Source organism: Delftia sp. (assembly GCF_059499305.1).
Genome location: NZ_JCABYI010000009.1, coordinates 282,996 through 453,615 on the forward strand (window position 1 = coordinate 282,996; position 170,620 = coordinate 453,615).

The 170,620-nt window shown below is 67.4% G+C and carries 147 protein-coding genes and 7 tRNA genes (1 of these 154 running past the window's edge); 72 read left to right on the top strand and 82 right to left on the bottom strand.

What is annotated here, in order from left to right:
• The 7 genes from AC5I49_RS07680 to adhP form a co-directional block, all read left to right on the top strand.
• A protein-coding gene (locus AC5I49_RS07680; RefSeq protein ID WP_016453019.1) for an NCS1 family nucleobase:cation symporter-1 crosses the window boundary here: on the top strand, positions 1–896 show its 3' portion. 598 nt of this gene lie to the left of the window's left edge; 896 of the gene's 1,494 nt are visible here — the last part of the coding sequence; its start codon lies off the left edge, out of view; the stop codon is at positions 894–896.
• Between the two features lie 30 nt (positions 897–926).
• Positions 927–2,387, top strand: a complete 1,461-nt coding sequence (gene hydA, locus AC5I49_RS07685; protein WP_016453018.1) for a dihydropyrimidinase — start codon at positions 927–929, stop codon at positions 2,385–2,387.
• Positions 2,388–2,411: 24 nt separating this feature from the next.
• Positions 2,412–3,680 carry a Zn-dependent hydrolase gene (locus tag AC5I49_RS07690; RefSeq protein ID WP_016445281.1) on the top strand — a complete coding sequence of 423 codons (1,269 nt, stop codon included), beginning with the start codon at positions 2,412–2,414 and terminating at the stop codon, positions 3,678–3,680.
• Between the two features lie 70 nt (positions 3,681–3,750).
• A tRNA-Val gene (locus AC5I49_RS07695) sits at positions 3,751–3,827 on the top strand.
• 245 nt (positions 3,828–4,072) lie between these two features.
• On the top strand, positions 4,073–4,612 hold the full coding sequence (gene phaR, locus AC5I49_RS07700; RefSeq protein WP_016445296.1) for a polyhydroxyalkanoate synthesis repressor PhaR: 540 nt from the start codon (positions 4,073–4,075) through the stop codon (positions 4,610–4,612).
• A gap of 92 nt (positions 4,613–4,704) precedes the next feature.
• Entirely contained in the window at positions 4,705–6,093 is a 1,389-nt protein-coding gene (gene rimO, locus AC5I49_RS07705; RefSeq protein WP_016453016.1) for a 30S ribosomal protein S12 methylthiotransferase RimO, read from the top strand.
• Positions 6,094–6,244: 151 nt separating this feature from the next.
• A complete protein-coding gene (gene adhP, locus AC5I49_RS07710; RefSeq protein WP_016445343.1) occupies positions 6,245–7,273 on the top strand; it encodes an alcohol dehydrogenase AdhP in 1,029 nt (342 codons plus the stop codon).
• A gap of 64 nt (positions 7,274–7,337) precedes the next feature.
• Here the strand turns inward: adhP and AC5I49_RS07715 are convergent, their stop codons facing one another.
• The 5 genes from AC5I49_RS07715 to AC5I49_RS07735 form a co-directional block, all read right to left on the bottom strand.
• Positions 7,338–8,759, bottom strand: a complete 1,422-nt coding sequence (locus AC5I49_RS07715) for an MATE family efflux transporter (RefSeq protein WP_046237908.1) — start codon at positions 8,757–8,759, stop codon at positions 7,338–7,340.
• 47 nt (positions 8,760–8,806) lie between these two features.
• Positions 8,807–9,406, bottom strand: a complete 600-nt coding sequence (locus AC5I49_RS07720; RefSeq protein WP_277849932.1) for a DUF2239 family protein — start codon at positions 9,404–9,406, stop codon at positions 8,807–8,809.
• Between the two features lie 153 nt (positions 9,407–9,559).
• Positions 9,560–10,114 (bottom strand): elongation factor P, encoded by a 555-nt coding sequence (gene efp, locus AC5I49_RS07725; protein WP_016445346.1) that lies wholly within the window; start codon positions 10,112–10,114, stop codon positions 9,560–9,562.
• 163 nt (positions 10,115–10,277) lie between these two features.
• Positions 10,278–11,411: an elongation factor P maturation arginine rhamnosyltransferase EarP gene (gene earP / locus AC5I49_RS07730; protein ID WP_277849766.1), complete on the bottom strand. Its 1,134-nt coding sequence runs from the start codon at positions 11,409–11,411 to the stop codon at positions 10,278–10,280.
• A 5-nt stretch (positions 11,412–11,416) separates the two neighbouring features.
• The gene (locus tag AC5I49_RS07735; protein ID WP_017406152.1) at positions 11,417–12,301 is read right to left on the bottom strand and encodes a LysR family transcriptional regulator; all 885 of its coding nucleotides are present in this window, start codon (positions 12,299–12,301) and stop codon (positions 11,417–11,419) included.
• A 168-nt stretch (positions 12,302–12,469) separates the two neighbouring features.
• On the opposite strand from AC5I49_RS07735, the gene AC5I49_RS07740 reads away from it, so the two are divergent.
• The 16 genes from AC5I49_RS07740 to AC5I49_RS07815 all read left to right on the top strand — a co-directional run bounded on the left by AC5I49_RS07740 (position 12,470) and on the right by AC5I49_RS07815 (position 29,576).
• Positions 12,470–13,687: a CaiB/BaiF CoA transferase family protein gene (locus tag AC5I49_RS07740; RefSeq protein ID WP_016453012.1), complete on the top strand. Its 1,218-nt coding sequence runs from the start codon at positions 12,470–12,472 to the stop codon at positions 13,685–13,687.
• Positions 13,684–14,673 (top strand): hydroxymethylglutaryl-CoA lyase, encoded by a 990-nt coding sequence (locus AC5I49_RS07745; RefSeq protein ID WP_017406150.1) that lies wholly within the window; start codon positions 13,684–13,686, stop codon positions 14,671–14,673. Before AC5I49_RS07740 ends, AC5I49_RS07745 begins: the two co-directional genes overlap by 4 nt.
• Before the next feature lie 51 nt (positions 14,674–14,724).
• Positions 14,725–15,711 carry a Bug family tripartite tricarboxylate transporter substrate binding protein gene (locus tag AC5I49_RS07750; RefSeq protein ID WP_016453010.1) on the top strand — a complete coding sequence of 329 codons (987 nt, stop codon included), beginning with the start codon at positions 14,725–14,727 and terminating at the stop codon, positions 15,709–15,711.
• A 58-nt stretch (positions 15,712–15,769) separates the two neighbouring features.
• Complete coding sequence (gene uvrC, locus AC5I49_RS07755) at positions 15,770–17,722, top strand: excinuclease ABC subunit UvrC (protein WP_016453009.1); 1,953 nt, start codon at positions 15,770–15,772, stop codon at positions 17,720–17,722.
• Between the two features lie 77 nt (positions 17,723–17,799).
• Complete coding sequence (gene pgsA, locus AC5I49_RS07760; protein ID WP_026062576.1) at positions 17,800–18,369, top strand: CDP-diacylglycerol--glycerol-3-phosphate 3-phosphatidyltransferase; 570 nt, start codon at positions 17,800–17,802, stop codon at positions 18,367–18,369.
• Between the two features lie 452 nt (positions 18,370–18,821).
• Entirely contained in the window at positions 18,822–19,094 is a 273-nt protein-coding gene (locus AC5I49_RS07765) for an HU family DNA-binding protein (protein ID WP_012204727.1), read from the top strand.
• 14 nt (positions 19,095–19,108) lie between these two features.
• A tRNA-Val gene (locus AC5I49_RS07770) sits at positions 19,109–19,184 on the top strand.
• 57 nt (positions 19,185–19,241) lie between these two features.
• The gene (locus AC5I49_RS07775) at positions 19,242–21,137 is read left to right on the top strand and encodes a SurA N-terminal domain-containing protein (RefSeq protein ID WP_016445403.1); all 1,896 of its coding nucleotides are present in this window, start codon (positions 19,242–19,244) and stop codon (positions 21,135–21,137) included.
• Positions 21,138–21,211: 74 nt separating this feature from the next.
• A tRNA-His gene (locus AC5I49_RS07780) sits at positions 21,212–21,287 on the top strand.
• 269 nt (positions 21,288–21,556) lie between these two features.
• Positions 21,557–21,632: transfer RNA gene (locus tag AC5I49_RS07785), tRNA-His, on the top strand.
• Positions 21,633–22,086: 454 nt separating this feature from the next.
• Positions 22,087–22,599: a GspH/FimT family pseudopilin gene (locus AC5I49_RS07790; RefSeq protein ID WP_310038712.1), complete on the top strand. Its 513-nt coding sequence runs from the start codon at positions 22,087–22,089 to the stop codon at positions 22,597–22,599.
• Positions 22,600–22,622: 23 nt separating this feature from the next.
• Positions 22,623–23,144, top strand: a complete 522-nt coding sequence (gene pilV, locus AC5I49_RS07795; RefSeq protein ID WP_495789129.1) for a type IV pilus modification protein PilV — start codon at positions 22,623–22,625, stop codon at positions 23,142–23,144.
• 28 nt (positions 23,145–23,172) lie between these two features.
• On the top strand, positions 23,173–23,967 hold the full coding sequence (locus AC5I49_RS07800; protein ID WP_209669929.1) for a prepilin-type N-terminal cleavage/methylation domain-containing protein: 795 nt from the start codon (positions 23,173–23,175) through the stop codon (positions 23,965–23,967).
• Positions 23,968–23,999: 32 nt separating this feature from the next.
• Entirely contained in the window at positions 24,000–24,557 is a 558-nt protein-coding gene (locus AC5I49_RS07805) for a pilus assembly PilX family protein (protein ID WP_495789130.1), read from the top strand.
• A gap of 46 nt (positions 24,558–24,603) precedes the next feature.
• Positions 24,604–29,082 (top strand): pilus assembly protein, encoded by a 4,479-nt coding sequence (locus AC5I49_RS07810; protein WP_495789131.1) that lies wholly within the window; start codon positions 24,604–24,606, stop codon positions 29,080–29,082.
• Positions 29,083–29,162: 80 nt separating this feature from the next.
• Positions 29,163–29,576 (top strand): type IV pilin protein, encoded by a 414-nt coding sequence (locus AC5I49_RS07815; RefSeq protein WP_495789132.1) that lies wholly within the window; start codon positions 29,163–29,165, stop codon positions 29,574–29,576.
• Positions 29,577–29,681: 105 nt separating this feature from the next.
• Here the strand turns inward: AC5I49_RS07815 and AC5I49_RS07820 are convergent, their stop codons facing one another.
• The 3 genes from AC5I49_RS07820 to AC5I49_RS07830 all read right to left on the bottom strand — a co-directional run bounded on the left by AC5I49_RS07820 (position 29,682) and on the right by AC5I49_RS07830 (position 32,011).
• Positions 29,682–30,371, bottom strand: a complete 690-nt coding sequence (locus AC5I49_RS07820; RefSeq protein ID WP_013803115.1) for a hydrolase — start codon at positions 30,369–30,371, stop codon at positions 29,682–29,684.
• A gap of 10 nt (positions 30,372–30,381) precedes the next feature.
• Positions 30,382–31,008 (bottom strand): isochorismate family cysteine hydrolase YcaC, encoded by a 627-nt coding sequence (gene ycaC, locus AC5I49_RS07825; RefSeq protein ID WP_016445411.1) that lies wholly within the window; start codon positions 31,006–31,008, stop codon positions 30,382–30,384.
• A gap of 139 nt (positions 31,009–31,147) precedes the next feature.
• The gene (locus tag AC5I49_RS07830; protein ID WP_495789133.1) at positions 31,148–32,011 is read right to left on the bottom strand and encodes a pirin family protein; all 864 of its coding nucleotides are present in this window, start codon (positions 32,009–32,011) and stop codon (positions 31,148–31,150) included.
• Positions 32,012–32,142: 131 nt separating this feature from the next.
• Here AC5I49_RS07830 and AC5I49_RS07835 point away from each other — a divergent pair, with 131 nt between their 5' ends.
• On the top strand, positions 32,143–33,045 hold the full coding sequence (locus tag AC5I49_RS07835) for a LysR family transcriptional regulator (protein WP_016445413.1): 903 nt from the start codon (positions 32,143–32,145) through the stop codon (positions 33,043–33,045).
• Between the two features lie 85 nt (positions 33,046–33,130).
• Here AC5I49_RS07835 and AC5I49_RS07840 read toward each other — a convergent pair whose 3' ends face one another.
• The 15 genes from AC5I49_RS07840 to AC5I49_RS07910 all read right to left on the bottom strand — a co-directional run bounded on the left by AC5I49_RS07840 (position 33,131) and on the right by AC5I49_RS07910 (position 53,356).
• Positions 33,131–33,631, bottom strand: coding sequence for a copper chaperone PCu(A)C (locus AC5I49_RS07840; RefSeq protein ID WP_074923518.1), 501 nt, complete (start codon positions 33,629–33,631; stop codon positions 33,131–33,133).
• On the bottom strand, positions 33,628–34,866 hold the full coding sequence (locus AC5I49_RS07845) for a hypothetical protein (RefSeq protein WP_495789134.1): 1,239 nt from the start codon (positions 34,864–34,866) through the stop codon (positions 33,628–33,630). The genes AC5I49_RS07840 and AC5I49_RS07845 overlap by 4 nt, the downstream gene beginning before the upstream one ends.
• 1 nt (position 34,867) lies before the next feature.
• Positions 34,868–36,067, bottom strand: coding sequence for a methanobactin export MATE transporter MbnM (locus tag AC5I49_RS07850; protein WP_252652497.1), 1,200 nt, complete (start codon positions 36,065–36,067; stop codon positions 34,868–34,870).
• The gene (locus AC5I49_RS07855; protein ID WP_203399609.1) at positions 36,067–37,023 is read right to left on the bottom strand and encodes an MbnP family copper-binding protein; all 957 of its coding nucleotides are present in this window, start codon (positions 37,021–37,023) and stop codon (positions 36,067–36,069) included. Before AC5I49_RS07855 ends, AC5I49_RS07850 begins: the two co-directional genes overlap by 1 nt.
• A 149-nt stretch (positions 37,024–37,172) precedes the next feature.
• Positions 37,173–37,658, bottom strand: a complete 486-nt coding sequence (locus AC5I49_RS07860) for a DUF2946 family protein (protein ID WP_495789135.1) — start codon at positions 37,656–37,658, stop codon at positions 37,173–37,175.
• Positions 37,659–37,668: 10 nt separating this feature from the next.
• Positions 37,669–38,136 carry a copper chaperone PCu(A)C gene (locus AC5I49_RS07865; RefSeq protein ID WP_013803107.1) on the bottom strand — a complete coding sequence of 156 codons (468 nt, stop codon included), beginning with the start codon at positions 38,134–38,136 and terminating at the stop codon, positions 37,669–37,671.
• 88 nt (positions 38,137–38,224) lie between these two features.
• Positions 38,225–40,285 (bottom strand): TonB-dependent receptor, encoded by a 2,061-nt coding sequence (locus AC5I49_RS07870; protein ID WP_495789136.1) that lies wholly within the window; start codon positions 40,283–40,285, stop codon positions 38,225–38,227.
• Between the two features lie 42 nt (positions 40,286–40,327).
• Entirely contained in the window at positions 40,328–40,819 is a 492-nt protein-coding gene (locus AC5I49_RS07875) for a copper uptake system-associated protein (RefSeq protein WP_126312321.1), read from the bottom strand.
• A gap of 34 nt (positions 40,820–40,853) precedes the next feature.
• Positions 40,854–42,692: a TonB-dependent receptor gene (locus AC5I49_RS07880; protein ID WP_047327275.1), complete on the bottom strand. Its 1,839-nt coding sequence runs from the start codon at positions 42,690–42,692 to the stop codon at positions 40,854–40,856.
• 312 nt (positions 42,693–43,004) lie between these two features.
• Positions 43,005–43,364 carry a hypothetical protein gene (locus AC5I49_RS07885; protein WP_047327173.1) on the bottom strand — a complete coding sequence of 120 codons (360 nt, stop codon included), beginning with the start codon at positions 43,362–43,364 and terminating at the stop codon, positions 43,005–43,007.
• A gap of 194 nt (positions 43,365–43,558) precedes the next feature.
• Positions 43,559–47,194, bottom strand: coding sequence for an urea carboxylase (uca, locus tag AC5I49_RS07890; protein ID WP_495789137.1), 3,636 nt, complete (start codon positions 47,192–47,194; stop codon positions 43,559–43,561).
• Between the two features lie 80 nt (positions 47,195–47,274).
• Positions 47,275–49,071 carry an allophanate hydrolase gene (gene atzF, locus AC5I49_RS07895; protein ID WP_160855831.1) on the bottom strand — a complete coding sequence of 599 codons (1,797 nt, stop codon included), beginning with the start codon at positions 49,069–49,071 and terminating at the stop codon, positions 47,275–47,277.
• A gap of 327 nt (positions 49,072–49,398) precedes the next feature.
• Positions 49,399–49,475: transfer RNA gene (locus AC5I49_RS07900), tRNA-Arg, on the bottom strand.
• Positions 49,476–49,560: 85 nt separating this feature from the next.
• A complete protein-coding gene (locus AC5I49_RS07905) occupies positions 49,561–51,318 on the bottom strand; it encodes a M14 family metallopeptidase (RefSeq protein WP_016449926.1) in 1,758 nt (585 codons plus the stop codon).
• Positions 51,319–51,559: 241 nt separating this feature from the next.
• Entirely contained in the window at positions 51,560–53,356 is a 1,797-nt protein-coding gene (locus AC5I49_RS07910) for a DEAD/DEAH box helicase (protein ID WP_016452439.1), read from the bottom strand.
• A 267-nt stretch (positions 53,357–53,623) separates the two neighbouring features.
• Here AC5I49_RS07910 and ettA point away from each other — a divergent pair, with 267 nt between their 5' ends.
• The 3 genes from ettA to AC5I49_RS07925 all read left to right on the top strand — a co-directional run bounded on the left by ettA (position 53,624) and on the right by AC5I49_RS07925 (position 59,259).
• Positions 53,624–55,285, top strand: a complete 1,662-nt coding sequence (ettA, locus tag AC5I49_RS07915; protein WP_016449924.1) for an energy-dependent translational throttle protein EttA — start codon at positions 53,624–53,626, stop codon at positions 55,283–55,285.
• A 60-nt stretch (positions 55,286–55,345) separates the two neighbouring features.
• Positions 55,346–57,943: a DUF1631 family protein gene (locus AC5I49_RS07920; protein ID WP_495789138.1), complete on the top strand. Its 2,598-nt coding sequence runs from the start codon at positions 55,346–55,348 to the stop codon at positions 57,941–57,943.
• Positions 57,944–58,113: 170 nt separating this feature from the next.
• Positions 58,114–59,259 (top strand): FAD-dependent monooxygenase, encoded by a 1,146-nt coding sequence (locus AC5I49_RS07925; protein WP_495789139.1) that lies wholly within the window; start codon positions 58,114–58,116, stop codon positions 59,257–59,259.
• Positions 59,260–59,265: 6 nt separating this feature from the next.
• On the opposite strand, the gene AC5I49_RS07930 is transcribed toward AC5I49_RS07925, so the two are convergent.
• The 10 genes from AC5I49_RS07930 to AC5I49_RS07975 form a co-directional block, all read right to left on the bottom strand.
• The gene (locus tag AC5I49_RS07930) at positions 59,266–60,276 is read right to left on the bottom strand and encodes a P1 family peptidase (RefSeq protein ID WP_016449921.1); all 1,011 of its coding nucleotides are present in this window, start codon (positions 60,274–60,276) and stop codon (positions 59,266–59,268) included.
• Between the two features lie 66 nt (positions 60,277–60,342).
• Positions 60,343–60,744, bottom strand: coding sequence for a copper-binding protein (locus AC5I49_RS07935; RefSeq protein WP_043791475.1), 402 nt, complete (start codon positions 60,742–60,744; stop codon positions 60,343–60,345).
• A gap of 15 nt (positions 60,745–60,759) precedes the next feature.
• On the bottom strand, positions 60,760–61,269 hold the full coding sequence (locus AC5I49_RS07940; protein WP_495789140.1) for a DUF411 domain-containing protein: 510 nt from the start codon (positions 61,267–61,269) through the stop codon (positions 60,760–60,762).
• Positions 61,270–61,303: 34 nt separating this feature from the next.
• Complete coding sequence (locus tag AC5I49_RS07945) at positions 61,304–61,795, bottom strand: cupredoxin domain-containing protein (protein WP_046242186.1); 492 nt, start codon at positions 61,793–61,795, stop codon at positions 61,304–61,306.
• A 20-nt stretch (positions 61,796–61,815) separates the two neighbouring features.
• Complete coding sequence (locus tag AC5I49_RS07950; RefSeq protein WP_495789141.1) at positions 61,816–63,198, bottom strand: multicopper oxidase family protein; 1,383 nt, start codon at positions 63,196–63,198, stop codon at positions 61,816–61,818.
• 1 nt (position 63,199) lies between these two features.
• Entirely contained in the window at positions 63,200–64,648 is a 1,449-nt protein-coding gene (locus AC5I49_RS07955; protein ID WP_495789142.1) for a TolC family protein, read from the bottom strand.
• Complete coding sequence (locus AC5I49_RS07960) at positions 64,645–65,013, bottom strand: hypothetical protein (protein ID WP_495789143.1); 369 nt, start codon at positions 65,011–65,013, stop codon at positions 64,645–64,647. The genes AC5I49_RS07955 and AC5I49_RS07960 overlap by 4 nt, the downstream gene beginning before the upstream one ends.
• Positions 65,014–65,134: 121 nt before the next feature.
• Positions 65,135–65,593 carry a hypothetical protein gene (locus AC5I49_RS07965; RefSeq protein ID WP_495789144.1) on the bottom strand — a complete coding sequence of 153 codons (459 nt, stop codon included), beginning with the start codon at positions 65,591–65,593 and terminating at the stop codon, positions 65,135–65,137.
• Between the two features lie 48 nt (positions 65,594–65,641).
• Positions 65,642–66,028: a DUF3703 domain-containing protein gene (locus AC5I49_RS07970; RefSeq protein WP_016449914.1), complete on the bottom strand. Its 387-nt coding sequence runs from the start codon at positions 66,026–66,028 to the stop codon at positions 65,642–65,644.
• Positions 66,025–68,229 carry a heavy metal translocating P-type ATPase gene (locus AC5I49_RS07975; RefSeq protein ID WP_495789145.1) on the bottom strand — a complete coding sequence of 735 codons (2,205 nt, stop codon included), beginning with the start codon at positions 68,227–68,229 and terminating at the stop codon, positions 66,025–66,027. The genes AC5I49_RS07970 and AC5I49_RS07975 overlap by 4 nt, the downstream gene beginning before the upstream one ends.
• 39 nt (positions 68,230–68,268) lie before the next feature.
• Between AC5I49_RS07975 and AC5I49_RS07980 the strand changes: the two genes are divergently transcribed.
• From AC5I49_RS07980 to AC5I49_RS07995, 4 genes are all read left to right on the top strand, one after another.
• Positions 68,269–68,733, top strand: coding sequence for a Cd(II)/Pb(II)-responsive transcriptional regulator (locus AC5I49_RS07980; protein ID WP_012204764.1), 465 nt, complete (start codon positions 68,269–68,271; stop codon positions 68,731–68,733).
• Positions 68,734–68,805: 72 nt separating this feature from the next.
• Entirely contained in the window at positions 68,806–69,609 is an 804-nt protein-coding gene (locus AC5I49_RS07985; protein WP_012204765.1) for an MlaE family ABC transporter permease, read from the top strand.
• 65 nt (positions 69,610–69,674) lie between these two features.
• Entirely contained in the window at positions 69,675–70,667 is a 993-nt protein-coding gene (locus tag AC5I49_RS07990; protein WP_013803088.1) for an MlaD family protein, read from the top strand.
• Positions 70,664–71,422, top strand: coding sequence for a hypothetical protein (locus AC5I49_RS07995; RefSeq protein ID WP_209802113.1), 759 nt, complete (start codon positions 70,664–70,666; stop codon positions 71,420–71,422). The genes AC5I49_RS07990 and AC5I49_RS07995 overlap by 4 nt, the downstream gene beginning before the upstream one ends.
• 59 nt (positions 71,423–71,481) lie before the next feature.
• Here the strand turns inward: AC5I49_RS07995 and AC5I49_RS08000 are convergent, their stop codons facing one another.
• On the bottom strand, positions 71,482–71,646 hold the full coding sequence (locus AC5I49_RS08000) for a hypothetical protein (RefSeq protein ID WP_016449910.1): 165 nt from the start codon (positions 71,644–71,646) through the stop codon (positions 71,482–71,484).
• 236 nt (positions 71,647–71,882) lie between these two features.
• Positions 71,883–72,911: a porin gene (locus tag AC5I49_RS08005; RefSeq protein WP_016449909.1), complete on the bottom strand. Its 1,029-nt coding sequence runs from the start codon at positions 72,909–72,911 to the stop codon at positions 71,883–71,885.
• 528 nt (positions 72,912–73,439) lie between these two features.
• Here AC5I49_RS08005 and AC5I49_RS08010 point away from each other — a divergent pair.
• Positions 73,440–74,078, top strand: a complete 639-nt coding sequence (locus AC5I49_RS08010) for a LuxR C-terminal-related transcriptional regulator (protein ID WP_016449908.1) — start codon at positions 73,440–73,442, stop codon at positions 74,076–74,078.
• Positions 74,079–74,104: 26 nt separating this feature from the next.
• Here AC5I49_RS08010 and AC5I49_RS08015 read toward each other — a convergent pair whose 3' ends face one another.
• On the bottom strand, positions 74,105–76,756 hold the full coding sequence (locus tag AC5I49_RS08015; RefSeq protein ID WP_495789146.1) for a hybrid sensor histidine kinase/response regulator: 2,652 nt from the start codon (positions 76,754–76,756) through the stop codon (positions 74,105–74,107).
• 223 nt (positions 76,757–76,979) lie between these two features.
• Here AC5I49_RS08015 and AC5I49_RS08020 point away from each other — a divergent pair, with 223 nt between their 5' ends.
• Positions 76,980–78,308 (top strand): dicarboxylate/amino acid:cation symporter, encoded by a 1,329-nt coding sequence (locus tag AC5I49_RS08020; protein WP_043791482.1) that lies wholly within the window; start codon positions 76,980–76,982, stop codon positions 78,306–78,308.
• 83 nt (positions 78,309–78,391) lie between these two features.
• On the opposite strand, the gene AC5I49_RS08025 is transcribed toward AC5I49_RS08020, so the two are convergent.
• The 9 genes from AC5I49_RS08025 to AC5I49_RS08065 form a co-directional block, all read right to left on the bottom strand.
• Positions 78,392–79,273: a MurR/RpiR family transcriptional regulator gene (locus AC5I49_RS08025; protein ID WP_495789147.1), complete on the bottom strand. Its 882-nt coding sequence runs from the start codon at positions 79,271–79,273 to the stop codon at positions 78,392–78,394.
• Positions 79,274–79,393: 120 nt separating this feature from the next.
• Positions 79,394–80,566, bottom strand: coding sequence for a Gfo/Idh/MocA family protein (locus AC5I49_RS08030; protein WP_288898058.1), 1,173 nt, complete (start codon positions 80,564–80,566; stop codon positions 79,394–79,396).
• A gap of 39 nt (positions 80,567–80,605) precedes the next feature.
• A complete protein-coding gene (locus tag AC5I49_RS08035) occupies positions 80,606–81,538 on the bottom strand; it encodes a TIM barrel protein (protein WP_017404562.1) in 933 nt (310 codons plus the stop codon).
• 24 nt (positions 81,539–81,562) lie between these two features.
• Entirely contained in the window at positions 81,563–82,576 is a 1,014-nt protein-coding gene (locus AC5I49_RS08040; protein WP_495789148.1) for a Gfo/Idh/MocA family oxidoreductase, read from the bottom strand.
• Positions 82,577–82,590: 14 nt separating this feature from the next.
• Entirely contained in the window at positions 82,591–83,412 is an 822-nt protein-coding gene (locus tag AC5I49_RS08045) for a TIM barrel protein (RefSeq protein WP_495789149.1), read from the bottom strand.
• Positions 83,409–84,356, bottom strand: coding sequence for a sugar phosphate isomerase/epimerase family protein (locus tag AC5I49_RS08050; protein ID WP_495789150.1), 948 nt, complete (start codon positions 84,354–84,356; stop codon positions 83,409–83,411). The genes AC5I49_RS08045 and AC5I49_RS08050 overlap by 4 nt, the downstream gene beginning before the upstream one ends.
• Positions 84,357–84,380: 24 nt before the next feature.
• On the bottom strand, positions 84,381–85,418 hold the full coding sequence (locus AC5I49_RS08055; protein ID WP_016449899.1) for an ABC transporter permease: 1,038 nt from the start codon (positions 85,416–85,418) through the stop codon (positions 84,381–84,383).
• 29 nt (positions 85,419–85,447) lie between these two features.
• Positions 85,448–86,998, bottom strand: coding sequence for a sugar ABC transporter ATP-binding protein (locus AC5I49_RS08060; RefSeq protein WP_034364969.1), 1,551 nt, complete (start codon positions 86,996–86,998; stop codon positions 85,448–85,450).
• Positions 86,999–87,071: 73 nt separating this feature from the next.
• Positions 87,072–88,052, bottom strand: a complete 981-nt coding sequence (locus AC5I49_RS08065) for a sugar ABC transporter substrate-binding protein (RefSeq protein WP_310038587.1) — start codon at positions 88,050–88,052, stop codon at positions 87,072–87,074.
• A gap of 219 nt (positions 88,053–88,271) precedes the next feature.
• Between AC5I49_RS08065 and iolD the strand changes: the two genes are divergently transcribed.
• The 4 genes from iolD to AC5I49_RS08085 all read left to right on the top strand — a co-directional run bounded on the left by iolD (position 88,272) and on the right by AC5I49_RS08085 (position 93,423).
• Positions 88,272–90,155, top strand: a complete 1,884-nt coding sequence (gene iolD, locus AC5I49_RS08070) for a 3D-(3,5/4)-trihydroxycyclohexane-1,2-dione acylhydrolase (decyclizing) (protein ID WP_495789151.1) — start codon at positions 88,272–88,274, stop codon at positions 90,153–90,155.
• An 89-nt stretch (positions 90,156–90,244) separates the two neighbouring features.
• Complete coding sequence (gene iolE / locus AC5I49_RS08075) at positions 90,245–91,171, top strand: myo-inosose-2 dehydratase (RefSeq protein ID WP_074923389.1); 927 nt, start codon at positions 90,245–90,247, stop codon at positions 91,169–91,171.
• A 44-nt stretch (positions 91,172–91,215) separates the two neighbouring features.
• A complete protein-coding gene (locus AC5I49_RS08080; protein ID WP_392406777.1) occupies positions 91,216–92,313 on the top strand; it encodes a porin in 1,098 nt (365 codons plus the stop codon).
• Between the two features lie 135 nt (positions 92,314–92,448).
• Positions 92,449–93,423 carry a DUF4434 domain-containing protein gene (locus tag AC5I49_RS08085; protein ID WP_016449893.1) on the top strand — a complete coding sequence of 325 codons (975 nt, stop codon included), beginning with the start codon at positions 92,449–92,451 and terminating at the stop codon, positions 93,421–93,423.
• A gap of 16 nt (positions 93,424–93,439) precedes the next feature.
• On the opposite strand, the gene AC5I49_RS08090 is transcribed toward AC5I49_RS08085, so the two are convergent.
• The 12 genes from AC5I49_RS08090 to AC5I49_RS08145 form a co-directional block, all read right to left on the bottom strand.
• On the bottom strand, positions 93,440–94,585 hold the full coding sequence (locus AC5I49_RS08090) for an acyl-CoA dehydrogenase family protein (RefSeq protein ID WP_047327189.1): 1,146 nt from the start codon (positions 94,583–94,585) through the stop codon (positions 93,440–93,442).
• A gap of 26 nt (positions 94,586–94,611) precedes the next feature.
• The gene (locus AC5I49_RS08095) at positions 94,612–95,313 is read right to left on the bottom strand and encodes an alginate O-acetyltransferase AlgF (protein ID WP_495789152.1); all 702 of its coding nucleotides are present in this window, start codon (positions 95,311–95,313) and stop codon (positions 94,612–94,614) included.
• A gap of 17 nt (positions 95,314–95,330) precedes the next feature.
• The gene (locus AC5I49_RS08100) at positions 95,331–96,794 is read right to left on the bottom strand and encodes an AMP-binding protein (protein WP_016452418.1); all 1,464 of its coding nucleotides are present in this window, start codon (positions 96,792–96,794) and stop codon (positions 95,331–95,333) included.
• A 69-nt stretch (positions 96,795–96,863) separates the two neighbouring features.
• Positions 96,864–97,103 (bottom strand): acyl carrier protein, encoded by a 240-nt coding sequence (locus tag AC5I49_RS08105; RefSeq protein ID WP_016449889.1) that lies wholly within the window; start codon positions 97,101–97,103, stop codon positions 96,864–96,866.
• 22 nt (positions 97,104–97,125) lie between these two features.
• Entirely contained in the window at positions 97,126–98,706 is a 1,581-nt protein-coding gene (locus tag AC5I49_RS08110; RefSeq protein WP_016452417.1) for an MBOAT family O-acyltransferase, read from the bottom strand.
• A 13-nt stretch (positions 98,707–98,719) separates the two neighbouring features.
• The gene (locus AC5I49_RS08115) at positions 98,720–99,853 is read right to left on the bottom strand and encodes an alginate O-acetyltransferase AlgX-related protein (protein WP_154834665.1); all 1,134 of its coding nucleotides are present in this window, start codon (positions 99,851–99,853) and stop codon (positions 98,720–98,722) included.
• 3 nt (positions 99,854–99,856) lie between these two features.
• On the bottom strand, positions 99,857–100,897 hold the full coding sequence (locus tag AC5I49_RS08120) for an alginate O-acetyltransferase AlgX-related protein (RefSeq protein ID WP_495789153.1): 1,041 nt from the start codon (positions 100,895–100,897) through the stop codon (positions 99,857–99,859).
• A 54-nt stretch (positions 100,898–100,951) separates the two neighbouring features.
• Entirely contained in the window at positions 100,952–103,819 is a 2,868-nt protein-coding gene (locus AC5I49_RS08125) for an NfrA family protein (protein ID WP_495789154.1), read from the bottom strand.
• Positions 103,816–105,537 (bottom strand): glycosyl transferase family protein, encoded by a 1,722-nt coding sequence (locus tag AC5I49_RS08130; RefSeq protein WP_016452413.1) that lies wholly within the window; start codon positions 105,535–105,537, stop codon positions 103,816–103,818. Before AC5I49_RS08130 ends, AC5I49_RS08125 begins: the two co-directional genes overlap by 4 nt.
• A 42-nt stretch (positions 105,538–105,579) precedes the next feature.
• Entirely contained in the window at positions 105,580–107,811 is a 2,232-nt protein-coding gene (locus AC5I49_RS08135; RefSeq protein WP_495789155.1) for a hypothetical protein, read from the bottom strand.
• Between the two features lie 99 nt (positions 107,812–107,910).
• Positions 107,911–109,095 carry a non-hydrolyzing UDP-N-acetylglucosamine 2-epimerase gene (wecB, locus tag AC5I49_RS08140; RefSeq protein WP_016452411.1) on the bottom strand — a complete coding sequence of 395 codons (1,185 nt, stop codon included), beginning with the start codon at positions 109,093–109,095 and terminating at the stop codon, positions 107,911–107,913.
• A 584-nt stretch (positions 109,096–109,679) separates the two neighbouring features.
• Positions 109,680–109,769: transfer RNA gene (locus AC5I49_RS08145), tRNA-Ser, on the bottom strand.
• A 592-nt stretch (positions 109,770–110,361) separates the two neighbouring features.
• Here AC5I49_RS08145 and AC5I49_RS08150 point away from each other — a divergent pair.
• From AC5I49_RS08150 to AC5I49_RS08160, 3 genes are all read left to right on the top strand, one after another.
• Complete coding sequence (locus tag AC5I49_RS08150) at positions 110,362–111,384, top strand: hypothetical protein (protein ID WP_279492763.1); 1,023 nt, start codon at positions 110,362–110,364, stop codon at positions 111,382–111,384.
• A gap of 45 nt (positions 111,385–111,429) precedes the next feature.
• The gene (locus AC5I49_RS08155) at positions 111,430–112,530 is read left to right on the top strand and encodes a peptidoglycan-binding protein (RefSeq protein ID WP_495789156.1); all 1,101 of its coding nucleotides are present in this window, start codon (positions 111,430–111,432) and stop codon (positions 112,528–112,530) included.
• Positions 112,531–112,600: 70 nt separating this feature from the next.
• Positions 112,601–114,394 carry an SAM-dependent methyltransferase gene (locus tag AC5I49_RS08160; protein WP_495789157.1) on the top strand — a complete coding sequence of 598 codons (1,794 nt, stop codon included), beginning with the start codon at positions 112,601–112,603 and terminating at the stop codon, positions 114,392–114,394.
• 47 nt (positions 114,395–114,441) lie between these two features.
• Here the strand turns inward: AC5I49_RS08160 and AC5I49_RS08165 are convergent, their stop codons facing one another.
• Positions 114,442–115,659: an MFS transporter gene (locus tag AC5I49_RS08165; RefSeq protein WP_495789158.1), complete on the bottom strand. Its 1,218-nt coding sequence runs from the start codon at positions 115,657–115,659 to the stop codon at positions 114,442–114,444.
• A 106-nt stretch (positions 115,660–115,765) separates the two neighbouring features.
• Here AC5I49_RS08165 and AC5I49_RS08170 point away from each other — a divergent pair, with 106 nt between their 5' ends.
• Positions 115,766–116,722 carry a LysR family transcriptional regulator gene (locus AC5I49_RS08170; RefSeq protein ID WP_016448914.1) on the top strand — a complete coding sequence of 319 codons (957 nt, stop codon included), beginning with the start codon at positions 115,766–115,768 and terminating at the stop codon, positions 116,720–116,722.
• A 185-nt stretch (positions 116,723–116,907) separates the two neighbouring features.
• Here the strand turns inward: AC5I49_RS08170 and AC5I49_RS08175 are convergent, their stop codons facing one another.
• On the bottom strand, positions 116,908–117,171 hold the full coding sequence (locus tag AC5I49_RS08175; RefSeq protein WP_016452405.1) for a hypothetical protein: 264 nt from the start codon (positions 117,169–117,171) through the stop codon (positions 116,908–116,910).
• A 201-nt stretch (positions 117,172–117,372) separates the two neighbouring features.
• On the opposite strand from AC5I49_RS08175, the gene AC5I49_RS08180 reads away from it, so the two are divergent.
• Both AC5I49_RS08180 and AC5I49_RS08185 read left to right on the top strand, forming a co-directional pair.
• Positions 117,373–117,666: a DUF2789 domain-containing protein gene (locus tag AC5I49_RS08180; protein ID WP_016452404.1), complete on the top strand. Its 294-nt coding sequence runs from the start codon at positions 117,373–117,375 to the stop codon at positions 117,664–117,666.
• Positions 117,667–117,752: 86 nt separating this feature from the next.
• Complete coding sequence (locus AC5I49_RS08185; RefSeq protein WP_495789159.1) at positions 117,753–119,690, top strand: hybrid sensor histidine kinase/response regulator; 1,938 nt, start codon at positions 117,753–117,755, stop codon at positions 119,688–119,690.
• A 33-nt stretch (positions 119,691–119,723) separates the two neighbouring features.
• Here AC5I49_RS08185 and AC5I49_RS08190 read toward each other — a convergent pair whose 3' ends face one another.
• The 3 genes from AC5I49_RS08190 to AC5I49_RS08200 form a co-directional block, all read right to left on the bottom strand.
• A complete protein-coding gene (locus tag AC5I49_RS08190) occupies positions 119,724–119,846 on the bottom strand; it encodes a hypothetical protein (RefSeq protein ID WP_016448910.1) in 123 nt (40 codons plus the stop codon).
• 188 nt (positions 119,847–120,034) lie between these two features.
• Positions 120,035–120,124: transfer RNA gene (locus AC5I49_RS08195), tRNA-Ser, on the bottom strand.
• Between the two features lie 13 nt (positions 120,125–120,137).
• Positions 120,138–121,097 (bottom strand): LysR substrate-binding domain-containing protein, encoded by a 960-nt coding sequence (locus AC5I49_RS08200; RefSeq protein WP_495789160.1) that lies wholly within the window; start codon positions 121,095–121,097, stop codon positions 120,138–120,140.
• A 162-nt stretch (positions 121,098–121,259) separates the two neighbouring features.
• Between AC5I49_RS08200 and AC5I49_RS08205 the strand changes: the two genes are divergently transcribed.
• Positions 121,260–121,667, top strand: a complete 408-nt coding sequence (locus AC5I49_RS08205; protein ID WP_016448908.1) for a tautomerase family protein — start codon at positions 121,260–121,262, stop codon at positions 121,665–121,667.
• A 68-nt stretch (positions 121,668–121,735) separates the two neighbouring features.
• On the opposite strand, the gene AC5I49_RS08210 is transcribed toward AC5I49_RS08205, so the two are convergent.
• Together AC5I49_RS08210 and AC5I49_RS08215 are read right to left on the bottom strand one after the other, a co-directional pair.
• Complete coding sequence (locus tag AC5I49_RS08210) at positions 121,736–122,653, bottom strand: SPFH domain-containing protein (protein ID WP_016448907.1); 918 nt, start codon at positions 122,651–122,653, stop codon at positions 121,736–121,738.
• Between the two features lie 127 nt (positions 122,654–122,780).
• Entirely contained in the window at positions 122,781–123,206 is a 426-nt protein-coding gene (locus AC5I49_RS08215; protein WP_016448906.1) for an NfeD family protein, read from the bottom strand.
• A 151-nt stretch (positions 123,207–123,357) separates the two neighbouring features.
• Between AC5I49_RS08215 and AC5I49_RS08220 the strand changes: the two genes are divergently transcribed.
• Positions 123,358–125,907, top strand: a complete 2,550-nt coding sequence (locus AC5I49_RS08220; RefSeq protein ID WP_133073576.1) for an arginine/lysine/ornithine decarboxylase — start codon at positions 123,358–123,360, stop codon at positions 125,905–125,907.
• Between the two features lie 87 nt (positions 125,908–125,994).
• Here AC5I49_RS08220 and AC5I49_RS08225 read toward each other — a convergent pair whose 3' ends face one another.
• The 3 genes from AC5I49_RS08225 to AC5I49_RS08235 form a co-directional block, all read right to left on the bottom strand.
• The gene (locus AC5I49_RS08225; RefSeq protein ID WP_495789161.1) at positions 125,995–127,050 is read right to left on the bottom strand and encodes a Bug family tripartite tricarboxylate transporter substrate binding protein; all 1,056 of its coding nucleotides are present in this window, start codon (positions 127,048–127,050) and stop codon (positions 125,995–125,997) included.
• A 145-nt stretch (positions 127,051–127,195) separates the two neighbouring features.
• Complete coding sequence (locus AC5I49_RS08230; RefSeq protein ID WP_495789162.1) at positions 127,196–128,443, bottom strand: CaiB/BaiF CoA transferase family protein; 1,248 nt, start codon at positions 128,441–128,443, stop codon at positions 127,196–127,198.
• A gap of 39 nt (positions 128,444–128,482) precedes the next feature.
• On the bottom strand, positions 128,483–129,436 hold the full coding sequence (locus AC5I49_RS08235; protein WP_061287772.1) for a hydroxymethylglutaryl-CoA lyase: 954 nt from the start codon (positions 129,434–129,436) through the stop codon (positions 128,483–128,485).
• Between the two features lie 158 nt (positions 129,437–129,594).
• Between AC5I49_RS08235 and AC5I49_RS08240 the strand changes: the two genes are divergently transcribed.
• Positions 129,595–130,326: an IclR family transcriptional regulator gene (locus tag AC5I49_RS08240; protein ID WP_495789163.1), complete on the top strand. Its 732-nt coding sequence runs from the start codon at positions 129,595–129,597 to the stop codon at positions 130,324–130,326.
• Between the two features lie 24 nt (positions 130,327–130,350).
• Here the strand turns inward: AC5I49_RS08240 and AC5I49_RS08245 are convergent, their stop codons facing one another.
• The 4 genes from AC5I49_RS08245 to fabI all read right to left on the bottom strand — a co-directional run bounded on the left by AC5I49_RS08245 (position 130,351) and on the right by fabI (position 133,163).
• Entirely contained in the window at positions 130,351–131,271 is a 921-nt protein-coding gene (locus AC5I49_RS08245) for a ZIP family metal transporter (RefSeq protein ID WP_310038527.1), read from the bottom strand.
• Positions 131,272–131,316: 45 nt separating this feature from the next.
• The gene (locus AC5I49_RS08250; protein WP_310038525.1) at positions 131,317–131,952 is read right to left on the bottom strand and encodes a superoxide dismutase; all 636 of its coding nucleotides are present in this window, start codon (positions 131,950–131,952) and stop codon (positions 131,317–131,319) included.
• Positions 131,953–132,021: 69 nt separating this feature from the next.
• A complete protein-coding gene (locus tag AC5I49_RS08255; RefSeq protein ID WP_016448898.1) occupies positions 132,022–132,147 on the bottom strand; it encodes a hypothetical protein in 126 nt (41 codons plus the stop codon).
• 215 nt (positions 132,148–132,362) lie between these two features.
• Positions 132,363–133,163, bottom strand: a complete 801-nt coding sequence (gene fabI, locus AC5I49_RS08260; protein WP_016448897.1) for an enoyl-ACP reductase FabI — start codon at positions 133,161–133,163, stop codon at positions 132,363–132,365.
• A 111-nt stretch (positions 133,164–133,274) separates the two neighbouring features.
• On the opposite strand from fabI, the gene AC5I49_RS08265 reads away from it, so the two are divergent.
• The 4 genes from AC5I49_RS08265 to AC5I49_RS08280 all read left to right on the top strand — a co-directional run bounded on the left by AC5I49_RS08265 (position 133,275) and on the right by AC5I49_RS08280 (position 139,161).
• Positions 133,275–135,104, top strand: coding sequence for an extracellular solute-binding protein (locus tag AC5I49_RS08265; RefSeq protein ID WP_034348785.1), 1,830 nt, complete (start codon positions 133,275–133,277; stop codon positions 135,102–135,104).
• A 96-nt stretch (positions 135,105–135,200) separates the two neighbouring features.
• Complete coding sequence (locus AC5I49_RS08270; RefSeq protein WP_016448895.1) at positions 135,201–136,229, top strand: microcin C ABC transporter permease YejB; 1,029 nt, start codon at positions 135,201–135,203, stop codon at positions 136,227–136,229.
• Between the two features lie 104 nt (positions 136,230–136,333).
• A complete protein-coding gene (locus AC5I49_RS08275) occupies positions 136,334–137,476 on the top strand; it encodes an ABC transporter permease (RefSeq protein ID WP_074924285.1) in 1,143 nt (380 codons plus the stop codon).
• Positions 137,473–139,161 (top strand): ABC transporter ATP-binding protein, encoded by a 1,689-nt coding sequence (locus AC5I49_RS08280; RefSeq protein WP_026062105.1) that lies wholly within the window; start codon positions 137,473–137,475, stop codon positions 139,159–139,161. Before AC5I49_RS08275 ends, AC5I49_RS08280 begins: the two co-directional genes overlap by 4 nt.
• A gap of 24 nt (positions 139,162–139,185) precedes the next feature.
• Here AC5I49_RS08280 and AC5I49_RS08285 read toward each other — a convergent pair whose 3' ends face one another.
• Complete coding sequence (locus AC5I49_RS08285) at positions 139,186–139,812, bottom strand: lipocalin family protein (protein ID WP_016448892.1); 627 nt, start codon at positions 139,810–139,812, stop codon at positions 139,186–139,188.
• A gap of 246 nt (positions 139,813–140,058) precedes the next feature.
• On the opposite strand from AC5I49_RS08285, the gene AC5I49_RS08290 reads away from it, so the two are divergent.
• The gene (locus AC5I49_RS08290; RefSeq protein WP_012204826.1) at positions 140,059–140,220 is read left to right on the top strand and encodes a hypothetical protein; all 162 of its coding nucleotides are present in this window, start codon (positions 140,059–140,061) and stop codon (positions 140,218–140,220) included.
• Between the two features lie 89 nt (positions 140,221–140,309).
• On the opposite strand, the gene AC5I49_RS08295 is transcribed toward AC5I49_RS08290, so the two are convergent.
• Together AC5I49_RS08295 and AC5I49_RS08300 are read right to left on the bottom strand one after the other, a co-directional pair.
• Positions 140,310–140,645 (bottom strand): hypothetical protein, encoded by a 336-nt coding sequence (locus AC5I49_RS08295; RefSeq protein ID WP_016448891.1) that lies wholly within the window; start codon positions 140,643–140,645, stop codon positions 140,310–140,312.
• Complete coding sequence (locus AC5I49_RS08300) at positions 140,642–141,631, bottom strand: DnaJ C-terminal domain-containing protein (RefSeq protein WP_046984397.1); 990 nt, start codon at positions 141,629–141,631, stop codon at positions 140,642–140,644. The genes AC5I49_RS08295 and AC5I49_RS08300 overlap by 4 nt, the downstream gene beginning before the upstream one ends.
• A 168-nt stretch (positions 141,632–141,799) precedes the next feature.
• Here AC5I49_RS08300 and AC5I49_RS08305 point away from each other — a divergent pair, with 168 nt between their 5' ends.
• From AC5I49_RS08305 to typA, 9 genes are all read left to right on the top strand, one after another.
• Positions 141,800–142,627 (top strand): c-type cytochrome, encoded by an 828-nt coding sequence (locus tag AC5I49_RS08305; protein ID WP_495789164.1) that lies wholly within the window; start codon positions 141,800–141,802, stop codon positions 142,625–142,627.
• Positions 142,624–143,967: a c-type cytochrome gene (locus AC5I49_RS08310; protein WP_495789165.1), complete on the top strand. Its 1,344-nt coding sequence runs from the start codon at positions 142,624–142,626 to the stop codon at positions 143,965–143,967. The genes AC5I49_RS08305 and AC5I49_RS08310 overlap by 4 nt, the downstream gene beginning before the upstream one ends.
• 10 nt (positions 143,968–143,977) lie before the next feature.
• Positions 143,978–144,379 (top strand): thioredoxin family protein, encoded by a 402-nt coding sequence (locus AC5I49_RS08315; RefSeq protein WP_495789166.1) that lies wholly within the window; start codon positions 143,978–143,980, stop codon positions 144,377–144,379.
• 278 nt (positions 144,380–144,657) lie between these two features.
• Positions 144,658–145,236, top strand: coding sequence for a ribosome maturation factor RimP (gene rimP, locus AC5I49_RS08320; protein WP_374005454.1), 579 nt, complete (start codon positions 144,658–144,660; stop codon positions 145,234–145,236).
• A gap of 86 nt (positions 145,237–145,322) precedes the next feature.
• A complete protein-coding gene (gene nusA / locus AC5I49_RS08325; protein WP_016448885.1) occupies positions 145,323–146,810 on the top strand; it encodes a transcription termination factor NusA in 1,488 nt (495 codons plus the stop codon).
• Between the two features lie 23 nt (positions 146,811–146,833).
• Positions 146,834–149,689, top strand: a complete 2,856-nt coding sequence (infB, locus tag AC5I49_RS08330) for a translation initiation factor IF-2 (protein WP_016448884.1) — start codon at positions 146,834–146,836, stop codon at positions 149,687–149,689.
• Between the two features lie 6 nt (positions 149,690–149,695).
• Positions 149,696–150,067, top strand: coding sequence for a 30S ribosome-binding factor RbfA (gene rbfA, locus AC5I49_RS08335; RefSeq protein ID WP_016448883.1), 372 nt, complete (start codon positions 149,696–149,698; stop codon positions 150,065–150,067).
• A gap of 4 nt (positions 150,068–150,071) precedes the next feature.
• Positions 150,072–151,037 carry a tRNA pseudouridine(55) synthase TruB gene (gene truB, locus AC5I49_RS08340; RefSeq protein ID WP_016448882.1) on the top strand — a complete coding sequence of 322 codons (966 nt, stop codon included), beginning with the start codon at positions 150,072–150,074 and terminating at the stop codon, positions 151,035–151,037.
• A 23-nt stretch (positions 151,038–151,060) separates the two neighbouring features.
• On the top strand, positions 151,061–152,890 hold the full coding sequence (gene typA / locus AC5I49_RS08345; protein ID WP_026062109.1) for a translational GTPase TypA: 1,830 nt from the start codon (positions 151,061–151,063) through the stop codon (positions 152,888–152,890).
• A 123-nt stretch (positions 152,891–153,013) separates the two neighbouring features.
• On the opposite strand, the gene AC5I49_RS08350 is transcribed toward typA, so the two are convergent.
• Positions 153,014–153,904 carry a LysR family transcriptional regulator gene (locus tag AC5I49_RS08350; protein WP_016452380.1) on the bottom strand — a complete coding sequence of 297 codons (891 nt, stop codon included), beginning with the start codon at positions 153,902–153,904 and terminating at the stop codon, positions 153,014–153,016.
• An 83-nt stretch (positions 153,905–153,987) separates the two neighbouring features.
• Here AC5I49_RS08350 and AC5I49_RS08355 point away from each other — a divergent pair, with 83 nt between their 5' ends.
• From AC5I49_RS08355 to AC5I49_RS08370, 4 genes are all read left to right on the top strand, one after another.
• Positions 153,988–155,184, top strand: a complete 1,197-nt coding sequence (locus tag AC5I49_RS08355) for a CaiB/BaiF CoA transferase family protein (protein WP_016448879.1) — start codon at positions 153,988–153,990, stop codon at positions 155,182–155,184.
• A gap of 1 nt (position 155,185) precedes the next feature.
• Positions 155,186–155,683 (top strand): MaoC family dehydratase, encoded by a 498-nt coding sequence (locus AC5I49_RS08360; protein ID WP_495789167.1) that lies wholly within the window; start codon positions 155,186–155,188, stop codon positions 155,681–155,683.
• 42 nt (positions 155,684–155,725) lie between these two features.
• Positions 155,726–156,739 carry a Bug family tripartite tricarboxylate transporter substrate binding protein gene (locus AC5I49_RS08365; RefSeq protein WP_313283269.1) on the top strand — a complete coding sequence of 338 codons (1,014 nt, stop codon included), beginning with the start codon at positions 155,726–155,728 and terminating at the stop codon, positions 156,737–156,739.
• A gap of 153 nt (positions 156,740–156,892) precedes the next feature.
• Positions 156,893–157,984: an enoyl-CoA hydratase/isomerase family protein gene (locus AC5I49_RS08370; RefSeq protein WP_016448876.1), complete on the top strand. Its 1,092-nt coding sequence runs from the start codon at positions 156,893–156,895 to the stop codon at positions 157,982–157,984.
• Between the two features lie 74 nt (positions 157,985–158,058).
• Here the strand turns inward: AC5I49_RS08370 and AC5I49_RS08375 are convergent, their stop codons facing one another.
• On the bottom strand, positions 158,059–158,724 hold the full coding sequence (locus AC5I49_RS08375) for a TetR/AcrR family transcriptional regulator (protein ID WP_154834648.1): 666 nt from the start codon (positions 158,722–158,724) through the stop codon (positions 158,059–158,061).
• A 156-nt stretch (positions 158,725–158,880) separates the two neighbouring features.
• Between AC5I49_RS08375 and AC5I49_RS08380 the strand changes: the two genes are divergently transcribed.
• A complete protein-coding gene (locus AC5I49_RS08380; RefSeq protein WP_016448874.1) occupies positions 158,881–159,576 on the top strand; it encodes a DAPG hydrolase family protein in 696 nt (231 codons plus the stop codon).
• Positions 159,577–159,591: 15 nt separating this feature from the next.
• Here the strand turns inward: AC5I49_RS08380 and AC5I49_RS08385 are convergent, their stop codons facing one another.
• From AC5I49_RS08385 to smpB, 4 genes are all read right to left on the bottom strand, one after another.
• A complete protein-coding gene (locus tag AC5I49_RS08385) occupies positions 159,592–160,428 on the bottom strand; it encodes an anti-sigma factor family protein (RefSeq protein ID WP_495789168.1) in 837 nt (278 codons plus the stop codon).
• Between the two features lie 10 nt (positions 160,429–160,438).
• Positions 160,439–160,960 carry a sigma-70 family RNA polymerase sigma factor gene (locus tag AC5I49_RS08390; protein ID WP_495789169.1) on the bottom strand — a complete coding sequence of 174 codons (522 nt, stop codon included), beginning with the start codon at positions 160,958–160,960 and terminating at the stop codon, positions 160,439–160,441.
• Between the two features lie 30 nt (positions 160,961–160,990).
• On the bottom strand, positions 160,991–161,407 hold the full coding sequence (locus tag AC5I49_RS08395; protein ID WP_016448871.1) for a COG4315 family predicted lipoprotein: 417 nt from the start codon (positions 161,405–161,407) through the stop codon (positions 160,991–160,993).
• Positions 161,408–161,516: 109 nt separating this feature from the next.
• Positions 161,517–161,990 (bottom strand): SsrA-binding protein SmpB, encoded by a 474-nt coding sequence (smpB, locus tag AC5I49_RS08400; RefSeq protein WP_016448870.1) that lies wholly within the window; start codon positions 161,988–161,990, stop codon positions 161,517–161,519.
• Positions 161,991–162,158: 168 nt separating this feature from the next.
• Here smpB and AC5I49_RS08405 point away from each other — a divergent pair, with 168 nt between their 5' ends.
• Both AC5I49_RS08405 and AC5I49_RS08410 read left to right on the top strand, forming a co-directional pair.
• Positions 162,159–162,611 carry a type II toxin-antitoxin system RatA family toxin gene (locus AC5I49_RS08405; RefSeq protein ID WP_016452375.1) on the top strand — a complete coding sequence of 151 codons (453 nt, stop codon included), beginning with the start codon at positions 162,159–162,161 and terminating at the stop codon, positions 162,609–162,611.
• Positions 162,604–162,948, top strand: a complete 345-nt coding sequence (locus AC5I49_RS08410) for an RnfH family protein (RefSeq protein WP_016448868.1) — start codon at positions 162,604–162,606, stop codon at positions 162,946–162,948. Before AC5I49_RS08405 ends, AC5I49_RS08410 begins: the two co-directional genes overlap by 8 nt.
• Positions 162,949–162,967: 19 nt before the next feature.
• Here the strand turns inward: AC5I49_RS08410 and AC5I49_RS08415 are convergent, their stop codons facing one another.
• Positions 162,968–163,522 (bottom strand): DUF4124 domain-containing protein, encoded by a 555-nt coding sequence (locus AC5I49_RS08415; protein ID WP_495789170.1) that lies wholly within the window; start codon positions 163,520–163,522, stop codon positions 162,968–162,970.
• Positions 163,523–163,606: 84 nt separating this feature from the next.
• Between AC5I49_RS08415 and guaB the strand changes: the two genes are divergently transcribed.
• Positions 163,607–165,082, top strand: coding sequence for an IMP dehydrogenase (guaB, locus tag AC5I49_RS08420; RefSeq protein WP_013803023.1), 1,476 nt, complete (start codon positions 163,607–163,609; stop codon positions 165,080–165,082).
• 99 nt (positions 165,083–165,181) lie between these two features.
• Here guaB and ilvD read toward each other — a convergent pair whose 3' ends face one another.
• The gene (gene ilvD / locus AC5I49_RS08425; protein WP_046238706.1) at positions 165,182–166,876 is read right to left on the bottom strand and encodes a dihydroxy-acid dehydratase; all 1,695 of its coding nucleotides are present in this window, start codon (positions 166,874–166,876) and stop codon (positions 165,182–165,184) included.
• Positions 166,877–166,969: 93 nt separating this feature from the next.
• Here ilvD and AC5I49_RS08430 point away from each other — a divergent pair, with 93 nt between their 5' ends.
• The 4 genes from AC5I49_RS08430 (at position 166,970) to guaA (ending at position 170,397) form a co-directional block, all read left to right on the top strand.
• A complete protein-coding gene (locus AC5I49_RS08430) occupies positions 166,970–167,899 on the top strand; it encodes a LysR family transcriptional regulator (RefSeq protein WP_154834646.1) in 930 nt (309 codons plus the stop codon).
• A gap of 140 nt (positions 167,900–168,039) precedes the next feature.
• The gene (locus AC5I49_RS08435; RefSeq protein WP_012204855.1) at positions 168,040–168,318 is read left to right on the top strand and encodes a type II toxin-antitoxin system Phd/YefM family antitoxin; all 279 of its coding nucleotides are present in this window, start codon (positions 168,040–168,042) and stop codon (positions 168,316–168,318) included.
• Positions 168,315–168,749 (top strand): type II toxin-antitoxin system VapC family toxin, encoded by a 435-nt coding sequence (locus tag AC5I49_RS08440; RefSeq protein WP_012204856.1) that lies wholly within the window; start codon positions 168,315–168,317, stop codon positions 168,747–168,749. The genes AC5I49_RS08435 and AC5I49_RS08440 overlap by 4 nt, the downstream gene beginning before the upstream one ends.
• A gap of 31 nt (positions 168,750–168,780) precedes the next feature.
• Positions 168,781–170,397, top strand: coding sequence for a glutamine-hydrolyzing GMP synthase (gene guaA, locus AC5I49_RS08445; RefSeq protein WP_016448864.1), 1,617 nt, complete (start codon positions 168,781–168,783; stop codon positions 170,395–170,397).
• Positions 170,398–170,620: the final 223 nt, after the last annotated feature.

Below are 170,620 nucleotides of genomic sequence, written 5' to 3' on the forward strand. Positions count from 1 at the left end.
GATGGGTCTACCAGAAGGCCGGCGGCTTCGGCCCCATCATGGAGCAGCCTTCGCAGTACGCGCCGGGCGGCCCCAAGGCGGGCCAGTTCATGTCGGTGTTCTGGCCGTCGCTGACAGCCATGGTGGGCTTCTGGGCCACGCTGGCCTTGAACATTCCGGACTTCACGCGCTTTGCCAAGTCGCAGAAGGACCAGGTAGTGGGCCAGGCCATCGGCCTGCCCGTGCCCATGGGGCTGCTGGCCATGCTGGCGGTGGTGGTGACATCGGGCACCGTGGTGATCTACGGCAAGGCCCTGTGGGACCCCGTGGATGTCGCCAGCCGCATGACGGGCGCGGCCGTGCTGATCGCGCTCATCGTGCTGCTGATCGACACCGTGAGCGTGAACCTGGCGGCCAACCTGGTCGGGCCGGCCTATGACTTCTCCGCCCTGGCGCCCAAGAAGATCAGCTACCGCGTGGGTGGCTACATGACGGTGGCCATTGCCATCGTGATGATGCCCTGGAAGATCCTGGAATCGACCGAGGGCTACATCTTCACCTGGCTGATCGGCTACTCGGCCCTGCTGGGGCCGATCGCGGGCATTTTGATGGTGGACTACTTCCTGGTGCGCAAAAAGCAGCTGGTGGTGGAAGACCTGTACAGGGAAGAGGGCGCCTACCGCTACTCCAACGGCTGGAACTGGGTGGCCGTGGCCGCCTTCGCCCTGGGCGTGGCGCCCAACCTGCCCGGCTTCCTGCACGCGGCGTTCCCCGCTGCATTCCCGAACGTGGGTGATTTCTTCAAGCATGCCTATGACTACGCATGGTTCATCGGCCTGTTCATTGCCGGCGTGGTCTACCGCATCGGCATGGCAGGCCAGGTGACCAAGGGCGCGCCCGCGCTGAGCAAGGCATAGGCCGGACCAACCAACAGGAGGCATGACGCTATGGGTCAATCACAGGGTTCGGTATGGGTGCGTGGCGGCACGGTGGTGAATGCAGACCGGCAGGAGAAGGCCGACGTGCTGTGCGTGGATGGGGCGATTGCGGCCGTGGGGCCGGATGTGGCGGCCCTGGTGCCGGCCGGGGCGCAGGTGATCGATGCCTCGGGGCAGTTCGTCATGCCCGGTGGCATCGATCCGCACACCCACATGCAACTGCCCTTCATGGGCACGGTCACGGCCGATGACTTCTACACCGGCACGGCGGCGGCGCTGGCCGGTGGCACCACCAGCATCATCGATTTCGTCATTCCCGATCCGCAGGAGCCGCTGCTGGACGCCTACCGCAAATGGCGCGGCTGGGCCGAGAAATCGGCGGCGGACTACTCCTTCCACGTGGCCGTCACTTGGTGGAGCGACAGCGTCCATGCCGACATGGGCACGCTGGTGCGAGAGGAGGGCATCAACAGCTTCAAGCACTTCATGGCCTACAAGAACGCCATCATGTGCGACGACGAAACGCTGGTGAACAGCTTCAAGCGCGCGCTGGAGCTGGGCGCCATGCCCACGGTGCATGCCGAAAACGGCGAGCTGGTCTACCTGCTGCAGCAGGAAGTGGCCAAGATGGGCATCACCGGGCCCGAGGGCCATCCGCTGGCCCGTCCGCCCATGGTGGAGGCCGAGGCGGCCAACCGCGCCATCGCCATCGCCGGCGTGCTGGGCGTGCCCATCTACGTGGTGCATGTCAGCTGCACCGAGGCGGCGCAGGCCATTGCCGCGGCCCGTGCACGCGGCCAGCGCGTGTATGGCGAAGTGCTGGCCGGCCATCTGGTGATCGACGAAAGCGTGTACCGCGACCCCGACTTTGCCAAGGCGGCAGCCCATGTGATGAGCCCGCCCTTCCGTGCCAAAGGCCATCAGGAGTCCTTGTGGCAGGGCCTGCAGTCGGGCCAGCTGCACACCACGGCCACCGACCATTGCACCTTCTGCGCCGCGCAGAAAGCCATGGGCCGGGACAACTTCGCCAAGATCCCCAACGGCACCGGCGGCGTGGAGGAGCGTCTGGCCGTGATCTGGGATGCGGGCGTGAACACCGGCCGGCTGACGCCCAGCGAATTCGTGGCCATCACCTCGGCCAACACGGCCAAGCTTTTCAACATCTATCCGCGCAAGGGCCTGGTCGGCGTGGGCGCCGATGCCGATCTGGTCGTCTGGGACCCTGCTGCCACCCACACCCTGTCGGTCAAGACCCAGCATTCCAAGGGCGACTACAACATCTTCGAGGGGCGCACCGTGCAAGGCATGCCCAGCCACACCATCAGCCAGGGCGTGGTGGCCTATGCGCAGGGCGATCTGCGTGCCGAAAAGGGCAAGGGGCGCTATATCAAGCGCCCGGCCTTCGGCCCCAACTTCGACGCGGTGCAGCGCCGCGCCGCCACGCTGCAGCCCACGGCCGTGGTGCGCTGAAGCCCGCATGACAAGGAGACCGCAATGGATACAGATACCCAAGTGAAGCAGGACATCGCGCAGCTGCGCGTCAACGGAAGCCGGCTGTGGGATTCACTCATGGAGCTGGCGCAGATCGGCGCCACGCCCAAGGGCGGCGTCTGCCGCCTGACGCTGACCGACCTGGACCGCCAGGGCCGTGATCTGGTGACCCGCTGGGCGCGCGAGGCGGGCATGACGGTGACCATCGACAAGATCGGCAACGGATTCATGCGCCGGCCCGGGCGCGACAACAGCCTGCCGCCCATCATGACGGGCAGCCACATCGACACCCAGCCCACGGGCGGCAAGTTCGACGGCAACTACGGCGTGCTGGCAGGGCTGGAGGTGGTGCGCACGCTCAACGACCACGGCATCGAGACCGAAGCGCCCATCGAGGTGGCCTTCTGGACGAACGAGGAAGGCTCGCGCTTCGTGCCGGTAATGATGGGCTCGGGCGTGTTCGCCAAGGCCTTCACGCTGGAGCATGCCTATGCGGCCACCGACTCCGAAGGCAAGACCGTCAAGGGCGAGCTAGAGCGCATCGGCTATGTGGGCAGCCAGGAACCGGGAGACCACCCGATCGGCGCCTACTTCGAGTCCCACATCGAACAGGGCCCGGTGCTGGAGGACAACGCCAAGACCATTGGCGTGGTCACCGGCGTGCTGGGCATCCGCTGGTACGACTGCGTGGTCACGGGCATGGAGGCCCATGCCGGCCCCACGCCCATGGCCCTACGCAAGGATGCGCTGCAAGTGGCCGCGCAGCTGATGCAGGAAGTGGTGGCCTGCGCCCACCGCCATCCGCCCCACGGGCGCGGCACCGTGGGCATGGTGCAGGTCCATCCCAACAGCCGCAACGTGATCCCGGGGCAGGTCAAATTCAGCATCGACCTGCGCAACGCCACCGATGCCGACTGCGAAGCCATGGACGCCGACATCCGCGCAGTGGCCGACCGCATCAGCCGGGAGACGGGCCTGCCCATAGCGATCAACCTGGTGTCCAGCTACCCCGCCCAACCCTTCCATGCCGACTGCGTGGATGCGGTGGCGCGCGCCGCCAAGGCCCTGGGCTACTCGCACATGCCCGTCGTCTCGGGCGCCGGGCATGACGCGGTCTACATGGCGCGGCTGGCGCCGGCCGGCATGGTCTTCATCCCCTGCAAGGACGGCATCAGCCACAACGAGATCGAGGACGCCACGCCGGCCGACATCACCGCAGGCTGCAATGTGCTGATGCACGCCATGCTGGAACGCGCCAGGGTGGCGGGTTGATCCAAAAAACTGCGCAACTTGCCCGGAAGCCCTGTTTTGCACTGCTATACTTGCGGCTTCAACAAACGACAGGCGCGTAGCTCAGCTGGTTAGAGCACCACCTTGACATGGTGGGGGTCGTTGGTTCGAGTCCAATCGCGCCTACCAAACAAAGCAGTCTCACCAGGGGCTGCAAAAAAGAAATCCCGCTTCAAGCGGGATTTTTTTTGCCCCAACGGTTGCATGGCGGCCATTTGCCGTGTCGCATGCGTTGATCCCCATCAGGGTTACTGCTGCGCCGGGTGCTGCAGGTGCTGCCTAGAATCTGTTGCAGTGCAATAGCCGATTGCCCGCACGAGCCGGTGCAAGCAGGCGCAAACAGGTACAGCAGGTACAAGAGGAGAAGCATTGCAATGCAAGAGACGACAACAGCCGCCGCCCCCAGCGCCCAGCGCGTGATCAAGAAATACCCCAACCGCCGTCTCTACGACACCAACACGTCCTCCTACATCACGCTGACGGAAGTCAAGCAGCTCGTGATGGGCAACGAGCCCGTGGTGGTCAAGGACGCCAAGACGGGCGAAGACCTCACGCGCAGCATCCTGCTGCAGATCATTCTGGAAGAAGAGGCGGGCGGCGCGCCCATGTTCTCCGAGACCGTGCTGGCCAACATCATCCGTTTCTACGGCCACGCCATGCAGGGCTACATGGGCTCCTACCTGGAAAAGAACGTGCAGATGTTCACCGACTTCCAGAACAAGCTCGCCGAGCAGGCCCAGGGCACCTCGCCCGAGGCCTGGAGCCAGTTCATGCGCATGCAGCCGCCCGCCATGCAGAACATGATGAGCAGCTACATGGAGCAGTCGCAGAACATGTTCGCCCAGATGCAGGAGCAGATGCAAAAGCAGACCGAGCAGATGCTGGGCGCGCTCGGGATCAAGCGCAATAGCTGAGCTTGCAGGGATAAGTTCGGGGGCGGTTTACCAAGTTCGCGCAGAACTGGGACAATATCGCCCCTATGACCCCCACGAGCGACGCAACAACCATGACAACCCCTGCCGGCGCGGCCGCTCCGCGCGTGGGATTCGTCTCCCTCGGGTGCCCCAAGGCACTCACGGACTCCGAACTCATCCTCACCCAGCTCAGCGCCGAGGGCTACCAGACCTCCAAGACCTTCGAGGGCGCTGACCTGGTGATCGTCAACACCTGCGGCTTCATCGATGACGCCGTGCGCGAGAGCCTGGACACCATTGGCGAGGCGCTGGCCGAGAACGGCAAGGTCATCGTCACCGGCTGCCTGGGCGCCAAGGCGGGCAAGGATGGCGGCAACCTGATCCAGGAAGTGCACCCCAGCGTGCTGGCCGTGACCGGTCCGCACGCCACGCAGGAGGTGATGAATGCCGTCCACACCCATCTGCCCAAGCCGCACGATCCCTTCATTGACCTGGTGCCGGGCGCCTTTGGCGAGGCGGGCATCAAGCTCACGCCCAGGCACTACGCCTACCTGAAGATTTCCGAGGGCTGTAACCACCGCTGCACCTTCTGCATCATCCCTTCAATGCGCGGCGATCTGGTTTCGCGTCCGGTGGGCGATGTGCTCAAGGAGGCGCGTGCACTGTTCGAGGGTGGCGTCAAGGAGCTGCTGGTGATCAGCCAGGACACCTCGGCCTATGGCGTGGACGTGAAGTACCGCACGGGCTTCTGGGACGGCAAGCCGGTGAAGACACGCATGCTCGAACTGGTGCAGACGCTGGCCGAGATCGCCGAGCCCTATGGCGCCTGGGTGCGCCTGCACTATGTCTACCCGTACCCCAGCGTGGACGAGATCATTCCGTTCATGGCCACGGGCCGCGTGCTTCCCTATCTGGACGTGCCCTTCCAGCACAGCCATCCCGATGTCTTGAAGCGCATGAAGCGCCCCGCCAACGGCGAGAGGAACCTGGAGCGCCTGCAGCGCTGGCGCGAAATCTGCCCGGACCTGGTGATCCGCTCCACCTTCATCGCGGGCTTCCCCGGCGAGACGGAGCAGGAGTTCGAGCACCTGCTGCAGTTCCTGCGCGAGGCGCAGATCGACCGTGCGGGCTGCTTTGCGTACAGCCCGGTCGAAGGCGCTGCCGCCAACGAGATTCCCGGCATGCTGCCCCTGGAAGTGCGTGAGGAGCGCCGCGCGCGCTTCATGGCCGTGGCCGAGGAGGTTTCCACTGCGCGCCTGCAAAAGCGCGTGGGCCAGACCATGCAGGTGCTGGTGGACAAGTCCGTGGGCCTGGGCAAGAAGGGTGGCGTGGGCCGCAGCTATGCCGATGCCCCCGAGATCGACGGCCTGGTGCACCTGCTGCCGCCCGAGAAGGCCAGCAAGACCTACAAGGTGGGCGACTTCGTCAAGGCGCGCATCGTGGGCACGCAAGGCCATGACCTGGTGGGCCAGCCCGTGTAAGCCTGCCGTTCTGCCATCTCCCGAAAACGGGCAAGGTTCTCCTTGCCCGTTTTTTTGTCTTTTCCGGACCAGTGCCTGATATCGATCAAGGCGGCCGGACCTCTTCGCTGAAATGCTGTACCTACTTTGACGCAAAGAAAGGATGGCGCGAATGAACAGGACCATGAAGGCCGCCGTGGTGCGGGAGTTTGGCAAGCCGCTCACCATCGAGGAAGTCCCGGTGCCCAGGCCCGATCCCGGCCATGTGCTGGTGAAGATCGAGGCCTGCGGCGTCTGCCATACCGATTTGCACGCGGCGCAGGGCGACTGGCCCGTCAAGCCCAATCCGCCCTTCATTCCCGGCCACGAAGGCGTGGGCTACGTGGCCGCCGTGGGCGCGGGCGTCACCCACGTGAAGGAGGGCGACCGCGTGGGCATTCCGTGGCTGTACACGGCCTGCGGCCATTGCGAGCATTGCCTGGGTGGCTGGGAGACGCTGTGCGAGCAGCAAAAGAACACCGGCTACTCCGTCAACGGCGGCTTTGCGCAGTACGCGCTGGCCGATGCCAATTTCGTGGGCCTGCTGCCCGGCAGCGTGGACCTGATCGAGATCGCTCCCGTGCTGTGCGCGGGCGTCACGGTCTACAAGGGCCTGAAGGTCACCGACACCAGGCCCGGCAACTGGGTGGTGATCTCGGGCATCGGCGGCCTGGGCCACATGGCCGTGCAATATGCCAAGGCCATGGGCCTGAACGTGGCGGCGGTGGACGTGGATGACGACAAGCTGGCGCTGGCCAGGCGCCTGGGCGCACAGGTCACGGTCAATGCCATGACCACGGACCCTGCGGCCTATCTGAAAAAGGAGATTGGCGGCGCGCACGGCGCACTGGTGACGGCGGTCTCGCCCAAGGCCTTCGAGCAGGCGCTGGGCATGGTGCGGCGCGGCGGCACGGTATCGCTCAACGGCCTACCGCCCGGCAGCTTCCCGCTGCCCATCTTCAACATGGTGCTCAGCGGCGTGACGGTGCGTGGCTCCATCGTGGGCACGCGGCTGGACCTGCAGGAGTCGCTGGATTTCGCGGCCATGGGCAAGGTCAAGGCCACCGTGTCCACCGACCGGCTGGAGAACATCAACGACATCTTCGCGCGCATGCATGAAGGCAAGATCGAAGGGCGCGTGGTGCTGGACCTGAACGCCTGACGCTTTGCCCACCCCAAAAAAAAACAGGCTTCCCTCGGGAAGCCTGTTTTGCATGGCGCACGCCTTACACCATGCGGCGGATCGGGCGCTTCTTCCAGACCAGCTTGTAGTAGGCGGTCTGCAGGCACAGCGTCAGGGTGTAGGACAGCGGAAAGGCCATCCAGATTCCCATCAGCCCGAAGCTGCGGCTCAGCCACCATGCCAGGGGCAGCTCCAGCACGGCGAGCACCGTGATGGTGATGGCCGTGGGAATGACCACATCGCCGCTGGCACGCATGATGGACGACAGGGCAATGAAGCAGCCCAGCAGCAGGCCGCTCCACAGCACGATGTACAGCAGCTCGATGGCCAGCACCAGCACCTGCTCGTCGGTGATGAACATGCCCAGCAGCGGCCGCGCGAACAGGCTGCCGATCAGGGCCAGGGCGGCGCCCAATGCCAGGTTCATGCGGATGGCCGTGGCCGTGATGGCGCCCAGGCGCTCGCTGCGTCCCGCGCCAATGGCCTGGGCTCCGAGGATGGAGGCCGTGATGGCCACCGAAATGACCGGGAACTGCGCAAACGAGTTGATCTGGTTGACCGCACCGTAGGCTGCCGTGGCGCTGGAGCCGAAGCCGTTGACCAGCGACACGACGACCAGCCCGGCCATGGACGAAGCGATCATCTGCACGCCCGTGGGAATGCCCACGCGCAGGATGCTCTTGAGCAGGGTCCGGTCAATGCGCATGGCTTTCCACAGCGCGGCATTGGGCGCCAGCGGGCTGGCTATGCGGCGCAGCCGCCAGCCCAGCCAGGCCAGGGCCAGGGTGAAGCCCAGGATCATGGATACGCCCGCGCTGGCCACGCCCAGGCGCGGCAGGCCGCCCCAGCCCGCAATCAGCGCCGGCGTGCAGACCAGGCCCGTGCCGGTGGAGATCAGCAGGGCCAGCATGGGCGAGACCGTGTCGCCCACGCCGCGCAGCAGCGAGGTGGCCAGCAGGAACACGAACAGCCCCGGCATGCCCAGCAGCACGATGCGCGAATACAGCGTGGCCTGCTCCATGATGTCGGGCGGCGTGCCCAGCAGACGCATCAGCGGCTCGGTGAACAGTCCGCCGAACAGGGCCACGACGGCGCCGAACAGCAGCCCTATGCACATGGCCGTGCCTGCGATGGCGCGCAGCTTGTCGTGCATGCGCGCACCGTAGGCCTGGCCTATCAGCACCGAGGAGCCTGCGCCCAGGCCGATCACGAAGGCGATGAAGAGAAACATCACCGGAAAAAAGGCCGCGACGGCCGCCAGGGCCTGCACGCCCAGCATCTGGCCGATGAAGACGCTGTTGATGGTGCCCGACAGCGACTGCAGGATATTGGCCAGGACCATGGGGCCCAGGAACACCAGGAAGGTGCGCCACAGTGGCTGGGTGCCGTGGGCGATGGGCGGCCCGGCGGGGCTGGATGCGGCAGGCGCAGCAGCCTGGGGCAGAGGTTCGTTAGGTTTCGTCATGTTGTGTCTGTTAATGCGACGAGAAAATGCAATGGAAGGCGGGGGCTTCAGTCCTGCCCTGGCGATGGCGGCGAGGACCAGGCAGCGCTGCTCAGTTGCTGCAGATAGCTTCGCACATCCTCGGGCCAGGTGGCGGTGTGCCTTGCAAAGGCGTCGGCCTGGTGTGCAAAGAGGGCGCGGCTGGCGTCCTCGAAATGGGGCAGGTCGCCCGCCATCTCGCTCATGAATCGGTAGGCGGCCTCGGTGGCGGCGCGCACGGCATCCTGTGCGGCATGCTTGCCACGCGCCTCGTCCACCAGTCTGCGCAGTGCGCCGGAGGCGCCGCCGGGCTGGCGGTTCAGCCATTCCCAGTGCCGTGGCAGCAAGGTGACTTCGCGTGCCACCACGCCCAGCTTGGGGCGGCCCACGCTGCGCGGTGCGGCGGCTTGTCCGGGTGTGGGCGATGCGGCCAGTTCGCTGCGCCAGTCCAGGTCCAGCCGCATGCCGCTGTGGTCGTCGAAAACCCACAGCGGCGGCGCCGATCCGCTGCCTTGCGGCTGCTGTTCATGGCTTTGCAGGAACTGCAGGACGGCAGGCCTGTCCCCCTGCAGCAGGCGGCCATGGCCCTGGAAGATGGTGTAGCTGGGTGCGGGCTCGGCGCCCGCCATGCAAGAGTCGGTAGTCATGTGCTGAATATTAGCCGGGTAAAATATTCAAGTCAATTAAACCCGGGTAAATATCTGCATGGATGCCGCGCACCCAAAGAAAAAGCCCCTGGCAGAGACTGCCAGGGGCTTCGCAGAGGGAACTGCAGGCGTCGGTCAGACGCGCTTACGGTACTCGCCGGTGCGGGTATCGATTTCGATCTTGTCGCCCTGGCTCACGAACAGGGGCACGGGCACTTCAAAGCCGGTAGCGATCTTGGCGGGCTTGAGCACCTTGCCCGATGTGTCGCCCTTGACGGCGGGTTCGGTCCAGGTGATTTCGCGTTCCACGGACGTGGGCAGTTCGCAGGAGATGGCCTTGCCGTCGTAGAACACGACTTCGGCCTGCATGCCGTCTTCCAGGTAGTTGATGGCGTCGCCCATGTTGGCGGCTTCCACTTCGTACTGGTTGTATTCGGCATCCATCCAGACGTACATCGGATCGGCGAAGTAGGAGTAGGTGCACTCCTTCTTGTCCAGGATCACGTTGTCGATCTTGTCGTCGGCCTTGAACACGACTTCGGTGCCCATGTTCGACAGCAGGGCCTTGAGCTTCATGCGCACGGTGGCGGCGCCGCGGCCACCGCGAGCGTATTCGGTCTTCAGGACGATCATCGGGTCCTTGCCGTGCATGATCACGTTGCCGGCGCGGATTTCTTGAGCGATTTTCATAGCTTGCTTGGCTGAGGTTGAAGCCGCTCAACAGGGCAGGCAAGCGAAGTCGCTGGGACGGTGCGCCTGCCGCAGTTCCGCGGCGGGTGCAACCCTGGTTGGTCGATGGCGGCCGGCTGGCGGTCGCCCGCAACGGCGCCTCCAGGGAGGCAAAACGTGCATTCTAGCTTTTTTCGGTCACGAAAGCTTGCAGCTGCTCAATCAATGGGGTCTGTTGCAGCAGCCGCAGGCGCGCCGCCTGCACGCATTCCTGCCATTGCCGCAGCAGCGCAGGCGTGATTGCGGGCAGGGTGCTTGCGGGTGTCATGCCGTTCCAGGCATGGTGGAAGACGCGCAGGCTGGCTGGTGCCTGCAGCCAGTCCAGGAAGGCGTCGAGCTTGTCGTGGTGGGCGTCGTCGTGCTGGGGATAGATGTGCCAGACCAGGGGCTGGCCGGCCCACAGCGCGCGTACCAGCGAATCCTCGCCACGCACCAGGTTCAGGTCGCAGGCCCAGAGCATTTCGTCGAACTGAGGTTGGGGGCAGGGCTGCAGCGCATGCCGGGTCACCGCGCCTTGTTCCGTGGCGGGCACGCTGGTCATGGCCTGCTGCACCGCGGCTGCCGCGCGCCCGGGCGTCACCAGCAGATGCGTGGCCTGTGGTGCGGGCGGCGCAGCATGCAGCTGGCACAGCCAGTGCGGCAGGGCAGGAGGCTCGTAGCAGAACAGCGAGATGGCGCAATCGCCGGTGCCCATGCCGTGGCGTGTGCGCCAGGCCTGCCGGCCCTCGGAAGCAAAAGTCGCCTGGCGCGCGGCCAGGTCCGGCTCGCGCAGCAGGCCGCCCGTGGCGGCCGTGAAGCCCGGGTAGAAGAACCAGCGCGTCAACCCCGCAGCCGGCCCCGACATCAGCGGCGATGGCAGGCGGTGGCAGCGCTCCACATAGTCCTCGGCCGACAGGTACTCCAGGTTGATCCACAGCGGCGCGCGGCGCGCGATGGCCGCCAGAAAGGGCGGCGGAATCTCGCAGCCGAAGGCCTCGATGACCACATCGCCCACGGCCTGCGGGACGTCCTGCGCCTGCGTAGGCCAGCCGTGCACGCTGAGCCCGGCCGGGTGGGGCCGGGGCGCCATCCAGGCCAGGGCGCTGGCGTCGTCCATCCACAGCCGCACGCGCTGGCCGCGTGAGGCCAGGTCGGCCGCCGCGCGCCAGCACACGCCGATGTCGCCGAAGTTGTCTATGACCTGGCAGAAGATGTCCCAGGTCCGTGCAGCGGCCTGTTCTGGCAGAGGGGCCGGGGGGATGGGGTTGAAGGCAAGCATCGGAATCAGGGTTCGCACAGGTGTTCGACCAGCAACTGGGCCACGGGCGGCAGGGCCTCCTGCGAGCGCACGCACAGCATCAGCTGGCGCTCGGCCCAGGGCTCGTCCAGCGCAATGCAGCGCAGCGGCAGGGCACCCAGGTACAGGCGGGCACTGCCTTCGGGCAGGATGCCGACGCCCAGGCCCGAGGCCACCATCAGGCACAGCGCGTCATAGCCCGTGACCTTCATGCGCAGCCGGGGCTGCAGGCCCAGGTCGGCCGCGGCGCGCGTGATCTGGTGGTTGAGCGCGCTGCCGGCGTGCATGCCCACCAGGTCATGGTCCAGCACCTGGGCCAGCCGCAGCGAGCGCCGGCGCGCCAGCGCATGGCCCTGGGGGACGATGACGATGAGGCGATCGCGCCGGTACGGGCGCAGGCGGATCTTCTCGCCGTAGCTGCCCTGGTTGAGGATGCCGATATCGGCCTCGTTGTCGGCCACGGCGCGCGCGATGTCGCTGCTCACCCGCTCCTGCAGGCGCACGTCCACATGCGGGTGCTGGTCCAGGAAGCGCTGCAGCTGGGAGGGCAGGAACTGGGTGATGGCCGAGATGTTGGCCATCACGCGCACATGGCCGCGCAGGCCGCTGCCGTACTCGCGCATCTGCTCGCCGATGCCGTCCAGGTCATTGAGCACGCCGCGCGCCATGTTCAGCAGTGCATAGGCGGCGGCCGTGGGTACGCTGCCGCGGTTGCTGCGGGTGAACAGCTCCACCTGCAGCTGGCTCTCCAGCTCGGCCAGCCGCCGGCTGGCGGCCGAGGGGGCGATGTGTTCGCGTGCGGCAGCGCGTGCGATGGCGCTTTCCTCCATCACGGCCACGAACAGGCGCAGCGAAATCGGGTCGAGTTTCATGGGGTGGCGATTATCGCCCGGCCCCGCCCGACCGGGTTCTGCCATGCCGGTTTGCGATGGCAGCGTCGCGCTTGAGCGTTTTGCGGCCGGCGCGGACGGCGGCAAGATCGGCGCCGCGGCAATGCCATCGGAGGCCGGCCGCAGGAGACAAAGAGGAAGCGCTAACCCATGACACAACAGACAAGGCAGGCCCCCACACCCGGCGCGCTCAGCGGCGTGCGCGTGGTCGAGATGGGGCAATTGATCGCCGGGCCGTTCTGCGGCAAGACGCTGGGCGAGTTCGGCGCCGACGTGGTCAAGATCGAGGCGCCGGGCGCGGGCGATCCGCTGCGCAACTGGCGCCTGATCAAGAACGGCACCTCGGTCTGGTGGCAGGTGCAGTCGCGCAACAAGCGTTCGGTGGCGCTGGACCTGCGCCAGCAGGAGGGCCAGGACATCGCGCGGCGCCTGATCGCCGAGGCCGATGTGCTGGTGGAGAACTTCCGTCCCGGCACGCTGGAGGGCTGGGGTATGTCGCCCGAGCAGCTGCATGCGCTCAACCCCGGGCTGGTCATCCTGCGCATCTCGGGCTACGGCCAGACCGGCCCCTACCGCGACCTGCCGGGCTTTGGCGTGATCGGCGAGGCCATGGGCGGCCTGCGCCACCTGACGGCCGAGCCAGGCCGCGTGCCGGTGCGCGTGGGCGTCTCGATTGGCGACACGCTGGCCGCGCTGCATGGCGTGATCGGCGTGATGATGGCCCTGTACCACCGCAAGGTGAACGGCGGTGCCGGCCAGGTCATCGACGTGGCGCTGCATGAGGCCGTGTTCAACGTCATGGAAAGCCTGCTGCCCGAATACAGCGCCTTCGGCGCCGTGCGCGAGGCCGCAGGCAGCGCGCTGCCGGGCATTGCGCCGTCCAACGCCTATCCCTGCCAGGACGGCTGGGTGCTGGTGGCCGGCAATGGCGACTCCATCTTCAAGCGCCTGATGGCCACCATCGGCCGCCAGGACCTGGCTGACGATCCGCAACTGGCCGACAACGCGGGCCGCGTGGCGCGCATTGCCGAGATCGATGCCGTCATCGGCGGCTGGACGCGCACGCAGAGCGTGCAGGCCGTGATGGACCAGCTGGCCGCCGCACGCGTGCCGGCCGGCAAGGTCTACACCGCCAAGGACATTGCCGAGGACCCGCACTACCGCGCCCGCGACATGATCCTCAGCCAGCACACGCGCGACGGCGACGACATCGAGGTGCCGGGCATCGTGCCCAAGCTCTCGCTCACGCCGGGCACGGTGCGCACCAGCGCCCCCCATGTGGGCGACGACACCGACGCGGTGCTGGCCGAGGCCGGCCTCACGGCCGAACAGATTGCGCTGCTGCGCAGCAAGGGAGTGATCCAATGAACGCCGTCCACACCACGGATGTCTGGCAGGGCGCGGGCCGCCGCGTTTTCTTCAACGAGGTCGGCACGCGCGACGGGCTGCAGATGGAGCAGGCCTTCGTCCCCACCGAGGACAAGATCGCCCTGGTCAATGCACTGTCGCAGGCCGGCCTGTCCAAGATCGAGGTCACGGCCTTTGTCTCGCCCACGGCCATTCCCGCACTGCGCGATGGCGAAATCGTCATGCGCGAGATCGAACGCCGCCCCGGCACCGTCTACACCGCCCTGGTGCCCAATGCGCGGGGCGCCGAGCGCGCCATCGAGGCGCGCACGGACGAACTCAACCTCGTCATGTCGGTCAGCGAGACCCACAACCTGTGCAACCTGCGCATGCAGCGCAGCCAGTCGTTCGCGGCGCTGGCCCAGGTCGTGGCCACGGCGCAGCAGGCGGGCGTGCCCGTCAACGTCTCGCTGTCATGCTGCTTTGGCTGCCCCATGGAGGGCGATGTGCCGCAGCAGGAAGTCTTCGGCTGGGTGCAGCGCTTTGCCGATCTGGGCGTGCAGGGCATCACGCTGTGCGACACCACGGGCATGGCCTTCCCGACCCAGGTGCGCGCCATGGTGGCCGCCTTCCGGCAGCGCTGGCCGCAGCTGGGCATGACCCTGCATTTCCACAACACGCGCGGCATGGCGCTGGCCAATGTGCTGGCCTCCATCGAGGCGGGCGGCGACCGCTTCGACGCCTCCATCGGCGGCCTGGGCGGCTGCCCCTATGCGCCGGGCGCCTCGGGCAATGCCTGCACGGAGGACATCGTCCACGCGCTGCAGCTCATGGGCTACGACACCGGCGTGGACCTGGCGCAGATCGTCGCGGCCGCGCGCAGCCTGCCCGCGCTGATCGGCCATGACACGGCCAGCCAGATCGCCAAGGCCGGCGCGCGGCTGGACCTGCACCAGCCACCAGCCGACTTTGCAGCCATCCGCGAACGGGCTTTGGCCAAGGGCTGAGGCCGGCGCGCATTCTCATTCACAAGAACCGAGCAAACCAAGGAGACAAAGATGAAGAAGATTCAACGCAGACAGATCGCAGCCGTGGCCATGGCCATCGCAGGACTGGGCCTGGGCGGCACGGCCGCGCTGGCCCAGGGCGGCTACCCCGCCAAGACCATCACCATGATCGTGCCGGCCGCAGCCGGCGGCACCACCGACCTGGCCGCGCGCATGGCGGCCCAGGCGCTGGCGCCGGTGATCGGCCAGTCGGTGGTGGTGGACAACAAGGGCGGTGGCAACGGCTCCATCGCGGCCAGCCTGGTCAAGCGTGCCGAGGCCGATGGCTACACCCTGCTCATGCAGTACTCGGGCTACCACGTGATCTCGCCCCACCTGACCAAGACCCGCACCTGGGAGCAGGGCGACTTCCAGCCCGTGGCCAATGTGCTGTCGGCGCCGCAGATCATCGTGGTGCGGTCCGAGCTGCCCGTGAAGACGCTGGCCGAACTCGTGGCCTATGCCAAGGCCAACCCGGGCAAGCTGAACTACGCCTCTTCCGGCAACGGATCGCTGCAGCACGTGACCGGCGCCATGCTGGAGCAGCAGGCCGGCATCAAGATGGTCCACGTCCCCTACAAGGGCACGGGCCCCGCGCTGCAGGACCTGCTGGGTGGCCAGGTGGACCTGACCTTCGGCACGGCGCCGCCCTTCATGCCCCATGTGCAAAGCGGCAAGCTGCGCGTGCTGGCCGTCACCGGCACGCAGCGCCTGCCCAGCCTGCCTGATGCGCCCACCACGGCCGAGGCCGGCTACGCAGGCGTCAACGCCACCTCCTGGTTTGCCGTGTTCGCGCCCGCCGCCACGCCCAGGCCCGTGATCGACAAGCTCACGGCAGACCTCAAGAAGGTCGTGGAGAACCCGGCCTTCAAGCAAAAGGCGCAGGAGCAGGGCGCCACGGCCGACTACATGAACCCGCAGCAGCTCGGCGCCATGGTCAAGACCGACTGGGCCAACTGGGCCCAGGTGGTCAAGTCCTCGAAGATCGAGGCCGAGTAAGAGCCCGAGGGCCCGCAGGCCCGCTGCGGCGGGCCCGGGCAGCGGCCACAATAGGCGCATGTCCGAACCCCATTCCGATGAACTGCTGGCCCAGGTGGCAGCGCTGCCGGGCCTGCCCGGCGTCTACCGCTATTTCGACGCGGCAGGCACGCTGCTGTACGTGGGCAAGGCCATCAACCTCAAGCGCCGCGTCTCCAGCTACTTCACCAAGAACCATGGCGGCACGCGCATAGGCCACATGGTGGGCAAGATCGCCCGCATGGAGACCACGGTGGTGCGCTCCGAGGCCGAGGCCCTGCTGCTCGAAAACAATCTGATCAAGACGCAGCAACCCAAGTACAACATCCTGTTCAGGGACGACAAGAGCTATCCCTATCTGAAGATCACCGGCGTGGCCGCGCGCGACGGCCGGGATGGCGAGCCGGCCCACCAGCTCTTTGCCCGCATGGCCTACTACCGCGGCGCCGTGGACAAGCGCCACCGCTACTTCGGCCCCTATCCCAATGCCTGGGCCGTCAAGGAAAGCATCCAGCTGCTGCAAAAGGTCTTCAGGCTGCGCACCTGCGAGGACACGGTCTTCGCCAACCGCTCGCGGCCCTGCCTGCTCTACCAGATCAAGCGCTGCTCCGGCCCCTGCGTGGACCTGATCTCGCCCGAAGCCTATGCGCTGGATGTGCGCAATGCCGAGGCCATGCTGCGCGGCGAGACCCAGGAACTGCTGCGCCAGCTGGAGGCCCGCATGATGGAGCACGCCGGGCGCATGGAATACGAGCAGGCCGCCGAGGTGCGCAACCAAATGACGGCACTGTCGCGCGTGCTGCACCAGCAGGTCATAGAAACCGCCGACGACCGCGACGTGGACATCCTCGCCGTGAAGGTGCAGGGCGGTCGCGCCTGCGTGAACCTGGCCATGGTGCGCGGCGGCCGCCACCTGGGCGACCGGCCGTACTTTCCCGCCAACCTGGGCGATGCCGCCTCGGTCTACGCCGGCGAGGAAGAGGCCAGTCTTGCCGAGTCCGCGCGCCCGGTCGAGGAGATCGTGCTGGAGGCCTTCATCGCCCAGCACTACACCGGCGTGGCCGTGCCGCCCGTGCTCATCGTCAGCCACCCGGTGGACAAGAAACTGCTGGCGCTGCTGAGCGAGCAAGGCGGCGTGCGCATCACCGCCGTGCAGCAGCCGCGCGAGCAGCGGCGCATCTGGCTGGAGATGGCGCAAAAAAACGCCGACATCCAGATGGCCCGCCTGCTGGCCGAAGAAGGCTCGCAGCAGGCGCGCACGCGCGCCCTGGTCGAGGCGCTGGACCTGGCCTGCGAGAACCTGGACGAACTCACCATCGAATGCTTCGACATCTCGCACACGGCAGGCGAGGCCACGCAGGCCTCCTGCGTGGTCTTCCATCACCACAAGATGCAAAGCAGCGAATACCGGCGCTTCAACATCGAAGGCATCACGGGCGGCGACGACTATGCCGCCATGCGCCAGGTGCTGACGCGCCGCTACAGCCGCGTGGCCGAGGCGCAAAGAGAGGCGGGCGGTGCCGAGCTCACCGGCAAGCAGCCGCAACTGCCGGACCTGGTGCTGGTCGACGGTGGCAAGGGCCAGGTCAGCATGGCGCGCGAAGTCTTCGAGCAGCTGGGGCTCGATGTCTCGCGCATCGTGGGCGTGGAAAAGGGCGAGGGGCGCAAGGTCGGCCTGGAGGAGCTGGTCTTTGCCGACGGGCGCGAGAAGATCTACCTGGGCTACGACTCGGCCGCGCTGATGCTGGTGGCCCAGATCCGCGACGAGGCCCACCGCTTCGCCATCACCGGCATGCGCGCGGCGCGCGCCAAGGTGCGCGTAGGCGGCGGCAAGCTCGAGGAGATTCCGGGCGTGGGCCCCAAGAAGCGCGCGCGCCTGCTGCAGCGCTTCGGCGGCGTGCGCGGCGTGTCGGAAGCCACGGTGGAAGACCTGTGCAGCGTGGACGGCATCTCGGCCGCGCTGGCTGAAGATATCTACCGTGCATTGCATTGAAACGACTGTCCCGCGGGCTGCACCGCAGGCCCGCAAACAGAACCTCAAACACCAAGGTACGTGACACAATGGCGGCCATGTTTCTCACAATCCCCACCTTGATGACCTGTACGCGGATCGTCGCGATTCCGCTGATCGTCGGGGTGTTCTATGCGCCTTTCGACGTGGCGACCCGCAACCTGGTCGCCACGGTCATGTTCATCGTCTTCGCGGCCACCGACTGGCTCGACGGCTACCTGGCGCGCAAGCTCAACCAGACATCGGCCTTCGGCGCCTTCCTCGATCCCGTGGCCGACAAGTTCCTGGTCTGCGCCTCGCTGCTGGTGCTGGTGCATCTGCAGCGCACCGATGTGTTCGTGGCCCTGATCATCATCGGCCGCGAGATCGCCATCTCGGCCCTGCGCGAATGGATGGCCCACCTGGGCGCGGGCAAGAGCGTGGCCGTGCACATGCTGGGCAAGCTCAAGACCACGGCGCAGATGGTGGCCATCCCCTTCCTGCTGTACGACGGCCGTGTGTTCGGCATGATCGACACCGGCGTCTGGGGCCAGGTGCTGATCTGGGTGGCGGCGGTGCTCACCGTCTGGTCGATGGTCTACTACCTGCAAAAAGCCCTGCCGGAGATCCGCGCGCGGGTCACGCACTGAGGGCCTTTCCGGCCGTTCCCGGGATCCTGCGCCAGACACGTCAAACTGTCTGGCGTTGCTATTTTTTTGGAAGCATTTGAATCAGGCAGGGCAGCCGCTGCGGCGTCGTGGATGCGAAGCGGTGAGGCACATTGCAGCACTGGCAAGGCCTGCGGCGGGCAAGTCCATTGTCAACCCTTGTCAATTCGTGAAGCCGCTAGCACCCGCTGCGCGCAAAAAACCGGCCGCAAAGCCAAAGCTGGCGCCAAAACCGCATAGAATCGTGCCCTGTCGTTGCGATGCACAGCGTGCATTGACACCTGGAAGGTCGATGGCTTTAATTCACCGATGCCTGCCCCGAGGCAAGCGTCGAACGGCAAGCCAGATTCCGTATCCGTCGCGCCGGGTTTCTGGTCGCGCCAAGTTGGTGGCCGCAGAGACATTCCATTCACTTATTTCTCCAGAGGCATCTTGTGAATAAAACCGAACTGATTGAGCACATCGCTAACAACGCCGACATCTCCAAGGCTGCGGCTGCTCGCGCACTGGATTCCACGATTGAGGCTGTGAAGAAAACCCTCAAAAAGGGTGGTACAGTGTCGCTCGTTGGTTTTGGTACATTCGCCGTTGGCAAGCGCGCCGCCCGCACGGGCCGCAACCCCCGCACCGGCGAGACCATCAAGATCAAGGCCGCCAAGGTTCCCAAGTTCCGTCCGGGCAAGGCATTGAAGGATGCCCTGAACTGACACCAGTCAAGGTGGGGTGCTTAGCTCAGTTGGTAGAGCGGCGCCCTTACAAGGCGTAGGTCGGCGGTTCGACCCCGTCAGCACCCACCAAGAACAAAAGGCGAACGAAAGTTCGCCTTTTCTATTTCTGCCACTGAAAGACAGACCATGTTCGAATCCATCCGCAAGCATTCCAAGTTCGTGATGATCTTGTTGTTCTTGCTGATCATTCCCTCGTTCATCTTCGTGGGGGTCAACCAGAACTACTTCACCGAATCCAGCGTGATCGTCGCGCGTGTGGATGGACATGAGATCAAACAGGCCGACTGGGAGAACGCGCACCGCATGGAAAGCGACCGCCTGCGCGCCGAGAACCCCAACGTCGACCCCAAGCTGCTGGATTCGCCGCAGGCGCGCTACGCCACGCTGGAGAAGATGGTGCGTGACCAGGTGCTGGCCGCTGCCGTGCAGAAGATGCACCTGGCCGCATCGGATGCACAGCTGGTGCGCACGCTGCAGGAGATTCCCGCGATTGCCGCGCTCAAGAAGCCGGATGGCTCGATGGATGCCGAAGCCTACCGCGCCCTGGTCGGATCGCAGGGCCTGACGCCTGAGGGCTTCGAGGCCAATCTGCGCCGCGAACTGTCCATGAACCAGGTGATGGGTGGCGTCACGGGCACGGCCTTTGCGACCGACGCCCAGGTCAAGCAGGCCATCGATGCGCTGTACCAGCGCCGCGAAGTGCAGGTGGCACGCTTCGAAGCCAGCGCCTACGCCAGCAAGGTCCAGCCCACCGAGGCCGACCTCAAGGCCTACTACGACGCCCACACCAGCCAGTTCCAGCAACTGGAGCAGGCCAAGGTGGAATACCTGCTGCTGGATGTGCCCAGCATCGAGGCCGGCATCACGCTGAGCGAAGACGATGTGCGTTCCTACTACAACCAGAACGCCGAGCGCCTGGCCGGTCCCGAGGAGCGCCGCGCCAGCCACATCCTGATCAACGCATCCAAGGATGCCCCCGCGGCAGAGCAGGAGAAAGCCAAGGCCAAGGCCGAGGAACTGCTGGCCGAGCTGCGCAAGGACCCCAAGCGCTTCGCCGAGCTGGCCAAGGCCAACTCGCAGGACGGCGGCTCCGCTGCATCGGGTGGCGACCTGGGCTACTTCGGCCGTGGTGCCATGGTCAAGCCGTTCGAGGATGCAGCCTTCGGCATGAAGGTCGGCGACATCAGCGACGTGGTGCACAGCGACTTCGGCTACCACATCATCTCGCTGGTGGACATCAAGAAGCCCAAGGCGCCGAGCTTCGAGCAGATGCGTCCCAAGCTGGAGGCCGAACTCAAGCAGCAGCAGGCCCAGCGCAAGTTCGCCGAACTGGCGGAAGGCTTCTCCAACGCGGTCTACGAGCAGTCGGACAGCCTGCAGCCCGTGGCCGAGAAGTTCAAGCTCACCGTGCAAAAGGCAGACCATGTGACGCGCCAGCCCGGCCCCAACGTCAAGGGCCCCCTGGCCAATCCCCGTTTCCTGGAGGCGCTGTTCTCCAGCGATTCGCTCAACAACAAGCGCAACACCGATGCGGTGGAGCTGGGTTCCAACCAGTTGGTGGCCGGCCGCGTGGTGGAGTACACGCCTGCCCGCACGCTGCCCATGGCCGAGGTCGGCGACAAGCTGCGCACCCTGTATGTGGCGCAAAAATCCGCCGAACTGGCCAAGGCCGATGGCGAAGCCAAGCTCGCCGCATGGAAGGCCAAGCCTGACGCGGCGCAATTGCCCGCAGCCAAGGTGATCAGCCGTGACCAGCCCGAAGGCCAGTCGCGCGAAGTGGTGGACGCTGCCCTGCGTGCGCCCACGGCCCAGCTGCCTGCGTGGACGGGTGTTGACCTGGGCGCGCAAGGCTATGCCGTGGTCAAGATCAACCGCATCGTCGAGCGTCCGGCCGATGATGCGCAGGCGGCTGCCGCGCAGAAGCAGGACTTCCTGCGAAGCTCGGCCGTGGCGGAAGCTATGGCATACTACGAGCTTCTCAAGAAACAGCTCAAGGTGCAGATCAAGGTCCCGCGCCCCTGATGAGGGAAATTTCTAGAAAAACAGAAATTTCAGAAATCAAGCAGTTTTTTGGAATAGAATAGCGTTCTTCTACGGTGGCTGTAGCTCAGTTGGTAGAGTCCAGGATTGTGATTCCTGTTGTCGTGGGTTCGAGCCCCATCAGCCACCCCAAATAAAAAAATCCCCAGAGCAGAAATGCTCTGGGGATTTTTGCTTTGGGCGGCAGGGGGACTGCTTGTGCCCGGCAGCTTGTCCCCGGCAGCTTCAGGTGCGCCGGACAAGGTCCCTGCCGGCTGCGGCTGCATGGAGGATGGCGCCATCCTGCCCTTTGCCCGCGTCCCCCGATGCGCCGTTGTTCCTGCTGCACCCGATCCGTCACGCAACGCCTGTTCCAAAGCATTTGTCTGCTGGTTTTTGGCATATAATCGAATGCTTCAACGGTGGCTGTAGCTCAGTTGGTAGAGTCCAGGATTGTGATTCCTGTTGTCGTGGGTTCGAGCCCCATCAGCCACCCCAAACAAGAAAATCCCCAGTGCAGAAATGCACTGGGGATTTTTGCTTTGGGCGCAAACTTTATCTTCCTCGGGCTGGAAGCTGACGGGATATTCGCATCGCCAATTGCGCTGCGGCTGGATTGCGGCCGCGCATGCTGCGGTGGATTTTCAGGCGCTTGGTGCGAGGCCTGCCTCCTGACTTCGGGACCTGCCGTATCGCCACCGTGGCCATGCCATGCCCGTTGCGCGGGCCGTCCCGCCGAGCTTGCGTGCACGGACGGCGGGCCGGGCTTGCTGGATGGGGTGTTGCGCTTTGCGCAGGTTTTTATAAGACAAGTCCTATATTTGTCCCATAACCTGTGTCAATAGGTGTTCTAAATTGCCTTTGCATTACGATTGCAAACATCAATAAAGAGCAATGGCGCAGGGCTTGCAGGCCTGTCGCATGGTTCCCCGGCAACGAGAAGCACGCTTGCATGAAAAACCCCGGTCACACGCGCAACGGCTGTCCAGGCGGCACATGGCAATGGCCCCGTGGCTTCACCCTCATCGAGATGATGGTGGTGGTGGCGCTGGTCGCGATTCTGGCCGCTCTGGCCGCTCCTTCCTTCATCGCCCAAATAGCCAACCAGCGCGTCAGCTCGGCTGCGCTCGAGTTGCAGTCGTTGCTGCAGCTGGCTCGCTCCGAAGCGGTCTACAAACGGGTGGAAAGCAGCTTCGTGGGCGCGGGGCAGACATGGTCCGCCAAGTCGGGAGGGCAACTGGTGCGCGAGGCCCGGGTGCCTGAGGCCGTGACAGTCTCGCCCTCCGGTGATTCTTCCCAGGGTGTCCTGTTCGAAACCACGGGGACCGCCAGGCAGTTCTCCGGCGCCAGCACGCTGTACACGCTGACCGTCACGGCTCGCCATGCCACGCGCATGCAATGCCTGAGAGTGACCCGCGCCGGGCTTGTGCGCCAGCAGCGGCTGCCTGCCGGCGGCAGTTGCTGATGCGCGTGCAACGGGTCTGCAACATGTCCATTCCTTTTCCTTCTCGCAGGCAACGCGGCGCAGGCCTTATCGAGGTACTCGTCGCCGTGCTGCTGGTGGCCGTGGGGCTGCTGGGCGCCGTGCGCATCCATGTGCGTGCCATTGAATACACCGTGGATACCGAGCGGCGCCAGATGGCATCCATGCTGGCTTCCGAACTGCTGGAGACCCTGCGGGGGGACACGGCCACGGTCCTGGACGCGAAGGGCGCGCCCGTGGCGGAACTGGGCGGCTACCAGAAGCTGGAGGGTGCCGCGATGCCCGCGGCACCCGTGGCCTGCCAGCCTTTGCCGCAGCCGCGGGCGCAGCGCCTGGCCTGCTGGGGCGAGCGGGCCCGCAAGCTGGTGCCCGATCTCACCGAGGACCGCATCGACACCTCCTTCGCCGTGAGCGCCGATGCCGACGGCCTGGTGTCCGTGACGGTGGCCTGGCCGGTCAAGAAAGGCCAATGTCTGGATGGAAGCGACAATGAATTTTGCACATTCACGCTGCGGTCGCGGCTTTGAGCGCGGGCCGGGCGCACGGGCGTGCCGCATGCGCATGCCGTCCCAGGCGGGCCTGTCCCTGGTGGAGATTCTGGTGGCGCTGGCCATCGGCCTGTTCCTCGTGCTGATTGCCACCACCATCTACATGCAGGGGCTGTCGAGCTTCGGTTTTCGCGTGGGGCAGAGCGAGAACCTCGGCAACAGCCGGCTGGCGCTGGCCGTGCTGGACTCCGAGTTCTCCAAGGCAGGCTACAGGAGAGACCCTTCGCAGGCGATGTTCGACGCATTTCCTGCCGATTCCTCGCCCCATCCCAACGGCTGCCAGTTCGCCCAGGGACAGGCGCTCTACGCGGCTGACGCGCAGACCGTCTGCCTTCGCTTCCAGCCCCGGGACGCTGCGGAAACCGACTGTGCGGGCACGCCGGCGAACCTGGGGGCCGCGGGCCCCTATGACGCTCCGGCGCCGGCGACCGGCATGTTCGCGGAGAAATACACCGTCGAAAGTGGTGTGCTGGTCTGCCGGGCCGCGCAGGAGGTTGTGCCGCTCGCCGATGGCGTGCGGGCGGTGCATTTCGAGTTCGGCATCGATCGGCAGACAGCGCCCGGCGCGATACGCAGGGTCGATGCCTTCACGGCCACGTTGCCCGGGAAGCAGGAAGCCATCCGTTCCCTGCGCCTTGCCCTCTTGCTGGAAAGCTCCGGCAAGGTGACGCAGGGCATGACCTCCACCGTCTGCGAGCGTTGGGCGCAACTGGGCGGCGCCCGGGCCCGATGCGATGCGAATGCCGGCTCCCTGCTGCAACTGGCCACCGGCACGCTCACCCTGAGGAATCTGATGCCATGACCGCGCTGATCGGAGCCCGGAGCCGCCGCTGCATGTCCTGTGTCCTGCACGGGCGCCAGCGCGGCAATGCCTTGCTGGTGTCCATGATCATGCTGCTGCTGGTGTTGCTGCTGGCGGTGGTCGGCATGCGCGTGGCCACGCTGGAGGCACGCATCGCCGCCAACATGGTGGATAGCCAGCGGCTGTATGAAACCGCGGATGGCACGCTGCGAGAAGGTGAGCGCAAGCTGCTGGAGCATGCCGTCGCACTCAAGCCTTGCAATGGCGCCGGCACTCCGGTGGCCGAGAGCAGCGGCATTCCCTGCTCGGTATCCGATGTGCGTACGGACTCCATCGGGCTCGGTACGGATTTTCGGACGACCAAGGCCAAGGCGGCCGGGTTTCAGCAGCCCGATGGGTACTGGTATCCCCGATACATCACGACCGCCTGTCCCAAGTCGGGTAGTGCGACGTCCGCGCTGGATGCACCCGCCACCGGCTGCACGGACTTCTATGAGGTCAATGCCCAGGCCACGGAAAAGACGCAGGCCCAGGCCTGCGGAGCGCATGCGCTGTGCCTGCGGTCCAGCGTCAACATGTTCATAAAGTAAGCAGGGGGAGGGAGCTTCAATGGCTCGCATTGCAAGTTGGAAAACCATGCATGGTCCGAGGGGGCGCCAGGGCCTGGCACGCGCGTGGCCGGCCCTGGCGCTGTGGACGTGCGCATTGGCACTGGCCAGTACGCCGGCGCATGCCCAGGGGCGCGCGGACACCGTGCTGTCCCAGATGCCGCTGTTCGTGAACCAGGCGCTGGCGCCCTTGAACATGCTGGTGATGGGGCGTGACCACAAGCTGTACTACGAGGCCTACAACGATGCCTCCGACCTCAACGGCGACGGTGTGATCGATGTCGGGTACAAGCCGGACCAGATCGACTACTACGGCTACTTCAACAACAACGTCTGCTACAGCTATTCCAAGGGTGTTTTCGTGCCCTCGCAGGCAGCGACCGGAAGCAACAGGAAAAAGTGCTCGAACCACTGGAGCGGCGACTTCCTGAACTATCTGGGCACATCGCGCATGGACGCCATACGCCGCGTGCTCTATGGCGGCATGCGTGCGGAGGACACGGCTTCGCGCACCGTTTTGCAGACCGCCTACATTCCCAGGGATGCGCACAGCTGGGGCAAGGCCTATGACCCTGCGCGGGATGCCAAGGTCTACAGCATTTCGGACTATGCGCCGCTGCGCCCGCCGGCGGTCGGCACGCGCCATCTGTTTGCCGTCACCACGCTGGGGGAGGCCGCTGGCGTCATCACCCAGTTGCGCGTGCTCAATGACTCCTCGTTCCAGATCTGGGACTGGGTGTCCCAGGAGGGCTTTGCAGGGCAGAGCAACTGTGCAGGCGGCAATTCGTGCGCGCGGGCCAGCAGCAGGATCACCGACTACAACCTGCTTGTGGAGGCCTGCTCCAGCAGCAATGTCCAGTTGCTCGAGGCCAGCTGCAAGGCCTATCCCAACGGTGGCAAGACCATCTACAAGCCCACGGGGCTGCTGCACGACTTCGGGGAGAACGGGAAGATGTACTTCGGCCTGCTCACAGGCTCGTACGAGAAAAACATCGCCGGCGGCGTGCTGCGTCGCAATATCGGCAATTTCGCAGAGGAAGTCGACCCTCAGACGGGCCAGTTCAAGACGGGTGTCAATGGCGTGGTCGCCAACATAGACCGCCAGCGGCTGATCGGCTACACCGGCGGCAAATACGTGGAATGCGGCTGGATCACGTCCGGCCCCATCAGTTCGCTGGACAAGCCTTCGAAGTGCGCCATGTGGGGCAACCCCATCAGCGAAATGATGTTCGAGACCATGCGCTATTTCGGCGGCGCGTCCCAGGCCCTCGGCATCTATGACTACGCCGGCGGCTCCTCCAAGGATGCGTCCCTGGGCCTGTCCAAGCCCGCCTGGGAAACGCCCTACAGGGCCAAGGCCGAAGGCGGGGGCGGCTACCAGTACTGCTCCCGTCCCGTCATGACGGTGCTCAGCGACATCAATCCCTCCTACGACGGCAAGCTGCCCGGCAGCCGCTACGCGAGCGTCGGTGCCAGCGCCCTCAATGGCTTCAATGTCTCAGACGAGGTGGCGGCCATCGGCTCGGCCGAGCGCATAGACGGGAAGAACTTCTTCATCGGCCAGTCAACATCGGCCAATGCCGACCAGGCTCCTTCGGTCAAGACCATTGCAGACCTGTCATGGGCGCGCGGCCTGTCTCCTGAGGAGCCCAGCAAGGAAGGCACCTACTATGCCGCAGGCGTGGCCCGTTTCGGCGCCAGGAATGCCATCTTCGGCAACAGCCAGGGCAAGAATGCGCTGAGGACCTACTCCGTGGCCATTGCGTCACCGCTGCCGGAAATACGCTTTCCGATCGGCGGCAAGCGCTTTGTGACCATTGCGCCGTTTGCCAAGACCGTCTCCGGCAGTGCCGGTGGCAGCACCGTGAACAATGCGGTCTTCACGCCGACCAACCAGATCGTCGACTACTACGTGGTCAACATTGCCAACACGGGCAAGGCGGACATCGATGCCTCGGTCAATGGCGGGCGGCCCTATGCGGAGTTCCGCATCAACTACGAGGACGTGGAGCAGGGCGCCGACCATGACATGGACGCCATCGCGCGCTACACGATCGCGCTGCAGGCCGATGGCACGGTGAAGATCGACATGGTGTCCGAATACGCCGCTGGCGGCCTGGGGCAGCACATGGGCTATGTGATCTCGGGCACCACCAAGGACGGCATGTACCTGGAGGTGCGTGACAAGGACACGGCCTCGGCCTACTACGCCTACAACACGCCCCCCAATCGCGATCCGGGCTACTGCCGGGGCAGCATCTCGGCCCAACAGCGCACGGAATGCTCGAACCTGGGGCTCACGGCCACCCGCAGCTTCACTCCCGGCAATGCGACCGATGCGGGCAGCTTCCTGAAGGGACCGCTGTGGTATGCCGCCAAGTACGGCGTGCCGGACCGCGACCCCTCCAAGATCACGGGAGATCCGGACAACTATTTTCTGGTGACCAATGCCGGCACGCTCAAGGAGCAATTGACCAAGGCGTTCAACGACATCCTGCAGAACATCAGTTCCGTGACGGCGGTCAGCGTGGACATGCCCACGGCGACACTGGGCGAAGGCGCCGACCTGTATCGGACCACGTTCGAGGTCCAGTACTGGAGCGGCGATGTCATCCGCGAGAAGCTCACCACCAGCGACAGAACGCTGGTGTGGAGCGCGGCGGAACTCCTGTCGGAGCGGTCCGCCGATGACCGCAAGATCTACTACCCCAGCAGGACCGGCAGTGCCGTGTCGCTGAGCCCTTTCACATACTCCAGCCTCAGCGGGCAGCGTTCCGATGCGTCCTGGCTGGCCGTGCTCAACACGGACCCGGCCACGAACTCCGCCGATGGCCAGGCCAAAAAGCGCATCGAGTTCCTGCGTGGCGAGGTGCGCGATGATTTGCGCGTGCGCAAGCCCCTGGCCAGCGGAAAGCCCAATGTGCTGGGCGACATCGTCAATTCCTCGCTGGTGCGGGTCAAGGGCGGCCTGTACCGCGCCTCCGCTGCGGACAAGCTGGAGGGCAGCACCACCTATGCCGCCTTTGCCGCGAAACAGGCTGCCAAGGAGATGCTGTATGTGGGCGCCAACGACGGCATGCTGCACGCCTTCGACGCGGCATCTGGCAAGGAGGAGTTCGCCTTCATTCCATCGGGGGTGAAGAATTCGCTCAATGTCCTGACGTCCCGGTATGGCGCGGGCGGCGCTCCCCACCGCTACTTCGTGGACGGGACGCCCGTGGTCTCCGATGTCTACTTCGGCAACGCCTGGCACAGGGTGCTGGTCGGCAGCCTGGGCGCGGGCGGGCGGCAGGTCTTCGCGCTGGACGTCACGGACCCCACCTCCCCCCGGTTGCTGTGGGAGTTCGGCGTTGAACAGGACGAACGCATGGGTTACTCGATGCCAACGCCCGTCGTTGCGCGGCTCAACGACGCCGGCCGGTCCAAGGGCAGGTGGGTGGTATTCCTGTCCAATGGCTACCAGGCGTCGAACAGCGCCTCCGGCGAGTCCAGCCTGTTTGTGCTGGATGTCTCCAGTGGCGAGGTCATCCGGCGCTTTGATTTCGCGGCAGGCATGACGGCCGCAGAGCTGAGCGCGCTGCCTGCGCCGAAGAACGGCCTGTCGCGCGCCGCCGTGGTGGACAACAACGGCGATGGCAAGGTGGACGTGGCCTATGCCGGTGATCTTGCGGGCAATGTATGGCGCGTGGACCTGGCCAGCGGTGCCAGCGGCTCATGGAATGCGCAACTGTTCTTTGTGGCACGCGAGTCCGAACGCAGCGGCGGCAAGCGGCTGTCCATCACCACCGCACCCTACGTGGTGCGGCACTCCAGCGGCAAGGGCGATGTGGTGGCCTTCGGCACGGGCCGCTTCATGACGGATGACGACAAGCTGGACATGCGCCGGCAATCGGTGTTCGGTGTCTGGGATCGCTACGGCACACCCGCCACGACTGCGCCGCAGCCGCTGCCTACCGCCGGCAAGGGGCGCGGGGATCTGCAGGCCCAGCAGTTCACCCAGGTGAGCGGCTTTCCGGGCAAGTTCGCCCTGTCGGCCAACCCGGTCACCTGGTACAAGGACGCCACCAGCACCGCCGACTCCAATGTGCACAGCTGGGGCTGGTACGTCGATCTGCCGCGCGACGGCGAAAGACTGGTCTACGACATGAGCCTGTACGGGCGGGGGCTGGTGTTCACCTCCATCCGGCCGCCGCTGGGCGACCCCTGCTCCGCAGGCCTGGCCAGCACGATCTACGCCATCGATCCCGACACCGGGGGCAAGACCGACTATGTCGCCTTCGATGTGAACGGCGACGGCATCTTCAACGCCTCCGACAACCTGGCAGGCCAGCAGGTCAACGGCCGCGAGGTGGGGCCGGGCAGGCCCACCATCAGCGGCGCGAAGATCTTCGACTCCAGCGGAAAGCCAAGCGGGGCGGGAGACCCAGTCAAGACCGGGGGCGACGATATCAACAGCGGAGTGGACCGGGGGCGACAGAGCTGGCGCCGCCAGCCAGCGAACCCGTGACCGCCATCCCATCCACTACACAAAGGGGCCTGCCGGCCCCGGCCGTCTGGCTGGCCCTGCGGGCCCCCGAGGAGAAATGCGTGCGCAGCAAGCTATATGGATTCACGCTGATCGAGCTGATGATCACGGTGGCGGTGGTCGCCATTCTTTCGGCGATCGCCTACCCCTCCTACCAGGAATACGTGCTGCGATCGCGGCGCGTGGAAGCGCAAAGCCTGCTGGGCGAGGCCGCCGCCCGGCAGGAGCGCTGGCGGGCGCAGAACGGCGGCTACACAAGCTCCGTCGCCAACCTCAGGCTGCCCTGGGGGGACAAGTCCGAGAACGGCCACTACACCCTGACGATGGCCACGTCCGCCAATGACGGCGGCTACACGCTCAAGGCCACGCGCACCGGCCGCCAGGCATCGGACAGGCGCTGCGGCGACTACACCCTGAACGCCCTGGGCGTGAAAGGCATATCGCCCCTGGGAACGGTGGAGGACTGCTGGCGCTGAGCGCCACCGGGGCCGGGGTCTCAGTCCTGCGCCTCATCCACAAATTCCACCATGGCCGCCGACACCTTGGGCAAGCGGCCTCGTACCCGTGCCGTGCTACCGCAGTCAGGTGCGTTGCGAATCCAACTGCTCACCGTTCCTGGCCACTTCCTGCGCCTTGGAGTAGCTTTCGATCAGCAACTGGTACGGCGGGAAGACTGCGCTGTAGGCCTGAGCCCACTGCAACGCGTCCTCGCGGTTCCAGGTCTTTTGCACCTCCGAGCACACCGCCGCCGTGTCCATCGGCACGACGCCAGCCTGCACGATGCGCGCCAGCGTGATTTCCTGCGCCATTTTCGAGTAGGTCCCCGAGGCGTCGATCACCGCGAAGACCTGGTAGCCCTCGTGCACCGCGGCGATGCTGGGAAAGGCCATGCAGACGCTGGTGATCGTCCCCGCGATGATGAGCTGCCTGCGCCCGGTGGCCTTGACGGCAGCGACGAACTCCGGGTTGTCCCAGGCGTTGATCTCGCCCTTGCGCGCAACGTACCGGGCATGCGGGGCGTACTGGTGGATCTCGGGGATCAAGGGGCCGTTCGGACCCTGCGGCACCGATGCGGTGGTGATGACCGGGATCTTCGCCAGTGTCGCTACCTTGGCGAGTGTGGTGGCATTGGCACGTACCTCGGTGAAGGGCATGTCCTTGATGGTCTGGAACAGGCCGCTTTGATGGTCGATCAGCAGCATTGCCACATTGTCGGGATCGATGACCGGGCGGGCGCCGTTGAAGTTGGCGATGGTTTGGGGTGTGCTCACGGTCTTCTCCTCAATTGCCCTGGGTGAACGTGGTGTGGCTCGTGATCAGGTTGCGGTAGTCGGGGATGTGGTTGGAAAACAGAGTGCCCAGCCCCTGCACATCGTTGCGCCAGTCGCGGTGCAGTTCGCAGGCAGCGCCGAACCAGCTCATCAGTTGCACGCCGGCCTGCGACATGCGATTCCACGCCGCATCGCGGGTGATGGAGTTGAAGGTGCCGGAGGCGTCAGTGATCACGAAGACGTCGAAGCCTTCCTCGATGGCCGACAGTGCGGGGAAGGCCACGCACACCTCGGTCACCACGCCGGCGATGATCAGTTGCTTCTTGCCCGTGGCCTTCACGGCCTTGACGAAGTCCTCGTTGTCCCAGGCGTTGATGTTGCCGGGCCGGGCGATGTAGGGCGCCTGGGGAAACTGGCTCTTGAGCTCCGGCACCAGCGGTCCGTTGGGGCCGTTCTCGAAGCTGGTCGTCAGGATGGTGGGCAGCTTGAAATAGCTGGCGATGTCGGCCAGCGCCAGCACGTTGTTCTTGAACTTGTCCGGGTCGATGTCGCGTACAAGGGAGAGCAGGCCGGTCTGGTGGTCTACCAGCAGCACGGCGGCGTTGTCCTTGTCCAGGCGGACGTAGGGCTTGGTCATGGTGAATCTCCTTGGGGTTGCAAAGTGCCCGGGATGGGCGGTTCAGGCGCAGCCTTGCACGACCGGGGCAGCAGGCCCCGGCTGAACAAAGCCGCGTCGGGGGAAACATGCAGGGCTCCCGGCGGGAGCCCTGCGGCGCTCAGTGCGCCATCTGGCCGAAGCGTCCGCTGTTGAAGTCGGTCATGGCCTGACGGATCTCGGCCTCGCTGTTCATCACGAACGGGCCATAGCCCACCACCGGCTCATCGATGGGCTCGCCGGACAGCCACAGCACGGTGGCGTCGCTGCTGCCCTCGATCTCCACGCCGCTGCCGGCGCGCTCCAGGTGCACCAGTTGTCCTTCCCGCGCGATGGCGCCGTTGACCAGCACCGAGCCGTGGAGCACCACCAGGGCCAGCGTGTGGCCGTCCTTCGCGTCGAACCGGCCCACGCCGCCATGGCGGATGCGGATGTCCCACACGTCCATCGCCGTGAAGGTCTGCGCCGGGCCGCGGTGGCCGCCGAACTCGCCGGCAATCACCCGCACACGGCCCGCGCCTTCCGCCAGGTCCACCCAGGGAATCTGCGCATCCAGCAGCGTCTGGTAGCCCGGCGCGGTCATTTTGTCCTTGGCGGGCAAGTTGACCCAGAGCTGCACCATCTCGATGGTTCCGCCGCGTTCGGTGAAGGCGCGCGAGTGGAATTCCTCGTGCAGGATGCCGCCGCCAGCGGTCATCCACTGCACGTCGCCGGGGCCGATCAGGCCGCCGGCGCCGGTGGAGTCGCGGTGCTCCAGCTCGCCCTGGTAGACGATGGTCACGGTCTCGAAACCACGGTGCGGGTGCTGGCCGACGCCGCGCGGCCGGTCGGTCGGCCCAAAGGGCGTCGGCGCCGCGTGGTCAAGCAGCAGGAACGGGCTCAGGTGCTTGCCCAGCCCGTCGTAGCCGAACAGCGAGCGCACCGGAAAACCGTCGCCTACCCAGTGCATGCGGGGGGCGCTGTAGACACCGAGGATTTTCTTCATGCTGATCTCCTTGTGTCGCCGAGACAAAGGTCTTGGCTGACGGATAGAGAATAGGATTTGAACGATGAACGCGGTAGTCGTTAATATTTGCCATCAGAGTCCTATCTGAGGAACGATGAAGGCGGTGTGCAATGAAAGACCTGAACGACCTCTACTACTACGTGCAGGTGGTGGACCACGGCGGCTTTGCGCCCGCGGGCCGCGCGCTGGGGATGCCCAAATCCAAGCTGAGCCGGCGCATCGCGCAGCTTGAGGAGCGTCTCGGCACGCGCCTGATCCAGCGCTCCACGCGGCGATTTGCCGTCACCGAGACCGGCCAGACCTACTACGGCCACTGCAAGGCGATGCTGGTGGAGGCCGACGCCGCCGACGAGGCCATCGCGCTGACCCACGCCGAGCCGCGCGGCATCGTGCGCATGACCTGCCCGGTGGCGCTGCTCGATGCGCGCATCGCCGACATGCTGGCGGCCTTCATGGCCGCGTATCCGCGCGTGGAGATCCACCTCGAGGAAACCAACCGCCGCGTCGACGTGGTGGGCGAGGGAATCGACGTTGCCATCCGCGTGCGCCCGCCGCCGCTGGAGGACAGCGACCTGGTGATGCGCATGCTCGCCGAGCGCGGTCAATGCCTGGTGGCCTGCCCGCAGCTGCTGACAGGCGGCATCCCCCAGGTGCCCGCCGACCTGGCAGGCCTGCCGAGCATGGACCTGGGCCTGCCGCAGCACGAGCATGTGTGGCACCTGATCGGCCCGGACGGCACGCAGGCGGCCATCCGCCACCGGCCGCGCCTGGTCACGCGCGGCATGCTGGCGCTGCGCGCGGCGGCCTTGGCGGGGGTGGGCGTGGTGCAACTGCCCTCGATGATGGTGCGCGAGCAGATCGCGCGCGGTGAACTGGTCCACGTCATCCCGGGCTGGGCGCCACGGCGCGAGATCATCCATGCGGTGTTCGCCTCTCGGCGCGGGCTGCTGCCGGCCGTGCGGGCGCTGCTGGATTTCCTGGCAGAGCGGTTTGAGGCGCTGGACGAAGACTGAGCTGCCGGGAAGTCCCATGGTGGCGATTGCAGCAGCTCATGGCTGCATCTCGCCTTGTGGGGCGCGGCTCCTGCCGCATGTCCGTTCAATGCGGGTGTTGGTGTCCGGATGGCATGCGCTTGGGTTGCTGCACCCAGACCTTGACCTTGTACTCGCCAGCCTTTTCGAACTGCAGCGTCAGATCGAAGCGATCACCCTCGCGCAAGGGCTGCTTGAGATCGATCAGCATGAGGTGGTGTGACTGGCCATGGCGCAGCTGCACCTCCTGGCCTGCGGGCAGTTCGATGAAGGGCACTTCGCGCATGCGCATGATGTCGCCCTCCATCTTCATCTCATGCAGCTCCACGCGTGCGGCCGCTGGCGTGCTGGCCCCGATGAGCCGGTCGGCGTTCTTTCCCTTGTTCCTGATCCCCCGCAAATACGCCGCCCCGTTGCTGGAGCCGGCGATGGAGGGCGTGGCGTAGGGGTGGTCTATGACCAGGTCTCCCGCCCGGAAGTCATGGGCCCGTGCCGTCAGCGGCAGTGTCAGGGCACAGCCCGTGCCCAGCAGCATTCCAAGCGCCTGGCGGCGAAGCATTGTGGTCATTTCCAGTTCCTTTCCAACAGGGCATCGGGGGTCCAGATCAGCCGCAGGCCTGCCACCGTATGGCCTTTGCCGGCAATGTGCTCGCGCCCGGCTTCAAGCGCGATCAGAACGCTTTTGACGGGGCGCCAGCCGGCCATGGCCGTGAAGCGGCGCGATGGGTTGTTGGGCAGCAGGTTGGCGTCCGTGGCCACCAGCAGGGCGCCCGGCCCGCTGACGCGATTGGTGCTTCTGAGCCATTCCTGGCGGGCGCCGAATTCCCAGCGCGCGCGCGGCTGCCAGAGCACTTCCAGCCAGCCGCCCAGCGTGCGGCCCTGGTAGCGGGTGTCGCCGTTCTGGGAATAGAGGTTTCCGCTTTCGCGCCGCCAGATGCCTGCTGCGGTGAGCTGGACGCCGGGCAACGGCGTGGTCCAGGTAGCGCTGGCCCCGGCCAGGTCCACGGTGCCGTCGAAGCAGGTGATGTCGCGCAGGCTGGCATTGCACTGTGGCGCCGTGTGGATGTGGCCGCTGTTGGAGCGCTGTACATAGGCGCCGCGCCCCTTGGGCTGCATCCGGCTGTAGAAGGCGTCAGCCTGCACCGATGTCCAGGCGGCGCTGGCATGCACGACGGGCGCCCAGGCGGCGTTGTCGCTGCCGGGAAAGCGCCGGGCGCGCCAAAGCCCCAGGTCAATGCCCTGCAGCCAGGACATGGCGCCTTGCAGGTGGGGACGCCAGGCGGCGTTGACGCCATCCTCGATCCAGTCGCCGTTGAAGGCCGCCCGCTTGGCCAGCGGCATCTGGCCGTAGCGGTCGAAGTGCCCGGCACGCGTGAGTACCTGTCCCATGGGCACGCGGTTGCGGCCTGCGCCCAGGGTCAGCTCGGCGTCTGAGCCGCTGCGCGCCTCCATCCAGGCGGCCTCCACGTGGGCTGGGTCGCTGTCGTGCCAGCCCATCGCGATGTTGGCCCCCAGTTGGGGAGATACGCGCAGGCCGGCGCCCAGGGTGCCATGCTCCAGCCGCCAGCCGCGCTGGTCGTCAGGCGTGTCGCCCAGGCCCAGCGTGCCGGCCAGCCTGGGCGCCGGCAAGGTGGAATCGCCATGGAGATAGGCGGCCACCGCCGCCATGTCGATGCGCAGGCCGTTGGTCTGCGGGATGCCGTCATCCAGGGTGTGCGCGGCGGCGCTGCCTGCCGCCAAGGCGATGACGACGGCGATGGCCGCTGCCAGCGGTGTGCGTTGCGCGAGGAAGCTGCGTTGCATGCTATTGGCCTGCCTGCTGTGCAAAGGGATCGGCCAGCCTGGGGTTGGTGAGCAGCTCATGGTCCGTGAGGGTTTTGAGAAAGGCCAGCAGGTCGGCGCGGTCGTCGGCCGTCAGGGCGATCTGGTTGATGAAGTCGTTCTTGTTGGGGTTGGCGCGCCCGTCGCCGGCATGCGGGCCGGAGGTGATGTTGCGGCCACCGGCCGCATAGAACTGCAGCACTTCCTCCAGCGTCGCGATGCTGCCGTCATGCATGTAGGGGCCGGTGACCTCCACATTGCGCAGGCTGGGCGCGCGGAACTTGCCCATGTCCTTGAAGAGCTGGGTCAGTTCGTAGACGCCCCGGTTGGGCTCGGGGAAGGCGCCGGTGCCGCCGATGTTGTAGAGGCCCGTGTTGTGGAACGGGGTCTCGACGATGCGGCTGCCCGCGTGCACGATCTGGTCGTTGAAGTTGAAGCTGCTGTGGCAGTGGAAGCATTCGGCCTTTTCGCCGAAGAACAGGTTCATGCCGCGCTGCTCGGCCGGGCTCAGTGCCGTGCTGCCCTTGAGGTACTGGTCATATTTGCTGTTGCCCGAAAGAATGGTGCGCTGGAACGCCGAGATGGCGTGGATCACATTGCCCCAGGTGATGGGCGCTGCCTGGCCCGGGTAGGCCTTGGCGAAGCGCGGGCCGTAGCCGGTGTCGGCAGCCAGCCGCGCGAGGATTTCCTCCTTGTTGTTGTCGTTGACGCCCATCTCCACCGGGTCCGTGCCGAACAGCGGCGTCTCCATCTGCTTTTCAAGCGTGACCAGCGAGGGGTTGGCCCAGGTCAGCGTGGCGTTGTAGACCACGTTGGCCAGGCTCTGGGCGTTGCGCGGATGTGCGTGCCCCGTGGAGCCCAGTGATGTCGTCAGGCCATCGGTGAAGGCCTTGGACTGTATGTGGCAGCTCGCGCAGGCCTGCGTGCCATTGCCCGACAGGCGCCTGTCATAGAACAGAAAGCGGCCGAGCGCGGCCTTCTCTGCCGTCATGGGATTGGTGTCGGGCACCTTGGGGGTGGGGAAAAAGGAGGGCAGCGCCCAGGACCAGCCCGTGCTGCTGCCGGAGTCATCGTGGACGGCGGTGTCGCCGCCCCCGCAGCCCGCCAGGGCGATGGCCCCGGCAAGGCCGCACAGGGCGGCGGTCCATGCCGCCACCCGCCGAAGCGAATGGGGCTTGTGCATTACTTGGCCTCGGTACGGAACACGGTCTGGCCGCTGCCTTCATTGATGGAGCGGCCCGTGGTCAGATCGATCTTGAGCGCGCTGAAGATGGGCACGCATTCCGGATCGGTGGCCCCGGACATGCAGCCGGCGGCGCCGCCCAGGTCTTCCTTGACGTTCGAGCCCTGCAGCAGCTGCGCAATGTCCAGCACCACCTTCTGGGTGCCGGCATTGAAATCGCCGAACCCGAAATCCATGCGGTCCGCACGCGCGCAGCTGACCGTCTCGCCGGTCACGGGGTTGCCCGTGCAGCCGGTGGAGCCCAGGTGGACGTAGAAGGTCTTGCCGGGGGCGGCCGGCGCGGGGCGGGCCACGCCGCCCACGGGGTTGACCTCGATCTGGGCGAACTTGCGGCCGGCCTGCCACGACCAGGCCAGGGCCTGCACATCGAGCGGCTTGGGCGCGACGGCATAGTCGGTGTGGTTGACCGAGGAGGGCACGCCCACGGTCATCCTGATGCCCTTGTACGTGCCTGCGGGCACCGTGCCCCTGACCTGCGTGTTCTGCGCCTGCGTGCCTGCGTCGGCGCATGCGCCGGTGCCGTCCTCCAGGTCGATCAGCGTCACTTCCTTGGTCTGCCAGTCGTTGACGTCCAGGGTGACGGCCACGGCCTCGCCCTTGTCATTGATCAGCGAGACGCCGCTGACGTAAAAGCGCAGGTCATGCAGGTCCACCGTGGCTTGGCTGGTTCCCATGCCGGCGATGGGCGTGCCGCATTTGGCGGGCAGGTTGCCGGCCTTGGCGGCGAACTCGATGGCCACGGGCTGGGGGCCTGTGGGCGTGGTGGGCGTGGTGGGCGTGGTGGGCTGGCCGTTGTCACCGCCTCCGCCGCCACCGCAGGCGGCCAGCAGCAGCGGCAGCGCGGTGGCGATCAGGGCGAGGGGAAAGCGGGAGTTGTCAAAGTAAGTGGTACGCATGGGGAAACGGTTTCTTGGTGCCTGCGCTGGGGCCATGGCGGCGCGCAGGCGTGGGTAACCCTGCAGGCTGCGACACGGGTCGCGGCTTGGCATGGGAGAGGAATTCGGGAATGGGCGACGGCATGCCGCCCGTGCGGCCCTTTCGGGCGTCAGGAAAGGGGAGGCGCCCTGGGGGGAGTGCTCAGCACCACGCGCAGCACGGTGTCCCGCGGGCGCAGGGCCTGGGGCGGCAGCGGGGTGGGAGGCGGCGGCGCGGCAAAGCGCAGGTCAGCGCGGGACACATCAGGAGGGGCATCGCCCACGACCCGGCACAGCGGGCAATGCGCCTGGCCGGCTGCCGTGGTCTGCTCCTTGGCTTCAGGCTCCCCCGCAGCAGATGCCGGTTGCGCCTGCTGCAGGCCCAGGGGCGTGCAGACTTCCATGGCCAGCCGCGCCAGCGGGTCGCCACTGCCCTGGCCCGATGCCAGCACCATCGCCAGGGCAGGGTGCACAAAGGCGAACAGCAGCGCCGCAGCCATCCAGGCGGCAAAGCGCCGGCCCTGGTCGCGCCGCTGTCGTGCGCCCGGCAACGCCCACGGCCAGGCGGGTGGCCCGAAGGCCACCAGGCGCTTGATGCGGAGGCTGCTGCAGCGCATGGGCCCTGTGTCAGTGCTTGTGATCGTGGCCCGAGGGCGCCGCCTTGGTGGCCAGCGGGCGCACGGGCGCCTGCACCTGAACGGATTCACGCTTGCCGTCCTTGCCTTCGATGATGAGGGTCAGGGGCACGGTCTGGCCTTCCTGTACCTGCTGCTTGAGGTCCAGCAGCATCACGTGGTAGCCGCCGGGCTTGAGCTCCACGGTCTTGCCTGCCGGCAGGGCGATGGACGGCACCTGGCGCATCTTCATCACGTTGTCCTGCATGGCCATCTCATGGACTTCGACGACCGGCGTCAGGGGCGAAGTCGCTGCGACGAGCTTGCTGTCCTGGGCGGCCTGCAGTTTCAGGAAGGCGCCGGTGGCTTTTTGCTGCGGCACGGTGGCGCGCACCCAGGCATCACTGACGCTGACCTGGGCATTGGCGAATCCGCTGATCATGGCGGCGGCGAGGGCAAGCAAACGGACGTGGCGTTTCATGGGTTTCTCCTTCGTTGGCAAAAATGTCGTGTGTGTCGGGTGCGTGCCTGGTGCGTGACTGGTGCGGTGGACGGCTGGAAGGTGTCCATCAGAAGCGCAGGTTCATGCTGGCATAGACGCCGCGCCCGTCGGCGGGCGAGTAGCCCGAGGAGCCGCTGTCATACCAGGCGTAGACGTACTTGCGGTTGGTGACGTTCTTGACCTGCAGGCCCAGGTCCATGGTGTCCGAGAGGCGGTAGCTGGCACCCAGGTTCAGCACGGCGAACTTGCCTGCGCGGCCCTGGGTATTGGTGCGCTCCAGGTAGTAGTCACCCTGGGCATTGCCCCAGGCCGACAGCTTCAGCCGGTCCGTGGCCTGCCAGTCCACGCCGGCCGAGACCAGGTAGTGCGGCACGTTCTCGATTTCCTTGCCCAGGGTGGCGGGAGCGCTGGGGTCGGGCGCGGTGATGCGCGCCACCTGATGGGAGTAGGCGATCCAGGCGGTGGTGCGGGCATGGGGCTTCATGTTGAGCTGTATGTCGTAGCCCTTGCGCAGCGTCTTGCCCACGTTGCCCAGGCCGCCGGGGTCGGGCAGGCCGTCCACGCCCAGCACCCGGGCCACCTCGCCCGAGGCGCGCTGCTCCCAGTAGGCCACGCGGCCGTTGAGCCAGGGCAGGGGAGAGAACTTGACGCCCGCTTCCCAGCCATCATTGATGGAGGGCCTGAGGTTGCGATCCTGCGTGCGGTAGGCGTCGATGCCCGAGCCGATCTGGAAGGTCCGGCCCCAGTTCGCGTAGACGCTGGCCTGCTGGCTCAGGGTGTAGGCGATGCTGATCTTGGGCTGCTTGATCAGGCCGTAGTCATGCACGGGCGCGCGCGTGCCGGCCAGGCGGTCGATGAAGTGGCCATCCACGTCGTCAATGCGCAGCGCCGGGATGATCCGCAGGGCTTCGATGGGGCGGATCACGGCCTGCACGTAGGCGCCCTGCGTATGGAGGTCGAAGTCCCAGTCGCGGAACGGCGAGGTCCGCACGCGCTCCGTGGTGCGGTAGCGCTGGCCCAGGTTGCTTTGCCGCTGGGCGTCCAGACCGCCTTCGAGCGTGAATTCATGCGCCCAGGCCACCTTGGGGCGCCAGGTCAGGGTGGTGATGGCGCCTTGCTGCTGCTCGTCGTTGTAGCGCTCCTGCTGCGATCCCGCTGCCGAGAAGCGCACCCAGCGCTGGTTCTCGTACTGGTTGGCGTAGACCTTGGCAGACAGCGACAGCTCGGGCGTCAGTTCGCCATCCAGGTGGGCGCTGAGCTGGCCGGTTTCCCGCTCGCCACGGTCGGCCGCCGCATATGCCGGGGAGCTGCGCGGCGCCTTGATGGCTTCTTCGTAGCTGAGGTAGCCCGACTCCAGCGCCTTGTTGCGGTAGTAGCGCGCGATCACGCCGGTGCGCCAGCGGCCATCGTCCGAGGTGTAGAACCATTTGCCGGACAGGGACAGCTTGCGGGCATCGGCATGGTCCCGGTAGCCGTCCGAATCGCGCCAGGCCAGGAAATAGTTCTGGCTCCAGTTGCCGCTCTCGATGCCCTTGGACACCTGCAACTCCTTGGTGCCGAAGCTGCCCACGGTCACGCTGGCACGGCCCTCGTTGCCGCCCGTGCGGGTGATCACGTTGGCATTGCCGGCGATGTTGTTGAGGCCGTAGCGCGCGTCATTGGTGCCGCGCACGATCTCGATGGCCTCGATGTCCAGCGGGAAGACAGCGTCCAGAAAGGGCATGCCCCCGGCGTTGTCATTGCTGGGGATGCCATCGATCAGCAGCTTGACCGCATTGATGCGGCCTTCGCCGTTGAAGCCCCGGAAGGAGAAGCGCCCGGCATCCGTGCCCTGCTTGAACTGCGTGACCTGCACGCCGGGCGCCTTGGACAGCAGCTCCCAGCTGTAGTCCACATGCTCGTTCTCGAGGATGTCCGCGCCCACGATGTCCACGGAGCTGAACACGCTGCGTGTGGACAGCGGGCCGGAGGCCTTGGAGGTGATGCTGATGGTGCCCAGCGTCAGGGCGGAGTCGTCCTGGCTCAACGGTTGGGGGGCGGCCAGGCCCTGGGCATGGGCCGCCGAGGCCAGTGCCAGGGTGATGGACAGGACCAGGGGGCTGCGCGAGAAGGAGAGGGAGACAGACATCACGTGAGGCAGACGGTGGATGGTGTGGAGGAGGCGATAGGCTCAATGGGCCGGATGTGCGGATGGGGGATGCTGGCCCTGCGCGTCCATATGGACCATGCCGTCGAACAGGGACAGCAGGGCGCGGCGCGGGGCGGGCATGGCGGACTCGGCCTGCACGACCTTGCTGGCCAGGCTGCGCGCGGCCGATGCAGACAGGCCAGCCATTGCCAGCATCTTGGGGTCCTTGAGTCCATCGCCGCCACAGACGGCCACCAGCCATTGGCCCTGCGCGTCGCGCCGCAGCAGGGCCCGGCCACCGCGATCGCCTTGTATCCATCCGGCGACCGCATGGCCGCCTTCGATGGAAATGGGCGCTACCTCCAGCCTGGCCTCGGGCTTGTCCCAGGTGGCCATCATGACGCTGCGGATGGTCGCCGCATCAGCCGATCCGGCCGTGGCGCGGGGCGTCGCGCCCGAGGCCGCCGCCATGGCGGGCAGGCCCAGGACCAGGGCCATCGACAGGGCGATGCTGCTCAAAGAAAGATGTCTCATGCGTGCTCCTTGTGCGGGCTGTGCGGGCGGGGGATCAGAAGCTGGCCGCCACGCCGATCTGTGCCGAGCGGCCGGGCATGGGGTAGCCGGGGCGATAGGCGTAGTTGCGGTCGAACAGGTTCTCCACGGCCAGGAAAACCTCTCCCTTGCTGCCCAGGGCAGGCACCGGATAGGCCACTCGCAGGTTGGCCACGGCAAAGCCGGCCACGCGCTCGGTGTTGGCGGCATCGGCGCCCCGCGCGCGGCTCAGCGCCCAGACTGCCGACTGGTACTGCGCATCGAAGGCGACCCGCACCGGGCCGGCCTTGCCATTGACGCCCAGCGTCAGCGCGCGGCGCGGGCTGTAGGGCAGGTTGTCCATGCTGGGGTCCAGCAGCGTCAGGCCGGCAAAGCCCGACCAGCCGCCGCCCAGCGCCTGGCGCAGCGACAGCTCCATGCCGCGCATGGTGTAGCCGCCCAGGTTGATGAACTGCGGCGGGGGCGGGACATTGGGCGGAAAGCCGAAGACATAGCGGTTCTTGACCTTGTCGTGGAAGATGCTGGCGTCAAGCTGTGTGGCCTGCGACAGCGTCCACTTGAAGCCCAGTTCGGCGTGGTCCATCTCCTCGGCGGACAGCTGCTGCCACGTGGAGCCCAGGGCCGGAATCAGCGATGCCAGCAGCGGTGTCTCCAGTCCGGGGTAGTTGATGCCGCGCGACAGGTTGGCGTAGACGGTGAACTGCTCCGAGGCCAGCGACAGGCCCGCATGGGGGGCCGCCTTGGAGCTGAACTGGCTGTGGTCGTACATGCGCAGGCCGGCAGAGGGCACCAGGCTCCATGTCGCCGACAGCGGGATCTCCTGGCTGAGTCCCGCATAGGGAGAGGTGATCCTGAAGGTGGGCGCCTGGAAAAATCCCTGGGGCGCTGGTGCGACGCGGTTGAAAGCGGCATCGCCCGAAATGCGGTCATGGTCCAGGCCGGCAGTGACGGTGGCCCCCTTCCAGGGCGAGAACTGTTCCTTCCAGCGCAGGCCGCTCATGCGGAATTTGTTGATGCTGTCGCCGTCCGGCGCGGGCTGGTCCAGCCAGTCGCCCCGGCCATGGTTGCTGTACAGCTTGAGCTCGCCCCGCCAGTCACCATGCACGTGGGACACGGAGCTGCTGAACATGCTCGCCTTGGTGTTGTACTGGGGGGCCAGCGCTGCAGCGGCAAGCCGTGCGTCGCCAGGGTCCCTGGCCTTGTTGTCCACCTGCAGGAAGCTGGCCGCCACCGACCAGTTCGCATCCAGCCTGTAGCCAATGCGCCCCATGAGGTTGCTGAGCCGGCCATCCGCATTGGCGCGGTGGCCGTCCGAGCGCGCAAAGCCCTGGGCCAGGCTCCAATCCAGGTTGCCGCTTCTGCCCAGCAGACTGGCCTGTTCGGTGAGGGTGCCGTAGGAGCCCGCCGAGATCCTGGCATCCCCGTGCACGCCGTCCTCGGTGGCGCGGCGCGTGAGCAAGTCGATGGAGGCGAAGTTGTTGCCATTGACCTGGGGCTGCGGGCTCTTGTAGACCGTGATGGACTGCATGCCGTTGACGGGCAGCAGGTCCAGCAGGGGATGGCTCCACAGTCCCATGTAGAACGGCACGCCGTCCACATAGGTCTTGATCTCGCTGCCGGGTCGGCTCACACCCATGCCGCGGATATAGACGGCGCCGCCCTGATCGCCGCCAAAGGCACCCACGGGGTTGTAGCGCGAGATCTGGACACCGGGCGTGCGGCGCAGGGCCGAGGCCAGGTCCACCGCGTTCTGGTCGCGCAATTGGTCCTGGGTGATCACGGCCGAGTTGGAGGAAAACGCATCCAGCTCCATCTCTTCCACCACGGGGCGGGCATTGACGGTGACGGGGGCCATCTGAGGCTCCTGGGCATGCGCGCCGGCAGCCAGTGTGAGAAGGGCCGAGGCGATGGAGGACCTGTGGAAAACGGCCGGAATGCAGGTGAAGCGTTGGGCAGGCATGGGTGTGCACGCAGTCCGTCTGAACTGCGCAAATCATTGTTGGACGATCCAGGGCAGGCCATTGCCCGTGCGCCGCACCGCCGGCCTGGTCACAGGCGGGCGCAATGGGGGCTTGGGGCAGGCCAGGAAATGACCTCGCAACTGGCGTGGCGCAAGGCCTTGCCATGGTGTCGCGGCCAAGGCAGCCGCGCTATCGATGCGAGGGAATCAGGCCTGTGCGGGAGGCCCGCGGGGCGGAAGCGGCGCGCCGACCAGGGCTGCGATATGGGCCGCTGCAAACGGATGCAGGGCTGCCGCCAGAGGATGGGGTTGTGCCACCGTCAGGCTGACGGGAGGCAGAGGCAATGCAGGGGCCAGGCACATCGAGCAATCGAGCGTGTGCTGACCTGGCGCCTGGGCCTGGCCCTCGTCGTCAAGAACCACCATGGTGATGGCTCCGCCGCTGGAGCAGATGAACTCCATGGTCTTGGGGTTGACGAAGGGCGAAGCCCCTGCAACACCCAGCGTCAGCAGGAACCACGCCAGGGCGAGGCGCTTCCAGAATGACGATGTGCGAAGGGTGTGCATAGCCCGCGATTATGGCGGCGATATCGGACTGACAGCAACCATCTTGCGCAATGCAGGAGCAGGACGGGTGGCAAGACAGTTTTGCAGGGAACTCACAACAGCTTGCCAGGCAGTTGCCTCGCTCAACAGGCGATGGCCCCGCAAACCTTGCGCAATTGCCTGATGCTGCCCTGCCTTGCATGCCGCGCAGTACTTCAGGAGCCGGCCGTTTGCGGCGCTTCCAGCACCATCAACGCATCTCCCGCAGCTACAGCCTTTCCAGCTTTGCAATGCACGGCAGTAATCTTGCCGGCTTGGCTGGCTACCACTTGGAACTCCATCTTCATCGCTTCCAACACCAAAAGTGGTTGCCCGGCTTCGACCTCTTGGCCTACTTCGACGAGAAACTTCCAAACATTGCCGGACATGTCGGCAGTGACTGTGTTGGCATCCATAGGGCCGGCGACAGACTCAGCCGCGCTTTCGCTCGCATCGGCTTTTACGTCGCTTTCCCAGAGTGCCACCTCGTTTGCGTAGGCCTTATGCTGCTTCTCCCTGAAGGTGTTGATCTCCTGCGCGTTCTGCGCAAGTTCTCTTTCGTACTCAGCCAAGTCAAACACTGCATCTTCTACGCGTGTCTGTGCCCGCCCCGCGCGGAAGTCCACACGGAACTTGTCCAGCTCAGCCTCGCTGACCGGGTAGAAGCGCACCCGGTCGAAGAAGCGCAGAAGCCAGGGGTCAGCGCCGAACTGGCCATTGCTGAGAAATCTGTTCCAGATCGGCACGGTCCGGCCGACGAGCTGGTAGCCGCCGGGCGAGTCCATGCCGTAGATGCACATGTACACGCCACCGATGCCCACCGTGCCCTCGGCCGTGTAGGTGCGCGCGGGGTTGTACTTGGAGGTCAGCAGCCGGTGACGCGGGTCCAGTGGCACCGCGCAGGGGGCGCCCAGGTACACATCCCCCAGTCCCATGACCATGTAGCTGGCGTCGAACACCGTCTTGCGCACATCCTCGCGACTGCCAAGTCCGTTGATGCGCTGAATGAAGTCCACGTTGTTGGGCAGCCAGGGTGCTTCGGATTTCACCGTTTCACGATAGCGTTGCACTGCGCCCAGGGTGGCCGAGTCCTCGAAGGCCATGGGCAGGTGCACGATGCGGCTGGGCACCTTGATGCCTTCCACGTCTGGAAGCTGTTTTTCCAGCGCGATCAGCTTGCCGATCAGTTCGGACTGCGCGATCACCCGGCTGTCGTAGTGGATCTGTACCGAACGCACGCCCGGCGAGAGTTCCTGCACGCCGTCGACCCTGGCGGCCTTGAGCGCCTCCATCAACAGGTGGATACGCAGCCGCAGACGCAAGTCCAGCACGTTCGGGCCGTATTCCAACAGGATGTACTTGTCGCCAGCCTGGCGATAGGCCACGGCGGGGCGGCTGCCCTCGGCGGGCAATTCGGCCAAGACGCATTGCGAAGCCGTGGCCAGTGCAGTGGACAGGCTCTGAGCGGGTCGCTCGGTCTGCGGGCGCAGCAGGCGAATGGCCTCGTCCTGCGCCTTCTCCAGCGCCAGTGCCTCCTCGAAGCCTATGCGCCGGAAGCGAATCGTGTCGCCCGGCTTCACCTGTCCCACTTTCCACAGTTCCGCTTTGACGATGGTCGCTGCGCAGACGAAGCCACCCAGGCTCGGACCGTCGCAGGTCAGGATCACCGGCGTGTCGCCCGTGAAGTTGATGCTGCCGATGGCGTACACGCAGTCATGCACGTTCGACGGGTGCAGTCCCGCCTCACCGCCGTCGCTGCGTGTCCATTCAGGTTTCGGCCCGATCAGGCGCACACCCAGCCGGTTGGAGTTGTAGTGAACCTGATAGTCGGTGGCGAAGAAGGCCGCCATGCTGTCTTCTGTGAAGAAGTCCGGCGCGCCATGCGGGCCGTAGAGCACAGCGATGTCCCAGTGCTTGCCATAGGCTGGCACCAGTTCATGGGGAGGCGTCGCCGGCACATAGGCGGGGGCTGGCGTGCTGCAGGCGGCCAGGTCGGGCCGGCTGACGGGCAGCACGTCGCCCACGCGCAGCGTTCGTCCTGCGTGGCCGCCGAACTGGCCGAGCACGAAGGTGGATTTGCTGCCCAGGTAGTCGGGCACGTCGATGCCGCGCCGGATGGCCACGTAGCTGCGGCACCCGCTGGTGGCCTTGCCGATGCGAAGCACTTGGTTTGCGCGGACGGCGATGGGCTTCCACCAGGGCAGCGGGTCGCCGTTGTCGAGCGTCGCGAGGGCTGGCGCACCGGTGAGTGCAATCACCGCGTTGCCGTGGAACTTGAGCGTCGGACCCTGGAGCGTGCATTCCAGTCCGGCCGCGCTTTCGTGGTTGCCGACGATGCGGTTGGCCAGGCGGAAGGCATAGTCGTCCATCGGCCCGGACGGCGGCACGCCGATGTCCCAGTAGCCGGTGCGTCCCGGGTAGTCCTGGACCGTGGTGTAGGTGCCAGATTCCAGCACCTCGACCACGGGCGAGACGTATTCGTAGCGGTCCAGCAATCGCGTGGACACAGTGCCGGTGACGAACTCCTGGCTCTGCAAAATGCTGCGCAGGTAGTCCAGGTTGGTGGCGCTGCCGTGCAGGCGCGTCAACTCAAGGGCCATCAGCAGCTTGTGGCGCGCTTCCTCTCGGTCAGCGCCGTAGGCGATGACCTTGGCGATCATCGGGTCGTAGTTCGCCGACACCTCGGTGCCGGTCTGCACCCAGGTGTCCACACGCACGCCTTCGGGAAACTGCACGTCGGTCAGCACACCGGGCGCGGGCTGAAAGCCACGCACGGGATTCTCGGCATAGACGCGCACTTCCATGGCGGCACCCTTGGGTTCAGGCAGGTCGTCGAAGGATGGCGGCTCACCAGCGGCGATGCGAACCATCCACTCCACCAGGTCCAGCCCCGTCACCTCCTCGGTGATCGGATGCTCGACCTGCAGCCGGGTGTTCACCTCCAGGAAGTAGAAGGCATCGCGCGCGCCGTCGTAGATGAATTCCACCGTGCCGGCCGAGACGTAGCCCACGGCCTCGCCCAGCTTCACGGCAGCGGCCAGCAGCGCCTTGCGCGTGGCTGGCGGCAGGTGCGGTGCCGGGGTTTCCTCGACCACCTTCTGGTTGCGCCGCTGTAGCGAGCAATCGCGCTCTCCCAACGCCACGACACGGCCTTGGCCGTTGCCGAAAATCTGTACTTCGACATGGCGCGCATCGGCGATGAAGCGCTCGATGAACACACCGCTGTCCTTGAAGAAGTTCTGGCCGAGGCGCTGCACCGAATCGTAGGCCGCGATCAGCTCGGCCTCGTTGTCGCAGCGCGAGAGGCCGATGCCGCCGCCGCCCGCCGTGCTCTTGAGCATCACCGGATAGCCGATGTGCTGTGCAGCTGACTTGGCGTCCTCCAGACTTTGCAGCAGGCCGGTGCCTGGTGTGAGCGGCACGCCCGCCGCCTCGGCGATCTCGCGCGAGGTGTGCTTCAGGCCGAAGCGCCGCACCTGGTCCGGTGTCGGGCCAACGAAGACGATGCCCGCTGCCGCACACTGCTCGGCGAACTCGGTGTTCTCGGACAGGAAGCCATAGCCGGGGATCACCGCCTCGGCCCCCGTTTCTCTGGCGATCTCCAGGATGCGGTCGCCGCGCAGGTAGGTTTCCGCCGGGCTGCTGCCGCCATCGCTGTTCAAGGGCACGGCCACGTCGGCCGCTGCCACGTGCAGGCTGTCGCGGTCGGCGTCCGAATAGATGGCCACCGAGCGCACGCCCATCTTCTTGAGGGTGCGGGCGATGCGTACCGCGATTTCTCCACGGTTGGCAATGAGTACGGTCTTGAACATGGGCGGACTCCAGGCAATGCAGCGGCCTGGCCTGTCGCGCAGGCCGCTCGAAAAGTAGATGGTCAAAGGGGAGGGCGGGGTTACTTGCGAGCCATGTAGGCGCGCCAGCCTCCGAGCGACGTAATGTCTTCGGCCCCTTGCGTGGCCCACGCTTCGCAGACGAAGCCCTGCACCGTGCGACCGTCGATCAGTTCCAGCGTGCCGATGCCCAATGGCGAAGGGATCAATGCCACGAAGGAGCCGTAGCGCTCCACCGGTATCGCCCACAGTTCCACGGCGATGGGTGCGCCATCACCCGTGCGAACCAGGCCGGGCTTGGGAGGCACGGTGCCGGGCAGCGCGTAGAAGCGGTACGCGGCCGAGGTGTGGGTGCTTTCCAGTAGCGTGGCGCCGCGCTCGATGAGCTGGCCGTTGAGCGGCATGCCTGACAAATGGGCACCCACCACAGCGACGACGACCTGTCCGTCCAGATTGGTTGATGCCGGTGCGTCGATGGGCGGCAGGTCCTGCTGCGAGGCGCCACGTTTCCATGGGGCGGCCGCCTGCCAGCGTCGGCCGAACTCGACCAACCGTGCCTCATGCCAGCCGGGCGAGATCAGAGTGATTCCGGCGGGCAGCCCGTCGGCACGCATGCCAGCGGGCAGCGCGATGGCGCTCCAGTCGAGCAGGTTGACGAAGTTCGTGTAGATGCCCATGCGCGAGTTCAGCGTGACTGGATCGGCCTGCAACTGCTCAATGGTGTAGATACTGGGTGCCGTGGGCACGAGCAGGCCGTCCAGCCCCTGCATCAGCGCCTCTGCCTTGCGTGCCAGCGCCATCCGGCGGTACTCGGCCTTGTAGGTGTCCACGGCGCTGAAGTTCTTCGCCTTGTCCACAATGCTGCGCACGACGGGGTGCACGACCTCGGGCCTGGTGTTCATGAGGTCCTCGATGGCCGCGTAGCGCTCACCGACCCATGGGCCTTCGTACAGCAGCGCGGCGACCTCGAAAAGCGGGGCGAAGTCGATGGGCCGCAGTTCCACGCCGATGGCTTCCAGCCGGCGCAGCGCATCGCTGTACACGCGCTCGGCATTCGCATCGCCGAACCAGTCGGGCGATGCCGGAATGCCCAGCACCGGCTTGGCAGGCCATGCAGCGGGACGAGCAGGGGCGCTGCGCGAGTACGCATCGGTGGCGTCGAAGCCGCCCATGGTGCGCAGCGCCGCATCGGCATCGCCGACGCTCAGTGCCATCACCGTGATGCAGTCCAGCGTGCGGCAGGCCGGCACGAGACCGGTGTTGCTCACCAGGCCACGTGTCGGTTTCAAGCCCACGAGGTTGTTGTGACCAGCAGGCACGCGGCCGGAGCCGGCCGTGTCGGTGCCCAATGCGAATGGCACCAGGCCGCGCGCCACTACCGAAGCAGAGCCCGAGCTGGAGCCCCCGCTGATGAATTCGGGCTTGAATGCGTTGGGCACGGGGCCATAAGGGGAGCGCGTGCCCACCAGGCCGGTAGCGAACTGGTCGAGGTTGGTTTTTCCGATGGCCACGGCACCTGCCGCCTCCAACCGGTCGACAACCGTTGCATTGTGGGCTGGCAGGAATGCGAACTCGGGGCAGGCGCAGGTCGTTGCCAGCCCTGCCACATCGATGTTGTCCTTGGCGGCAAACGGTATGCCGTAAAGCGGGAGTTTGGACAAGTCTCCACCAACCGCTTCCCGTTGCTGCCCAAGCTGAACCAGCCGTGTGTGCAGGCCGTCCATGGACAAACGGGAAATCCAGGCGGTATCACCGTCCTTCAGACTGGCTAGCAGAGGCACCAGAAGATCTGAGGGCGCGGCGCCACGTTGGTAGGCAGATTGCCAGTCGGAGATAGTCCAGAACGCTGTATTGGTCATGTTTGATCGGTAGGTAGAGCGATGTGGAGGCCACCAGCTTGATCACAAGCGGAGAGGATTTGCGACGCTTGTCCGCATGGGTGGCTTCCTGTTGCAGCCCAGTATTACGAAATCAAAAAACTTCATACATACGTCAAACAGCGTATGGGCCGGTGACGCTGCGCTGATACGGGATGCATGGCCGAAGGTGTCGCGCTGAGCCCAAACGCAAAAAAGCCCCCTCGGCTGCCATCACGGCGCCGAGGGGGCTTTGTCGTTCTGAAGGCTGATTCTTCCCAAGTTCTTCCCAGGGGACCTGAGAAAAGTCGCGCTTCAGAGGGAAAAGACTGGCCTGCCCGGAGGGACTCGAACCCCCGACCTATTGCTTAGAAGGCAATTGCTCTATCCGGTTGAGCTACGGGCAGGTATGGCCGCTGACGGGCCAGCGCGGATCATACCCGCAATGGGCGGGCGCTCAGGGCTTGGCGGCGTGCCCTGGCGCCCTTGCCGTCATTCGGCGTCTTCTTCTTCCTCGAACACCACCGAAGGGGGGGCCATCACGCGCGCCATGTCGCTCAGCGTGGGCACCAGGCCGCGTGCGAGGTAGCTGTAGGGCGTGTCGGGCTCCAGCGCCGCAGCGGCAATATTGGCCATGGGCTGGTTCATCGACAGGTAGTAGCTGCCCACGGGTGCTTCGACGGCGCCGCGCGTGAGCGCATAGGCGCCGCTGGCGGGCGTGGCCGAGCGGGCCTCGTTGTACGAGTCGGCCAGCAGCTGGCCGGGCTCGGCCACCTTGAGCACTTGCAGGCCCAGCAGGCGCAGCCTGTCCACGGCGGTCTGGGCGCTGGCGGACAGCCAGTAGCCGCAGGAGCGCGGGCGCGACAGCGTGGTGCGGGCCTGCAGGGAGGCGTTCCAGTCCACGCGCACCTGCTGGTCGGCACCCGTGTCGGGCTGGATCATGGTGAGCGTGCGCTGCTCGGGCGTCTGCTCGGCCTGGACGGCGAGTTGCTGGTGGCAGGCGAGAGAGGCGGTCTCACGCGCCACGAAGGCCTGCACCTGGGTGAGGTCCTTGGCGCGCTCGGCGCTCGAATGCAGCATGCGTGTGGCGGCGGTGACCAGGGTGTGCACGCGCCGCTGGATGTGGGCGCGGCCCAGGTCCGAGCCACGGCTGCTGACCAGATAGCCCACCGAGTTCTTGAGTCCGCTGATGTTGCGCAGCGAATCGGGCGCCAGGCTGCCCATGGAGATGGACTTGTCCTGCAGGTCCTGGCTGGTGGTGTAGTACCAGTCGCTGCTCAGGCCGGCTTGCGACAGCGCGGTGCGCAGCGGTGCCGTGTACCACTCGCGCGCAGCCTTGGTCACGAATTCATTCTGGTTGGCCGTGGCCGAATACTGCAGCAGGGCGTCGTAGCGCTGTATGGCCTGGTACTTCTGCAGGAAGATGCTGGCGGCCGGGAATTCCTGCAGGTCCACCACGGCGACGGGGCGGTAGTCGCGTGCCAGCGTGGCCAGGGCCTTGGCCTCCGGCGTGTTCAGGAGCAGGTGGTCATGGGCGATGTCGGTGCCATCGGCTGCATTGCGCGTGCCGGCTTCCACGGCATCGGGGTTGGCGCGCGGCACGAGGATCACGTTGATCTGCTGCAGCAGCGGCTCCAGCAGGCCGCCGGGAGCGAGTTCGCGGGCGATGATGAGCAATGCCTCGGTCCCTGCAGGCTCGTCGCCATGCTGGCCGGCCACGAGCATGACCGTGGGGCGGCGGCTGTCATAGAGCGCCGACGGCTGGATGCCGGGAGCGCGCGTGGCCACCAGGGCCTGGATGGGGCTGCCGCGCTGCGAGCTGCCGGGCTGCACGATTCCCAGGCGCGTGTCGCGGCCCAGGGATTTGCTGGCCTGGCTGTTCAGCCAGGAAGACAGTTCGCTGGCCGTGGTGAACTGGTTGCGCTGCGGCGCCAGGCCGGGCGTGTCATAGCGCGTGGCCGGGTCGGGGAAGCGCGCCGCCACGGCCGCGTTGTAGGGCAGGGGGACGAGGTTGTTGGCCGGTGCGATCGGCTGCGTGGTCGCCTGGGGCACCACGGGTATTTCCGGGGCCGGGCGGGTGGGCGTGGCCACCTGGGGCTTGGAGGACGTGGGCCAGGGCGGCAGCGGCGTGCTGGAGCAGGCGGCCAGCAGGGCGGTGCATGCCAGGGCCGACCACCGCAGCCGGCCCTGTGGCAGCTCCGGATCGGGGCGCTGGCTGGAGGGTATGGCGGGTGGAGTCAGCAGTGTCATGGCGTGGCCTTGAGGAACCAGTCGTGGGGAATCTTGGGGAATCCGGGAAAAAAGGGGTGCGGCCTTCAGTCGCCGCAGGCCGCAATGCTATCGGGATGATAGCCATGCAGGCTTGCGGCGCGCTGTCGGCTGAAGGCGCAATCTGTGCAATGCAAAAGGGCTGCAGCCCCGGGGAGATGCAGCCCTTTGGGCTGGTGCAATGCCCGGCATGCCGCCTGGCACGCCGGGTATTCAGTGCAGGTCAGCGACCGTAGCCGCCGCGCGAGGAGCCGCCACGGCCACCGCCGCCGAAGCCACCACCGCCGCCGCCGCCACCGCGGTTGAAACCACCGCCGCCGCGGCGGCCGCGTTCGGCCATGGTGTCCACGCTGGTGCGCATCGGGTCGGGTTGGCCGCCACCGGCGCCGCCGCGCGGTCCGCTGCTGCGTGCATGGCCGAGCTGCGTGCCCAGGTGGGCATCAGCGCGCGGGGGCTGGTCGTCGAAGCGACGGCCACCGCCGCCTTCGCCGTCAGGACGCGGGCCGCGACGGGGGGCGTTCTGGGGACCTGCCTTGGGGCGGTGAGCAGCGCCGGAGCCGTTGCCCGGACCGTCGAAGCGGTCGCGGCGCGGCTTGTTGTTGGCGCCTGCGCCGGCGTGGTTGCGGCCACGGCCCTGGCCGCCTGCGCTGCCTTCGGAGCGGCCTTCGTCCGAGCCTGCCTTGGGTGCTGCCTGGCCACGGCCGCCTGCACGACCGCCGCGGTCGGGCTGGGCAGCCTTGTTGGTGCGGATGCGGTCCATCATTTCCTGGCGCGCGGCCTTGGCGGCGGCCTGCATGACGTCACGGCTGGGCGGCTTGCCCGCGCCGCCCCAGATGGTCTGGCGGCCCATGGCGATGGGTTCGGCCACTTCGCCTTCTTCCGGGCCGAAGCCTTCGAGCACCTGCACGGGGATTTCCTGCTTGGTGAAGCGCTCGATGTCCATCATGAAGCCTTCTTCGTCCATGCACACGAGGCTGACGGCATGGCCTTCGCGCCCGGCACGGCCCGTGCGGCCGATGCGGTGCACGTAGTCTTCGGAGACGTTGGGGATTTCGTAGTTCACGACGTGCGGCAGCTCATCGATGTCGATGCCGCGTGCAGCGATGTCGGTGGCCACCAGTGCGCGCAGCTCGCCGGTCTTGAAGCCGGCCAGTGCCTGGGTGCGTGCGCTCTGGCTCTTGTTGCCGTGCAGCGCCATGGCGCTGATGTTGTTCTTGGTCAGGAATTCGGCAACGTTGTTGGCGCCGAACTTGGTGCGCGTGAACACCAGAACCTGGCTCCAGTTGTTCTCGTTGATGATGTGCAGCAGCACCTGCTTTTTCTTGCCGCGGCCCACGGGGTGGATCACCTGGGTGATGCGCTGCACGGTGGTGTTGCTGGGCGTGACCTGGATGGACTGCGGATTGCGCAGCAGGCCGTTGGCCAGGTCGCGGATCTCGTCGCTGAAGGTGGCCGAGAACAGCAGGCTTTGCTTTTCCTTGGGCACCAGGGCCAGCACCTTCTTGACGTCGTGGATGAAGCCCATGTCCAGCATGCGGTCGGCTTCGTCGAGCACCAGGACTTCGACGGTGGACAGGTCCATGAAGCCTTGCTGCTGCAGATCCAGCAGGCGGCCCGGCGTGGCGACCAGGATGTCCACGCCCTTCTTGATGCGGTCGATCTGGGGCTTCATGCCCACGCCGCCGAAGATGACGGTGGAGTTGATGTCCAGGTACTTCGCGTAGCTGCGCACCGATTCCTCGACCTGCGCTGCGAGTTCACGCGTGGGCGTCAGCACCAGGGCGCGGATGCCCTTGCCGCCGAACTTGTTGCGCGGCACCTGGCCTTGCGAGAGACGGTGCAGCATGGGCAGGGTGAAGGCCGCGGTCTTGCCGGTGCCGGTCTGGGCGCCTGCCAGCAGGTCGTGGCCGGCGAGCACCGCCGGAATGGCCTGTGCCTGGATGGGAGTCGGGTTCTCGTAACCCTCCTCAAGCACGGCCTTCAGAATGGCGGGAGCCAGATTCAGTTCTTCAAATGTCATGTGATCAAAGATGCGCCCGTCCGGGGCGCTGGGTATCAGCCTGCCGAGGCAACCAGGGCGGTTGCCGGACCAGTCGTAGGCGGATGAGGTTCAATGTCGGGAGCCTGGAAAACAGCGTCCATCGTCCCCAGCTGGAATGCTGATGTCACGGGCAACTGGAACCCGCAACGCAGGGTATTGTCGCATGCGCCGATAATCACGGCTGGCGTGCAACCGATTTGTTGCCCGGTTTTTGCAGAAATCAACGATTCAAGTACTCGGACCAGAATGGCTCAATACGTTTTTTCGATGAACCACCTCACCAAGACCGTGCCGCCCAAGCGGCAGATCTTGAAGGATATCTCTCTCAGCTTTTTCCCGGGCGCCAAGATCGGCGTGCTGGGTCTGAACGGCTCTGGCAAGTCCTCGCTGCTCAAGATCATGGCCGGGGTGGACAAGGAATTCGAAGGCGAGGCGCTGCCCATGCAGGGCCTGTCCATCGGCTATCTGCCGCAGGAGCCTCAGCTCAATCCAGAGCACACGGTGCGCCAGGCTGTGGAAGAGGCCATGGCCGAAGTCAACGCGGCCCGCGCGCGCCTCGATGAAATCTACGCCGCCTACGCCGAGCCCGACGCCGACTTCGACGCGCTGGCTGCCGAGCAAGGCGAGCTGGAAGCCAAGATCGCCGCTGCCGGCACCGACTCCGAGCACCAGCTGGAGATCGCCGCCGACGCCCTGCGCCTGCCGGCCTGGGACGCCGTGATCGGCAAGCTGTCCGGCGGCGAGAAGCGCCGCGTGGCGCTGTGCAAGCTGCTGCTGTCCAAGCCCGACATGCTGCTGCTGGACGAGCCCACCAACCACTTGGACGCCGAGTCCGTGGAATGGCTGGAGCAGTTCCTGCACCGCTTCACCGGCACCGTGGTGGCCATCACCCACGATCGCTACTTCCTGGACAACGCTGCCGAGTGGATCCTGGAACTGGACCGTGGCCACGGCATTCCCTACAAGGGCAACTACTCCGAGTGGCTGATCCAGAAGCAAAACCGCCTGGAGTCCGAGCAAAAGGGCGAGGAAGCCCGTGCCAAGGCCCTGAAGAAGGAACTGGAGTGGGTTCGCCAGAACGCCAAGGGCCGCCAGGCCAAGTCCAAGGCCCGTATCGCGCGCTTCGAGGAACTGAGCGATTTCGAATACCAAAAGCGCAATGAAACCCAGGAAATCTTCATTCCTGTGGCCGAGCGCCTGGGCACCCAGGTCATCGAGTTCAACAACGTCACCAAGAGCTTTGGCGACCGCGTGCTCATCGACAACCTGACCATGAACATCCCCGCTGGCGCCATCGTCGGCATCATCGGCCCCAACGGCGCCGGCAAGTCCACGCTGTTCAAGCTGATCGCGGGGCGCGAGCAGGCCGATTCCGGCGAAGTCATCGTGGGCCAGACGGTCAAGATGGCCTATGTGGAGCAGACGCGTGACGCGCTGGCCAACGACAAGACGGTGTGGGAAGACATCTCGGGCGGGCTGGACATCATCAACGTCGGCAAGTTCCAGATGGCCTCGCGCGCCTACGCAGGCCGCTTCAACTTCAACGGACAGGACCAGCAAAAGAAGGTCGGCAACCTCTCCGGCGGCGAGCGCGGCCGCCTGCACCTGGCCAAGACGCTGATCCAGGGCGGCAACGTGCTGCTGCTGGACGAACCCTCCAACGACCTGGACGTGGAAACCCTGCGCGCGCTGGAAGATGCGCTGCTGGAGTACGCGGGCACGGTGCTGGTGATCTCCCACGATCGCTGGTTCCTCGACCGCATCGCCACGCACATCCTGGCCGCCGAAGGCGATTCGCAGTGGGTGTATTTCGACGGCAACTACCAGGAGTACGAAGCCGATAAGAAAAAGCGTCTGGGCGAAGAAGGCGCCAAGCCCAAGCGCATGCGCTACAAGGCACTGAAGTAAGCATCAAAGGCAAGCCTCAAAGCGCCTCCGGCACGGGCTGGAGCCTGTATTCTTCGGGCCATGAATCCTCCACCCGTTTCTGTTGCCGCGTTGCAGGCCTGCCTGGTGCAGGCTGTCCGCGGCTCGGAGGCGCTGATCCTGCGGCTGCTGCAGCGCACGGCTCATGCCATGGAGCAGGCCGAGCTGCCTGGCTCCGGCCTGCCGCGCCGCGCTGAAATCCCCGAGGCGCTGGAATTGCTGGCCCGCCACCGGGCCGCCATGCTCAAGGGCTATGGGCTGGCGCTGCTGGAATGCTTTGGCCAATCCGGTGGCGCTGCCGCCTGGCCGCCGGTGCCGGGCATCTCCGGTGCGTCCGGTGTGCCCGGCACCACCGATTTCGCCTCCCTCTCTCTGCTGGATGACTCCGTGCTGCAGTCGCAGCTGGCCCACCAGCGCCTGCTGCAGCATGTGGCGCCGCAGGTGGAGATCGCACTGGCCGAGCTCGATGCCCTGGTCAGCGCCATCCAGGGCCTGGACCGTGTCCAGCCCGAACGCAACCCGCTCAGGCCCCACAACTATGTGCAGGCGCTGCAGCGCGTGATCGACGACACCGGGGTCGAGCCCGAATGCGCCGCCTGCTGGCTGGGCTTCATGCGCGAGCATCTGGGCGCATTGCTGGTATCCGAGTACGGCCATGTGGCCCAGTCCCTGCGCGACCAGGGCGTGCAGCCTGCCGCCTATGGCGTGGCACCGCCGCCCGAGCCGGGCCGGCGCCAGACCGACATGCCGGGGCCGAACCGCTGGCGTGCGCCTTCACACTATGGCGATGCCGTGGCACAGAGCCGCGCCTACGGTGCCTTCGGCCAGCAGGCGCAGGAAGATGAGCTGACGCGGCGCCTGGTGGCCGCCCTGCTGTCCGACCCCCGCTGGATGGATTCACACCGCGAGGCGCCCGCTGCGGCGCCTTCTTCCATGCTGGCGCTGGCCCAACCATCCGCCTATTCCGTGCCCGGGCAGTTTGCGCCGGCCATGGACGGCGCAAGCCGGCTGCAGACCACCGCCTGGCAGGGCAGCGAGACGGCACCCACCGTGCTGGCGGCGCTGCCCGAAGGCTGGACCTCGCTGAGCTGCATGGCGCTGGAGTCCGTGCAGCACCACTCGGCCCAGCTGGAGCAGCTGATGCAGGCCCTGCAGCCGCAGGAGCCGCAGGAGCCTCCCCCGGGCGCGCGCGCCGACGACGGCGCGGCGCTGCATACGCTGCAGCGCATGATGCGCTTCATGGCCGCCGACACGCGCCTGCTGCCTTCCGTGCAGCGCACGGTGGGCCGGCTGGAGCCGCTGCTGCAGCAGCTGGTGGTCCAGGACACGCGCTTTTTCGAGGACCGCAATCACCCTGCGCGCCAGTTGCTCGACGAGCTGACGGCGCGCAGCCTGTGGTTCGACAGTGAATCCGCACCGGGCTATGGCCAGTTCCTGCAGGTGGCCGATTCCGCTGCCATGCGGCTGGCGGCCCTGCAGCGCGCCGATGCATCGGCCTTTGCCACGGTGCTGCAGCAGCTGCGTGACGGTTGGGGCGGCAGCGGCATGCAGCCCGTGGGCCCGAGCGAAGCACCTGAAGATGGCACGGTGACCGGCCCCGTCTCGGCCGCGCTCCGGCGCGTGGAAGGGCGGCGTGCGGACCCGCGCTGGCCGGAAACCGCCATGCCCCGGGCCGAGCAGATCGCAGCCGCCATCCGGCGCCTGCCCAGTGCCCAGGGCGTACCCGATGACATCCTGGAATTCGCCACGGGGCCGTGGGCCCAGGTGATTGCCAGCGTCCAGGAGCCTGTGGACGGCAGCGAGGCCCGCGACCCCGGCGGCTACCTCGCCCTGGTGCCCAGCCTGCTGTGGAGCGTGTCCGCACACGCCGGCCGCGATACCGACCGGCTGGTGGCGCTGGCGCCGCGCCTGCAGGCCCGGCTGCGCGCCGGCCTGCGCAGCGTGGGGCGCACGGAGGAGGAGATCCAGGCCTTTGCCGCGCGCCTGGCCGGCCTGCACCAGGATGCGCTGGATGCCGGTGTGGTCCGCCAGCCCATAGAGAGCGTGGATATTTATCTGGACTCCGTGCCGCCCACCGTCTATGGGTCGGACTCGGTGCTGGCGTCCCTGCCTTCCCGGTTCGATGCTGCCAGGCCAGGCCAGGCCAGGCCCGTCCAGGCAAGGCCCGGCTCCTCGGCAGCGCGCCTGCCACAGTCGTTGTTCGGCGTGGCGGCCTCCATGCCGGTGCCGCTGGATGTGCCGCAGCCCATGGCGAGCGATATGGCGCACGAGATGGCCACCCTGACCGAGCAGGATCTGGAGCTGCCCGAGGCGCTGCAGGACGAGCTGCCTGCCCCCCCGGCCGTTGCGGCGTCGCCGACCAGGATGCCTGGCGAGCCTGCCGGGCCCCAGGTGACGCCGCATGCGACATCCGTGGCACCTGCACCTGAACCTGTGGCGCCCGTGGTCTCCGAGGACTGGGCGCTGGGCACCTGGGTGGAGCTGTCCAATGCCCGGCAGAGCATCCGCACCCAGCTGACCTGGGTCAGCCCGCAGCAGACGCTGTTCCTGTTCACGGCCACCGATGGCAGCACCCAGTCCATGACGCGCCGCATGCGCGACAAGCTGCTGGCGCAAGGGCAGCTGCGGCGCGTGGACTGAGGCGCCTGCCGGACATGCGCCGGCGCCGATGGGGACGAATCGTGCCCAATTCGGGCGTTGCGGAGGTTGAGGCTTGAGGCGCGTCAAAAAGACAATGTCCTGCATCGATGCGCCCCGGATCATGGGGCGCATCACCACCGAATAGACCCCACCAGCAGGAGACAGGAACCATGGCGCGTTTGAGGATAGGCATCGTCGGAGCAGGCATTGGCGGATTGGCGGCAGCCAATGCGCTGCACCAGGCAGGGCATGAAGTATTGGTGTTCGAGCAAAGCCGGCAGTTCCTGCGCGTGGGCGCGGACATCAACCTCACGCCCAATGCCGTGCGCGCCCTCGATGGCCTGGGCGCCGACATCGCCGCCGCCGTGCGCGCCAGCGCCGCACGGCCCACACACCGCATCAGCCGCAACTGGGACACGGGCGAGGAAACCTCGCGCCTGACCATGGGTGACGAGGCCGAGCGCAAATACGGCGCACCCCAGCTCACCATCCACCGCGCGGACCTGCTGGCGGCCCTGGCCGATGCCTTTCCGCTGGACCAGGTGCAGTTGGGCAAGCGCGCCAGCCAGATCACGCAGACGGGGCAAGGCGTGGACATCGCCTTCACCGATGGCAGCGAAATGGCCGGGCTGGACGCACTCATTGGCGCGGACGGCATCCACTCCGTGGTGCGCGCGGCCCTGTTCGGCGCCGAGAGCCCGCGCTTCACGGGCGTGGTGGCCTTCCGCGCGGTGGTGCCCACCGAGCGCGTGCGCCATGTGCCCGACATCCAGGCCTTCACCAAATGGTGGGGCGCCACGCCGCAAAGCCAGATCGTGACCTTTCCGCTGAACCAGGGGCGCGATACCTTCATCTTTGCCACCACGGCCCAGGAATCGTGGCATGAGGAATCCTGGACCACGCCGGGCAGCGTCGAGGAGTTGCGCGGCTTCTATGCCGATTTCCATCCCGACGCGCGGGCGCTGCTCGACGCCTGCGACACGGTGCTCAAGACCGCGCTGTACGAGCGCGATCCCCTGCCGGCCTGGTCGCAGGACCGCATCACGCTGCTGGGCGATGCCTGCCACCCGATGATGCCCTTCATGGCCCAGGGTGCGGGCATGGCCATCGAGGATGCCGTGGTGCTGGCGCGCAACCTGGACGCTGCCCAGGGATCGCAGCAGGTGCCCGCTGCCCTGGCGCGCTACCAGGCCATGCGCATGCACCGCACCAGCGAGATCCAGATCGGCTCGCGCGGCAACAACTGGCTGCGCGCCGGTGGCAATGCCGATGGCGTCTACGGCTACGACGCCTGGGCGGTGGCACTGCAGGCCTGAACCCGGTCAGGGCCGGCAGGCGGCCAGCTCCCTGGCACAGGGCAGCTCCAGCCCTTCGGCCGTGGTCAGCGACTGCGCGGCCAGCACGGCGCGCACCGTGGCCAGGGCCACGGCCTCGGCGGCCATGGCGGACAGGGTCAGCATGCCCAGCGAGTGCTCGGCCAGGCCCGTGCCCAGGGCGAACAGGGTGTCGCCATCGCTCATGGTGTGCACGGGTCGTATGGCACGTGCCAGGCCGTCATGGGCCACCACGGCCAGGCGCTGGGCCTGGGCCTTGGTGATGCGTGCATCGGTGGCAACCACGCCGATGGTGGTGTTGGTGCCTGCCAGCAGCGGCCGGGGCTCTTCGCCGCGCAGCAAGGCACGGCAGGTGTCGTGCAGCTGGCGGCCATCGGGGCTGCGCGCGCCGGCCAGCAGCACGCCGCTGTGGGGATCGACCACATCGCCCACGGCATTGCAGGCGATGAGCGCGCCCACGGTGACTCCGTGCACGGTGAGCGAGGCCGTGCCGATGCCACCCTTCATGGCGCGATCCATGCCGAAGACCTTGCCCACGCAGGCGCCCATGCCGGCGCCCACATTGCCCTCGGCAGGCCGCGCGGCGCTGGCGGCCTGGCAGGCCGCATGGCCGGCATCGGCCCCTGGGCGGATGCGGCTGTCGCCCACCGCCAGGTCGAACAGCACGGCGGCCGGCACGATGGGCACGCGGCCCACGCCCACATCCAGCCCTATGCCCTGCTCGTCCAGCCAGCGCATGGCGCCGCTGGCCGCGTCCAGCCCCCAGGCACTGCCACCGGAGAGCATGACGGCATGCACCTGCTGCACCAGGTTGGAGGGATGCAGCAGGTCGGTCTCGCGCGTGCCGGGGGCGGCGCCACGCACATCGCAGCCTCCCACGGCACCGCCGCGCGCCAGCACGACGGTGCAGCCCGTGGGGCGGCGGGCATCGGTGTGGTGGCCCACCTCGATGCCCTGTACGCGGGTGATGGAGCCGGGGTCTGAGTCGGTGCTTGGCATGCGCTGCTCTGCTCTGTGATGGACAGGCCTTCACCTTAGCCGAAACGGCAGCCCTGCACCCGGTCTTCAGCGCAGCACTTCCAGCTGCGTGACCACGAAGGCGCCCTGGTCCTGCTCGGCGCGAAAGCGCACCTTGTCGCCGGCCTTGAGGGCGGGCTCGGGTGCTGCCACGCGCAGCTGGAAGACCATGGTCATGGGCGGCATGCCCAGGTTCTTGAGTTCGCCGTGGCGCAGCGTGACCTTGCTGGTGCGTGCATCCCAGCGCGTGACCTCGCCTTCGCTGAGGTCCTGGCTGGCGGCGGCGGGTGCGGTTTCGGCAGATTGCGCGCCATGCGCCGCATGGTCGTGGGCCGTGGCCTGGGCACAGGCCCAGGCCGGGATCAGCGCGGCGGCAAGTGCCAGGCGCACGGCAAGGGCGGTACGGGACGTACGGGACGTACGGGAAACAAGGAGGACTGTGTTGTGCATGGTGTGCTCCGGGGGTCAGCGGTAGCTGGTGAAGGTGCGGGTGGAAACGTCGCTGTTCATGAGGTTCTTGGTGATGAGCAGCACCTCGTAGGGGTCCTTGCGGCCGCCGTACTCGGGGCCGTCCATGCCGGGGCTGCCCACGGGCATGCCGGGCACTGCAATGCCTACCGCCTTGGGCTTTTGCCTGAGCAGCTTGTGCACGTCGGCCGCAGGCACATGGCCTTCGAGCGCATAGCCTTCGACCAGGGCCGTGTGGCAGGAGCCCAGGCGCGCCGGAATGCCCAGCCTGGCGCGCACGGCGCTGTTGCCGGTGTCGTGCACGGTGACGGCAAAGCCGTTGTGCTCCATGTGCACCACCCAGTCCTGGCAGCAGCCGCAGTTGGGGTCCTTCCAGACCTCCACCGGGATGCGGGCCGTGGGTGCAGCCGCCCACAGCGAAGGGGCGGCGAATGCCGTGCAGGCCAGGGCCATGCGGCGCAGCGCACTGCGGCGCGGGTGGGCGGATGCCATGCGTTCATGTTCCATGGGGTGCTCCTGAAGGGGGGAAGAAGTGGCGCGCTCATTGCGTCACGGTGATGGTTCCGCGCATGCCGGCCTGGTAGTGGCCGGGGATGAGGCAGGCAAAGTCGAAGCTGCCTTCGCGGTTGAAATTCCAGACCAGGTCGCCGGATTGGCCGGGCGAGACATGGGCCATGTAGGGCTCGCCGTGCTCCATGGTGGGGAACTTGAGCATCATCTGCGCGTGCTCGTCCAGCGAGGCCGGCGTGCCCAGCACGATCTCGTGCATGACCTGGCCCTTGTTGGCCACGCGCAGGCGCACCGTCTCGCCGCGCCTGACGCTGATGCGCTCTGGTGTGAAGCGCATGTTGTCGCTCATGTCCAGGGTGATGGTGCGCCGGGCGGCCGAGGCATCGCCGGCAATGCCCCAGGGCTTTTGCTCCTTGACCGCGGCGGCCTTGGGAGCGTCATCGTGGGTTTCGCTGCCATGGGCGAAGACGGCGGCGGGGCCGGCAAGCAGTGCCGTGGCGAGGAGGAGGGCAAAGGTGTTCATGAGGTGCTCCTTGGATGGCATCAGTGGTGATCATGGCCCGCACCTGGCTTGCGCACGCTGGGTGCGCCGGGGGACTGGCCGGGCGTGGTCTGGCGCGGTGCGGAGGCCTCGGCCGCCGGCCCCTTCCATTCATAGGCCACGCGGCCCTTGGGGTGGTTGAACCAGCCCGGGTCGCCGTAGTCGTTGGCGCCCAGCTGCTCGCGCACCTTGAGGGTGGTGAACATGCCGCCCATCTCGAGGGGGCCGAAGGGGCCCGTGCCCGTCATCATCGGGAAGGTGTTGTCGGGCAGCGGCATCTCCATGGCGGCCATGTCGCCCATGCCGCGCTCGCCCATGACCATGTAGTCGGGCACGATCTTCTGGATCTTGCCGACCAGGCCCCGGTGGTCCACGCCGATCATGGTCGGCGTGTCGTGGCCCATGGCGCCCATGGTGTGGTGGCTCTTGTGGCAGTGCAGGGCCCAGTCGCCCAGCTCGTCGGCGATGAACTCCACCTGCCGCATCTGGCCCACGGCCACGTCCGTGGTCACCTCGGGCCAGCGTGCGGACCGGGGCACGGGGCCGCCGTCTGTGCCCGTGACCTCGAATTCGTGGCCATGCACGTGGATGGGGTGGTTGGTCATGGTCAGGTTGCCCACGCGCAGGCGCACGCGGTCGCCGCGCCGGGCGACGACGGGGCTGATGGCGGGGAACACCCGGCTGTTGAAGGTCCAGATGTTGAAGTCCGTCATCTCGGCCACGCGTGGGGTCATGGAGCCGGGCTCCACGTCGTAGGCCGACAGCAGGAAGGCGTAGTCGCGCTGGACCTCGGCGATCTGCGGGTGCGCCGCCTTCGGGTGCGTGATCCACAGGCCCATCATTCCCATGGCCATCTGCACCATCTCGTCGGCATGCGGGTGGTACATGAAGGTGCCGGGACGGCGCGCCGTGAACTCGTAGACAAAGGTCTTGCCGGGCGGGATGTGCGGCTGGGTCAGGCCGCCCACGCCGTCCATGCCGTTGGGCAGGCGCTGGCCGTGCCAGTGCACGGTGGTGTGCTCGGGCAGGCGGTTGGTCACGAAGATGCGGACCTGGTCGCCTTCCACCACCTCGATGGTCGGTCCCGGGCTCTGGCCGTTGTAGCCCCACATGTTGACGAAGAAGCCCGGCGCCACCTCGCGCACCACGGGCTCGGCCACCAGGTGGAATTCCTTGACGCCTGCGTTCATGCGCCAGGGGGTGGTCCAGCCGTTGAGCGTGACCACGGGGCGGTAGGGGCGGCCGTTGGGCGGGGCCAGTGGCGCGGCGGTTTCGGCCGAGGACTGGGTCGCTGCCTCGGGCAGGGCGGCCAGGGCCACGCGGCTGACGGCGGCACTGGAGACGGCGGCCACGGCGGCGCCGGTGAAGAAATTGCGGCGGTTCATGTCAGTGGCTCGCTTCGTTGGTGGGGGTGGGCGCGGCAGCGCTGGCGGCAGCCTGGATGGCTCCCGGCGACGTGCCGGTCAGTGCCAGCTGCAGGTCGGTCTCTGCCAGCCAGAAGTCGCGCTGCGCATCGGTGGCGGTGGCCACGGCCTGGGCGCTGCTGCGGGCCTCGGCCAGCAACTGCCAGACGCTGACGAACATGCCGTTGTAGCGAAGCATGGTTTCGTCCTGGATGAAGCGGCGCAGCGGCAGCACCTCGGCCTGCTGCTGGTGGGCCAGGTCCCAGGCCGTGCGGTAGCGCATCCAGCTGCTGCGCGCCTCGGCGCGCGCCTGGATGGCGCCTTGCTGCAGCTGGGCCGCGCTGCGCTGCAGCTCGGCGCGCGCGCGGCCGCTGGCAGCGCCGCCCCAGTCGAACAGCGGCAGGGGCAGGTCGATCTCCCAGCCGCGTGTCACATCACTGTGGCCAGTGGCCCGGTCCGTGGCGGTGTTGCGGCTGTAGCCCAGGCCGATGTCGCCGAAGATGGCGCCGGCGCGCGCCCAGCCCCGGCGCTCGCCCAGATGGTCCAGGTCGCGGCGCAGGGCGCGCAGGTCCAGGCGCTCGCGCAGCGCGGTGGCCTCGGCATCGTCCCCGGCGCGCAACTGCGTGGCGGCCTGCGGGATGGCGGGCAACTGGTCGGGCAGCTTGAAATCGATGCGCCGTCCCCACAGACCCATCAGGCGGGCCAGTTGCTCATGCTCGGCCGTGGCGGCCAGGCGCGCACGCGCCAGCTGGGCTGCGGTGTTCTGCTGGATACTGAGCTCGCGCGCCTGCTGCAGCCGGCTGAAGTTGCCCACGCGGGCCATGCGCCGCGCCAGCTCGGCACCGGCCTCGGCCGCCTCGTGCATGCGCTCGCTGGACGCCAGCTGCTGGCGTGCGGCCACGGCGCGCAGCCAGGCGCGGCGTGTGTCGGCGGCCAGCCGCAGCACGTCCTGCGCGGCGGTCAGGGTGGCCTGTTCCATCTGCATGCCCTGCCAGCGGCTGCGCCAGGGCAGGGTGATCAGGCTGACCAGGCCAAAGCTCAGCTGGCGCTCGATCTCGCGCTCGTCGCTGTTGACCATGCGGCCCAGGGTCAGCGTGGGGTTGGGCAGTGTCAGGGCCTGCACGCGGTCTGCATCCTGCACGCCCAGTTGTGCCAGGCGCGCCTGCAGGCCGGGGTTGTTGAGCAGTGCGATGCGCACGGACTGGTCCATGTCCAGCGGCTGGCGCAGCCACTCGTCGATGCGCTGCTGCGCCGCGTCGCGGGCCTGCAGATCGGTTGGCGGCAGTTCGGCGCCGTCCGGCAGGCGGCTGGCGGTATGGGACTGGACCGCGCCGCGCAGGCCGTCGGGCGAGATGCTGGCGCAGCCGGCCAGGGCCAGCACGGCAGCCATGGCGCCGACCAGCCGGGTGGGGGCGAAGACGGTGCGCTTCATGGCCGGCCTCCGTGCTGCAGGTGAGAGCCGTGCGGGGACGGCGCAGGCGTGGATCGGCCGGCCTGGGCCGCCTCCCAGCGCAGGATGTCCATATGGCCGTTGGGAAACTCGGCCACGGCAGCGTTGGCCTGGCGCCAGTCGGTCAGTTCGGTTTCCACGGCGCCACTGGCCGGCAGCGCGGCATGGCGCAGCGGCAGGCTGGCCGCAGCCGGATCGATGGCGCCGGTCAGGCCTGCGGAGGAAGAGGCCGGGGGGAGGCTGCCGTCATGGGCTTGGGCCCAGGCCGCGGGGCTGGAGACGGCAAGGGCCGCCAGCCCGAAATGGATGAGGGGGATGAGGGGGGCGAGAAAATGCGCTCGGCGCATGGTGATCTCCTGAATGCGTAACGGGTGACGCATCCGCAGCCAAGCGCCCTGCCATGCCCGAGAACGGGCTGCCCATGGACGGGCGGCAGGGATGGCGCGGACGCACTTCGGGCGTCAGGCTTCAGGAAATGGGTGGCTTGATGGCCTGCAGCTTGGCCGCGCTGGCAAAGCGCGTGCTGCCTTGGGGGCGCAGTGCGGCGGACGGCGCAGCGCCGTCCGAACCGATCTGGCCAGGGGTGAAAAGGGCCGAATGGCAGATGCCGCACAGGGTGCAGCTGGGGCCGTGTTCATGCTCGCCGCAGCCGCCGCCCGCAGGGCTGCCGGCCTGGGGGGAGCAGTCTGCACTGTGCTCGGCGTGCGACGTATGCGAGGGGTGAGAGGGCTGCTCCGTGGCGTGTACCGGATGCCGTTCATGGCTGTCCGGCGACTGCGCGATCTCCGGCGCATGGTGGTGGAGTGCGGAGTCCGACGCCAATGCGACGGCCGGAGCCGGGGCGCCCATCACCGGAGCCGCCCCCATGGCCATGGCATCGCCCAGCAGGCCACGCAGGACCAGCAGCAAGACCAGGACAATGGACAAGGGGCGACGCATAGGCATGGATGATACCGGACGGTGCCGCGAAGTTCCTCAGGTGCGGGCCCTCTGCCCGGGCGGGCGGCGCGTGGTGCGCAGTGCTTCGGCGATCAGCGCCGATATGGCGGGTGGCATGTCCATGGGCAGGGTGGCCGGCACCGTGGTGCGGCCGGTATTGCCGCGCGGCAGCCGGTCCAGCAGATGGCCTGCGGGCACCAGGGCCAGGCGCAGCAGCTGGCCGGCGACCTCCCTGCCGTCGCGCAGCTGCAGCGCGTGGCGCAGCATCCAGCAGTGGGATCGCCAGTGCAGGCCCAGCAGCTGCTGGCCCAGCACATGGCTGGCCTCCAGCAGCAGCCAGCGCTGTGCGGGCGCCTGGTCCTGGCTTGAACGGAAGCTGTGCAGCAGGTGGGTGAAGGCGGCGCGGCGCTGGGCGTCGGTCATGCCGTCTCCCGGTCGCTGCCCCAGCGGCGCAGCCGCAGGCCGTTGCCGACCACCAGCAGGCTCACGCCCATGTCGGCGAGCACAGCCAGCCACATGCTGGCGTTGCCGGCCAGGGCCAGCGCGAAGAACACCAGCTTGACGCCCAACGACAGGGCGATGTTCTGCCAGAGCACGGCGTGGGCGCTGCGCGACAGTTCCACCACCTCGGGCAGGCGGCGCAGGTCGTCGTTCATCAGCACCACGTCGGCGGTTTCCATGGCCATGCCCGTGCTGTGCATGCCGCCCATGGCAAAGCCGATGTCGGCCTGGGCCAGGGCCGGCGCGTCGTTGATGCCGTCGCCCGTCATGGCGGTGGGGCCTCGTGTGCGTTGCAGCTCGGCCAGTGCGTCGAGCTTGTCCTGCGGCAGCAGGCCGCCGCGCGCGTCCTGGATGCCGGCTTCGGCAGCGATGGAGCGCACGGTGGCCGTGTTGTCGCCGCTGAGCACCACGGGCTGCACGCCCAGGGCCTGCAGGCGCGCCACGGCCTCGCGGGCCTGGGGCCGCAACGGGTCGGCCACGGCGAACAGGGCCCGCACGCCGCTGCTGTCGGCCAGCAGGGTCACGGTGCGGCCCTGGGCTTCGTGCATCGCCAGGCTGGCACGCAGCGCGGCGCTGTCCCAGCCTTGCTCCTGCACCCAGCGCAGGTTGGCCAGGGTCCAGAGCTGGCCGTCGATCTCGGCCTGCACGCCACGGCCGGGCAGGGCCAGCAGCTTGCTGACCGAGGCCCGCGCGGCATCGGCGGCCACGGCGGCGTCGGCCTGGAGGCCGGAAGCAATGGCGCGCGAGACCGGGTGGTCCGAGCGGCCGGCCAGGGCCAGGGCGCGCGCGGCGGGCAGGGCGGGGCCAGGGGCGGCGTCCCGGGCTGCATCCTCTTCGCTCCAGGACTTCCATTCGACCAGCTTCGGGCTGCCCGTGGTCAGCGTGCCGGTCTTGTCCAGGGCAATGGCGCGCAGCTTGCGCGCCGATTCCAGCGCCTGGCCTCCCTTGATCAGCAGGCCGCGGCGTGCAGCCGCCGTGAGCGCGCTGACCACGGTGACGGGGGTGGACAGCACGAGGGCGCAGGGGCAGGAGATGACCAGCAGGGCCAGGGCCTGGTAGGCCGCGTCATGCCAGCTCCAGTCCATGACCAGCGGCGCCAGCACCGCCAGCGCAATGGCCAGCACCAGCACGATGGGCGTGTAGACGGCGGCAAAGCGATCGACAAAGCGCTGGGTGGGTGCCTTGGAGGCCTGGGCCTGCTCCACGGCATGGACGATGCGCGCAATCAGGCTGTCATTGGCCGCCGAGGTGACGCGCATCTGCAGCTCGCCATCCTGGTTGATGCTGCCGGCGTAGAGCTCGTCGCCCGGGGCCTTGTCGGCCAGGGCGCTTTCTCCGGTGATGGGCGCCTGGTTGACCGAGCTTTGGCCTCGCAGGACCACGCCGTCCAGCGGCACGCGCGCGCCGGGGGCCACGCGCACGGTGGCTTCCAGCGCCACGTCGGCGGCCGCCACGCGCTGAACGCTGCCGTCGGGCTGGAGCACGTCGGCCGTCTCGGGCGCCATCTGCAGCAGGCTGCGGATGGCATTGCGCGCGCGGTCCATGGCCTGGTCCTCGATGCGCTCTGCCGCGGCGTACAGGGCCATGACCATGGCGGCCTCGGGCCACTGGCCGATGGCGAAGGCACCCGTGACGGCAATGGCCATCAGCGCATGGATGCCCAGCTTCAGGCGCAGCACGTCGCGGATGCCGGCCTTGTAGACGCCCAGGCCCGACAGGGCAATCGCCAGTATGGCCACGGCCATGCCGCCGTATTGCAGGGCCGGCACGCCGCCCTGGGAGCCGCTGAACCAGTGGGCGGCTTCGGCCAGCACGGCTGCAATCAGCGCGGCCGTGATGCGCGGCCAGCCGGGCAGCACGCTGTGGTCATGGCCGGCATGGGGATCGCTCTCGTCGTGACCGTGGTCATGGTCGTGGTCATGGGCGTGATCGTGGCCCTCGCCGTGCGCATGCGAGTGGCCATGGGCCTTCTTGCGGGCCGGCGTGGGCTGGGTGATGGTGAAGGGCGCGCAGCAATCGGTGCCGCAGGCGGAAGACGGCGAAGTCGAGGCGGGCGTGGAATGGGTTGGGAAGGCTTTCAGGGCCTCGTTGCCCTGAGGGCTTGGCAGGCGATTGGAGTTCATGCGAGCATTGGAAACGGTGAAGTCACTTCAAGGTCAAGCATGTCACAGCATGAATCTGCGCGCTGGCGCATCGGCGAGGCGGCCAAGCGTTCCGGCGTGGCCGCCGCCAACATCCGCTACTACGAGAAGGAAAGGCTGCTGAGCGCGGGCGTGCGCGAGGACAACCAGTACCGGCTGTACAGCGACAGCGATGTGCACCGGCTGCGCTTCATCCGCCTGTGCCGCGCCATGGACATGTCGCTGGACGAGGTGCGCACCCTGCTGGCGCTGGACGGCGCCAGCAAGGCCGACTGCGTGGCTGCCAACGAAACCCTGGATGCCCACCTGGGCCATGTGCGCGAGCGCCTGGCCGAGCTGCGCGCGCTGGAGCATGAGCTGATGCAACTGCGCAGCCAGTGCGACGGGTCGGCCAGCTACTGCCATCTGATCGAGGCCTTGCACGCCCAGGCCGACGAGCCGCTGGCACCCGCCCTGGGCAGCTCCGGCGCCAAGCGCCATGTGTAGCGCCGTCCGCGGCTGCCTGTCTTGCGCCGGCGTCCGACGGACCGTCCCGGTACGGCTCGCTATCATCGACCGATGAGCCTCAGCCACGCAGCCCTGTCCCTTCCCGACCGCATCTGGGCGGCGCTGCGCGACCATGCGCTGGCCTGGTGGCGCAGCGTCTACCTGGGCGCCGTGCTGCTGGTGCTGGCCATGTCCCCTTCCAGCTACCGGCGCGGCGCGCGGCGTGCCATGGCGCACCAGATCTATGTGCAGACCGGGCCCATCCTGCTGGGCTTCACGGCGCTGGCGGCGCTGTTGTGCGCGGTGATCACGCGCATCGTCATCGTCACGGCGCTGAGCTATGGGCTGTCGCGCTATGCGCTGGAGATGGTGGTGCGCGTGCTGGTGATCGAGCTGATCCCGCTGACGGCCGCACTGTTCGTGGCCATGCGCTGCACCATTCCCAATGGCACGCTGATTGCGCAGCTGCGCGCGCGGGGCCAGCTCCAGGCCTGGCAGGAGCGCGGCTCCGACCCGCTGCGCATGGCCCTGGTGCCGCGCGCCGCCGGTGGCGTGTTCGCCTCGGTCACGCTGGCCGTGCTCAGCTGCGTGGTGGCCCTGGTCACCGTCTACCTGAGCGTCTATGGCTTCACGCTGGCGGGCCTGCCCGGCTACACGCGCATCTTCGGCCAGATCTTCACGCCGGCCGTGACCCTGGTCTTCGTGCTCAAGACCTGGTTCTTCAGCCTCACCGTGGCCATCATGCCCATGGCTTCCGGCCTGTATGCGCCGCTGCGGCGCCACCGGCTCGGCGGCGCGGCGCTGGGCGGCTTTGCGCGCATGTTTGCCGTGCTGCTGGTGATCGAGGTGATCTCGCTCATGGGCAACTACTACTGAGCACGCCCGCTGAACTCCACGAACCCCACATGCACGGCAAGGCCCGTGCCAGAACAAGGAATGCCATGACCGATACGCGGCGCACGCCGCCAGACCCCTGGGACGGCGAGGAAATCGAGGCCCTCAAGCCCGTGGCGCACCTGCGCGCCAAGGCCGCGGGCCTGCTGCTGTTCACGCTGGTGCTGATTCTTGGATCGGCCCTGTACCTGCTGTACTCGCGCGGCGTGTTCGACGCCACGCAGCGCCTGGTGCTCACGGCCGACGACTCCGAGGGCGTGAGCGTGGGCATGGACATGACTTTCTCGGGCTTTCCGATCGGGCGCGTGCGCCGCATCGAGCTGGCCGAAGACGGCAATGTGCGCATCCTCATCGACGTGCCGCGCAAGGACGCGCACTGGCTGCGCGAGTCCAGCGTCTTCACCCTGGTCAAGGGGCTGGTGGGTGGCACCACCATCAAGGCCTACAGCGGCATCCTCAGCGATCCGCCGCTGCCCGACGAGGCCGTGCGCCCCGTGCTGCGCGGCGATGCCACGGCCGAGCTGCCGCAGATCATGTCCACGGCCAAGGAAGTGCTGGGCAACATCGCCCAGCTCACCGCGCCGGATTCGGCCCTGGGCGGGTCGCTGACCGAGCTGCGGGGCCTGGCCGGCCGGGCCCAGGGGCCGGGCGGCGTGCTCGGCGTGGTCATGGGCAGCGAGCAGGAGGCGCGCAAGGTCACGGCCCTGCTGGACCGCGCCAATGCCACGCTGGCCCGCATGGAGCGCATGGTGGCGCGGGCCGACAGCCAGGTGTTCGACGCCGGCGGCGTCATGCCCGAGGTGCGTTCCACCGTGGTGCAGCTCAACGGCCTGCTGGCCGATACGCGCCGCACGCTGGGCAAGGTGGACGCCGTGCTGGCCGAGGCCCAGGCCGTGGGCTCCAATGCGCGCGAGGCCACGGCCGACCTGGGCGCCCTGCGCGCCGAGGTGGAGGGCAACCTGCGCCGCCTCGAAGGCGTGCTGGCCGACCTGCAGCGCAAGTGGCCGTTTGCCCATCAACCGGAGTTGAAGCTGCCATGAGTGCTGCCGCCAAGAAACTTTCTGCCGCAACCCTCCTGGCGCGCCATGCCGTCGCCGGCGCCGTGCTGACCCTGGTGCTGGCAGGCTGCAGCAGCCGCCCGCCCGCACCGGACTGGGCGCTGAATGCCGAATCTGCGTCCCAGCGCGCCTCCACCGCCTACCTGGAAGGCCGCCAGCGCGTGCAGGCCCTGGAATGGGACAAGGCCCGCGCCGAGGTGGCCGCCACGGGCCGCACCGACCTGGCCGCGCGCCTTGAACTGATGCGCTGCGCGGCCCAGGTGGCCAGTCTGGAATGGGACGACTGCCCCGGCTACCAGGCGCTGGCGCTTGACGCGGCGCCAGCCGAGGCCGCCTATGCGCGCTATTTGCAAGGCAGGCCCCGGCCCGAAGACATTGCGCTATTGCCGGAACTACAGCGCCCCGTGGCGCAGGCGCTGCTGGGTGCGCCTGCCTCGGCGCTGGCTGCCGTGGGCGCCATCAAGGAGCCGCTGCCCCGGCTGGTGGCGGCCGGCGCGGCCTTGCGGGCGGGGGCGGCACAGCCGCAGTTGCTGGAGCTGGGTGCCGAGACCGCCTCGGCCCAGGGCTGGCGCCGGGCGGTGATGGCCTGGCTGCTGCTGCAGGCCAGGGCCCATGATCAGGCGGGCGAGGTGGACAAGGCCCAGGCCGTCAGGCGCAGGCTGGCGCTGCTGGAGAAGACGGCCAGCGGTGGGGGCGCATCGGCAGGTACATCAACCGGCGCATCGGCCGGTAAATGAAAACAGCGCCAGTCCGCAAGGGATGGCGCTGAGCAGGCATTTGCAGGCGCTTGCAGGGCCTACATCGACGACAGCAGGGCGCCCGGGTCTTTTTGCAGCAAGGTGTCTGCGGCCGGGGCGGCGCTGTCCAGCCACAAGGTGGCAACGCTGGCGGCGACGGCAAGCAATACCGTTGCGGTGAAGGCAATGAAGGGATGACGTCCGAAGGGGCTGGGTCTGCGCATGGTGCACCTCCTGTCTGGCAGCGCAGGCAGAGCATGGGGCTGGGCCTGGACTCCATTGCACACCGGATTGCGCAGCGTGGCTGTCGGACAATCGCTTTCTCTCTTGACGTTCGTGAAAAAGCGGTGGGAGAAATTCCCTATCGATCTTCAGAAGGCCGAAAAAAAAAGCGAGGCAGGGCCTCGCTGAAAGTTCGGGACGTAAGTCCCCGGCCCGTGCTGGCAGGCCAGGCGTCGCCTTAGAAACGGTGGCGGATACCCGCGATCAGGCTGGTGCCCGACTTCAGGTCCGTGATGCGGTCGTGCATCAGCACGGTGTACACATCGGTGCGCTTGGACAGGTAGTGGTCGTAGCCCAGGCTGGCCGTGGTGCGCGTGGAGTCCACGGCGCCGATCTCGGCCTTGGTGCGGGCCAGGGCTGCCTTGATGGTGCCGGCGCTGCTCACGGGCACGTCCAGGCCCAGCGAGTAGGTGCTGTTCTTGCGGTCCAGGTCCTTGACCTTGGCCTGGCCGTAGGTCGCGTACAGCTTGGCCACTTCGAAGTTGTAGGTGCCGCCCAGCATCCAGTCGGTCTTGGTGGGCATGACGGCCAGGCTCACGGGGTTGCTGATCTGGGCGCGTTCGTAGAAGGCCACCAGGCTCAGCGGGCCGCCGAAGTACATGGCGTTCACGCCGATGTTCTTCTTGCCGGAGTCGCCGCCCTTTTCACCGAACTGGTAGTGGACGTTGGCCTGCAGGCCGCCGAACTTGGGCGTGCTGTAGACGATCTGGTTGCTCCAGCCGGTGTCCGACGGCGTGGTCAGGTTGGCCGAGCCCCAGGCTGCCGTGCCCACGTTGGCGTGCAGCACCAGCGGGGAGATGGTGAAGGAGTCGCCGAAGGGGTTGGTCAGGATGGTGGGCAGGAAGTTGGGCGCCATGCCGCGGCCCAGGCGCACCGTGCCGAAGCCGCCGGACAGGCCGACGTTGGCATCGCGCGAGAAGTACGGGTCGCCGTCGAAGCGGCCGGGGCTGCCGGTGTCCACGCGCATGAAGGCCGTCAGCTGGAAATCGACCTTCAGGCCGCCGCCCAGGTCTTCCTGGCCCTTCATGCCCCACCAGGAGGTGGTCATGCCGCCCGAACCCACGACGCCCTTGCCGCTGGCGTCGCCAGCCATGCGCATGGAGCCGGCATAGGCGTCCACCAGGCCCGTCAGCTGGACCGAGCTTTGGGCGTGTGCAGCGCCGGCGCAGGCCAGTGCAGCGGCCAGTGCGATGAAGGAACGTTTCATGTTGAGGAGTCTTTCATTGTTGGATAGTGGAAACGGTTGGCCAGTGCTGTGACCGGGGCAGACGATGAGGCAAACGCCCTGGGCGGGCTATGTGGCAAACCTGGGACAGTGGCGTTTTCGCATCAGGGTCCGGCCGGTGTCGGCGTGCCTTTGCGGTGCGCGCGCGAGGCAGTCCAGACTGGCTAAGCCGCGTATTACAACGCATCCCAGCCATTGCACCGGCCAGAAAGTGGTGTCTTTGACACAGTTATGACGAAACTTAATTTGTGTTTTGCACTCTCGCGGCTTGAACGCTGCCGTGCACTGGGTTGGGGCCGGGGCACCAGGCCTGTGCAGCAGGTCCTTGCAAGAGGGCTCAAAGGTCAATTCAGGGCTCCTTGTTCGTCGGTTGGAGGAAGATTTCCGCCTGTTGCCAGGCCTGTGGCTGCAACTGATTGCAAACGGCGTGCCAGCCTGCAACCCGGCCACCGGCCTCCACGGGGGTCCATGAGCCGGGCATGTGTTTGCAGACGTGTCAGACTCGCGCCCATGTCCGAATCCACCCTGCTCGTTGCCGATGACCACCCGCTGTTCCGCGCTGCGGTGATCCATGTGCTGCGCGAGGCCCTGCCGCAGTTCGCCGTGCTGGAGGCCGCAAGCGCTGCGACCCTGGGGGCGGCGCTGCAGCAGCACCCCGAGATCGAACTGGTGCTGCTGGACCTGGCCATGCCGGGCGCGCGCGGCTTCTCCGCGCTGCTGCATGTGCGCGGCGAGTACCCCGACATTCCGGTGGTGGTGATCTCATCCAACGACCATCCGCGCGTGATCCGCCGTGCCCAGCAGTTCGGTGCTGCAGGCTTCATTCCGAAGTCGGCGCCGGCCGAGGCCATAGGCACGGCCCTGCAGGAAGTGCTGGACGGCGGCAGCTGGTTCCCGCCCATGGCCGCCGAGCGCTCCGAGGCCGACGCCGCGCTGGCCGCGCGACTGGCCCAGCTCACGCCCCAGCAGTTCCGCGTGCTGCTGTGCCTGGCCGACGGCCTGCTCAACAAACAGATCGCCCATGAACTGGGGCTGGCCGAGAACACCGTCAAGGTGCATGTGACGGCCATTCTCAAGAAGCTGGAGTGCTACAGCCGCACGCAGGCTGCCGTGCTGGTCAAGAGCCTGGAGAACGACGGCACGGCCTGAACTCCATGCCGCGGCGTGCCGTGCCCCTACCGGTGGCGCAGCAGCATCTGGCTCATGAGCGCGCGCAGCGCGGGCGGGCGCACGGGCTTGGCCAGAAAGCCCCAGCCGCGCTCGGCCGCCTGGCGGCGCAGCATGCCGTCGCGCTCGGCCGTGACCAGGATCACGGGCGGCGACTGGCCCCAGCGCTGGCACAGCTGCGCGTAGACATCGGGGCCGTGCAACTGGCCCAGGCGCACATCGAGCAGCACCAGTTGCGGTGCCTCGCCGGGCGCGGCCAGCGCCAGCGCCTCGGTCGGGCCGCCGGCCAGCGGCACGCTGCAGCCCCAGCGCTGCAGCAGGGCGCGCATGGCGGTGCAGGACTGGGGATCGTCCTCCACATACCAGGCGTTCATGCCCTGCAGCGGTGCATCCTGGTCCGGGTCGCCGGTATGCGCGCTTGCGGCGATCTGCGGCACGGCGCCCGGGTCGCCCAGCGGCACGCAGACCCAGAACACGCTGCCCCGGCCCAGTTGCGAGCGCAGGCCGATCTCATGGCCCAGCAGCCGGCCCAGGCGCTCGACGATGGCCAGGCCCAGCCCGGCGCCACGGTCGTCGCCATGGCCCTCGTCCAGGCGGCGGAATTCCTCGAAGATCTCGTGCTGCAGGCTCTCGGGAATGCCCGGTCCCTGGTCGTGCACCTCGATGCGCAACTGCTGGCCCTGGCGCCGGCAGCCGATGACGATGCGGCCCTGGCGCGTGTAGCGTATGGCGTTGGACAGGAAGTTCTGCAGGATGCGGCGCAGCAGGGCCTCGTCGCTGCGCACCACGCAGCGCGTGTCCACCGCGCTCAGGCGCAGGCCCCGGCTTTCGGCCAGGATGCCGAAGTTGTGGCGCATGACCTGCAGCAGCGGGCCCAGCGCGAAGTCGCGCACGCGCACCTCCAGCTGGCCCGATTCCATGCGCGAGATGTCCAGCAGGCTGCCCAGGATGGCGTCCTGCGCGGCCAGGGCGCCGTCGATGCTGTCGGCCACGTGGCGGCCCGCCTCGTCATGCAGATGGCTGCGCAGCAGGGAGCTGAACATGCGCGCGGCGTTCAGAGGCTGCAGCAGGTCGTGCACCGCAGCGGCCACGAAACGGGTCTTGTAGCGGTTGGCCTGCTCGGCCTCGCGCTTGGCCTCGGCCAGGTCGCGCGTGCGCTCGGCAATGCGCTGCTCCAGCGCATCGGCCAGCGAGCGCAGCTCGCGCGCGGCGTTCTTGTAGCTGGTGATGTCGGCATAGCTGGTGACGAAGCCGCCGTCGGGCAGCGGGTTGCCGCGGATCTCCAGCACCGTGCCGTCGTCCTTGGTACTTTCGCGCAGGTGCGGGCTGCCGCTGCGCAGATGCTGCAGCCGCCGGTGGATGGCCTCTTCGATGGGGCCGGGCCCCAGCAGGCCGCGCCGGGCGTTGTACCGAAACAGGTTCTCTATGGGCTGACCCGTGCGCAGCAGTTCGGAGGGAAAGCGGAACAGCTCCACGTAGCGCGAGTTCCAGGCCACCAGGTTGAGGTCGGCATCGATCACCACCACGCCCTGGGGCAGGTGCTCCAGGCTGCGGCTCAGGCCCGTGTCGGCCTGGCGCGCGGCCTGGACGATGCCGTCCTGGGCCGTGCGCAGCTCCTGGGCATGCTGGCGCAGCACGGTCTCCAGCTCCAGGCGGCTGCGCAGGCGCAGCGCGGCCAGCCGCCTGCGCTGGCGCACGAACAGCACCAGCATGCCCAGGGCCAGCCAGCCGCCCGCCGCCGCCGCCGCCGCCCAGCGGCTGGCCACGGTGCTGGCCTGCGTGTCATGCAGCAGGTGCAACTGCCAGTCGCTGCCGGGCAGGGGCAGGGTCTGCCACAGCGTGGTGCCGGGCAGGGCGGGTTCCTGCATCTGCACCAGGCGGCTGCCTTGCTCCAGGCCCTGGCGCACCCGGTAGCGCATGGGGTGCAGTTCCTGGTCGATGTACTGGCGCGTGGCGGCCAGGTCCGCCTCGTCGGCGGGGCTCAGGGGTGACAGCAGGCGGTAGCGCCAGTCGGGCTGGCTGGCCAGGAAGACCACGCCGTGCTCGTCCGAGGCCATGACCACGTCAGGCGTCTGCAGCCATTCGCGCTCCAGCTCCAGCAGCGCGATCTTGATCACCACCAGGCCCGCGACGGCGTTCTGTTCGTCCAGGATGGCCTGCGAGAGGAAGTAGCCCGGCAGGCCCGTGGTCAGGCCAATGCCGTAGAACCGCCCGCTGCCGCGCGACAGCGCCTGCTGCACATAGGGCCTGAAGCTGTAGTCCACGCCCACGTTGCTGCGCGTCTCGCGCCAGTTGCTGGCGGCCAGGGCCGTGCCGTGGCGGTCGATCAGGGTCAGCGTGGACGACTGGCTGGCGCCGTTGGCCTGCTCCAGCTTGCGGTTCAGGGCATCGACCTCGGCGGCGGACAGCGGGTGGGTGAGGGCGGCGCGCAGCTGCGCATCCAGCGCCAGCACCTCGGGCAGGGTGCGGTAGCGGTCTATGCGCTGGCCCAGGGCCTGGGCGTAGAGGCTGAGCTGGCGCTGCACGCTTTCGGCCTCGCCGCGCAGGGCGCGGTGGTAGACCAGTTCCCCGGCCAGCAGCATGCAGGCGAGCATGCCGCCGAACAGCAGCAGCAGGGTCCAGAAGGAGCGGCGTGAAGGGCGTCGAACGGGTTGGGGCATGGTGGTCTGGGCCCGATTGGGCGCCAGCTTGGTGCCTTCCAGGGACGGGAAGGGGTTGGGGATTACCCTGATTCTGCGTCCATTCTCCCTGGGAGAGCGCCTGCGCCTAATACCAATAGGTTATCGGCGCCGGAGGATGCCAGCGGTACAACCTGCACCTTCCCGCAACTTGCCGCACCTCGGTGGTGCGTCAACCCCACAGAAATCCTGCCGGAGCCGCACCATGCATGCCGTCCCCACCCACGCCGCCAGCCCCGAGCGGCTGCCCTTCTACCGCCAGCTGTATTTCCAGGTGGTGGTCGCCATCGTGGCGGGCGTGCTGCTCGGCCACTTCGAGCCCCAGTACGCCGAGCAGTTCAAGCCGCTGGGCGACGCCTTCATCAAGCTGGTGAAGATGATCATCGCGCCGGTGATCTTCCTGACCATCGTTACCGGCATTGCGGGCATGACGCACCTGCGCACGGTGGGCCGCGTGTTCCTCAAGGCCATGGCCTACTTCCTGTTCTTCTCCACGCTGGCCCTGGTGGTCGGCATGGTGGTGGCGCACGTGGTGCAGCCTGGCGCGGGCATGAACATCAACCCGGCCGACCTGGACCAGGCCGCCGTGAAGGGCTATGTGGCCAAGTCGCATGAGCTGACGCTCACCGGCTTTGCCATGGACATCATCCCCAAGACGCTGGTCAGCCCCTTCGTGGGCGACAACATCCTGCAGGTGCTGTTCGTGGCCGTGCTGTTCGGCATCTCGCTGGCCATGGTCGGCGACGCCGGCAAGCCCGTGCTCAACTTCCTGGAGGCGCTGACGGCCCCCGTGTTCAAGCTGGTCGGCATCCTGATGAAGGCTGCGCCGCTGGGCGCCTTCGGCGCCATCGCCTTCACCATTGGCAAGTTCGGCCTGGGTTCGCTGGTCAACCTGGCCTGGCTGGTGGGCTCGTTCTACATCACCTCGCTGCTCTTCGTGGTCGTGGTGCTGGGCTTCGTGGCGCGGCTGTGCGGCTTCTCGGTGCTCAAGCTGGCACGCTACCTGAAGGCCGAGCTGCTGCTGGTGCTGGGCACCTCGTCCTCGGAATCGGCCCTGCCTTCGCTGATGCAGAAGATGGAGCGCGCCGGCTGCGGCAAGTCCGTCGTGGGCCTGGTCGTGCCCACGGGCTATTCGTTCAACCTGGACGGCACCAACATCTACATGACGCTGGCCGCGCTGTTCATCGCCCAGGCCACCAACACCCACCTGACCCTGGGCCACGAGATCGCGCTGCTGCTGGTGGCCATGCTCAGCTCCAAGGGAGCTGCCGGCGTGACCGGCGCGGGCTTCATCACGCTGGCCGCCACGCTGGCCGTGGTGCCCGAGGTGCCCGTGGCCGGCATGGCCCTGATCCTGGGCGTGGACCGCTTCATGAGCGAGTGCCGCTCGCTGACCAACTTCATGGGCAACGCCGTGGCCACCGTGGTGGTCTCGCGCTGGGAAAACGAGCTGGACTACAGCAAGCTCAACGCCGCCCTGGATGGAGAGCCCGTGCAGGCCCTGCCTTCCGAGGCCGCCGTGGCCAAGGCCTGAGAACGCCCTGGCCAGGGCAAGGGCCGGCAACGGCCCCTGCCTGCCCCACCGCTGCGCCACCCCAGGGTGGCGCTTTGCTTTGTCTACTCGCCTGCCAAGCTGCCGGGCGCGGCGGACGAGCGCAGCGACAGCTCCAGCCGGTAGGCCAGGGCCACGAAAAGGCTTTGCGCCAGCCCCATGGCCGCCGTCAGCGCGCGAAAGCCGAAGGTGGCGCTGTCCTGCACGATCAGGGCCGCCTCGGCCTCGCGCGCAATGGGGCTCATGCGGCTGTCGGTCATGGCGATCAGGTGGGCGCTGCGCTGCCTGGCCCACTGCGCCACCTGCACGGTTTCGTCCGCATAGGGCATGAAGGAAATGGCGATCATCACGTCGCCGCTGCGCACCGACCGGATCTGCCCCTGCTGCATGCTGCCCAGCGCGCTGAACAGGCCTATGCGCTTGTCGGTGTGTTGCAGCGCATATTCCAGATACACGGCCACGGGAAACGAGCGGCGCGAGCCGGCGATCCAGATCGCCTGCGTGCCGGCCAGCAGCTCCACCGCCCGGTCGAATGCCTGACCGTCCAGGTTCTGGCGCAGCTGCTGCATGCCGGCCATGCCGCCTTTGAGGAATTCGTCGGCAATCTGCACGGGCTCCAGGGCGGCGGGGCCGGCCTCGACCATGTCGCGCACGCGCAGCTCATAGGCGCGGCCCGGCGCGATCTGCTCGGCAAGGCCTTCGCGGAACAGGCGCTGCATCTCGGAAAAACCCGAGAGCCCGAAATGCTTGGCAAACCGTACGACGGCTGAGGGCTGCACACCACATTGCGCGGCAAGGGACTGTACGCCTTGCAGGCCGAGCTGGTCGCGGTGGACCTCAATGTGGCGGGCAATGGCCTTGAGCTGCCGGCTCAGGCCATCGTATTCCTGGGCAATCTGCTGCAGGAGTCGGTCCACGGATGCGGGGGGCGGCGGGGAAGGGCTCATCGCAGGCGGGCCGGTGGGCGATCCCGGGGCAAGGGATCGACTGATTTCTGGATGGGCCATGATGCCATGGCGATCCCCGGGTCCCGGGCCGCTGGCAGCCCAGGCGGGGCATGGCATTCCCTAGCAGTAGTCCACCCAGATCCCGCCGGCATCGGCCGAGCGCACGCAGTTCTCCACCCAGCGCACGCCCTCGATGCCAGCGTGGATGTCCGGATGGTGGATGGTTTGCAGCGCCTCGCGATCGCGCCTGTCCGTGGCCTCCATGGCCAGCGCGAAGCGGTGGTAGAGGTTGGACCATGCCTCGAACAGGCCTTCCGCATGGCCTGCGCTGATGCGGTCTTCCTGCAGCGCGGCGGGGTGCAGATAGCCCATGCCGCGATCGAGCACCTGCGCCGGCTGGCCCTGGACTTCGTGGCGCAGCTGGTTGGGGTGTTCGTCCCACCATTCGAGGCTGGCCCTGGCGCCGATGACGCGCAGCTTGTGCCCATGCATGGAGCCGCTGTTGACCGCGCAGGCCCACAGGTAGCCCATGGCGCCGCCCTGGTACTGCATGAGGGTGAAGGCGTTGTCCTCCAGCGGGGCGCGGCTGCTGACGAAGCTCTGCCGGCTGCACATCAGCCGCTCGATCTTCAGCCCCGGCAGCATCACCTGGGAAAGGTACAGCGGATGCGTGCCAATGTCGCCCAGCACATAGCTGGGGCCGGCAAAGGCCGGGTCCATGCGCCAGCGCGCGGCGGGGCTGGACTGCTCCACCGCCTCGCTGTGAAAGCCGTGCGAGAACTGCATCTGCACGATGCGGATGTCGCCCAGCTCGCCCCGCGCGATCATCTCGCGCGCCTGGGCGATGAGCGGGTGGCCGGCATAGCCGTAGGCCACGCCGACCATGCGGTTCCTGGCAAGGGACAGCTCCAGCAGCTCCTTGGCCTCGGCCGTGGTGAAGCACAGCGGTTTCTCGCAGACCACGTGCAGGCCTGAGAGCAGGGCGGCCTTGCAGATCTCGAAATGGGTGTTGTTGGGCGTGGCGATGGATACCGCGCGAATGCCGTCCGGGCGGCCGGCCTCGGCCTCGAACATCGCCCGGTAGTCGGCGTAGCAGCGCTGCACGTCCACGCCCAGTTGTTCGCCGAACCGGCGCCCGCGCGCGGCATCGATGTCGAACGCCCCGGCCACGAGCCGGAAATTGTGGTCGCGCAGCGCCGCCGACCGGTGCACATGGCCGATCTGGCTGTTGTGTCCGCCGCCGACCATGCCCCAGGCAATCGGGCGGCCGGGCAGAAGGGTTCCGTCGATCATGGTGTCCACCTTTGTGTTGCGTCTTCAGCAAAAGCGTCTTCAGCAAAAACCTGTGCGGGCCAGGAAGGCGCGGCTGGCGGCCACGTCGGGCAGGCTGGCACCCGCATTGCGCGGGTCGCGCTCCTGCTCCACCGTGATGCAGCCTGCATAGCCGATCTCCCGTAGCGTGGCGCCTATGGCCGGATAGTCGAGCACGCCTTGGCCGATGGGGCACATCACGCCCCGGGCGCAGGCGTCGAAGAACGCAATGCGCTCGCCCATCACCTGCCCGTACACCTGGGCGTCTATGTCCTTGAAATGCACGTATTCCAGCCGTGCCGCATGCCGGCGCAGCCAGCTTGCCGGGTCCATGCCGCTGTAGTGCAGGTGGCCGGTATCCAGGCACAGTCCGGCGGCCTGCGCTGGCACGTCGGCGGCGATGCGGTCGATCTCGTCGGCAAATTCGATGTAGCCGCCCGCATGCGGATGGATCACCGCGCGCACGCCGAAGCCGCTCCAGGCAAGGTGCGCTATCTGGCGGATGTGATCGACCATGGCGGCCCAGCGTGCATCGGACAGGCGCGGGGCGCGGTCCGGGTGGCCGGCCTCGAAGTCGCGCTCGGGGTGGCCCCAGTCCATCACCACGAGATAGGGCGCCGGGTAGCGTTGCCCGGCTGCAGCGGCCGGCCTGGGAAGCTGGCTGATGAGTCCGCAGATCTCGCGAGTCTGGCGCAGCAGCTGCGGCAGCCGGGCCGGCGAGACGAGATCGTCGAAGATCGTACCGGCGGTGATGCACAGGCGCCGCTGCGTGAATTCCGTGCGTACCAGGGCCGCCTCGAGCGGGATGTAGCCGCAGGGGCCGAGTTCCATGCCCCGAAAGCCCGCCTCGCAGGCCTCGTCCAGCACCTGGCGCCAGGGCGGCAGGTGCGGGTTGTCCACGTTGTCCACGCCCCAGCAGCAGGGCGCGCAGCCAATGGTCAGGGTCGCTGTCATGGTCGCAGTCATGGCGTCAGGGGCTCAGGGCTGGTAGAACGCCGGGCGCGCTGCGCTCGCCATGCGCTCTATCGGGCCGGAGGACTGCGCCAGCAGGCAGGCATCGGCGGCCACTGCGGCGGCGTAGCCGTCCCAGGCCGAGGGACCTGTCAGTTGCCGGTCGCGCACGCCGTCGATGAAGGCCTGCAGCTCCGCGTCGTAGGCGGCGATGAAGCGCTGCTTCCAGTCGGTCAGCAGGGGCGTGCAGCTGCTGGCCGCGCGCTTCATGGGCACGGCCGCAGGCTCCGGCAGGCGCGCGATGCCCGTCTCGCCCACCACTTCGCACTGGATGTCGTAGCCGTACCGGCAGTTGACGAATACCTCCACGTCGATGCGCACACCGCCCACGGTCTCCAGCAGGATGATCTGCGGATCGTTCAGATGCGGCAATGCGTGGCGCGTCTTCCTGGGGAACACCACCTGGGCGCTGGCGTAGTCGTCGTCCAGCAGCCAGCGCAGGACATCGAGCTCGTGGATCAGCGTGTCGGTGATGGCCATGCTGGTGGTGTAGCCCCCGGCCACCGTGGGATTGCGGTGCGCGCAGTGCACCATCAGGGGCGCGCCAATCTCGCCGGCGGCGATGACATGGCGCAGCGCACGGTAGCCCGCGTCGTAGGGGCGCATGAAGCCGACCTGCACCAGGCGCCGGCCCTGCGCCACCTCCGCTTGCACGATGCGCATGCAGCCTGCGGCGGTCACCGCCAGCGGCTTTTCACAGAACACGGGCTTGCCGTGGGCGATGGCCTCCAGCACCAGTTCCTCGTGCGAGGGACCCCAGGAGGTGACCAGCACCGCCTGCACCTGTGGCGCGGCGATCAGTGCCCGGCCGCTGTCCATGATCTCGATGGCCGGATCATGTCTGGCCACCACGTCCCGCGCCTGCTGCGCATCGATGTCTGTCACCGCCACTACCCGGGCGCCCGACATCACCCGGGAGATCCTGCGGATGTGGTCTTGTCCGATGGCTCCGCAGCCTATTGCTCCGATCTGCAGCGTCATATGGTTCCCTTCTTTCAAAGCAATGAATGGCGGATGAAGTCCATGCTCTGGCGCAGCAGGGCTTCGTTGCTGTCCGCGTCCGTGATCCGGGCCGCGAACGGCTCGAACGAGACCGGGCCGCCATAGCCGCGATCGAGCAGTTCTCGCAATTGGGCGATGTTGCCCAGGCGGTCTCCTTCGCCGACCAGCACGCGGTGGCCGTCGTGCATCTGGCCGTCTTCGAGCCGGTGGTCCTCGACGCCCGAGACATGCACCAGCCCGGTCAGGTCGGGAAAGAAGATGTCTTCGCCGGCCAGGTAGTGGTGGAAGCTGTCGTGCACCAGCCTGAAGTGACGTTCGCCGGCTGCGCCGTAGATCGCCTCGACGGCATCGGACTTGCGGCGCAGCGCGCACTCGGCAAAGCCCAGGGGCTCGACCAGTCCCTGCACGCCATGGCCATCGAGGAGGGGGCGCAGCTGCCTGAGGGCATGCACCAGGTCGCGCCGCCGCTGGCCGGGCGTGCGCGGGTCGGCCCTGTCGTTCAACGGGCACATGACCAGGGCCCGGGCGCCGCAGTCACGCGCGTACGCCGCCAGCGCGCGCGCCTTGCGCTCCACGCCGGCGTCGAAAACGTCGAAGGGATACAGCGCGTTGATGGACACGATGGTGATGCCGGCCTGCCGCGCCGCGGCCTGGATGGCGGCGGGCGCCGTGCCGTCGCAGGTCTCGGCATGGGGCAGGTCGTTGCGGATCTCGATGGCCGACACGCCCAGGCGCCGGCACATGGCCAGGTAGCCGGCAAACGGCATGCGAGAGGCGCTGATGCGGTTGATGGCGAAATGGATGGGATTCGTCATGGGCCGGGACTCGGGTGGGAAGCGGTGGTCAGGGGCGCAAAGCGGTCCAGGAAATGCCTTTCCAGCTGTTGCTGTATCTGCTGGCGCATGAAGCGGCTGGATTCGGCCGCACGCTCTTCCCAGGCGAACACGCAGGACGACAGAACGCCGTCGAAGCCGGCGCTGCCCAGCGTGCCGAAGAACAGGTCCCAGTCGATCTCGCCCTGTCCCATGTCCAGGTGCTGGTGCACGCGGATGTGGTGCGAGCCCGGCGGGTTGACGATGTAGCGCAGCTGGCTGCTCTTCCTGTGGTCGAAGGTGTCGGCCACGCGCACATGGGCCAGCAGCGGCGCGGCTTCGCGCAGCATGGCGGCCATGTCGCCGCCGTAGTGGAAGGTGTGCGGGGCGATATAGGACAGCCGCAGCGCCTTCGAGCCCATGTTCCTCACGATGTCCATGGCCGGCTGCAGCTGCTCTATCCAGTCCTCCGGATGCGGCTCCACGGACAGCGTGATGCCTTCGCGCTCCAGGATGGGCAGCAGCTCGTCCATGGAGCGGAACCAGGCGGCCTCGCACATCTCCTTCGGATTCGCGCCGGCAGGACCGTTCACCGAGCGCTCGGGCGAGGCTCCACGGCCGAACTCCGAGACCATCAGCGCGCACTCCATCTCGATGGCCACCTCGATGGCCTTCTTCCAGCAGCGCATCGCCCATTGCCGTTCGTCCTCGAACGGGCTGGCCCAGCGGTACATGGGCTGCAGCGATGCCAGTGCCACGCCGCTGGCGCGCATGGCCTGGCGGAATGCGGCCATGCGCTCCTTGGTGGCGCGCGGCATCACCCACCAGTCCAGGAAATCGCTGCGCGGCGACAGCTCGATGTGCGCATAGCCCAGTTCGGCCACGGCCTGCGGCAGCCGGTCCAGCGGCTCGTGCCGGATCATGTAGGGATCGAGGGCGATTTTCATGGTGTCTGCCTGCAGGGCGCGCCGTCAGCGCCGCGCCTTCTTGTTGCGGTACTGGTCGGCGACCACGGCCGCGACGATGATGGCGCCCTTGACCATCTCCTGGTAGTAGGCGTCGATGCGGATGAAGGTGAAGCCCGAGGTCATGACGCCCAGGATCAGCACGCCGATCACCGTGCCGGTGATGCGGCCCATGCCGCCGGCCAGCGAGGTGCCGCCGATCACCACGGCGGCAATCGCATCGAGCTCGTACATGACACCCATGCCCGACTGGCCCGAGATGGCCCGCGCCGCCGTCACCGTGCCGGCGATGCCGCCGAGCAGGCCGGCAATCATGTAGACCCAGACCAGATGCCGCTGCACGTTGATGCCCGAAACCACGGCTGCCTGGCGGTTGGAGCCGATGGCATAGGTGAATTTGCCGAAGCGCGTATGGCGCAGCACCACGTGGAAGACGGCGGCGAGCACCAGAAAGATGATCACCGGATGGGCGCCGGAGCCGATCGCTGCGAAGTCGTCGGTCAGCATGGAGACGGGCGTGCCGTTGGTGAACCACTTGGCAAAGCCGCGTGCGGCCACCATGGTGCCCAGCGTGGCGATGAAGGGCGGAATGCCCGTGAAGGCGATCAGCGAGCCGTTGAGCAGGCCGACCATCAGGCCCACGCACATGCCGGCCGCCACCGGCCAGACCACGGGCAGGTCGGTCAGCTGCGGGAACACGGCACGCGGAAAGTCGGACACCTGTGCCAGGCTGGCGGACACCACGGCGGTGGCGGCCACCACCGAGCCCGACGACAGGTCGATGCCGCCGGTGATGATGACGAGGTTGACGCCCACGGCGATGATGCCGATCACCGCCATCTGCAGCACGATGATCTGCAGCCGCTCGGCGTTGAGCAAAAAGCTCTGGCCCACGGTGAGCCAGCCGGCCGCCTCGAAGAACAGTGCAATGCCCAGCAGCACCAGAAAGATGCTCAGTTCCGGCGGCCGCCTGGCCCGGTGCAGCGGGCCGGTGCCCGGGCCGGGCGGGGAGGGGGCCTGCGAAATCGATGGGGTATTGCTCATCTTGCCTGTCTCCGCTTGGGGTCCCCGGCTCAGCGGGAAGCCAGTTCCATGATCCGTACCTGGTCGGCGTCCCTGCGCTCGACGATGCCCGTCATGCGTCCCTCATGCATGACCAGGATGCGGTCGCTCATGCCCAGCACTTCGGGCATCTCCGAGGAAATCATCAGCACGGCCGCGCCCTCGGCGGCCAGCGTGCCGACAAGGCGGTGGATCTCGGCCTTGGCGCCGACATCGATGCCGCGCGTGGGCTCGTCGAGGATGAGGATGCGGGGCCGCGTCAGCAGCCAGCGGCCGATCAGCAGCTTTTGCTGGTTGCCGCCCGACAGGTTCTGTATCTGTTCATGCAGGCCGGGCGACTTGATGCGCAGCGTGCGCGCCATGTGCTCGCAGTCGCGGCGCAGCGCAGCCCGCTCGACGAAGCCGCACTTCACATGGCGGCTGCTCAGCACCGCCATCTCCATGTTGGCCTGCAGGTCCAGGCCCGTGAAGCAGCCGGTGTCCTTGCGGTCCTCGGTGAGAAAGGCCATGCCGTGCCGCATGGCCTGCGCGGGCGAGTCGATCTTCACCGGCCGGCCGTCGATGCGGATCTCGCCGCTGGTGGCGGGCACCACGCCGAACAGTGCCTCGGCCAGATTGGAGCGCCCGGAGCCCACGAGGCCGGCCACGCCCAGGATTTCCCCGGCGCGCAGCTCGAAGCACAGACCGCTGAACACGCCCTGCACGCCCAGCCCGTCCACGGACAGCACCACGTCGCCCAGGGCCACGTCCTGCTTGGGGAACATCTGTGTGATCTCGCGCCCCACCATCATGCGGATGATGTCGTCGCGCGTGACGTCGGCGGCCGCATGCGTGCCTATGTAGCGGCCATCACGGAACACCGAGAACTCGTCGGCGATCTCGAACAGCTCGTTCATCTTGTGCGTGATGTAGACGATGCCTTTGCCCTGGCTGCGCAGGTGGCCGATGATCCGAAACAGGTGCTCCACCTCCCTGTCGGTGAGCGCGGAGGTGGGCTCGTCCATGATCAGCACCTCGGAGTCGAAGGACACGGCCTTGGCGATCTCCACCATCTGGCGGCTGGCCACGGTCAGCGTGCGCACCTCGGCCCCGGGATCGATGCCGATGGCCAGCCGGTCGAACAGCGCCTGCGTGCGCTGGCGCAGCTGGCGGTGGTCGACCAGGCCGAGGCGGTTGAGCGGCTCGCGGCCAATCCAGATGTTCTCGGCCACGCTCATGCCGGGCATGAGGTTCAGCTCCTGGTGGATCATGGCAATGCCCTGCTGCAGCGCATCCAGCGGGCCGTGCAGCGTGACGGGCCTGCCCCTGAGGCGGATCTCGCCCTGGTCGGGCGCATGCATGCCGGCAATGATCTTCATCAGCGTGGATTTGCCGGCGCCGTTCTCGCCCATCAGCGCATGCACGCTGGCGCTGCGCACGCGCAGCTGCACATCGGCCAGTGCCACGACGCCGGGAAACGACTTGCCCACGCCACGCACTTCCAGAAGCCAGTCGCCAGCAGGGGATGGGGAAGCTGCAGGCCAGGGGGCGGCCTGCGGCCTGCCCGGCGAGACGGTGGGCATGGGCACTCCTTGGAGGACAGGTTGTGAAGAGGTGGCGGGGGTGACGGGGCGACGCGGACCAGGCGAGGCCGGCTCAAGGCCTGGCGTACTGGTCCATGTTCTCGGGCGTGACCAGTTCGAAGGGCACGTTCACGAAGCGCTCCACGGCCTGCTTGCCGGCCAGGCGCAGGGCGGCATCGACGGCATTGGCGCCCTGGCCCGCCAGGTTCTGGAAGACGGAGACCTTGAGGTCGCCGTTCTTCATGGACGCCAGCCCGTCCGGCGTGGCGTCTATGCCGGCCACGATCATGTCGGGCGTCCATTTCCTGGCCGACTTCAGCGCGTTGATGGCGCCTATCGCCATCTCGTCGTTGTTGGCGAGGATGGCGTCGAACTTCATGCCCGAACTCAGCCAGTTCATGGTGATGTCCTGGCCCTGCGTGCGGCTCCATTTGCCTTCGCGCTTGTCCAGGATCTTCATGCCTGCGCACTCGCGGGTCGCCAGCACTTCCTCGATGTCGCGGGTGCGCACGCGCGCCGAGTCGTTGGACAGCTCGCCCATCAGCACCAGCAGGTCGCCCCGGCCGCCCAGCAGCTTGCAGACCTGGCGGGCCTGCAGCGTGCCCGACAGCTTTTCATCGGACGCGACCACGGCAGTGCCTGCGGGCAGCTTGTCGAAATCCACGGGCTGGCGGTTCACGTAGACCAGCGGAATCCGGGCGGCGCTCACCATGCGGGTGATCTTGGGCGTGGCGTCGGTATCGACCGGGTTGACGATGATGGCGTCGGCCCGCTGGGCAATCATGTTCTGGATCTGGCTCAGCTGCTTGCCCACGTCGTTGCTGGCGTCCTCGATCTGCACGCCGGCTCCGTGCTTTTTCGCTGCATCGACGATGCCGTTGCGCAGGATGGTCAGGCCCGTGTCGTCAAACAGCGCCATCGCCACGCCGATCCTGAGGGGCTGCACCGGGGCCTGGGCCTGCGCTGCCCGTGGCTGAGCCTGAGCCTGGCCATGCAACGGCAGGGCGACCAGAAGGGCTGCGGCAATGGCAGCCAGCAGGTGTCTTTTACTCATCCCTCGTCTCCTTGTTCCTGAGCGGCAGCGGGGCGCATGCAGGCCCCGCATGGACTCGCCACACACCGGATTGCACCGGACCGTGAGGAGAACTGTAGTTCCGTGCCGTGAAATTTTGGAAATTAATTTCTAAGTGATTACACCTAAGGAAAATAATTTCCAATAGTTTTAATCTTTCGACCATGTTCTGAACGGCGGACATCGGAGACAAGGCAAGCCATGACAAGCACTGTGAGATTGACCGTCAGCCAGGCGCTGGTCCGCTACCTGGCGGCCTTGCGGGCCGAGGTCGTGCAGCCGGACGGCAGCACCTCCATCCAGCCCTATTGCGGCGGCGTGTTCGCCATCTTTGGGCATGGCAACGTGGCCGGGCTGGGCGAGGCCCTGCATGCCGAAAGGCACAGGCTGCCCACCTTTCGCGCCCACAGCGAACAGGGCATGGCCCATGCGGCCGTGGCCTTTGCCAAGACCCATTTCCGCCAGCGCATGATGGCCGTGACCTCCAGCATCGGCCCCGGCGCCACCAACCTGGTGACCTCCGCCGCGCTGGCGCATGTGGCGCGCCTGCCGCTGCTGCTGCTGCCCGGGGACATCTTTGCCTCGCGCCTGCCCGATCCCGTTCTGCAGCAGGTGGAGAGCTTCGAGCAGGGCGATCTGAGCGCCAACGACTGTTTGCGCCCGGTCACGCGCTACTTCGACCGCATCATGCAGCCCGAGCAATTGCTGGTGGCCTTGCCGCGTGCCATCCAGGTCATGACCGACCCGGCCCAGTGCGGCCCCGCCTGCCTTGCGCTGCCGCAGGATGTGCAGACCCAGGCCTTCGACTGGCCCATGGATTTCTTCCACCCGCCGCTGATTCGCCTGCGCCGCCAGCCGGCCGACGCTGCCGGGCTGGCCGAGGCCGTGGCCTTGCTGGCCTCCGCCAAAAGGCCGCTGATCGTGGCGGGCGGCGGCGTGCTGTACAGCCAGGCCTGGGAGGCCTTGCGCGTGTTTGCCGAAACGCATGGCGTGCCGGTGGCCGAGTCGCAGGCCGGCAAGGGCAGCCTGGCCTGGGACCACCCGCTCAACCTGGGCGCCATGGGCGTCACGGGCTCGCCCGCCGCCAACCACGCGGCCCGGCAGTGCGATGTGCTGCTGGCCGTCGGCACGCGGCAGCAGGATTTCACCAGCGGCTCGCATGCGCTGTACGGCCATGCCAGGGTGCTGGGCCTGAACGTGCAGCCCCTGGATGCCGCCAGGAAACGCGGCCAGCCGCTGGTGGCCGATGCGCGTGTTGGCCTGGCCCAGCTTGGCGCGGGATTGGCCGGCTGGCGCGCCGATCCGCAGTGGACGGCCGACAGTTGCGCCCGGGCCGCAGCCTGGGCAGAGCGCGTGGCGGCGCTGACTTTGCACGTGCCCAAGGGCGAGCTGCCCTATGACGCCGAGGTGATAGGCGCCGTGCGCGAATCGGCCGCCGACGCCGGGCTGGACAGCGCCTGCAGCGACATCGTGGTCTGCGCGGCCGGCACGCTGCCGGCCGAGCTGCACAAGCTGTGGCGCAGCGGCCTGCCGGGCAACTACCACGTGGACTATGCCTATTCCTGCATGGGCTACGAGATCGCGGGCGGCCTGGGCGTGAAGCTGGCGCGGCCCGAGCGCGAGGTCATCGTGCTCGTGGGTGATGGCTCCTACATGATGCTCAACGCCGAGCTGGCCACCTCGGTGCTGCTGGGCCGCAAGATCATCGTCGTGGTACTGGACAACCGTGGCTACGGCTGCATAGAGCGGCTGCAGATCCGCTGCGGCGGCGCCAGCTTCAACAACATGCTCGATGACTGCGTGCCCGAGGGGGGCGAGCGCTCGTCCATCGATTTCGCCCGCCATGCCGCTGCGATGGGGGCCGAGGCCGTCCACGTGGGCGGTGTGCAGGAACTGCGCCGCGAAATGCTGCGTGCGCGGGCGTCCCGCCGCAGCCAGGTGCTGGTGATAGACACCACCCACCACCGCACCACGGCCGACGGCGGCGCCTGGTGGGAGGTTGCCGTGCCCGAGGTCTCGGGCCGCCCCGAGGTCCAGGGCGCGCGGCGCGAGTACCTGCACCACAAGGCAGGCCAGCGGCGCTGACGCCGCGCCACCGTCGCCCCGCCCGATTTCTGCCCATCTGCCCATCTGCCTAACTGTCTAAGCGCCTATCTGCCCCAAGGAGGACTCGCATGAACTGGAAGGTTCGCATCGGTATCAATCCCCTGTCCTGGATGAACGACGACCTCCCTTCGCTGGGGGGCGATACGCCGCTGGACACGGCACTGAAGGAGGGCGCCGAGATCGGCTACGCGGGTTTCGAGCTGGGCAACAAGTTTCCGAAAACCGGCCCCGCGCTCAAGGCCAGGCTCGACGCGTACGGGCTGGCCTGCGTCTCCGGCTGGTACTCGGGCTTTCTGGCGCAGGCCGATGCGGGCAGCGACGACCAGGCCCTTGCCGCCGAGGCCGAGCGCTGCAAGCCCCACATGGACAGGCTGCGCCACAACGGCGTCGACGTGGTGGTCTATGGCGAATGCGCGGGCACGGTCCAGGGGCAGATGGGCACGCCTGTGTCCCGGCGCCCGCGCTTTGCCGACGATGCGGCCTGGCAGCGCTATGCGTGGCGGCTGGATGCCTTTGGCGCGCACCTGCTGGAGTGTTACGGCATCCGGCTGGCCTATCACCACCACATGGGCGCCCAGGTGGAATCCCCGCAGGATGTGGACCGCCTGATGGCGCTGACCGATCCGCGCAAGGTCTTCCTGCTGTTCGATACCGGCCATGCCTACTACGGCGGCGCGGCCGATCCGGCGGCGCTGCTGAAAAAACATGTGGCGCGCGTGGCGCATGTGCATTGCAAGGATGTGCGTCCCCAGGTGATTGCCCAGGCGCGCCAGGGCGACTGGAGCTTTCTGCAGGGCGTGGTCAACGGCATCTTCACGGTGCCGGGTGACGGCGCGCTCGACTTCGAGGCGGTGCTGCGCACGCTCAGGGATGCCGGCTACCAGGGCTGGCTCGTGGTCGAGGCCGAGCAGGACCCCGCCATCGCGCCCGGCTACGCATACGCGAAAAAGGGCTACGAGACGCTGCGCGCGCTCGTGGAGCGGCTGGGCGCCTGAGGCCATCCGGCATCGAGGCATGAAAACCAAGGGAGGACAACGTCATGACATCTGCAATCCACCACGCCCTGCGGGGCCCTGCGGCCCGGGCCACCGTACCTTGCCTGTGCGCTGCGGCGCTGGCCGGCGCAGCCAGTCTGGCCGCGGCGCAAGGCAGCGTCACGCTGTATGGGCGCATCGTCAGCGGTGTCGACTATATGAACCGCATTGCCGAGGGGCCGGGCCGGTCTTCCGATCAACTCCGGCACGCCGGGCAATGGGGCGCGACCTGGTGGGGGCTGCGCGGGGCCGAGGACCTGGGTGGCGGCCTGAGCGCCGTCTTCCATCTCGAAAGCCAGTTCTCCGCCGACGACGGCACGGTGGGCGACAGCTTCTTCAGCCGCTATGCGGTGGTCGGCCTGCGAAGCCAGACATACGGCACGCTGCTGCTGGGCCGGGCCATGGGCATTCCGGACGGCGAGGTCTGGGCGCTGGACCCCATGGGCCTGCAGGCCATGGGCGCGGGCACGCTGCAGGGCAACCGGACCTGGGGGTCGCGCCCCAATGCCATCAGCTACCAGTCGCCGGCCTGGGGCGGGCTCTCGTTTCGCACCCAGCTGGGGCTGAACGGGGAGGCGGGCCGTTCCCGGGCCTGGCGCCAGGCCGCCGCCAGCGTGGGCTATGAGCAGGGGCCGCTGGTGCTCAAGGCCTTCTACGAAGAAATCCGCGACGGCAACGGCGCGTTCAGTTCGCTCTACACGGCATCGCGCCTGTACACGGTGGGCGCAACCTACCGCGTGGGCGGCCTGAAGCTGTTCACGGGCTACAGCCAGATCCGGTCAGGCCTCCTGACGGTGGCCGACGCCGACAACCCGGCAGGCGCCCGCAGGCAGCAGACCTACTGGATGGGCGCCAACTACCAGGCCACGCCGGCGCTGGTGCTGGTGGGCGGCGCCTACCGCGCCAACCGCAGTGGCGGCGGCGCCAGCCTGCTGAGCCTGGGGGCCAACTACCATCTTTCCCGGCGCACCATGCTGTATGGCACGGTCGGCACCCTCTCCAACGGGGGCACAGCCTCGTTCTCGGTGGAGGCCAACAGCGGCAAGCCGCTGCCCGGCTCCGGCCAGCAGGGGCTTTACGCGGGCGTCGTGCACTCGTTCTGAAGCCGCCTTCGCCGCGCATCAACCCTCAGCCCGGCCGGGTCAACCCCCGCTGGGCCGGCCCCCTTGGGGCGGGGCGGTGCCGCTTGGCTGTATTCTTGGCGCTTGCCTTCACGCAGCCTTGCGGCCGTCCCCAACATGCATTTGTCCAGACGCGAATTCCTCGGCGCCGGCGTGGCCGCCGCCTGTGCCTCGCTGGTCGGTTGCGCGGCCTCGGCGCCCGTGTCGGGCAGTTTCCTGCAGCCGTGGCGCAGCCATCTGGAGATGCCGCGCGACCAATGGCGCCAGCGCCTGGCCGCCACCCAGGCGCTGGGCTGCCGCGAGCTGTTCGTGCAATGGAGCGGCCTGCTGGGCGATACCGAGGCGGACAGCTGGATGCTGGCCGACGCGCAGATCGCCGACCTGCTGGACATCTGCACCGAACTGGGCATGGGCGTGCACCTGGGCCTGCCCTATGACGAGCGCTGGTGGAAGCAGATCAGCCTTGACAACGCCGCAGGCCCTGCGCCTTACCTTGCGCATATCGCCGAGCTGGGCGCCAGCCACATGTACGCCAGCACCTGGCCGCGCCATGCGGCCTTTCGCGGCTGGTACATCCCCTACGAGCTGGAGCAGTACCACTGGGCCGCGCCCGAGCGCATCGAGCTGCTGGTGAGCGCGCTGCAACCGCTGGCCCAGGCGGCAGCGGCCACATCCGGCCAGGTGCCCGGCATCTCCACCTATTTCAGCCAGCTGCAGACCCTGGGCAGCCTGCCCACGCTGTGGAGCATCCTGCTGGACCGCGTGTCCCTGCGCCCCATGGTGCAGGACGGCGTGGGCGTGGCGGGCCTGGGCAACTACGAGGCGCTGGCGCCGCTGCAGCAGATGCTGCTCGAGCGCAGGGCGCCGTTCGATCTCATCGTGGAGCTGTTCGAGCAACTGCCGCCCGCGCGGCCCGATGGCTCGGACTTCCAGGCGCGCACGGCCAGCTTCGAGCGCGTGCGTCGCCAATGGGACGTGGCCCGCGACTACGGCGCCCAGCGCGTCGTTGCCTTCGCCATCGATCCCTGGGTGCTGAACGACACGCCCGAAGCCCGGCAACTGCTGCGCGGGTGGAAATCCGCCGCGCGCTGAGCGGCAGGCGGCCGGGTCAGAAGCGCTTGGCGATGATCTCTCGCAGGATCTCGCTGCTTCCGCCGAAGATGCGCAGTGCCCTTGCATCGGCCCAGGCACGGCCGATGCCGTATTCCGCCATGTAGCCGTAGCCGCCGTGCAGCTGCAGCAGCTCGTCCAGCACCTGGCCCTGCAGCTCGGTGGCGTTGAGCTTGGCCATGGCGGCGGTGACGGAGTCCAGCGAGCCTTCCAGGTGCTGGGCCAGGCAGTCGTCCAGGAAGACGCGCAGCATGGTGGTCCTGGCCAGGGCGTCGGCGAACTTGAAGCGGGTGTTCTGGTAGTCGAGCACGCGGCGCCCGAAGACCTTGCGGTTGCGCACGAACTCGGCAGCCTCGTCCAGCATGCCTTCGGTGGAGGCCGCCGCACGCAGCGCGATCGCCAGCCGCTCCTGCGCCAGCTCCTGGGTCACATGCTCGAAGGCTGCGTTCTCGCGCCCCAGCAGGTGGTCGGCCGGCAGGTGCAGCTCGTCGAAGAACAGCTCGCAGGTGTCCTGGCTGTGCTGGCCTATCTTGCGCAGCGCCGGGCCCTTGCCCAGGCCCTTCATGCCTTCTTCCACCACGAACAGCGACAGGCCGCGCGCTCCCAGGTCGGGCTCGGTGCTTGCCAGCACCACCATCAGGCCGGCGTTGACGCCGTTGGTGATGAAGGTCTTCTGGCCGTTGAGCACGTAGCCGCCGCCTTCACTCTCGCTCTTGCGGCGGGCGCGCGTGCGCACGGCCTTGAGGTCGCTGCCCGCGCCGGGCTCGGTCAGCGCGATGGCGCCGATCAGCTCGCCCGTGGCCATGCGCGGCAGCCAGCGGTCCTTCTGCACCTGCGTGCCGAAGTTCCAGAGATAGGGCGCCACCATGTCGGAGTGGATGGAAAAGCCGATGCCCAGGCAGTTGGCACGTGCCAGCGCCTCGATGACCACGGCCGCGTGGCCGAAGTCCCCGCCCTGGCCGTAGGGCGGGGGCAGGTCGCAATTGAGCAGGCCGCTGTCGCCGGCCTTGCGCCACAGGGCGCGCGGCGTGATGCCCTCTGCCTCCCAGTCATTGATGTGGGGCAGGATCTCGGTGGCCACGAATCGGTCCACCTGTTCCTTGAACAGCAGGTGGTCTTCACGCAATACGGAGCGGGTGCGCATGTCTGTGTCGGTCTCCTTGGGCTGGGTCAGGGGCGGTAGGTGTCGGTGGCGCTGGCCTGGCCGCGCAGCACGGGTGCGGCGGCCGTACCCGTCATGAACAGGCTGTAGTGGTCGCCCGGCTGCAGCTGGGGCAGTGCCAGCGGCGCGCTGACGGCCTTGGCGCAGCTGGCACTGAGCTGGGCGCTGACCGGGTTGATGGAGCGGCTGGCCGATGCGGCCGGCGCCACGCCGGTGAACAGGGGCGTGCCCGCGGGCGCGACCTGCAGGCTGCCCTGGGGGCAGTCCGTGGTGAGGTTGTAGAAACGCAGCTCGGCCTTGAGCGCGTCCTGGCTGCCGCCGGAGTCGTCGATGGCCGTGAAGCGCGTGGCCGCGTTCTTGCCCTGGCGCTGCGGCACCAGGGTGGTGAAGCTGCCCGGCGCCACCTTCATGCTGCCGGCGCTCTTGCCGTCCAGCTGGATGGCAAAGGGCGTGTCGCCCTTGACGATGGCGTAGCTGCTGGCCGGCTTGCTGCCGGACAGCGTCTGCTCGGGGCCGTCGGCGATCTTCACGCGCAGGCTGCTCGCGTCGGGGTGGACCACGCGCACGAAGGACGAGCCTGCGGGGGGGCGCGCGGCGTACAGCTGGGCCAGCGTGCCTTCGGCATGCGCTGCAGGCAGGCAGGACAGGGCCGTCAGCCCGGCCAGGGTGAACAGTGCTTGGCGCCTCACAGCGGAAAAAACGGAAGTCATGCCTGCAGATCCTTGTTTCATTGGGCGGGGCGCATGCGCGAGTCAAGGTACATGCGCTCCAGTTGCTTGCGGTCGGCCTTGTCGGTCTGGGTCAGCGGAAAGCCATGGCAGGCCAGCAGTTCCGACGGAATCATGTAGGGCGGCACGCGCTGGGCCAGCAGTTCGCGCCATCCGGCCAGGTCTTCGGGCAGGGGGTGCATGCCGGGCGGGCCGCTGCGGTCCAGGTCCACGAAGCCGATCATGCGCACGATGAAGCCGTCGGGCCGCTTGAGTGCCACCGCCGCGCCTGCGCGCACGCCAGGCAGGGTGGCCAGCACGGCATCGACCTCGGCCAGCTCGATGCGGTAGCCGTGCATCTTGATCTGGTCGTCGCGCCGGCCGTGGAAGGTGACCAGGCCCTCGCCGTCGATCTCGCCCAGGTCGCCCGTGCGGTAGCCGCGCTTGCCGTTGCGCATGAACATGCGTGTGGCGTGCAGGTCGGGGCGGTTGAGGTAGCCGCGCATCACATGGTCGCCGGCCACGCAGATCTCGCCTTCGTCCAGGAAGACGTCGGCATAGGGCTTGGCCCGGCCGATGGGAAAGGGCAGCGGCGCGCGCTGGCGCAGCGCGGGGTCGATCTCCACCCAGGTGGTGGAGCAGGTGGCTTCGGTGGGGCCGTAGGAGTTGATGATGCGCGCCTGGGGAAAGCGGCTCCACAGCGCCTCGGCCACGGTGGGCGTGAGCGATTCGGCGCCGAAGACGAAGACGCGCAGGTCGGGCAGGTGCTGCTGGTCGAAGTCGGCATCCAGCAGCTGCTGGCGCACGAAGGAGGGCGTGGATGCCCAGACGTTCACATGGGTGCGCGCCAGGTAGGCGGCAAAGGCCTGGCGGTCGGCAATGGTCTCGCGCGCGCACAGCACGCAGGCACCGCCCGTGACCAGGGCGCCCATCCAGTTGAACAGCGAAAAGTCGAAGCTGAACAGCATCTGGTCCATGAACACCGGCGCCTCGCCCAGGGCCAGGCAGTCGCGTATCCAGCCGGCGAACAGGCCCATGCTCTCGCGCCCGATCTGCACGCCCTTGGGATCGCCCGTGCTGCCCGAGGTGAACATGATGTAGGCCAGCGATTTTTCCTGCAGCGGCTGCGCGGCGATGCCGGTGTCCACAAAGCTGCGGGCCTGCGCGTCGTAGCGTAGGCCGGCCTGCACGAGGGTGGCGATGCGCGCCATGCGCTCGGCCGGGTTGATCACGTCCACGGGGACAAAGGGCACGCCCAGGCGCAGGCAGCCGAGGATGGCCACGAGAAAGGCCGTCTCCTTGTGCCCCGTGATCAGCAGCGGCTCGTCGCGGCGAGCGCCGCGCGCCAGCGCCTGCTGCTCCCATTGCGCCACGGCCTGGGCCAGTTGCTGCCAGTCCAGAGTGCCGGCGGCATCGATGACGGCCGGCCGCTGCGTGCCGGCGTCGGGCTCGATGAAGTCGAAGCGGTCAAAACTGAATCGCATGCGGGCTCCTTGCGGCGGTGGATGGATGGGGATGGCTGCGCAGGCCGGGCCGACAGTGCCGGCGTCTCATCACGCCTTGCGCTGCTCGGCCACGTACTGCGCCAGCGTTTGCACGGACTCCAGGTGCAGGTCGATCTCCGATGGCGGTATCTTGACGCCGAATTCCTTCTCGATGGCCAGGGCCACGTCCACGGCGGACAGCGAGTCCACCAGGCCCGATTCGAGCAGCAGCGTATCGGGCTCGACCGAGGTCAGGATGATGGCTCCGATGATCTGGGCAATCTTGGTTTCGATGTCATTGTGGGACATGCTTTTTTCTCCAACAGGCGTTTCAGAACTGGAAATACAGGAAGCGGGTTTCCTTGTGCAGGTTGACCAGGCACAGGAAGAGCAGGACCAGGGTCACGGCCGTCCAGCCCGCGCTGGGGCGCCAGCGCATCCAGGCCCGGGGCGCCTCCTGCACCTTGAACATGGCGGGCGAGAAGCGGCCCAGGATCTGGTGGGCATTGGGCGTGAACCAGGCAATGGCCAGCAGCAGCAGCACCAGGGCCAGCTGCATATGGTGGCCTATGGCCAGGCGGATGGCATCGCCCAGTGCCAGTCCCTGGACGTGGGACAGCGACTCCAGCGCCTCCACGCCGCGCAGGCCGGCCATGCCCTTGAGCAGCAGCATGGCGTCGCCCACGCCGTGGGCGCGGAAGAAGGTCTGGGCGATGAGCACGGCGATGAAGGTGATGACAACGCACAGCGCCTGCACGCCCCGGCCCGATTTGCGGGCGGCGGCCGGCTTGCGGCTGACCACGAAGATGCGCCAGGCATGGTTGACCGACAGGTAGAAGGCATGCAGCAGGCCGAAGATCACGTACTGCAGGCCGGCGCCGTGCCAGATGCCCGCCAGCCCCATGGTGAACAGCGTGGGCACGACGATGGTGGCCGCAAAGCCGCCCGGCGTGCGCGCGGCGCTGGAGCCCACGGACAGGCCGCGCTTTTCGCGTGCGCGCGAGATGGCCATGGCCACGGGGTAGTACAGGTAGGCCGTGAGGTAACGCGTCAGCGTCATGTGCCAGCGCGCCCAGAAGTCGATGATGCTGCCGGCCTTGTAGGGCGAGTTGAAGTTCAGCGGGAAACGGATGCCGAACATGCGCGCCAGGCCCAGGGCCATGTCCGAATAGCCCGAGAAGTCGAAGTACAGCTGCAGCGCGTAGCTGAGGCTGGCGCCCCAGGCGGCCCAGAACTGCAGCTCGCCGGGCGCGGCGAAGCCGGCGTCCGCATAGGGTGCGATCTCGTCGGCCAGCAGCACCTTCTTGGCCAGGCCGATCACGAACAGCGTGCCCCCGATGGACAGGTTGTCCGCGCGGAACCGGTAGTTATCCGGCTGCGCGAACTGCGGCATCATTTCCTTGTGGTGCAGGATGGGCCCGGCAATCAGGTGCGGGAAGAAGGTGACGAACAGCACGTAGCTGAGCAGGCTGCGTTCCTTGACGATGCCCGAGCGGCAGTCCAGCAGGTAGCCGATCTGGGTGAAGGTGAAGAACGAGATGCCCAGGGGCAGGATCAGCTCGTGCATGCCGCCCTGCGTCAGCCCCCATTCGCCCAGGAAGTTGAACAGCGTGGCGAAGTACTTGTAGTGGAACAGTGCCGCCAGGTCCGCGCCCACGCCCAGCGCAGTCACCAGCCCCTGCAGCCGCGCATGGCCGGCAAAGCGCAGGATCAGCCGGCTCACCACGTAGTTGAACGCAATGGACAGGGCCAGCAGGGCGACGAACTGCGGGTTCCACCAGCCATAGAAGACGAAGGACGTCAGGCACAGCCAGAACGCGGCCAGCCGCAGGCTGATGGCGCCGGCCAGGTAGTGGCCCGCCAGCGCGATGGGCAGGAACAGCAGCAGGAAAAGATAGGAGTTGAACAGCATGTAGCGGGCGGTTTCACGCAGGCGGGGAGGCGGCGTCCAGCTCCTTGAGCGCCGCTTTTTCATCGTCCGTCAGGGGCAGGGACAAGGTGTTTTCCGAGAACTCCCAGATCACCAGCCGCAGGCTGGCCGGCCAGGAGGCGCGGCGCTTGAGGGCGGACACCATGGCGCCGCTGAACTGGCCGCCATCCATGCTGAGGTTCCAGACTTCATGGCCCAGCGCGCGGCCCAGCTGTGGCGCGAAATTGCTGCGCAGGCCGTTGGAGCTGCCGGCCAGCAGCACCTGCACGGGCGGCGTCTCGTCCAGCAGGCCGCCGCCGCGCACGGGGGTGATGGCCTGGGGGCGTATTTCGTCGCGCTGCGGGCGCCAGCCTGCCGGTGCGTCGGCCAGGCCGGCCAGGGCCAGCAGGTCGCCGGGCAAGGGCTGCAGCGGCCCGGGTGCAGACTCCTCGAATGCCTGGCTGCCGCGCTGCCCGCCCAGCAGTGGCAGCGCGGCCCGGGCCACGGCCAGGGCGGCGGCGCGTGCGCCCTCGGCGTTCATGTGCACGTCGGTGCGAAAGAACACGGGCTGCGTCTGTTCCTGGGCCTGCAGGGCGGGGCGCAGGTCGGCAAAGGCAATGCCGTCGGCCTGCAGGCGCTGCTGCCACAGGTCCAGGCGCTGCAGCATCACGGGGGCCACGGGCAGGCCGCACAGGTGGTCGGCCTCGATGCGCGACTTGTCGGGCACGGCCACCACCAGGGTGGCAATGCCCTTGTCCTGCAACTGCCGTGTCCAGTGGCGCAGCAGGCGCTGGCGCGCCTCGAAGGGCGCGGCGCCTACCCCGGGCTGGGGCCGCAGGCCGTCGCGGTAGAACATCCACTGCGGGCAGCCCAGGGCCACCTGCGCGCCCGTATCGCCCAGCAGGCGATAGCGCAGCGCGGCCTGGCCCGTCTCCAGCGAAGACTGGGCGGGCAGGCGCAGGCCCTTGTTCAGCGCCGTGCCCGCGCGGCCATCGAGCCAGGCCGACAGCTGCAGCTCGCCGGCCTTGGGGCCGTGGCGGGCCAGCGACCAGCCACCCCAGGCCAGGCCCGACAGCAGCAGGGCGCCCCAGATCCAGGCATTGCGCCGGTGGCCCTTGTCGGTTTGCAGGTCTTGCGCGGCTTGGTCCACGGGTCAGCCCTTGAGTGCGGCGCGCAGCCGCTCCAGCCAGGTGGCGCTGGGCATGAGGGAGGCGTTGTCCCACTGGCCGGCCGCGTTGGGACCGTAGCTGTAGGTAGGCTCGAACATCTGCCACACCAGCACCTGGGGCTTGTGGGCCTTGAAGGCAGGTGACTCCAGATATTCCAGCAGCATGGTCCACTGGCCCACGTTGCCGGGCTTCCAGTTCAGCGAGACGGGGCGGTCCAGCAGGCTGGAGAGCTTTTGCGGAAAGCCGAAGTAGGGCTGGACCATGCTGTGGCCCGTCACATGGACAGGCGCGGGCTCGTCGTCGAGCAGGCCCTTGGCGGGGGCCTGGCGGCGCACGGTATAGACCTCGCGGCCCACCTGCTTGCGCTCTTCGGCGGTGAGAAAGAGCTCGGCCAGGTCGCCATAGCGGCGCTCGGTGACGGTGTCGCCCAGGGCCAGGCCGCTGCCGGCGCGGCCTGCCAGCTGGGGCACCTCGCCCTGGACCATGCGGGCCGTGGCTTCGGCCGTGGCGTCGGCCGCCGCCTGGGTCCAGTGCTGGTCGGTGCGGTAGAACACGTCCTTGCCGCTGTCGCGCACGGTGCGCAGCACGGCCTCGTCGTCGAAGCTGGGAATGCCTGCGCCCTGCAGCGCCTGCAGCACCTGCTTGTAGCGGCCCTGGACATCGGCGCTCATGGCCTTGCCATCGGGCATTTTGTCAGCGTAGAAGCGCACCTTGTCGGGCAGCAGCAGCACCTGCAGCTTCACGCCGCGCGCGGCCAGCAGGTTGCGCGCCTCGGCGATCAGCCGCGTGGATTCCGTGATGCCGGCGCGGTCCACCTGGGTCAGGCTGCCCCAGCCCGGAAACAGCCACCCGTCCTTGCCCCTGAGAACGATGGAGGAGCTGTCCTGTGCCTGGGCCTGAGCCGTACCCTGCGCTGCCAGCGCGCCCAGCACCAGGGCGCAGCCGGCCAGCCCGCGTGCGGCGCGCGCCATGCCCGAGCGCAGTCCGTGCAGGGCGGGGCGGGGTGCTTGCTTGGTCGAATCCATGGGAGCTTTCTCCTTTTCTCTTGTCTGTGTGGTGGTGGCGGCGGGGCGGGGCTTTCAATAGGACAGCGTCAGCGTCATGAACAGGCCCTTGGCGCGGTCGGCCTGGCCGCCGCCGATGTTGAAGCGGTACTGCATGGACCAGTCCAGATAGGACTGGGCCGTGCTGTAGTGGCTTTCGCGGAACCATTGGCGCAGGCTGATGCCCACGCCGGCGCTGGCCGACCAGCTGCTGCCGTTGCCTTGCAGGGCCAGGGTCTGTCCCTGCTGGGCGGCCAATTGGGCTGCGGTGGGCGTGGCGCCAGGGGCGGCCTGCAGGGAACGCACTTGCACGCGGTTCCTCTGTTTGATCCAGTCGGCCGCGACCACGCCGAACGGGAAGATCACCAGGCCCTGGCTGATGCCGTCGGCGCGGAAGCTGCGCCCGATGCGGGCCTCGGTGGAGAAGAACCATTGCTCGCGCTTGTAGCGCCCCGAGCCGTCGCCCACCACGGCGCCATTGGTCTGGTCTGTCAGCGTGAAGCGCGAGGCCATGCTCTGGTTGGCATAGCCGGCCTGGCTGTAGCCTTCCATGGTGAACCAGCTGGAGCGGTCCGTGCGCCGGCCCGTGCCTTCGTAGAAGCCGTGGGTGACATAGGCCAGCCAGCCGCCCTGGCCCGCGCCCGCGCTGTACTTGGCCGAGATGGGATTGCCTAGTGCCGGGCCCGTGGGGTTGAGCGGATCGCGCCCGCTCATCAGGCAGCGCAGCTGGGGCGATTCAGGCGTGATGAAGCCCGAGCGCGTGGCGGAGCCGATGTTGAACTGGCGCTCTATGCCAAAGGTCAGCGCGTACTTGGTGGACGGCGTGAAGCGCATGCCCAGCGAGCCCGTGGTGGTGGGCAGGCCCGAGATGCCGCGGTTGTCGCCTGCCTGCACATTGATGGGCAGGCCCGTGCAGGGGTCGATGGCGCTTTGGCCCAGCGTGGTGCCGCCCCCGTCATGCAAGGTGCTGCCCAGCCGTCCGTAGACATCGAAGATGCGCGTCGATGAGTTGAGGAAGTTGGACGGGCGCCAGTAGGCCTCCGCCGTGCCGAAGACGGCGTCGCCGGCCTGGGTGAGGATGCCGTCCGAGAATGCGCGCCCCGCAGGCCGCGCGCCCCGGTAGCCCAGGGAGACGATGGCGCCCCATTCGCGCGAGTAGCCGGAGACGGCGCTGCGCGCATTCTCGCGCTGCCCCGGCGTCAGCTTGGCGGTGCCGGCATCGTCCAGGTCGATGGCTTGCTTGAAGGTGCGCACGGCGCCCCGGCTGTCGCCGGTGCCGGCCAGGGCATAGCCCTCGTCCAGCATGGCGCCCGCAGGCGCCTCGCCCGTGGCGCGGGCGGCACGAAAATCCTGCAGCGCCTTGGCCGGCTCTTCCTGGCGCGAGTACAGGTAGCCGCGCTGCATCAGCAGCTGGGCGTCGTTGGGGGTGAGGGACAGGGATTTGTCCAGCCGCAGCAGGGCCTGGCCCTGCTGGTCGCGGTTGCCTGCGGCCAGCGTGGTGGTCAGCAGCTTTTGCAGCTGCTCGTTGTCGGGGTCCTGCTCCACGGCCGTTTGCGCATGTTCGATGGCAGCCTTGTAGTCCTGGCGCGCGTAGGCCGCATAGGCCTGGGCGCTGGGGCCGCCTGCGCCCAGGGCATCGGAGGGCTGCAGCTCGCAGACCGTTCCGTAGGGCGTGTCGCGGCAGTCCTGCAGCGGCGGCGGGTAGTCGGCCATGGCCAGGGTCTGCGAGGCACCGCGCGTATCGGCCACCATGGGCGTGTCGCGGCCCGGGCGCAGTCCATCGGCTTGCTTGAGGCGGCGGGCCACGGATTCATCCTGCGCCGGCATGGGCGCCAGCAGCGCGCGGGCGCGTGCCGCGTCGCCCGCAGCCAGGGCTGCGTCGGCCGCGATCAGGCGCAGGTTGGCCGATTGCTTTTCGTCCAGCCAGTCCTGCTTGAGCACGTCGTCGAAGTCCTCGTTGGCCAGCGTGGTCTTGCCCTGGCGCTGGCGTATGTAGCCGCGCATGCCCAGCGCCGCTGTGTCTTCGTTGTCCTGCGCCAGCGCCTCGTCGGCAGCCTTTTCCGCGTCGGGCAGTTGCTCGGCCAGCATGAGCGAGGTGATCAGCAGCAAGCGGTGCGATGCCGTTCCCGGCGCCAGCGCCACGGCCTCGCGCGCAAAGGGCACGGCCTGCGCCGGGTTGTTGGCGATCAGCGCCTGGTAGGCCTTTTGCGCGGGCAGCACGGCCTGGCTGCGGCGCAGGGTCTGGCGCTTGGCCACCAGGTCGCTTTTGTTGGGAGGCTCCAGGGACAGGGCGGCATCTGCGGCCTCGATGGCGGCGCCCAGCTGGTCCTGGGCTTCCAGCGCACCAATCCACAGCAATGCCCATTGGCCTTGCGTGGGGTCCAGGCGAAAGGCCTGCTCGGCCTTGCGCGCGCTGTCTGCGTAGTTCCTGGCGTTGTAGTCGGCGTAGGCCTCGGTGGCGATGGGAAAGGCCTTGTTGTAGGCCTCGGAGGCCGTGGCCGCGCCGCCACCTGCGGCGGCCCCGCCTGCCGCAGCCGCGCGCACATTCGTCTCGGCCTGCTGCAGCGTGGCCTCGTCCATCCCGGCGGCGCGGGCCGAGGCGATGGCCTTGAGCGCTTCCTCGTTCTTGCCCTGCCTTTGCAGCGAGTAGATCAGCAGCATGCGCAGGCGCAGCAGGTCGGGACGCAGCTGTATGGCCGATGCGGCCGCGCTGGCGGCCCGCGCAAAGCGGCCGGCCTGGTAATGGGCATAGGCCTGGTTGGCCAGCTGCCATGCGCGGCCCCTGAGCGGCGCCTCGGCCTTGACGGCTGCTGCGGCCTGCGGCCAGGCCGGCGGCGCGTTCCAGCCGGCGCCCAGCAGGGCGGCCAGGGTGAGTGGGCGAACGAGGGGTGCGAGACGCTTCATATGCCGGCCCTTGGTGTGCTTGGATTGCCTGTTGCGGCCAAGCCGGGATGTGCCGGGGGATCGGTGGGCTCCCCCTGCTGGAAGCTGATGGCCTCGCGCAGCGTGGCCTCGTCGAGCCAGCCTTGCTCCATGAGGATGGCGCCCAGCGGGCGGCGTTCGCGCCGCTGGATCTCCAGCGCGCTGGCCAGCCGGGTTTCGTCGATGGCCTGCCAGGACAGCAGCAGCTCGCCCAGGCGCTGGCGCTGGTGCACCAACTGGTCTGTGGAGGGGAAGTCGTGCATGGTCTTGTCCCAGGCCAGGCGCTTGCCCGTGACCAGGTGGACGATGAACAGCTTCCAGGCGCGCGCCGCTGCCATGGCATTGATGAAGTTGCCGATCACCATGCGCGGGACGGACAGCAAGGCGTGCTCCCAGCCGTACAGGCGCGAGACGAACCATGCGCGCTGCACCACGCGCAGCAGCAGGGCGACGACGTTGATGCTCATCAGCGTCACCAGCCAGCCATTGGGGGCGAACAGGGAGGGGTAGTAGACCGTCCACCAGCCCATGTGGTCGGCCAGCAGGAAGACCAGGAAGTTCAGCAGCAGCAGATAGGCCAGGATGGCCACGAAGGAGGTCACCAGCCCCTTGCGGTCGCGGAACAGCAGGTACTTGGTGGACAGCGGCCCGGCCCAGCCGACCTGGCTCCAGCCCTGCAGGCCGATGCCCAGCGTCCAGCGCGCCTTTTGCCGGTAGGCGGTCTTGAAGGTGTTGGGAAAGAACTCGCGTATGCCCAGCGGCATGGTCAGCGTGGACACCTTTTCCTTGCCCAGGCCGAACAGCGGCTTGCGCCGTATCACGTAGTCCACGGGGAATTTGCCGAAGATCTGCTTCATGCCCCGGCGCGCCAGCCGCGCGCCGATGTCGTAGTCCTCGGTCAGCGTGTCGGTGTTGAAAGGCTGGTTGTGGGTCTCGGCGGCCAGTTCCTCCATCGCCTTGCGCGAAAAGCAGGTGCCCACGCCGGCCGAGGGCACCATGTGCGACATGCTCTCGCGCACCACCAGGTCCTTGGTGTGCCATTCGGCGAATTCGTCCATGTAGGTGCCGGCCACCAGTTCGTACCACTCGCGCTCCAGCGAGGTCACGGGCAACTGGATGAAGTCCATGCGCGGCAGCAGGTAGTTGTAGTACTTGAGTTCCAGCGGGTGCAGCACGTCTTCGCTGTCGTGCAGGATCAGGCCGGCAAAGGGCTCGGGCTGCAGCGTGTTCTGCTGGAAGATGGCCTGCACGATCCAGTTGAGGCAGTCGGCCTTGCAGGTGGGGCCGTCATGCGGCACCTCCACGCGGACCAGCTGGCGGTAGCGCCGGCGCATGCGCTCCACCTCGTTCTTGGTGCGCTCGTCGTTGCGGTAGGTGCCCACGAAGATCATGTAGTTCTTGTAGTCCAGCGTGCCCACCATGCTCTCGAGCATGGGCGCGATCACGTCGTACTCCAGCCAGGCCGGCACCATGATGGCCAGCGGCTTTTCCTCGACCTCCTGCAACTGCTGTGCCTTGAGCGGCTGGTAGCGGCGCTTGACGGTCAGCGCGCGCCAGGCCTCGCGCACCCAGTACCAGGCATCGATGAACAGGTCATCGATGCTGGACAGCAGGATGATGACGGCCACCACGGCGCTGGTGATCTCCAGCGCGTGGTAGTAGTCGGCCACCAGGTAGGGCCAGTAGAGGGAAGAGATCATGGTGATCGCCTCATGCCGTCGTCATCGTGGCTCGGGCCCGGCTCAGTGCCTGGGCTGCTTGCTGCGCGCCACCGCCCAGGCCAGCAGCACCAGCAGCACCACCACGACCAGCGCAATGGCGATGCCGGGCACGCTCCAGGACAGGAAGTTGCGCCATTCGTGGAAGGCGCCTTCGCGCGGACCGGACGGAATGCCGGCATCGGGGTTGCTGCTGTCCACCCAGGCCAGAGGGCCGTCACCGCCGATCACGGCGATGTTGCCGCGATTGAGCAGGAAGGGCTCGCCCAGGCCGCCAGTCCACTCGCCGATGGCACGCCACAGCACGCCCTGCTGGCCGCCGGCAGTGACCACTTCGGCCGAGGACAGCTGTTTCAGCCCCTTGATGTCCAGCCAGTCCAGCGACTTGCCGCGAATGCGCAGCTGCTGACCGTCCGTGACCGTCACCAGGGGCTTGGCGCCGTCCACCGGCACCTCCATGGCCACGAAGGGCATGGAAGGCTTGGCGGGCGCATCGGCCTGGGCCACGACCAGCTCGGCCTGCGAGGCCGACAGGCCGCTGGCTGCTGCCAGGTTGGCCATGCGCTCCAGCGCGGCCGGCGCGGCCGACAGGTAGCTGGCAGGCACCAGCAGCTGCGACCTGGCGCCCAGCAGGGGCAGCAGGCCGATGAAGCTGCCGTTGGGCTCGGCCTTGCCGGGCGTCACATAGCTGATGGCCGGCAGCACGCTGGCGGGATAGGGCTGGGGAATCTCGTTGCAGTCGGCCGAGTAGGGCTGGCGCTGCACCGACACGCGCAAGGTGTTGTTGATGCCCAGCGCGTAGCCGGGCACGCGGGCGCGCAGGCGCTCGGGCTGGCCGTTGGCGTCCAGCTGGCGGGCCGACAGCAGCATGCCGTTCCAGAACAGCGTGGCCACGGGGCGCGTGGCCGAGGCGCCGGGGGCTGCGGCCACGTACAGCGTGATCTCGCCCGGCATCCGGCCCTGCGAGGCGACGGCGCTCAGCGGGAAGTTCATCGTCCACTCGCCGCGCGACAGCACGTCGAAGCTGTCGGGGCTGCCGCCCAGGCTGGACAGGCGTATGCCCTTGGCCTCGTCCCATTGCGGGGGCTGGGCCGCAGCCACCGTCACGTTGTCGCTGACCAGCAGGCGCTGCAGGGCGGCCTCCTGCAGGCCGGCCACGCGCGCACCCGCATCGGAGGCCACGGCCAGCACCATCTGGCGGCCCATGGGCAAGGCACGCAGTTGCTGCGAGGCCAGCGCCTCGCTGGCCAGCGGCGCGCGGCGGGCACGCCATTGCTGCAGCGCCTGGCCCGCATCGGGGTCGGCCGCCAGCTGGGCCTGCAGGGCCGCGAAGGCGGCGGTCAGGCGCTGCTGCAGTGCCTTGTCGGCCACCACGATGTCGCCGCTGACCTGGGCGGCCCCCAGCATGAGCAGCGCGCCCAGTTCGGCGTCACTGGCCAGCTTGTGCTGGGGCTCGGCGCCCCGCAGCGCGGCAAAGGCGGGCACGCCGGCCAGGGCGGCGGGAACCTCCAGGCCGCGCAGGTCGATCACCTCGCCCACGGCAGGAAGGGCCCGTACCTGCATGCGCCTGTTGTTGCGCTGCAGGCTGGCGCCGATGCGCCAGGCGCTGTCGAACGAGGCCTGCTCCAGCTGCCTGCCCGACACCAGCACGGTGGTGCGCACGGGCAGGGTGTTCCAGACATCCTCGATGGTGCGCACATCGCGCGGGTCCACGCGGTAGCTCAGGCGTGTCTGCGGTGAGATGGTCAGCGAGTTGGCGAGGGAGTGGTTTTCGTCGCAGCGCTGCTGGCTGTTGTTGCGGTTGCGCCAGTTCACGCCCAGGCGCACGAAGTCGCTGGCGCGCGCAGGCTGGGCCACGGGCAGGTTGCGCTGCAGCGTGCCTTCGCCGTCCGGCACGGTCTGGGATACGGCCGGCGTACCGTTGAGCGAGATCACCACGGTCGAGGTCCCCGGCTCTCCCTTCAGGTAGCGGCCATCGAAGGCGATGCTGGCATCGCCCAGAGGCAGGCCGCGCGGCACGGGCAGGTAGAAGTCCTGGGTGGCCGTGCCGGCCAGCACGACCGGGTCGACAATGCCCAGCTCCTTGAGCGTGACGCTGCGCTGCAGCCCGTCGCTGGCGCCCAGCTGCCGTATGGCGTCACCCAGCGCCGAGGCGGATGCCGTCTGGGCGAACAGGGCGCCCAGGCCCAGCAGCGAACCCAGCGCCCAGCGGGCCCCGGTGCGGGAAAACGAATGGCGGTGGATGGTCGGTTGCATGGGGGGCCTCTTTTTCACTTCGGTGCTCGGTTCGTGACGCGATTCGTGACACGTTCAGTTGCTGCAGGGCGGCTGCCGTTGCGTTGGGACTGGCGGCCTTCAGGCCGGCGCCAGGCCCTTGCCCATGGTGGCGAGGATGCCTGCCGGTCCGGCGGCAAACTCCTCGAAGGGCTGTCCCAGCAAGGCCCGTACGATGCGCTGCGAGGCCCGTCCGTCGCCATAGGGATTGATGCGGCGCGCGAACGAGGCGCGGTGGCCTTCATCGGTCAGCAGGCGGTTCACCTCGGCCACGATGCGCGCGCGCTGCGTGCCCACCAGCAGCACGGTGCCGGCCGATACGGCCTCGGGCCGCTCGGTCACATCGCGCATCACCAGCACGGGCTTGCCCAGGTAGGGTGCTTCCTCCTGCACTCCGCCGGAATCGGTCAGGATGATGCGGGCCCGCTGCATGAACCAGACGAAGTCCACATAGTCCAGCGGATCGATGAGGCGGATGTTGTCCATGCCGCCCAGCGTACGCATGACCACCTCGCGCACGGCAGGATTGAAGTGCACCGGGTAGACGATGAGCAGGTCCGGATGGCGCCGCGCCAGCTCGGCCAGCGCGGCGCAGATGTTCTGGAAGCCTTCGCCGAAGTTCTCGCGCCGGTGGCCCGTGACCAGCAGCAGCGGGCGCTGCGCGTCCACCCAGGGATGGCGCCCGGCAATGTCGCGGGCCAGCTCGGGCCGGGCATCGAGCCGGTCGCACAGCGTGGCCAGCGCATCGATGACGGTATTGCCGGTCACGGCGATGCGGCCCTGCAGGTTCTCGCGCAGCAGGTTGGCACGCGACGTGGGCGTGGGCGCGAACATCCACTGGCTGACCACATCGACCACGCGGCGGTTCATTTCCTCGGGAAAGGGCTGGGCCAGATCCCCCGTGCGCAGGCCGGCTTCCACATGGCCCACGGGAATGCGCCGGTGAAATGCTGCCAGCGCACAGGCCGTGGCCGTGCTGGTGTCGCCGTGCACGAGCACGTAGTCGGGCTTTTCCTGCTCCAGCACGCCGTCGGCGCCCGCCACCACGCGGGAGAACAGGCCGTTGAGTGTCTGGCTGGGTTGCATGACGGCCAGGTCGTGCCGGGCCTGCAGGCCGAACAGCTCCATCACCTGGTCCAGCATCTGGCGATGCTGGCCCGTCACGCACACCACGCTTTCGATGCCGCGCGTCTGCGACAGGGCCGTCACCAGCGGCGCCATCTTGATGGCCTCGGGACGGGTCCCGAAAAACGAAAGAATTTTCATGCCAACCCCTTTGCGTCTTCTTGTGCTCTTCGCTCCTGCTTTGTTCTGGTGCTCCGCGCCGGGAGAGCGGGGGCCGTCTCAGCCCGAGGGCGGGCCGGGCAGGCTGCAAGGCGGTGTGGAATATACGTCGGGTTTTTGGCTTTTTCGATCGGCTTGGCGTCTCTGATTGAAAACTATCGTCAATTGAGTGAAATTGACGGAAATTAAGAGGACTTGAAGGGATTTTGTGACATTGCTTTCCATTTGGAACCTCCGTCGGATCTCTCACCCTGCAAGCCTCTTGCGGCTGGGCCTGAATGCTTGTTCGCGCCGCGCTGCGGTTGCACAAAGCTGCGCGCCTGGGTGCTTTGTTGCAGCTAGTACATCACTGAAACAAGGCTGTGCCTGTCGGACACCTGCGTATTGCATGCCCAGGCAGGGGTCTGCGCAAGGCTTGAGGGGCAGGTGCAGCCTGTGACTTTCCCTGATGCGCTGACGGCCTGCCGGGTGGATGCGGCGCGAGGCTGCGCGGGGCAGGACCCGGGCCGAATGCAGGCCCGGAAACGAAAACGGGCCCCGTGTAGGGGCCCGTTTTGCTGGGTGTATGGCGGAGAGGGCGGGATTCGAACCCGCGGTGGGGATTAGCCCACACACGCTTTCCAGGCGTGCGACTTAAACCGCTCATCCACCTCTCCGAAGCCCTCGATTGTAGCAGTGATTTCGGGCGTCCACGGTAAGAAACTGGTGCCGGCTGCGCTGGCCCGTGCGGCGATGGTTGCCCCACTCAGGGCCTGCAGTGCAACCGTGGCAATGCCGGGTGTTGCCTGTCCGGGCGCGGACAGGCGGGTAGTGACGGCAGGCAATACCGTGACATGGGACGGATTTGCGATGGGTTCAATGCTTGCGCCTGGTGGTCATCCACTGATTTTCAGGGTGGAAAATGTAATGGAGTTCGTGTAAATGGAAGGTGCCGGAATGCGGTGTGAATCTCCGGTGCGGTCCGTCCATCTGTGGCGACATTTTTCATGTGTACAAGATGGTATTTTTATTGTCCATCTGCGTTGGTGCAAGCTATTGATATTGTTGATGTTTCTTGAAAGAAACACCGCCAATGAATTGGTATTTGCACGGGGTCCGGCAGGCAATGCAGGGGACGAATTTCCTTCATGCGGCGTTGGATGCATTTTGCAACAGACATCGAATGGGAGCTTGTGGAAAATGCCTGCGCCGATGAAATGCAGCAGTAACGGATTTCCGTCTGGCAAATCATAGGAACTCGCTATCACCGTGGCTTTCCACTCAATGCGCGCCGATTCTTCATTTCGCCAGACGCCGGTATTGCCCGCACTGGCCTTCGGGCTTGTGGCGCTGCTGGGTACGACGGCGTTCGCTGCCGGACTGCAGCGGCAGGTGCTGGAAAGCCTGCCGTCCGGCACGGCCAAGGGGGCGCCTGCCTATGAGTTGTCCCTGCCTGCCTGCACGGCGTCGGCCTGTCCCTTCGAACTGAGGCTGGTGCGTGCCGGTATGGAGCAAGGCAAGCCAGCGGCGCTGGCCTGGCCTGCTTCAAGAGGGCAGGCCCAGCTGGCGCCATCCGATCCGCTGTACGGCGTGGGAGATCCCTTGTCCGAGGCCGCGCAGCGCGCGCGCGTCTGGACGACCGGCGAGGAAGAAGGCACGGTCACCGCTGCGGCGCGGACCTTGCGCCTGCCCGGCGTGCAAGGCGGGGCGCGCGCCTTGCTGGTCACGCAGATGGGCGGCTTCGACCATCCCAAGCGCCGCCATGCGCTCTATGTCGCCACGGCCCAGGGGCCGCATCTGGCCTGGCAGTACGAAGAGCCTCCAGGCAGCTACCAAAGCTGGGTGCTGGCGCCCACGGGCCGGATCCCGGTGCTGCTGGTGCGCTATGACTCACCGCAGGACGACGCCCCCGACCAGATCGAGACCCGCAGCCTGCGCTGGAACGCAGGCCGGCAGGCGTTTGCCGAACAGGCATCGGCGCCGCCGGCTGCCGTGCAGGCCGTGGTGGCTGCGCGCTATGCCGGCGTGGCCGCCGCGCGTGCAGCGCGCGCGCAGCAGGCCGACTGCCTGGGAGGCTATGCCGTGGTGCTCACACGCCCCGCAGGAGCTGCGCCGCATCACGCCCTGGTGCAGGTGGCCGCGGATATGGCACAGGCGCATGCCGAATCGCTGCGGCTGCGTGCCTGCTCGGCCAGGCTGCAGCCGCGCACGGTGCCTTTGGCGCATCTGCTGCCGAAGGCGGAACAGGCGCCCGGCCGGAAACCTGACCGCAAGACCGATCCCGCCCGCTGAGCCCGAGCAGCGCGTGACACCGACAACCGCAAAGAGGGAAGACACATGCCAGACATCAAGGACAGCGTAGGCGAGGGCGGCAGCAACCAGGTCCATGACGTGGCCCTGCTGCAGGCCATGCTGCGCGTGGTGAAGGACGCCAAGAATGCACCCTATCTGGGCGTGGACTACGACGGCAGCTACGGCGCGCAGACGCGCGCCGCGCTGGAGCGTTTCCAGAACGACCACAAGCTGGCGGCGGCCAAGGCCGCGCCCGGCCAGCCGCAGGCCGGTGGCGCCAAGGAGGCACTGGGCCTGGCGGCAGCCGGTGGCGCCACGGTGGCCAAGCTCAGCGCCATGCTGCCTGCATCGCACCAGAACATGCGCTCCGCGAACAACTCCAAGACGGTGTATATCGAGGCCAAGGCCCAGGATGCGGCCACCAGCAAGGCCGCCATTGCCAACGATGCGGAGTACGAGCCCACCTTCCGCGCCAAGCTGGCCAGCCTGGTGCAGCAGATGTACGACACGCACAAGATCGTGCTGTGGATCACGCCCACCGGCCGCCGCCGCACCTTTGCCCAGCAGGCGGCAGAGACCCAGACCAAGGCCGGCCCCGGCGAGAGCAACCACAACTTCGGCCGGGCGGCCGACATCGGCTTCAAGCGCTTCCAGTGGGTCAAGGGCGACGGCAGCATCGTCACCGATGCCGACTGGCTCAACCAGCTGCATACCGCCAAAGCGGCCGATGCCGCGCGCTGGTGGGATGAGCGCGACCGCCTGGCCGCCAAGCAGGGCCTGCTGCCGCTGAAGTTCGAGCGCGTGCACCTGCAGGCCTTCGCCCAGGAAGGCGTGAGCAACCAGCGCTCGCTGGCCAAGCTGCTCAATGCCGTTTCGCAGAACAACATGCGCTGGAAATCCGCCTACCAGGCCGACCTGCAGTCCCAGGGCAAGCACTGGGTCACCGTGGGTTCTGCCAAGTCCATCTGGGCCGGAACGGCCTCCGTGACCAAGGCCGATCTGGCCAAGGCCCGCACCCTAGCCACGGGCAAGCAGGTGAAGGAAACGCAGATCACCCAGGACGAGGTGGCCGCCATGCGCCGCATGCTCAAGGCCGATTTCGAGCAGGCCGACCTGAACTGGTCCAAGTGGGCACCCGTGCCCTGAGCCCGGCCGGACGTCTGCCGCCTGCCGCGCGGGCAGGCGCCACTGCCGTGCATCTCCCGGAGAAAGCATCTTGAGAACCGACTATTCGAAGGGCGAGGCCGCGCCGCGCGTGCCCTTGCCCATGCCCATTTCCCTGTCGCTTTCCGCCTCTGCCGGTGCGCCCACCGGGCCGCCCGCTGCGGTCCGTGCGCCGCAGGACGTGCTGTCCGGTGTGCGCGTCGCCTCGCAACTGCTGCAGGACTTTCGGCCCATCACCGAAAGCATCGAGTGGGAGCTGGGCCATCTGCATTGGGCGCAGGCGGGCCTGTTGACCTTTGCCGAGAACGAGGTGCCCTACGTGGTCAACAACAGCGGCCGTCTCTCCGAAGATGCGGCGGCCCTGCTGTTCCATCACTGCGCGGACACGGCGCCGCAGGGCACGATTGCCGTGCTGGAGCTGGGCGCGGGCTGCGGCCTGTTCGCGCGCATGTTCCTGCAGGCCTTCCGGCACCTGTGCCAGCAGGAAGGGCGTGATTTCGACCAGCGGCTGGTCTGCTACGTGACAGACGGCTCGCCGCGCACCGTTGCGCAATGGCACGAGCGCGGCCTGTTTGCCGAGTTTGGCGGCCAGGTCGTGGCAGGCTGCTGCGACGCCATGCACCCCGAGGCCGTTCGGCTGCACGACGGCAGCACGGTGCCGCTGCCGCCGCTGCATGCCGTGTTCTGCAACTACGTGCTGGATGTGCTGCCCGCCACCGTCGTGCGGCGCCAGAATGGCGGGCCGGTGCAGGAGCTGCGCATACGCACCCGCCTGACGGACGATGCCCAGCTCGTGCGCCAGTACACCGCGCTGTCGCCGCATGAGATCCGCGCCCTGGTGGATCACGCGGATGCGGCCGAGCGCGCGCGCCTGCTGCCCCTGGTGGGCCTGTTCGAGCAGGAGACGGGATTTTTCGACTGCGGCGACGCGGCACTGTCGCCCTGGGTGGATGCCGCCCTGTCCGTCAGCGAGGACGCGACACGCCTGCTGGTCAACCACGGCGCCTTCGGCGCGCTGCAGACGCTGCAGCAGCGGCTGGCGCCCAAGGGCCTGGTGCTCATCAACGACTACGGCGCCTGCACGCCCGAGGCGGCGGCCCAGTCGGGTGCCTCCCAGCGCTTTGGCCGCACCAGCGCCATCGGCCTGAACTTCCCGCTGCTGGCGCAATTGTTCGGGCGCGAGGGCTGGCAGGTGCTGGCGCCTCCGGGCGATGCGCAAAGGGCCATCCATGCGCGGCTGCTGATCGGCGAGGGATGCGAGCGCACGGCGGCCGCCTTTCTCAACCGCTTCAGCGCCGACGCGCAGCAGTTCTTCGAGGCCCCGGCCCATGAGGCCCGCACGCACCTGGAGTCGGGCCGGCAGGACGCCGCGCTGGAAAGCTACCGCCAGGCCATCACCCGCAGCCCGCGCGACTGGCGCCTGCTGGGCGAGGTGGCGGAGTTCGTGGGCCTGCAGCTGCGGGACTTTGCGGCAGGCATCGAGCTGGCGCGCAGCGCGCTGGAGCTCAACCCCTGGCTCAGCACCTGGCTGTGGAACGTGCTGGGCGACTGCCTGTTCTGCCAGGAGCAGTTTGCTGCCGCGCATGACGCCTACCTGCAGGCCGAGCGCATAGACCCGCGCGATGCCCGCACCCAGCTCAACCTGGCCTACACCTGGCAGCAGTGCGGCGACCCGGCGCGCGCGCTGGCCTGCATCGCCCAGGGCCTGGCGGGGGATGCGCATGGCGTGCACACGCAGCGCCTGATGGAAAAGCAGCAGCAGATCCTGGCGCAGATCGCAGCCCTGCGTGCCTCGCAGCAGCAGCGGCTGGCGCAGCGCGCGGCGCGTCTGCAGGCCGGGGCATAGGCCGGGGCATAGGCTGGCAGGCCCGCCAACGGCCCGGCCTGCCAGCTTCAGTGCTGGCGGCCGGCCAGCCGCACGCCCAGCGCTGCCGCCGATGCCGCGCAGGCCAGGGCTACCACGCCGCCCCAGCCCCATTGCGACAGGGCCAGCGCGCCCAGCGCGGAGCCCGAGGCCATGCCGATGAACACGCCCGTGAACAGCAGCGCATTGAGCCGGCTTCGCGCGGCAGGCTCCAGGCCGTACACCAGGGTCTGGTGCGCCACCAGCGTGGCCTGGATGCCGAAGTCGAAACCGATGGCGCTGGCCACCAGCAGCGGCAGCTGTGCGCCGGCCGGCAGCCAGGGCGACAGTGCCAGCACGGCGAACGATGCCAGGGCCAGGCCCGCACCCAGGCAGGTCACGCGCTGCGGGCCGCTGCGGTCGGCCAGCCGGCCTGCCAGCGGGGCGGCCAGCGCACCGGCCGCACCCGCCAGGCCCAGGGCGCCGGCAGCGGCGCTGCCCATGTGGAACTGCTGATGCAGCATCACGGCCAGCGTGGACCAGAACGCGCTGAAGGCCACCGACAGCAGGCCCTGTGCCAGTGCCGCGCGGCGCAGCGCAGGCTGGCTGCGCCACAGTTGCACCATGGAGCCCAGCAGCGCGCCATAGCCCAGTTGCGTGGTGGGTTTGAAACTGGGCAGCCCGCGCCACAGGGCCACCCCCAGCAGTGCCATGGCAGCGGCGGCCAGCAGGTAGACGCTGCGCCAGCCCCCATGCTCGGCCAGCAGGCCGCTGACCACGCGCGACAGCAAGATGCCCAGCAGCAGCCCCGTCATCACCGTGCCCACCACCTTGCCGCGCTGGTGCTCGGGCGCCAGCGTGGCGGCGGCCGGCACCACGTCCTGCGCCAGGGTGGCGGCCAGGCCCACGGCCAGGCTGGCAGCCAGCAGCGGTGCCAGGTCCGGAGCCAGCCCGCTGGCCAGCAGGGCCAGCATCAGCGCGGCGGTCTTGGCCAGGATGATGCGCCGGCGGTCCATGCGGTCGCCCAGCGGTGCCAGCAGCAAAATGCCCAGCGCATAGCCCAGCTGGGTCAGCGTGGGCACAAAGCCCACGGCGCGTTCGCCTGCGCCCAGGTCGGGGCCGAGCACCCCCAGCATGGGCTGGCTGTAGTAGAGCGAGGCCACGCCCACGCCCGCTGTGGTCGCCATCAGCAGCACCAGCGATGCCGGCACGCCGGCGCCCTGCGCGCCCGCAGCGGTTTGCATATGCGTAGATTGAATAGAAGACATGTTGAGGCGCCTGTCAGGCGCAGTTGAAAAGCGATGGCCGTAGTGTGGTGCGGCGCAGCACACCACGGTAGTGGCTGCGCCTGCAGAATCGATATACGCTTGGCGTATGACCCTTGCCGACCTTCCCCTGCCTTCTGGCGCTGACCGCATCGAGCTGCTGCAGACCTTTGTGCGCATCGTCGAAAGCGGCAGTCTTTCGGCCGCTGCGCAGCAGATGTCCACCACCCAGCCCACGGTCAGCCGGCGCCTGCAGACGCTGGAGCGCGCGCTGGGCCTGCGCCTGCTGCGGCGCTCCACCCACGCCATGGCGCTGACCGACGACGGCCAGCGCTGCCTGGAGCATGCGCGCGAGCTGCTGGAGGCATGGCACGCGCTGGAGTCCGACCTGCGCGGCGCCCAGGACACGCCGCGCGGCCTGCTGCGCGTGGTCGCGCCCCACGCCTTCGGCCAGGACCAGCTCATGGCGCCGCTGCTGGCGTTTCTGGACCGCCATCCGGCCGTCAAGGTCGAATGGCTGCTGCATGACCGCCAGCCGGACTTCATTGCCGAAGGCATCGACTGCGCCGTGCAGGTCGGCACCGTGGTCGACCCTTCGGTGATTGCGCTGCGCGTGGCCGAGGTGCCGCGCATTGCCGTGGCCGCGCCTGCCTTGCTGGGGCAGGGCAGCGTGCCCCAGCACCCGCGCGAACTGCAGGGCCTGCCCTGGATTGCGCTGCGCACCTTCTACCAGCGCGAGCTGGAGCTGCACCGCGTGGGCGATGAGCGGGTCTGCAAATCCTGGCGCCTGCAGTTCGAGCCCCGGCTCAGCACCGACAGCCTTTATGCGCTGCGCAACGCTGCCCTGGGCGGACTGGGCGCGGCCCTGGCCTCGGCCTGGATCGTGCGCGAGGATCTGGAGGCCGGGCGCCTGGTGCATCTGGCGCCCGACTGGCAGGCGGCGCCGCTGCCCGTGCATCTGGTCTACCCACCCGCGCGCCACCAGCCGGCGCGGCTGCGCGCCTTCATTGCGGCCATGCGGGAAGTCATGCCGGGCCTGACGGGAATGCGCGCGCCGCTGCCCTGAGTTGCTTGCTTGCTGCATCGTGTCCGCCCACGGCACCAGCCCCGACCTGAACCTGCCCGGTGCGCCGCGCAGTGTGATGTTGGCGCTGCGGCACAGCTTCTGAGGCTGCGCCCGGCATGGCCCCGGGCTTCTCCAAAAGACCAAGGCCCACGCGAGTGGGCCTTGGTCTATCCGGGCGTTGCCGTCTACTCGGTCGCCTTCTTCAGCGATTCCTTGGCGTTCTCTGCCGACTGCTTGGAGCGCTTGTTGTGGTAGTCCGACTTGACGTTGTTCACGGCCTTGCCGACCGGCCCGCTGTCCTTGGCCTTGGCGTCGGCCTGCTTTTCCTTCACCTTGTGGTCTGCAGCGTCGGCGGCTTCGGAGGCGGCCTTGCCCACCTGGGCATGGACGGGTGACAGGGCAGCGGCAGCTGCGAAGGAAATGGCGGTGGCAAGCAGCAGTTTCTTCATGGAATGCAATGTCCTGTGATGAGATGGCTGCATGGTGCGCCGGACCGCCGAGGCAACCGTGTAGGAGCAGGGCTTTGCACGGCGCGGGCGCTGCGGCCCACTCGCAGAAGGGCCGCCGACGGCAGCTTGCTTCAGTGTCCGACATGGTGCCGCCGGCCGAGCTTCTAGCCTTGAGCCAACCCCGTCACAACAAGGACCCCCATGATCACAGCCGAACCCACCATGACCAATCTTTTCGACCAGCTGGGTCTGGACTCCAGCCCGGAGGGCATCAAGCAGTTCATCCTCTCGCACCGGCTGGAAAAGGACACGCTGCTGGTGGATGCACCGTTCTGGACCGACGCGCAACGTGCCCTGTTCTCGCAGCAGTGGCATGCCGATGCGACCTGGGCGCTGGTGGTGGACCAGCTCAGCGAGGCCTTGCATGCCGAGCCGGACCTCCAGGCTGCGCCTTCGCCCGCAATTGCCGGGCACGAGCAGGAGGCTCGTCCCTGATCCTGTGATGCAACCGCTTGCGATGAACCCGTGGTGCTTACAATTTTTCCGGCTCGTTCAACCCATTTGCCTACGGAGTCGTTCACATGCTGACCTCGACTGGTCTGGCGCCGGCCCCTGCAGGCTCCGACGCACAACTCCCCCTTGATCCGGGCCTTGCTGCTTTGGAGGCCTTTCCGGACGCAGTCTTCGTCGTCGGACTCGATGGACGCCTGGCGCGCTGCAACCGCCATGCGTTGAGCCTGCTGGAGCATTCCGGCGATGCCCTGGAGGGCAGTGTTTTCGAGGACCGCTTCGTCGCCAGCAGCGGGCGCGCAGGCTGGTTCAACAGCCAGTGCGAGCCCGCAGGCGCCGCACGGCAGGCCAGCCGCTGGCCCTTGCTGACCTGCACGGGACGCGAGCGGCCCGTGGCCTCATGCAGCTCGCGCGTACGGCTCGGCGATGGCAGCTTGGCCCTGCTGCTGAGTGTGCGCGAGGCGGATGCACCCTCGTCCGGGGCATCGCAGGCTCTGGCCGTGCCTTCCCGGTCCAGCCCTCTTTCCAGCGCCGAGCGCAGCTTTGCCTTGCTGGTGCAGAGCGTGACCGACTGTGCGATCTACATGCTGGATCCCGAGGGCCGCATCGTCAGCTGGAACCTGGGTGCCAAGCGCATCAAGGGCTATGAAGAGGACGAGGTCCTCCATACCCATTTCTCGCGCTTTTACACACCAGAGGACCAGCAGGCGGGGCTGCCACAGGCGGGACTGCGCACGGCCGTCAGCACCGGCCGCATGGAGGCCGAAGGCCTGCGCGTGCGCAAGGACGGCTCGCGTTTTTGGGCATCGGTCGTGATCGATGCCATCTACGACGAGGGCCAACTGATCGGTTTTGCCAAGGTCACGCGTGATGTGACGGAGCGCAAGGCTGCCGAGGCCCAGCTGCGCCAGGCCTTGAAGATGGAGGCCATCGGCCGCTTCACGGGCGGGGTGGCCCATGATTTCAACAATCTGCTGATGGCCGTGCTCAGCAGCCTGGAACTGCTGCGCAAGCGCATGCCGCCCGACGATCGCCTGCGTTCGCTGGTGGAGATCGCCACGCGCGGCGCACAGCGCGGTGCCTCGCTGACCCAGCGCATGATGGCTTTTGCGCGGCAGCAGGAATTGAAGACGCAGGCCGTGGACGTCGCTGTGCTGCTGACCGGGATGCAAGGCCTGCTGCAGCAGACGGCTGGCCCGCATATCTTTCTGAAGATGGCCCTGGCCTCAGACCTGCCGCGCATCGCCACCGACCCCAGCCAGTTCGAGAGCAGCATCCTCAGCCTGGTTGCCAATGCGCGCGATGCCATGCCGGGCGGCGGCGTCATCAAGATCACGGCGGCCGTGGAAACCACGCTGCCGCGCCAGCTTGCGGGCCTGGCCTCGGGCTCGTATGTCTGCGTGCGCGTGGTGGACACCGGCGAGGGCATGGACGAACAGACACTCTCGCATGTGGTCGAGCCCTTCTTCACCACCAAGGGCGTGGGCAAGGGCACCGGCCTGGGCCTGGCCATGGTGGACGGGCTGGTGGCCCAGTCCGGCGGCAAGCTCGTGCTGCACAGCGCCCTGGGCAGCGGCACCACGGTGGAGATGTGGATGCCCGTCTCCAAGGACGAAAGCGCGGCCTGCCATCTGGGCGGGCAAAGCGTGCAGGACGTGGGGCCCCTGGATGTGCTGCTGGTGGATGACGACCCGCTGGTGAGGGCCAATGCCTCGGCCCTGCTGGAAGACCTGGGCCACCGCGTCACGACCCTGAGCGCCGGGCAGGAGGCCATCGACCTGCTTGCGCGGCAGGCGCGCTTCGACGTGGTCATCTCCGACTACGCCATGCCCGGCATGAACGGCGTGGAGCTGGCCCGGCATATTGCAGCGCGATACCCGGGCCTGAACTTCATCCTGGCCAGCGGCTTTGCCGACATACCGGCACTGCCACCAGGAATGACGCGGCTGGCCAAGCCCTATTCGCAGGACGATCTACGCCAGCTGCTTCATCAGCTCGGGAAGGCTTGAGCCCCTGGTAAGCCGCGAGATCCTGAGCCGGCCTCAGACACCAGCCTTCTCGAACAGCCGGCGCAGTACCTGCATGGGCAGGAACTTGACGCCGCGCCGCTTCAGCTCGCGGCGAAAGAGGCGCTCCCTCTCGATAAAGTTGATTTTTGGTTTCATCTCGTTCCGGGTGCAATGACTGAACCGGGCAATCTATCAGCGCAGAGGGGCGCTGCTGTAACACCCTGTCATCGCCCCCTTGATCGAGGGCCATCATCGCCGCGTGCGGCCGTGCAGGCATCGGGTGGACGAAAAAAAGCCCTGGGACCAATGTCGTCAGGGCTTTTTCACTGGCTTGGCGCCATGTCTGGCGGAGAGGGCGGGATTCGAACCCGCGGTGGGGATTAGCCCACACACGCTTTCCAGGCGTGCGACTTAAACCGCTCATCCACCTCTCCGAAGACCGCGATTCTAGCATCGATTTTTTGGGGTGGCCGCGAAGTTTCCTGCATGCGTGATCGATATGCCCTGGACGGCTGGCGCTTCGGGCATGGCCCGTGCCTGCGCCTGCAGCCAGTTGCAGAAGATGTCGAGCCGGGTCTGCACCGCAGTGCTTCGGCGCAGCGCCAGGTAGCGGTAGCCGGAGGCAGTGAAGCCGAAGGGCGCCAGCAGGCGGCCGGCCTGCACGTCGTCCATCACCAGGTGCCAGGGGGCGACGGCCGCGCCCAGGCCGCGCAGCGCCGCTTCCAGCGTGAAGTAGTAGTGCTCGTAGACGGGGCCGGCCGCTGCGGGCGGGGCTATGTCCATGGAGGCGGCCCACAGGTCCCAGGCGTTGCGCCGGCCGCGTGTGTGCAGCAAGGTGAGGCTGGGCAGGTCTTCAGGCTGCTGGAGGCGTCCTGCCATGGCCGGGGACATCACCGGGCCCAGGTATTCGGCGAAAAGAGGCAGGGACGTCTCGTTGTCTGCAAGGGCCTCGCCGCTGTCGTGCGTGATGGCCGTGATGAGCAGGTCGCAGCCTTCGCGTGCAGCGTCGGTGCCGGTGTCGGTAGTGCGCAGGCGCACCTCGATGCCGGGGTGGTGCGCGTGAAAGTCGAACAGCCGGGGGATCAGCCATTTGACGGTGAAGGTGCTGAAGCAGGCCACGTCCAGAGGGCCTTCGTGGGCGTCGCCCAGGCTGCGCACCGCCTCATGGATCTGCTCGAAGGCCTGGGTCAGCGCCGGCTGCAGGGTGCGTGCTGCCGCAGTGAGCGTGGGGCGGGCCTTGGTGCCTGCGAACAGCGGCAGGCCCAGGTGCTGCTCCAGCTGCCTGACCTGGCGGCTGACGGCGCCGGGCGAGACGCACAGCTCGTCCGCCGCCGCCGTCATGCGGCCCAGGCGTGCGGCGGCTTCAAAGGCGCGCAGGGCGGCCAGCGGGGGCAGGCGGCGGGTCATGGGTCGGGTGGAGGCTATGTGAGTTCCAGGTACATAGAACCGGCCGAATCATCGCTTTTCAGGCCATGGGCCGGTCGGTAGATTTGCCGCTTCGGCCGGCAATTCCTGCGTGGATTCTGGCCGGACTTTCCATCTCCATTCGATCCCAAAGCACATAGCACCATGCCCTTCGTCCACACCTATCTGCCCCAGTCCACCTCCACTTCCCAGCGCGATGCCGTCGTGCAGGGCATTCACCGCGCCCTGGTGGAGGGCATCGGCATGCCAGAGGACGAACTGTTCAACATGGTGCATCCGTACGCTCCCGGGCAGTTCGCGTTCAGCCGCAGTTTCAACGGGGTAGCGCGTTCGGATGCGGTGGTGGTGGTCGAGATCACCATGCGGCGCGGGCGCAGCGATGCGATGAAGAAGGCCTTGTATGCGGCCATTGCGCGCAATCTGCATGAAGGGGCGGGGGTGGCGCCGGCCGACGTGTTCATCTTCATGCATGAGAACGACTACTCGGACTGGTCCGTGGGCCACGGGCGCTTCGCCATGGGCCTGGTGCAGCAGGTGGGCGCACCCGCCTGATCCGCACAACGCCGCTGCAATGAAAAACGGGCCGCGATGGCCCGTTGTTCATGGCGTGGCGGCGGCTCTCAGCTGGTGCGCTGGCCGGTCTGGATCATCTTCATGGCCGAGGTGATCAGGCTGGAGACTTCGGTCATGTTGCTGGGCACGATCAGCGTGGTGGTGGCATCAGAGGCGACCTGGCCATAGGCCTCGACGGCCTTTTCGGCGACCTTGAGCTGCACGGCCTGCTCGCCACCGGGCTGGCGGATGGCGTTGGCCACGCGTTCGATGGCCTGGGCCGTGGCGTCTGCGACCGCCTTGATGGATTCGGCCTCGCCCTGGGCCTTGTTGATGACGGCCTGCTTCTCGCCTTCGGAGCGGGCGATGAAGGCTTCGCGCTCGCCCGTGGCGATGTTGATCTGTTCCTGGCGGCGGCCTTCGGAGGCTGCGATCAGGGCGCGCTTTTCGCGCTCGGCCGTGATCTGGGCCTGCATGGAGCGCAGGATTTCGGCCGGCGGCGTCAGGTCCTTGATTTCATAGCGCAGCACCTTCACGCCCCAGTTGAGCGCGGCCTCGTCGATGGCGGAGACCACCTGGGCGTTGATCATGTCGCGCTCCTCGAAGGTCTTGTCCAGTTCGAGCTTGCCGATCACGGAACGCAGCGAGGTCTGGGCCAGCTGGGTGACGGCCATGATGTAGTTGGACGAGCCGTAGCTGGCGCGCATGGGATCGGTGACCTGGAAGTAGAGGATGCCGTCCACCTGCAGCTGGGTGTTGTCGCGCGTGATGCAGACCTGGCTGGGCACGTCCAGCGGGATTTCCTTGAGGCTGTGCTTGTAGGCCACGCGGTCCACGAAGGGCACGAGGAAGTTCAGGCCGGGCGTGAGCGTGCCGGCGTACTTGCCGAGGCGTTCCTTGACCCAGGCGTGCTGCTGGGGCACGACCTTGATGGACCGTGCGATGAAGATGGCCGCGATGACCAGAATGACGATGGCGATTTCCATGGTGTCTCCAGGCCCCGGAGGGGCGTTCGGTGAAACAAGAGGGCGGCAGGACGGCTGGCGGATGGTGCCTGCCACTATGCCCGATGCAGATGCCCGCGCCGTGAAGCGCGGGCGTGGGGATGGGCAATCAGAGTTTGTCCACCAGCAGCCGGTTGCCGACGACCTCGGCCACGCGGTGCATGCCGGCAGAGGGCAGGTTGCCCGGACGGCTGATCACGGTCCATTGGGCGCCGCGGTAGCGGACCTGGGCCGTGCCGTCGGAGTTCCATTGCTCGACCATGACGGATTCGCCGACATCGAGGTTGACGTCGCGGTTGCTGGAGGCGGGCTGGCGGCTGGGCAGGCGCCGGCGCACCAGGTAGCAGGCCAGTACGAAGGCGCTGCCGAGCACGGCGGCAATGACGAGCTGGGCAATGGGCGCCAGGCCCATGTGGGCGCACAGCGCGCCGACGATGGCGCCCAGTGCCAGCATCAGCAGATAGAAGCTGCCGGTCAGCAATTCGGCGATGACCAATGCGCCGGCGACGAGCCACCAGATGGTGGAATATTCCATTCCCAGACTCCCTGTTTATGACGGTTGCTTGTGTTTAGTGCACCACATTCTGGGTGAAAAGCCGCACGCTTCAAAGGCGCAATAAGGATATTCCTTACACTTCGCGCCTGTTTCGTTTTTTAGGCCCGCTCAGGTTACGGAGGCTGCCCCCATGAAGTTTCGCTTTCCCATCGTCATCATCGACGAGGACTACCGTTCCGAGAACACCTCGGGCCTGGGCATCCGCGCCCTGGCACAGGCCATCGAGCAAGAAGGTTTCGAGGTGCTGGGGGTGACCAGCTACGGCGACCTGTCGCAGTTCGCGCAGCAGCAAAGCCGGGCCAGTGCCTTCATCCTGTCCATCGATGACGAGGAGTTCTCGCTGGGTGGCGAAAGCGATCCCGTGATCCACAGCCTGCGCAGCTTCATCGGCGAAGTGCGCCGCAAGAACGCCGATGTGCCGATCTACATCTACGGCGAGACCAAGACCAGCCGCCACCTGCCCAACGACATCCTGCGCGAGCTGCACGGCTTCATCCACATGTTCGAGGACACGCCGGAGTTCGTGGCCAAGCACATCATCCGCGAGGCCAAGAGCTACCTGGAAGGCGTGCAGCCGCCGTTCTTCAAGGCGCTGCTGGACTATGCGGAAGACGGCTCCTACAGCTGGCACTGCCCCGGACACTCGGGCGGCGTGGCCTTCCTCAAGAGCCCCGTGGGCCAGATGTACCACCAGTTCTATGGCGAGAACATGCTGCGCGCCGACGTGTGCAACGCGGTGGAGGAACTGGGCCAATTGCTGGACCACAACGGCGCCATCGGCGAGAGCGAGCGCAATGCCGCGCGCATCTTCAATGCCGATCACTGCTATTTCGTGACCAACGGCACGTCCACGTCGAACAAGATCGTCTGGCACCACGCCGTGGCGCCCGGCGACGTGGTCGTGGTGGACCGCAACTGCCACAAGTCCATCCTGCACTCCATCATCATGACGGGTGCGATTCCGGTGTTCCTCAAGCCCACGCGCAACCACTTCGGCATCATCGGCCCGATCCCGCAAAGCGAGTTCTCGGTGGAGTCCATCCAGGCCAAGATCGCGGCCAATCCGCTGCTCAAGGGCGTGGATGCCAAGACGGTCAAGCCCCGCGTGCTGACGCTGACGCAGTCCACCTACGACGGCGTGCTCTACAACACCGAGACCATCAAGAGCATGCTTGACGGCTATGTGGCCAACCTGCACTTCGATGAGGCCTGGCTGCCGCACGCTGCCTTCCACCCGTTCTATGGCAGCTACCACGCCATGGGCAAGAAGCGCGCGCGCCCCAAGCACTCGGTGGTGTATGCCACGCAGTCCATCCACAAGCTGCTGGCCGGCATCAGCCAGGCATCGCATGTGCTGGTGCAGGACAGCCAGACCGAAAAGCTGGACCACCACCTGTTCAACGAGGCGTACTTGATGCACACCTCGACCAGCCCCCAGTACAGCATCATCGCCAGCTGCGACGTGGCCGCCGCGATGATGGAGCCGCCCGGCGGCACGGCCCTGGTGGAAGAGTCGATTCTGGAGGCGCTGGACTTCCGCCGTGCCATGCGCAAGGTCGAAGACGAGTTCGGCGACGACGACTGGTGGTTCGAGGTCTGGGGTCCCGAGAAACTGGCCGATGAAGGCGTCGGCTCGGCCCAGGACTGGATCATCCGCGGCCAGGACGCGGCGCCCAAGCGCTCCAAGGCCAAGAACGGCAAGGAGTTCGACAACTGGCACGGCTTTGGCGAACTGGCCGACGGCTTCAACATGCTGGACCCGATCAAGTCCACCATCGTGACGCCGGGCCTGGACCTGGACGGCGATTTCTCGGACACGGGCATCCCGGCCTCCATCGTGACCAAGTACCTGGCCGAGCACGGCGTGGTGGTGGAGAAGACGGGCCTGTACTCGTTCTTCATCATGTTCACCATCGGCATCACCAAGGGCCGCTGGAACACCATGCTGACGGCGCTGCAGCAGTTCAAGGACGACTACGACCGCAACCAGCCGCTGGCACGCATCCTGCCCGAGTTCTGCCAGCAGCACCGCCGCTACGAGCGCATGGGCCTGCGCGACCTGTGCCAGCACGTGCACGAGCTGTACGCCAAGTACGACATCGCCCGCCTGACGACCGAGATGTATCTGTCGGACCTCAAGCCCGCGATGAAGCCCAGCGATGCCTACGCCCACATCGCGCACCGCAAGACCGAGCGCGTGGAGATCGACCACCTGGAAGGCCGCATCACCGTGGGCCTGGTCACGCCGTACCCGCCCGGCATTCCGCTGCTGATCCCCGGCGAGGTGTTCAACCGCAAGATCGTGGATTACCTGCTGTTCGCGCGTGAGTTCGCCAAGGAGTGCCCTGGCTTCGAGACCGACATCCACGGCCTGGTGGAGCTGGAGGACGCGGACGGCGAGGTGCGCTACTACGCCGACTGCGTGGCCCAGGCCGCTCCTGCCCGCAAGGTGCCGGCTGCCGGCAAGTCTGTGGCCGGAAAATCCGCAGCGGCCAAGGCTGCGGCAAAGCCCGCTGCCAAAAAGGCCGTGAAGGCTGCTGCCGTCAAGGCGCCGGCCAAGCGCCCCGCAGCGGCCCGCAAGGCCGGGTCGGCGCCGGAAGTCGGCACGGCTGCCAAGCCGGCGCGTGGCCGCAAGATGGTGCAGGTGGGCGATGATGGCCCCTTCGGCCGCACGATCTGATCGGCTGGCCGGCTGACGACGGCCCGTCAAAAAGGCGCGGTCCCCGCAAGGGGCGCCGCGCCTTTTTTCTTGCCCGCTGTTTGCCGCTCACTCCAGGCGGATCCTGGCATCGCGGATCAGCGCGGCCCAGTCCGTCTGCTCCTTGAGCAGGTACCGGGCCGCGTCCTGCATGCTGCCGCCCAGGGCCGTGCTGCCCTCGGCCTGCAGTTGCTGCTGCACGGCGGGCTGCTGCAGGGCCGCGTTCACGGCGGTATTCATCTTCTGCACGATGGCGTCCGGCGTGCCCTTGGGCGCGACGATGAGCTTCCAGTCCACGGCCTCGAAGCCTGCATAGCCCGACTCGGCCACGGTGGGTACCTCCGGCAGGATGGGCAGGCGCCTGGCCGAGGTCACGGCCAGGGCGCGCAGCTTGCCGCCCTTGAGCAGCGGATAGACGGCCTGGGGCGTGCCGAACATGTAGTGCGTCTGCTTGCCCAGCAGGTCGGTCACGGCCGGCGCTGCGCCCTTGTAGGGCACGTTGAGCACCTGGATGCCGGCCTTGAAGGCCAGCATCTCGCCGGCCAGGTGGCCCACCGTGCCCGTCGATGCCAGTCCCTGACGGATGCCGCCCGGGTCGGCCTTGGCGGCCTTGACCAGGTCCTGCACCGATTTCCATGGCGAGTCCTGCGGCACGACCAGCACCGTGGGCTGGGCGGCGACCAGGGCCACGGGGATCAGGTCGGTGCGCGGGTTGAAGGGCATGCTGGGCAGCAGGGCGGGGTTGATGGCGAGGTTGGCGGTCTGGCCCATGCCGAAGGTATAGCCATCCGGCGCGGACTTGGCCACCGCATCCAGCCCGATGTTGCCGCCCGCGCCGGGCTTGTTGTCCACCACCACGGTCCATTGGTTCAGCGTGCCCACGCGCTCGCTGATCTGGCGCGCGACCGCGTCCGTGCCGCCGCCCGGCGTGTAGGGCACGACCATGCGCACGGCGCGCGAGGGCCAGTTGCCGGGCTGGGCCTGGGCCGCCAGCGGGAGCAGGGCGGCAGCCAATGCGGGCAGGGCGCACAGCAGCAACTGGCGGCGCGGGGCGGAACAAGGGCGGGCCTGGGTCAGTGTCTGTGTCCGGTTTTGGGCGGCCGGGTTGCGGTGGATGGCGGGCATGGTGTTGTCTCCGGGAATTTTTGGGAAAAGGCCTCCCCGCCGGGCGCGCGGCAAGCGTCGTCCGGTGTGGGGTGGATGGGGTGCAAGGTTGCAGGGGCGCCGCGCGTCGGGTGGACGGCGGCGGCTTCAGTGGCTCAGCCTGGCATCAATGGGAGGCCTTGGCGTGGCTGTCGGTGGCCTCGCCCTGGGCCAGGGCCAGGGCCTGCTCGCTGCTGTAGCCCAGTGCGGTGAGGATCTCCAGGCTGTGCTCGCCCAGGCGCGGGGGCGACAGGCGCACATCCAGGCGCTTGCCGTCCAGCGTGAAGGGCAGCAGCACGGTCTTGGTCTCGCGGCCATCGGGCAGGGTGATGGGGGCCAGCGCGCCCGTGGCGTTCAGGTGCGGGTCTTGCAGCAGGTCCTGCGGGCGTGCGATGGGGGCGAAGGGCAGGCCGTTCTTCTCGAAGACCTCGGCGATGTGGGCGGCGCTGTGCGGGGCCATCTTCTCGCGCAGCAGCGGCATCAGCCAGCTGCGCGCCAGCACGCGGTCGTTGTTGCTGCCAAGGCGCGGATCGTCGCGCAGCTCGCCCAGGCCGAAGGCGTCGCAGAACAGGCGCCAGGCGCCGTCGCTGACCACGGCCAGGAAGATCTGCTCGCCGCCCTGGACCTCGAACACGTCGTAGATGGCCCAGGCCGAGATGCGTGCCGGCATGGGCGCGGCCGGCTTGCCGGTGACGGCGAACTGCATCATGTGCTGGGCGACCAGGAAGATGTTGTTCTCGAACAGTGCGCTTTGCACTTCCTGGCCGCGCCCGGTCTTCTCGCGCTGGGCCAGGGCAGCCATCGCGCCCATGGCGCCGAACATGCCGCCCATGATGTCGTTGACGCTGGCACCGGCGCGCAGCGGGTCGCCGGGGCGGCCCGTCATGTAGGCCAGGCCGCCCATCATCTGCACCACCTCGTCCAGCGCCGTGCGGTGCTCGTAGGGGCCGGGCAGAAAGCCCTTGTGGCTCACGTAGATGAGGCGCTCGAAGCGGTCCTTGAGGCTGTCGTAGTCCAGCCCCAGCTTGCGCATGGTGCCGGGCTTGAAGTTCTCGCAGACCACGTCGGCCGTGGCGATCAGGCGCAGCGCGGCCTGCTTGCCTTCCTCGGTCTGCAGGTCCAGCGTCACGCTCTTCTTGTTGCGGTTGAACAGCGGGAAAAAGCCCGAGCCCGAACCCAGCAGCTTGCGCGTGGCATCGCCGTCGCGGCCGTGGCCCACGGGCTCGACCTTGATGACTTCGGCGCCCAGGTCGGCCAGCATCATGCCGCAGGACGGGCCCATGACCATGTGGGTGAACTCGACCACGCGGATGCCTGCGTAGGGCAGTTGCGTGGCCTGGCCTGCGGCCGTGTCGGGGGAGGTGGGTTGGCTCATGGGAAAACGGTGAATGAATGTATGGGTTGTCGCCGCGGCTCAGGCCGGTGCGTAGGGGTGGGGCGCAAAGCCCTTGGGCAGTCCGGCCAGCGGCGTCATGCCGTGCAGCTCCTCGCCGGGCAGGCCTGCGGCCAGCGGCTGGCGGGCGGCGATCAGGCGATCGATGTCCACGCCGGTGCGGATGCCCATGGCCTCGAACATGAAGACCAGGTCTTCGGTGACCACGTTGCCCGAGGCACCGGGCGCGTACGGGCAGCCACCCAGGCCGGCCAGCGAGGCATCGAAGGTGCGCGCGCCAGCCTCGTAGGCGGCCAGGCAGTTGGCCAGGCCCAGGCCGCGCGTATTGTGCATGTGGGCCGCGCCTGCCTGTTCGCCCAGCTCGGCGCGCAGCCGTGTGAACAGGCGCCGCACCTGGGCCGGGTTGGCCATGCCCGTGGTGTCGGACAGGCCCGATTCGTCGGCGCCGGCTGCCACGCAGGCCAGGGCCAGTGCAATCACTTCGTCCTCGGGCACCAGGCCCTGCAGCGTGCAGCCGAAGGCCGTGGAGATGCCCGCCTCGATCAGGGCATGCGGTGCGATCTCGTCGCGCAGCGCGGCAATGGCCCGCACCTCGTCCACCATCTGCATGGGGGTCTTGCGCACATTGGCCATGGAGTGCGCGGGGCTGGCCGATACGGGCAGCGTGACCTTGTGGACGCCGGCGCGCAGCGCAGCCTCGGCACCGCGCAGATTGGGGACCAGGGCCATCACGGTGACGCCGGGCAGCGTGATGGCGTGGGCGACCACCTCGGCCGCGTCGGCCATCTGGGGCAGCAGCTTGGGCGAGACGAAGGAGCCGACCTCGATCTCCTGCAGGCCCGCATGGGCCAGGGCGTCGATCCACGCCAGCTTGTGCGCTGTGGACATGGTGGAGGCCACGGACTGCAGGCCATCGCGCGGGCCGACTTCGCTGATGAGTACGTCAAAACGGTGGGAGGACATGGGCAGGGACATCCGGTGGTGGGTGGCGATGACCGCAGGATTCGCCTGTTGACATCGGTTGCTTGAGTCGTTCTAATAGATAGAACTTAATTCTCTCTATTGAAATATTCCCTGCTGCACGCGCCATCGTCAAGCCTGCGTGCCTGGGGTTTTCCCTTGGGTGCCTTTTTATGCCTCGCAAATCAGTGACGGAATCGGTCGCCGACGAGAACGCCGCGCCGGGCGGCGTGGCTGCGGTGGACCGGGCCTTGAGCCTGCTGGCCGCCTTTCGCGACGGAGATGACGGGCTGACGCTGGCCCAGCTGTCGGAACGCACGCGCCTGTACAAGAGCACCGTGCTGCGGCTGCTGGCTTCGCTGGAGCATGGCGGCTGGGTGCTGCGCATGGATGACGGCCGCTACGCCGTGGGCCCGGCCGTGGCGCGGCTGAACACCGTCTATGCCCGGCATTTCTCGCTGGACAGCGTGGTCATGCCCGTGCTGCGCACCCTGGTGCAGGCCACGGGCGAGAGTGCGGCCTACCACGTGCGCCAGGGGCAGGACCGGCTGTGCCTGTACCGCGTGGATTCGCCCCACCCCGTGCGCGACCATGCGCGCACCGGCGATCTGCTGCCGCTGGGGCAGGGCGCGGGCGGGCGGGTGCTGTCCGCGTTCGATGCCGAGCTGTACGCCGCATCGCGCGGCGGCAGCCGCACGCAGCTGGCCCGCGTGCGCGCCGATGGCTACTGCGCCATGGTGGGAGACAGGCACCGGGAGATCGCCGGGATTTCTGCCCCGGTCTTCAAGCGCGATGGAGAGTTGGCAGCGGCACTGACACTGACCATGCCAGCCCACCGCTACGAGGAGCGCCACGCCCGCCATGTGCGGGCGGCGGCGCGGGAGCTGGGGCTCTTGCTGCCCTGAGCCAGGCGTGCGCGGTGCGCGGACTCATCCCAGCGCCGTGTCCAGCACCATCATCAGCACAAAGCCCAGCATGAGGCCGCCCGTGGCAAAGGCCTCGTGGCCCTTGCGGTGCGACTCGGGAATGATCTCGTGGCTGATCACGAAGAGCATGGCGCCTGCCGCAAAGCCCAGGCCCCAGGGAAGCAGCGCGGCCGAGCCGCTGACGATGACTGCGCCCAGCACGGCGCCCAGCGGCTCCACCAGGCCCGATGCCATGCCCAGCGCCACAGCAAAGCTGCGCTTGTAGTCCGCAGCCAGCAGGGCCACGGCGACCACCAGGCCCTCGGGCACATCCTGGATGGCAATGCCTGTGGCCAGCGCATTGGCGCGCAGTCCGTCGTTGCCCGCATAGCCCACGCCGATGGCCAGGCCTTCGGGCAGGTTGTGCAGGGCAATGGCAAAGACGAACAGCCAGGTGCGCTGCAGCTTGCGCGCGCCTTGCGGGTCCAGGCCTTCGCGGCCCTTGATGAAGTGCTCGTGCGGCAGCAGCCGGTCCATGAGCATGAGCGCCGCGCCGCCCAGCAGGATTGCCGTGCCGATGACAGCGCCTGCCGCCCAGCTCCCGCCCCCAAACAGGCCCTGCGTACGCACCGCCTCCAGCCCCGGCAGGATCAGCGAGAAGGCGCAGGCCGCCAGCATGACGCCGGCGCCAAAGCCGAACAAGGTGTCCTGCGTGCGCTCGGACAGGCGCTGGGACAGCATCACGGGCACGGTGCCCAGGGCTGTCGCCAGCGCGGCTGCCGAGCCGCCGGCCAGGGCCTGGAAGACCACCGGATGGTTCTGGGCATAGGCCCAGAACTGGCTGGTGAGCGCCCAGGCGCCGGCCATCATGATGGCCAGGCCGATCCACAGGCGGATGTTGGACCGTACGCTGGTCTTGGAGCGGAAGCGTTGTGGCAGATCCATGCTGGTCGGGAATGGGTTGGGGCGTTGGCGGGCAGGCTTGGCAGATCAGCCGCGGGCTGCGGCGTAGCGGCTGGCCACTTCGGCCCAGCTGACTACGTTGTAGAACGCCGCGATGTATTCGGGGCGGCGATTCTGGTACTTGAGGTAGTAGGCGTGTTCCCACACGTCCAGGCCCAGGATGGGGGTGGCTCCGGAGCCGATGCCGGCCATCAGCGGGCTGTCCTGGTTGCCGCTGCTTTCCACGGCCAGCTTGCCGTCCTTGCCCACCACGAGCCACGCCCAGCCGCTGCCAAAGCGCGTGAGCGCGGCCTGGGTGAAGGCGGCCTTGAAGGCATCGAAGCCCCCCAGCTCCCTGTCGATGGCCTGGGCCAGCTCGCCCGAGGGGGCGCCTCCGCCACCCTGGTCTGCCGGGGCCATCACGGTCCAGAACAGGCTGTGGTTGGCATGGCCGCCGCCGTTGTTGCGCACGGCGCCGCGCACGCCTTCGGGCAGCAGGGACAGGTCGGCGATCAGCTGCTCCACCGGCTGGCTGCCGTGCGGCGTGTCCTTGAGTGCGGCATTCAGGTTGTTCACATAGGCCTGATGGTGCTTGGTGTAGTGGATCTCCATGGTCTGCGCATCGATATGGGGCTCCAGCGCGTCGTAGGCGTAGTTCAGGGGAGGCAGGGTGTAGTTGCTCATGTGGTTTCTTTCAGGGACTACGGGGGAAATCGGTGCGTCGTAAGGCGTGTGGGGGGGCGAGACCTGTAGTCAGTGCGCCAGCCGCGAGGGCAGGGCCGTTGCCGCGATGTCGAAGACCCGGGACGAGGCCTGCAGTGCCGCATCGATGGGGGCTGGAACGGGAGAGGGCAGGCTGAGGTCAGGGGTTGCTTGCATCTCTGCTGGCTCCGAGGGTTTCAGAGATTCCTTGATATTGATCTGAGAATTGTATTATTCATGAGAATCATTCTCATTCAAAACAAAAATGACCTCAGTCAGGCCGATGTGTATTTCCTTGCGCGTGCAGGCAGGACCCGCAGTCGTGGGTTCCGGGCGAAAAAAAACCCCGCAGGCGGCAATGCCTGCGGGGCCGGTCGGGCGGCGGTGGCCGCTTAGACCTGGTCGGCCGACAGGCCTGCAGTCTGGCTGAAGCCGCCGTCCACGTAGGTGATCTCGGCCGTCACGCCCGAGGCCAGGTCCGACAGCAGGAAGGCGGCCACATTGCCCACATCCTCGATGGTCACGTTGCGGCGCAGCGGCGATGCATCGGCCACGCGGCCCAGCAGCTTGCCGAAGTCCTTGATGCCCGATGCGGCCAGCGTCTTGATGGGGCCGGCCGAGATGCCGTTGGCGCGGATGGCGCGGCCGTCTGCCGTGCGGCCCACGGCCTCGGCCAGGTAGCGCACCGAGGCTTCCAGCGATGCCTTGGCCAGGCCCATGGTGTTGTAGTTGGGGATGGAGCGCAGCGCGCCCAGGTACGACAGCGTCAGCAGCGAGGACTTGTCATTGAGGTAAGGCAGGGCCGCCTTGGCCATCGCGGGGAAGCTGTAGGCGCTGATGTCGTGCGCGATCTTGAAGCCCTCGCGCGACAGGCCTTCCAGGAAGTTGCCGGCGATGGCCTCGCGCGGCGCGAAGCCGATGCTGTGCACGAAGCCGTCGAACTTGCCCCAGGTGGCGCCCAGGTCGGCGAACAGCTTGTCGATCTGGGCGTCGTCGGCCACGTCGCAGTCAAAGATCAGCTTGGAGTCGAATTCTGCAGCGAATTCGGTGATGCGGTCCTTGAAGCGCTCGCCTACATAGCTGAACGCCAGCTCCGCGCCCTGTGCGTGGCAGGCCTTGGCGATGCCGTAGGCGATGGAGCGGTTGGACAGAACGCCCGTGATCAGCAGTTTTTTACCGGCGAGAAAGCCCATTGTTGTTCTCCAGAGGAAGTGAGTGGAAGTGCGCAGCAGCTGGCGGCGAAGGCGGGGCCCCGCGTCAGCGTTTGCCAGCGGGCGGCTGGCTGCGTGGTGCAGAATTGTCGCATGCGCCATTGGATGATTTCTTCGCTGCTGCTGGCCTCGGCGTGTGTGCCGGCGTGGGGCTCGCATGCCTATGCCCTGTGGGGAGAGCCCCGCTATGCTGAGGGCTTCAGCCATTTCGACTATGTCAACGCCAAGGCCCCCAAGGGCGGCGAACTGCGCCTGGTGAGCAACCTGCGCATCTCCACCTTTGACAAGTACAACCCGTTCACCATCAAGGGATCGTCTCCGGCCTATCTGGCCGAACTGATGTTCGACACCCTGCTGTGGCCCTCGCTGGACGAGACCGCCACGGGCTACGGACTGCTGGCAGAGGATGTGCAGGCTGCCCCCGACGGCCTGTCGGCCACGTTCCGGCTGCGGCCGCAAGCGCGCTTTCACAACGGCAAGCCCGTGCTGGCTGCCGATGTCAAGTTCAGCTATGACACGCTGGTGGGGCCGCACGCATTGCCTGGCTACCGATCGCTGTTCTTCGATGTGGCGGGGGTCGACGTGCTGGATGAACGCACGGTGCGCTTTCGCTTCAAGCAGCCGAACCGGGAACTGCCGCTGGTTGTGGGCGCCATTCCCGTCTTCAGCCGCGACTGGGGCATGGAAAACGGCAAGCCCAAGCCCTTCGACCAGGTGGTGACGGATACGCCCATCGGCAGTGGGCCCTACAGGATAGGACCTGTGCGCTTCGGCAAGGACATCACCTATGTGCGCGACCCGGACTACTGGGGGCGCGATCTGCCCGCGCGCGTGGGCACGGCCAATTTCGACCGCATCTCCGTCAAGATCTACCGCGACAACACGGCGAAGCTGGAAGCGCTGAAGGCCGGCGAGTTCGACCTGATGCGTTTTTACAGCGCCGGCGACTGGGCGCGGCGCCTGTACGGCAAGCGCTTCGACCGGGGCGAGCTGGTCAAGGGCGAATTCAGCAACAAGCTGCCCTCGGGGTTCCAGAGCTATGTGCTCAACACCCGGCGCCCTTTGCTGCAGGACGTGCGCGTTCGCCGTGCGCTGGACCTGGCCCTGGACTACGAATGGATGAACCGGCAGATGTTCTACGGCTCCTACCAGCGCGTGCGCGGGCTGTTCGGCAACACGGCCTGCGAGACCCATGGCGAGCCCTCGCCAGAGGAGCTGGCGCTCATGGAGCCCCTGCGCAAGAGCATTCCGCCGGAGGCTTTCGGCCCCATGGCCGAGCCGCCGCGCACCGATGGCAACAACTCGCTGCGTGCCAACCTGCGCCAGGCGCGGCAATTGCTGGCCGATGCCGGCTGGACCATTCAGGATGGTGTGCTGCGCAATGCGCGGGGCCAGGCCATGGAGCTGGAGTACCTGGACAGCAGCGAGTCGGGCATACGCCAGGTCTCGCCCTGGATACGCAATCTGGAAAAGCTGGGCATACGGCTGCGCTTTCGTTCGGCGGACTTTGCGCTGTACCAGCAGCGCGTGGAGAAGTTCGACTACGACATCATCTCCATTGCCTACCAGGGCACGAACAACCCGGGCCAGGAATTCGCCGACCTGTTCGGCAGTCGGGCGGCGGACACGGACGGCTCGGGCAATTTTCCCGGAGTCAAGAATCCCGCCGTCGATGCCTTGATCCGGCGCATGACCGAGGCCAAGACCGAGGCGCAGCTGTTGCCCGCGTGCCACGCACTGGAGCGTGTCATCGCGCATGGACACTACCTGATTCCGCAGTGGAGCGCGGGAACGCACCGCATGGTCTACGACTCCTGGCGGCTGGTGCGGCCCGCCGTGGTTCCCGCCTACGCGAAGGGCGAGAGCTGGGCCATGGATACCTGGTGGGCCCGCATGCCGGTGCTGACCGCGCCGCCTCCATGAGCGGGTGCTGCCGCCGCATCGTTGCGATCCGTTGCATGATGGGCACGCTCCCGGGCCGGGGTGCCCCCCGGCAATCGACATAATGCAGGACTTCTTATGTGGGCCTACATACTCAAACGCTTGCTGCTGATGGTGCCGACCCTGCTGGGCGTGCTGCTGCTGACCTTCGTGGTCGTGCAGTTCGTGCCCGGTGGCCCGGTGGAGCAGTACCTTGCCGAAGCCAAGGCCAGCGTGGGCCGTGGCGGCGAAGGCGGTGGCCTGGCCTACCGTGGCAACCAGGGGGTGGACCCCCAGCGCATAGAGCAGATCAAGGCCCTCTACGGGTTTGACAAGCCGGCCCATGAGCGCTTCTTCCAGATGCTCGGGCAGTTCGCGCGGTTCGATCTGGGGCGCAGTTTCTTTCAGAACAAGGATGTCTGGCAGCTGATCAAGGAGAAGCTGCCGGTCTCGGCCAGCCTGGGCCTGTGGACCTTTTTCATCAGCTACCTCGTGGCCGTGCCCCTGGGCATTGCCAAGGCCGTGCGTGCCGGCTCGCGTTTCGACTTCTTCACCACGCTGCTGATCCTGGTGGGCTATGCGATTCCGGGCTTTGTGCTGGGCGTGGCGCTGCTGGTGATCTTCGGCGGGCAGCTGCAATGGTTTCCGCTGCGCGGGCTGACCTCGGCCAACTGGGATGAGCTGTCCTGGGGCGCGCGCATCGTGGACTATCTATGGCATATCGCGCTGCCGGTCACGGCCATGGTGGCGGGCAGCTTCGCCATCACCGCCATGCTCACCAAGAATGCCTTTCTGGAAGAGATCCGCAAGCAATATGTGCTGACAGCCCGCGCCAAGGGCCTGTCGGAGCGGCAGGTGCTTTATCGGCATGTGCTGCGCAATGCGCTGATTCCCATCGTCACCGGCTTTCCGGCCGCCTTCATCGGTGCCTTCTTCACGGGCTCGCTGCTGATAGAAACGCTGTTCTCGCTGGACGGCCTGGGCCTGCTCAGCTATGACAGCGTGATACGGCGCGACTATCCCGTGGTGCTGGGCACGCTGTACCTGTTCACGCTGATCGGCCTGGTGACCAAGCTGGTCAGCGATCTTTGTTATGTGTGGGTGGATCCGCGTGTACGGTTTGACTAGGTACCTTCCGAGCCGCTTCGCGGCTTGCCCGGTATGCACGGCGCCCTGTATCGCGGAGGGCGGACGGGCGGCGCGTGGCGCCGGGCTTCGTTTCCTGGAGCGACATGGACACTGAAATGCAATCCGTTGTGGTTTCTGGAACGGGGCTGCCAGGGGCTGGGGCGCCTGCACCGCTGGCGGCGGCGGCGGTTTCGCCGGCGCGGCGGGCCTGGCTGCGGTTCAGGCGCAATCGGCTGGGATATTGGAGCCTGGTCGCTTTTTGCGTGATGGTGGTGCTGAGCCTGGGCGCCGAGCTGATCAGCAACGACCGGCCCCTGGTGGTGCGCTACGAAGGCCAGACCTACTGGCCGCTGTGGAACGATTATTCCGAGAAGACCTTCGGCGGCGACTTCGAGACGGCGGCCGACTATCTGGATCCCTACATCCGGGATCGCCTGAGCCAGGGTGGCAACTGGGCGCTGTACACGCTCAATCCCTACGGACCGCAGGCGCTCAACTACTTTGCGAGCTTGCCCAATCCGGCGCCGCCCTCGCGCGAGAACCTGCTGGGCACGGATGATCGCGGGCGCGATCTGCTGGCGCAACTGATCTACGGCTTTCGCGTGAGCGTGCTGTTTGCGCTGGCGCTGACGGCCTCCGGCGTGGTGCTGGGCGTGGTGACGGGGGCCATCCAGGGCTTTTTCGGCGGCAGGACCGATCTGGCGTTTCAGCGCTTCATCGAGATCTGGGGCTCCATGCCCGAGCTGTATCTGCTGATCATCTTCAGCGCGGTGCTGGCGCCCAGCGTCTCGCTGCTGCTGGTGCTGCTGTCGCTGTTCGGCTGGATGGGGCTGTCGGACTATGTGCGGGCCGAATTCCTGCGCAACCGCCAGCTCGACTACGTGAAGTCGGCGCGTGCGCTGGGCGTGGGCAATGGCGCGCTGATCTGGCGCCATCTGCTGCCCAACAGCATGACGCCCGTGGTCACCTTTTTGCCGTTTCGCATGAGTGCAGCCATCCTGGCGCTGACTTCGCTTGATTTCCTGGGCCTGGGCGTTCCGCCCGATACGCCCAGCCTGGGCGAGCTGCTGAGCCAGGGCAAGAACAGCATCGATGCCTGGTGGATCTCGCTGTCCACCTTTGCGGTGCTGGTGGTGACGCTGCTGCTGCTGACCTTCATGGGCGATGCGCTGCGCGATGCGCTGGACCCGCGCAAGGCCGCTGCCACCGATGCAGCCCCGGCCGTTGATGCGAAGGACGCCGCATGAACGCAGAGCAGCCGGCAATGGACATGCCTTCCGCCCCCGGTCGCGGCCGGACGCTGCTGTCTGTGCGCAACCTGCGCGTGCGCTTTGGCAGCAAGGACGTGGTGCACGGCGTGAGCTTCGATCTGGCGGCCGGTGAGAAGCTGGCGCTGGTGGGTGAGTCCGGTTCGGGCAAGACCATCACGGCGCTGTCCCTGCTGCGGCTGGCCGGTGACGCCCAACTGGGCGGGCAGGCGCTTTTCGACGGCCGCGACCTCCTGCGCCTGCCCGAGCGCGAGATGCGGGCCGTGCGCGGCGGCGACGTGGCCATGATCTTCCAGGAGCCCATGACGGCGCTCAATCCGCTGATGACCGTGGGCGAACAGGTGGGCGAGGTGCTGCGCCTCAAGCAGGGGCTGACGCGGGCGCAGTCCCTGGCCCAGGCGGCCGAACTGCTGGCGACCACGGGCATTGCCGAGCCCGTGCGCCGTGCCCGCGCCTTTCCGCATCAGCTCAGCGGCGGCCAGCGTCAGCGCGCCATGATCGCCATGGCACTGGCCAGCAGCCCGCGCCTGCTGCTGGCCGATGAGCCGACCACGGCGCTCGACGTCACGCTGCGCGGACAGATCCTGCAATTGCTCGATGACCTGCAACGCCAGACCGGCATGGCCGTGCTGATGATCACCCACGACCTGCACCTGGTGCGGCGCTTTGCCGATCGCGTGGCGGTGATGGAGCGCGGGCAGCTGGTGGAGCAGGGCGAGGTGCCGGCGGTCATGGCAGCTCCGCGCCATGCCTACACGCGCAAGCTGCTGGCCAGTGTGCCGCGCCGCGATCTGGTCGAGGCGCAGGCCGGTACACCGGGGGCGGCTCCCGAGCCGCTGGTCCATGCGCAGGGCCTCAAGGTCAGCTACCCGGTGCCGTTGACGGGCGTGCGCGGCTGGTTTGGCCAGGGGCGTTTTGTTGCCGTGCAGTCCGCCGACCTGGACCTGATGCCCGGGCGCACCGTGGGTGTGGTCGGGGAGTCGGGCTCGGGCAAGTCCACGCTGGCCCAGGCCGTGCTGGGACTGCTGCCGCATGAAGGCCAGCTGCGCATCGCTGGCCAGGCCTGGAGGCAGCCGGCCACGCGCAACTCGCCGGCCAATCTTGCGCTGCGGCGCAAGGTGCAAGTGGTGTTCCAGGACCCGTATTCATCGCTGTCGCCACGGCTGACGCTGGAGCAGATCGTTGGCGAGGGCCTGCGCGTGCACGCCCCGGCGCTCACGGGGCGGCAGCGCCGTGACCGTGTCGTGGACATGCTGTCTGCCGTCGGGCTGACGGATGAGCAGTTCCCCGGTCTGCTCGATCGCTATCCGCATGAGTTCTCCGGGGGCCAGCGCCAGCGTATCGCCATTGCGCGTGCCCTGGTGCTGGAGCCTGAAGTGCTGGTGCTTGACGAGCCCACCAGTGCGCTGGATGTGACCATTCAGCAGCAGGTGCTGGGCCTGCTGCAGCGGCTGCAGCGCGAACGTGGCCTGGCCTATCTGCTCATCACGCACGATGTGGACGTGATCCGCGCCATGGCCCATGACGTGGTGGTGATGAAGGATGGTGCCATCGTCGAATCCGGCCCCGTGGCCCAGGTGCTGGGCGCGCCGCGTGAGGCCTATACGCAGCGGCTGGTGGAGGCTGCTGGCTTTTCGGGTGACGGCATGCCCGAAGGGTTCTGAGTTCGCCGGCCTGCCGCCGGGCCGCTACCAGCTGCCTGTGGGATTGACCCCGTCCTGAAGAATCCACTGAACCTTGTCCACGGGCACGCCCAGCAGCCGGGCCTGGGCCAGCAGGCGCGCTGCCACGCCATCGGGCAGTTCAGGGGTGCGCGAAAGAATCCAGAAATAGCGCAGGTCCGAGCCGACCACCATGGCCCAGCGGTAGTCGGCATCCAGGGCCACCACGTTGTAGCCGCCGTAGAACGGTCCGAAGAACGAGACCTTGAGCGCCGCAACGCCGGGGCCATGCACCGTGCGGGCCTTGCCTTCAGCGGACTTCCAGCGCCGGCGGCCTGCGTCGTAGCCCCGGTTCAGCACATGCACGCTTCCATCGGGAAGCGGCGTGTATTCGGCCTGGGTGCGCTCCAGGCCTTTTTCGAAGCGGTGGTCTATGCGGGCCACCTCGTACCAGCGGCCCATGTAGCGCTGGATGTCCCAGCCGCGTACGGGCTCCACTGTGGCAGGAATGGGCGGGTTGCGCAGGCCCTTCCAAAGCAAGGCGGCTGCAGCGGCCCCGACGGCAAGCCCAGCCAGGCCTGCCGCGGGCCGAACCCAGGCAGGGCGGGGTGTGGACGGGGTGGTGACTTCTGTGCGTGGTTGGCGGGGTGACATCGTGCGGAACTCCGTGTTCAGGCAGAGCGCATGCCAGGGGCATCATGTGCGCTTGGCAGCGTGCTCCTACTTTAGGACAGAACGCCGGGCCGCGGTGTAGGCCGGCGCTGCCGGAACTGCGGCTGTGCGGGCTGCGCAACGCAGGAACTTTCCCTATGCCGGAGCAGGCCATGTGTTTTTTTATGCGCGGGCCTGCAGGTCTATGGCCTAATTGCGCGTTCTCATTTTTTTGAAGAAGGAAATGCCATGGGCAACAAGATCGTTACCGAAGCCGACCGCAAGTTCACTCCCCAGCCTCCCCTGCCCAACGGCGTCACCCTGCCGACGCCCGGCCGTGGCCAGCGCGTGAGCCGCGCCCGTGGCGCCCACACCCATACCAAGAAGAACCCCGGCAAGCGTCACCGCTGAGCACGGCGGGCCGCATGCATGCCTGCTGCGGCCGCGTTCTGAAAGCAAGAGCCCTCGAAAGAGGGCTTTTGCTTTTGGGGCGAATGCGCTCAGTGCTGCAGTGCCTGGAGCTTGCGGCGCAGCATCTGCACTTCCTCGATCAGGTCCGCGGTCAGCGCGGCCAGTTGAGGGTCGGCATCGAAGCTGTGCTCCAGATGGGCTATGCGGCGCGCACGCACCAGCATGTGGCTGCTGAAGCGCCACTGTGCCTGCGCGTCGGCCGCGTCGCCGGCCGGCTCGTTCTCGCAGTACAGCACCCCGGTCTGCACGCGCTCCACCACCCAGGCGGTGTTGCGCTGGCAGTGGCGGGCGAGATCGTGCAGATCCAGTGCGCCTTCATCCAGCAGTTCTGCAGGTTCGTAGAAGGGATACAGCGGCGTGCTCATCGCGAGGCTCCTTGGCCCGTGCCTTGCTGGCGGGCATCGAACGAGGGGAAGGCCTGGGCCAGTGCCTCATAGGCCTTTCGCTGGGCGTCGGTCTGCGGCTCCGGCAGGCTGATGCCCAGCACCAGATACAGATCGCCTGGCGTGGCGGCGGGCAAGCCCTTGCCCTTGATCCGCAGCTTGCGGCCTGCGCGGCTGCCGGCAGGGATGCCGACATCGAATTCGCCGGCAATCGTGGCGAGACGGACCGTGCCGCCCAGCGCGGCTTCCCAGGGCGCGAGCGCGATGGGCTGATAGACGTCCTTGCCCTCGGCCCACCAGCGCGGGTCGTGGCGCAGATGCACCTGCAGCAGCAGGTCGCCTGCCGGACCCTTGCCCAGGCCCTGGCCGCCCTGGCCTGCCAGGCGGATCATCTGGCCTTCGCGCACCCCCTTGGGAATGCTGACCTGCAATTCCTTGTCCCGCGCCACCGGCCGCCCGTCCTCATCCAGCACCGTGCTGCGCAGGTGCAGGCTGCGCTGGGCGCCGTGGTAGCTGTCCAGCAGGTCCAGCTCGATGCTGGCGTGCTGGTCCTGCCCGCGCAGGTCGGGTGGAGGTCGGTGCTGCCCGCCGCCCGCATGGCGCGCGCGGGCGCCCTGGCCGAACATCTGCGAGAAGAATTCGCTGAAATCCGCATCGCCGTCCGGCATGGCGCCATCGCCGCTGCGAAAGTGGAAGTCCTGACCTTCCCAGTCCGGTGGCGGCTGGAATCCGCCGGCGCCTGCGCTGCGGCGGGGCGCATCGGCCAGCGCGTCGTAGGCGGCACGCTTTTCGGGATCGGACAGCACGGCGTTGGCTTCATTGATCTCGGCCATGCGTTGCGAGGCATCCGCTTCCTTGCTGATGTCCGGGTGGTACTTGCGCGCCAGCTTGCGGTAGGCCTTCTTGATCTCGTCAGCACTGGCCTGCCGGTCCACGGCCAGGATGCGGTAGTAGTCCTTGTATTCCATGAATTTCCGTCCTCCAGCCCTTGCGGGCGATGTTCTGGACAAGCCAGAAGCCAGCATAGCCCGGTCATGGCAGGGTCTCAACCGATGGGCCTTTTCCCGCTGGACTGGCATCTTGTGACGGGTTTACTACATTCGCGCGTCGGCAGGACGCAACAGGAGGCGTCGGACATGGCACATGGCAGGCGATGGCGGTACGGGACAGGGCTTTCAGGCGTCAAGGGGGCAAGGAGCTTGCTGGGCGCATGGCTGGCGGCCTGTGCATGCGGCGTGATGGCGCAGTCAGCCCAGCCGGCACCGGGCGTGCCGATGGCGGACCTGCCCCCCGCCGTGGTCAGTGCGCCTCTGCCCGATGTGGGCTCCATGGCGTCCAGGGTACTGGCCTGCACGGCCTGCCATGGTCCCGAGGGACGGGCCACACCCAGCGGCTACTTTCCTCGCATTGCGGGCAAGCCTGCGGGCTATCTTTACCGCCAGCTCAAGAATTTCCAGCAGGGGCGCCGCAGCTATCCGGCCATGAACCGGCTGATCGAATTCATGTCGGACGACTATCTGCGCCAGATCGCCGTGCATTTCGCAAGCCTTGAGCTGCCCTATGCGCCGCCCGTGCCGGCGCAGCTGCCGCCCGCCGACCTCGCGCGTGGCGAGCAGCTGGTGCTGCAGGGCGACGCGCAGCGGGGCCTGCCCGCCTGTGCTGCCTGCCATGGCCAGCGGCTCATGGGCGCGGGCGACGATATCCCGGGTCTGCTGGGCCTGTCACGCGACTATCTCAACAGCCAGATCGGCGCCTGGCGCTCGGGCCAGCGCCAGGCGGCCGCTCCCGATTGCATGGACCAGGTGGCCAAGGCGCTGACGCCGCAGGAAGTCGTGGCCGTCACGGCATGGCTGTCGTCGCGGCCTGCATCGGCGACGCCGGGAGGGCGCGAGGCCTTGGCGCGCCCCTTGCCGCTGCGCTGCGGTGCGGTGGCCGCTGTGGGCGGTCAGGAGGGCAGGCCATGAGTGTCCAAGTGGAAAATCCGGCCAGCGCGAGCGTACGCGGGCGGTGGCCCCTGCTGGCTCTTGTGGTCCTGGCCCTGGTCCTGGTGGGGCTGCTGCTGGTCTGGCTCAACCTGCGGGGGGAGCAGGGGGGTCATGCCTATGGCCACGGCGGCTGGTCGGGATCGACCGAAACACAGGCCGCCCTGGTCGAGCGCGGCGCCTACCTTGCGCGGGTAGGCAACTGCGCTGGCTGCCACACGGCGGCGGGCGGTGCCGAATATGCGGGCGGGCGGGGCTTGCCCACCGCGTTCGGCACGCTGTACACCAGCAATCTCACCTCCGACAAGGAGACGGGCTTGGGGCTGTGGTCGGCGCAGGACTTCTGGCGTGCGCTGCACAACGGGCGCTCGCGTGGTGGGCGCCTGCTGTATCCGGCCTTCCCGTATGACAGCTACACCCGCGTGACGCGCGCCGATTCGGACGCCTTGTTCGCCTATCTGCAAAGCCTGCCCGCCGTGCGCGCGCAGACGCCGCCGCATGCGCTGGACTTTCCCTATGGCTGGCAGGGGTCGCTGGCCGTCTGGCGGGCGCTGTTCTTTTCGCCGAAGGATTGGCAGGACCAGCCAGGGAAGGCCCCGGCCTGGAATCGCGGCGCCTATCTTGCCCAGGGGCTGGGCCATTGCGCGGCCTGCCATGCGCCGCGCAATGGCCTGGGTGCCTCCGGCCAGGCCATGTCCGGCGGCTTTGTGGCAGGGCAGTCCTGGTATGCGCCTTCGCTGCTCGATCCCGGCGAGGCGGGTGTGCGTGCCGGCCAGGAGTCCGCCTGGGTGCAGTTGCTGCAGACGGGGTCCGGCCCTTCAGGCTCGGCACTGGGCCCCATGGCCGAAGTCGTGGCGCGCAGCACCCAGCACTGGCAGCCACAGGATCTGCAGGCGCTGGCTTCCTATCTGCAGGAGCGGGGTGCTGCTGCTGCCCCATCTGCCGGCACAGACGGGCACGGCGCCGTCAAGGCTGTGCAGCCTGGGCAGATGGCCTTGGGGCGGGCTGTGTACGAACGGCAGTGCGCGGTCTGCCATGGTGCGCAGGGCCAGGGAACACCGGGCGCGTTTCCTGCGCTGGCCGGCAATGCTTCCGTGACCATGGCCGAGCCGCGCAACCTGCTGCTGGTGCTGCTGGACGGTGGCTATCCCCCGTCCACGCGGCAACAGCCGCAGCCGCATGGCATGCCGCCCTTTGGCCATGTGCTGTCTGACGCACAGGTGGCCGCCGTGGCCAGCTATGTGCGCAATGACTGGGGCAACAAGGCGGCGGAAATCGGTACCATGGAGGTTTATCGCGCCCGGGAAGGGCGTGGTTTCTGAGAGGTTTTCCATGGATTCAATGGCCGGCAAGCTGCCGGACTACAGCGCGGCAGCCAGCCCCTGGTGGGTGGTTTGCCTGTGTGCGCAATGGTGCGGCGTTTGCAACCAGTACCGGAGCGCGTTTGCGGAGCTGGCCACCCAGTTCCCGCAGATGCACTTCGTCTGGCTTGATGTCGAGGACCGCGAGGATGTGGCCGGGGACCTGGACATCGAAACCTTTCCCTCTGTGCTGATCGCTGACGGCGAGCGCGCGCGCTTTCTGGGGCCGGTGCTGCCCCAGCCGGGCGTTGTGGCGCGCATGCTGCAGTCATTGGCCCAGGACCCTGGCGCGGCCCCGGCCGACCCCGCCGAAGCGCAGGCCCTTTTGCGGCGGCTTCAGTCGGCGCAGGCGCTTGAGCGCGTGGGCGCCTGAGCATCCCGCGGAGGGGTGTCCGCCCTGGCCTGGGCTGCCTTGCGCAGTGCCTGCCAGCGCCTGTTTTTGTACGGCGCGAACTTGGCCTGAAGGTCGTTTGCGGATACAATGGCATATTCACGACCAAACGGGCGGGTACCAACCGCCCTTTTTTTTGGGCGATCTTCGGGCGACCTTAGGGATTGCCATGGGGCTCGGCGCTGTTGGGACATGGCTGCTGCCAAGGTTCCAGGGGCGTTCCGGGTCTTTTGTGTTTGCAGGATTGAATTTAATTACACGTGGCACTACAGCAAATCGTTGAACAAACCGTGACAGGTCTGGGCTATGACCTGGTGGAAATAGAACGCTCGGCAGGCGGGCTGTTGCGCGTCACAATTGATTTGCCTTGGCAGCCCCCGGTGGAGGGCCAGCCGGTGGTGCCGGAGCAGTTCGTGACAGTCGAGGACTGCGAGAAGATCACGCGCCAGCTGCAGTTCGCGCTGGAGGTCGATGGCACGGATTACACGCGCCTCGAGGTCTCCTCCCCGGGCATCGACCGCCCCCTGCGGCATGAGCAGGACTTCATCCGCTTTGTCGGGGAAGTCATCGACCTGACCCTCAAGGAGCCCATCGGCGCTGCCGCTGAAGGGCAGGTCAGCGCCAATCGCAAGAAATTCCGCGGCACGCTGGAGCGTGCCGAAGGTGGTGGCTGGCAGATCGTCTGGAGCGACGAGCCACCCGTCAAGCCTGGCCAGAGGGTCAGCAAGAAGCGTGTTCCCGCGCCCCTGCAGGCGCTGGGTTTCACGCTGGAGGAGCTGCGCGAGGCGCGTCTGGCTCCCCTTGTGGATTTCAAGGGGCGTTCTGCCAAGCCGGTCTGATCGGAGCGGGCAGGGTACGTCGAATCATTGGGGCAGAAGGGCATTGCCATCCCCTTTCTGCGTGATTGAAATAGGAGAGTCGTCGCATGAATCGCGAATTGTTGATGTTGGTAGAAGCCATTTCGCGCGAAAAGAACGTGGAGCGCGATTTGGTGTTCGGTGCAGTGGAATCGGCCCTGGCCCAAGCCACGAAGAAGCTGTACCAAGGTGAAGTGGACATCCGCGTGGCCATCGATCGCGACAGCGGTAACTACGACACCTTCCGCCGCTGGCTGGTGGTGCCCGATGATGCGGGCCTGCAAAACCCCGATGCCGAAGAAATGCTGATGGACGCACAGGACCGCGTCCCCGGCATCTCCGAAGGCGAGTACATCGAGGAAGAGATCGAGTCGGTGCCCATCGGCCGCATCGGTGCGATGGCGGCCAAGCAGGTCATCCTGCAAAAGATCCGCGATGCCGAGCGCGAAATGCTGCTCAACGAGTTCCTGTCGCGCGGTGACCGGATCTTCACGGGCACCGTCAAGCGCATGGACAAGGGCGACATCATCGTCGAGGCCGGCCGTGTCGAAGGACGTCTGCGCCGCAGCGAAATGATCCCCAAGGAAAACCTGCGCAACGGCGACCGCGTGCGGGCCATGATCATGGAAGTGGACGCCACGCTGCGCGGCGCGCCCATCATCCTGTCGCGTTCGGCGCCGGAGTTCATGGTCGAGCTGTTCCGCAACGAAGTGCCCGAGATCGAGCAGGGCCTGCTGGAGATCAAGAGCTGTGCTCGCGATGCCGGCAGCCGCGCCAAGATCGCCGTGCTCAGCCATGACAAGCGTGTCGATCCCATCGGCACCTGTGTCGGCGTGCGAGGCACCCGCGTCAACGCCGTCACCAATGAATTGGCTGGCGAGCGCGTGGACATCGTGCTGTGGTCCGAGGACCCCGCACAGTTCGTGATCGGTGCGCTGGCTCCGGCCAATGTGTCGTCCATCGTTGTGGACGAGGAAAAGCACGCCATGGACGTGGTGGTTGACGAGGAAAACCTCGCCATCGCCATCGGCCGTGGCGGCCAGAACGTTCGCCTGGCTTCCGAGCTTACCGGCTGGAAGATCAACATCATGGACGCGGCTGAGTCTGCGCAAAAGCAGGCGGACGAGTCTGCCGTTGCGCGCCAGCTGTTCATGGAAAAGCTCGATGTGGACGAGGAAATCGCCAACATCCTCATCGAGGAAGGTTTCGAGACCCTGGAAGAAGTGGCCTACGTGCCGCTGCAGGAAATGCTCGAAATCGAGGCGTTCGACGAAGAGACGGTGAACGAGCTGCGCACCCGTGCGAAGGATGCCCTGCTGACGCAGGAAATCGCGCACGAGGAAAACGTGGGCAAGGTGTCGCAGGATCTGCTGACGCTCGAGGGAATGACTCCGGAGATCGTGGACAAGCTGGCCGAGGCCAATGTGCACACTCGCGACGATCTGGCCGATCTGGCCATCGATGAGTTGACCGAGCTGACCGGGCAGACCGAGGAAGAAGCGAAGGCTTTGATCATGAAGGCGCGTGAGCACTGGTTCACCGAAGGGCAAGAGTAAGGTCAGGGAGGTTCAGAGCATTTATGTCCAGTAATACGGTTGCCGAGTTTGCAAAAGAGCTCAACAAGACCCCTGACACGTTGCTGCAGCAGCTCAAGGCTGCAGGCGTCGCCAAGGACAACGCATCGGATGCGTTGACCGACGGCGACAAGCAGCAACTGCTCAGCCATCTGCAGGCCAGCCACGGAAGTGGCGCCAAGAAGATCACGCTGACCAAACGGTCCACCAGCGAGATCAAGCAGGCCGATTCGTCGGGCCGCGCCCGCACCATCCAGGTGGAAGTGCGCAAGAAGCGCACCTTCGTCAAGCGCGACGAGGCCGCCGAAGGCGCCTCCGATCCCGCTGCCGTTGCGGCTGCCCAGGAGCAGCGCGCGGCGTCGGAGCGCGAATCTCAGGAATTGGTGCGCCGCGAAGGGGAAGCACGTCGCCAGGCCGAAATGATCGGCCGGGAGGAGGAAGAATTGGCACAGCAACGCCGTGAGCGCGAAGAGCGCGAGCTAGTCCAACAGCGCGAGCGCGAAGCCGAAGAGCGCGCAGCCGCCTATGCGGCTGCCGAAGCCGCAAAGATTGTCGAGGCCAACCGCGCTAAGCAGGAAGCCTCGCGCGAGCAGGCTGCCGGCCAGATAGCGCGCGCCGAAGCCCAGCTCGCGGCACGCGCCAAGGCCGAGGAAGAGTCCAAGGCCCGTGCGGCCGAGGAAGCCGAACGCGCCAAGGATCTGGAAGACCGCCGCCGCAAGGCGCTGGCCGAAGCCGAAGCCATTCGCGCCATGATGGCCGCGCCCAAGAAGGTGCTCGTGGCCAAGAAGCCCGAAGAGCCCAAGCCCGTGGCAAAGCCTGCAGCGCCTGCTGCCGCCGATGCCAAGAAGACCACGCTGCACAAGCCCGCTGGCACGACCGCCGGCGGAGCCGGTGCGCGCGCGCCTGCCGGCGCCGGCAAGGAAGTCAAGTCCGCCAAGCTCTCCTCGAGCTGGGCCGGCGATGGCAAGAAGAAGGAAATCAAGACCCGTGGCGACAGCTCCGGTGGCGTGGGCGGCCGTTCCAACTGGCGCGGCGGCCCGCGTGGCGGCCGTCGTGGCAATGACCGCAATGACGGACAGCACCAGAGCGCGGCAACGGAATTCCGTGCCATCGAAGTGCACGTGCCCGAGACCATCACCGTGGCCGAGCTGGCGCACAAGATGTCGGTCAAGGCATCCGAGCTGATCAAGGTGCTGATGAAGATGGGCCAGATGGTCACCATCAACCAGCCCCTGGACCAGGACACGGCCATGATCGTGGTCGAGGAAATGGGCCACACCGCCAAGGTCGCTGCGCTGGACGATCCCGAAGCCTTCACGGCCGAGGAAGTGTCCCAGCAGGAAGCTGCCCAGGAGTCGCGCGCCCCCGTGGTCACCGTCATGGGCCACGTGGACCACGGCAAGACCTCGCTGCTGGACTACATCCGCCGCACCAAGGTTGCGTCGGGCGAAGCCGGCGGCATCACCCAGCACATCGGTGCCTACCATGTGACGACGCCCCGCGGCATCGTCACCTTCCTGGACACCCCGGGCCACGAGGCCTTCACGGCCATGCGTGCCCGTGGTGCACAGGCCACCGACATCGTCATCCTGGTGTGCGCTGCCGACGACGGCGTGATGCCCCAGACCAAGGAAGCCATCAAGCACGCGAAGGCAGCGGGTGTGCCCATCGTGGTTGCCATCACCAAGGCCGACAAGCCCGATGCCAACCTCGACCGCGTCAAGCAAGGCCTGGTGGCCGAGCAGGTGGTGCCTGAAGAGTACGGCGGCGAGTCCCCGTTCATCGCCGTGTCGTCCAAGACCGGCCAGGGCATCGACGAGCTGCTGGAGCAGGTCCTGCTGCAGGCCGAAGTGCTGGAGCTGACCGCTCCCGTGGAAGCCGCTGCCAAGGGTCTGGTCATCGAAGCGCAGCTGGACAAGGGCCGCGGCCCCGTGGCCACGGTGCTGGTGCAGTCCGGCACGCTGAAGGTGGGCGACGTGGTGCTGGCAGGCCAGACCTACGGCCGCGTGCGCGCCATGCTGGACGAAGACGGCAAGCAGACCAAGTCCGCTGGCCCCTCCATCCCGGTGGAAATCCAGGGTCTGTCCGACGTGCCCCAGGCCGGCGACGACTTCATGGTGCTGCAGGACGAGCGCCGCGCTCGCGAAATCGCGACCTACCGCGCCGGCAAGTTCCGCAACACCAAGCTGGCTCGCCAGCAGGCTGCCAAGCTCGAGAACATGTTCGCCGAAATGGGTGCGGGCGAGGTCCAGACCCTGCCCATCATCGTCAAGGCCGACATGCAGGGCTCGCAGGAAGCACTGGGCGCATCGCTGCTCAAGCTCTCCACCGAAGAGATCCGCGTGCAGCTGGTCTACTCGGGCGTGGGCGGCATCAGCGAGTCCGACGTGAACCTGGCGCTGGCCTCCAAGGCCATCATCATCGGCTTCAACGTCCGGGCCGATGCCCAGGCGCGCAAGACGGCCGAGAGCAACGATGTGGACCTGCGCTACTACAACATCATCTACGACGCCGTCGAAGAGGTGAAGGCAGCGATGTCCGGCATGCTGGCTCCCGAGCGCAAGGAAGAGATCATCGGCATGGCCGAGATCCGTACCGTGTTCGTGGCGTCGAAGATCGGCACCGTGGCTGGCTCGTACATCACGCAAGGCCAGGTTACGCGCAATGCGCATTTCCGCCTGCTGCGCGAGAACGTGGTCATCTACACGGGCGAGATCGAATCGCTCAAGCGCCTGAAGGACGACGTCAAGGAAGTCAAGGAAGGCTTCGAGTGCGGTATCAAGCTCAAGAACTACAACGACATTCGCGAAGGCGACGTGCTCGAAGTGTTCGAGATCAAGGAAATCGCGCGCTCGCTGTAATTCGACATGGCAACACGCAAGTCCGCTGCGCCGAACCGCAGCTTCAAAGTCTCCGACCAGATCCAGCGGGATCTGGCGGAGCTGATCGCACGCGAGTTGAAGGACCCGCGCGTGGGCATGGTGACGCTGCAAAGCGTGGAGGTGACTCCGGACTATGCCCACGCCAAGGTCTACTTCAGCCTGCTGATCGGCGATCCGCAGGAGACGCAGGACGCCCTGAACCAGGCCGCAGGCTTCCTGCGCAACGGCCTGTTCAAGCGCCTGCACATCCATACCGTGCCCACGCTGCACTTCATCTACGACCGCACCACCGAGCGTGCGGCCGACATGAACGCCTTGATCGCCAAGGCCGTCTCCTCGCGCGGGAAGGAAGAGTAGCCCCATGAACGCGCCACGCACAAGGGTGCAGCGGCGCCCTGTGCATGGGGTGTTGCTGCTCGACAAACCGCTGGAGCTGTCCAGCAACGACGCCTTGCAGAAGGTCAAGTGGTTGCTGCGCGCCGAAAAGGCCGGACACACCGGCACGCTGGACCCGTTGGCCACCGGCGTGCTGCCGCTGTGCTTCGGTGCGGCGACCAAGTTCAGCCAGTTGCAGCTCGAAGCTGCCAAGACCTACGAGGCCATTGCGCGCCTGGGCCAGACCACGACCACGGCCGATGCCGAGGGCGAGGTGCTGCGCGAGCGCGCCATCGATCCCGCCGCCCTCACGGCCGAGCGGCTTGCCGCCGTGCAGGCGCAGTTCACGGGCCCCATCCGCCAGGTGCCGCCCATGTACAGCGCGCTCAAGAAGGACGGCAAGGCTCTTTATGAATATGCGCGTGCCGGCATCGAAGTCGAGCGTCCGGCGCGCGAAGTGACAATCCACGCACTGGAGCTTTCGCTGACGCAAGACAGCCAAGGCCAGCCGGCGATCCGGATGCTGGTGACCTGCAGCAAGGGCACCTATATCCGCACGCTGGCGGAGGACGTGGGAGAGGCCCTGGGCTGCGGCGCGCACCTGCGCGCGCTGCGCCGTATCGACACCGGCGGGCTGGGTGTCGAGCGCTGTATCTCGCTGGAGGCGCTGGCCGCCATGGGCGAGGACGAGCGTCTGCAGCAGTTGCAGCCTGTCGATGCCTTGCTGGCCAGCCACACGGCTGTCACGCTGGGCGAGCAAGATGCGGCCCGTTTTCTCACGGGCCTGCCCCGCAAGGGCGCTTGGGCCGATGCCGAGGCGGTGGCTGTGTATGGCGAAAACCCCCAGGCTCTGCTGGGAGTGGGGCGCGTGGTGCGTGGGGAACTCATCCCCGCCCGCCTGCTCAGTTCACTGGAAATTCAACAGATTTTGGAAGACACGCCGCGCCCATGACGCAGCGGCAATGGGAAAACACTATGAGCAAACAAATCCGCAATATCGCGATCATCGCCCACGTGGACCACGGCAAAACCACCATGGTGGACCAGCTGCTGCGCCAATCCGGAACCTTCGCCGAGCACGAGAAAGTCGTGGACACGGTGATGGACAACAACGCCATCGAACGCGAGCGTGGCATCACCATCCTGGCCAAGAACTGCGCCGTGAGCTGGAACGACACGCACATCAACATCCTCGACACACCCGGCCACGCGGACTTCGGCGGTGAAGTGGAGCGTGCCCTGTCCATGGTCGACGGCGTGGTGCTGCTGATCGACGCGCAGGAAGGCCCCATGCCCCAGACGCGCTTCGTGACCAAGAAGGCGCTGGCCCTGGGCCTGAAGCCCATCCTCGTGGTCAACAAGGTGGACAAGCCCGGCGCGCGTCCCGACTACGTGGTCAACGCCGCGTTCGACCTGTTCGACAAGCTGGGTGCCACCGACGAGCAGCTGGACTTCCCCGTGGTGTACGCCTCGGGCATCAACGGCTGGACCTCGCTGGAAGAAGGCGCTCCGGGCGAGCAGTGGGGCCCCGACATGTCGGCCCTGTTCGACACCATCCTGAAGCACGTGCCTTCGGTCAAGGGCGATCCCGCCGCTCCGCTGCAAATGCAGATCTCGGCGCTGGACTACTCCACCTTCGTGGGCCGCATCGGCGTGGGCCGCATCACTTCCGGCACGCTCAAGCCTTCGACCGACGTGCTGGTCATGGAAGGTCCTGACGGCAAGAGCTACAAGGGCCGCATCAACCAGGTGCTGAAGTTCCAGGGCATCGACCGCGTGCAGGTGACCGAAGCCGGCCCCAGCGACATCGTGCTGGTCAACGGTATCGCCGACCTGGGCATGGGCGTCACGCTGACCGACCCGCTGAACCCCCGGCCGCTGCCGATGCTCAAGATCGACGAGCCCACGCTGACCATGAACTTCTGCGTCAACACCTCGCCGCTGGCGGGCCGTGAAGGCAAGTTCGTGACCAGCCGCCAGATCTGGGACCGCCTGCAAAAGGAACTGCGTTCCAACGTGGCCCTGCGTGTCAAGGAAACCGACGAAGACGGCATCTTCGAAGTGTCGGGCCGCGGCGAACTGCACCTGACCATCCTGCTGGAAGAAATGCGCCGTGAAGGCTACGAGCTGGCCGTGTCCAAGCCCCGCGTGGTCTACCGCGACGTGGACGGCGTGCGCCACGAGCCCATCGAGCTGGTGACGGCCGACATCGAAGAAGGCCACCAGGGTGGCGTGATGCAGGCCCTGGGCGAGCGCAAGGGCGAGCTGGTCAACATGGAACCCGATGGCCGCGGCCGCGTGCGCCTGGAGTACCGCATTCCTGCGCGTGGCCTGATCGGCTTCACCAACGAATTCCTGAACCTGACCCGTGGTTCCGGCCTGATCTCCAACATCTTCGACAGCTACGAGCCGCACAAGGGCGAAATCGGCGGCCGCAAGAACGGTGTGCTGATCTCCATGGACGAAGGCGAAATCTTCACCTACGCCCTGGGCAAGCTGGACGACCGTGGCCGCATGTTCGTCAAGGCCAACGATCCCGTGTACGAAGGCATGATCATCGGCATCCACAGCCGTGACAACGACCTGGTGGTCAACGCCACGCGTACCAAGCAGCTGACCAACTTCCGCGTGTCCGGCAAGGAAGATGCCATCAAGATCACGCCCCCGATCGACCTGTCGCTGGAATACGCGGTGGAATTCATCGAGGACGACGAGCTGGTGGAAATCACCCCCAAGAGCATCCGCGTGCGCAAGCGCCACCTGTCCGAGAACGAGCGCAAGCGCGCTTCGCGCGCAGGCGCATAAGCGCCGTGGCGCCGAGGGCGCGCGCAAGCCAGCCGGCTTCGCCGCCCTGATTGTCAAAGGCCGCATCCGCGGCCTTTGTCTTTTCTGCGGCGGCTTCTGCCACGCCGTCCGCCAGGCCGTCCGTCAGGCATTCAGCCGCAGCAGCAACTCGCGCAGGCGCTGGCCGGCCGCTGCGCTTTGCTGCGGATTGAGCGCCAGGGCCAGGCCGATGGAGGGCAGGTTCTCGGTATCTGCCAGCGCGCGGAACACCACCCCCGGCGTGCTGCCCTTGGCCACGACGGCCGGCACCAGGGCCACGCCCAGGCCCGCGCCCACCAGGCTGACCAGGGTCTGGGCCTGCACCGCATGCTGCTTGACCTGGGGCATGAAGCCCGCGTTCTGGCAGGCCAGCACCACAAGCGCATGCAGGCCGGGCACTTCGCTGGGGCGGTAATTGATGAATGGCTGGTCGGCCAGATCCCGCAGCCGCAAGGCGGGCCGCTGCAGCAGCGGGTTGCCTTCGGGCAGCACGGCCACCAGTTCGTCCTTTTCCACGGGCGTGATGGACAGCTCGGTGGCCTGCGTCACCGGGTAGCGCAGCAGGCCGGCATCGAAATCGCCGCTGGCCACCTGCGCGCAGATCTCGCGCGTGGTCGATTCGGTCAGTACCAGGTCGATCAGCGGATATTCGCTGCGAAAGGCCTGCACCAGCCGTGGAATCAGCGAGAACGTGGCCGAGCCTATGAAGCCTATGTGCAGCCGGCCGCGCTCGCCACTGGCCGTGGCCTGCGAGACCTCCTGCACCTGGCGCGCATGGTGCAGTGCCAGCTCGGCACTTTCCAGGGCCGCCCGGCCTGCCTCGGTCAGCTCCGTGCCCCGGCGGTCGCGCTGGAACAGCTGCACGCCCAGGCTGTCTTCGAGCCGGCGGATGGATTGGGACAGCGGCGGCTGCGACATGTGCAGCTGCTCGGCCGCCTGGCGGTAGTTGAGCGTGCGGGCCAGGGTGACGAAGTGACGCAGTTGGCGCAGGTCCATTGATATCCACCGTGTATCAGCGATGCTGAATTAAGTCTTAGACGCAACTTCAAAGATATCAAATACTGGCTCCCTGAAGCAACATGGAGACCACAGTGCAGGCTGCGTTGACAGGGATTCGGGTGCTGGATCTGTCCAGCGTGGTGTTCGGGCCGCTGGCCAGCCAGGTGCTGGCCGACTATGGCGCCGAAGTCATCAAGATCGAGCCGCCGGCCGGCGACTCCACGCGCCACACCGGCCCTGCCGTGGAGCCCGGCATGGCGGCCATGTTCATGGGCACCAACCGCAGCAAGAAGAGCGTGGTGCTCGATCTCAAGCAGGACGAGGCGCGCCAGGCCCTGCATGCGCTGCTGGCCACGGCCGATGTGTTCATGCACAGCATGCGCCCGCAGAAGCTGGCCCCGCTGGGCCTGGACCCCGACACGCTGCGCGAGCGCTATCCGCGCCTGGTCTACGCAGGCCTGCATGGCTTTGGCGAGGACGGCCCCTATGCGGGCATGCCCGCCTACGACGACGTCATCCAGGGCATGAGCGGCCTGGCCGACCTGATGGAGCGCCAGACGGGCGAGGCGCGCTACCTGCCCACCATCGCGGCCGACAAGACCTGCGCCCTGGTGGCCGCGCATGCCGTGCTGGCGGCGCTGTTCCAGCGCGAGCGCAGCGGCCACGGCTGCTTTGTCGAAGTGCCCATGTACGAGACCATGGTGGGCTTCAACCTGGTCGAGCATTTCTACGGCATGCACTTCAGCCCCGCGCTCAGCGGCGCAGGCTACCCGCGCGTGATGGCGCCCTGGCGCAAGCCCTACCGAACGCTGGACGGCCACGTCTGCATGATGCCGTACACCGATGCGCACTGGCAGCGCTTCTTCGCCGCCGTGGGCCAGCCGCAGCTGGCCCTGGACGTGCGCTTTGCCAGCCAGGCCAGCCGCACGGCCCACATTGCCGAGCTGCTGGAGACCGCGGGCGAGTATGTGGCCCTGCACGGCACCCAGTACTGGCTGGACACCTGCCAGCGCCTGGAGATTCCCGCCGCCCCGGTGGCGCGCATGGATGAGCTTCCCGCCGATCCGCATCTGCAGGCCACGAAGTTCTTCGTGCCGCTGCACGACCCCGCCATGGGCACCGTGCACCTGCCGCGTTCATCCGTGCGCATGGATGGCCGGCAGGCCCCCATGGGCATGCCACCGCGCCTGGGCGAGCACACGGCGGCGCTGCTGGCCCAGGCGGGCTGGAGCGCCGAGCGCATCGCCGGTCTGCAGATCACGCAACAGGAGACATGAGATGACAGTGAACACCCCGCAGCCCCACCCTGGCGCCGCCTGGAACGCCGTGCCCCGCATGGGCCAGGGCTTTTTCTGGCAGGACCTGAAGGTTGGCCAGCAGCTGCGCACCTTCCGCCGCACCGTGACCGAGTCCGACCTGGTCGCCTTCATCAATGCCACGGGCATGCTGGAGGCCATCTTCATCGAGGAGGGCTACGACGGCGGCGCCATTGCCGGCCGCCCCGTGCCGGGCGCCATGACCTATGCGCTGATCGAAGGCTTCATCCTGCAAAGCATGATCCAGGGCACGGGCCTGGCCATGCTGGAGCTGCACCAGAAGATCCTCGGCCCCGTGCTGGTGGGCGACACCATCGAGGCCCTGGTCGAAGTCACCGCCATCAAGCCCACCTCCAAGGGCAACCGCGCCGTCGTCACCTCGCGCATCGGGGTCTTCAACCAGGGCCACCAGAAGGTCATGGAATACACGGCCGTGCGCCTGCTGGCAGGGCGCAGCTAGGCGGACAAAAGAATTCCCATAACGACACCAGGAGACAACAGCATGGACAAGAAAGGCAACAAGGCCGCAGGCAGACAAGGGCGGCGCAGGGTGCTGGCCGCCGTGGCGGCCTGCATGGCAGCCGCAGCGGCAGTGCCGGGAGCGGCCCTGGCCCAGCAGCCCTGGCCCAGCAAGCCCATCACGCTGGTCGTGCCTTTCCCGCCGGGCGGGCCCACCGACCTGGTGGCGCGCGTGCTGGCCCAGCAGGTGGGGCAGCAACTGGGCCAGACCGTGATCGTGGACAACCGGCCCGGCGCCAACGGCAACATCGGCAACGCCCTGGTGGCCAAGGCCGCGCCCGATGGTTACACCGTGCTCTACAACACCTCGTCCATTGCGCTGAGCCCGTCGCTCTACAAGAAGATGAGCTACGACGTGAACAAGGACCTGATGCCCGTGGCGCTGACGGCCGTGGTGCCGCTGGGCCTGGTGGTCAACCCCAAGCTGCCGGTGAAGAACGTGCAGGAGTTCGTGCGCCATGCCAGGGACAAGGCGGGCCAGCTGTCCTATGGTTCGGCCGGCAACGGCAATGTCACGCACCTGGCGGCCTTCCAGGTCGTGCAGCACTATCAGATCGAGGCCAGCCACGTGCCCTACAAGGGCAGCGCGCCGGCCGACGTGGATCTGGTGGCCGGGCAGATCGACTTCATGACGGACACCATCAACTCCGTCGCACCCTTCATCAAGGAGGGTCGGCTCAAGCTGCTGGCCGTGAGTTCCTCCAAGCGCCTGCCCAACTTCCCCGATGCACCCACGCTGGCCGAAAGCGGCATGTCCGGCTTCGAGGCCGGGGCCTGGCAGGGCGTGATGGTGCCGGCCAAAACGCCGGCCGCCATCATCCAGCGGCTCAACCAGGAGCTGATGCGCGCGCTCAAGGACCCGGGCGTGGTCGAGAAGCTGCAGCTGCAGGGCGCCGAAGGCCTGGGCTCCTCGCCCGAGGAATACGGCGCCTACATCCGCAGCGAGATCAAGCGCTGGGCCGGCGTGGTCAAGAGCACGGGCGTCTCTCTGGACTGAGTGCGCTGCGGTGCGCGGCGGTTGCCCGCCCTGTCGTGCACTTGCGCAAATTGGCACCTGTTTGTCAGGGGTGGGCGCGGATTTTCAGCTATGGTTGCGGCTCATCGCCCCGGGCTGCCGGGGCAGGGCATGCATAGCAACAAGGAGCAAGATATGACGGGAGCTGCCGGCGAAGTCCTCAGCGAAGTGCGGGGCCGCATTGGCATGATCACCTTGAACCGGGCCAAGGCGCTGAACGCGCTGTCGCTGGGCATGGTGCGCGATCTGCTGGCCACCCTGCTGGCCTGGCAAAAGGACGATCAGGTGCTGGCCGTGGCCATCCGCGGCATGGGCAAGGAAGGGGCCTTCGGCGCCTTCTGCGCGGGCGGCGACATCCGTTTTCTGCACGGCGCAGGCAGCACGGGCAATCCGCAGCTGGAGGACTTCTTCACCGAGGAGTACGCGCTCAACCACCTGATCCACACCTTTGGCAAGCCCTACATCGCCTTCATGGACGGCATCGTCATGGGCGGCGGCATGGGCATCAGCCAGGGCGGCACGCTGCGCATCGTCACCGAGCGCACCAAGATGGCCATGCCGGAGACGGCCATCGGCCTGTTCCCCGATGTGGGTGGCGGCTACTTCCTATCGCGCTGCCCCGGTCACGCGGGTGAGTGGCTGGCGCTGACGGGCGACGTGATCGGCGCGGCCGACGCGCTGGACTTCGGCCTGGCCGATGGCTATCTGCCCTCGGACCAGCAGCCTGCGCTGTGGGACGCCCTGGCCGCCGGCAGCTTTGCCGATGCAGCGGCCGTCGAGGCCCTGGTGAAGTCGAAGTTCACGGCCCCGGCCAAGCCAGCGGCACAGCCCCGCGCCGAGATCGACCGCGTGTTCGCCCTGCCCACGGTGGCTGCCATGGTGCAGGCACTGGAAGCGGCGGATGGCGAGTGGGCGCAGCACACGGCAGCCACGCTGCGCAAGCGCTCGCCGCTGATGCTGCACGTGGTGCTGGAGCAGATTCGCCGCGCACGCGGCATGACGCTGGCCCAGGACCTGCGCATGGAGCGCGACATGGTGCGCCACTGCTTTTACCTGCGCCCCGGCCAGAGCGAGACCATCGAAGGCATTCGCGCCCTGGCCGTGGACAAGGACCACCAACCGCGCTGGAACCCCGCGCGCATCGAAGACGTGCAGGACGCGCAATGGCGTGCCTTCTTCGACAGCCCCTGGCCCGTGCACTCGCACCCGCTGGCGGCGCTGGACTGATCGCGCGGCGGTTGCTCAAACCTCCAAGGGTTCAAAAGGCCATCCGGCACCGCGCCGGATGGCTTTTTTTCGGTTCAGCGATCAGCGGGCTCCATGCGGCAGGAATGGCCTGCCAGCAGCCGTACCGCGTCGTCAATGCGCGGGCCCGGATCCCATTCGGGCACGGGCGGCGTCAGGCCCAGGGCCATCTGCCGCAGCGGCTCGGCAATGGCCATGGACAGCAACAGGTCGCAGATGACATCGGGCTGCTCTGCCCTGAGCAACCCCTTCGCGCACTGGCGCCGCAGCCAGTCCACCAGCATGCCGCGGCCGCGCTCTATGCCGTTGCGCTGGTAGACCTCCAGCAGCTCGGGCTTGGCGGGGAAATCGGTGGTGAGCAGGCGGAACATCCCCACCGCCTCGGCCGACAGCACGCGCGCGGCAATCACGCGCAGGATCTCGGCCAGCGCCGGAGCCACCTCTGAGGCCGACTGCGCATCGGCCGACAGGGCGGGGCGGAAACCGTCGGTCCAGCTGCGCACCACCAGGGCCACCAGATCCTCGCGGTTGGCGGCAAAGCGGTAGAGCGTTTTCTTGGCCAGCCCCGCGCGCTTGGCCACGGCTTCCATGGTGGTGGCGGCATAGCCTTCGTTGAGCAAGAGCCAGGTGGCGGCGGCCAGGGCGGCATCGTTGGCCTCGTGCTCGGGCCGGGCCGGCCGCCCGCGCGGCCTGGGGGCCGCAGGAGTGATTTCGGATTCCATTGGATTTCTTGTCGTTCCGTTCGGTGTTGTGCAGGGTCGTGCCTGGTTGTGCAGCATTTTGTTACCCGGCTGGGATTATCCGATTGTTTGGAAACGTTGTTCGTTTCTTTAATATAAGATGGCTTTTCCTCATCAACCCAGGAACGGAAAACACCCATGAACTCCCATGCCTTCGAGCCCGACATTTCCCGCATCGACGAGCTGCTGCACATCACGCCGCTGCGGCTGGAGACGGGAATCCAGCGCCTGCCCAGCGGCTGCCTGGTGGTGGCCTGCCGTACCGACCTGCACGGCTGCAGCGGCCGCATGCTGGACTGGTGGTTCAAGTTCTTCGAGACCACGCAGCACATCAAGTGGTGGCATCCGCATGACCACATCGCACATCGCGGCTGGGATGCGCAATGGAAGAAGGGCGAGAGCTACATAGGCGCCTCCATCGAGGCCGTGGAGTCCCTGGCCGATATTCCGCCCGTGGCGGCCAGGCTCAAGTTCCACGATCCGCGCGAGCTGTTCGACCCTGCGCAGCTGGAGCTGGCCTTTGCCGAAAAACGCGCATCGGCCGCCGTCTATGCACGCATCGGCTTTGGCGAGCATGTGCAGCTGGATGCCAGCGGGGACCCGATGGACGGGCAGATGGTGCACCTGGCGCGCGATACGCCCTTTGGATGCGTGCTGCGCAGCCGCTTCCTGCTGGGGCAGTCCTGCACGGACCCGGCGGCCGAGCTGCCCGACGCGCTGGGCCTGGGCCTGCTGCGCCACTGCTACACGGAGTTCACCTACCTGTCGCGCTTCCTGCCCTCGCTGTACTACGGCGAACATGGCAACGGCGAGGCGGCGCCGCTGCCCTGGTAGCCGTGGCCCCAGGCTTCAAAGCTGCTGGTGCACGGCCGTGGCCAGCTGCAGCAGCCGGTTGCGCGGCAGGGCGCCGCTGAGCGCATAGCCAAAGCCCTGGTCCACCCAGTAGAAGCTGGGCACGGGGCCGTCGCTGCTGAAGCGAAAGGCGGTCTCGCCACGCGTGGCCGGGTCCTCCAGCGCGCCCAGATACAGGGTGATGCGCTCGCCGGCCGCATCCTGGTACATGAACTGGGCGCGTGCGCCGCTGTCGCCGGGCAGCAGCCGGCCGCCCACCAGCTCATAGCCCAGTTCCGTGAGGGCTGGCAGCTTCAGCGGCCGGCCCAGCCGCTTGGAAAGCCATTGCAGCAAATGGGCCTGTTGCGCTGCCTCGACCTCGACCGGGTGGCGCTGCTCGGGCTGGTAGACCGCGTGGGCGACTGCTGCCTGATGGGCGAAGCGGGCAGGTGCGGCAGCGGCCAGCGTGTCCGCCGTTGAGGGTGCCGCAGGCGCTGCCTGCTGCCCGTGCACCAGCCAGCCCAGGCCGAAGGCCAGCAGCCAGCCTGCGGCGATGCCGCCCCAGCGCCACCATTGCTGCTGGCGCTGTTGCAGGCCCTGCAGCTGCTCGGCGGCGGCGCGCATTTCATCGGGCATGGGCGGTTCGCTGCGGGCGCCGTGCAGGGCGCGCAGCAGCTGCCGCTGGCGCTGCCATTGCTCCACGCGTGCTGCGCTGTCTGCATCCAGCTGCTCGCGCAGCGCCTGTGCCTGTGGGGCCGGCAGGCGGTCATCGACCAGGGCATGCAGCTGCTCGTCGGGGATGGCCGTGGCAGCCGAGACACAGGAGGAGGGGGAGGTGGGGGCGGGGGCAGTCATGGCGGCCTCGTCATTTGAGCCGGCGCAGCGACGGGGCTGCGGCTTGGGGTGCAGCAGTCTGGGCGGGCGGTGCCTCCATCAGCTCGCGCAACCGGGAGCGTGCGCGCGACAGGCGCGACATCACGGTGCCCAGGGGCAGCTGCAGCACGCGCGCCGTGTCGGCATAGCTCATGTCCTCCACGCTGACCAGCAGCAGCACCGCCCGCTGCTCGGCGGGCAGGCGCTGCAGGCAGCGCTCCAGGTCCAGGGCAGCGTCGCTGCTGTCCTCGGGCGCTGCCAGGGACTCGGACAGGCTGTCGATGTCCAGCCACTGCCCTCGTGCGGCAGAGCGCCGCTGGTTCAGGTAGAGGTTGTGCATCAGGGTGAACAGCCAGGCGCGCAGATCGCCATCGGAGCGCCACAGCAGCCATTTGCGGCAGGCGCGTTCCAGCGTGTCCTGCACCAGGTCGTCGGCTGCCCAGGCATCGCCTGCCAGCAGCCGCGCGTAGCGGCGCAGGCCGGGCAGGTGCTCCAGGATCTGGCTGCGGTCCATGGGCAGGTCCGATCGCGCAGGGGGCCGGACTCAGGGGCGTGCGGTATGCCAGACGCCCATGACGCCGTCGCCCGTGGTATCGCCGGCCTTGCCGTCCTTCACCCAGTAGTACAGGGGCTTGCCCTTGTAGGCGATCTGGCTGCTGCCATCGTCGCGCTGGATCACGCTGTAGTTGCCGCCAGAGGGCGCCTGCTTGCCCATCAGGGGCGGCCAGTTGGTCGCGCAGGGGCCATTGCAGACGGACTTGCCACTGCCGGCCGTGTCCTTGTCGAAGGTGTAGAGCGTCATGCCGTTGGCGCCGACCAGAATGCCGTTTTGCACGCTGACCGCACTGGGCGGCGTCTGGCCAGAGGCGTTGGCCGCAGGCGCGGAATAGCAGCCTGCCAGGGCCAATGTCAGGGCTGCCGTGAAGGCACAGGTACCAAGTTTCATGCCGAGCTTCTTCATCGCTGTCTCCGGTGCTTGCCGGCGCGCGAAATTGCGGCCGGACACTGCAATGAACACTGGGCCGTGCCGGTTTATTCCGCAGCAGTGCAAAAAAAGCTGCGGATGCCCGTCAACGGTTGAAGCTCTTCATGGCGCGCTCGACCTCGCGCTTGCCTTCGCGGTCCTTGATCACGTCGCGCTTGTCGTGCTCGGCCTTGCCCTTGGCCAGGGCAATGTCGCATTTGACATAGCCGTTCTTCCAGTGAAGGTTGATGGGCACCAGGGTGAAGCCCTTTTGCTCCACCTTGCCGATCAGGCGCAGGATGTCGTCCTTCTTGAGCAGCAGTTTCTTGATGCGCGCCGCGTCGGGGTTGACGTGGGTGGAGGCGGTCTTGAGCGGGTTGATCTGGCAGCCGAGCAGGAACAGCTCGCCGTCCTTGACGATGACGTAGCCGTCCGTCAACTGCACCTTGCCGCTGCGCAGTGCCTTCACTTCCCAGCCGTGCAGCACGATGCCGGCCTCGAAGCGTTCCTCGAAGAAGTAGTTGAATGCGGCTTTTTTGTTGTCGGCGATGCGCGACTGTGTTTCAGGTTTCTTGGCCATGGAGTAATAGATGCGGCGAAAACCTGGAGATGAAAGGTCTCCCTACAATACTGGATTGCCGTCTTCCCGCCGTGCGGGATTTTAGTTTCGCCTTGCCGTCATTGTGACAGCCGGCTGTGCCATGGCGGCGCTGCCGGTGTTTTGCATGCCGTGCAGCCCGCCCCATTCATGAAAAAAGTCAACAAGTCCGTCCTGATCTGGTACAGCCCCCAAGAAATGTTTGCCCTGGTGACGGACGTGGCCCACTATGCCGACTTCCTTCCCTGGTGCGATCAGGCCAGGGTGCTGGAGCAGGACGAGCAGGGCATGACGGCCGAGGTGGGCATTGCATTCGGCGGCATGCGCAAGTCCTTCGTCACGCGCAACACGCACAGCGTGCTCGACGATGGCGGGCGCCAGGTCAGCATCCGCCTGATCAAGGGGCCGTTCTCGCGGCTGGAGGGCCACTGGATGTTCCGCCCCGTGGGCGACGGATCGCAGCGCGCCTGCCGTGTCGAACTGCAACTGGACTACGGTTTCGACAACATGGCCCTGGCCGCCGTGGTCGGCCCGGTGTTCGACCGCATTGCAGGCTCCATGGTCGATGCCTTCATCAAGCGTGCCGAGCAGGTCTATGGCTGAGCCCCAGCCCGCTGTGCGCATCACGCTGGCCTGCAGTGCGCGCGCCGGCGAAGTCGTCGAGCTGTTTCTGCAATTGCCGGCCGGTGCCACGATTGCCGATGCGGTGGCGGCGGCGGGCGGCTGGCAGGCGCTGGGCTTTGCGCAGGCCGGGCCGGCAGGCCTGTGGGGCCGCAGCGCGCCTTTGACGCAAGCCCTGCGCGACGGTGACCGAGTGGAGCTGTACCGGCCCTTGACCGTGGACCCCAAGGTGGCGCGCCGCGAGCGTTTCGCACGCCAGGGCGCTCGGGCCACGGGGCTGTTCCAGCGCCAGAGGCCTGGAGCCAAGGCCGGCTACTGAGCCGGCCCGGATTCGGCGATCAGCGCATTGCGCCGCAATCGGAGGCGATGATGGCGTCGGCGCGCTTGAGTTCCGCATCGCGCGTGGCGTCGTCCATGAAGCCGCGCTCGCCCTGCTCATTCGTGTAGCCCAGCAGGCGGCCCGAAGACAGCGCGGTCTTGGACTGCTTGGCGCGTGCGCAGTTGTCCTGGCGCTGCTTGGCAATCCGTTCCTTTTCCGCCTTGGCCTTGGCGGCCTCCTGGGCTTCGGCCTTGCGCTTTTGTTCTTCCAGGGCCTTGTCGGTGCCTGCGGGCTTGGTGTTCTTGGCGGCTGCGGCAGGTGCTGCCGGTGCCGCGGCGTCCGCCGCAGGCGCCGTGCCTGCATCCGCAGCTGCCGCAGCGGCGGAGGGCGCAGCGGCAGGCGGCGGTGTGCTGCCGCCAGGCTGGCGCAGGATGTTCTTGGCGGGAATGTCAGGAGGCGGTGCGCGGTCGCTGAAGACCTTGCGGCCTGTGGCGTCGACCCATTGCCACTGGGCGGCTGCGGGCAGCGAACAGGCGGCAAGCGTGACTAGCAAAACAAGCTTGATGGCGTGCATGGTGAGTTGGGGATCGGGCCGAATGGCCTACAGCATACATTGTGATCCGGCGCACGGGTACAATCCTTCTTTTGGAGCTCTCACATGCGCCTTCTCGGTAAAGCCCTGACCTTCGACGACGTCCTTCTGGTCCCCGCTTTCTCCCAGGTCCTGCCCAAGGACACTTCGCTCAAGACGCGCTTTTCGCGCAACATCTCCCTGAACATTCCCCTTGTGTCCGCCGCCATGGACACCGTGACCGAGGCGCGTCTGGCCATTGCCATCGCGCAAGAGGGCGGTATCGGCGTCATCCACAAGAACATGACGGCCGAGCAGCAGGCCGCCGAAGTGTCCAAGGTCAAGCGCCACGAATCCGGCGTGGTGCACGACCCCGTGGTCATCACCCCCGAGCACACCGTGCTGCAGGTGCTGCAGCTGTCCGAGAATCTCGGCATCTCGGGCTTTCCCGTCTGCGACGGCGGCAAGGTGGTGGGCATCGTCACCAGCCGCGACCTGCGCTTCGAGACCCGCTACGACGTCAAGGTCAGCCAGATCATGACGCCGCGCGAGCGCCTGATCACCGTCAACGAGAAGGACGGCACCACGCCCGTGGAAGCCAAGGCCCTGCTCAACAAGCACAAGCTCGAACGCATCCTGGTCGTGAACGACGCCTTTGAACTCAAGGGCCTGATCACCGTCAAGGACATCACCAAGCAGACCACCTTCCCCAACGCAGCGCGTGACAGCGCAGGCCGCCTGCGCGTGGCCGCCGCCGTGGGCGTGGGCGAGGGCACCGAGCAGCGCGTGGAGCTGCTGGTCAAGGCCGGCGTCGATGCACTGGTGGTGGACACGGCCCACGGCCACAGCAAGGGCGTGATCGACCGCGTGCGCTGGGTCAAGCAGAACTACCCGCAGGTGGACGTCATCGGCGGCAACATCGCCACCGGCGCCGCTGCGCTGGCACTGGCCGAGGCAGGCGCCGACGCCGTGAAGGTCGGCATCGGCCCTGGCTCCATCTGCACCACGCGCATCGTCGCCGGTGTGGGCGTGCCCCAGATCATGGCCATCGACAGCGTGGCCCAGGCCCTGCAAGGCACGGGCGTGCCGCTGATCGCCGACGGCGGCATCCGCTTCTCGGGCGATATCGCGAAGGCCCTGGCCGCTGGCGCCTCGACCATCATGATGGGTGGCATGTTCGCCGGCACCGAAGAGGCTCCGGGCGAAGTCATCCTGTACCAGGGCCGTTCGTACAAGAGCTATCGCGGCATGGGCTCCATCGGCGCCATGCAGCAGGGCTCGGCCGACCGCTACTTCCAGGAATCGAGCACCGGCAACCCCAATGCCGACAAGCTCGTGCCCGAAGGCATCGAAGGCCGCGTGCCCTACAAGGGCTCCATGGTCTCCATCGTCTACCAGATGGCCGGCGGCGTGCGCGCTGCCATGGGCTACTGCGGCTGCGCCACCATCGAAGAGATGAACAACACGGCCGAGTTCGTGGAGATCACCGCCGCAGGCATCCGTGAATCGCACGTGCATGACGTGCAGATCACCAAGGAAGCGCCGAACTACCGCGCCGACTGATCCAGGTCCGGCGCCTTGGCGCGAGATGGAAAAGAGGTCCGGGCAGCCACTGCCCGGACCTCTTTTTTTCGTGCGCTCACGAAGCTCAGATGACGACGCTCAGATGGCGAAGTTGTCCAGCACCGCGCCCGAGCTGGCGCTCGATGCGTTGAAAGCGAACTTGGCCTGCACGCCCCGCGTGTAGCGGGGCGCGGGGGCCTTCCATGCCGCGCGGCGCTGGGCGAGTACGTCTTCGGGCACGTTCAGCTGCAGCCGCAATGCGTGCGCGTCGATGGTGATCGAGTCGCCCTCGTGCACCAGCGCGATGGTGCCGCCCACGGCCGCTTCCGGCGCCACGTGGCCGACCACCATGCCCCAGGTGCCGCCGGAGAAGCGGCCATCGGTGATCAGGCCCACGCTCTCGCCCAGGCCGGCGCCGATCAGGGCGCCCGTGGGTGCCAGCATTTCCGGCATGCCGGGGCCGCCCTTGGGGCCCAGGTAGCGCAACACCATCACGTCGCCGGCCTGTATCCTGCCGTCGAGGATGGCCGCCAGTGCCGATTGCTCATCGTCGAACACGCGTGCCGGGCCGGTGATGACCGGGTTCTTCAGGCCCGTGATCTTGGCCACCGCACCTTCCGGACTCAGGTTGCCCTTGAGGATGGCCAGGTGGCCCTGCGGGTAGAGCGCATCCGAGAGGGGGCGGATGACCTGCGGGTTGGGCGGTTCGTCAGGCACGCCGGCCAGGGTCTCGGCGATGGTCTGGCCCGAGATGGTGATGCAGTCGCCGTGCAGCAGGCCCGCATTCAGCAGGATCTTCATCACCTGCGGGATGCCGCCCGCCTGGTGCAGGTCCACCGCCAGGTATCTGCCGCTGGGCTTGAGATCGCACAGCACCGGCACCCGCTGCCGGATGCGCTCGAAGTCGTCGATGGACCAGGGCACGCCGGCCGCATGGGCGATCGCGAGAAAGTGCAGCACGGCATTGGTGGAGCCTCCGGTCGCCATGATCACCGAGACCGCGTTTTCGATGGACTTGCGCGTCACGATGTCGCGCGGCTTGAGGTCCATCTTGATGGCCTCGATCAGCACCCTGGCGGATTCCTTGGCCGAGTTTTCCTTTTCATCATGGGGATTGGCCATGGTGGAGGAGTAGGGCAGGCTCATGCCCAGCGCCTCGAACGCGCTGGACATGGTGTTGGCGGTGTACATGCCGCCGCACGAGCCCGTGCCGGGAATGGCGTGCTGCTCGATGTCCTTGAGCTCCTGGTCGCTGATCTTTCCCGCGGCGTTCTCGCCGACGGCCTCGAACACGCTGACGATGTTGAGGTCCCGGCCTTTCCACCTGCCGGGCAGGATGGTGCCGCCGTAGACATAGATGGCCGGCACATTGGCGCGCAGCATGCCCATCATGCCGCCGGGCATGTTCTTGTCGCAGCCGCCGACCACCAGCACGCCGTCCATCCACTGGCCGCCCACGCAGGTCTCTATGCAGTCGGCGATCACCTCGCGGCTGACCAGCGAGTACTTCATGCCTTCCGTGCCCATGGACATGCCGTCCGAGATGGTCGGCGTGCCGAACACCTGCGCGTTGCCACCGGCTTCCTCGATGCCTGCGATGGCCGCGTCCGCCAGCCTTTGCAGGCCGGAGTTGCACGGCGTGATCGTGCTGTGGCCGTTGGCCACGCCGACCATGGGCTTCTTGAAATCCTCTTCCTTGTAGCCCATGCCGTAGAACATGGAGCGGTTGGCTGCGCGCGCCTTGCCTTCGGTGATGTGGGCGCTTCGGCGGTTGATCTGGTTCGGCGGGGTCATGGCATGTCTCTCGTTGTGGGGGTTGGATGAGTATGGGCCGACTGATTCATCTGATCCAATCCTATTCATCGGCATGATTGATATGCTGTGCATATGAATGAGCCCCCCATTGATCTGCGCGTCTGGCGGCAATTCCTGGCCGTGGCGGACGAGCTGCACTTCGGCCGCGCCGCATCGCGCCTGCACATGACGCAGCCGCCGCTCACCCAGGCCATCGCCCAGCTGGAGCGCAGCCTGGACGTGGCGCTGTTCGAGCGCTCGAGCCGCCACGTCGCGCTGACGCCCGCCGGCGAGGCGCTTGTGCCGCAGGTGCGTGAGCTTCTGGCGCGGGCGGCAGCGCTGCCCGGGATTGCGCGGGCTGCGGCAGCGGGAGAAGTGGGGCGCGTGCGGCTGGCCTTTGTCTCCACCATCGGCTTCACCCGGCTGCCGCTGTGGGTGCGGGACTTCGTGGCAGGCACGCCCGGTGTGGCGCTGGAGCTGGTCGAGGCCACCAGCGATGTGCAGATGGAGGCATTCGAGCGCGGGCAGATCGATGCCGGGCTCATGCTGCATGCCCCGGGGCATGCGCCGGCCGGCCTGGAGCGCCTGGCCGTGGGACGGGAAGCCATGGTGCTGGCCCTGCCGCAGCAGCATGCGCTTGCCGGTGCGGACCGGCTGATGCTCGACGAAGTGCTGGAGCAGCCGCTGGTGATCTTTCCGCGCCGCATCATGCCCTCGCTCCATGACGCGGTGACGGATCTGTACCGACGGCACGGACATGTGCCGCGCATCGCGCAGCAGGCGATACAGATGCAGACCATCGTGAACCTGGTCTGGGGCGGCATCGGCCTGGCCTGGGTGCCCGCCAGCGTGATGCAGTTCTGCAGGCCCGGAGTGGTCTACCGCGAGGCGGTTTTCGCCAGCGCCCGTGCAGGCAGCAAGGCCGTTGCCCTGCCGGTCTGCGAGACCAGCCTGGCCTGGCCGGCCGGAGTCATGTCGCCCGCGCTGGCGCGGTTTGTCGGCTTCGTGCGCGAACAGCGCTGAGTGGCGTTCACCGACAGCCCCCCGAGGCAAGGCCCGCGAATATCCGCATGGTTCTGGTCTGAATTTTTGGAAATTCTGGCCAGAATGATAGAATTCGGGCCAGGCCGGACACCAGGCCTGCTTTTGTTTTCAGCCCCGCCATGCAATCTGTCGGCATCTACGAAGCCAAGACCCGTTTCTCCGCCCTGATCGAACTTGTCGAGCAGGGCGAGGAAGTGCGCATCACCCGCCACGGCAAGGAAGTGGTGCGCATGCTGCCGGTGCGCCGCCGCCCCGTGATCACCGATGAGCAGATCGCCCGCGAGCTGGAGCAGATGCAGGCGCTGCAGGCCACGGTGCGGCCAGCCCAGCCGGCCCAGTCGGCACAGGCGCCGGACTCCACCACCCGACTGCGCCACGCAGGCCGGAGCCAGGCATGACCTCCTTCGTGCTCGATGCCTCCGTCACCGCCGCCTGGCTGCTGCCCGATGCCGCCAGCGTGCACACCCAGCGCCTGTATACCCGCATCCGCCGCCATGAAGTGGACCCGCAGGCGCCCAATCTCTGGCAGTGGGAGTGCGGCAACCTGATCGCCTCGGGCGTGCACGGCGGCCGCATTCCGCACAGCTCGGTCGAAGGCCTGTGGGGCGTGCTCGAGGCCATCCGCCACCGCGTGGAGCTGCACGAGCTGGCGCCCGCCCAGCACAAGGCCGTGCTCGACGTGGCGCTGGACACCCGCCTGCCGGTCTATGACGCGGCCTACCTGTGGCTCGCGCAGTCGCTGCGCCTGCCGCTGGCCACCTTTGACGCGGCCCAGGCCGCCGCCGCGCGCAAGCGCGGGCTGGCGCTGCTGGCCCCTGAAGATTTCTGATCCCCTCCCATCACCTTTGCCTGAGATGACCATGCAACACGACAAGATCCTCATTCTTGACTTCGGCTCCCAAGTCACCCAGCTGATCGCCCGCCGCGTGCGCGAAGCCCATGTCTACTGCGAAGTCCACCCCTGCGACGTCAGCAGCGACTGGGTGCGCGAATTCGCCGCCGACGGCCGCCTCAAGGGCGTGATCCTGTCGGGCAGCCACGCCAGCGTCTACGAAGTGGACGACCGCGCCCCCGACGCCGTGTTCGAGCTGGGCATTCCCGTGCTGGGCATCTGCTACGGCATGCAGACCATGGCCACCCAGCTGGGCGGCAAGGTCGAAGGCTCGCACACCCGCGAATTCGGCTATGCCGAAGTGCGCGCCCATGGCCACACCGAACTGCTCAAGGGCATCGAGGACTTCGCCACGGCCGAAGGCCACGGCATGCTCAAGGTCTGGATGAGCCACGGCGACAAGGTCACCGAGCTGCCCCCGGGCTTCAAGGTCATGGCCTCCACGCCGTCCTGCCCCATCGCCGGCATGGCCGACGAGGCGCGCCGTTTCTACGCCGTCCAGTTCCACCCCGAAGTCACGCACACCGTGCAGGGCGCGGCCCTGCTCAACCGCTTCGTGCGCGAGATCTGCGCGGCGAATGCCGACTGGATCATGGGCGACTACATCGAGGAAGCCGTCGCCAAAATCCGCGAGCAGGTGGGCGACGAGGAAGTCATCCTCGGCCTGTCGGGCGGCGTGGATTCGTCCGTGGCCGCGGCCCTGATCCACCGCGCCATCGGCGACCAGCTGACCTGCGTCTTCGTGGACCACGGCCTGCTGCGCCTCAATGAAGGCGACATGGTCATGGAAATGTTCGAAGGCAAGCTGCACGCCAAGGTCATCCGCGTGGACGCCAGCGACCTGTTCCTGGGCAAGCTGGCCGGCGTCAGCGAGCCCGAGGCCAAGCGCAAGATCATCGGCGGCCTGTTCGTGGACGTGTTCAAGGCCGAGGCCGCCAAGCTCAAGGCCGGCGATGCTGGCCACAAGGGCGCCACCTTCCTGGCCCAGGGCACCATCTACCCCGACGTCATCGAGTCGGGCGGCGCCAAGAGCAAGAAGGCCGTCACCATCAAGAGCCACCACAACGTCGGCGGCCTGCCCGAACAACTGGGCCTGAAGCTGCTCGAGCCCCTGCGCGACCTGTTCAAGGACGAAGTGCGCGAACTCGGCGTGGCCCTGGGCCTGCCGCGTGAAATGGTCTACCGCCACCCCTTCCCGGGCCCGGGCCTGGGCGTTCGCATCCTGGGTGAAGTCAAGAAGGAATACGCCGACCTGCTGCGCCGCGCCGACGCCATCTTCATCGAGGAACTGCGCAACTGGACGGACGAAGCCACCGGCAAGAACTGGTACGACCTCACCAGCCAGGCCTTCACCGTCTTCCTGCCCGTCAAGAGCGTGGGCGTCATGGGCGATGGCCGCACCTACGACTACGTCGTGGCCCTGCGCGCCGTGCAGACCAGCGACTTCATGACCGCCGACTGGGCCGAGCTGCCCTACGGCCTGCTCAAGAAGGTGTCTGGCCGGATCATCAACGAAGTGCGCGGCATCAACCGCGTGACCTACGACGTGTCGACGAAGCCGCCGGCGACGATTGAGTGGGAATGATTGCGCAATAGGAAACGGCCGGGGTCGTCCGGCCGTATTTCCGCATCAAGCCCGCATCAATGCGGGCTTTTTTGTTTCTGACTTTGGCAAGGCTGGAATTATCTGGGCCAAATGCATGAAATTTTTGAGCTTGTGCTGAGCTCTGGGTAATTTGTGCTATTGGCTCTTAGACTGGCTAACACCACCGATCCACGAATCGTGCGCAGATGATCGCTGCCGCCAA

What these genes read in the sequence shown, in the direction of transcription:
- hydA (WP_016453018.1), top strand. Translation starts at nt 927, where the DNA reads ATGGGTCAATCACAGGGTTCGGTATGGGTGCGTGGCGGCACGGTGGTG.
- AC5I49_RS07690 (WP_016445281.1), top strand. Translation starts at nt 2,412, where the DNA reads ATGGATACAGATACCCAAGTGAAGCAGGACATCGCGCAGCTGCGCGTC.
- phaR (WP_016445296.1), top strand. Translation starts at nt 4,073, where the DNA reads ATGCAAGAGACGACAACAGCCGCCGCCCCCAGCGCCCAGCGCGTGATC.
- rimO (WP_016453016.1), top strand. Translation starts at nt 4,705, where the DNA reads ATGACAACCCCTGCCGGCGCGGCCGCTCCGCGCGTGGGATTCGTCTCC.
- adhP (WP_016445343.1), top strand. Translation starts at nt 6,245, where the DNA reads ATGAACAGGACCATGAAGGCCGCCGTGGTGCGGGAGTTTGGCAAGCCG.
- AC5I49_RS07715 (WP_046237908.1), bottom strand. Translation starts at nt 8,759, where the DNA reads ATGACGAAACCTAACGAACCTCTGCCCCAGGCTGCTGCGCCTGCCGCA.
- AC5I49_RS07720 (WP_277849932.1), bottom strand. Translation starts at nt 9,406, where the DNA reads ATGGCGGGCGCCGAGCCCGCACCCAGCTACACCATCTTCCAGGGCCAT.
- efp (WP_016445346.1), bottom strand. Translation starts at nt 10,114, where the DNA reads ATGAAAATCGCTCAAGAAATCCGCGCCGGCAACGTGATCATGCACGGC.
- earP (WP_277849766.1), bottom strand. Translation starts at nt 11,411, where the DNA reads ATGCTTGCCTTCAACCCCATCCCCCCGGCCCCTCTGCCAGAACAGGCC.
- AC5I49_RS07735 (WP_017406152.1), bottom strand. Translation starts at nt 12,301, where the DNA reads ATGAAACTCGACCCGATTTCGCTGCGCCTGTTCGTGGCCGTGATGGAG.
- AC5I49_RS07740 (WP_016453012.1), top strand. Translation starts at nt 12,470, where the DNA reads ATGACACAACAGACAAGGCAGGCCCCCACACCCGGCGCGCTCAGCGGC.
- AC5I49_RS07745 (WP_017406150.1), top strand. Translation starts at nt 13,684, where the DNA reads ATGAACGCCGTCCACACCACGGATGTCTGGCAGGGCGCGGGCCGCCGC.
- AC5I49_RS07750 (WP_016453010.1), top strand. Translation starts at nt 14,725, where the DNA reads ATGAAGAAGATTCAACGCAGACAGATCGCAGCCGTGGCCATGGCCATC.
- uvrC (WP_016453009.1), top strand. Translation starts at nt 15,770, where the DNA reads ATGTCCGAACCCCATTCCGATGAACTGCTGGCCCAGGTGGCAGCGCTG.
- pgsA (WP_026062576.1), top strand. Translation starts at nt 17,800, where the DNA reads ATGTTTCTCACAATCCCCACCTTGATGACCTGTACGCGGATCGTCGCG.
- AC5I49_RS07775 (WP_016445403.1), top strand. Translation starts at nt 19,242, where the DNA reads ATGTTCGAATCCATCCGCAAGCATTCCAAGTTCGTGATGATCTTGTTG.
- AC5I49_RS07790 (WP_310038712.1), top strand. Translation starts at nt 22,087, where the DNA reads ATGAAAAACCCCGGTCACACGCGCAACGGCTGTCCAGGCGGCACATGG.
- pilV (WP_495789129.1), top strand. Translation starts at nt 22,623, where the DNA reads ATGTCCATTCCTTTTCCTTCTCGCAGGCAACGCGGCGCAGGCCTTATC.
- AC5I49_RS07800 (WP_209669929.1), top strand. Translation starts at nt 23,173, where the DNA reads ATGCGCATGCCGTCCCAGGCGGGCCTGTCCCTGGTGGAGATTCTGGTG.
- AC5I49_RS07805 (WP_495789130.1), top strand. Translation starts at nt 24,000, where the DNA reads ATGTCCTGTGTCCTGCACGGGCGCCAGCGCGGCAATGCCTTGCTGGTG.
- AC5I49_RS07810 (WP_495789131.1), top strand. Translation starts at nt 24,604, where the DNA reads ATGCATGGTCCGAGGGGGCGCCAGGGCCTGGCACGCGCGTGGCCGGCC.
- ycaC (WP_016445411.1), bottom strand. Translation starts at nt 31,008, where the DNA reads ATGACCAAGCCCTACGTCCGCCTGGACAAGGACAACGCCGCCGTGCTG.
- AC5I49_RS07830 (WP_495789133.1), bottom strand. Translation starts at nt 32,011, where the DNA reads ATGAAGAAAATCCTCGGTGTCTACAGCGCCCCCCGCATGCACTGGGTA.
- AC5I49_RS07835 (WP_016445413.1), top strand. Translation starts at nt 32,143, where the DNA reads ATGAAAGACCTGAACGACCTCTACTACTACGTGCAGGTGGTGGACCAC.
- AC5I49_RS07840 (WP_074923518.1), bottom strand. Translation starts at nt 33,631, where the DNA reads ATGACCACAATGCTTCGCCGCCAGGCGCTTGGAATGCTGCTGGGCACG.
- AC5I49_RS07845 (WP_495789134.1), bottom strand. Translation starts at nt 34,866, where the DNA reads ATGCAACGCAGCTTCCTCGCGCAACGCACACCGCTGGCAGCGGCCATC.
- AC5I49_RS07850 (WP_252652497.1), bottom strand. Translation starts at nt 36,067, where the DNA reads ATGCACAAGCCCCATTCGCTTCGGCGGGTGGCGGCATGGACCGCCGCC.
- AC5I49_RS07855 (WP_203399609.1), bottom strand. Translation starts at nt 37,023, where the DNA reads ATGCGTACCACTTACTTTGACAACTCCCGCTTTCCCCTCGCCCTGATC.
- AC5I49_RS07860 (WP_495789135.1), bottom strand. Translation starts at nt 37,658, where the DNA reads ATGCGCTGCAGCAGCCTCCGCATCAAGCGCCTGGTGGCCTTCGGGCCA.
- AC5I49_RS07865 (WP_013803107.1), bottom strand. Translation starts at nt 38,136, where the DNA reads ATGAAACGCCACGTCCGTTTGCTTGCCCTCGCCGCCGCCATGATCAGC.
- AC5I49_RS07870 (WP_495789136.1), bottom strand. Translation starts at nt 40,285, where the DNA reads ATGTCTGTCTCCCTCTCCTTCTCGCGCAGCCCCCTGGTCCTGTCCATC.
- AC5I49_RS07875 (WP_126312321.1), bottom strand. Translation starts at nt 40,819, where the DNA reads ATGAGACATCTTTCTTTGAGCAGCATCGCCCTGTCGATGGCCCTGGTC.
- AC5I49_RS07880 (WP_047327275.1), bottom strand. Translation starts at nt 42,692, where the DNA reads ATGGCCCCCGTCACCGTCAATGCCCGCCCCGTGGTGGAAGAGATGGAG.
- AC5I49_RS07885 (WP_047327173.1), bottom strand. Translation starts at nt 43,364, where the DNA reads ATGCACACCCTTCGCACATCGTCATTCTGGAAGCGCCTCGCCCTGGCG.
- uca (WP_495789137.1), bottom strand. Translation starts at nt 47,194, where the DNA reads ATGTTCAAGACCGTACTCATTGCCAACCGTGGAGAAATCGCGGTACGC.
- atzF (WP_160855831.1), bottom strand. Translation starts at nt 49,071, where the DNA reads ATGACCAATACAGCGTTCTGGACTATCTCCGACTGGCAATCTGCCTAC.
- AC5I49_RS07905 (WP_016449926.1), bottom strand. Translation starts at nt 51,318, where the DNA reads ATGACACTGCTGACTCCACCCGCCATACCCTCCAGCCAGCGCCCCGAT.
- AC5I49_RS07910 (WP_016452439.1), bottom strand. Translation starts at nt 53,356, where the DNA reads ATGACATTTGAAGAACTGAATCTGGCTCCCGCCATTCTGAAGGCCGTG.
- ettA (WP_016449924.1), top strand. Translation starts at nt 53,624, where the DNA reads ATGGCTCAATACGTTTTTTCGATGAACCACCTCACCAAGACCGTGCCG.
- AC5I49_RS07920 (WP_495789138.1), top strand. Translation starts at nt 55,346, where the DNA reads ATGAATCCTCCACCCGTTTCTGTTGCCGCGTTGCAGGCCTGCCTGGTG.
- AC5I49_RS07925 (WP_495789139.1), top strand. Translation starts at nt 58,114, where the DNA reads ATGGCGCGTTTGAGGATAGGCATCGTCGGAGCAGGCATTGGCGGATTG.
- AC5I49_RS07930 (WP_016449921.1), bottom strand. Translation starts at nt 60,276, where the DNA reads ATGCCAAGCACCGACTCAGACCCCGGCTCCATCACCCGCGTACAGGGC.
- AC5I49_RS07935 (WP_043791475.1), bottom strand. Translation starts at nt 60,744, where the DNA reads ATGCACAACACAGTCCTCCTTGTTTCCCGTACGTCCCGTACGTCCCGT.
- AC5I49_RS07940 (WP_495789140.1), bottom strand. Translation starts at nt 61,269, where the DNA reads ATGGAACATGAACGCATGGCATCCGCCCACCCGCGCCGCAGTGCGCTG.
- AC5I49_RS07945 (WP_046242186.1), bottom strand. Translation starts at nt 61,795, where the DNA reads ATGAACACCTTTGCCCTCCTCCTCGCCACGGCACTGCTTGCCGGCCCC.
- AC5I49_RS07950 (WP_495789141.1), bottom strand. Translation starts at nt 63,198, where the DNA reads ATGAACCGCCGCAATTTCTTCACCGGCGCCGCCGTGGCCGCCGTCTCC.
- AC5I49_RS07955 (WP_495789142.1), bottom strand. Translation starts at nt 64,648, where the DNA reads ATGAAGCGCACCGTCTTCGCCCCCACCCGGCTGGTCGGCGCCATGGCT.
- AC5I49_RS07960 (WP_495789143.1), bottom strand. Translation starts at nt 65,013, where the DNA reads ATGCGCCGAGCGCATTTTCTCGCCCCCCTCATCCCCCTCATCCATTTC.
- AC5I49_RS07970 (WP_016449914.1), bottom strand. Translation starts at nt 66,028, where the DNA reads ATGACCGACGCCCAGCGCCGCGCCGCCTTCACCCACCTGCTGCACAGC.
- AC5I49_RS07975 (WP_495789145.1), bottom strand. Translation starts at nt 68,229, where the DNA reads ATGAACTCCAATCGCCTGCCAAGCCCTCAGGGCAACGAGGCCCTGAAA.
- AC5I49_RS07980 (WP_012204764.1), top strand. Translation starts at nt 68,269, where the DNA reads ATGTCACAGCATGAATCTGCGCGCTGGCGCATCGGCGAGGCGGCCAAG.
- AC5I49_RS07985 (WP_012204765.1), top strand. Translation starts at nt 68,806, where the DNA reads ATGAGCCTCAGCCACGCAGCCCTGTCCCTTCCCGACCGCATCTGGGCG.
- AC5I49_RS07990 (WP_013803088.1), top strand. Translation starts at nt 69,675, where the DNA reads ATGACCGATACGCGGCGCACGCCGCCAGACCCCTGGGACGGCGAGGAA.
- AC5I49_RS07995 (WP_209802113.1), top strand. Translation starts at nt 70,664, where the DNA reads ATGAGTGCTGCCGCCAAGAAACTTTCTGCCGCAACCCTCCTGGCGCGC.
- AC5I49_RS08000 (WP_016449910.1), bottom strand. Translation starts at nt 71,646, where the DNA reads ATGCGCAGACCCAGCCCCTTCGGACGTCATCCCTTCATTGCCTTCACC.
- AC5I49_RS08005 (WP_016449909.1), bottom strand. Translation starts at nt 72,911, where the DNA reads ATGAAACGTTCCTTCATCGCACTGGCCGCTGCACTGGCCTGCGCCGGC.
- AC5I49_RS08010 (WP_016449908.1), top strand. Translation starts at nt 73,440, where the DNA reads ATGTCCGAATCCACCCTGCTCGTTGCCGATGACCACCCGCTGTTCCGC.
- AC5I49_RS08015 (WP_495789146.1), bottom strand. Translation starts at nt 76,756, where the DNA reads ATGCCCCAACCCGTTCGACGCCCTTCACGCCGCTCCTTCTGGACCCTG.
- AC5I49_RS08020 (WP_043791482.1), top strand. Translation starts at nt 76,980, where the DNA reads ATGCATGCCGTCCCCACCCACGCCGCCAGCCCCGAGCGGCTGCCCTTC.
- AC5I49_RS08025 (WP_495789147.1), bottom strand. Translation starts at nt 79,273, where the DNA reads ATGAGCCCTTCCCCGCCGCCCCCCGCATCCGTGGACCGACTCCTGCAG.
- AC5I49_RS08030 (WP_288898058.1), bottom strand. Translation starts at nt 80,566, where the DNA reads ATGATCGACGGAACCCTTCTGCCCGGCCGCCCGATTGCCTGGGGCATG.
- AC5I49_RS08035 (WP_017404562.1), bottom strand. Translation starts at nt 81,538, where the DNA reads ATGACAGCGACCCTGACCATTGGCTGCGCGCCCTGCTGCTGGGGCGTG.
- AC5I49_RS08040 (WP_495789148.1), bottom strand. Translation starts at nt 82,576, where the DNA reads ATGACGCTGCAGATCGGAGCAATAGGCTGCGGAGCCATCGGACAAGAC.
- AC5I49_RS08045 (WP_495789149.1), bottom strand. Translation starts at nt 83,412, where the DNA reads ATGACGAATCCCATCCATTTCGCCATCAACCGCATCAGCGCCTCTCGC.
- AC5I49_RS08050 (WP_495789150.1), bottom strand. Translation starts at nt 84,356, where the DNA reads ATGAAAATCGCCCTCGATCCCTACATGATCCGGCACGAGCCGCTGGAC.
- AC5I49_RS08055 (WP_016449899.1), bottom strand. Translation starts at nt 85,418, where the DNA reads ATGAGCAATACCCCATCGATTTCGCAGGCCCCCTCCCCGCCCGGCCCG.
- AC5I49_RS08060 (WP_034364969.1), bottom strand. Translation starts at nt 86,998, where the DNA reads ATGCCCACCGTCTCGCCGGGCAGGCCGCAGGCCGCCCCCTGGCCTGCA.
- AC5I49_RS08065 (WP_310038587.1), bottom strand. Translation starts at nt 88,052, where the DNA reads ATGAGTAAAAGACACCTGCTGGCTGCCATTGCCGCAGCCCTTCTGGTC.
- iolD (WP_495789151.1), top strand. Translation starts at nt 88,272, where the DNA reads ATGACAAGCACTGTGAGATTGACCGTCAGCCAGGCGCTGGTCCGCTAC.
- iolE (WP_074923389.1), top strand. Translation starts at nt 90,245, where the DNA reads ATGAACTGGAAGGTTCGCATCGGTATCAATCCCCTGTCCTGGATGAAC.
- AC5I49_RS08080 (WP_392406777.1), top strand. Translation starts at nt 91,216, where the DNA reads ATGACATCTGCAATCCACCACGCCCTGCGGGGCCCTGCGGCCCGGGCC.
- AC5I49_RS08085 (WP_016449893.1), top strand. Translation starts at nt 92,449, where the DNA reads ATGCATTTGTCCAGACGCGAATTCCTCGGCGCCGGCGTGGCCGCCGCC.
- AC5I49_RS08090 (WP_047327189.1), bottom strand. Translation starts at nt 94,585, where the DNA reads ATGCGCACCCGCTCCGTATTGCGTGAAGACCACCTGCTGTTCAAGGAA.
- AC5I49_RS08095 (WP_495789152.1), bottom strand. Translation starts at nt 95,313, where the DNA reads ATGACTTCCGTTTTTTCCGCTGTGAGGCGCCAAGCACTGTTCACCCTG.
- AC5I49_RS08100 (WP_016452418.1), bottom strand. Translation starts at nt 96,794, where the DNA reads ATGCGATTCAGTTTTGACCGCTTCGACTTCATCGAGCCCGACGCCGGC.
- AC5I49_RS08105 (WP_016449889.1), bottom strand. Translation starts at nt 97,103, where the DNA reads ATGTCCCACAATGACATCGAAACCAAGATTGCCCAGATCATCGGAGCC.
- AC5I49_RS08110 (WP_016452417.1), bottom strand. Translation starts at nt 98,706, where the DNA reads ATGCTGTTCAACTCCTATCTTTTCCTGCTGCTGTTCCTGCCCATCGCG.
- AC5I49_RS08120 (WP_495789153.1), bottom strand. Translation starts at nt 100,897, where the DNA reads ATGGATTCGACCAAGCAAGCACCCCGCCCCGCCCTGCACGGACTGCGC.
- AC5I49_RS08125 (WP_495789154.1), bottom strand. Translation starts at nt 103,819, where the DNA reads ATGAAGCGTCTCGCACCCCTCGTTCGCCCACTCACCCTGGCCGCCCTG.
- AC5I49_RS08130 (WP_016452413.1), bottom strand. Translation starts at nt 105,537, where the DNA reads ATGATCTCTTCCCTCTACTGGCCCTACCTGGTGGCCGACTACTACCAC.
- AC5I49_RS08135 (WP_495789155.1), bottom strand. Translation starts at nt 107,811, where the DNA reads ATGCAACCGACCATCCACCGCCATTCGTTTTCCCGCACCGGGGCCCGC.
- wecB (WP_016452411.1), bottom strand. Translation starts at nt 109,095, where the DNA reads ATGAAAATTCTTTCGTTTTTCGGGACCCGTCCCGAGGCCATCAAGATG.
- AC5I49_RS08155 (WP_495789156.1), top strand. Translation starts at nt 111,430, where the DNA reads ATGCCAGACATCAAGGACAGCGTAGGCGAGGGCGGCAGCAACCAGGTC.
- AC5I49_RS08165 (WP_495789158.1), bottom strand. Translation starts at nt 115,659, where the DNA reads ATGTCTTCTATTCAATCTACGCATATGCAAACCGCTGCGGGCGCGCAG.
- AC5I49_RS08170 (WP_016448914.1), top strand. Translation starts at nt 115,766, where the DNA reads ATGACCCTTGCCGACCTTCCCCTGCCTTCTGGCGCTGACCGCATCGAG.
- AC5I49_RS08175 (WP_016452405.1), bottom strand. Translation starts at nt 117,171, where the DNA reads ATGAAGAAACTGCTGCTTGCCACCGCCATTTCCTTCGCAGCTGCCGCT.
- AC5I49_RS08180 (WP_016452404.1), top strand. Translation starts at nt 117,373, where the DNA reads ATGATCACAGCCGAACCCACCATGACCAATCTTTTCGACCAGCTGGGT.
- AC5I49_RS08185 (WP_495789159.1), top strand. Translation starts at nt 117,753, where the DNA reads ATGCTGACCTCGACTGGTCTGGCGCCGGCCCCTGCAGGCTCCGACGCA.
- AC5I49_RS08190 (WP_016448910.1), bottom strand. Translation starts at nt 119,846, where the DNA reads ATGAAACCAAAAATCAACTTTATCGAGAGGGAGCGCCTCTTTCGCCGC.
- AC5I49_RS08200 (WP_495789160.1), bottom strand. Translation starts at nt 121,097, where the DNA reads ATGACCCGCCGCCTGCCCCCGCTGGCCGCCCTGCGCGCCTTTGAAGCC.
- AC5I49_RS08205 (WP_016448908.1), top strand. Translation starts at nt 121,260, where the DNA reads ATGCCCTTCGTCCACACCTATCTGCCCCAGTCCACCTCCACTTCCCAG.
- AC5I49_RS08210 (WP_016448907.1), bottom strand. Translation starts at nt 122,653, where the DNA reads ATGGAAATCGCCATCGTCATTCTGGTCATCGCGGCCATCTTCATCGCA.
- AC5I49_RS08215 (WP_016448906.1), bottom strand. Translation starts at nt 123,206, where the DNA reads ATGGAATATTCCACCATCTGGTGGCTCGTCGCCGGCGCATTGGTCATC.
- AC5I49_RS08220 (WP_133073576.1), top strand. Translation starts at nt 123,358, where the DNA reads ATGAAGTTTCGCTTTCCCATCGTCATCATCGACGAGGACTACCGTTCC.
- AC5I49_RS08225 (WP_495789161.1), bottom strand. Translation starts at nt 127,050, where the DNA reads ATGCCCGCCATCCACCGCAACCCGGCCGCCCAAAACCGGACACAGACA.
- AC5I49_RS08230 (WP_495789162.1), bottom strand. Translation starts at nt 128,443, where the DNA reads ATGAGCCAACCCACCTCCCCCGACACGGCCGCAGGCCAGGCCACGCAA.
- AC5I49_RS08235 (WP_061287772.1), bottom strand. Translation starts at nt 129,436, where the DNA reads ATGTCCCTGCCCATGTCCTCCCACCGTTTTGACGTACTCATCAGCGAA.
- AC5I49_RS08240 (WP_495789163.1), top strand. Translation starts at nt 129,595, where the DNA reads ATGCCTCGCAAATCAGTGACGGAATCGGTCGCCGACGAGAACGCCGCG.
- AC5I49_RS08245 (WP_310038527.1), bottom strand. Translation starts at nt 131,271, where the DNA reads ATGGATCTGCCACAACGCTTCCGCTCCAAGACCAGCGTACGGTCCAAC.
- AC5I49_RS08250 (WP_310038525.1), bottom strand. Translation starts at nt 131,952, where the DNA reads ATGAGCAACTACACCCTGCCTCCCCTGAACTACGCCTACGACGCGCTG.
- AC5I49_RS08255 (WP_016448898.1), bottom strand. Translation starts at nt 132,147, where the DNA reads ATGCAAGCAACCCCTGACCTCAGCCTGCCCTCTCCCGTTCCAGCCCCC.
- fabI (WP_016448897.1), bottom strand. Translation starts at nt 133,163, where the DNA reads ATGGGCTTTCTCGCCGGTAAAAAACTGCTGATCACGGGCGTTCTGTCC.
- AC5I49_RS08265 (WP_034348785.1), top strand. Translation starts at nt 133,275, where the DNA reads ATGCGCCATTGGATGATTTCTTCGCTGCTGCTGGCCTCGGCGTGTGTG.
- AC5I49_RS08270 (WP_016448895.1), top strand. Translation starts at nt 135,201, where the DNA reads ATGTGGGCCTACATACTCAAACGCTTGCTGCTGATGGTGCCGACCCTG.
- AC5I49_RS08275 (WP_074924285.1), top strand. Translation starts at nt 136,334, where the DNA reads ATGGACACTGAAATGCAATCCGTTGTGGTTTCTGGAACGGGGCTGCCA.
- AC5I49_RS08280 (WP_026062105.1), top strand. Translation starts at nt 137,473, where the DNA reads ATGAACGCAGAGCAGCCGGCAATGGACATGCCTTCCGCCCCCGGTCGC.
- AC5I49_RS08285 (WP_016448892.1), bottom strand. Translation starts at nt 139,812, where the DNA reads ATGTCACCCCGCCAACCACGCACAGAAGTCACCACCCCGTCCACACCC.
- AC5I49_RS08290 (WP_012204826.1), top strand. Translation starts at nt 140,059, where the DNA reads ATGGGCAACAAGATCGTTACCGAAGCCGACCGCAAGTTCACTCCCCAG.
- AC5I49_RS08295 (WP_016448891.1), bottom strand. Translation starts at nt 140,645, where the DNA reads ATGAGCACGCCGCTGTATCCCTTCTACGAACCTGCAGAACTGCTGGAT.
- AC5I49_RS08300 (WP_046984397.1), bottom strand. Translation starts at nt 141,631, where the DNA reads ATGGAATACAAGGACTACTACCGCATCCTGGCCGTGGACCGGCAGGCC.
- AC5I49_RS08305 (WP_495789164.1), top strand. Translation starts at nt 141,800, where the DNA reads ATGGCACATGGCAGGCGATGGCGGTACGGGACAGGGCTTTCAGGCGTC.
- AC5I49_RS08310 (WP_495789165.1), top strand. Translation starts at nt 142,624, where the DNA reads ATGAGTGTCCAAGTGGAAAATCCGGCCAGCGCGAGCGTACGCGGGCGG.
- AC5I49_RS08315 (WP_495789166.1), top strand. Translation starts at nt 143,978, where the DNA reads ATGGATTCAATGGCCGGCAAGCTGCCGGACTACAGCGCGGCAGCCAGC.
- nusA (WP_016448885.1), top strand. Translation starts at nt 145,323, where the DNA reads ATGAATCGCGAATTGTTGATGTTGGTAGAAGCCATTTCGCGCGAAAAG.
- infB (WP_016448884.1), top strand. Translation starts at nt 146,834, where the DNA reads ATGTCCAGTAATACGGTTGCCGAGTTTGCAAAAGAGCTCAACAAGACC.
- rbfA (WP_016448883.1), top strand. Translation starts at nt 149,696, where the DNA reads ATGGCAACACGCAAGTCCGCTGCGCCGAACCGCAGCTTCAAAGTCTCC.
- truB (WP_016448882.1), top strand. Translation starts at nt 150,072, where the DNA reads ATGAACGCGCCACGCACAAGGGTGCAGCGGCGCCCTGTGCATGGGGTG.
- typA (WP_026062109.1), top strand. Translation starts at nt 151,061, where the DNA reads ATGAGCAAACAAATCCGCAATATCGCGATCATCGCCCACGTGGACCAC.
- AC5I49_RS08350 (WP_016452380.1), bottom strand. Translation starts at nt 153,904, where the DNA reads ATGGACCTGCGCCAACTGCGTCACTTCGTCACCCTGGCCCGCACGCTC.
- AC5I49_RS08355 (WP_016448879.1), top strand. Translation starts at nt 153,988, where the DNA reads ATGGAGACCACAGTGCAGGCTGCGTTGACAGGGATTCGGGTGCTGGAT.
- AC5I49_RS08360 (WP_495789167.1), top strand. Translation starts at nt 155,186, where the DNA reads ATGACAGTGAACACCCCGCAGCCCCACCCTGGCGCCGCCTGGAACGCC.
- AC5I49_RS08365 (WP_313283269.1), top strand. Translation starts at nt 155,726, where the DNA reads ATGGACAAGAAAGGCAACAAGGCCGCAGGCAGACAAGGGCGGCGCAGG.
- AC5I49_RS08370 (WP_016448876.1), top strand. Translation starts at nt 156,893, where the DNA reads ATGACGGGAGCTGCCGGCGAAGTCCTCAGCGAAGTGCGGGGCCGCATT.
- AC5I49_RS08375 (WP_154834648.1), bottom strand. Translation starts at nt 158,724, where the DNA reads ATGGAATCCGAAATCACTCCTGCGGCCCCCAGGCCGCGCGGGCGGCCG.
- AC5I49_RS08380 (WP_016448874.1), top strand. Translation starts at nt 158,881, where the DNA reads ATGAACTCCCATGCCTTCGAGCCCGACATTTCCCGCATCGACGAGCTG.
- AC5I49_RS08385 (WP_495789168.1), bottom strand. Translation starts at nt 160,428, where the DNA reads ATGACTGCCCCCGCCCCCACCTCCCCCTCCTCCTGTGTCTCGGCTGCC.
- AC5I49_RS08390 (WP_495789169.1), bottom strand. Translation starts at nt 160,960, where the DNA reads ATGGACCGCAGCCAGATCCTGGAGCACCTGCCCGGCCTGCGCCGCTAC.
- AC5I49_RS08395 (WP_016448871.1), bottom strand. Translation starts at nt 161,407, where the DNA reads ATGAAGAAGCTCGGCATGAAACTTGGTACCTGTGCCTTCACGGCAGCC.
- smpB (WP_016448870.1), bottom strand. Translation starts at nt 161,990, where the DNA reads ATGGCCAAGAAACCTGAAACACAGTCGCGCATCGCCGACAACAAAAAA.
- AC5I49_RS08405 (WP_016452375.1), top strand. Translation starts at nt 162,159, where the DNA reads ATGAAAAAAGTCAACAAGTCCGTCCTGATCTGGTACAGCCCCCAAGAA.
- AC5I49_RS08410 (WP_016448868.1), top strand. Translation starts at nt 162,604, where the DNA reads ATGGCTGAGCCCCAGCCCGCTGTGCGCATCACGCTGGCCTGCAGTGCG.
- AC5I49_RS08415 (WP_495789170.1), bottom strand. Translation starts at nt 163,522, where the DNA reads ATGCACGCCATCAAGCTTGTTTTGCTAGTCACGCTTGCCGCCTGTTCG.
- guaB (WP_013803023.1), top strand. Translation starts at nt 163,607, where the DNA reads ATGCGCCTTCTCGGTAAAGCCCTGACCTTCGACGACGTCCTTCTGGTC.
- ilvD (WP_046238706.1), bottom strand. Translation starts at nt 166,876, where the DNA reads ATGACCCCGCCGAACCAGATCAACCGCCGAAGCGCCCACATCACCGAA.
- AC5I49_RS08430 (WP_154834646.1), top strand. Translation starts at nt 166,970, where the DNA reads ATGAATGAGCCCCCCATTGATCTGCGCGTCTGGCGGCAATTCCTGGCC.
- AC5I49_RS08435 (WP_012204855.1), top strand. Translation starts at nt 168,040, where the DNA reads ATGCAATCTGTCGGCATCTACGAAGCCAAGACCCGTTTCTCCGCCCTG.
- AC5I49_RS08440 (WP_012204856.1), top strand. Translation starts at nt 168,315, where the DNA reads ATGACCTCCTTCGTGCTCGATGCCTCCGTCACCGCCGCCTGGCTGCTG.
- guaA (WP_016448864.1), top strand. Translation starts at nt 168,781, where the DNA reads ATGCAACACGACAAGATCCTCATTCTTGACTTCGGCTCCCAAGTCACC.